The 228172-nt window shown below is 62.9% G+C and carries 207 protein-coding genes, 2 tRNA genes and 2 pseudogenes (2 of these 211 only partly in view); 127 read left to right on the top strand and 84 right to left on the bottom strand.

All coding sequences use genetic code 11. From position 1 onward, the window contains the following. From KY494_RS24715 to KY494_RS24700, 4 genes are all read right to left on the bottom strand, one after another. Positions 1-657, bottom strand: partial view of an energy transducer TonB gene (locus KY494_RS24715; protein WP_219888553.1) — the 5' portion only. It extends 123 nt beyond the left edge of the window; only the first 657 of its 780 coding nucleotides appear in the window; its start codon is at positions 655-657; its stop codon lies beyond the left edge, outside the window. Then, entirely contained in the window at positions 654-1079 is a 426-nt protein-coding gene (exbD, locus tag KY494_RS24710) for a TonB system transport protein ExbD (protein ID WP_219888552.1), read from the bottom strand. The genes KY494_RS24715 and exbD overlap by 4 nt, the downstream gene beginning before the upstream one ends. Before the next feature lie 3 nt (positions 1080-1082). Continuing rightward, entirely contained in the window at positions 1083-1829 is a 747-nt protein-coding gene (gene exbB, locus KY494_RS24705) for a tonB-system energizer ExbB (RefSeq protein WP_219888551.1), read from the bottom strand. A gap of 105 nt (positions 1830-1934) precedes the next feature. Then, positions 1935-2840, bottom strand: coding sequence for a ChaN family lipoprotein (locus tag KY494_RS24700; protein ID WP_219888550.1), 906 nt, complete (start codon positions 2838-2840; stop codon positions 1935-1937). A gap of 189 nt (positions 2841-3029) precedes the next feature. On the opposite strand from KY494_RS24700, the gene KY494_RS24695 reads away from it, so the two are divergent. Further along, positions 3030-4439, top strand: a complete 1410-nt coding sequence (locus KY494_RS24695; protein WP_258194419.1) for an FAD-binding oxidoreductase — start codon at positions 3030-3032, stop codon at positions 4437-4439. Here the strand turns inward: KY494_RS24695 and KY494_RS24690 are convergent, their stop codons facing one another. The 5 genes from KY494_RS24690 to KY494_RS24670 form a co-directional block, all read right to left on the bottom strand. Then, positions 4440-4922, bottom strand: coding sequence for a GNAT family N-acetyltransferase (locus KY494_RS24690; RefSeq protein WP_258194417.1), 483 nt, complete (start codon positions 4920-4922; stop codon positions 4440-4442). Positions 4923-4980: 58 nt separating this feature from the next. After that, positions 4981-6147 (bottom strand): hypothetical protein, encoded by a 1167-nt coding sequence (locus KY494_RS24685; protein ID WP_219888549.1) that lies wholly within the window; start codon positions 6145-6147, stop codon positions 4981-4983. 112 nt (positions 6148-6259) lie between these two features. Continuing rightward, a complete protein-coding gene (locus tag KY494_RS24680; protein WP_219888548.1) occupies positions 6260-9403 on the bottom strand; it encodes an error-prone DNA polymerase in 3144 nt (1047 codons plus the stop codon). Between the two features lie 165 nt (positions 9404-9568). Beyond that, a complete protein-coding gene (locus KY494_RS24675; RefSeq protein WP_219888547.1) occupies positions 9569-9919 on the bottom strand; it encodes a transcriptional regulator in 351 nt (116 codons plus the stop codon). After that, positions 9916-10281, bottom strand: coding sequence for a DUF6516 family protein (locus tag KY494_RS24670; protein ID WP_219888546.1), 366 nt, complete (start codon positions 10279-10281; stop codon positions 9916-9918). Before KY494_RS24670 ends, KY494_RS24675 begins: the two co-directional genes overlap by 4 nt. A gap of 142 nt (positions 10282-10423) precedes the next feature. On the opposite strand from KY494_RS24670, the gene KY494_RS24665 reads away from it, so the two are divergent. The 3 genes from KY494_RS24665 to KY494_RS24655 all read left to right on the top strand — a co-directional run bounded on the left by KY494_RS24665 (position 10424) and on the right by KY494_RS24655 (position 16486). After that, positions 10424-11209 (top strand): PhzF family phenazine biosynthesis protein, encoded by a 786-nt coding sequence (locus KY494_RS24665; protein WP_219888545.1) that lies wholly within the window; start codon positions 10424-10426, stop codon positions 11207-11209. Positions 11210-11374: 165 nt separating this feature from the next. Then, a complete protein-coding gene (locus KY494_RS24660; protein WP_219888544.1) occupies positions 11375-13777 on the top strand; it encodes a TonB-dependent siderophore receptor in 2403 nt (800 codons plus the stop codon). Positions 13778-14287: 510 nt separating this feature from the next. Further along, positions 14288-16486, top strand: coding sequence for an OsmC domain/YcaO domain-containing protein (locus tag KY494_RS24655; RefSeq protein ID WP_219888543.1), 2199 nt, complete (start codon positions 14288-14290; stop codon positions 16484-16486). Between the two features lie 22 nt (positions 16487-16508). Here the strand turns inward: KY494_RS24655 and coaD are convergent, their stop codons facing one another. The 6 genes from coaD to KY494_RS24625 all read right to left on the bottom strand — a co-directional run bounded on the left by coaD (position 16509) and on the right by KY494_RS24625 (position 22456). Continuing rightward, positions 16509-17657, bottom strand: a complete 1149-nt coding sequence (coaD, locus tag KY494_RS24650; protein WP_219888542.1) for a pantetheine-phosphate adenylyltransferase — start codon at positions 17655-17657, stop codon at positions 16509-16511. A 95-nt stretch (positions 17658-17752) separates the two neighbouring features. Further along, positions 17753-19084 (bottom strand): ATP-binding protein, encoded by a 1332-nt coding sequence (locus KY494_RS24645; RefSeq protein ID WP_219136884.1) that lies wholly within the window; start codon positions 19082-19084, stop codon positions 17753-17755. 2 nt (positions 19085-19086) lie between these two features. Beyond that, positions 19087-19746, bottom strand: coding sequence for a response regulator transcription factor (locus KY494_RS24640; protein ID WP_010400558.1), 660 nt, complete (start codon positions 19744-19746; stop codon positions 19087-19089). A 108-nt stretch (positions 19747-19854) separates the two neighbouring features. Beyond that, positions 19855-21366, bottom strand: a complete 1512-nt coding sequence (locus tag KY494_RS24635; RefSeq protein ID WP_219888541.1) for a Do family serine endopeptidase — start codon at positions 21364-21366, stop codon at positions 19855-19857. Positions 21367-21631: 265 nt separating this feature from the next. Further along, positions 21632-22090 (bottom strand): Hsp20 family protein, encoded by a 459-nt coding sequence (locus KY494_RS24630; RefSeq protein WP_100874057.1) that lies wholly within the window; start codon positions 22088-22090, stop codon positions 21632-21634. A gap of 144 nt (positions 22091-22234) precedes the next feature. Continuing rightward, positions 22235-22456, bottom strand: coding sequence for a helix-turn-helix transcriptional regulator (locus KY494_RS24625; protein WP_219888540.1), 222 nt, complete (start codon positions 22454-22456; stop codon positions 22235-22237). 289 nt (positions 22457-22745) lie between these two features. On the opposite strand from KY494_RS24625, the gene KY494_RS24620 reads away from it, so the two are divergent. Genes KY494_RS24620 through KY494_RS24600 form a run of 5 tightly spaced genes read left to right on the top strand, consistent with a single transcriptional unit; the run spans position 22746 to position 29254 of the window. Next, positions 22746-23357 carry an RNA polymerase sigma factor gene (locus KY494_RS24620; protein WP_219888539.1) on the top strand — a complete coding sequence of 204 codons (612 nt, stop codon included), beginning with the start codon at positions 22746-22748 and terminating at the stop codon, positions 23355-23357. Then, entirely contained in the window at positions 23350-23964 is a 615-nt protein-coding gene (locus KY494_RS24615; protein WP_219888538.1) for a hypothetical protein, read from the top strand. The genes KY494_RS24620 and KY494_RS24615 overlap by 8 nt, the downstream gene beginning before the upstream one ends. After that, a complete protein-coding gene (locus KY494_RS24610; protein ID WP_219888537.1) occupies positions 23961-25652 on the top strand; it encodes a caspase family protein in 1692 nt (563 codons plus the stop codon). The genes KY494_RS24615 and KY494_RS24610 overlap by 4 nt, the downstream gene beginning before the upstream one ends. Further along, positions 25649-28861: a CHAT domain-containing tetratricopeptide repeat protein gene (locus tag KY494_RS30065; RefSeq protein ID WP_219888536.1), complete on the top strand. Its 3213-nt coding sequence runs from the start codon at positions 25649-25651 to the stop codon at positions 28859-28861. The genes KY494_RS24610 and KY494_RS30065 overlap by 4 nt, the downstream gene beginning before the upstream one ends. 42 nt (positions 28862-28903) lie before the next feature. Further along, the gene (locus KY494_RS24600) at positions 28904-29254 is read left to right on the top strand and encodes a hypothetical protein (protein WP_035827997.1); all 351 of its coding nucleotides are present in this window, start codon (positions 28904-28906) and stop codon (positions 29252-29254) included. 66 nt (positions 29255-29320) lie between these two features. On the opposite strand, the gene KY494_RS24595 is transcribed toward KY494_RS24600, so the two are convergent. From KY494_RS24595 to imuA, 4 genes are all read right to left on the bottom strand, one after another. Beyond that, entirely contained in the window at positions 29321-30079 is a 759-nt protein-coding gene (locus KY494_RS24595; protein WP_099762723.1) for a S9 family peptidase, read from the bottom strand. A 69-nt stretch (positions 30080-30148) separates the two neighbouring features. Continuing rightward, positions 30149-30853 carry a glutathione binding-like protein gene (locus KY494_RS24590; RefSeq protein ID WP_219888535.1) on the bottom strand — a complete coding sequence of 235 codons (705 nt, stop codon included), beginning with the start codon at positions 30851-30853 and terminating at the stop codon, positions 30149-30151. Positions 30854-30937: 84 nt separating this feature from the next. Further along, positions 30938-32425, bottom strand: coding sequence for a DNA polymerase Y family protein (locus KY494_RS24585; RefSeq protein ID WP_219888534.1), 1488 nt, complete (start codon positions 32423-32425; stop codon positions 30938-30940). Beyond that, positions 32355-33065: a translesion DNA synthesis-associated protein ImuA gene (gene imuA, locus KY494_RS24580; protein ID WP_219136067.1), complete on the bottom strand. Its 711-nt coding sequence runs from the start codon at positions 33063-33065 to the stop codon at positions 32355-32357. Before imuA ends, KY494_RS24585 begins: the two co-directional genes overlap by 71 nt. A gap of 206 nt (positions 33066-33271) precedes the next feature. Between imuA and KY494_RS24575 the strand changes: the two genes are divergently transcribed. Then, positions 33272-34537 carry a putative Na+/H+ antiporter gene (locus KY494_RS24575; protein ID WP_219888533.1) on the top strand — a complete coding sequence of 422 codons (1266 nt, stop codon included), beginning with the start codon at positions 33272-33274 and terminating at the stop codon, positions 34535-34537. 34 nt (positions 34538-34571) lie between these two features. Here the strand turns inward: KY494_RS24575 and KY494_RS24570 are convergent, their stop codons facing one another. Continuing rightward, on the bottom strand, positions 34572-36605 hold the full coding sequence (locus KY494_RS24570; RefSeq protein WP_219888532.1) for a GNAT family N-acetyltransferase: 2034 nt from the start codon (positions 36603-36605) through the stop codon (positions 34572-34574). An 83-nt stretch (positions 36606-36688) separates the two neighbouring features. Next, positions 36689-37903 (bottom strand): MFS transporter, encoded by a 1215-nt coding sequence (locus KY494_RS24565; protein ID WP_219888531.1) that lies wholly within the window; start codon positions 37901-37903, stop codon positions 36689-36691. A 53-nt stretch (positions 37904-37956) separates the two neighbouring features. Here KY494_RS24565 and KY494_RS24560 point away from each other — a divergent pair, with 53 nt between their 5' ends. Then, a complete protein-coding gene (locus tag KY494_RS24560) occupies positions 37957-38187 on the top strand; it encodes a hypothetical protein (RefSeq protein ID WP_219888530.1) in 231 nt (76 codons plus the stop codon). Here KY494_RS24560 and KY494_RS24555 read toward each other — a convergent pair. Beyond that, entirely contained in the window at positions 38184-39425 is a 1242-nt protein-coding gene (locus KY494_RS24555) for a PHB depolymerase family esterase (protein ID WP_308836399.1), read from the bottom strand. The two genes, KY494_RS24560 and KY494_RS24555, sit on opposite strands and share 4 nt — an antisense overlap. 185 nt (positions 39426-39610) lie before the next feature. On the opposite strand from KY494_RS24555, the gene KY494_RS24550 reads away from it, so the two are divergent. Together KY494_RS24550 and KY494_RS24545 are read left to right on the top strand one after the other, a co-directional pair. Then, positions 39611-40174, top strand: coding sequence for a PRC-barrel domain-containing protein (locus KY494_RS24550; RefSeq protein WP_219888529.1), 564 nt, complete (start codon positions 39611-39613; stop codon positions 40172-40174). 388 nt (positions 40175-40562) lie between these two features. Then, positions 40563-41570 carry an IS110 family transposase gene (locus KY494_RS24545; RefSeq protein ID WP_375143357.1) on the top strand — a complete coding sequence of 336 codons (1008 nt, stop codon included), beginning with the start codon at positions 40563-40565 and terminating at the stop codon, positions 41568-41570. A 15-nt stretch (positions 41571-41585) separates the two neighbouring features. Here the strand turns inward: KY494_RS24545 and hrpA are convergent, their stop codons facing one another. Then, complete coding sequence (gene hrpA, locus KY494_RS24540; protein ID WP_258194414.1) at positions 41586-45755, bottom strand: ATP-dependent RNA helicase HrpA; 4170 nt, start codon at positions 45753-45755, stop codon at positions 41586-41588. Positions 45756-45812: 57 nt separating this feature from the next. On the opposite strand from hrpA, the gene argA reads away from it, so the two are divergent. Next, positions 45813-47123: an amino-acid N-acetyltransferase gene (argA, locus tag KY494_RS24535; RefSeq protein ID WP_046685875.1), complete on the top strand. Its 1311-nt coding sequence runs from the start codon at positions 45813-45815 to the stop codon at positions 47121-47123. Positions 47124-47171: 48 nt separating this feature from the next. Here the strand turns inward: argA and kdsA are convergent, their stop codons facing one another. After that, entirely contained in the window at positions 47172-48017 is an 846-nt protein-coding gene (gene kdsA / locus KY494_RS24530) for a 3-deoxy-8-phosphooctulonate synthase (protein ID WP_219136060.1), read from the bottom strand. 219 nt (positions 48018-48236) lie between these two features. Between kdsA and KY494_RS24525 the strand changes: the two genes are divergently transcribed. After that, on the top strand, positions 48237-48509 hold the full coding sequence (locus KY494_RS24525) for an oxidative damage protection protein (protein WP_034750797.1): 273 nt from the start codon (positions 48237-48239) through the stop codon (positions 48507-48509). A gap of 173 nt (positions 48510-48682) precedes the next feature. Next, positions 48683-49207 (top strand): DUF6622 family protein, encoded by a 525-nt coding sequence (locus tag KY494_RS24520; RefSeq protein ID WP_219888528.1) that lies wholly within the window; start codon positions 48683-48685, stop codon positions 49205-49207. Between the two features lie 36 nt (positions 49208-49243). Here the strand turns inward: KY494_RS24520 and rpiA are convergent, their stop codons facing one another. Beyond that, a complete protein-coding gene (rpiA, locus tag KY494_RS24515) occupies positions 49244-49921 on the bottom strand; it encodes a ribose-5-phosphate isomerase RpiA (RefSeq protein WP_219136058.1) in 678 nt (225 codons plus the stop codon). Between the two features lie 206 nt (positions 49922-50127). Here rpiA and KY494_RS24510 point away from each other — a divergent pair, with 206 nt between their 5' ends. The 19 genes from KY494_RS24510 to KY494_RS24420 all read left to right on the top strand — a co-directional run bounded on the left by KY494_RS24510 (position 50128) and on the right by KY494_RS24420 (position 66740). Continuing rightward, the gene (locus tag KY494_RS24510; RefSeq protein WP_219136057.1) at positions 50128-50496 is read left to right on the top strand and encodes a response regulator; all 369 of its coding nucleotides are present in this window, start codon (positions 50128-50130) and stop codon (positions 50494-50496) included. Positions 50497-50498: 2 nt separating this feature from the next. Beyond that, entirely contained in the window at positions 50499-51125 is a 627-nt protein-coding gene (locus KY494_RS24505; protein WP_071075909.1) for a chemotaxis protein CheC, read from the top strand. A gap of 5 nt (positions 51126-51130) precedes the next feature. Then, positions 51131-52102, top strand: a complete 972-nt coding sequence (locus KY494_RS24500; protein WP_219888527.1) for a sensor domain-containing diguanylate cyclase — start codon at positions 51131-51133, stop codon at positions 52100-52102. A gap of 146 nt (positions 52103-52248) precedes the next feature. After that, positions 52249-53916 carry a sensor histidine kinase gene (locus tag KY494_RS24495; RefSeq protein WP_219136054.1) on the top strand — a complete coding sequence of 556 codons (1668 nt, stop codon included), beginning with the start codon at positions 52249-52251 and terminating at the stop codon, positions 53914-53916. Next, on the top strand, positions 53913-54629 hold the full coding sequence (locus tag KY494_RS24490) for a response regulator transcription factor (RefSeq protein ID WP_308836398.1): 717 nt from the start codon (positions 53913-53915) through the stop codon (positions 54627-54629). Before KY494_RS24495 ends, KY494_RS24490 begins: the two co-directional genes overlap by 4 nt. Before the next feature lie 243 nt (positions 54630-54872). Then, the gene (locus KY494_RS24485; protein WP_157751248.1) at positions 54873-55019 is read left to right on the top strand and encodes a hypothetical protein; all 147 of its coding nucleotides are present in this window, start codon (positions 54873-54875) and stop codon (positions 55017-55019) included. A gap of 80 nt (positions 55020-55099) precedes the next feature. Continuing rightward, entirely contained in the window at positions 55100-55270 is a 171-nt protein-coding gene (locus KY494_RS24480; RefSeq protein ID WP_096237373.1) for a Flp family type IVb pilin, read from the top strand. A gap of 68 nt (positions 55271-55338) precedes the next feature. Next, positions 55339-55512: a Flp family type IVb pilin gene (locus tag KY494_RS24475; RefSeq protein ID WP_219136053.1), complete on the top strand. Its 174-nt coding sequence runs from the start codon at positions 55339-55341 to the stop codon at positions 55510-55512. Continuing rightward, the gene (locus KY494_RS24470; RefSeq protein ID WP_219888526.1) at positions 55509-56567 is read left to right on the top strand and encodes a phosphatase PAP2 family protein; all 1059 of its coding nucleotides are present in this window, start codon (positions 55509-55511) and stop codon (positions 56565-56567) included. Before KY494_RS24475 ends, KY494_RS24470 begins: the two co-directional genes overlap by 4 nt. Beyond that, on the top strand, positions 56564-57151 hold the full coding sequence (locus KY494_RS24465) for a prepilin peptidase (protein WP_219136051.1): 588 nt from the start codon (positions 56564-56566) through the stop codon (positions 57149-57151). The genes KY494_RS24470 and KY494_RS24465 overlap by 4 nt, the downstream gene beginning before the upstream one ends. Positions 57152-57192: 41 nt before the next feature. Then, positions 57193-57813: a methyltransferase gene (locus KY494_RS24460; protein WP_219136050.1), complete on the top strand. Its 621-nt coding sequence runs from the start codon at positions 57193-57195 to the stop codon at positions 57811-57813. Positions 57814-57849: 36 nt separating this feature from the next. Next, complete coding sequence (locus KY494_RS24455) at positions 57850-59196, top strand: ATP-binding protein (protein WP_258194411.1); 1347 nt, start codon at positions 57850-57852, stop codon at positions 59194-59196. Next, on the top strand, positions 59193-60026 hold the full coding sequence (cpaB, locus tag KY494_RS24450) for a Flp pilus assembly protein CpaB (protein WP_219888525.1): 834 nt from the start codon (positions 59193-59195) through the stop codon (positions 60024-60026). Before KY494_RS24455 ends, cpaB begins: the two co-directional genes overlap by 4 nt. Positions 60027-60069: 43 nt before the next feature. Beyond that, positions 60070-61881 carry a type II and III secretion system protein family protein gene (locus KY494_RS24445; RefSeq protein ID WP_258194410.1) on the top strand — a complete coding sequence of 604 codons (1812 nt, stop codon included), beginning with the start codon at positions 60070-60072 and terminating at the stop codon, positions 61879-61881. 9 nt (positions 61882-61890) lie between these two features. Further along, positions 61891-62181 (top strand): pilus assembly protein, encoded by a 291-nt coding sequence (locus KY494_RS24440; protein ID WP_219888524.1) that lies wholly within the window; start codon positions 61891-61893, stop codon positions 62179-62181. Between the two features lie 45 nt (positions 62182-62226). Next, positions 62227-63417 carry an AAA family ATPase gene (locus KY494_RS24435; RefSeq protein ID WP_219888523.1) on the top strand — a complete coding sequence of 397 codons (1191 nt, stop codon included), beginning with the start codon at positions 62227-62229 and terminating at the stop codon, positions 63415-63417. Next, positions 63414-64799 carry a CpaF family protein gene (locus tag KY494_RS24430; protein ID WP_219888522.1) on the top strand — a complete coding sequence of 462 codons (1386 nt, stop codon included), beginning with the start codon at positions 63414-63416 and terminating at the stop codon, positions 64797-64799. The genes KY494_RS24435 and KY494_RS24430 overlap by 4 nt, the downstream gene beginning before the upstream one ends. 11 nt (positions 64800-64810) lie before the next feature. Then, the gene (locus KY494_RS24425) at positions 64811-65788 is read left to right on the top strand and encodes a type II secretion system F family protein (RefSeq protein ID WP_219888521.1); all 978 of its coding nucleotides are present in this window, start codon (positions 64811-64813) and stop codon (positions 65786-65788) included. Positions 65789-65807: 19 nt separating this feature from the next. Beyond that, the gene (locus tag KY494_RS24420) at positions 65808-66740 is read left to right on the top strand and encodes a type II secretion system F family protein (protein WP_219888520.1); all 933 of its coding nucleotides are present in this window, start codon (positions 65808-65810) and stop codon (positions 66738-66740) included. Between the two features lie 315 nt (positions 66741-67055). On the opposite strand, the gene KY494_RS24415 is transcribed toward KY494_RS24420, so the two are convergent. The 6 genes from KY494_RS24415 to edd form a co-directional block, all read right to left on the bottom strand. Continuing rightward, positions 67056-68456: a vWA domain-containing protein gene (locus KY494_RS24415; RefSeq protein WP_219888519.1), complete on the bottom strand. Its 1401-nt coding sequence runs from the start codon at positions 68454-68456 to the stop codon at positions 67056-67058. Between the two features lie 36 nt (positions 68457-68492). Continuing rightward, positions 68493-69074, bottom strand: coding sequence for a TadE/TadG family type IV pilus assembly protein (locus KY494_RS24410; protein ID WP_219888518.1), 582 nt, complete (start codon positions 69072-69074; stop codon positions 68493-68495). After that, the gene (locus KY494_RS24405) at positions 69074-69568 is read right to left on the bottom strand and encodes a TadE/TadG family type IV pilus assembly protein (protein WP_258194408.1); all 495 of its coding nucleotides are present in this window, start codon (positions 69566-69568) and stop codon (positions 69074-69076) included. The genes KY494_RS24410 and KY494_RS24405 overlap by 1 nt, the downstream gene beginning before the upstream one ends. Positions 69569-69760: 192 nt before the next feature. After that, entirely contained in the window at positions 69761-70273 is a 513-nt protein-coding gene (locus KY494_RS24400; RefSeq protein ID WP_219888516.1) for a Rhs element Vgr protein, read from the bottom strand. A gap of 63 nt (positions 70274-70336) precedes the next feature. Further along, complete coding sequence (gene eda, locus KY494_RS24395) at positions 70337-70966, bottom strand: bifunctional 4-hydroxy-2-oxoglutarate aldolase/2-dehydro-3-deoxy-phosphogluconate aldolase (RefSeq protein ID WP_219888515.1); 630 nt, start codon at positions 70964-70966, stop codon at positions 70337-70339. A gap of 3 nt (positions 70967-70969) precedes the next feature. Then, positions 70970-72883, bottom strand: coding sequence for a phosphogluconate dehydratase (gene edd, locus KY494_RS24390; RefSeq protein WP_219136038.1), 1914 nt, complete (start codon positions 72881-72883; stop codon positions 70970-70972). Positions 72884-73219: 336 nt separating this feature from the next. Here edd and pgi point away from each other — a divergent pair, with 336 nt between their 5' ends. Both pgi and KY494_RS24380 read left to right on the top strand, forming a co-directional pair. After that, positions 73220-74884 (top strand): glucose-6-phosphate isomerase, encoded by a 1665-nt coding sequence (gene pgi, locus KY494_RS24385; protein WP_219888514.1) that lies wholly within the window; start codon positions 73220-73222, stop codon positions 74882-74884. A gap of 135 nt (positions 74885-75019) precedes the next feature. After that, complete coding sequence (locus KY494_RS24380; protein ID WP_219888513.1) at positions 75020-75916, top strand: SMP-30/gluconolactonase/LRE family protein; 897 nt, start codon at positions 75020-75022, stop codon at positions 75914-75916. Positions 75917-76043: 127 nt separating this feature from the next. Here KY494_RS24380 and KY494_RS24375 read toward each other — a convergent pair whose 3' ends face one another. After that, on the bottom strand, positions 76044-76997 hold the full coding sequence (locus KY494_RS24375; RefSeq protein WP_219888512.1) for a chemotaxis protein: 954 nt from the start codon (positions 76995-76997) through the stop codon (positions 76044-76046). Between the two features lie 551 nt (positions 76998-77548). Here KY494_RS24375 and zwf point away from each other — a divergent pair. Together zwf and KY494_RS24365 are read left to right on the top strand one after the other, a co-directional pair. Continuing rightward, on the top strand, positions 77549-79021 hold the full coding sequence (gene zwf, locus KY494_RS24370; protein WP_219136034.1) for a glucose-6-phosphate dehydrogenase: 1473 nt from the start codon (positions 77549-77551) through the stop codon (positions 79019-79021). 129 nt (positions 79022-79150) lie between these two features. Continuing rightward, positions 79151-80005, top strand: coding sequence for an SIS domain-containing protein (locus KY494_RS24365; protein ID WP_034750862.1), 855 nt, complete (start codon positions 79151-79153; stop codon positions 80003-80005). A gap of 51 nt (positions 80006-80056) precedes the next feature. On the opposite strand, the gene KY494_RS24360 is transcribed toward KY494_RS24365, so the two are convergent. After that, positions 80057-80719, bottom strand: coding sequence for a hypothetical protein (locus KY494_RS24360; protein WP_219888511.1), 663 nt, complete (start codon positions 80717-80719; stop codon positions 80057-80059). 168 nt (positions 80720-80887) lie between these two features. Between KY494_RS24360 and tal the strand changes: the two genes are divergently transcribed. From tal to KY494_RS24345, 3 genes are all read left to right on the top strand, one after another. Beyond that, positions 80888-81823 (top strand): transaldolase, encoded by a 936-nt coding sequence (gene tal, locus KY494_RS24355; RefSeq protein ID WP_219136032.1) that lies wholly within the window; start codon positions 80888-80890, stop codon positions 81821-81823. Positions 81824-82051: 228 nt separating this feature from the next. After that, positions 82052-83791, top strand: coding sequence for a methyl-accepting chemotaxis protein (locus tag KY494_RS24350; protein WP_219888510.1), 1740 nt, complete (start codon positions 82052-82054; stop codon positions 83789-83791). Positions 83792-83945: 154 nt separating this feature from the next. Further along, a complete protein-coding gene (locus tag KY494_RS24345) occupies positions 83946-85121 on the top strand; it encodes a tetratricopeptide repeat protein (protein ID WP_258194407.1) in 1176 nt (391 codons plus the stop codon). Here KY494_RS24345 and hemW read toward each other — a convergent pair. The 3 genes from hemW to rph all read right to left on the bottom strand — a co-directional run bounded on the left by hemW (position 85118) and on the right by rph (position 87840). Then, the gene (gene hemW / locus KY494_RS24340; protein WP_219888509.1) at positions 85118-86392 is read right to left on the bottom strand and encodes a radical SAM family heme chaperone HemW; all 1275 of its coding nucleotides are present in this window, start codon (positions 86390-86392) and stop codon (positions 85118-85120) included. The two genes, KY494_RS24345 and hemW, sit on opposite strands and share 4 nt — an antisense overlap. Continuing rightward, a complete protein-coding gene (gene rdgB, locus KY494_RS24335) occupies positions 86389-86973 on the bottom strand; it encodes an RdgB/HAM1 family non-canonical purine NTP pyrophosphatase (RefSeq protein ID WP_219888508.1) in 585 nt (194 codons plus the stop codon). Before rdgB ends, hemW begins: the two co-directional genes overlap by 4 nt. Positions 86974-87111: 138 nt before the next feature. Beyond that, positions 87112-87840, bottom strand: a complete 729-nt coding sequence (gene rph, locus KY494_RS24330) for a ribonuclease PH (protein WP_219136028.1) — start codon at positions 87838-87840, stop codon at positions 87112-87114. Positions 87841-88118: 278 nt separating this feature from the next. Between rph and KY494_RS24325 the strand changes: the two genes are divergently transcribed. The 4 genes from KY494_RS24325 (at position 88119) to KY494_RS24310 (ending at position 92389) form a co-directional block, all read left to right on the top strand. Beyond that, on the top strand, positions 88119-89009 hold the full coding sequence (locus KY494_RS24325; protein ID WP_219114751.1) for a YicC/YloC family endoribonuclease: 891 nt from the start codon (positions 88119-88121) through the stop codon (positions 89007-89009). A 120-nt stretch (positions 89010-89129) separates the two neighbouring features. After that, a complete protein-coding gene (gmk, locus tag KY494_RS24320; RefSeq protein ID WP_219888507.1) occupies positions 89130-89768 on the top strand; it encodes a guanylate kinase in 639 nt (212 codons plus the stop codon). Positions 89769-89820: 52 nt separating this feature from the next. Continuing rightward, positions 89821-90024 (top strand): DNA-directed RNA polymerase subunit omega, encoded by a 204-nt coding sequence (gene rpoZ / locus KY494_RS24315; protein ID WP_010400723.1) that lies wholly within the window; start codon positions 89821-89823, stop codon positions 90022-90024. Positions 90025-90106: 82 nt separating this feature from the next. Continuing rightward, complete coding sequence (locus tag KY494_RS24310) at positions 90107-92389, top strand: bifunctional (p)ppGpp synthetase/guanosine-3',5'-bis(diphosphate) 3'-pyrophosphohydrolase (protein ID WP_219136027.1); 2283 nt, start codon at positions 90107-90109, stop codon at positions 92387-92389. 61 nt (positions 92390-92450) lie between these two features. Here the strand turns inward: KY494_RS24310 and KY494_RS24305 are convergent, their stop codons facing one another. Together KY494_RS24305 and greB are read right to left on the bottom strand one after the other, a co-directional pair. Beyond that, positions 92451-93095, bottom strand: a complete 645-nt coding sequence (locus tag KY494_RS24305) for a transposase (RefSeq protein WP_219888506.1) — start codon at positions 93093-93095, stop codon at positions 92451-92453. A gap of 71 nt (positions 93096-93166) precedes the next feature. Then, on the bottom strand, positions 93167-93733 hold the full coding sequence (greB, locus tag KY494_RS24300; protein ID WP_096237449.1) for a transcription elongation factor GreB: 567 nt from the start codon (positions 93731-93733) through the stop codon (positions 93167-93169). 116 nt (positions 93734-93849) lie between these two features. Between greB and KY494_RS24295 the strand changes: the two genes are divergently transcribed. From KY494_RS24295 to KY494_RS24240, 12 genes are all read left to right on the top strand, one after another. Further along, entirely contained in the window at positions 93850-94437 is a 588-nt protein-coding gene (locus KY494_RS24295; RefSeq protein WP_219888505.1) for a hypothetical protein, read from the top strand. A gap of 17 nt (positions 94438-94454) precedes the next feature. Continuing rightward, positions 94455-95957 (top strand): sensor histidine kinase, encoded by a 1503-nt coding sequence (locus tag KY494_RS24290; protein WP_258194403.1) that lies wholly within the window; start codon positions 94455-94457, stop codon positions 95955-95957. A gap of 30 nt (positions 95958-95987) precedes the next feature. Further along, entirely contained in the window at positions 95988-96635 is a 648-nt protein-coding gene (locus KY494_RS24285; protein ID WP_034753998.1) for a response regulator transcription factor, read from the top strand. A gap of 198 nt (positions 96636-96833) precedes the next feature. Further along, the gene (locus tag KY494_RS24280; RefSeq protein ID WP_219891720.1) at positions 96834-98405 is read left to right on the top strand and encodes a GGDEF domain-containing protein; all 1572 of its coding nucleotides are present in this window, start codon (positions 96834-96836) and stop codon (positions 98403-98405) included. A gap of 340 nt (positions 98406-98745) precedes the next feature. Next, positions 98746-100197 (top strand): flagellin, encoded by a 1452-nt coding sequence (locus tag KY494_RS24275; RefSeq protein ID WP_219888504.1) that lies wholly within the window; start codon positions 98746-98748, stop codon positions 100195-100197. Between the two features lie 84 nt (positions 100198-100281). Next, positions 100282-100656 carry a flagellar protein FlaG gene (locus tag KY494_RS24270; protein ID WP_219888503.1) on the top strand — a complete coding sequence of 125 codons (375 nt, stop codon included), beginning with the start codon at positions 100282-100284 and terminating at the stop codon, positions 100654-100656. A 231-nt stretch (positions 100657-100887) separates the two neighbouring features. Next, positions 100888-103569: a flagellar filament capping protein FliD gene (gene fliD / locus KY494_RS24265; RefSeq protein ID WP_258194402.1), complete on the top strand. Its 2682-nt coding sequence runs from the start codon at positions 100888-100890 to the stop codon at positions 103567-103569. Positions 103570-103590: 21 nt separating this feature from the next. After that, positions 103591-104037: a flagellar export chaperone FliS gene (gene fliS / locus KY494_RS24260; RefSeq protein ID WP_219888502.1), complete on the top strand. Its 447-nt coding sequence runs from the start codon at positions 103591-103593 to the stop codon at positions 104035-104037. 3 nt (positions 104038-104040) lie between these two features. Beyond that, positions 104041-104367 carry a flagellar protein FliT gene (locus KY494_RS24255; RefSeq protein ID WP_219136021.1) on the top strand — a complete coding sequence of 109 codons (327 nt, stop codon included), beginning with the start codon at positions 104041-104043 and terminating at the stop codon, positions 104365-104367. 17 nt (positions 104368-104384) lie between these two features. Further along, positions 104385-105590 carry a flagellar hook-length control protein FliK gene (locus KY494_RS24250; protein WP_219888501.1) on the top strand — a complete coding sequence of 402 codons (1206 nt, stop codon included), beginning with the start codon at positions 104385-104387 and terminating at the stop codon, positions 105588-105590. After that, the gene (locus KY494_RS24245) at positions 105583-105909 is read left to right on the top strand and encodes an EscU/YscU/HrcU family type III secretion system export apparatus switch protein (protein ID WP_034754014.1); all 327 of its coding nucleotides are present in this window, start codon (positions 105583-105585) and stop codon (positions 105907-105909) included. Before KY494_RS24250 ends, KY494_RS24245 begins: the two co-directional genes overlap by 8 nt. A gap of 25 nt (positions 105910-105934) precedes the next feature. Then, positions 105935-106681, top strand: coding sequence for a flagellar brake protein (locus KY494_RS24240; RefSeq protein ID WP_219136085.1), 747 nt, complete (start codon positions 105935-105937; stop codon positions 106679-106681). Positions 106682-106752: 71 nt separating this feature from the next. Here the strand turns inward: KY494_RS24240 and fliE are convergent, their stop codons facing one another. Further along, positions 106753-107055, bottom strand: coding sequence for a flagellar hook-basal body complex protein FliE (fliE, locus tag KY494_RS24235; RefSeq protein ID WP_243136536.1), 303 nt, complete (start codon positions 107053-107055; stop codon positions 106753-106755). A gap of 337 nt (positions 107056-107392) precedes the next feature. On the opposite strand from fliE, the gene fliF reads away from it, so the two are divergent. The 13 genes from fliF to fliR all read left to right on the top strand — a co-directional run bounded on the left by fliF (position 107393) and on the right by fliR (position 118705). Then, entirely contained in the window at positions 107393-109108 is a 1716-nt protein-coding gene (fliF, locus tag KY494_RS24230; RefSeq protein WP_219888500.1) for a flagellar basal-body MS-ring/collar protein FliF, read from the top strand. Next, positions 109101-110099 (top strand): flagellar motor switch protein FliG, encoded by a 999-nt coding sequence (gene fliG / locus KY494_RS24225; RefSeq protein WP_071075865.1) that lies wholly within the window; start codon positions 109101-109103, stop codon positions 110097-110099. The genes fliF and fliG overlap by 8 nt, the downstream gene beginning before the upstream one ends. 43 nt (positions 110100-110142) lie before the next feature. Continuing rightward, positions 110143-110856, top strand: a complete 714-nt coding sequence (locus tag KY494_RS24220; protein ID WP_219891718.1) for a flagellar assembly protein FliH — start codon at positions 110143-110145, stop codon at positions 110854-110856. 89 nt (positions 110857-110945) lie between these two features. Beyond that, positions 110946-112262, top strand: a complete 1317-nt coding sequence (gene fliI / locus KY494_RS24215) for a flagellar protein export ATPase FliI (RefSeq protein ID WP_258194984.1) — start codon at positions 110946-110948, stop codon at positions 112260-112262. 32 nt (positions 112263-112294) lie between these two features. Next, positions 112295-112735 (top strand): flagellar export protein FliJ, encoded by a 441-nt coding sequence (gene fliJ, locus KY494_RS24210; RefSeq protein ID WP_071075863.1) that lies wholly within the window; start codon positions 112295-112297, stop codon positions 112733-112735. Positions 112736-112754: 19 nt separating this feature from the next. Continuing rightward, positions 112755-114005: a flagellar hook-length control protein FliK gene (locus tag KY494_RS24205; protein WP_258194398.1), complete on the top strand. Its 1251-nt coding sequence runs from the start codon at positions 112755-112757 to the stop codon at positions 114003-114005. A 186-nt stretch (positions 114006-114191) separates the two neighbouring features. Next, entirely contained in the window at positions 114192-114704 is a 513-nt protein-coding gene (fliL, locus tag KY494_RS24200) for a flagellar basal body-associated protein FliL (RefSeq protein WP_219888499.1), read from the top strand. Between the two features lie 6 nt (positions 114705-114710). Next, positions 114711-115697, top strand: a complete 987-nt coding sequence (fliM, locus tag KY494_RS24195; RefSeq protein ID WP_071075860.1) for a flagellar motor switch protein FliM — start codon at positions 114711-114713, stop codon at positions 115695-115697. A gap of 51 nt (positions 115698-115748) precedes the next feature. Next, positions 115749-116183: a flagellar motor switch protein FliN gene (gene fliN / locus KY494_RS24190; RefSeq protein ID WP_034754038.1), complete on the top strand. Its 435-nt coding sequence runs from the start codon at positions 115749-115751 to the stop codon at positions 116181-116183. Further along, positions 116180-116770: a flagellar biosynthetic protein FliO gene (fliO, locus tag KY494_RS24185; protein WP_219888498.1), complete on the top strand. Its 591-nt coding sequence runs from the start codon at positions 116180-116182 to the stop codon at positions 116768-116770. The genes fliN and fliO overlap by 4 nt, the downstream gene beginning before the upstream one ends. Beyond that, complete coding sequence (fliP, locus tag KY494_RS24180; protein ID WP_375143401.1) at positions 116760-117536, top strand: flagellar type III secretion system pore protein FliP; 777 nt, start codon at positions 116760-116762, stop codon at positions 117534-117536. Before fliO ends, fliP begins: the two co-directional genes overlap by 11 nt. Before the next feature lie 10 nt (positions 117537-117546). Continuing rightward, a complete protein-coding gene (gene fliQ / locus KY494_RS24175) occupies positions 117547-117816 on the top strand; it encodes a flagellar biosynthesis protein FliQ (protein ID WP_035821365.1) in 270 nt (89 codons plus the stop codon). A gap of 22 nt (positions 117817-117838) precedes the next feature. Then, positions 117839-118705: a flagellar biosynthetic protein FliR gene (gene fliR / locus KY494_RS24170; protein ID WP_219136013.1), complete on the top strand. Its 867-nt coding sequence runs from the start codon at positions 117839-117841 to the stop codon at positions 118703-118705. Positions 118706-118711: 6 nt separating this feature from the next. Here fliR and KY494_RS24165 read toward each other — a convergent pair. Beyond that, positions 118712-119026, bottom strand: a pseudogene (locus tag KY494_RS24165) (LysE/ArgO family amino acid transporter); the annotation flags it as partial. Positions 119027-119061: 35 nt separating this feature from the next. Between KY494_RS24165 and KY494_RS24160 the strand changes: the two are divergent. Further along, a pseudogene (locus tag KY494_RS24160) lies at positions 119062-119508 on the top strand (LysR substrate-binding domain-containing protein); the annotation flags it as partial. Between the two features lie 9 nt (positions 119509-119517). Here KY494_RS24160 and KY494_RS24155 read toward each other — a convergent pair. From KY494_RS24155 to flgB, 13 genes are all read right to left on the bottom strand, one after another. Then, positions 119518-120777, bottom strand: coding sequence for an MFS transporter (locus tag KY494_RS24155; RefSeq protein ID WP_219888496.1), 1260 nt, complete (start codon positions 120775-120777; stop codon positions 119518-119520). A 48-nt stretch (positions 120778-120825) separates the two neighbouring features. Next, the gene (locus tag KY494_RS24150; protein ID WP_219888495.1) at positions 120826-121269 is read right to left on the bottom strand and encodes a MarR family winged helix-turn-helix transcriptional regulator; all 444 of its coding nucleotides are present in this window, start codon (positions 121267-121269) and stop codon (positions 120826-120828) included. Between the two features lie 159 nt (positions 121270-121428). Beyond that, positions 121429-122670, bottom strand: a complete 1242-nt coding sequence (flgL, locus tag KY494_RS24145; protein WP_219136010.1) for a flagellar hook-associated protein FlgL — start codon at positions 122668-122670, stop codon at positions 121429-121431. A 51-nt stretch (positions 122671-122721) separates the two neighbouring features. Then, positions 122722-124689, bottom strand: a complete 1968-nt coding sequence (gene flgK / locus KY494_RS24140; RefSeq protein ID WP_219888494.1) for a flagellar hook-associated protein FlgK — start codon at positions 124687-124689, stop codon at positions 122722-122724. Positions 124690-124777: 88 nt separating this feature from the next. Next, entirely contained in the window at positions 124778-125704 is a 927-nt protein-coding gene (gene flgJ / locus KY494_RS24135) for a flagellar assembly peptidoglycan hydrolase FlgJ (RefSeq protein ID WP_219888493.1), read from the bottom strand. Positions 125705-125714: 10 nt separating this feature from the next. Beyond that, entirely contained in the window at positions 125715-126830 is a 1116-nt protein-coding gene (locus KY494_RS24130; protein ID WP_219888492.1) for a flagellar basal body P-ring protein FlgI, read from the bottom strand. A gap of 2 nt (positions 126831-126832) precedes the next feature. Next, positions 126833-127483 (bottom strand): flagellar basal body L-ring protein FlgH, encoded by a 651-nt coding sequence (locus tag KY494_RS24125; RefSeq protein WP_219136006.1) that lies wholly within the window; start codon positions 127481-127483, stop codon positions 126833-126835. Between the two features lie 50 nt (positions 127484-127533). After that, the gene (gene flgG / locus KY494_RS24120) at positions 127534-128316 is read right to left on the bottom strand and encodes a flagellar basal-body rod protein FlgG (protein WP_219136005.1); all 783 of its coding nucleotides are present in this window, start codon (positions 128314-128316) and stop codon (positions 127534-127536) included. A gap of 72 nt (positions 128317-128388) precedes the next feature. Continuing rightward, a complete protein-coding gene (locus KY494_RS24115; protein WP_219136004.1) occupies positions 128389-129132 on the bottom strand; it encodes a flagellar basal body rod protein FlgF in 744 nt (247 codons plus the stop codon). Between the two features lie 57 nt (positions 129133-129189). Continuing rightward, complete coding sequence (locus KY494_RS24110) at positions 129190-130737, bottom strand: flagellar hook protein FlgE (RefSeq protein WP_219136003.1); 1548 nt, start codon at positions 130735-130737, stop codon at positions 129190-129192. A gap of 54 nt (positions 130738-130791) precedes the next feature. Then, a complete protein-coding gene (locus KY494_RS24105) occupies positions 130792-131490 on the bottom strand; it encodes a flagellar hook assembly protein FlgD (protein ID WP_219136002.1) in 699 nt (232 codons plus the stop codon). Positions 131491-131505: 15 nt separating this feature from the next. Further along, positions 131506-131907, bottom strand: coding sequence for a flagellar basal body rod protein FlgC (flgC, locus tag KY494_RS24100; protein ID WP_219136001.1), 402 nt, complete (start codon positions 131905-131907; stop codon positions 131506-131508). Between the two features lie 2 nt (positions 131908-131909). Then, positions 131910-132362: a flagellar basal body rod protein FlgB gene (flgB, locus tag KY494_RS24095; RefSeq protein ID WP_219136000.1), complete on the bottom strand. Its 453-nt coding sequence runs from the start codon at positions 132360-132362 to the stop codon at positions 131910-131912. A gap of 191 nt (positions 132363-132553) precedes the next feature. On the opposite strand from flgB, the gene flgA reads away from it, so the two are divergent. From flgA to KY494_RS24080, 3 genes are all read left to right on the top strand, one after another. Further along, positions 132554-133249 (top strand): flagellar basal body P-ring formation chaperone FlgA, encoded by a 696-nt coding sequence (gene flgA, locus KY494_RS24090; RefSeq protein WP_070220163.1) that lies wholly within the window; start codon positions 132554-132556, stop codon positions 133247-133249. A 110-nt stretch (positions 133250-133359) separates the two neighbouring features. Continuing rightward, complete coding sequence (flgM, locus tag KY494_RS24085) at positions 133360-133668, top strand: flagellar biosynthesis anti-sigma factor FlgM (protein WP_034754089.1); 309 nt, start codon at positions 133360-133362, stop codon at positions 133666-133668. 8 nt (positions 133669-133676) lie between these two features. After that, positions 133677-134144 (top strand): flagella synthesis protein FlgN, encoded by a 468-nt coding sequence (locus KY494_RS24080; protein ID WP_219888491.1) that lies wholly within the window; start codon positions 133677-133679, stop codon positions 134142-134144. Between the two features lie 18 nt (positions 134145-134162). On the opposite strand, the gene KY494_RS24075 is transcribed toward KY494_RS24080, so the two are convergent. From KY494_RS24075 to KY494_RS24025, 11 genes are all read right to left on the bottom strand, one after another. Then, positions 134163-135017 (bottom strand): hypothetical protein, encoded by an 855-nt coding sequence (locus KY494_RS24075; protein WP_219888490.1) that lies wholly within the window; start codon positions 135015-135017, stop codon positions 134163-134165. 73 nt (positions 135018-135090) lie between these two features. After that, on the bottom strand, positions 135091-135453 hold the full coding sequence (locus KY494_RS24070) for a translation initiation factor Sui1 (protein WP_219888489.1): 363 nt from the start codon (positions 135451-135453) through the stop codon (positions 135091-135093). A 50-nt stretch (positions 135454-135503) separates the two neighbouring features. Next, positions 135504-136277 (bottom strand): flagellar motor protein MotD, encoded by a 774-nt coding sequence (gene motD, locus KY494_RS24065; RefSeq protein ID WP_219136081.1) that lies wholly within the window; start codon positions 136275-136277, stop codon positions 135504-135506. Positions 136278-136293: 16 nt separating this feature from the next. After that, positions 136294-137040: a flagellar motor protein gene (locus KY494_RS24060; RefSeq protein WP_101482416.1), complete on the bottom strand. Its 747-nt coding sequence runs from the start codon at positions 137038-137040 to the stop codon at positions 136294-136296. Beyond that, complete coding sequence (locus KY494_RS24055; protein WP_219135995.1) at positions 137022-137753, bottom strand: RNA polymerase sigma factor FliA; 732 nt, start codon at positions 137751-137753, stop codon at positions 137022-137024. The genes KY494_RS24060 and KY494_RS24055 overlap by 19 nt, the downstream gene beginning before the upstream one ends. Positions 137754-137797: 44 nt before the next feature. Beyond that, positions 137798-138661, bottom strand: coding sequence for an antiactivator of flagellar biosynthesis FleN protein (locus KY494_RS24050; protein ID WP_219135994.1), 864 nt, complete (start codon positions 138659-138661; stop codon positions 137798-137800). Beyond that, entirely contained in the window at positions 138654-139982 is a 1329-nt protein-coding gene (flhF, locus tag KY494_RS24045; protein ID WP_099762516.1) for a flagellar biosynthesis protein FlhF, read from the bottom strand. Before flhF ends, KY494_RS24050 begins: the two co-directional genes overlap by 8 nt. 313 nt (positions 139983-140295) lie before the next feature. Next, the gene (flhA, locus tag KY494_RS24040; protein WP_219888488.1) at positions 140296-142392 is read right to left on the bottom strand and encodes a flagellar biosynthesis protein FlhA; all 2097 of its coding nucleotides are present in this window, start codon (positions 142390-142392) and stop codon (positions 140296-140298) included. Beyond that, entirely contained in the window at positions 142389-143582 is a 1194-nt protein-coding gene (gene flhB, locus KY494_RS24035) for a flagellar biosynthesis protein FlhB (protein ID WP_219888487.1), read from the bottom strand. The genes flhA and flhB overlap by 4 nt, the downstream gene beginning before the upstream one ends. A 139-nt stretch (positions 143583-143721) precedes the next feature. Beyond that, positions 143722-144720 carry a fumarylacetoacetate hydrolase family protein gene (locus KY494_RS24030; RefSeq protein WP_219888486.1) on the bottom strand — a complete coding sequence of 333 codons (999 nt, stop codon included), beginning with the start codon at positions 144718-144720 and terminating at the stop codon, positions 143722-143724. 78 nt (positions 144721-144798) lie between these two features. Beyond that, positions 144799-145509 (bottom strand): pseudouridine synthase, encoded by a 711-nt coding sequence (locus KY494_RS24025; protein ID WP_219888485.1) that lies wholly within the window; start codon positions 145507-145509, stop codon positions 144799-144801. A 256-nt stretch (positions 145510-145765) separates the two neighbouring features. Here KY494_RS24025 and KY494_RS24020 point away from each other — a divergent pair, with 256 nt between their 5' ends. Then, entirely contained in the window at positions 145766-146131 is a 366-nt protein-coding gene (locus KY494_RS24020) for a hypothetical protein (RefSeq protein WP_219888484.1), read from the top strand. A 378-nt stretch (positions 146132-146509) separates the two neighbouring features. Here KY494_RS24020 and KY494_RS24015 read toward each other — a convergent pair whose 3' ends face one another. From KY494_RS24015 to KY494_RS24000, 4 genes are all read right to left on the bottom strand, one after another. Next, the gene (locus KY494_RS24015; RefSeq protein ID WP_219135987.1) at positions 146510-147511 is read right to left on the bottom strand and encodes a S49 family peptidase; all 1002 of its coding nucleotides are present in this window, start codon (positions 147509-147511) and stop codon (positions 146510-146512) included. Positions 147512-147552: 41 nt separating this feature from the next. After that, positions 147553-147930: a Rieske 2Fe-2S domain-containing protein gene (locus KY494_RS24010; RefSeq protein WP_219135986.1), complete on the bottom strand. Its 378-nt coding sequence runs from the start codon at positions 147928-147930 to the stop codon at positions 147553-147555. Beyond that, complete coding sequence (locus KY494_RS24005; protein WP_219135985.1) at positions 147927-148586, bottom strand: HAD-IIIA family hydrolase; 660 nt, start codon at positions 148584-148586, stop codon at positions 147927-147929. Before KY494_RS24005 ends, KY494_RS24010 begins: the two co-directional genes overlap by 4 nt. 90 nt (positions 148587-148676) lie before the next feature. Further along, positions 148677-149672 carry an RluA family pseudouridine synthase gene (locus KY494_RS24000; RefSeq protein ID WP_219135984.1) on the bottom strand — a complete coding sequence of 332 codons (996 nt, stop codon included), beginning with the start codon at positions 149670-149672 and terminating at the stop codon, positions 148677-148679. 697 nt (positions 149673-150369) lie between these two features. Here KY494_RS24000 and KY494_RS23995 point away from each other — a divergent pair. The 6 genes from KY494_RS23995 (at position 150370) to KY494_RS23970 (ending at position 159955) form a co-directional block, all read left to right on the top strand. Continuing rightward, positions 150370-153468 carry an Rne/Rng family ribonuclease gene (locus tag KY494_RS23995; RefSeq protein ID WP_219888483.1) on the top strand — a complete coding sequence of 1033 codons (3099 nt, stop codon included), beginning with the start codon at positions 150370-150372 and terminating at the stop codon, positions 153466-153468. An 88-nt stretch (positions 153469-153556) separates the two neighbouring features. Next, positions 153557-154903, top strand: coding sequence for a chromate efflux transporter (gene chrA, locus KY494_RS23990; RefSeq protein WP_219888482.1), 1347 nt, complete (start codon positions 153557-153559; stop codon positions 154901-154903). Between the two features lie 29 nt (positions 154904-154932). Further along, positions 154933-156054, top strand: coding sequence for a GTP 3',8-cyclase MoaA (gene moaA / locus KY494_RS23985; protein WP_258194397.1), 1122 nt, complete (start codon positions 154933-154935; stop codon positions 156052-156054). Positions 156055-156115: 61 nt separating this feature from the next. Beyond that, positions 156116-157963, top strand: a complete 1848-nt coding sequence (gene glp / locus KY494_RS23980) for a gephyrin-like molybdotransferase Glp (protein ID WP_219888481.1) — start codon at positions 156116-156118, stop codon at positions 157961-157963. After that, positions 157963-158751, top strand: coding sequence for a hypothetical protein (locus KY494_RS23975; protein WP_219888480.1), 789 nt, complete (start codon positions 157963-157965; stop codon positions 158749-158751). The genes glp and KY494_RS23975 overlap by 1 nt, the downstream gene beginning before the upstream one ends. Before the next feature lie 298 nt (positions 158752-159049). Next, on the top strand, positions 159050-159955 hold the full coding sequence (locus KY494_RS23970; protein ID WP_219888479.1) for an MHFG family PEP-CTERM protein: 906 nt from the start codon (positions 159050-159052) through the stop codon (positions 159953-159955). A gap of 12 nt (positions 159956-159967) precedes the next feature. Here the strand turns inward: KY494_RS23970 and rmuC are convergent, their stop codons facing one another. Both rmuC and KY494_RS23960 read right to left on the bottom strand, forming a co-directional pair. Next, a complete protein-coding gene (rmuC, locus tag KY494_RS23965) occupies positions 159968-161353 on the bottom strand; it encodes a DNA recombination protein RmuC (RefSeq protein ID WP_219888478.1) in 1386 nt (461 codons plus the stop codon). 5 nt (positions 161354-161358) lie between these two features. After that, positions 161359-161754: a group II truncated hemoglobin gene (locus KY494_RS23960; RefSeq protein WP_034754244.1), complete on the bottom strand. Its 396-nt coding sequence runs from the start codon at positions 161752-161754 to the stop codon at positions 161359-161361. Positions 161755-161885: 131 nt separating this feature from the next. On the opposite strand from KY494_RS23960, the gene KY494_RS23955 reads away from it, so the two are divergent. From KY494_RS23955 to KY494_RS23945, 3 genes are read left to right on the top strand one after another with little or no spacing between them, the layout of a single operon-like run. Beyond that, positions 161886-163154 (top strand): MFS transporter, encoded by a 1269-nt coding sequence (locus KY494_RS23955; RefSeq protein ID WP_219888477.1) that lies wholly within the window; start codon positions 161886-161888, stop codon positions 163152-163154. Positions 163155-163166: 12 nt separating this feature from the next. Then, positions 163167-163514 carry a GIY-YIG nuclease family protein gene (locus KY494_RS23950; RefSeq protein ID WP_219888476.1) on the top strand — a complete coding sequence of 116 codons (348 nt, stop codon included), beginning with the start codon at positions 163167-163169 and terminating at the stop codon, positions 163512-163514. Positions 163515-163571: 57 nt separating this feature from the next. After that, positions 163572-164039 (top strand): MarR family winged helix-turn-helix transcriptional regulator, encoded by a 468-nt coding sequence (locus tag KY494_RS23945; RefSeq protein ID WP_219135974.1) that lies wholly within the window; start codon positions 163572-163574, stop codon positions 164037-164039. A gap of 10 nt (positions 164040-164049) precedes the next feature. Here KY494_RS23945 and cqsA read toward each other — a convergent pair whose 3' ends face one another. After that, positions 164050-165297, bottom strand: coding sequence for an alpha-hydroxyketone-type quorum-sensing autoinducer synthase (cqsA, locus tag KY494_RS23940; protein WP_219888475.1), 1248 nt, complete (start codon positions 165295-165297; stop codon positions 164050-164052). Between the two features lie 197 nt (positions 165298-165494). On the opposite strand from cqsA, the gene KY494_RS23935 reads away from it, so the two are divergent. Together KY494_RS23935 and KY494_RS23930 are read left to right on the top strand one after the other, a co-directional pair. Further along, positions 165495-166751 carry a HAMP domain-containing sensor histidine kinase gene (locus KY494_RS23935; RefSeq protein WP_258194396.1) on the top strand — a complete coding sequence of 419 codons (1257 nt, stop codon included), beginning with the start codon at positions 165495-165497 and terminating at the stop codon, positions 166749-166751. 11 nt (positions 166752-166762) lie between these two features. After that, positions 166763-167770 (top strand): response regulator, encoded by a 1008-nt coding sequence (locus tag KY494_RS23930; protein WP_219135971.1) that lies wholly within the window; start codon positions 166763-166765, stop codon positions 167768-167770. Here KY494_RS23930 and KY494_RS23925 read toward each other — a convergent pair. Both KY494_RS23925 and KY494_RS23920 read right to left on the bottom strand, forming a co-directional pair. Continuing rightward, positions 167767-170298: an ABC transporter permease gene (locus tag KY494_RS23925; protein ID WP_219888473.1), complete on the bottom strand. Its 2532-nt coding sequence runs from the start codon at positions 170296-170298 to the stop codon at positions 167767-167769. The genes KY494_RS23930 and KY494_RS23925 overlap by 4 nt on opposite strands. A 24-nt stretch (positions 170299-170322) precedes the next feature. Next, positions 170323-171354 (bottom strand): adenosine deaminase, encoded by a 1032-nt coding sequence (locus KY494_RS23920; protein WP_219888472.1) that lies wholly within the window; start codon positions 171352-171354, stop codon positions 170323-170325. A gap of 570 nt (positions 171355-171924) precedes the next feature. On the opposite strand from KY494_RS23920, the gene KY494_RS23915 reads away from it, so the two are divergent. The 14 genes from KY494_RS23915 (at position 171925) to KY494_RS23850 (ending at position 188787) form a co-directional block, all read left to right on the top strand. Continuing rightward, positions 171925-173847 carry a PrkA family serine protein kinase gene (locus KY494_RS23915; protein WP_071075815.1) on the top strand — a complete coding sequence of 641 codons (1923 nt, stop codon included), beginning with the start codon at positions 171925-171927 and terminating at the stop codon, positions 173845-173847. Between the two features lie 72 nt (positions 173848-173919). Beyond that, complete coding sequence (locus KY494_RS23910) at positions 173920-175188, top strand: YeaH/YhbH family protein (protein WP_219888471.1); 1269 nt, start codon at positions 173920-173922, stop codon at positions 175186-175188. Beyond that, a complete protein-coding gene (locus KY494_RS23905) occupies positions 175188-176789 on the top strand; it encodes a SpoVR family protein (RefSeq protein ID WP_219891714.1) in 1602 nt (533 codons plus the stop codon). Before KY494_RS23910 ends, KY494_RS23905 begins: the two co-directional genes overlap by 1 nt. A gap of 538 nt (positions 176790-177327) precedes the next feature. Then, complete coding sequence (locus KY494_RS23900) at positions 177328-177984, top strand: energy transducer TonB (protein ID WP_034785244.1); 657 nt, start codon at positions 177328-177330, stop codon at positions 177982-177984. An 86-nt stretch (positions 177985-178070) separates the two neighbouring features. Next, entirely contained in the window at positions 178071-178985 is a 915-nt protein-coding gene (locus KY494_RS23895) for a MotA/TolQ/ExbB proton channel family protein (protein WP_141170456.1), read from the top strand. Positions 178986-178990: 5 nt separating this feature from the next. Beyond that, positions 178991-179419 carry a biopolymer transporter ExbD gene (locus tag KY494_RS23890; protein WP_219135965.1) on the top strand — a complete coding sequence of 143 codons (429 nt, stop codon included), beginning with the start codon at positions 178991-178993 and terminating at the stop codon, positions 179417-179419. A 104-nt stretch (positions 179420-179523) separates the two neighbouring features. Beyond that, complete coding sequence (locus KY494_RS23885; RefSeq protein WP_180977327.1) at positions 179524-179955, top strand: biopolymer transporter ExbD; 432 nt, start codon at positions 179524-179526, stop codon at positions 179953-179955. Between the two features lie 78 nt (positions 179956-180033). Then, positions 180034-181245, top strand: a complete 1212-nt coding sequence (locus KY494_RS23880) for a tetratricopeptide repeat protein (protein ID WP_219135964.1) — start codon at positions 180034-180036, stop codon at positions 181243-181245. Between the two features lie 180 nt (positions 181246-181425). Further along, positions 181426-182397: a bifunctional riboflavin kinase/FAD synthetase gene (locus KY494_RS23875; RefSeq protein ID WP_219888470.1), complete on the top strand. Its 972-nt coding sequence runs from the start codon at positions 181426-181428 to the stop codon at positions 182395-182397. Positions 182398-182464: 67 nt separating this feature from the next. After that, positions 182465-185365: an isoleucine--tRNA ligase gene (gene ileS / locus KY494_RS23870; RefSeq protein WP_219888469.1), complete on the top strand. Its 2901-nt coding sequence runs from the start codon at positions 182465-182467 to the stop codon at positions 185363-185365. An 83-nt stretch (positions 185366-185448) separates the two neighbouring features. Then, complete coding sequence (gene lspA / locus KY494_RS23865) at positions 185449-185958, top strand: signal peptidase II (RefSeq protein ID WP_219135961.1); 510 nt, start codon at positions 185449-185451, stop codon at positions 185956-185958. 17 nt (positions 185959-185975) lie between these two features. After that, positions 185976-187196: a bifunctional phosphopantothenoylcysteine decarboxylase/phosphopantothenate--cysteine ligase CoaBC gene (gene coaBC / locus KY494_RS23860; RefSeq protein ID WP_219888468.1), complete on the top strand. Its 1221-nt coding sequence runs from the start codon at positions 185976-185978 to the stop codon at positions 187194-187196. 25 nt (positions 187197-187221) lie between these two features. Beyond that, positions 187222-187671, top strand: a complete 450-nt coding sequence (gene dut, locus KY494_RS23855) for a dUTP diphosphatase (protein ID WP_086140592.1) — start codon at positions 187222-187224, stop codon at positions 187669-187671. A gap of 12 nt (positions 187672-187683) precedes the next feature. Continuing rightward, positions 187684-188787: a M48 family metallopeptidase gene (locus KY494_RS23850; RefSeq protein ID WP_219888467.1), complete on the top strand. Its 1104-nt coding sequence runs from the start codon at positions 187684-187686 to the stop codon at positions 188785-188787. Positions 188788-188818: 31 nt separating this feature from the next. Here KY494_RS23850 and KY494_RS23845 read toward each other — a convergent pair whose 3' ends face one another. Continuing rightward, positions 188819-188959 carry a hypothetical protein gene (locus KY494_RS23845; RefSeq protein ID WP_162835767.1) on the bottom strand — a complete coding sequence of 47 codons (141 nt, stop codon included), beginning with the start codon at positions 188957-188959 and terminating at the stop codon, positions 188819-188821. Positions 188960-189057: 98 nt separating this feature from the next. Between KY494_RS23845 and KY494_RS23840 the strand changes: the two genes are divergently transcribed. From KY494_RS23840 to KY494_RS23820, 5 genes are all read left to right on the top strand, one after another. Further along, positions 189058-190065, top strand: coding sequence for an XdhC family protein (locus KY494_RS23840; protein WP_219888466.1), 1008 nt, complete (start codon positions 189058-189060; stop codon positions 190063-190065). Between the two features lie 68 nt (positions 190066-190133). Next, positions 190134-191045, top strand: a complete 912-nt coding sequence (locus KY494_RS23835) for a DNA-3-methyladenine glycosylase (protein WP_219888465.1) — start codon at positions 190134-190136, stop codon at positions 191043-191045. A 57-nt stretch (positions 191046-191102) separates the two neighbouring features. After that, complete coding sequence (locus KY494_RS23830; RefSeq protein ID WP_219888464.1) at positions 191103-191468, top strand: hypothetical protein; 366 nt, start codon at positions 191103-191105, stop codon at positions 191466-191468. Positions 191469-191487: 19 nt separating this feature from the next. Beyond that, positions 191488-192015 carry an RNA polymerase sigma factor gene (locus tag KY494_RS23825; protein ID WP_219135955.1) on the top strand — a complete coding sequence of 176 codons (528 nt, stop codon included), beginning with the start codon at positions 191488-191490 and terminating at the stop codon, positions 192013-192015. Beyond that, positions 192012-192794, top strand: coding sequence for an anti-sigma factor (locus KY494_RS23820; protein WP_219888463.1), 783 nt, complete (start codon positions 192012-192014; stop codon positions 192792-192794). The genes KY494_RS23825 and KY494_RS23820 overlap by 4 nt, the downstream gene beginning before the upstream one ends. On the opposite strand, the gene KY494_RS23815 is transcribed toward KY494_RS23820, so the two are convergent. Next, positions 192791-194026 (bottom strand): MFS transporter, encoded by a 1236-nt coding sequence (locus KY494_RS23815; protein WP_219888462.1) that lies wholly within the window; start codon positions 194024-194026, stop codon positions 192791-192793. The genes KY494_RS23820 and KY494_RS23815 overlap by 4 nt on opposite strands. A gap of 110 nt (positions 194027-194136) precedes the next feature. On the opposite strand from KY494_RS23815, the gene KY494_RS23810 reads away from it, so the two are divergent. Both KY494_RS23810 and KY494_RS23805 read left to right on the top strand, forming a co-directional pair. Further along, the gene (locus KY494_RS23810; RefSeq protein ID WP_219888461.1) at positions 194137-194925 is read left to right on the top strand and encodes a helix-turn-helix transcriptional regulator; all 789 of its coding nucleotides are present in this window, start codon (positions 194137-194139) and stop codon (positions 194923-194925) included. 326 nt (positions 194926-195251) lie between these two features. Next, positions 195252-196541: a tyrosine-type recombinase/integrase gene (locus KY494_RS23805; protein WP_219888460.1), complete on the top strand. Its 1290-nt coding sequence runs from the start codon at positions 195252-195254 to the stop codon at positions 196539-196541. A gap of 42 nt (positions 196542-196583) precedes the next feature. Here KY494_RS23805 and KY494_RS23800 read toward each other — a convergent pair whose 3' ends face one another. Next, a complete protein-coding gene (locus KY494_RS23800) occupies positions 196584-197204 on the bottom strand; it encodes an ankyrin repeat domain-containing protein (RefSeq protein ID WP_219888459.1) in 621 nt (206 codons plus the stop codon). Between the two features lie 459 nt (positions 197205-197663). On the opposite strand from KY494_RS23800, the gene KY494_RS23795 reads away from it, so the two are divergent. The 5 genes from KY494_RS23795 (at position 197664) to KY494_RS30060 (ending at position 201643) form a co-directional block, all read left to right on the top strand. After that, positions 197664-197966 (top strand): hypothetical protein, encoded by a 303-nt coding sequence (locus tag KY494_RS23795; RefSeq protein ID WP_219888458.1) that lies wholly within the window; start codon positions 197664-197666, stop codon positions 197964-197966. 77 nt (positions 197967-198043) lie between these two features. After that, complete coding sequence (locus KY494_RS23790) at positions 198044-199453, top strand: hypothetical protein (protein ID WP_219888457.1); 1410 nt, start codon at positions 198044-198046, stop codon at positions 199451-199453. Between the two features lie 2 nt (positions 199454-199455). After that, positions 199456-199980 carry a hypothetical protein gene (locus KY494_RS23785; protein WP_219888456.1) on the top strand — a complete coding sequence of 175 codons (525 nt, stop codon included), beginning with the start codon at positions 199456-199458 and terminating at the stop codon, positions 199978-199980. 18 nt (positions 199981-199998) lie between these two features. Next, positions 199999-200526, top strand: a complete 528-nt coding sequence (locus KY494_RS23780; RefSeq protein ID WP_219888455.1) for a hypothetical protein — start codon at positions 199999-200001, stop codon at positions 200524-200526. 22 nt (positions 200527-200548) lie between these two features. Continuing rightward, positions 200549-201643, top strand: coding sequence for a type II secretion system protein (locus KY494_RS30060; RefSeq protein ID WP_308836397.1), 1095 nt, complete (start codon positions 200549-200551; stop codon positions 201641-201643). A gap of 105 nt (positions 201644-201748) precedes the next feature. Here the strand turns inward: KY494_RS30060 and KY494_RS23770 are convergent, their stop codons facing one another. Next, the gene (locus KY494_RS23770) at positions 201749-202231 is read right to left on the bottom strand and encodes a hypothetical protein (protein WP_219888454.1); all 483 of its coding nucleotides are present in this window, start codon (positions 202229-202231) and stop codon (positions 201749-201751) included. After that, positions 202182-202601, bottom strand: coding sequence for a type IV pilin protein (locus KY494_RS30055; protein WP_219888453.1), 420 nt, complete (start codon positions 202599-202601; stop codon positions 202182-202184). The genes KY494_RS23770 and KY494_RS30055 overlap by 50 nt, the downstream gene beginning before the upstream one ends. 255 nt (positions 202602-202856) lie before the next feature. On the opposite strand from KY494_RS30055, the gene KY494_RS23760 reads away from it, so the two are divergent. From KY494_RS23760 to KY494_RS23730, 7 genes are all read left to right on the top strand, one after another. Beyond that, the gene (locus KY494_RS23760; protein ID WP_219888452.1) at positions 202857-203429 is read left to right on the top strand and encodes a hypothetical protein; all 573 of its coding nucleotides are present in this window, start codon (positions 202857-202859) and stop codon (positions 203427-203429) included. A gap of 249 nt (positions 203430-203678) precedes the next feature. Further along, positions 203679-203948, top strand: a complete 270-nt coding sequence (locus KY494_RS23755) for a hypothetical protein (protein ID WP_219888451.1) — start codon at positions 203679-203681, stop codon at positions 203946-203948. Then, positions 203945-204286 (top strand): ribbon-helix-helix protein, CopG family, encoded by a 342-nt coding sequence (locus KY494_RS23750; RefSeq protein ID WP_219888450.1) that lies wholly within the window; start codon positions 203945-203947, stop codon positions 204284-204286. Before KY494_RS23755 ends, KY494_RS23750 begins: the two co-directional genes overlap by 4 nt. Next, entirely contained in the window at positions 204283-204546 is a 264-nt protein-coding gene (locus tag KY494_RS23745) for a hypothetical protein (RefSeq protein WP_219888449.1), read from the top strand. Before KY494_RS23750 ends, KY494_RS23745 begins: the two co-directional genes overlap by 4 nt. After that, positions 204543-207557: a MobF family relaxase gene (mobF, locus tag KY494_RS23740; protein WP_219888448.1), complete on the top strand. Its 3015-nt coding sequence runs from the start codon at positions 204543-204545 to the stop codon at positions 207555-207557. Before KY494_RS23745 ends, mobF begins: the two co-directional genes overlap by 4 nt. 127 nt (positions 207558-207684) lie before the next feature. Next, a complete protein-coding gene (locus tag KY494_RS23735) occupies positions 207685-208119 on the top strand; it encodes a hypothetical protein (protein ID WP_219888447.1) in 435 nt (144 codons plus the stop codon). Then, the gene (locus KY494_RS23730) at positions 208116-210461 is read left to right on the top strand and encodes a DotA/TraY family protein (protein ID WP_219888446.1); all 2346 of its coding nucleotides are present in this window, start codon (positions 208116-208118) and stop codon (positions 210459-210461) included. The genes KY494_RS23735 and KY494_RS23730 overlap by 4 nt, the downstream gene beginning before the upstream one ends. A gap of 512 nt (positions 210462-210973) precedes the next feature. On the opposite strand, the gene KY494_RS23725 is transcribed toward KY494_RS23730, so the two are convergent. Both KY494_RS23725 and KY494_RS23720 read right to left on the bottom strand, forming a co-directional pair. Then, positions 210974-211050 (bottom strand) — tRNA-Met (locus KY494_RS23725). Between the two features lie 142 nt (positions 211051-211192). Continuing rightward, positions 211193-211269: transfer RNA gene (locus KY494_RS23720), tRNA-Met, on the bottom strand. Between the two features lie 186 nt (positions 211270-211455). Here KY494_RS23720 and KY494_RS23715 point away from each other — a divergent pair. Genes KY494_RS23715 through KY494_RS23705 form a run of 3 tightly spaced genes read left to right on the top strand, consistent with a single transcriptional unit; the run spans position 211456 to position 213564 of the window. Then, complete coding sequence (locus tag KY494_RS23715; protein ID WP_219135951.1) at positions 211456-212034, top strand: NUDIX hydrolase; 579 nt, start codon at positions 211456-211458, stop codon at positions 212032-212034. A gap of 30 nt (positions 212035-212064) precedes the next feature. Further along, on the top strand, positions 212065-212781 hold the full coding sequence (gene aat, locus KY494_RS23710) for a leucyl/phenylalanyl-tRNA--protein transferase (RefSeq protein WP_219888445.1): 717 nt from the start codon (positions 212065-212067) through the stop codon (positions 212779-212781). A gap of 60 nt (positions 212782-212841) precedes the next feature. Then, on the top strand, positions 212842-213564 hold the full coding sequence (locus KY494_RS23705; RefSeq protein ID WP_219888444.1) for an arginyltransferase: 723 nt from the start codon (positions 212842-212844) through the stop codon (positions 213562-213564). Between the two features lie 164 nt (positions 213565-213728). Here KY494_RS23705 and KY494_RS23700 read toward each other — a convergent pair whose 3' ends face one another. Then, complete coding sequence (locus KY494_RS23700; protein ID WP_219888443.1) at positions 213729-217040, bottom strand: S41 family peptidase; 3312 nt, start codon at positions 217038-217040, stop codon at positions 213729-213731. A gap of 205 nt (positions 217041-217245) precedes the next feature. Between KY494_RS23700 and KY494_RS23695 the strand changes: the two genes are divergently transcribed. Further along, complete coding sequence (locus KY494_RS23695; protein WP_219888442.1) at positions 217246-218289, top strand: quinone-dependent dihydroorotate dehydrogenase; 1044 nt, start codon at positions 217246-217248, stop codon at positions 218287-218289. Positions 218290-218506: 217 nt separating this feature from the next. On the opposite strand, the gene KY494_RS23690 is transcribed toward KY494_RS23695, so the two are convergent. From KY494_RS23690 to KY494_RS23680, 3 genes are read right to left on the bottom strand one after another with little or no spacing between them, the layout of a single operon-like run. Continuing rightward, entirely contained in the window at positions 218507-220009 is a 1503-nt protein-coding gene (locus tag KY494_RS23690) for an efflux transporter outer membrane subunit (RefSeq protein ID WP_219888441.1), read from the bottom strand. Beyond that, positions 220006-223188, bottom strand: a complete 3183-nt coding sequence (locus KY494_RS23685) for an efflux RND transporter permease subunit (RefSeq protein ID WP_219888440.1) — start codon at positions 223186-223188, stop codon at positions 220006-220008. Before KY494_RS23685 ends, KY494_RS23690 begins: the two co-directional genes overlap by 4 nt. Continuing rightward, a complete protein-coding gene (locus KY494_RS23680) occupies positions 223188-224354 on the bottom strand; it encodes an efflux RND transporter periplasmic adaptor subunit (protein WP_308836396.1) in 1167 nt (388 codons plus the stop codon). The genes KY494_RS23685 and KY494_RS23680 overlap by 1 nt, the downstream gene beginning before the upstream one ends. Positions 224355-224799: 445 nt before the next feature. Between KY494_RS23680 and KY494_RS23675 the strand changes: the two genes are divergently transcribed. The 3 genes from KY494_RS23675 to KY494_RS23665 all read left to right on the top strand — a co-directional run. Then, positions 224800-227223, top strand: coding sequence for a TonB-dependent siderophore receptor (locus KY494_RS23675; protein WP_219888439.1), 2424 nt, complete (start codon positions 224800-224802; stop codon positions 227221-227223). Positions 227224-227368: 145 nt separating this feature from the next. Further along, entirely contained in the window at positions 227369-227980 is a 612-nt protein-coding gene (locus tag KY494_RS23670; RefSeq protein ID WP_219888438.1) for a DUF2185 domain-containing protein, read from the top strand. Beyond that, positions 227977-228172, top strand: the 5' portion of a protein-coding gene (locus KY494_RS23665; protein ID WP_219888437.1) for an MmcQ/YjbR family DNA-binding protein. It continues 158 nt past the right edge of the window; 196 of the gene's 354 nt are visible here — the first part of the coding sequence; the start codon lies at positions 227977-227979; its stop codon lies off the right edge, out of view. Before KY494_RS23670 ends, KY494_RS23665 begins: the two co-directional genes overlap by 4 nt.

Genomic DNA, 228172 nt, shown 5'->3' with positions numbered 1-228172 from the left:
TTGCAGCGCTTCGCGGTCAAGCAGCACCGTGCCCGATGACGTGATCAATTCGCTGGCCAGCAGCTTGCCGTCGCGGTCCACCTGGAAGCGCACCCAGGCGGCGCCGGCCCGCTTGCGCTGGCGCGCGTCGCCCGGATAGCGCTTGAAATGGGCCAGGTGGCCGAGCACCCGGCTTTGCCAGCTGGCCGGCGCCGCGCTGGCGGGCGGCGTGTCGCTGTCGAACGGCGCCGCCTGCGGACCGCGCACCGAACTTGGCGCCGGCGCGGCGCTGCTGCTGGCCTGCGCGGGCACGGACGCTTCCTTGGCGGCATCCTTGCCGGGATCAGGCGACGGACCGGTTTCTGCCTTCGCCTCTTTTTCCGCCGCGACGATCTGCGGCGCGGCGGCACGCGCCAGCACGGGCAGCGCCTCTTGCCGGATGGTGCTCTTTGGCGGCCGGGCGGCGCTGGAGGCGGCCGACTGGCGCGCCCCGACCGCTGCCGCCTGTTGTGTCTCCGGCGACATCGCCTGCGCGGCAAACACCAGCATCACGCTGGCGGCCGGATTAGCGGGCGCGACGGTGACGGGCCGCCAGGCCGCCCACAACAGCAGGGCCAGCGCGGTGGTCACCACCAGCGACGTGGCGATGCCCCAGCTCAATACCGGACGCGGACTCACCCGCCCTCCCGGCCCACCAGGCCCACTTTCAAATAGCCGGCCTGGCGCAGGACATCCATCACGCCCAGCACGTCTTCATACGCGGCTTGCTTGTCGGCCTGGAAAAACAGCGTGCGCTGGCGGTCGCCGCCCGTCTCGGCATCGAGCAGACGGCCCAGTTGCTCGCGCGCCACGGGAGCTACGCCCAGGTACAGGCTGTGGTCCGCTTTCAGGGAGACGAACAGGGGCTTGTCGGGACGCGGCTCGGGCTTGGCTGTGGCGGCCGGCAAGTCGATTTTCAGGTCGACGGTGGCCAGCGGCGAGACCACCATGAAGATGATCAACAACACCAGCATCACGTCGATGAAGGGCGTGACATTGATCTCACTCAATTCCGGCATGTCGGCCGTATCGTCGTCTTGGGAAGGAAACAGGGACGCCATGGTTCAGGCCTGCTGGCGCGTGTCGAGGTCGCGGCTGAGCATCAGCAGCACTTGCGCGGAAGCGGCGCGCAGCTGCGCCTTGTACTGATTGATGCCACGGCTCAAGACGTTATAGATGACGACGGCGGGAATCGCCGCCACCAGGCCCAGCGCTGTCGCCAGCAAGGCTTCCGCGATACCGAGTGCCACGGTCGCCAGGTTCGTGCTCTGGCTGACGGCGATGCCGATAAAGCTGTTCATGATGCCCCACACGGTGCCGAACAGGCCGACGAAGGGCGCCACGGCGCCGATGCTGGCGAGCAGACCGATGCCTTGCGTCATGGCGCGCACCTGGTGGGCGATTAACTGTTCCTGGCGAAAGCCGGCCCGCTCCTTCAGGGCCGCCGCCGACGCGCTGGCGTGCGACAGATGCAGTTCCTGCTGCACATCATCGAGCAACTGTTGCGCCAGCACAGACGCCCCGCTCTTTGCGGCAGCGTCCGGCAAGGACGTGGCCGTCTTCAGCACGGCGACGGCCAGCGCCGCTTCGCGCCGCGCTTGCAGCAAGCTGGCGCCCTTCACCAGCAAGACCACCCAGGTGGCCAGCGCGGCGATCAACAGGCCGATGAGCACGCTTTTGACGACCTGGTCGGCGGCAAAAAACATGCCCAGCGGCGACATGTCGTGCGGCAAGGTGGACGCTTGTGCGCCGGAATGAAAGATGGAAAGAAACACGCCGCCGGCAGCGGCTTTGATACAGGAAATACGCATGGAAGCTTCAACAGGTAAGAAAAAATCGGACGGACTACCTGGCTGCTGCGAAGAGGCTTGCTGGGGAAGAGTGCCGGGCTGAACGCCCGGCGGAGATACAAGGAATTACTTTACGCTGGCGATGGCGGGCGCCGCCACCGGCGTGTACCACACAAAATCCGCCTGCGGCGCCAGCACCGTGGCCCCCTGCGGCGCCAGCACCAGCACCAGCGGCGCGGGACCGCCCGTCAAGTCTTGCACGTGCAGCGGCACGCCCAGGTCCTTGTGCGCATGATAGGCGCCGGCGATCAGCACGGCGGGCGCGGGCGCGGCCAGCAGGCGCTCGGCCATGCGGCGGTCGCGCTGTTGCTGCACCGACAGCATGGCGGCCAGGCGCGGCGCGTCGATCTGGTTATCGTGCATGACGCGGATGATGTCTTTCAATTTATCATGCACCTTGCCATCGTTGGCCAGGTTCGAATGCTTGCCCTGCACGGCCGGCTGGTCGATAAACATTTGCTTGATTTCGCTGCGGTCCAGGTTGGCCGACCAGACGGGATATGGCGCGCGCATCACCGTCATGACCAGGTCGCCATATTGCGCCCACTTCCAGCTCGGCTGCCAGGCCAGCAGTTCGGCCACGTGTTCGGGACGCACGATGGGGTCCGTCTGCAGCCACGGCTTGACCTTGTCCACCTTGGCTTGCTGGTCCGGGTTCAGCATTTCCAGCAGCACGCTGCCTTGCGGACGCTGGCCCTGCAATTGCTGCAGCAGCCATTGCTCGATCTGGTGATGGCTGAGCTGGTCATGCTGCTCGCCGACGATCACGCGCGGCGCGGCGGCCAGCCGGGCCAGCAATTGCTCGGCAGTCACGCGCTGGCCGCTGCGCAGGTCGACGATCTCGCCCAACTGGCGCACGTCCTGCGCCGTGGCGGCGGAGGCCGTGCCAGTGGCGGGCGCGACACTGCTGCAGGCGCTCAGGGCCAGCACGCAGGCGGGCAGGACGGCGGCGAGGGACAAGGGGAATTTCATGGCAGGGCCTTTCGGGTCTGAGCACGCATTGCAAAATAACTACTGGCGGGCATTTTAATAGAAATGATTCTCATTTACAACCACTGCACGATGCACCATGCGGAATTTTTTATAAGCGGCAAAAAATCAACATGGTGCTTCGGTGAAATCCCCGGGCGCGGAGTAGAATAAAAAAAACGGAGGATTCGCGTGAATCAAACTGACCAGTTGGCGATACTGAAAAAACCGCTGCCAGACTCTCTTGCTGCCGTACTTTCCCTGATCTTTGCCGACCGCTTTTCCATGACGCAAGCCATGCGCGCACACCATGGCCGCGACGAGTCGAGCTATCCCCCCATGCTGCCCGATGCCGTCATCTTCGCCCATTCCACCGAGGAAGTGGCGGCCGCCGTGAAGCTGTGCAGCGCACACGACGTGCCCGTCATCGCCTATGGCAGCGGCACTTCGCTCGAAGGCCACGTGCTGGCCCTGCATGGTGGCGTGACGATTGATCTGTCGCAAATGAACCAGATGGTAGCCGTGCATGCTGAAGACTTGACGGCCACCGTGCAGGCGGGCGTGACGCGCAAGCAACTGAACGAGGAAATCCGCGACACGGGCCTGTTCTTCCCCATCGACCCGGGCGCCAATGCGTCGCTGGGCGGCATGGCGGCTACGCGCGCCTCGGGCACGAATGCCGTGCGCTACGGCACCATGCGCGAAAACGTGCTGGCCCTGACGGTGGTGACGGCCGATGGCCGCATCATCAAGACAGGGACCAGGGCGAAAAAATCCTCGGCCGGCTACGACCTGACGCGCTTGTTTGTCGGTAGCGAGGGCACCCTGGGCATCATCACGGAAGTGACCGTAAAACTGTATCCGCTGCCCGAAGCGATCTCGGCGGCCGTCTGTTCGTTTCCCGGCACGGGCGAGGCCGTCAGCGCCGTGATCCAGACCATCCAGATGGGTATTCCCGTGGCGCGGGTCGAGTTTCTCGATGAAAACGGCGTCAAGGCCATCAACGCCTACGACAAGATGGCGCTGCCGGAAAAACCCTTGCTGCTGTTTGAATTCCACGGCACGCCGGCCAGCGTGGCCGAGCAGGCGCAGCTGGTGCAAGCCATCACGGAGGAACACGGCGCCAGCGATTTTGAATGGGCCAGCCGTCCCGAAGACCGCTCGCGCCTGTGGGCCGCGCGCCACAATGCGTATTTCGCCCTGCTGCAGATGCGCCCCGGCAGCCGCGCCATTTCCACCGATTGCTGCGTGCCGATTTCGCGCCTGGCCGAATGCATCCTCGCCACCAAGGCCGATTGCGAGGCGCAGGGCCTGGTCTACGCCATCATCGGCCACGTGGGCGACGGCAATTTCCACGTGCAGATGCTGGTCGACCCCGATGACCCGGCCGACATCGCCCGCGCGGAAAAGGTCAACAGCGACATGGTCACGCGCGCCATCGGCATGGACGGCACCTGCACGGGAGAACATGGCGTGGGCATGCACAAGATGGCTTTCCTGGTGGAAGAACATGGAGAGGGCGCCATCGACACCATGCGCGCCGTGAAACACGCGCTCGATCCGAAGAACATCATGAATCCGGGGAAGATCGTGCGCTGGTAATCAGGCCGTCAATTCCATGCGCATCGGCACGAAAGCGATGCCGCCCGTCTCCACCTTCGGTCCCGTGGCGACAAAGCCCAGGCTTTCATACAGGGGCAAGGCGTAGGCCGAGGAGTTGACGGTAAACGCCGTCACATCGCCCCTGGCCAGCGACGCGTCGCGGGCCGCCTGCCACAAACGGCGCGCCATGCCGCGCCGGTGCAGGGTGCGCGGCACGAACATGTGGAACAGATGCGTGTTGTCGCGCATCGCCACCACGCCAGCCAGCACGCCGTCGATATGCGCGAGCTGGTAGGCGTAATTGGGCAGCGACAGATAGTTTTCGATGGCCGGCTGGCGGCAATGTTCGATGAATTTTTCCGCCCCCGCGCCATCGGGGTGCAGGGTCAGGAAAGGCATGAGGTCGTCGATCAGCGCAACGATGGCGGGCGCGTCGGCGACCAGGGCGGGACGCAGGGTGATGGTGGGCAAGGGTTGATTCATCCAGTAATTTTGCCATATCCCGCCACTGCCCGGCGATTCAGCGCTTCAATTCAGCAGATCAATTTACCCAAAACAATTTACGCAGCATGGCCATGCCTGTGGGCGCATGGTCCATGCCTCTCTGCACTGGTCCTGACAGGTAGCGCAGCAAGGGCGACACGGGGTGGCGTGCCGTGATGGGCTGACAGCCGGCCAGCCTGACCGGTCCGGTTTTCGGCACCAGCACTTCGTTGCGCTGACGGTGAAACAGGCTGGCAACATTCAAGCCTTGCTTGTCCGCACAAATGCTGCTGAAGAGCGATTCGAACAGGCTGGCATTGGCAGGCGCGGCCAACAACTGTTTGCCTTCCAGCACCGGCAGAATATGCCCGAGCAGCGTTTCCCAGGCACGGAAGTCCCGTTCGCTCAAGGTTTCGGGGAAAACACTGCTGCGTTGGCCCGGATGGGCAATCCACTCTTCCTCGTCATCCGTTTCCGCCAGTACCAGTTGGCGCAGCTTTTCGCTGCTGTTAACACCCGCCAGCAGCAAACCATGGGCGCGCCGCAGCGCGGCTGGATCGCGCACACGCAAAGCTGGCGTGCCGGGCCCGTTGTCGAATGCGGCACTCAGCTCGGCGGAGGCCTCCAGAAAATAATGATAGCCGAGCAGCCACTGCACATCGCTCTGGTCGACACGAAAGCGCGCTTCCAGCTGGTAATGCCGCTGGTAATATTGCTGCGTTCGGCTGTCCGCCCCGCTGTCTTCCTCGTCTGGCGCGCCGATCACAGGCCGCTTGGGAATGGCAAACATATATTGCTCTTCCGGCGTCAGCGTACCGTCGCCATTCAAATCGCTGCCCCAGGTGGCGGGCACCAGCAGCAAGCCGTCGTCCTTGCTACGCAACACGATTTTCTCCAGCACCCGCCGCGTCGTCCGCAATTCATCGCGCAAGGCGGCAAAGGCGACGCGCAAGCCTTCCTGATCCAGCTGCTGCAGCGATAATTGTCCTTGCTGCTCCGGCGGATAATGGTCGGCCAAGCGCAGCAATCGTTTAGCGGTGGCAATGTCGCGGCAGAGTACCCAGGCTTGCTGTGCCTGCGGCGTCGCGACCGGCTGCGCTTGCAAGTTGCCGGCGCAGCTGTGCGCCATGCCTGCCGCGCTGGTGAAATCGGGCGCGGCGGCAAGCGCCATATTGCAAGAAAAGCAGATCAGGACAAGGTGGCAGTAGCGGGAAATGGCGTGCATGCACGGCTCCTGGAAGTGGATGAATGGGTGACTCCAGCTTAATCACCCGCTTGCAGCGAGCCTTAACAAAATGCAAGCTTGTATCTATTCACACTCCACGAGCATCAAGGTTTCAACAAAAATCCCGGCTGCTGGTCCGCAACCGCCCCAGAAAATGCGACATGTCGACCAGGCGCTTGGCCACCAGGTTGCGCACGATGCCCTCCCTTTGCCACACGCCGTACACGCCCAGCAGTGGCGCGCTCAGCACTTCGCGCCGCTGGCTTGCCACCAGGTCGGGCCAGACGATGACGTTGACGGTGCCCGTCTCGTCTTCCAGGGTCATGAAGATGACGCCCTTGGCCGTGCCCGGCCGCTGGCGCACGGTGACGATGCCGCAGGCGCGCGCCAGCTGGCCATGCGTGTAGCTGGCCAGCGTCGCGGCGGGCAGAAAGCGTTCCTCCAGCAACTGTGCGCGCAGCAGCGCCAGCGGGTGGCGGCCCAGGGTCAAGCCTTGCGCGCGGTAATCGCTGACGATGCCCTCCCCTTCCGTGGGCGCGGCCAGCACGGGCAAGTCTTCCTCTGGCGTGGTGGCGCGCAATAAATCCCTGTCGGGCACGGCGCCGGCCGCCTGCCACAGCGCCGCGCGCCGGTGGCCGGCCAGCGCATGCAGGGCATTGCCGGCGGCCAGCACCTGCAAATCATGGCGGTCCAGGCCGCCACGCCGCGCCAGGTCGGCCACGTCGGCGAAGGCGGCGATGGCGCGCGCATCCTCGATGCGTTGGGCCGCCTCCGCGCGCATGCCGAACAGGCTGTTCAAGCCCAGGCGCACGGCGGGCGCGGTGCCTTCCGCAGTCTCTTCCAGCGTCGCTTCCCAGCCGCTGACGGCCACGTCGACGGGCAACACTTGCACGCCATGCCGGCGGCCATCCTGCACCAGTTGCGAGGGACTGTAAAAGCCCATGGGCTGGCTGTTGAGCAAGGCGCACAGAAAGGCGGCCGGTTCGTGGCATTTCAGCCAGGAACTGGCGTACGTCAGCAGCGCGAAACTGGCCGCGTGCGACTCGGGAAAACCATATTCGCCAAATCCCTCGATCTGGCTGAAGATAGCCTCGGCAAATACTTTCTCGTAGCCATTGTCCACCATGGCATCGACGATGCGGTCATGGTAATTGTTCATGCCGCCCTTGCGCTTCCAGGCCGCCATGGCGCGCCGCAACTGGTCCGCTTCGCCAGGCGTGAAATCGGCGGCGATGATGGCCACCTGCATCACTTGCTCCTGGAAAATCGGAATGCCCAGGGTACGCCCCAGCGCCTTTTCCAGGCCCTTCGGATACTCGACCGGTTCTTCCTGCTGGCGCCGCTGCAGATACGGATGCACCATGCCGCCCTGGATGGGACCGGGACGCACCAGCGCCACCTCGATGACGAGGTCGTAGAATTCACGGGGACGCAGCCGGGGCAGCATGCTCATCTGCGCGCGCGACTCGATCTGGAACACGCCGATGGTGTCGGCCTGGCACATCATGTCGTAGGTGGCGGGGTCTTCGGCGGGAATATCCTGCAAACGAAATTCCTCGCCGCGCCGTCCACTCACCAGTTCCAGGGCACGGCGCAAGGCCGACAACATGCCCAGCGCCAGCACGTCGACCTTCATCAAGCCCAGCTCTTCAAGATCGTTCTTGTCCCACTCGATGACGCTGCGTTCGGCCATGCTGGCGTTTTCAATCGGCACCAGGCGTGACAATTTTCCCTGCGCGATGACAAAGCCGCCCGGATGCTGCGACAGGTGGCGGGGGAAGCCCAGCAATTGTTGCGCCAGCCCGGCCCACTGCTGCGACAATGCTGCTTCCGGGTCCAGCCCGCATTCGGCCAGGCGTTCCAGCAGATCGCGCTTGCCGTCAAACCAGCGATGCGCCTTGGCCACTTTTTCCACGATGGCCAGGTCGATCCCCAGCGCCCGGCCGCTGTCGCGCAAGGCGCTCTTGGGCCGGTAGCTGATCACCACGGCCGCCAGCGCGGCCCGCTCGCGGCCGTATTTGCCGTAGATATATTGGATGACCTCTTCGCGCCGCTGGTGCTCGAAATCGACGTCGATGTCGGGCGGCTCGTTGCGCTCGCGCGACATGAAGCGCCCGACCAGACAATTGCCCCGTGCCGGGTCCACTTCCGTGATGTGCAGGCAATAACAGACGGCCGAATTGGCGGCCGAGCCCCTGCCCTGGCACAAGATGTTTTGCGAACGGGCAAAGCGCACGATGTCGTACACGGTCAGAAAGTACGCTTCATACGACAACTCGGCGATCAGCTCCAGCTCCTGCTCGATCTGCTGCTGCACGTTGGCCGAAATACCCAGCGGAAAGCGCATGCGCGCGCCCGCATACGTTTCCTCGCGCAGATAGGTCGCCGGCGTGTGGCCGTGCGGCACCAGCTCGTCGGGATAGTCATAGCGCAAGCTGTCGAGCGAGAACGTGCACAGGCCCGCGATGCGTACAGTCTCCGCCAGCGCTTGCGGCGGATACACATTGGCCAGGCGCAAGCGTGCGCGCAGATGCTGCTCCGCATTTTGCGCCAGCGCATAGCCGCACTCGCCCACGGGTTTACCCACGCGTATCGCGCACAAGGTGTCGAGCAAGGGCTTGCGTGAACGCACGTGCATGCACACATGGCCGACGGCCACCACGGGCAAGCCCAGCGCCTGCCCCGCGTCCTGCACGGCACTGCGGTGCGCGTCGTCCTGTGCCCGCTGCAACAGGCTCAGGCCGATCCAGCTGCGCTCGCTGCCAAAGGTGGACGCCATCCACTCTCCCTGCGCGCGCACGCTTTCCGGCGAGGCCGGATAGCTGGGCAGCAAGATCATCAGGCAGCCGGGCAGCCCCCGCAAATGGGCAAACTGCGCCGATGGCGCGGCGAAATCATCGGGCGTCAGCAGATAACGCCCCTTGGCCGCCCGCGTGCGCGCCATGGTGATCAGTTCCGACAAGTTGCCGTATCCATCGATATCGCGCACCAGCGCCAGCAAGGACAGCGCCGGACTGTCGTCGGCCTGCGTCAAATGAAAATGCGCGCCGATAATCAGGGGAAAACCGGCCCGCTTGGCCACCGCATGGGCACGCACGACGCCGGCCAGCGAACACTCGTCGGTGATGGCCAGCGCCTTGTAACCGAGCTGGACAGAGCGCGCCACCAGCTCTTCCGCATGCGAGGCGCCATGCAGGAAGCTGAAATTACTCAGGCAATACAACTCAGCATACTCGGGTAAGACTGCGCCCCACATGATCTACCTCAATACTGTATATAAACACAGTATAATATACTCATCCTGAGTCAAGTAGCCGGTTCCAGTCGGATAGTGTTCATTTTGAAGGGCGCACGGAGCGTCTGCCGGCCAGCGCGGGGCTTTGGCCTGTCGCATGACGGACCACATTGATAGTCCGGCAAATCAATTAACAACTATGCGAAACTCCGTCGCTGTGGCTACGGGGCGAACTTGATTTCGCTCCCGTTTCAATTCCACGATGCCGTAATTGGACATTGTTTTCAAGGTGCGTGACAGGTTGCTCGGTTTGCGGCCCGTTATTTCAGCCAATGCAGAAATGGATTCCGGTTGCGTTTCCAGAATCACGTGCAACAACGCCCGGTTTTCGTCGCTCAGGACTTCCGCCAGCGATTTGATCGAAGTGAACCAGACCTTGGGCTCATCCGCCTTCGGTTTATATATGCCGCGAGCGATGGCGAGCACGCGTTCGCGGATTTTCTCTTGCGGCATGATGCCAATAAAAATCGGTTTCATTGCTTTTTTACCTCCAGCAAAACGCGGTCCACGTCAGCAAAGAAATCATTGATGAGATGCTGCGCATCCTTGAATTCGTATGGCACTCCCTGATCTGACGGATGCCGGTGTTTATGGTCAAAAGCCACGATACGTCCCGCATATTTGAATTTCTTTGGCGGCTTTACCATGTGCGCATTGTCGTAACCGAGGATGCGTTTGCCATACGGTTCGTGCAGCGTCAGCGAGTAGCGTATGCCGTGAGGAATCTCATCCGACACTTCCGTCCGCCTGGCTTCTATCTTGATCCAATAACCGCCATCCTGGTCGAGGATGGAGCCATCCAGGTCCAGCAATGTATCAATGGCAGGATCGATCCGCATGCGGGAAGTATATCATCTGTTGATATGTCATTTCCACGAAAGCGTCAATAGGCGGAGCCTTTGACTCCATTCGGCCAAGACATCGAGAAGCTTTGCACCTATTTTCGTTTATGCTGGTGTTTTACCTTTTGCATCGACCGCCATGATCGTCCACTTATTAAAATGTTTCGGCGCCGCCCCCGGTGGCGGCAATGCGGCGCTGGTCGTGGAAAACGACGACAACGGCGAAACGGCGCGCCAGACCTTCGCCCGCGAGCGGCAAGTGAGCGCCTGCGTCTTCATCGACCGGCAAGCGGACGGCAGCGTCGTGCTCGACTATTTTTATCCGCACACGCGCAGCCCCCTGTGCCTGCACGCCACCCTGGCGGCCGCGCATGTGCTGCTGACGGCGCCCGGCGACCCGGCAACCTTGACGGTGACGACGGCCATGCGCGGACAAGCCTTGCAGCTGGCGCGCCGCGCGGAGGGGCTATTCATTGGCTTGACTTCGCAGCCGGCGCCTGCCGTCATGCTGGAAAAATATGTGCCGTCGGAACTCATGGGCCAGCACATGCACTTGCTGTCGCCGCCCGTGATCGCCTCCGTCGGCAGCCCGAAGCTGCTGCTGGAAGTGGCCGACCGCACCACCCTGCGCGCGCTGCGGCCGAACCTGGAACTGATCGCCGACTGGAGCGCCTTGCATCAGGTCAACGGCTGCTATGCATATTGCCGCACGGGCGAGAGCGAATACGAGGAGCGCAACTTCAACCACCGCGACCCGGCACTGGAAGACAGCGCCACGGGCGTGGCGGCGGGCGCGCTGGCAGCGTATTTACAACAGTCGCTGAGTCTGCATCAGGGCCACGTGACGCAGCAGCCGTGTCTGATCGAGGTGCAATACAGCGCGCAGGCAATCTGGGTGGGTGGCATGGTGCAACGCAGCACCTGAATGGGGCAAGCTGCACCAGTACAAGGCAAGCCGGGCAACGGCCAAAAGATAATCAACCAGGAAACAACAGTTACAACAAATTTGTAATAACAAAACAAAGTATCGCTGGTGAATGCTGAAATGATGGCACTAAAATCAAGTCACAATACCACTTGGAGATACTGCGTGCCGACTCTCACCACCTTGCGTAAAGCAGTCCTCATCAGCCTGTACGGCAGCGCCGCCCTGGCCGCCTTCAGTCCCGCTGCCATGGCCCAGACCACGGAAGCGGGCGTCACGGACGGTCCCGTGCAAACGGTCAGCGTGGTCGGCTCGCGCCGCGTCACCAGTTCCGCCACCGACACCATGGTGCCGGTCGATATCATCCCGATTTCCAGAGTCGCCGAGCAAGGCGGTCAGTTTGACCTGGCGCAATCGCTGCAATACATCTCGCCCTCGTTCAACTCCACGCGCCAGACGGGCGCCGACGGGGCCGACCTCGTCGATTCAGCCGCCTTGCGCGGTCTCGGTTCCGACCAGACCCTGGTGCTGGTCAATGGCAAGCGGCGCCACACGACGGCCCTGGTCAACCTGTTCGGCGCGCGCAACCGCGGCAACACGGGCACGGACATGAATGCGATTCCTTTGCTGGCGATCAAGAACGTGCAAGTGCTGCGCGATGGCGCCGCCGCCCAGTACGGCTCGGACGCCATTGCCGGCGTGATCGACATCGAACTGAAGAAAAGCCTGGGCTGCGAAGCGGTGGCCGGCTACAGCCAGTATTCCGCAGGCGACGGCAAGAATTACATGACCTCCGCGTATTGCGGCATCGCGCTGGGCGACAAGGGCACGCTGGCCATCACGGGCGAATACCTGGACCGGGGCCGCTCGAACCGGGCCGACGCGGACAGCATGCGCATCATCGGCGACACCAAGGCCAGGAACAAGACCCTGTACGTGAATGGCGACTACGCCACCAGCGGCACGGGCAAGCTGTACTTCACGGCCGGCGCGCAAACGCGCGATGCGTCGAGCGCCGCGTTTGGCCGGGGCGGCATCGGCAGCGACGACATTCCGTCGCGCAATTCAGCCGCCATGTATCCGAATGGTTTCGTACCCTTCATTAACGGCAAGATCGACGACCAGTACGCCACCATCGGCCACCGCAGCCAGATCGGCGAATGGCATGCTGACTTTTCGCAAACTTATGGCTACAACAAGATGCGCTACGACATCAGCCATACCCTGAATGCCTCGATCGCCAACCTCGACTTGATGAACGGCGGCAAGGGCGTCAGCGCCAGCAGCTACGATGCGGGCGGCTTCTCTTTCCAGCAGCTGACCAGCAACGCCGATTTCAGCCGCTTTTACGACACGGTAATGAGCGGCATGAACGTGGCCTTCGGCGCCGAATATCGCAGCGAGGAATACAAGATCATGGCCGGCGAACCGGGCTCCTACAGCGACGCCGACGGCGTGGGCATGGGCGGCAATGCGGGCAGCCAGGGCTTTCCCGGCTTCCAGCCCGGCGACGTCACCAAGGCCAAACGCCACAGCATCGCCGCGTATGGCGACGTGGAGCTGGACTGGACGGAGCGCCTGAAAACCCAGGCCGCGCTGCGCTATGAAAAATTCAGCGATTTCGGCTCCACCGTGACGGGCAAGCTGGCCGCCAGCTATAAAGTGGCGCCCAACGTGCTGCTGCGCGGCTCGGCCAGCACGGGCTTCCGCGCACCGTCGTTGCAGCAAGTGTATTTCTCGTCCACCTTCACCGACTTCATTGGCGGCGTGCCCACCGACGTGGTGCTGGCGCCGAACGGCGGCGCCGTCGCCAACGCGGCCGGCATTCCCAAGCTGAAAGAGGAAAAATCCACCAGCTTCACGTTCGGCACCACCTGGACGCCGACGCAAGCCATTTCCGTGACGGCCGACTTGTACAACATCAAGATCAAGGACCGCATCGTGCTGTCGGGCCGCTTCAATGCCGACAATTACCCGGACCTGGCCGCGCGCCTGGCCCTGCTGGGCGTGGGCGAGGCGCAATTCTTCGTCAACTCCATCGACACGCGCACGCGCGGGCTGGACCTGACGGCTTCGCACAAGGGCGAGCTGGCCGGCAACCGCCTGAACACCTTCCTGGCCTTGAATTTGAGCAAAACGGAAGTGACGAAAGTCAAGACGCCTGACTCGCTGAAAGGCTATGAAGACGTGCTGCTGTCCGAGCGCGAACGCCTGTTCATCGAACAGGGCGGCCCGCGCGCGAAAGCCACGCTGGGCTTCGACTACATCACGGGCAAGCTGGAATCGGACCTGCGCATCATCTATTTTGGCCCGCAAACCCTGGGCACCTTCAGCGGTACGGCCGCCGGCGTGCCCAACGCCCACTACGCGGCCAAGACCTCGGCCGACCTGAGCTTTACCTACAGCATCAACAAAAATACCAAGCTGACCTTTGGCGGCAACAACATCTTCAACGTCAAGCCGACCACGCAAAACGCGGACGAAACGGACAACGGCTTCAAGTACGACAGCGTGCAGTTCGGCCTGAACGGCGCTTCGTATTTCGGACGGCTGTGGGTGAAATTCTGATCGCGCTATGCACATAAAAACAGCGGCTGCGCCAGTACGGGCAGCCGCTGTTTTTTTATGCCGGCATCGACATGCGATCATCGTGGCGGCTATTCGCCGCCTACGGACAAAGTATCAATGTTTCTGTTTCTCCAGTTTGCGCACGAATTCACTTTTCCGCCCATCCCACAGGCATTTCCGGCATCTGCCTGCCTCGAACACGTGCTCACACCCTGGCAAGCCATAAATGACCGAGGCGCATTCGGGACACAAACTGGCCATGCCCGCGGCGTCATCACGGTATCGGCTGCCGCATTCGTCACAAGTTTTCACAGTTCACTTTCATAGTTCATACATTCCCATGCTCCAGTACCGACTGTCTTGCCGATCAGGCGATTCATGATGCCATGTCCGACCAGCAGCACAGGCCCCTTGGCGGCCAGCGCGACACCCGCAGTGAACAATCTTTGTCCCGCGGCGGAAAGCAAGGATAATAGCGCCTAACTCATAAGCACAGTATTGGATTACCTCATGGAAATTAAAGTCAACTTTCTCGACAAGCTGCGTCTCGAAGCCAAGTTCGACGATTTTACCGTCATCGCCGACCAGCCCATCCGCTACAAAGGCGATGGCTCGGCGCCTGGCCCGTTCGATTATTTTTTGGCATCATCGGCACTGTGCGCGGCGTACTTCGTGAAGCTGTATTGCGATACGCGCAATATTTCCACCGAGAATATCCGCCTGTCGCAAAACAATATTGTCGATCCCGAAAATCGTTACCAGCAGATTTTCAAGATCCAGGTCGAGTTGCCGGCCGATATCTCGGCCAAGGATCGCCAGGGCATCCTGCGCTCGATCGACCGTTGCACGGTGAAAAAAGTGGTGCAAGCGGGGCCAGAATTCGTCATTGAAGAAGTCGCGAACCTGGACGCCGATGCGCAATCCTTGCTGATGCTCAATCCGACCGGCGAAGCCAGCACCTATATCGTCGGCAAGGATTTGCCGCTGGAACAGACCATCGCCAATATGTCGGGCCTGCTGGCGGGCCTGGGCATCAAGATTGAAATCGCCTCGTGGCGCAACATCATTCCGAATGTGTGGTCGCTGCATATCCGCGATGCGCACTCGCCCATGTGCTTTACCAACGGCAAGGGCGCGACCAAGGAAAGCGCGCTGGCGTCGGCCTTGGGCGAGTATATCGAGCGCCTCAGCAACAACCATTTCTACGCCGGATCGTTCTGGGGCGAGGACATCGCCAACGCGCCATTCGTGCATTATCCGAACGAGCGCTGGTTCAAGCCGGGCCGCAAGGATGCGCTGCCGAAGGAAATCCTCGATGCGTACACCCTGGATATCTACAACCCCGATGGCGAGCTGCGCGGCTCGCACCTGGTCGACACCAACTCCGGCAATGCGGAGCGCGGCATCTGCTCGCTGCCGTATGTGCGCCATTCCGATGGCGAGGTCGTGTATTTCCCGTCGAACCTGATCGAAAACCTGTACGTCAGCAATGGCATGAGCGCCGGCAATACCCTGGTCGAAGCGCAGGTGCAATGTCTGTCTGAAATTTTTGAGCGGGCCGTCAAGCGCGAAATCCTCGAAGGCGAAATCGCCCTGCCCGACGTGCCGCAGGACGTGCTGGCGAAATACCCGGGTATCCTGGCCGGCATCCGAGGTCTGGAAGAGCAAGGCTTTCCCGTGCTGGTCAAAGATGCGTCGCTGGGCGGCGTGTACCCGGTGATGTGCGTCACCCTGATGAACCCGCGCACGGGCGGTGTGTTTGCCTCGTTCGGCGCGCACCCGAGCCTGGAAGTGGCGCTCGAGCGCAGCCTGACGGAATTGCTGCAGGGCCGCAGCTTTGAAGGCTTGAACGACTTGCCGCAACCGACGTTTGCCAGCGAAGCCGTCACCGAGCCGAACAACTTCGTCGAGCACTTCATCGATTCCAGCGGCATCGTCTCGTGGCGCTTCTTCAGCGCCAGGGCCGATTACGATTTTGTCGAGTGGGATTTTTCCGGCCACGGCGAAAACTCGAATGCCGAGGAAGCGGCGACCCTGTTCGGCATCCTCGCCGAGATGGGCAAGGAAGTCTACACGGCCGAGTACGACCAGCTGGGCGCCACCGCCTGCCGCATTCTCGTGCCAGGCTATTCGGAAGTGTATCCGGTCGAAGATTTGATCTGGGACAACACCAACAAGGCGCTGCTGTTCCGCGCCGACATCCTGAACCTGCATCAGCTCGACGATGCCAGCCTGGAAGACTTGCTCGAGCGCCTGGAAAACAGCGAGCTCGACGAGTACGGCGACATCGCCACCCTGATCGGCATCGAATTTGACGAAAATACGGCGTGGGGCCAGCTGACGACCCTGGAATTGAAGCTGCTGATTCATCTGGTTCTGCAGCAGTTCGAGGAAGCGAAAGAGCTGGTGGAAACCTTCCTGCAGTACAACGACAACACGCTCGAGCGCAAACTGTTCTATCAAGCCTTGAACGTGGTGCTGGAAGTGGAACTCGATGACGCGCTGGAACTGGACGACTACGTCGTCAATTTCCGCCGCATGTTTGGCGACGCCCGCATGGACGCGGTGCTCGGTTCGGTGGACGGCAGCGTGCGCTTCTTCGGCCTGACCCCGACCAGCATGCAACTGGAAGGCCTCGACAGGCACCAGCGCCTGATCGACAGCTTCAAGAAATTGCACGCGGCGCGCGCCAAGGTTGCTGCCCGCTAGGGCAGCAAGCGGCTGACGAGAGTCAGCCGCCCGCCATCGCCGCGATCTCCTTCTGCATGTTTTCAATGGCCCGCGCGTTGTATTGATCGGCGAAATACGCATCGCCAAACAGCTGGCCCGCCTGCGCCTTGCCGCATAAATGCTGCAGGGCCAGGCCCCGCTGCTCGTTGAAGCGCGCGGGGTCCACGTGTGCGTATTCTCTTCCGATGGCTTGCGTGTAGGCTTGGTACACCTCTTCATCCTGGCCCAGGATGGCCAGGTCGGCGCTGAGCATGGCGTCCTTCAGCGCGTGGCTGATGGCGGGGCCCTGGAAATGGTCGGTGGCGCGTATCAATTGCGCCACATCGAGGTTGTCCCCCGCATCGAGGCCGCTGGCCAGCCACAGCTGGGCGCTCGCCTCTTCGCTCGAGTACAGGGCTTCGTCGTCGTGGCTGTAGACGGCGTCGTGGAACCAGAACGCCTTCTTGACCAGCGCGCTGTCGCGCTTCGGTGCAAAGGTATTGTCGGCCCACACGCGGATCTCGGACAGGCCGTGCACCAGGTGGTCGAGGTTGTGATAGTGACGGTCCGCGCCGCCATACGCCTGCGGCCCCGTCAGGTGCGCGAACCAGTGATCGGCCAGCGCGACGTCGGCCGCCGAAGCGGTGGCGTAATGCCACAGCGCTTCCCACTCCTTGCGCAGGCAGTCGAGTATCCACGCGTGGTAGGCGGGACCGGGGACGAATTTCTTCATGGTCCAGTTCCATCCCACCGGCCCTTCCAGCGCCTTGACGAAGCTGGAGCTGACGGAACCGAGGTCGCGCGGCGGCATGACGAAAATCGTCTTGGCGCCCTGCAGCACGTCCACATTGGTTTGCTGGATCAGGTTTTCATAGTCGAAATCGGCCGTCGTGCGGATGCCGCGGATCAGGTAGTCGCAGCCATGCTTTTTCGCCGCGCGCGCCGTGTAGTCGCCCTTGACGATGACCACCTGTACATTGTCCCAGCCGCACTCGCGCGCGCTCTGTTCGATGATGCGCTTGCGGTCTTCGGCCGGGAACTGCGGCTTCTTGGCGGGGTTTTGCGACAGGAACACGATCACCTCGTCGGCGAGCGAACGCGCTTCGCCGATCACCCACATGTGGCCATTGGTGATGGGGTCGAGGGTTCCTGAAAATCCGATTCTCTGCATGTGCGCTCCGTGGTCTGGTTCTGCTTGTTTCGCAGACAATATAGGGCCACGGCGCGCGCGTCAATGCAACAGGCCAAAGATGATGGTTAAAACACTCATTTCACGGCTTGCGGGAATTCCACGCGCACGCACAGGCCGCCCAGGCGTTCGGATTTGTCCAGCACCAGGCGCGCGCCATGGCGCTCGGCGATGGCCTTGATGATGGCCAGCCCCAGGCCGCTGCCGTTGGCATCCGTGCCGGGCACGCGGTAGAAGCGGCTGAAGACGCGTTCGCGCTCCTCGGGCGGGATGCCGGGGCCGTTGTCTTCCACCGATAACGTCACGCCGACGGGGCTGGCGCGCAGGTCGATATCGACCGTGCCGCCCTGCGGCGTGTACTTGATGGCGTTGTCGACCAGGTTGCGCAGCATGATGTTGAGCGCATCGGCCTGCCCCGCCACCTTGGCCGGGTCCATATGGTGCAGGCCCAGGTCGATCTTGCGCGCCTGCGCGATGCCGGCCATGTCGCCCAGCGCTCGCTTGACGACGTCGTTCAAGTCCACCGCCTGCAGCTGGTCGCCGCTGGCGGCGCTCGCTTCCTGGCGCGCCAGCACCAGCAGCTGCTCGACCAGGCGCGTGGCCCGCTCGATGCCGGCGCTGACGCGGGAGATCGCCAGGCTGCGCTTTTCTTCCGATTCGGCCCGCTCCAGGCTCAATACCTGCAGTTTCAGGGCCGCCAGCGGCGTGCGCAATTCATGCGCGGCGTCGGCGACGAAATGCTGCTGCGCGTCGAACGCCGTTTTGACGCGCCCGAACAGCAGGTTCAATTCATGCACCAGGGGGCGCACTTCGTCGGGCAAGCCCGCTTCCGATACGGGAGATAAATCGTCCGCCTGGCGCGCCGCCACCTGCTTGCGCACGCGCGAGACGGGCGCCAGCGAACCGCTGACGACCCACCAGACGACCAGCATCAATATCGGCGCCATCAGCGCGATGGGACCCACCGTGCGCAGCGCCAGGCTGCCGGCCATGCGCTTGCGCACGGCCATGTCCTGCGCGATCTGCACGGTCTGGGAACTGGTTTGCACGGAAAAGATGCGGTAGGTGGTGCCGTTCGCCTTCACGTTGGAAAAGCCCAGCACGGCGCGCTGCGGCAGTTCCGCGCGCGTGATCGAGCGGAACACCTGCACGCCGTCCGGCGTCCACACCTGCACCACCATGTCATTGTTGACGGGGTCGGCCGGCAAGGCTTGCGCGTGATTGGCCAGCGGCGCGCCGGAGCGCAGCGACAGGGCCATCTGCTGCATGTGGTAGTCGAAAATCTGGTCGGCGTCATACAGGGCGCTGCGGTAGGCGATCGACGCCTGCGCCAGGGCCGCCATGATGATGGCCGCCAGCAAAAACCACAGCAGGCGGCCGCGCAGCGAGTGCGTCACCGTGACCTTCATCCTCATGCCTTGGGTACCATGTAGCCGAGGCCGCGCACGTTCTGGATCAAGTCGCTGCCGAGCTTCTTGCGCAAGCCGTGGATATACACTTCCACGGCATTGCTGTTGACTTCATCCTTCCAGCTGTACAGTTTTTCTTCCAGCTGCGCGCGCGACAGCACGATGCCGGGACGGGCGATCAGCGCTTCCAGCACGGCCCACTCGCGCGCCGACAGGTTGACGGGATGGCCCTCGGCGATCACTTCGCGCGTCAGCGGATTGATACTCACGCCCTGGTGCTCGAAGATCGGTTCCGGCCGGCCCGAGGCGCGCCGCAGCAGGGCGCGGATGCGCGCCAGCAGTTCATCGAGGTCATACGGTTTCAAGACGTAGTCGTCGGCGCCCGCGTCGAGGCCCGCGATGCGCTGCTCGACGGCGTCGCGCGCCGTGGCCACCAGCACGGGCGTGTCCAGCTTGCGCAAACGCATCGAGCGCAGCACGTCGAGACCGTCCTTGCGCGGCAAGCCCAGGTCCAGCAGCACCAGGTCATAGGTTTGCGTCTGCAGGGCCGTATCGGCCATGTCGCCATCCTTGACCCAGTCCACCGCGTAGTGCTCGGCGCGCAGCAAGTCCAGCACCACCTCGCCGATCATCGTGTCGTCTTCTACCAGCAATAAGCGCATGGCTTGCCTCTCTATCTTGTTATGCTTGCTTTCACCCAAAAAGATGAAAAGCTGGGGTCGGCCCCTCAGGGTCCGACCCCGGTATTTGCCCTTGGGTTTGTTTCTTCATTAACCCAAACGCACGGGAATGAAGATCTTATCGGGGCCGCGCTGGATCAGCAAGGCCACCGACTTGGCGGATTTTTCCACCACGTCGCGCACTTGCTCGACCGTGTTGACGGGATGGCCATTCACCGACAATAGCACGTCGCCCGGCTGCACTCCGGCATTCGCGGCGGCACCGCCGGCGTCTTCCACCAGCAGGCCGGCGCTGATGCCCGCCTCGCGTTTTTCATCCGATTGTAACGGACGCAGGGCCAGGCCCAGCTTTACCTTGCCGGCCGCGCCGTCGCTCTTCGCCACTTCGGCCACCTTGTCGGCCGCATTACCCAGCGTCGCCGTCAGGTTGACGATCTTGCCGTCACGCCAGACATCGAGGCTGATCTTGTCGCCGGGCAAGGACGTGCCCACCAGCGCCGGCAAGTCGGCCGAAGCGATGATGCGCTGGCCATTCACCTTGCGCACCACGTCGCCCGATTTCAGGCCCGCCTTGTCGGCCGGGCTGCCCCGCTCCACGTTGGCCACCAGCGCGCCTTCCGGCGTGGCCAGCTTGAACGAGTCGGCAAAGCCCTGGTTGACTTCCTGCACCGTCACGCCCAGCTTGGCGTGGCTGGCCTTGCCCGTGGCGACGATCTGGTCCTTGATGCGGCCGGCCAGGTCGATCGGGATGGCGAACGACAAGCCCTGGAAGCCGCCCGTCTGGCTGTAGATCTGCGAATTGATGCCGACCACTTCGCCGCGCGTATTGAACAGCGGGCCACCCGAGTTGCCGGGGTTCACCGCCACGTCCGTCTGGATGAACGGCACATTGCTGTCGTCGGGCAGGGAACGGCCCTTGGCGCTGACCACGCCCGCCGTCACCGTGCTGTCGAAGCCATAAGGCGAACCGATGGCCAGCACCCACTCGCCCACTTTCAGGTCGCTCGAATGGCCGAGCGGCACGATGGGCAGGTTGTTGGCGTCGATTTTCAATACGGCAATATCCGTCTTCGGATCGGTACCGAGCACCTTGGCGCGGAATTCGCGGCGGTCGTTGAGCTTGACCGTCACTTCGCGCGCATCGCGCACCACGTGGGCATTCGTCATGATGATGCCGTCCGGGCTGACGATGAAGCCGGAACCGAGGCCGTGCGTGGGCACGTCGCGGCCACCGCGCTGCCCGCCTTGCGGGCCCTGGAAGCGGCGGAAGAATTCGAAGAACGGATCGTTGCCGAAGTCGTCGTTGCCGGCCTGGGCCGATGGGTCGTAGGCCACCTTGGTGCTGCCCGTGACGCTGATGTTGACGACGGCCGGGCTGTTGCGCGCGGCGATCTGGCTAAAGTCGGGCAAGGCCACCAGCGGCGCGCTGGCGGCGGGCGCGACAGCGGCAGCCACGGGGGCGGCGGCGGTCGCTGCGGCATTCGCGCCGGCATTGTTCTGATGCACCACCATGGCGCCACCGGCGCCCAGCACACCGATCGCGACCAGCGCGGCTACGGTGCGTTTGATTTTCAACGATGCGGTATTCGTTTGCTGTTCCATGAATTGCTCCTCATTCAATGAGATTTTGATGTATGCAATAGTGGGCCACGAGTCTTAGGCGGTGCTTAACATTTTTCCATTTGGAAACAGGCGTTGGCGCCTTTAAGCATCGCTTAATCCAGCGTTCCGCATGGCGGGCCATGGAGGGCATACAGGGCCTGGACGTGACACTGGCCGGATCAACCGGCCAGTATTTTACTGCATGGGAGGGTAGCCTCCTGGCTGCCCGGGCGCCCGAGGGGCGCCGGGGTCAGCTCAGCTCAGATCAGGCTGCCTGGCGCTGTTCCAGCACGCTGACGGTATCGCCGCCCGTGCCGATCTCGATCTTGCGCGGTTTCAGCGCTTCCGGCACTTCACGCACCAGGTCGATGGTCAGCATGCCGTTTTCAAACGTGGCGCCCGTGACCTTCACGTGATTGGCCAGCTGGAAACGCTGTTCGAAATCGCGGGCAGCGATGCCGCGGTGCAAGAACGTGCGCTCGACGCCATCTTTCTGCTTGCGGCCCGTGACATGCAGCGAGTCGCGTTCGGTAATGATATCAATCTCTTCGCGCGAGAAGCCGGCCAATGCCATCACGATGCGGTATTTGTCTTCCGATACTAGTTCGATGTTGTACGGCGGATAGCTGGGCTGTGCATCGGCGCGCTGTTCGTTGAGCAGCTGTGCCAGGCGGTCAAAGCCAATGGCGGAACGGTACAGGGGGGCAAGGTCAAAAGTACGCATGATAACTATCCTTTTCAAATGAAGCGATAAGAGGGGCGGACCTCACCGTGAGCATCCGCTTGCTACCAATCTAAGGACGATCAAGCGGCCTTCAAGGCCTTGAAAAAGACGATTTTTGCCCCAGTGATCAAAATATTTTTGAGGCTAGCCGTCGCTGCGCAAGGCGCAGGCCAGCGCCGTCCGATTGCTCACGCCAAGCTTGCGGTAAATCATATGCAGCTGGTTGCGCACGGTGGCGGGCGACTTGTCGAGCGCGCGGGCGATCGATTTGTAGGGCGTGCCGCGCATGGCCATGGCCGCCACCAGCCGCTCGGCCGGCGTCAGGCGCTGCATGGCGACGTTGCCGGAGAGCATATTTTCATGCATGGACTGGCTCCCCACCCCTGCTGGCATCGCACAAGGTCTTGCCGCGTTTTTTCATGATGGGTCTGTCCTTTTCGGTTTGGCGGACCCGCTGCAATGCGGCCCTTCATGCTCTTGTTCGCAGCGCGCCGCCATCCGGTTCAATCTTTTTGCAATGACATTGCGCCAGCCCCTGCGCCCATGCCTTTGCTGGCCTCGCTCTTACCAATACTGCACTATTTCCCCGATGCTATAATTACCACAACGCAATTGCCTGCCGCCCCCATTCAACCTGCCCCTCCTTCCCGTGACCATGAGCGCATTGCCTGTCAATCCCGCCGAACTGCTCGCTGCCATGGCGGCAGGCGACCAGCGCGCGCTGGACGCCCTGTACCGCGCCTGGTCGCCGCGCGTGCGCGTGTTTGCGCGCCTGCAGCTATCGGGCTCGGGGCTTGATGTGCACGCGGTCGCCGACGAAATCACGGTGGACGTGTTCCACGCTATCTGGCGCGCGCCCATGCGCTACGACGGCCGGGTGGCGTTCGGCACCTGGCTGCTGACCCTGGCGCGCAACAAGGCGGTCGACCAGATCCGCCGCCATGGCAAGCGCCTGGCACGCGAAGTGCCGCTCGACAGCGATAACGAGGAGCAGCAGGAACAGGCGGAACACGATCCGGGACCACAGGTGGCGAGGGAAAGCCTGCAACGACGCCATGCAGTGCTGAAATGCCTGCTGCGTCTGCGCAACCCGATGCAGCGCGAAAGCCTGACCCTATGGGCCATCGACGACCTGTCGGTGGCCGATATTGCCCATATTCAACAAGCACCGGAAGGCACCGTCAAGACGCGCTTGTTTCATGGCCGCATCAACTTACGCCAGTGCATACAGCGCTGGTTTGCCCAGGAAGGCGGCCGCCATGGCTAAGTCCATCGATCCTCAGGAACAGGCGCTGCGTGAGATGCTGCCAGACTACCTGAATGGCCATGCCCCCGCGGACGTGGCCAGCCGCATCGCCGCCAGACTGGAACACGATTCGGACTGGGTCGCCGATGCCGACTGGCTGGGCGATATCCGCACCGCCATCGAGGCTGAAGCGGCCAGCATGGATCCCGCCGCAGGCTTGGCGGAACTGCATCGCCGTCTCGAACGCCCCGGCTTCTGCCGCCGCTGCTACCAGCGCCTGGCGCTACCTGCACTGGCACCAGTGGCCATCACGGCGCTGGCCAGCCTGTGCATAGGCCAGGCGTGGCTGCTGTGGCAGCAACCTGCCCCGGCGGATCAACTGCGCTGGCGCAGCGTGCCAGGCGCAGCGGCGCCGCCGGCCAGCCTGCGCGTGCAATTCCTGCCACGCGCCAGCATGGCCCAGGTCGCTGCAGCGCTGGAGCAGGCACAGGCAGGCATCGTCGCCGGCCCCCTGCCTGACCACAGCTATCTGCTCGATGCGGCCAACCCGCCCGCAGCCCTGCAAAGCCTGCGGGCCAGTGGCGTGGTGGCTGCGGCATCCCTCGCCAGCGGGCCAGGGGCGCAATGAAAAACAAGCGGCGCTGGGGGCGCTTGCTACTGCTGAGTTACCTGCTGAGCGGCGCGGCGCTGGCCGGCGAACGCCATGCGCTGCTGATCGGCGTGGGCGCCTTGCCCGCCATGCCGCGCAGCAGCTGGCTGGCCGGCCCCGCCACGGACGTGGCCGCCATGCGCGACGCGCTACGGCGACAGGGTTTCGCCGATGAACATATCTACCGCCTGGCCGATGATGCGGGCGCCAGCCAGGCGCCCACCCGCGCGGCCATCCTGGCGCGCCTGGCGCAGCTGGAACAGTCGCTGGGCAAGGACGATGTCCTGCTGCTGTACTGGTCGGGCCACAGCGTGCTGCTGCCCGTCTATCCGGGACAAGCCGCCGCGCCACAGGGACGGCGCACGCGCTTGCTGACGCGCGACAGCCAGGTCAGCCACCAGGGGCGGCAGCTCGATGGCGGCCTCGATAGCAGCGAACTGGGGCGCGCCATCGATGCGTTTGCCGCGCGGCAGACACAAGTCGTGGCCGTGTTCGACACCTGCCATGCGGCAGCGGGCACGCGCAGCGGCGATGGCCTCGCGTGGCGCGGACTGGCGGCGAGCGACATCGGCTGGCGCCCGGCCCCTGGCAAGGGCACGCCGCCCGACGAAGCGCGGGCGCGGCCCCGTTATGTCGCCTTTTTCGCCGCCGAAGCCCAGCAGCGCACGCCGGAGGCCGCCACGGCCGCCACGCCGGGTCTGGCAGCGGGATTGTTTACCCGGGCCGTCATCGCCGCCTTGCAGCGCCAGCCGCAAACCTATGCCATGTGGGCCGCCAGCGCCACGCAGCAATACAGGAGCGCATTGCAGGCTTACCAGCTGCCCCGCTCCGCCTGGCCTTCGCCCGTGTATGCGGGGGCGCTCGATGCGCCGTTGTGGCATGGCGACGATGCGGCCATGCCGGCGCCGCGCTGGCCCGTGCGGCGCGATGCGCAAGGCTGGCTGGTGCCGTTCGGCTTGCTGGACGGCATGCGCGACGGCGACCTGTTCCAGCATGCGGACACGCGCTGGCGCGCTAGCAAGGCTGGCTGGGGAGAAACGCGGCTGACGCTGCTACCGGGCAGTGCCGACGCCGCAGCGGGCTGGGCCACCCGCACGCCCGCGCCGCTGCCTGCGGGATCGATACGCCCGGGCAAACAGGGAGAGCGTCTCGCCGCCCTGCTGGCGCTGCCCGCCACGCCGGGCCCGCCCCTGCTCGACGCGCGCATCGAACTGACCCTGCCGGGCAAGGCGCCGCGCCAGCTGGCATTCGCCGATGGCGACCTCGGCGTGCTGCCGGCCGGCACGCGCATCCGCCTCAGCGTGGAAAACCGCAGCGCCGCTTCCGTCGACCTGGGCCTGGCGCACTTGCCGCTGGACGGCCCCGCCGCGCGCATCTATCCGGCCCTCGACGGCGACAGCAACCGCATGCCGCCCGCCATCGGCGCCGGCATCAGCCGCATCGAGCGCAGCTTCGTCGTCAGCGGCCCCCACTATGGCGTGGAATGGCTGGCGCTGGTGGCGGCACCGGCGGCAAATGGCACCCTGCCGCGCCGCTTCGCCATCATCGAAGCGTTGCCGGCCCTGCCACCCACGCGCGGCGCGGCCAGCGTTGCGGTCCCCGTGGCGGAAACGGGCAACCCCGACCAGGCCCAGGTGGCCCGGCTGTCCTGGCGCTCCGTCCAATGAGGCGCCTCGTCCTGGGCCTGCTGCTGGCCGCGCCGGCGTGGCTACAAACGGTATCGGCCGGCACCTGCCAGGCTGTCATCGCGCCATGGCTGGCGCAGGCGAACGACGCCAACGACAAGGAACAGCCGGCCGTCTCGCTGCCCCTGTTCCAGCGCAGCGTGGCCGCTTGCCGCGCGGCGAACGACCGGGCCGGCATCGCCACCGGCCTGCTGGGCGTGGGCCAGAGCCTGCACATGCTCAACCGCTACGCCGAGAGCGAACAGGCCTTGCTGGAAGGCTGGGCCATCCGCCAGGCGCTGGACGACGGCGATCCCGGGCGCGAAAGCATGTACTACCCGAGTGAACTGATGTATCTGTACCGCCAGTGGAGCCGCTTCGACCTGGCCTGGCAATGGGGCGACATCGCGCTGGCGGCGAAAGCCCGCCTGATCGGCAAGGACACGGTCTCGTATGGCACCAGCCTGTCCAACCTGTCCGGCGTGGCGCTGCAGACCAAGGAGTATGCGCGCGGCCTGCCGTATGCGCGGCAAGCCATGCAAACGTGGGCCCGCACCTCGGGCGAGAACAGCACCGACCATGCGTGGGGCATGCGCGACGTGGGCGTGCTGCTGCTGCGCATGGGCCGCATGGAAGAAGCCTATGGCTACCTGGAGCGCGCCTACCGGATACGCCTGGCGGCCTTCGGCGAAAACCGCACCGAGACGCAAACGAGCGTGACCGACATGGCCAACTGGTACACCCTGAGCGGCAACGACCGCCAGGCGCTGGCATTCGCCCAGCGCGCGCTGGCCATGGCGGTGCAGCGCTCGGGGGCCGACTCGATGCAGGCCAGCGTGGCCCTGAACCGCCTGAGCGGCATCCACCTGCGCCTGGGCGAAAGCGGCAAGGCATGGCAGGAGGCGGAGGACGGCCTGCGCATCCGCCGCGCCCTGTTCGGCGACCGCCATGCCAACACCGTCAGCGCCTGGCAGGACGTGGCGCTGACGGCGCTGGCGGACAATCAGCTGGGCCGCGCGGAAGTGGCCGCCGCCGCCGCGCTCGAGCATTGCCGCGCCGTGTATGGCGAAGCCGCCGCCACCTGCGCCGCGCACCAGCTCGCGCATGGCGGCGCGCGCATGGCATTGGGGCAGTACCAGCAGGCGCTGGAAGCGGCGCAGGCGGCGGCGCGGCTGGCCATGTCCGGCGGCCAGGCGCTGCCGGCCGACGAAGCCGATGCGCTGCTGCTGGCGGCGCAGGCACAGGCCGCGCTGGGACTCCAGGACGCGGCGGAAACGGCACTGGCCGGCCTGGAGGCGCGGCTGCTGCAAACGCCTCCCGCCACGGCCGGCATGCTCGACATGGTGCGCCAGGCGCGCCTGCAGGCGCGCGCGGAGCACGCCGGCATCGGCGCGGCCGAACTGCAGGCGCTGGCGCGCGAGGCGGGCGCCATGGCGCGGCAAGTGGCCGCCACGCGCGGCGCGGCCCATCCCGCCCATGCACAGGCCTTGCTGGACGCGGCCGGACTCAATGCGCGCGCGGGTGATGCCGCCACGGCGCGGTCCCAGTCGGCCCGCGCACTGGCCATCGGCATGGCGCATGAACAGACCATGCTCGAAGCGCGGGCGGCGGCGCAGCTGGGCGCGCTGGAACCCGACGCGGCCGGCATTTTCCTCGGCAAGCAGGCGGTCAATGCGCTGCAAGCCACGCGCGCCGGCACGGCCAGCCTGCCCGTGCCGCTGCGGCAGGGCTTTGTGCGGCAAAAACGCGCCGCCTACGGCCAGCTGGCGGACCGCCTGCTCGACCAGCGCCGCATCCACGAAGCGGAAACCGTGCTGGCCATGGTCCGCGAGGACGAATTCCACAGCCTGGTGCGCAGCGCCCCCGATCCGCGCGCCACGCGCCTCGGCTACACGGGCGCGGAGGGCGAATGGCAGCGCCAGTTCGAAGCGCGCGCCGCCGCCCTGCGCGCGGGCGCCCAGGCGCTGGCCGCGGCGCGCGAACGCCAGGCGCAGGGCGTGGCGCAAGCCGACGATGCATGGCGGCGGGCGAACGACGCCATGGCGCTGCTGCTCGATGGCGCCACCGAGGCGCTGACGGCGCTGGCGTCCGGCAGCGTGGCCACGCCGGCACCGGCAGGCAAGGCTGGCATGGCGCGGGCCGAACCGCTCAAGCGGGGCGTGCTGCACCTGACTTATCTGGTTACCGACACGCGCCTGCGCATCGTCGCGCAGCGCGGCGGACGGAGCGGCAGCACCATCCACGACGTGGCCATCGACGAGCGCGCGCTGGCGCAGCGCATCGCCCGCCTGCGCCGCAGCGCGCAAGACCCGGGACAGGACGCGCGCGCCGACGCCCAGGCGCTGTATGCGCTGCTGCTGGCACCGGCCAGCCGGGAACTGGACGGCGCCACCTCGCTGTCGCTGTCGCTGGACGGCGTCTTGCGCTACCTGCCGTTCGCCATGCTGCATGACGGGCGCCGCTGGCTGGTCGAACGGCTGCCCGTCTCGCTGCATGCCAGCGGCGGCGAACAGGCCGGCGCACAAGAAGCGCCGCGCCGCGCGCCATCGCTTGCCCTGTTCGGCCAGACGCGCGCAAGCGGCGAACTGCCGGCCCTGCCCTTCGTGCAGCGCGAACTGCGCGCCGTGCAGGCGATCGGACACGCGGCGCGCATCCCCAGCCAGGTCTACCTCGATGGCGACTTCACCGGCGCGGCGCTGCAGCGCGCGCTGCCCGCCAACAGCAGCGTCCATATCGCCAGCCATTTCGTGCTGCGCTCGGGCGCGGGCGCGGACTCCTACCTGCTGCTGGGCGATGGAGGCAAACTCAGCCTGGCGGAACTGGCGCAGGACGGCTACCGCTTCGCCGGCCTGGACCTGCTCACCCTGTCGGCCTGCGAAACGGCCGTGCCCGCCGGCACCGATGCCACGGGACGCGAACTGGAAGGCCTGGCCTGGCTGGCCCGCCAGCGCGGCGCGCGCAATGTGCTGGCCAGCCTGTGGCGCGTGTCGGACCAGTCGACGGCCACCCTGATGGGCGATTTTTATGCGGCGCTGGCGCAAGGCAAGGGCAAGCCGCAAGCCTTGCGCCAGGCGCAGTTGCGGCAGATCCGCGCCGCCCGGCACGCCGTCACGGCGACGCGGGGCCTGACGCCGCTCGACGCCGCCGGCGGCAGCGGCGACGCGCGCGGCCATCCCTTCTACTGGGCCGGTTTCATCCTGCTCGGCTCCTGAGCGCCACACTACGGAAAGCCGTTTTTGGTGTATGCTGGCGGCATGAACAATGACACCGACATCCAGCTCAGCGGCCCCTTCAAGGCCACCGACGGCTCCGGCCGTGCCCACGACATCAAGGCCATCCGCATCTTCGACGAAGGCTACGGCATCATCGACGTCTACGTCGATTTCGCCGCTCCACTCGAAGCGGGCGCCTACAAGGACAAGACCCTGGTCGGCCACATCCTGGCCCGCTTGCGCAGCCTCGGCTACGTGGGCCCCGACTTCGGCCATGGCGACCTGGGCTTGCAAGACAAGAAACTGATCGTCCTGGAAGCGCCGGAAGAGTTTTCCGCCTTTGCAATCAGTAAAGGCTGGAAGGATCTTTCGGCCGAGTTCGACGAGGACTAAGCCGTTTTCTCCCCATCTGCGCCGTACCCGCGACTTGCCGGTACGGCGTTTTTCATGGGCGGCGATTTATGCCAGGTAGCGCGCGCTCCAGGCGGCAATCACATTGGCGACATACGCGGCGTCATCGCGCCCCGTCAATAAATGGTCGGCATCGTCGAGCGACACAAAACTTTTCGGGTGCTTGGCGGCAGTGAAAATATCCATCGCGTTCGACAGGCTCACGGTCGTGTCATTGGGCGCGTGCATCACCAGCAGGGCGCGGCGCAGGCCAGCGATATGGGCCTTCAGGCTGTGGCTGCCCGCGTCGTCGACGAATTGCTGGCGGATGCGGAAAGGCCGCCCTTCCAGTTGGACCAGCGCCTCGCCTTCGGCGGCGATTTGCTCCAGGTGCGCGCTGAACATGCGCGTGACATACGCGGGCGTGCTGGGGGCGGCCAGGGTCACCACGGCCGTCGCTTCCGGCACTTGCGCGGCGGCCGCCAGCACGGCGGCGCCGCCCAGGCTGTGGCCGATCAGCAATTGCGGCGCAGCGTGTTTTGCCCGCAAGAAATCGGCGGCGGCCAGCAGGTCGTCGACGTTCGACGAAAAATTCGTGGCGGCAAACTCACCCTCGCTGGCGCCCAGTCCCGTAAAGTCGAAGCGCAGCACGGCGATGCCGTGTTGCGTCAAGCCTTGCGCGATGCGCCGCGCGGCCAGCACGTCCTTGCCGCAGGTAAAACAGTGGGCGAACAGCGCGTAGGCGCGGATGGCGCCGTCGGGCGCGTCGAGGCGCGCCGCCAGCACATGGCCGTGCGCGCCGGGAAAATCTTGCCGGGTGGATTTCATTGTCTCAGATCAAAGCTGCCGCGCAGCGCGGCCGATGGCGCATTGTAGCGCCGCCCGGCCACAGCTGTTTTAGCCACGCGATGGGATATCGACGCCCTTGATGACGGCAGGCCGGGCCAGGAACGCGTCCAGCACGCGCCGCACATTCGGGAAGTTATTAAAACCGACCAGCTCGCCCGCGCCATAAAAACCCACCAGGCAGCGCACCCACGGGAAGATGGCGATGTCGGCAATCGTGTACTGACTCCCCATGATCCAGTCGCGGCCCTGCAGGCGCTGCTCGAGCACGCCCAGCAGGCGCTTTGCCTCGCCGAGATAGCGCTCCAGCGGACGCTTGTCTTCGTACTCCTTGCCGGCAAACTTGTGGAAGAAGCCCACCTGGCCGAACATGGGGCCGATACCGCCCATCTGGAACATCAGCCATTGTATTGTTTCATAGCGCAGGCCCGCATCCTGCGGCAGGAACTTGCCCGTCTTTTCCGCCAGGTACAGCAGGATGGCGCCCGACTCGAACAGGGCCAGCGGCTTGCCATCGGGACCGTCCGGATCGAGGATGGCGGGAATCTTGTTGTTCGGATTGAGCGACAGGAAGGCGGGCGACAGCTGGTCGTTTTGCTCGAAGCTGACCAGGTGCGGCTCGTACGCCAGGCCCAGCTCTTCCAGCAGGATGGAGACCTTGATGCCGTTCGGCGTCGGCAGCGAGTACAGCTGCAGGCGCTCGGGATGCCGGGCAGGCCATTTTTGGGTGATGGGGAAGTCGGAAAGTTGGGACATGAAAATCCTTATTGAAGTGGTTGACGCGGCGCAAGCAAGAAAGCAAGTATAGCCAAGCATGGCCGTTTCAGCAGGACAGCGCCTTCAGCCAAACAAGCCATGCAAAAACCAGCGCGGCGCCGCGTCTTCCGCGCTGCCGGCGATGCGTTCGCGGTAGACCCAGTAGTGGGCGTGGTCGAGGCCTTCGGCAATAAAATAATCGCGCGCCTGCGACTGGCCCCACCAGCCCGCTTCGATGCGTTCGGCTACGGACACCATTTTCAGGGGCGAGCCATAAAACGGCCGGTGCTCGCGCATCAACAGGGCGACGGGCTGGGCCAGCAGCCAGCCGGGACGGGGCATGCCGGGCAAGCCGGGCGGCAAGTCGGGTGCCGCGCTTCTTGAAACGGGCTTGGCCGGCAGCGGCAGCCACTGGTTGGCCGCCTCGGGACGGTAATCGGCGCGCGGCACTGCCTGCAAGACATTTTCCATGCCCAGGCGCGCCACCAGCAATTCCAGCAAGCGCTGACGCTCCTGCGGCGTGCCGCCCGGCTCGGGAAACAGGCTCTCGCTCGGTGGCGCCATCGGCTGCACCTGCAGCGCTTCCAGGCTCAGGCCGATCACGGGTGCCTCCAGCACCAGCTGCGCCAGGCGCTCCTTGAGCAGGCGCACCAGGTGCTCGTCGCGCCAGACGGCCTCGCCTAAGGCCAGGTCGATGACGGTGGGCGGGCGCGCCACCCTGCCCCGCTCGTGCGCCAGCAGCAGCTGTATGCGCTCGACGGCGAATTGCCGCGCGCACAGCCAGCCCGTCATCTGCTGCAGCAGGCGGCGCGCGCCGAACAGCAGCGCGTCCGCGTGCTCGACGCGGTCGAACAATTCCAGGCTGGCGCGGAACGTGGGCGGCGCTTCGAGCCAGACGAACAGTTCCGTGCCGTGGCCATGCGCGTCGTCGAGCATATCCAGCACGGCCCCGCCGCAGCGGCGCTGCAAGCCGGGCCGGGGCAAGTGGCGCAGCTGCCCCAGGGTGCGGCAGCCGATGCCTTCGAACCAGTCGAGCCAGGGGCGCGCGGGCGGCAGCAGGGCGCACGGCAGGCCGTCGAGGCGGCGCACCAGACTCTCCATGCCCAGCACGCGGCCCCGGCGCGTGCCGGCGCGTGCCAGCAGCCAGGCGCCGCGCGCCGTGGGGGCGCACGACAGCTGGGCCGTGTAGCCCAGCGTGCGCAAGCTGGCCGCGATTTGCCGGCACAGGGCGCGCACGCCGCCGAACAGGCGCAGGCTGGCGCCCGCGTCGACCAGCAGGGTCGCTTCCTCGCCCTGCGCCACCAGCGGCGAGTATTGCAGCAGCGCCAGCGCCACCGCTTGCAGGGCTTGCGCTTCCAGTTCGGGCGAGCGCTCGTGCAGGCGCGCCTGCGGCGCCAGCATCAGCACGCCGCCACGGCGCATGCCCGGCCGGATGCCGGCCGCCCGCGCCAGCGGCGACAGGGCCATCACTTGCTCCTGCTCCAGCACCACGCCCAGCTGGTCAGCCGACCAGCGCGGGCAAAATACTTCGAGCGGGAGCCGGGGCAGGCACAGGCCGATCCAGAGTCGCATGGCGTAGCAGTAAAGAAGGAGGTTGCAGGGGCAGGAACAGGGGCGCGTCGCGCTGCGGTCCCCGGCGCTTGATGAAGCCGATCTCGATGCCGCCGGCGGCCGGGCGCACGGACAGGCGCAGCGGCGCGGGCGACGCATCCTGCGCACCGTGCAAGGGGCGCAGCATGCAGAACAGGGTGTTGCCCGATTGCGCCGCCAGGTGCAGGCGGCGCAGGCTGTCGGCGCGCACGTGCGACTGCCAGAACAGCAAGGCGCCGCAACTGCCGCTGCGCAAGATGTTTTCCGCCGCCCACAAGGCATCCTTGCTGCCCGCGCTTTTGAGCCACAGCAATTGCGATGGCGCCAGCCCCTGCGCGGCCAGGGCCAGCGCCTGCGGCGGATGGGGCGGCTGCAGCAGCACGATGGGCAAGCCCGGCAGTTGCGCCAGCGCGGGCGCCAGCAGCCGCAATTCGCCGCTGCCCGGCTGCTGCACCAGCAGATCGATGAGGCTGCCGCTGGGCCAGCCGCCGCCGGGCAGCTGCGCGGACAGGGCGGCAAAGCCCGTGTCCAGGCAGCGCGTGGCGCCCTGCCCCAGCTGCGATGCGCGCCATAAAGACGGGTGCAAGGCTTCCGGCGCGGCCATCAATTCGGAATGTTGCATAATTGAATATGAAGATGAATACTGTATGCATATACAGTACTATCCAGTCCGGCTTTTGGCAAGGCTTATCTGTCAGATAGCGTGCCCGGGGCCGCTCCGCCATGTCCGAAAAACCCCGTTTCTGGCATCGATTGCTGTACCATAAGCACTCTCCTTACCGCCTGGCAACGTACCAGTCGGCTCCCTCCGTCCATAAGGAAACGCATTTGACCACCATCCAACTCATCAGCGCCATCGTCTTCGGCCTTGCGCTCATCCACACCTTCGCCGCCAAATCGTTTGAAACCCTGGCGCAGCGCCATCCCCGCCACGGGGGGCTGCTGCACTTGCTGGGCGAAGTGGAAGTCGTGTTCGGCTTCTGGGCTTTCATTTTGATCATCATCATGGCCTTTGTCTCGGGCGGCGATGCGGCCATCGAGTATGCCGAATCGCGCCAGTACACGGAACCGCTGTTCGTCTTTGTCGTCATGGTGGTGGCCGCTTCGCGCCCCGTGCTCGACGCCGTGCAGCGCCTGCTCAAGGGCGTGGCGCGCGTCATGCCGCTGCGCACGGAACTGGCCCTCGTCTGGCTGGGACTGGCACTCGTGCCCCTGACGGGCTCGATGATCACGGAACCGGCCGCCATGACGCTGGCCGCGCTGATGCTGGCGCCGCAAATCTTTCGCCCGGGCATTCCTGAATGGCTGAAATATGGCGCGCTGGGCGTGCTGTTCGTCAACGTTTCCATCGGCGGCACCCTGACTTCGTACGCGGCGCCGCCCGTGCTGATGGTGGCCACCACGTGGAACTGGGACAGCGCCTACATGGCCAGCCATTTCGGCTGGAAAGCCGCCATCGCCGTGCTGGTCAACGCCACGGGCGTGAGCATATTGCTGCGTAAATACCTGCACAGCAACACCTCCGACATCAAGCCGAAAGCCGGTGACGTGGAAGCGCCGAAAGTGCCGCTGGCCGTCAGCGTCGTGCACATGATCGTGCTGGGCGGCGTGGTGGCCCTGGCGCACCATCCCGTGCTGTTCTTCGGCCTGTTCCTGTTCTTCCTCGGCTTCGTGCAGGCGTATGAGCGTTATCAAAGCCCGCTGATCCTCAAGGAAGGTTTATTGGTCGGCTTCTTCCTCGGCGGCCTGGTGGTCTTGGGCGGCATGCAGCAATGGTGGCTGCAGCCCATCGTCTCCAGCCTGAAACCGCTGGCCCTGTTCTTCGGCGCCCTGGGCTTGACGGCGATCACCGACAATGCGGCCCTGACTTACCTCGGATCGCTGATCGTCGGCATGACGGACGAAGCGAAATACATGCTGGTGGCTGGCGCCGTGGCCGGTGGCGGCCTGACCGTCATCGCCAATGCGCCGAATCCGGCCGGCGTATCCCTGCTGCGCCGCGGTTTCAAGGATGAATCGATCGGCGCCGTCGGCCTGCTGGCCGGTGCCCTGCTGCCGACGGCCGTGGCGGCCCTGGCTTTCCTGGCTTTGTAATCACTGCAGTGCGGCGGCCACCCTGGCCGCCGCATTAATCCCCTTCGTACACGAGGAAGTGCAGCCGGTCATAAAACAGGCTGTAGGCATAGTCGAACGTGCCCACGCTGCGAAAACCCTTGTGCAGATACACCTGCAGCGCTTCGCTCTTTTCCCATACCGTCAAGCTGATGCGCGCGCAGCCCTTGCGGCCGGCCAGGTCGCGGATTTCATGGAACATTTGCCTGAACAAGCCCTGGCCCCGGTATTTCTCGTCGATGGCCAGGCTGCTGACGAAACAGTCGTCGGCGCGCGCATGCGCCAGCACGAAGGCGTCATACGCATCGTCGAGCGCCTTCATGTCGTCGCGGTAATATGACACGGCGCCGCAGGCCTGGAACTCGTCCATCGTCGCGGCCGTGAAAAAGCCGATGAAGCGGTCATCCTCGTCATGCAGGCCGTGGATGTGCGCCAGATACGGGTCGATGTTCTGCCGCCGCTGCAATTCGACGAACTGCAGATTGAGTTTATTTCCAAAAGAACAGTATTCCAGGTAGCTGGTGGCAAACAGCAATTTGGCCATGCGGTTCTTCGTCTCGTCGTCCAGCAGTTCGCCCGCCACCAGCTTGAGCGGCGCATGCGACAGCAAGCCCGCCTGCGCCTCGTCACCTGGCGGGGCCGCATCGCCGATGGCCGGCATGCGGCTGCCGTGGCGGCCCACCGTGGGACGCCAGAAATTACCGACAGCAATATGCTGCGAACGGTGGGCCAGCAGGTAGCGGCAAAAAACGTCATTCACACGGTCCAATAGCGGGTCGTCCGACAGCACCGAGTAATAGTGAAAATGATCGATATCCGCCCGCAGCTGGGCCGCATACGCCATGCGCGGCACTTCCTCGATGTCGAACACGTCGACGATGTCGGGCAGGCGCAAAGGATCGTCGAGCTGCCAGCCGATGTCGGCTAGCCGCGCCACGCAGCGCGCATACGCGCGCCGCTCTTCGTCGCTCAAGGGGATGTGCATCTCGGTAATGATATCGTCCAGCAAGCGCATGCTGCGGATGCCGCCCGCCACCGCTTCGCGCGCGCCGTCATACAGCACGCCATAGCGCTGGTAGAACTCGGCATGACTGAGCACGGTCACGCCCAGGTTTTTCTTCCATTCGGCATAGAACTGGCCGAACAGTTGCGCTTCGAATTGCGGGCAGGAATGGGGAATTTCCCCATCGATACCCGCATAGGCGAGGTTCACATTGCGCTGGATCACACGCAGCGCCGCGTCGTTTTTCTTGGCAATCAGCATGCCCGTTTCATCGAGAAACAGATTCATCCAGCTGACATGCCGGCGCGCTTCACTGTCATCAGCGTTGCGCTGGAAGTAGTCGGGCACTTCCGGTTTCATCAGGAAAATCGTCGCGGGATTGTGCGGAATCGTATCGACATCCATATACATGCCGCCGTATTCGCACATGATGAGAATGCGGAAATAATCGGACAAGGTGGCGAAGTAGCGCTGCGCATGCAGGGTATCGAGGATGTCGAAGCGGGCCGGCGCAAAGTCCAGCGCCAGCGCGCGCAGCGAGTTGATGTGCAAGGTCGTGCCGCCGATGGCATAGCGGCCTATCGTGTAGCGCCCGGCGCCGCCCGTGGGGCTGAAGCGCGCGTCATTGCGCAGCTGCTGCACATCCCACACCCACAGGATGGAGACATACGGCGCGCCGCCGTTGTGCCGCACCTCGTCCAGCGCCGCGCCCCACTGCTGAATCGCTTCACAGGCGATGGCCGGCAGCGGCCCGCCCATCCAGATGCGGTGCAGGTAGCGCTCATCGTCACCCAGCGCGCGCGTGGGGATGCAGCTGAGCGAGGAACAGCTTGCCGCATTGAAATACGTAAAATTGCCGGCGACAAAGCTGCGCAGGGCCGCGACGCCCGCCTGGTGCTGCGCGGCCAGTTGTTCCTGGTCGCTGCCGGCCGGCCCGACATCGGCCAGGGTGATGTAATCGAGTTTCAGCCGGTGGATGCGGAATTCGTATTCCAGGCTGAAAATCTTTGCTTGATCGTGTTTTGAGGCCAGGTCATCTATTTTCATGGGCGCACCATTTTCCACAGGAAAGTGTCAATCAACGTCGCAGGAGGTAAAACAGGGGCGGGGACATGCGCAGCGTGGCGCCATCAGTGCCGGGCCAGCCGCACCTCGCTTTCCCGGCGTCCCGCCATGCCCCGCGTAAACAGCAGCAAGCAGGCGGCGATGACCACGATGACGGGGATATTCAGCAGCGCATACGTTTCCAGCGCATAGCCGAAGCGCTGGCACAGCACGTTGTACAGCTGCAGCCAGGCGGACAGATAAATGCAATACAGCAAGCTCATGGCGGCCGTCGTCAATGTCATCGACTCCTTGCTGGCCGTAATCGCGCTGCGGAGCAAGGCGCCGTTGAACAGGCCGAAGCCGATGGAATAGACAAACATGCAGGCCGCAAACACATCGACGTGATGGCGGCCCAGGCCCGCGCCCAGCATGCCGCCCGCCGCGATCAGCCCGCCCAGGCGCAGCAGATGGACGAGCGGAAAATCCTGGCGCAGGCGCTGGATGGCGATGCTGCTGAGCACAAAGCCCGACAAAATCACGCATTGCAGCGCGATATACGTGGCGTAGGAGGCGCCCATTTCCTGCAGCACGAAGATGGGCGAAAAGCCGATCCAGGCCGTCAGGGGCACGGTGGCCAGCCCGGCCGTGAACATGCCGAACATGAAGCGCCCGTTGCTGAAAATGGCGGCATAGCTGCGCACGATGGCGCGGCCATCCAGGCGCGGCTGTGTCGGCGCCGTGCGCGGCATGCTCTTGAACAGGCCAAGCAGAGACAGCAGCGCCAGCAGGCCGGAGAGAAAAAACACGTAGCGCCAGTCCAGCCGGCTGATGATGGCGCTGCCGAGGATGGGACCGGCCAGGGGCGCAAGGATGGTGGTGCTCGACAGAATACTGCTGAGCTTGACGGCCGCCATGTCGTCGAACAGTTCATGGATCATGGCATAGCCGATGAAGATGAAGCAGCAGCCCATGCCCTGGATGAAGCGCAGGGCGAGAAATTGCTCGATGGAATTGGCAAATGGCACGGCCAAGGTGGCCAGCAAGAACAAGGTATTACCAGTCAGCACCAGCTTGCGCTTGCCGATCGTGTCGGCCAGGGGCCCGAGGAAAATCTGCAGCGAACTGCCGCCCAGCAGATACAGGCTCAGGGACAGGGGGACGAATTTTGCCTCCGCCTTGAATTCGTCGACGATGCCCAGCATGGCCGGCATGATCATGTCGTTCGACAGATAGATATTCAACTCAAAAACGAGAAAAAACGCAAAAAACCACAACAACTGCCTGGACTTGATGGACATGGCGCGTTCCGTAACGTGGGTGGCTGCCGTCAGTGCGTATCTGCCGTCGGGGCATGGAACGGCGGATACGGATCACACTGAAACGTGTACCAATTGTATACCAGTTAGGGTTTTTATCGCTTGATTTTGTGATTTTTAAATACCGCAACAATACCACTTACGCCAAATACACGGCGCTGCAGCAATGGCGCCGGGCTGAAAAGAGCGCCGCCATGCGGAAAAAAAGAAGAGCCATGCGTACCAGTGCCTGCCGTGCCGTTGCGGCGCGCGGCAGGCTGGCTTAGCGGCGGCGGTGACTGGCGAAGAAATCGAGCAGCATCTTGCTGGCGTCGGGCTTGGCCTTGTCGTTGAACGGCAGGCTGGCGTCACCGCCGCTCCACGCGTGTTCAAGGTGCTCGACCTGCGCCACGCGCAGCAGCACCTCCTGGCCCACCTGATAATCGTGCAGCGCATACGCATGGGCCGGATTGCGCCCGCCCGCCGCCCCGCCCGGCAGACGCTGCACCGTCACCAGCGTATCGGCTGGCATGCGGTTCACGCGCACGCTCTGGCGCACCAGCTGCGTCTGGTTGATGGGCCGCACCACCTTGTCGGCCAGCCCTTGCAACAGGATGGTCGGCAGGCGGGGAAACGCGGGCTGGCGCGCCAGCACTTCATCGATGGCCGCGTCGGCACGGGCGGCAGCGCCATGCTGCATCACGCCCAGCGCGCCGATCAGGTTATGCCCGGCGCCAAACACGGGCCCCGAGTGCAGGCCCAGCGCGGCAAACAGATGGGGATGGTTCAGGGCCACGATATGCGCCATGCCGGCGCCGGCGGAAATGCCGCAGATATAGATGCGCGCGCGGTCGATCGCATAGCGGGCCGCCACCTGCTCGATGGCGCCGACGATCAGGCGCACGTCGCCGCCGCCCTCCTGCGTCAGCTTGTCGTACCACTTCCAGCAGCGACGCGCATGCGAACGCAACGATTGCTGCGGATACAGCACGGCATAGCCCTTGCGTTCGGCCAGGCGGTTCATGCGCGTACCTTCGGCAAACTGCGTGGCGCTCTGCTCGCAGCCGTGCAGCATCACCAGCAGCGGCCGGCCCCGGCTGCGCATGGCGGCGCTCGGCGCCTTCTCGGGCAGGTACAGGAAATACGGCAGGCGCCGGCCCGGCAACTGCCCCAGTTCCGGCAACGGCGCATAGTGGGCGGCCAGCCACTTGCCCGGCGGGGGCGCCGTTCGCTTGCGCACGCGCGGGGGAGACAGGGGCGTGGCAAACGGCGCCAGCGCGGGCACGGCATCGCTGGCGGGCCTGGCGCGCGGCTTGGGACTCGCCTTCGCGGTCTTGGCCACGGCCTTGCGGACCCTGGGCTTGGCGGGCACGGGCCCGAACAGCACCTTGGCCAGTTTGGTCGCCGTGCGCTGCTGCGCCTTACCGGCGCGCAATAGCCCACGCAGCCATTTGGTGGCGGGCTTCACCATGGCGAGCGGCGCGCGTGTCGTGGTGGAGCGTACCGCAAGTTCATCCCTCTGCATCGTTGCATCGTCAGCATGTGCGGCCTCCTCCGTAGAACGCATAGAGTACCGCAATTGGCTGACAACACCGTTCGTTTGCGCACCGATAAAAGTGCCCCCGGCACCATTGAGGCAGATCAAGCGTGACCTTGGGCGTATGCTTACGCTAGGTGTTCGATCAGCATTTCACCAGAGGAGAAAACACCATGAGCTATCTGGACCGCGACATCCTGGGCATGTACCGCAACCACGACGGCCCGGGGCCGGCCCTGATGGGGGCCGACACCCTGCTCGGCGACGATGTCTACAATCACAACGACGAGGAACTGGGCGACATCAAGGAAATCATGCTCGACATGCGCACGGGGCAAATCGCCTATGCCGTGCTGTCCTTCGGCGGCATCCTGGGCATGGGCGACAAGCTGTTTGCCGTGCCCTGGGAACGCCTAACCCTGGACCCCGTCAACAAGCGCTTCCTGCTGAACGTGGAAAAAAACCAGCTGAAAGACGCACCCGGTTTCGACAAGAACAACTGGCCCGACATGGGCAGCGACGCCTGGAACCAGCAGATGGAAGCGTTCTATGGCAGCGGCACGCGCTATGGCAGCATGGGGGGCAGCCGCATGCCATCGGGCAGCGACCTGCGCGGCGGCGCCAGCGTGCAATCAGACAGCGAAGGCAGCATGTCCGGCACCTCCATGAGCGGCAGCCGCGCCGGCACGGGCAGCAACCAGGGCGGCTCGCGCTCATCGCTCAGCGATGATGAGTAGGTAGAACCTGGGTCGGGTAGGTAGGGTAGGTCGGGTAGGTCGGATTAGCGGCGCAGCCGCGTAATCCGACACCACCAGCGGCACGGTTAACACCACCAAACCGCCAAACCGTTAACCCGGCTGACACCACTAACACAGCACCATCGGTCGCGCCAACGATGGCGTCGGATTACGCGTGGCTTCGCCCCGCTAATCCGACCTTGTATTATTCCCCTCATGCCGTTCGTGGTATTGCGAACGGCATCGACCGCTGTCAAAATCTTGGTAGGCATATCAAGACCGGGTAACTGGATGCCGTATCCGCCCTTAGGCCCCGAGCCAGCTCCGTAGATCTCGCACCAGTTACCCATCCTCCATGTCAAGATCGGACAGTATCTTTGGCACCGGCATGCCGGTTAGCCCGCATTTGCAAGGTAGATCGCAAGAGGAACACAGCATGTTTAATTTAGGAATCGACGTTGCCAAGGCCAAGCTCGACTGCGCGCTGCGCCTACCCAACGGCAAGCATCGTAACAAGGTTGTCGAGAACAACCACACAGGATTCACTGCACTCAACGCATGGCTGCTGAAGCACGCTGCCGGCAACCCCAGGGTGTGCATGGAAGCGACTGGCACCTATTGGGAAGGGGTGGCCGAATATCTCGCTGGACTTGGCATGGTGGTCAGTGTCATCAATCCGGCCCAGATCAAGGCCTTCGGCGCTTCGCGCCTGGTGCGCACCAAGACCGACAAGGTCGACGCACAACTGATCGCCGACTTCGCCCACGAACGCCAGCCAGAGCCCTGGCTGGCGCCATCGCCCGCCGAGCAATCGCTGCGCGCGTTGGTGCTGCGCCTGGATGCCCTGCAGGCGATGCGCCTGCAGGAAAGCAACCGGCTTGAAGTCGCGCGCGCGGCGGTACGCCAGGGTATCGCGGATCATATTGCCTGGCTCGACGCCGAGATCAAGGCGCTGATCCTGGCGATCCGCCGCCATATCGATGACGACCCGGATTTACGCGACAAGCGCGAACTGCTCGATAGCATCCCTGGCCTGGGCGAGCGGACGATTCCGGTACTGCTGTCCTACTACGCCAATCCGGACCGCTTCGACAGCGCCAAGCAGGCGGTAGCGTTTGCGGGACTCGACCCGCGCCAGCACGAGTCGGGTTCCAGCGTGCGTGGCAAGCCACGCATGTCGAAGGTTGGCCACAGCTTCCTGCGCAAGGCACTGTACATGCCGGCCATGGTGGCAGTCCATAAGACGCCTTGGGGCAAGCGCTTCGGTCAGCGCCTGCGTGACGCCGGCAAGGCGCCCAAGCTGATCATCGGCGCCATGATGCGCAAGCTGGTGCATGTGGCATTTGGTGTGCTCAGGTCGGGAAAAATATTTGATCCGGCCTTGCATGCCGCTTGACGGGGATAACAGTATCTACCGCTGCATCGATTCCCATACCTTCTGCAAGCGCTTGGCAGAAACAGGCATCGGCGTCCTGAGTTCCTGCGCAAACAGGGACACGCGCAGCTCTTCCAGCATCCAGCGGAACTCGACCAGTTTCGGGTCCGTGTTCTTGCCGGCCTGGCGGTCCTTGGCCTGGCGCAGGTAGGGTGTAGCCGCTGACTGCCATTCGGCCATCAACTTGGTATCGCGCGCGGGGTCGGCGCGCAGTTTTTCCAGGCGCACATTGATCGCCTTCAAATAACGGGGGAAGTGCGCCAGCTGCGTGTACTCGTTTTCCGTCAGGAAGCGTTTATGCACGAGGCCCTGCAACTGCGACTGGATATCGGTGGCCGCCGCTGCGGGAATATTTTGTAGCCGCTTGGGCAAGCCGTGGAATTCCGTCAGTACTTGCGACAGCAGGCGGGCGATTTCATTCACCAAGAGCACCAGGCGCGACTTGCCTTCCGCCTGGCGCTTGGCAAACGAGGCGGCGTCCAGCGGCAGCGGATCTTGCAGGCAAGCGATGTCGAGCGCCTTGTTGATGATTTGCTCGCGCAACTCTTCCTGCGAACCGAGGGCCATGAATTGCATGCCCATCTGTTGCAGGCCAGGGATGCTTTTCTCGACGTACTTGATCTGCTCCTTCATTTGCAGCGCGAACAAGCGGCGCAAACCGATCTTGTGCGTGCGCGCGGCCACGGTCGGGTCGTCAAACACTTCCAGGTCGCAATGCGTACCCTTGTCGACCAGCGCGGGGAAGCCGATCAGGGTCAGCTTGCCCTGCACGATTTCGAGCAGCTCCGGCAATTCGCCAAAGGTCCAGGCCGTCAAGCCCATGTGCTGCGAGACGGTGGCATTGCTTGACGCCGGCGCGGCCGCAGTGGCAGTAGCTGCGCCCTTGCCTGCCGCGACTGTGGCGTTCTGCGCCTGCAGCCGCGACGCCACTTGCGCGCCCGCCACCTTGGCACCGGGCGTGCCCGTGCCCGACACGCCCGACACTTCGGCCAGCTTCTGGAAACTCTGGCGCGCCTGGCCGCCGAATTCCGCCTGCAGGGTGGCCAGGTTGCGGCCCATGTCCAGCTGGCGGCCGTGCTCGTCGATCACCTTGAAATTCATGAAGTGATGGGCAGGCAGGGTTTCCGGCTTGAAGTCCGTCGTCAGCACGTTGATCGTGATCTGCGTGCGGATATCGAGAATGATGGCGTCGATCAAATCGCCGCGTCCGAACACGCCCGCTTCATGCACGCGCTCGCAGAATTTCGCCGCATAGTCGGGCAGCGGCACGCAATGGCGGCGCAGCTTTTGCGGCAAGGATTTTAATAGCAGATGCACTTTTTCCTTCAGCATGCCCGGCACCAGCCATTCGCAGCGCTCGCGCGGCAACTGGTTCAGCGCATACAGCGGCACGCTCAAGGTCACGCCATCGCGCACGCTGCCTGGCTCGAAGTGATACGTCAGGCCCATTTCCAGGCCCGTCACGGACATGGTTTTCGGGAACAGGTCCGTCGTCACGCCGGCCGCCTCGTGGCGCATCAGCTCTTCGCGGTTCAGATACAGCAGCTTCGGGTTCTCGCGCGTGGCTTCCTTGTGCCATTTTTCGAAACCGGCGCCATTGCACACGTCCGCCGGCAGCAGCTTGTCATAGAAGGCGGCGATCAGTTCATCGTCGACCAGCACGTCCAGCCGGCGCGACTTGTGTTCGAGGTTTTCGATGTCCTTGATCAGCTTGTGGTTGTGCGCAAAGAATGGCGCGCGCGTGTCGAAGTCGCCGCCGACGAGGGCATCGCGGATGAAAATCTCTCGCGCTTCCGGCAAGTTGAAATTGCCGTAATTGATGCGGCGCTGGCTGTACACCACCAGCCCATATAAAGTCGCGCGCTCCGAGGCCGTCACTTGCGCCGAGCGTTTTTCCCAGCGCGGCTCGCCCCACGATTTTTTCAGCAAATGTTCGCCGACTTTTTCCAGCCATTCGGGCTGGATCTGCGCCACGCAACGCGCGTACAGCCGCGTCGTGTCGACCAGTTCGGCCGCCATGATCCACTTGCCCGGCTTTTTCAGCAACGAGGAACCGGGCCAGATATGGAACTTGATGCCGCGCGCCCCCAGGTAGCCCGCGCCAGGCTCGTCCTCGCCCTTGAAGCCGATATTGCCCAGCAAGCCGGTCAGCAAGGCCATGTGCAGGTTGTCGTAGGTGGCCGGCGCCTCATTCAATCGCCAGCCCTGCTCCTTGACGATGGTCAACAACTGCGAGTGCACGTCGCGCCATTCGCGCAAGCGCATCTGCGACAGGAAATTCGTGCGGCAATTATCCTGCAACTGGCGGTTGGTTTTCTTGTGCTCGATGGCGGACTCGAACCAGCGCCAGATTTTTAAATAGCTGAGGAATTCCGACTTTTCATCGGCAAACTTCTTGTGCGCCTCGTCGGCCGCCTGCTGGTGTTCCATCGGGCGGTCGCGCGGATCTTGCACGGACAGGGCCGAGGCGACGATCAGCACTTCCGTCAGACACGCGTTATCGAGCGCGGCCAAAATCATGCGGCCCACGCGCGGGTCCAGCGGCAGCTTGGCCAGCTTGTTGCCCAGCGGCGTGAGCTGGTTCACCTCATCGACGGCGCCCAGCTCCTGCAGCAGCTGGTAGCCGTCGGCCACCGCGCGCGCCAGCGGCGGCTCAATGAAGGGAAAGGTCTCCACGTCCGCCAGGTGCAAGGACTTCATGCGCAGGATGACGGCGGCCAGCGAGGAGCGCAGGATTTCCGGCTCCGTGAACTTCGGCCGCAGCAGATAATCCTGCTCCTCGTACAAACGGATGCAGACGCCATCGGCCACGCGACCGCAGCGCCCGGCGCGCTGGTTGGCGGCCGACTGGGCGATCGGCTCGACCTGCAACTGCTCCACTTTATTGCGGTAGCTGTAGCGTTTCACGCGCGCCAGGCCCGCGTCGACCACGTAGCGGATGCCGGGCACCGTCAGCGAGGTTTCCGCCACGTTGGTGGCCAGCACGATGCGGCGCGCATTGCTGGTCTTGAAGACCCGCTCCTGCTCTTCGGCCGACAGGCGGGCGAACAGGGGCAAAATTTCCACGTGCGGCGGATGGTGCTTGCGCAGCGCTTCGGCGCAGTCGCGGATTTCGCGCTCGCCGGGCAAGAACACCAGCACGTCGCCCGAGCCGATGCGGCACAACTCTTCCACGCCATCGACGACGGCATCCATCAAGTCGCGCTTTTCGCGCGCGGCGGCCGTGCGCTGGCCCGGTTTGTCGGCGTTCGCGGCACCCGGCATGGCCACCTGTTCCCGTTCCACAGGACGGTAACGCACTTCCACCTGGTACAGACGGCCCGACACTTCGATCACGGGCGCCGGCTTTTCCGGCGTGCCGAAATGGCGCGAGAAGCGTTCCGCATCGATGGTGGCCGAGGTGATGATGATTTTCAGGTCGGGCCGGCGCGGCAGCAGCTGCTTTAAATAACCAAGCAGGAAGTCGATGTTCAGGCTGCGTTCGTGCGCTTCATCGATGATGATGGTGTCGTAATTTTTCAACAACGGGTCGGTCTGCGTCTCGGCCAGCAGAATACCGTCCGTCATCAGCTTGACGGAGGCGCCACGGCTCAGGGTGTCGGTAAAGCGCACCTTGAAACCCACGGTTTCGCCCAAGGGCGTGCCCAGCTCCTGCGCGATGCGCTTGGCCGTCGAGGAAGCGGCGATACGCCGCGGCTGCGTGTGGCCGATCATACCCTTCTGGCCACGCCCCAGTTCCAGGCAAATCTTCGGCAACTGCGTCGTCTTGCCGGACCCCGTCTCGCCCGAGACGATGATCACCTGGTTTTCCATCAGGGCCTTGGCGATTTCGGCGCGCCGGCCCGAGACGGGCAAGTCTTCCGGATACGTAATCGGTGGCAGCGGATTGCGGAAGGCCTTTTCCGCCTCGCGCGCGGCGCGGGCCGCGTCACGGCTTTCCTGGCCCTCGCGCGGGGCGCGCTGCTGCTGTTGCTGCCGCTGTTGTAGTTTCGGCTGCTCCGCGCCCGGCGGCTGCTGCCTTTGCTGGCTCACGGGCGGACGCTGGCGGCCCTGCGCAGGCGCGGCGGCAGGCGTGGCAATATCCGCGCTGGCGGGCACATTTGCAACGGTGGAAGGAGGGGAAGACTTATTGCTGGCTGAAGACATTGTTTTTTTACAGGTATTTTAAGCGCGCACATCGCGCAGCGAATTATAATGCGCTTAATGGAAAACCCTACCCAATTCGTCCAATGGCTGCGCTCAGTCGCACCCTACATCCACGCCTTTCGCGGCAAGACCTTCGTGGTCGCCTTCCCCGGTGAACTCGTCAGCGCCGGGGCGCTGCAGGTGCTGGCCCATGATTTGTCCCTGCTGCATGCGCTGGACATCAATGTCACCGTTGTCTACGGCTCGCGGCCGCAAGTGGCGGAACAACTGGCCTTGCGTAACGTCGAAGGCCGCTTCCACAACGGCGTGCGCATCACGGATATCGCCGCGCTGGAATGCGCGAAGGAAGCCGCCGGCGAGCTGCGCCTCGATATCGAGGCCGCGTTCAGCCAGGGCTTGCCGAACACCCCCATGTCGCATGCGGCCATCCGTATCATTTCAGGCAACTTCATCACGGCGCGCCCGCTGGGCGTGATCGATGGCGTGGACCTGGAACTGACGGGCATCACGCGCAAGGTCGACGCCGAAACCATCCATTCCATCCTCGGTTCGGACGGCCTGGTGCTGCTGTCGCCGCTGGGCTTCTCGCCGACCGGCGAAGCGTTCAATCTGACCATGGAAGACGTGGCGTGCAGCGCCGCCATCGCCCTGCACGCCGATAAGCTCATTTTCATCACGGAAACGCCGATGATGGAAGACGCCACGGGCGTGGAAATCCGCGAACTGTCGTCGCACCAGGCCGAAGCCGTGCTGATGGCCGGTTTCTTGCCCGACGCCACGGCGTTCTACCTGAAACATTGCGTCAAGGCCTGCCACAACGGCGTCGAGCGCTCGCACATCGTGCCGTTCTCGATGGACGGTTCCGCCTTGCTGGAATTGTTTACCCATGATGGCGTGGGCACCATGATCAGCCATGAAAACCTGGAAAGCCTGCGCCAGGCCACCATCGAAGACGTGGGCGGCATCATCAAACTGATCGAACCGCTGGAAGCGGACGGCACTTTGGTGAAGCGGGGCCGCGAGCTGATCGAGCGCGAAATCGATTATTTCTCCGTCATCGAGCATGATGGCGTGATCTTCGGCTGCGCCGCCCTGTACCCGTTCCCCGCGCAAAAGATGGCGGAAATGGCCTGCTTGACGGTCAACCCGGAAGTGCAAGCCCAGGGCGACGGCGAACGCATCCTGAAACACATGGAAAACCGCGCGCGCGCCGCCGGCCTGAACAAGCTGTTCGTGCTGACCACGCGCACCTCGCACTGGTTCAAGAAACGCGGTTTCGTGCCCGCCACCGTCGACGATTTGCCGAAGGACCGCCAGCATATGTATAACTGGCAGCGCAAATCCCAAGTATTAATTAAAACCCTGTAACACGTGAAAAAGCCCGGCATGCCGGGCTTTTTCTTTACTGAAATATCATTACCTGATATTCAGCGGGGCGAACGATTTCACCAGGTCGTCGAGCGCCTTCAATTGCGCCAGGAATGGTTCCAGCTGGTCCAGCGGCAAGGCGCTGGGGCCGTCGCAGCGGGCGTTGTCCGGGTCAGGATGGGCTTCCAGGAACAGGCCGGCGATGCCGACGGCCAGGCCGGCGCGGGCCAGGTCCGCCACCTGCTGGCGGCGGCCGCCCGAAGCGGCGCCGCCGGGGTCGCGCTGCTGCAGCGCGTGCGTGACGTCGAAGATGATGGGCAGGTCGTCACATGTTTTTTTCATGACGCCAAAACCCAGCATGTCGACCACCAGGTTGTCGTAGCCGAGACAGGTGCCACGGTCGCACAGGATCAATTGATCGTTGCCCGCTTCCTTGAATTTTTCGACGATATTGGCCATCTGGCCAGGACTCAAAAATTGTGGCTTCTTGATGTTGATGACTTTACCCGTTTTCGCCAGGGCCACGACCAGGTCCGTCTGGCGCGCCAGGAAGGCGGGCAGCTGCAGCACGTCGACCACCTCGGCCACCTGCTGCGCCTGCCATGGCTCATGCACGTCGGTAATCACGGGCACGCCGAACGCCGCCTTCACATCCTGGAAGATGCGCATGCCTTCTTCCAGGCCCGGGCCACGGTAGGAGTGGATCGATGAACGGTTGGCCTTGTCGAAACTGGCTTTGAACACATAGGGAATGCCCAGTTTTTGCGTCACGCGCACATATTCTTCGCAGGCGCGCATGGCAAGATCGCGCGATTCGAGCACGTTGATGCCGCCAAACAGCACGAAGCTGCCTGTATTGCTGACGTCGATGCCATGGACTTTCACTGAGGTCATAGGGATTCCATATTAGTTAATTGTTACTACTTGCTTGGACGAGGCGCAGCCAGCGGCTGGCGCGATAAGGCATCTTACTAGCTAGGGCGGCGCAGATCAAATTTGATCCAGCGCAAGGGCGCGGCAAACGGCGCGTGGCCAGGCCGCGACGGCCCCGCGAGGGCAGGCGCAAAGTACCTTATAATCACGCTTTATCTCTACACTGATTCAGGAGCACAGATGGCCCGCACGATCCACTGCATCAAACTCAACAAGGAAGCCGAAGGACTGGATTTCCCACCGTACCCGGGCGAACTGGGCAAGAAGATTTACGAATCGGTATCGAAAGAAGCGTGGGCCGCCTGGCTCAAGCACCAGACCATGCTGGTCAATGAAAACCGTTTGAACCTGGCCGACGCGCGCGCCCGCAAATACCTGGCCACGCAAATGGAAAAGCATTTCTTCGGCGATGGCGCCGATGCGGCCATGGGTTACGTGCCCCCTACCGAGTAAGTGTCAAGCATTCCCGCCCGTGGCCGCCGCGCCACGGGCAGTTTCACCTGCGTTTCACGCCCTGCCCCGCCGTTTCACGGCACCGCCTCCCCGTTTCGTCGCACACCGCTCGCCGCCCATGCCGCCGGCTGGCACAGTACGTCCATCGACAACCTCACACCAAGGCGGACACCATGTTGCAGCACATCTTCAGCCACACCCCCCTCTACGTCTGGGCCATCCTGGGCTTTCTCGTGTACCGGGGCGTGCTGGCCAGCCGCGCGCGCGAAGTGACTTTGCGCAAGCTGTGCATCATCCCCCTGGTCATGCTGGTCCTGTCGCTGAGCGGCGTGTACGGCAGCTTCGGCCTGGCCGGCAGCGCGCCATTCGCCTGGGTGGCGGGCGCCGTGGCCGGCGCGGCGCTGGCCTGGACGCTGGTCGATGCGCGCAAGATCGTCGCCATACCCGAGCGGGCCAGCGTGCAGCGCCCCGGCAGCTGGGTGCCGTTGATCCTGATGATGAGTATTTTTTGCATGAAATATGCGGTCGCCGTGACCCTGTCCATCGTGCCGGCCTATGCCCATGCGACCGGCTTCAGCGTGCCAGTCTGCCTCGCCTACGGTGGCTTCAGCGGCATCTTCCTCGGGGGCTTGCTGCGCACCGTGGCCGTGTACCGCCAGGCGCATATGACAAGCGGCCCGCAAGGGGCCGCCGTGTAAGACAGGTACAAACGCCGGCGAACGCCGGCTATCACCTTAGTAGGCCAGCGTACGCACGCCTTCCGGCATGCCCAGCAGGCAAACATTCGCGCCGCGCACGGCGAACAGGCCGACGGCGATGACGCCGACGATCTGGTTGATCTGCTGTTCCAGCGCCACGGGGTCGGCGATCTGCAAGCCCAGCACGTCGATGATTTCGCCGCCGTTGTCGGTGATGAAGGCTTCGGTGCTGCCCGCTTTCAGGCGCAAGCGGGGCGTGCCGCCCAGTGCGGCCAGCTGGCGCGAGACGGCGGCGCGGGCCATCGGCACCACTTCCACCGGCAGCGGGAAGGCGCCCAGGGTCTCGACCAGCTTGGAGCCGTCCGCGATGCAGACAAATTGTTTCGCTACGGAAGCAACAATCTTTTCACGCGTCAATGCCGCGCCGCCGCCCTTGATCATGGCGCCGCTGGCCGTGATTTCATCGGCGCCGTCGATGTAGACGGCGATCGACTCGACGTCGTTGAGGTCAAAGACGGCAATGCCATGGCCTGCCAGGCGCGCGGCCGTCGCTTCGGACGAGGCGACCGTGCCCTTGATGCGGTGCTTGATCTTGGCCAGTTCATCGATGAAAAAGTTAGCTGTGGAGCCGGTACCGACACCGATGATTTCACCATCGACTACATAGTTAATGGCGGCGCGGGCTACGGCTTGCTTCAATTCGTCTTGGGTCATGACATTCAGGCTAAAGTGGGGAATGGCGCTATTTTAACGGATTGCCAGCCCGGCCAGCCGGCCATGATGACCGACCATGCCATGAGATACAACAGCTAAGCGGGAAAACCTTGCCATAGGGCAATTCCCCATTCAATTACTCTCTATGGCCTTTAAAATATGCGAAAATGGAATGATCGACCGATATGACGTTTCAGGAATAGCACATGAATCACAGTAAACAGGTACTTGTTGTCGATGACAGCCGGGTTTCACGTTTGATGTCGCATCAGTTCATCCTCAGCAAACATGCCGACTGGCAAGTGATTGAGGCGGCGACGGGTGAAGAAGCCCTGGAAAAAGTCAAGACAGTCAACCCTGTCCTGATATTACTGGATGTCAACATGCCCGGCATGGGCGGCGTGGCGGCGGCGGAACAATTGCGCGTGCTGTGTCCGCAAACGCACATCATTCTCGTCACGGCGAATGTGCAAAACGCCATCCGCAACCGTGCCAGCGAGCTCGGCGTCGGCTTCATGGAAAAACCGATCACGGAAACCCGCATCCATCAGCTGATCGAATCACTGGGACTGTGAGCATGATCAATCTCTCCGAACTCGAAAACGATGCCCTGGTAGAGATATTCAACATCGGGGTGGGCCATGCCGCCGCCGCGATGAGCGAGATCGTCAATGAAGAAGTGACCATGTCGGTGCCGTCGATCACGTTCCTGAACCGTGCCGACGCGGCCGCCCTGCTGGGCAGCAAGAAGGATGGCGAACGCATCTGCGGCGTCAGCCAGCATTACGATGGCGCCTTCGCCACCGAAGCCATCCTGATGTTCCCGGAAGACAAGAGCCTGGAAATCGTGCGCCTGATGGTGGGCGATGCCATGCCGCTGCAGGAACTGACGGAGATGGAACAGGAGGCGATGAGCGAAATCGGCAACATCATCCTCAACTCCTGCGTGGGCACCCTGGCCAACCTGTTCGACAGCGAACTGCATGGTTCGCTGCCGCTGTACCACGTGGGCACCAGCGCGGAAATCCTGTCCTCGTTCGGCGGCCGCGATGACGAAGCCGTCGTGCTGATGCTGCATATCGACTTCGTGCTGTCCAAGCACCAGATCCACGGCTATGTCGCCTTCGTGCTCGACCTGTCCGCCTTGCACGACCTGAAACAGCAGGTCAGCCACTATCTGGCCAAGGTCCTGGGACAGGCGTGACGATCATGCCGGATGCCTTACACCGACTCGCCTTGCTCGAAAGCATACTCGGTGCCGTCAACCTGGGCGCCATCGTGCTCGACGAGCAGCACCGCATCGTGCTGTGGAACCACTGGATGGCGCGCCACTCGGCATGCCGGGCCGACGCCATGCTGGGGCAGGACTTCTTCGCCGTCTATCCGGAACTGCGGCACAAGCGCATCGATTCGGCCATCACCCAGGCCCTGCGCGACAATTTCCAGTCGCTATTGTCGCAAACCCTGCACAAGGCGCCATTTGCCCTGTACACGCATGGCGTGGCCGCTGGCACGGCGGAAGGCCAGGAACGCATGCAGCAGGCGATCGCCGTCACGCCGATCAATCTACCCGGTTCGCCGCGCCACTGCCTGATCCAGATCAATGATGTCACCATCGCCGTGGGTCGCGAAAAGCTGCTGCGCGAACAGACCATGGTCTTGCGCTCGCAAACGTTTTCCGACGGCTTGACGGGCATTGCCAACCGCCGCCACTTCGACGTGGCGATCGAGAAGGAAATGCGGCGCGCCATGCGCACGGGCAGCCCCCTGTCGCTGCTGATGATCGATATTGACCATTTCAAGGATTACAACGACCATTACGGGCACCAGCAGGGCGACGACTGCCTGATCCGCGTGGCAGCCGAACTGGCCGCCATGCTGCAGCGCCCCACCGACCTGCTGGCACGCTATGGCGGCGAGGAATTTGCCGCCATCTTGCCCGACACGGACGCCGCGCAGGCGCTGCGCATGGCCGAGGCGCTGCGCGAACGGGCGGCCGGGCTGCGCATTGCGCATGCCAAGACGGGCAATGAGGTCAAGCACATCACGGTCAGCATCGGCATCGCCACGCAGCACCCGCAGCAGCAACTGGCCATCTCCGCCCTGATCGGCGCCGCCGACCGCGCCCTGTACCTGGCCAAGGGCGCCGGGCGCAACCGTGTGATGCTACAGCCATTGTAGAAAATGCAACGCCGGCAAAGGATTCCAGTAGACATCTTTACGGCGTGTGCGTAGACTCGTAACTAATTGCAGCAACAACAAGAATTTATCTTTGGTATCTATCCATGCGCCTGGCCTGCCCATGCGGGATACGGCCAGGAGCGCTTGTGAATCTCGATCCTCCCTTCAAATCCGGCTTGCCGGGTGCTGGCATGGATACGACCATGGTGAATGGCATGCGCCTGCTGCTGTCGAGCGCTACCTTGCTGACCCTGTTCATCGACCCCGAAAGCGCCGGCAAGCTGAGCAAGATCACCTGGCTGATCTTTTCCGCGTATACCCTGCACAGCCTGCTGCTGTATGTGCTGGCCGTGCTGGGCCTGAGTTTGCCGGAAGATATACTGCTGTACTGGCTGGACGTGGCCTGGTATGCACTGATCGTATTCTCCAGCAGCAATCACAACAACCTGTTTTTCCTGTTTTTTTTCTTTGCCATCCTGACCTCGTCGTTCCAGCGGGGCTTCGAGGAAGGCGCGCGCATCACCCTGGCCTCGGCCGGCCTGTTCGCCGCCACCGCCCTGTTCGGCGAAACGGATGCGGAACTGTCGCGCCTGCTGCTGCGCGCCACCTTCCTGCTGGCGCTCGGCTACATGATCGCCTACTGGGGCGGCTCGGCCATCACGCAGCGCAGCCACCTGGCGCTGCTGCGCGATGTCAGCCAGCTGTCCAATCCGCGCTTTGGCGTCGACCAGACCATTAGCTCGGTGCTGGAAAAAACCCGCAGTTATTTTAACGGCAGCAGTTGCCTGCTGGTCATGCAGGACAAGGGCACACGCGTCTGGTCGCTGCGCAGCGTACTGCATACGGCAACGGGCGTCGTGCACACCAGCTCGCTCCTCAGCGACGACGCGGCCAGTCCCCTGCTCGCTTTCGCGCACGATAAAATCGCGCTGTACAACCAGCCCGTCAGCTCCTGGCTGCCGTGGACCGGCGGCGCGCGCATGCTCGATTCCCACAGCGGGCGCTGGCTGCGGCATGACGACGCGGCAGGCGCCCGCCTGGCCGAACTGCTCGAAGCGCACGCCTTCATCAGCGCGCCACTGCCCTTGCGCAATGGCAAGGGCCACATCTTGATCGTCTCCGCCACCAGCATGAGCAAGACCGACGCCCTTTTCCTCAGCCATATCGGCGCGCAGGCGTTTCCCGTCATTGAAAACATCGATCTGCTCGACCGCCTTGCATCGCAGGCGGCCTCGCGCGAGCGCGAAAAGATCGCGCGCGATCTGCATGACACGGCCGTGCAGCCGTATATCGGCTTGCGCCACGGCCTGGCCGCCCTGCGCAATGAAGCCACGCCGGGCAATCCGCTGCTGCCCGAACTGGAAAAACTGATCCTCATGTCGGGTCAGGTGATCGCCGACCTGCGCAGCTACGCGCGCACCTTCAAGAACGGCCAGGTGCAAAGCGAGCCGGAATTGCTGGTGGCGCTACGGCGTCAGGCGGCACAAATTCACGAATTCTATGGCATCGACATCACCCTGCATATCGAGGGCGACCTGCATATCAACGACCGCCTGGCGGCCGAGGTGTTCCAGATCGTCAATGAGGGCATGAGCAATATCCGCAAGCATACCTCGGCGCGCCACGGCGCCGTCAAGCTGACCTGCGTGCAGGGCGCGCTGCACATCAGCATCGACAATGAATGCGCCGCCGCGCACGTGCCCGATTTCCTGCCCGACTCGCTGGCCGAGCGCGCCGCCGCCCTCGGTGGCAGCGCCCGCGTCACCCACAGCCGCCTGGGCCATACTTCCGTGCAGATCGAGATCCCGATATGACCGACATGAATGAACGCCAGCACCTGCCCAACGTCCACACCCACACCAGCATCCGCGTCATGCTGGTGGACGACCACAAGACCATGCTGTGGGGCCTGGAACGGCTGATCGGCGGCGAACACTCGGGCATGCGCGTGGTCGCGACGGCGTCCGACAGCGCAGCAGCGCTGGCACAGGCGCTGGCGCTGCAACCCGATGTCATCGTGCTGGACCTGGACCTGGGCGGCGTCAGCTCGCTGGCCATCCTGCCCGCGCTGGCGCAGTGCGGCAGCACGCGCGTGCTGGTGCTGACGGCCAGCCACGACCAGGCCACGCTGGACCAGGCCATCCTCAAAGGCGCGCGCGGGGTCATCAGCAAGGATGCGCCGGCCGAGATGGTGCTCAAGGCCATCGAAAAGGTCTACCATGGCGAACTGTGGCTGGAGCAAGCCATGCTGGGACGCATGATGACCCAGCTGACGCAGCCGGGCGGCGCATCGGCGCACGCCATCGCCGTGGCCAGCCTGACCTTGAAGGAAAGAAAGATCATCGCCGCGCTGGTGCACGGCAGCGGCACGCCAACCAAGCTGCTGGCGGACCAGCTGTGCATCTCGGAACACACCTTGCGCAACCACCTGACGTCGATCTACCGCAAGCTGGGCGTGTACAACCGCCTGGAACTGTACGCCTACGCCAGCAAGCACCAGCTGGGCGAATTGCCGCCCGCCAGCTGATTCCCGTTTCCGCAGCCGCACCTCCTCACAGGGCGCCCGCTTTGCCGGCGTAGCGCCAGGCATGCGTTCGGCCTGCGCCTGCGCGTGCCAAGCCCAGCCATGACAATTGTCCCGAAAAAATCGAGCATATCCTCCCGGCCGGAAAGGGAGGTTCTTCTGATGTAGATCAAGCTGCCCACTTCTATATTGGTGTTACCGGGGTGCACATCACACGCCACGGTCCACCACGATACGGAGCACGGCATGCGCCTAGCCAAGTTTCTTCCTGCATCACTATCCGCCTACTTGCAGGGCAAGGAAAAGGCCGCCTTCTACCGCTATGCCCTGGTCGCCGCACTACTGGCCGTGATCTGCATCATCGGGCTGCTGGCACTGGGAGTAAGCCCGTAAGGCAGCGTTTCGCGGAAATACCCCTGCAAGACAGCAATGCCGTTTCATCCACCGTAGTTCTTCAACCACCAGGAGTTGTCATGAACCTCATCAAAAACTTTATCCGCGAAGAAGATGGCGTGACCGCCATTGAATATGGCCTGATCGCCGCCTTGATCGCCGTCGTGATCATTGTTGCCGTCAAGCTCATCGGCACGAACCTGAACATCATCTTCAACAAGGTCGCTACTGCCCTGGTTCCCGCCGCGTAACAGACCACAAGCCGGGCTGGCCCTGTGCGGCCCGGCTGTTGGCAATTGTCCAGTTTCCGAGGTACGCCATGAAACGCCTGTTCTCCTGCCTGCATGAAGATTCAGCCGTCACCGCGATCGAATACGCGCTGCTGGCCAGTCTGCTGGCAGTGGCAGTGGTGGCCAGCATCAGCCTGGTCGGCGACCAGGTGCTGCTCATGTACGGCCATATCAAGGACCAGATCATCCTGGCACTATCATGAACGCCCTGCACAGCCATCGCCCCCTGTACCTGATCGTGCTTGGCTATGCCGCCGCGGTCACATTACTCCTTGGCAGCCTCTCCACGCTGCGCGACAGCGTGCCGATACTTTCCGGCTTTCTCCTCATTTCGCTGCTGTGCGCCGTGTTTGCGCTATGTGGCTACAGCCTGTATGTGATGCTCATGCTGCGCCCAGATCGCCTGTGCCATTATCTCTACCACGTGCTGCGCCGCTACCTGAGCAGGGAACGCCTGCTGCGCGCCCTGCCCGTGTTGCTGCTCATTCCCATCTTTGCCGCCAGCTTCACCGCCTTCAAAGCGGCCATTCCCCGCTTGCACCCCTACACCTGGGACAGCCGCCTGTCCGCCTGGGATATCGCCCTGCATGGCGGCACCGCGCCATGGGCATGGCTGCAACCGCTGCTGGGCTATCCATGGATGACGGGCCTGCTGAACGTCAGCTACCACCTGTGGTTCTTCCTGTTCTATGCCACGATCTACTGGCTGGCGCAAGACATGCGCCGCCCGCTGCTGCGCATGCAATTCCTGCTCAGTTTTGTGCTTTCCTGGATCATCCTGGGCAGCGTCGCGGCCTTGCTGTTTTCCTCCGTCGGCCCCTGCTACTACGGTCATTTGCACGGCAGCGACCCTTACGCCCCGTTGATGGCCTATCTGCACGAAGCCAACCAGCACTTCCCCATCTGGGCCTTGTCGGTGCAAGACATGCTGTGGCAAGACTACCAGAGCAGGGGTGCTTCCAGCGAACTGGGCATCTCGGCCATGCCCAGCATGCATGTCGCCACCGCCGTCCTGATGGCCCTGCTGGGCTGGCGTGTCAGTCGCGCCGCCGGCATCGCCCTCAGCGTTTTCGCCATGTTCATCATGCTCGGCTCCGTGCACCTGGGCTGGCACTATGCGCTCGACGGTTATGTCGGTGCGGCCGGCGCGGCGCTGGTCTGGCATGTGGTGGGCCGCATGCTGCGTGCCGGCGGCGTCTGCGTCAGCACGGTGGGCGCCGCGGCACCATGCATGAGCAAGGGAGGGCTGCTGTCATGAATGCCGCCCTGACCTCGCTGCTGTGCCTGGCCTTGCTGGCCGGCCTGCTGGGGGCTGCCCTGTGGCATGACCTGCGCACGCGGCGCATCCCGAATCGCCTGGTGCTGTGGGGCACGGTGGGCGGCGTGCTCCTGAACAGCATGCTGCCGGCCGGCGCCGGCCTGTTCCAGCAGCCGTTTGGCGGCCTGGGCCTGCCGCAGTCGCTGGCCGGCGCCGCTGCCGGACTGGCCCTGCTGCTGCCCATGTATCTGCTGCGCGCCCTGGGCGCCGGCGACGTCAAGCTGATGGCCATGTGCGGCGCCTTCCTGGGGCCGCTTGCCGTGCTCGAAGCGGTGCTGCTGACCTTGCTCGCTGGCGGCGTGCTGGCCATCGCCGCCGCCCTGCTGGGACGCCGTTTGCGCCAGGTGCTGAAAAACGCCTATCACATGCTGCTCGGCACGCTGCTGCAAAGCCTCGCGGGCGGCCCCGCTACCGTGGCCGAGCCGCCTGCCGTCACCGGCAAGCTGGCCTACGCGTTTGCCATCGCCAGCGGCACGGCCCTGCAAATTTTCCTGACGTACAACCACCTGTGGAGCTTGCGCTGAACAGCGCAACTCCATGACCGCAACCAGAACGGGACGCCATCATGAACGCCATCAGCACCCTGCGCCACTCGCGGCACGCCAGCCTGCTCGGCAACGCCTTCATGGCGGGCATCTGGGCCGTGTTTGCCTATGCCCACGTGCTCGCTTACATTCACATCGGTGACTGGAGCTATCTGCTGTTCTGCATGACGGAAACCGTCTCCGCGCTGTTTTTCCTGATCCGCACGGCACCGGACAATGTCTCGACCGACATGCGCGACTGGCTGCTGGCCATCGGCGCCACCTTCGCGCCTTTCTTCTTCAGTCCTTCCGACATGGCGCTCTGGGCCGATGCACGCTACCTGCTGCTGCCGGGCAGCGCCTTGCTGCTCACGGGCCTGCTGTCACTGAACCGCAGCTTCGGCCTGGTGGCTGCCCAGCGCACCATCAAGACCCGCGGCGTCTACCGCGTGGTACGCCACCCGCTGTATGCCAGCTACCTGATTTCCACGACCGGCTACGTGCTGGCCAATACCTCGACAGCGAATCTTCTCATCTACGTCGCGACGATGTCGCTGCTACTGGCGCGCCTGCTGCGCGAAGAGCGCTTCCTGGCTGCCGACGTGCGCTACCGCGCCTATATGCGCCAGGTGAAATACCGCTTGCTGCCTTTCATTTTCTGATCGCCAGCCCAGATCGACCAGCAACAAGGAGCCATCATGCCCGACACCTATCCAGAAGACCCCGCCGACGGCAGCATCACGCCGGCGGCGATGCGCGCGCCGCGCAATGTGGCCGAGACCGGCCTGCCCTTTTTGTTCCTGGTGGAACTGCTGGTGAAAGTCATGTTCCTGCGCGGCCAGATCGGCTTGCCGGCCCTGTCGGCGCACGTGAAGCTGGGCGCCGGCGTGCTCGAACCGCTGCTGACCTTCATGCGCGCCGAAAAACTGTGCGAGGTGCAGCGCACCGGCTACAGCGGCACCGACGCCGACCAGCAGTATCACCTGGGCGACCAGGGACGCCTGCGCGCCGCCGACTATTTGCGGCGCAATGCCTACAGCGGCCCCGCACCGGTCACGCTGGCCGACTACAGCGCGCAGGTGCTGGCGCAAAGCGTGGCCCGCATGCACGTCACGCGCGAAACCGTGCTGCAGCAGTTTCATACCGTGGTGGCCAGCACCGCCGTACTCGACCAACTGGGCGCGGCCATGAACTCGGGCCGGGCGCTGCTGCTGCACGGTCCCGCCGGCAGCGGCAAGACCTATCTGGCCGAGCGCCTGCATGGCTTGCTCAGCGGGACCATCGCCCTGCCGCATGCGGTCATGGTCGATGGTGAAGTGCTGCCCTTCCTCGACCCCATGCTGCACACACTGGCCAGCGACGCCGCGCCGCCGGCCGACCCGCGCTGGGTGCGTGCCCTGCGCCCCACCGTGCTGACCGGCGGCGAACTGACGCTCGACATGCTGGACCTGCAATTCGACCAGGGCGCCCGCCTGTACCAGGCGCCGCTGCACCTGAAAGCCAACAACGGCATCTTCATCATCGACGACCTGGGCCGCCAGCGCTGCTCGCCCGTGGAACTGATGAACCGCTGGATCGTGCCGATGTCGCGCCGCGTCGATTACCTGTCGCTGCACACGGGCTACAAGTTTCCCGTGCCCTTCGACGTCATTGTGGTGTTTTCCTCGAACCTGGCGCCGCGGCAGCTGGCCGACGACTCCTTCCTGCGCCGCATCGGCTACAAGATCCATATCGGCGAACTGAGCGGCTACCACTACGAAACCGTGTTCCGCCACACCTGCGAACAATTCGGCATGGTCTTCAACCACGCCAGCTACCACTACCTGCTGCAACTGCATGGCCAGCATGCGCGGCCGCTGCTGGCCTGCTATCCACGCGACATCCTGTCCCAGCTGTGCGACGTGGCGTGCTACGAAGGCCGTCCGGCACGCCTGGAAGCCGATGCGCTGCACTGGGCCTGGAACAACTATTTCGGCGCCGCCGACGGCTCCGCCGGCATACAGAACGGATCGGCATCGGTCCTGCATAAAGGAGTATCAAAATGAGAAACGCACGCGCTCTGACGATGATGGCCTTCGCGGTCATCCTGGCGTTCGTGGCGGTCATCGTGGCCGCGCGCTGGATCAATGCCCAGGCTTCGGGCAATACCAACAAGGTGGCCGTTGCGCTACTCGACATCAGCCTGGGCGCGCGCATCTCGCCTGAAATGGTGCGCATGGTCGACTGGCCCGCCAACGCGCTGCCGCCGGGCGCCTTCAACGATCCGAAACTGCTCGACGCGCGCGTCACGCGCACCAGCATCCAGCACGGCGAACCGATCATGGAGAGCAAGCTGGCGCCCCCCGGCACCCAGGGTGGCCTGTCGGCCGTGGTCGGCGAAGGCAAGCGCGCCATGACCGTGCGCGTCAATGACGTGGTGGGCGTGGCCGGCTTTGCCCTGCCAGGCAACTATGTCGACATTCTCGTCAACACCCAGGACGAGATGACCAAGAATGCCAGCGGACGCGACCCCAGCATTTCGAAGATCGTCCTCGAACGCATCCTCGTGCTGGCGATCGCACAGGAATCGAACCGCGATGATACCAAGCCCAAGGTGGTCAATGCCGTGACCCTGGAATTGACGCCGGACCAGGCGGAAAAGCTCGACCTGGCGCGCAGCGTCGGCACGCTCTCGCTGGTGCTGCGCAACCAGATCGAAGACAAACCCGTCAACACTGAAGGCGCCACCAAGACCAGCCTGCTCGACACCAAGGTCGCCGCCCAGGTACCGGCGCCAGCACCACGCCCTGTCGTGCGCCACCGCGTGGTGCAAGGGCCGGCCGGGCCGCAAGTCGATGTCATCAAGGGACTGGAACGCAGTTCCCAACAATTCTGAACAACGCGGATTCCTGCCCGATCCGCACCACGAGGAGCATGCCATGAGCACCATGAGCAAACTGAGCACAGCAAACGGGAGCCGCATCCTGCGCATGGCCCTCGCCATCGCCGCCAGCGGCGCCCTGATTCCGGCCGCCTATGGCGAAGTGGCCGCGCCGGCGCCACCAGCGGCCTCGCCCGGCCTGTCGCCGACGCCTCCGGGCGCCAAGCCGCAGACGGCTGGCGCCTCTGCGACGACCACAGCGACCGCCTCGACGGCGGCCATGTCACCGCCGCCGAAAGTGGTGCACCGCGCACCACGCGCCAGGGCCATCGCGCCGCAAGCCATGCCGGACACGGCCGGCGGCCACGCCGACGTCAGCCGGAACATGGCCCTGGCCGAAGGCAAGTCGACCCTGATGCACCTGCCGTTTCCCGTCGCCCGCGTTTCGGTGGGCGACCCGCGCATCGCCGATGTGATCCTGCTCAATACCACCGATGTCTATCTGCTGGGAAAATCCGTCGGCACCACCAACCTGATCATCTGGAACCGCAGCAACGAGGCCAGCATCATCGACCTGTCCGTCAGCATCGACAGCAGCCTGCTGCAGGCGCGCCTGAGCGCATTGCTGCCGAACGAGAAAGACCTGCATGTGACGGTCGCTGGCGATACGCTGATCCTGTCGGGCATGGTCAGCGATACCGTCAAGGCCGACCAGGCGATGTCGCTGGCGAATGCCTATGCCCAGCGCGGTTCGCGTCCTGCCACCGGCACGGCCGCGGCGGCGGGCGCCGGCGCAGCGCCAGCGCCCGCCGCTGGAGGCCCCGCCGACCCCTCGGGCGGACCAGCGCCCTCGCCGCGCGTGATCAACCTGATGTCCATCGCCGCGCCGCAGCAAGTGATGCTGGAAGTCAAAGTGGCGGAGGTATCGAAAACCCTGGTCGACCAGCTGGGCGCCAGCCTGGGCATCAACAAGACCATCGGCAGCTGGTCGTATTCGCTGCTGTCCAGCCTGCTCAGCAACAATCCCAGCGGCTTGAGCGGCGCCAGCAAGAATAACTTCTTCAATCTCGACGCACAGAAACGCGATGGCCTGATCAAGGTACTGGCCGAGCCGAACATCATGGCCATCAGCGGCCAGGAAGCCAGTTTCCTGGCCGGCGGCAAGATTTTCATTCCCGTCAGCCAGACCAATAACGGCGGCACGCCCACGATCACGCTGGAAGAAAAAGAGTTTGGCGTGGCCGTCAAATTTACCCCCACCGTGCTCGAAGGGGGGCGCATCAACCTGAAAGTGTCGCCGGAAGTATCCGACCTGAACAAGGAAGGCATCGGCATCACCGCCACGGGCATCTCGACGACCGCCATTCTGCCCTCGTTTACCACGCGGCGCGCCACCACCACGGTGCAACTGTTCGACGGCCAGAGCTTCGCCATCGGCGGCTTGATCAAGAACAATGTCACCAGCAATATCAAGGCCTTGCCGGGCCTGGGCGAAGTGCCGGTGCTGGGCGCGCTGTTCCGCAGCACGGATTTCCAGACCGACCGCTCGGAACTGGTCTTCATCATCACGCCGCACCTGGTCAAGCCATTGCCGGCCGACTACAAGCTGCCCACCGACGAGTACATACCGCCGACGCGCGGCGACGTCTTCCTGCAGGGAAAAATGGAAGGCCGGGCGCCCGCACCGCAGCCGCAGCCGCAGCCGATACAGCAGCCGGCACCGATGCCCATGCCAGCGCCGCTGCCAGCACCGGCTTCCATGCCGCCCGCCATGCCGACGCCGCCCAGCGACGACCTGCCGCAATACCGCGCCGTGCCCAAGGCCGATGCGGCCACGCCGTCGGCCAGCATCATCGATGATCTCAAATAGGAGCGCCCCATGAAAACCTTTACCTTCACACGCACCCTGCCCCGCTGCCTGTTGTGCGCAGCGGTATCGCTGGCTGGCTGTGCCGCCACGACCACTCCCGTGCTCGACAGCCATTTCGGCGAGGCGGTGACCCTGCTCAAGCAACAGCAGATCCTGTATCCCGCTGCGGCCAGCAATACCAATCCCGTGCTGGGCCTCGATGGCAGGAGCGCCATCAGCGGCTACAAGCTGTATCAGAAGTCGTTCAGCGCGCCCGAACCGCTGCCCGACGTACTGACGATCGGCGTCAGCAAACGCTGACACTGCCGCCCCGCCCTTTGATCCCATCCACAGCCGGAGCCCGCCGTGAAAATTTTCATTATCTCCAGTAACGAACAACAACTGGCCGGGATGGCGGCGCTGCTGCGCGAGCGCCATGCCGGCGACGATATCGACAGCGCCGTCGGCAGCCTGGAGCGGCTTGCCGGCACGGCCGAAATGGCGGCGCCCGACGTGCTGCTGCTGGCGCAACCCGTCATCGACGATGCCGACCTGGCGCGCATCGAGCGCCTGGCCAGCCGCCAGCAGGGCATGGCCATCATCCTGCAATGCGAGCACCAGGGCAGCGACTTCCTGCTGAAAGCCATGCGCGCCGGCGTGCGCGAAGTGCTGCCGCGAGCCGACAGCGGCGCGGCCCTGAATGCGGCGCTGCAGCGTCTCGAGGACAAGAGCGCGCGGCACGTGCAGCGCAATGGCAAGGTGATCGCCTTTGCCTCGTGCAAGGGCGGCAGCGGCGCCACTTTCATCGCCGCCAACCTGGCCTATGCCCTGTCGCGTGACAATCAGCGCGTGGCACTGTTCGACCTGAACCTGCAGTTCGGCGATGCGGCGCTGTTTGTCTCTGACCAGAAGCCGACGGCGACCCTGTCGCACGTGGCACAGCAAATCCACCGCCTCGACGCGTCCTTCCTGGCCGCCAGCATGGTGCAGGTGACGCCGAATTTCAGCATCCTGGCCGCGCCCGAAGATCCGGCCCATTCCAGCGACGTGAAGCCGGAACACATCGACCAGCTGCTGCACCTGGCGCGCAGCGAGTACGATTTCATCGTGCTGGACCTGGGGCGCGGCCTCGATGCCATCAGCGTGCGCGCGCTGGACCATGCCGACATGATCTGTCCCGTCATGCAGGCAACGCTGCCCTATATCCGCGACGGCAAGCGCCTGCTGCAGGCGTTCCAGTCACTGGAGTATCCGGCAAGCAAGATTCACCTGATCCTGAACCGCTACGCAGGCGGCGATGAAATCCGCCTGCGCGACCTGGAGGCGGCGTATGGCCAGCGCATCTTCCATACCATCGCGAATCACTACGCGGCCGCGGCCGCTTCTGTCAACCAGGGCGTGCCGGTGTTGAAGCTGGCGCCGGGCAGCCCGCTGTCCAAGTCGCTGCAGGAGTGTGCCAGCAAGCTGTCGGGCGGGCGCGCGCCCGCCCCGGCGGGCCTGTTTTCGCGCCTGTTCCAGCGTAGCCGGCCCATTCACCTTCGAGGGGAAACAGCATGAGTACCGATATCCATGGCGGCCATCCCAGCCTGCGTGAACGCCTCGGCAGCGCCGCCGCGCCGAATGGCTACGCGCCGTTCGGCGCAGCCCGCGCTGGCAGCGCCGACAATCCGGCCTACCACGAACTCAAGCAGCATGTGCACCAGGCCCTGCTCGACAGGATCGACCTGGAGGGCATGCAGCGCCTGTCGCAGGAGCAGATACGCGAGGACCTGAAAACCCTCGTCGGACGCCTGCTCGATGAAGACAATGTCGTCATCAACGACATCGAGCGGCGCACGCTGGTGCGCGACATCCAGGATGAAGTGCTGGGCTTCGGCCCGCTCGAACCGCTGCTGGCCGATCCGGAAATTTCCGACATACTCGTCAATACCTACCGCCAGGTGTATATCGAGCGGCATGGCCAGTTAGAACTTAGCAATATTCGCTTCACCGACGATGCCCACCTGCTGAAAATCATCGACAAGATCGTCTCGCGCGTGGGCCGCCGCATCGACGAATCGAGCCCCATGGTCGATGCGCGCCTGCCCGATGGCTCGCGCGTCAACGCCATCATCCCGCCGCTGGCCATCGATGGCCCGGTGATGTCGATACGGCGCTTCTCGGCCCAGCCGCTGCGCCTGGCCGACCTGGTGGAACGGCACAGCCTGACGACGGAAATGGCGCAGATACTGCAAGGCCTGGGCAAGGCCAAGGTCAATATTCTGATCTCGGGCGGCACGGGCAGCGGCAAGACCACCATGCTCAACGCGATTTCCGGCTTCATCAGCACGAGCGAGCGCATCGTCACCATCGAAGATGCGGCCGAACTGCAGATGCAGCAACCGCACGTGGTGCGCCTGGAAACGCGGCCGGCCAATATCGAGGGCAAGGGCGAGGTGACGCAGCGCGCGCTGGTGCGCAATGCGCTGCGCATGCGGCCCGACCGCATCATCCTGGGCGAGGTGCGCGGCGCCGAAGCACTCGACATGCTGCAGGCGATGAACACGGGCCACGAAGGCTCGATGGCCACCATTCACGCCAATACCCCGCGCGACGCGCTGACGCGGCTGGAAAACATGATCAGCATGGCGGCCTCGATGTTGCCGGGCAAGGCCATGCGCCAGCAGATCAGCGCCGCCATCGGCGTGGTGGTGCAGGTGGCGCGCCTGACCGATGGCAAGCGCAAGGTGGTGGCGATCCAGGAGATCACCGGCATGGAAGGCGAGATCATCACCATGCAGGAAATTTTCACCTTTCGCCAGACCGGCATTGCCCAGGACGGCACCGTCAGCGGACACTTCCAGGCCAGCGGCGTGCGGCCGCAGTTCCTCGACCGCCTGCGCGCCTTCGGCGTCGTCGTGCCGGAAAGCCTGTTCGATCCCAGCCGCCAATACCACTAAGGAGAAGGGTCATGGACTATGGCTATTACGTCTTCGGCGCGCTGATCTTCCTCGCCGTGGTGCTGTTCATTACGGGCCTGTATCACAGCTGGAACAATGCGCGCGGCCCCGAATCGGAGCGGGTGGCGCATCGGCTGCGGGTGCTGTCGGCCGGCGCCCACGCGGGCGAGCAAAACACCACCATGATCAAGCAGCGCCTGCTCAGTGAAACGCCGGCGCTGCAGAAATTGCTGCTGGAGGTGCCGCGCGTGCATGCCCTGGACCGCCTGCTGGAGCAGTCGGGCCTGAAATGGAGCGTGGCGCAATGGGCCATGCTGGTACTGCTGACCTTCCTCGTCGCCCTGGTGGCCATCAGCTTCATCAACCTGCCCTGGCTGCTGCGCCTGCTGGTGGCGGCCGCCTGCGCCCTGCTGCCCCTGTACTACATCGAACGGGCCAAGGCGCGCCGCCTGCTGCGCATCGGCATGCAGCTGCCCGACGCGCTCGACCTGATGAGCCGCGCACTGCGCGCCGGCCATGCCTTTCCCACGGCACTGAAAATGGTCGGCGATGAAATGAACGCGCCGCTGGCCGAGGAATTTCGCATCGCCTTCGACGAAGTCAATTTCGGCATCGCCATGCCGGATGCCCTGATGAACCTGGCCACCCGCGTGCCCAGCACCGACATGCGTTATTTTGTCATTGCCGTACTGATACAGCGCGAGACGGGCGGCAACCTGGCCGAACTGCTGGAGAGCATCAGCCACATTATCCGCGACCGCATGAAACTGCTGGGCCAGGTGCGCGTGCTGTCGGCCGAGGCGCGCCTGTCGGCCTGGATACTGTCGCTGCTGCCATTCGCCGCGGCGGCCGTGATCCACCTGAGTAATCCGACTTTCCTGGCCGTGCTGTACGACGATCCCGGTGGACAAAAAATGCTGGCCTGTGCTGCGATGCTGATGCTGGTCGGCATCCTCATCATGCGCAAGATCATCCACATCCGGGTGTAGTGTCGAGGGAGAAAACATCATGACTACCGTGCAAATAGGATTTCTGGGCTTGCTCTTCATCGCCGTCTTCGGCGGCGCCATGTTCGTGCTGCTATTGGCCATGCCCGACCCGCTACGCCAGCGCCTCGACAGTGTGGGTACCAGCGAACCAGGCGGTGCGCGCCAATGGCTGGCGCACTTCGTCAAGTTCAGCGGACCGCTGGCCCGCCTGTCCTTGCCGGAAGACGGCTGGGAAACGTCCAGGATACGCCTGCGCTTCATGCATGCGGGCCTGCGCCATCCGTCGGCGCCCCTGCTGTACTTCGGCGCCAAGACGGGCCTGGCCATCGCCCTGCCCGTGCTGCTGTTCCTCGGGCTGAGCCTGGCCGGGGTACATAACGACGGCATCGATTTGCTGCTGTGGCTGCTGTTGGCAGCCGGCCTCGGCTACTACCTGCCCAATCTCTGGCTGAACCGGCGCATCCGCCTGCGCCAGCGCGAGATCTTTGAAACGTTTCCCGACGCACTCGACCTGATGACCGTCTGCGTGGAGGCGGGCCTGGCCATGGATGCGGCACTGGCGCGGGTAGCGGCCGAGATCAGCCTGAAATGCGTGGTGCTGGCCGAGGAACTGCATTTGCTGACACTGGAACTGCGCGCCGGCAATTCCAAGGAGCGCGCCTTGCGCAACCTGGGCCTGCGCACGGGCGTCGAGGATGTCGAAGCCCTGGTGTCCATGCTGATCCAGGCCGAACGCTTCGGCACCAGCATCGCCTCCTCGCTGCGCGTGCAGTCCGATCAGCTGCGCACCAAACGGCGCCAGCTGGCCGAAGAGCAAGCCGCGAAAATCGCCCTGAAGCTGCTGTTTCCCCTGATCTTCTTCATTTTCCCCTCGCTGCTGGTGGTACTGATGGGGCCAGCGTTCCTGCAAATCTACCGCATCCTGCTGCCAGGCATGGCTGGCGGCAATTAAGACGAGCGTTCCCTACGACTCCCGGCAGCAGCCACTGCCGGGAGCAATGCCTTCCCCGCCAGCATCGCGTCCCTCCCTGCCCTTTCTCGCCGCCTGCCCCTGCCGCAGTACCGCATGCCTGGCCAGTGCCGCGCTGGCGAGCCCGAACAACCTGTCCGGCTTGGCAGTATGGCGCCAACTACGCGCGCTTGCGTCGCAGGCGCGTACTTGATGCGGTGAAGGCGCCTGCCTGCCCCGGCAATCACCAGCGCCATGCATCGGCACAAAAAAAAGGCCGGACTGCGTGTCCGGCCCTGTTGCCTGCCTGGCGAGCAACTACATGCTGATGCGCAAGATGGCCGAGGCGAGCTTCTCGAAGCACGGTTTGAGCTCGGTGGCATTGGCCGCGTGGCAATAGATGCCCACCGGCTGCGTCGGCGTGGCGCAACGCGATGGCGCATCGGTCGTGTTGGCCATGCACTTGAGGATACTCTCGCCCGTGTCGCCAGCGACGGGGCCATTGACGGTGGTCAACTGCGCTCCCAGGCCCAGAGTAAATACATACATGCCTTCCGAGCGTGCCTTGGCGGCCATCGCTTCGAGCAGGTTGCGCGATGCATTGTTGACATTGACCCAGGTCTTGGCATTGGTACTGGTATCGTTGGTCACGGGCCGCAGCGTGGTGCCAGGATAAATGGCGAACTCCTGGTCGGCCAGATTGTGCGCGTTGTACCATTTTGGCAAGGCGGCAGCATTCAGGTTTTGGACGATATTGCTTCCCTGGTAGCACTTCCCCGCAGCCGTCGAACTCTGCATGTTGATCAGCCACAGGCCAGCCGGCGTGCCGGTGGCGGCATCATTCGTGATCAGCGAGCCGGGCGTGGTGCAATCAGCAGGGTTTTTGAAGGTAAAAACGGAAGAAAGGGTATTCGGCGTGCCGTCGGAAAAAAACACGATGACGCGCAGGCTGGAACGCTGGGCCAGGGGAATGCTGTTGAGCTGGTTGCGCCCATTCCACATGCCTTCGGCGGAATTGGTCAAGCCGTCAAAAACGTAATTGCCGATGTGGGTATTCATGCCCTTGCCGTCCGCCGAGCCGGTCGGCGCATCCGTATCGTTCAGGGCGAAGCCGCGTGAGCTGGTACGTATTGTATTGTCGAGTACCGCGCCATACGAAAAATGAATCAGGGCCATTCGATCGAGATCCTTGTTAAATTTGGTCAGGAACAATTTCGCACTGCTGATCACGGTCGGCCCCACGGACGCCATCGACCCCGAGGTATCCATCACAAACGCCAGGTCCAGGTCCTTGCGGATGGTTTGCGCCGCTGCGCTGACATTGAGAAAATTGAAGCCCAACACCCGCATCAGGGTCACCGGCACCGATGCCGTGGCCGACGCGTCGACTGTGACCTTGCCGGCGTCAAACGTGATGGTCGGATCGGGAAAGCTGGGCGTGGCACCCAGATAGCCGGTGGGGAAATTTGCGGCAAAGAATTTCCGCGCGGCAGCCTGCGCGCTGGCCCGTTGCGCGGCCTCGCCCACGCCCTGTGTGACGGAACGGGCAGCGGCGATGCTGGCCGCATCGACGGCAGAGTTGAGCTTGGAGCGGACAATGAAACCCAGGCCCGAATCGATGGCCAGACCCACGGTGCCTATCAGCACGACAAGCGACAATGCCACGACAATCAGAACCTGTCCCTTGGCCTGTTTTCCAGGCGTGTTACGTTTTTTCATGATGCCCTCCAGGTACCGGCTGATGGCGTCCGGATGTCAGAAGATGGTTTTGGCGTACAGGTTGCCGCTCAGCTGCGGCGTTTTGGCGCCGAAGCCCAGGTTCATGCCTGCAAACAGAATGGTCGAGCGGTACAGCGTTTCCACGACATAAATCACTTCGCCATCAGCGAGCTGGTTGCTCATGGCGTCATTGATGGCCGAGCCGGCGCTGGGGATGTTGCTGCACTTGCCGCTGCCATCGGTGGCCCAGCTGTTGCAAGTCCATACCCGGCTCGGCTGCTGCGCCCCCTTCGTCCAGCGGTAGTGTTCCAGTATGACGTTCGACTTGCCAGGGCCATTGCCCATGATCTTGCTGATGTACATGCTGCCATTGGTGGCCATGTCCAGCGGCGGCGTCGTCATGGCCAGCGCCGTCATGATGGTCTGGGGGTCTTGCGAGGAGCGCGATGCCAGGTTGGCGCCTTCGCGGCTCAGATTGGTCAGGATCATGTCGCCTTGCACGATGCGCGCCAGGTCGAACACGGGGACGGCCAGCATCAGCAAGAATGGCAGCACGAGAGCGAATTCCACGGCGGCCACACCCTTCTGGCGCCGGATTGGCAGTTTGCGCGCTTTCATCAGAAGGCCTCGTTGCGCATGGTGGCAGCCACGCTGAATGTGTATTGGCTGCGCGAGCCGGCACTGGTCTGGTGGCTGGGGTTGAGCAGCGCCATCAAGCGCCAGGCGGGCGTGATGACAGGCCAGGTGCAGTTCACCTGCAAGACGACGATGTCGCCGGCGGCGCCAAACATATTGTTGTTGTACGCCGATGGCGTTTGCGACACGCCATTGACGACGATGACGGGACTGAGCATGCCATACAGCCCCAGCGAACTATCCTTGATTCGTTGCAATACCGCTTCGTAACGCTGCTTGTTCGCCGTGGCGGGGTCGAGGTTGCTTTGTCCCGTGATGGAATAGCGCGCCCCTTCGCGCACCGCGTATTGCATTGTCAGGTTGACCCAGAACATGACCCCCAGTTCCATGATCATGGCGATGAGGAAAAAGAGGATGGGCGCGATCAAGGCAAATTCCACCAAGGCCGCGCCGCGCGGCATTTTTTTCAGACACAACTTTCCCCTACAGCTGTTTCTAGTCTGCATGATTTACTCGCTTGGACAGGTTGCTCTCGGTCTCGCGCCGAAGTTGCAATAAAATCAAATAAATTGTTCTTTGTATAATTTAATTTAGGTAATGCTGAGACGAAAGTCAAGGTCTGAATGCGGGCAAATCAGGTGCGCTCGAAAATGAGCAGGGAAATAAAATTAGCGCGGCAGCAGGCGGCGGTCGGCGGGGTCGATCAGGAAGCCTTGCAGGATATCCTGCAGCTGCGGCAGCTTCGCCACGTAGGCGGGAATGCCCAGCTGGCGCGCGCCGAAATAGTGGGCGATGATGTCGCCCTGCTGTTCCATGTTGAAGTCGGACAGGATGCCGCCGGCCTGCGCGTCGTAGCGGTAGGCGCGCTGCCCGATGTAGCCGCCGCGCAGCGCCAGCAGCACGCCATGCAGCAGCACGCTGTAGCCGAGCTGGTACTGCCACACATGCACCATTTCGTGGATGAAGAACAGCTTGCCGCTATTGCCTTCGCGGGAAAAATCGTCGCGGTACTGGGCCGGCATGAAGTGCAGGCTGCCGCGCGGCGTCATCGCCGTGTTCTGGTCCTGCAAGCCAAAAGGAAGAAAGGAGCCGCGCACGACGCGCACGCGCGCGTAGTCGATGGCGCCCTGGAAGACGCTGCGGGCCATGGCGGTTTCGCCGATGGTGAGGGGGCGGCGCAAGACTCGCATAAGAAGAAGAGAAGAAAGCGCGGCAGGCATGCAAGCCTGCCGCGCCGGTGCCGCTTACGCGGATCGTAAACCGCTGGCCGCTTTCGCGATTTCCGTGATGCGGTCCCAGTTACCGGCCGCGATCGCGTCTTTCGGCGTCAGCCACGAGCCGCCCACGCAGGCGACGTTCTTGCATGCCAGGAACTGCGACGCCGTCTCTTGCGAGATGCCGCCCGTCGGGCAGAACGTGATGTCCGGCAGCGGGCCGTAAATCGCGTTGAGCATGCCGATGCCGCCGGCCGGCACGGCCGGGAACAGTTTCAGCTGCTGGAAGCCGTTTTCACGCGCCGCCATCACTTCGCCTGGCGTCATCACGCCTGGCAGCAAGGGCAGGCCGCTGCTTTTCGCCGCCGCCACCAGGGCGGAAGTCAGGCCTGGCGAGACGCCGAACACGGCGCCCGCATCGCGCGCCAGGGCAAATTCCTCTGGGCGGGTGAGCGTGCCGACGCCGACGATGGCGCCTGGCACTTCCGACATGGCGCGGATCGCTTCGAGGCCGTGCTTGGTGCGCAGGGTCACTTCCAGCACGCGGATGCCGCCCGCCACCAGCGCGCGCGCCAGCGGTACGGCGTGTTCAGGATCGTCGATCGCAATCACGGGGATCACGCTCGAAGTGCGCATAATTTCCAGTAGTGTCATGGTCATCTCTTATTTCCTAGCCAAAAAGTCTTCATCGGAACCGGGTACGGTATCACCGACATTGTCGGCGTCGTGCAAGGCGACGGTGGTGGGAATCGGCGACGGCAGGCCGAAGGTGGTGGCACCCTCTTCCGCCGCGCTGACGGTGGAACGGAACATGGAAAACAGCTCGCGGCCCATGCCGACGTGGTTCGGCGACAGGTCGGCCGTGACCAGCGCACGCGCGTGCCAGACGTCGGCCGGCACCAGCGCTTCCAATACGCCGGTAAACGCGTCGAGGCGGATGATGTCGCCGTCGCGCACCAGGCCCAGCGGGCCGCCGGCGAGGATTTCAGGCGAGACGTGGATGGCGGCCGGCACCTTGCCCGACGCGCCCGACATGCGGCCATCGGTGACCAGCGCCACGTGGCGGCCCGCATCCTGCAGGTTGGCCAGCGCGGGCGTCAGCGCATGCAATTCCGGCATGCCGTTGGCGCGCGGGCCCTGGAAGCGCAGCACGGCGACGAAGTCGCGGTCCAGGATGCCCGCCTTGTAGGCGTTCATGAACTCTTCCTGCGAATTGAACACCAGCGCAGGCGCTTCGACCGTGCGGTGCTGCGGCTTGACGGCCGACACCTTCATCACGGCGCGGCCCAGGTTGCCCGCGACGAGGACCATGCCGCCGTCCGGCGCGAACGGGTTCGAGGCAGGGCGCAGCACGTTTTCGTCGGCGCTGGCGGCCGGTGCGTCTTTCCAGAACACCTTGCCGTCTTCACCGAGGAACGGCTCCATGCAGTGCGCGCGCAAGCCGTGGCCCAGGATGGTGTTGACGTCCTCGTGCAGCAAGCCCGCATCGAGCAATTCGCGGATCAGATAACCGGTGCCGCCGGCCGCGTGGAAATGGTTCACGTCGGCGTCGCCGTTCGGGTAGATGCGCGTGAGCATCGGCACGATGGCCGACAGTTCGTTAAAATCGTTCCAGTCGATGACGATGCCGGCCGCCTTGGCGATCGCCACCAGGTGCAAGGTATGGTTGGTCGAACCGCCCGTGGCCAGCAAGCCCACGACGGCGTTGACGATACATTTCTCGTCGACGATATGGCCGACTGGCAAGTAATTGGCGCTTTGCGCCGTGATGCCGGCGGCGCGCTGGGCGGCGGCCTTGGTCAGCGCATCGCGCAGCGGCGTGTTCGGCGTGATGAAGGCGGCGCCCGGCAAGTGCAGGCCCATCACTTCCATCAGCATCTGGTTGCTGTTGGCGGTACCATAAAAAGTACAGGTGCCGGCGCCGTGGTAGGCTTTCGATTCGCCTTCGAGCAAGTCTTCGCGCGTGGCCTTGCCTTGCGCATACAGCTGGCGCACCTTGGCTTTTTCCTGGTTCGACAGACCCGACGTCATCGGACCGGCCGGCACGAAGACGGCCGGCAAGTGGCCGAAGTGCAGCGCGCCGATCAACAGGCCCGGCACGATCTTGTCGCACACGCCCAGGTACAGGGCGGCGTCGAACATATTGTGCGACAGCGCCACGGCGGTCGACATGGCGATGGTGTCGCGCGAAAACAGCGACAATTCCATGCCTGGCTGGCCTTGCGTCACGCCATCGCACATGGCGGGCACGCCGCCGGCGAATTGGGCCACGGCGCCCACTTCGCGCACGGCTTGCTTGATGATCTGCGGGAAGCCTTCGAACGGCTGGTGCGCCGACAGCATGTCGTTGTACGAGGAAACGATGGCCACGGACGGCTTCTTGTATTCTTTCAGCGACAGCTTGTCGTTGACGGGAAAGGCGGCAAAGCCGTGCGCCAGGTTGGTGCACGACAAGGCGCCGCGCTGCACGCCCTGGATGCGGGCCGCATCCAGATGCGCCAGATAGGCGCCGCGCGATGGCCGGCTGCGCGCGATGATGCGCGCTGTTACGGATTCGACTACTGGATGCAGCGCCATATGGATTTCCTTAAAAATGAGTATTTCGTGAAATTTTACTACAAAACGGTGAAGAAGAAGCACTCTTGCATGGGCCAACAACAGAAATAAGCCACAAATTGCGGCGTCTCAAAGCCAACCCAGGCAATATCGCGTATCCGCAGCCGCCAACCTATCTCTTATATGCGACTGCCGCAATCGCTAAAAAAAGCACGACAAAATCGGCTTCACGTCATAAACTGTAGTGAAATTACGTTTTTGTGATGTATTATTCTCATACCAACGCCGGCACCCACGTTCGCCATGATGAACGCGCCGCGCTCCTTTCAACCGAGACAAGCACCCAAGCCGACCGCCATGCGCCAGCCAGCACCTACTCCTGCCATCACCGCCACCGCCAGTTTCCAGTCCCTGCAAGCGCACAGCGCCAGCCTGCGCGAAGTGCATCTGCGCCAGCTGTTCGCTCTTGACCCCGCGCGTTTCTCGACGATGACGGTCGATGCGGCCGGCCTGCTGCTCGATTACTCGAAGAACCGCGTCGACGCCACCGCCATGGCGCTGCTGATGGACCTGGCCCGCGAACGCGGCGTGGAAGCGCAGCGCGAAGCCATGTTCACTGGCGAGAAAATCAATCTTACCGAACATCGGGCCGTTCTGCATACCGCTTTGCGCGCGCCACGCGGCACCGCGCTGGTGGTCGATGGCCAGGATATCGATGCCGACGTGCAAGATGTGCTGCAGCGCGTCAAGGCATTTACGGACAAGGTCCGCAATGGCAGCTGGCTCGGCCACACGGGCAAGCCGATTTGCGACATCGTCAACATCGGCATCGGCGGCTCGGACCTGGGTCCGAAAATGGCTTGCCTGGCGCTGCGCTCGTATGCCAACCCGGGCCTGGAAATGCACTTTGTGTCCAACGTCGACGGGCACGACATGGAAGCGACCCTGTCGAAAGTCGATCCGGAAACGACCTTGTTCATCGTGGCCTCGAAAACCTTTGTTACCGCTGAAACCATGCTCAACGCCAACACGGCGCGCGCCTGGTTCCTGCTCGAAGGCGAAGAAAAGGACCTGGCGCAACATTTTGTGGCCGTCTCGACCAACACGCAAGCCATCGTCGACTTCGGCATTTCGCCGGAAAACATGTTCCCGTTCTGGGACTGGGTCGGTGGCCGCTATTCCGTCTGGTCGTCGATCGGCCTGGCCGTGGCGCTGTCCGTGGGCTTTGAATACTTCAGCGATTTCCTCGCCGGCGCGCATGCGATGGATCAACACTTCCGCCAGGCACCGCTGGAACAGAACATGCCCGTCGTGCTGGCCATGGTGGGCTTCTGGAACCGCCAGTTCCTCGATTGCGGCTCCGTCTCCATCGCGCCGTATCACCAGGACTTGAGCCGCTTCGCCGCCTATCTGCAACAGCTGGACATGGAAAGCAACGGCAAGCGCGTCACCAAGGATGGCGTGCCCGTCGACGTGCCCACCGGCCCCGTCATCTGGGGCGATTGCGGCACGAATGCGCAGCACGCGTATTTCCAGCTGCTGCACCAGGGCACCGATATTACCCCCATCGACTTCATCGCCGCCCTGCGCGCCACGCACGACTTGCCGGGCCACCACGACGCCCTGCTGGCCAACTGCTTCGCCCAGTCGGAAGCCTTCATGACGGGCAAGACGGGCGAGGAAGTGCGCATGGACCTGCAGGCGCAAGGCTTGCCGGAAAACGCAATCGAGGCGCTGGTGCCGCACAAGACCTTCCCCGGCAACCGCCCCAGCAACACCATTTTGATGGACCAGCTGACGCCGACCACCCTGGGCGCCCTGATCGCGCTGTACGAGCACAAGACCTTCGTGCAGGGCGTCTTGTGGAACGTCAACAGTTTCGACCAGTGGGGCGTGGAACTGGGCAAGGTGCTGGCCAAGAAAATCCAGGCCGAACTGACGGGCGAAGCCCGTCCCGACCACCACGACAGCTCGACCAATGGCTTGATTGCCCTGGCGAAAGCAGCAAAAGCCGCATATTAACAACACCGAACAAAACCGTAGCGAGCGGAAGGGAGTTGCGGTCGAGAAGCGCAACTGTACGAAGGTACAGTGAGCATCGCAGACCGTAAATCACGACGCGCAGTAGGTTTTGATCGGTGTACTAAAAAGAGATAGATGAATATTTACGAGATCAAGGTAGTCAGCGACAAACCCATGCAAGTGGGCGAATGCCCGCTATGGCATGGCAAGGAAGCGGCCCTGTACTGGGTCGACATCGATGGCCGCGCCGTGCACCGCTTGCACCCGGCCAGCGGCAAGCATGAACAGTGGAGCATGCCGACGGAACCGTCGGCGCTGGCCATCAATGCGGGCGGCGGCCTGATCGTGGCCTTGCGCAGCGGCTTTGCCCACCTCGACACAAAGACGGGCAGCCTGGCGGAAATCGCCCCGGCGCCATTCGACATGGCCACCACGCGCTTCAACGATGGCAAGGTCGACCCGGCGGGCCGCTTCTGGGTCGGCACGATTTTCGAGCCGCGCAGCGCCGATGCGGCGGAAATGTTCGTGCTGGAAAAGGGACAAGTACGCAAGGTCTGGTCGGGCGGCATGACCGTGTCGAACGGCCTGGGCTTCAGCCCGGACAAACACACCATGTATCACGCCGATACCACCACGCACCGCATCGACCGCTTCGACTTCGACGCGGCCACGGGAGCCATTTCCGCGCCGCAACCATTCCAGCGCTTTTCCACGGACAAGAAAGCAGCTGACTACGGCGGGCGCCCCGATGGCGCGGCCGTCGACAGCGAAGGAAATTACTGGTCGGCCATGTTTGAAGGCGGCAAGATCTTGCGCTTCGCCCCCGATGGCCATTTGCTCGGTGAAATTACCGTGCCCGTGCGCTGCCCCACCATGGTGACGTTCGGCGGCCCCGACCTGCGCACGCTGTACATCACCAGCGCCAGCCACAACCGTTCCGCCGCCGAACTCGCCGACTACCCGTTGACGGGCCACGTGCTGTCCGTGCGCGTGGACGTGGCGGGCCAGCCGGAACACCTGTATCAGGCGTAATCGTTTGCCAGCATGAAAAAGCGCCGGACCCTCGCGGGTACCGGCGCTTTTTTTACGCTCACTGTTGTCCATGGCGGTGTCGGATTACGCGGCGTACGCCGCTAATCCGACCTACAGTTGCTTCAGCTTACCGCGCCAGCACTTTGCGGATGGTTTCCGCCAATTCCGCCGCCACAAACTTGGCCACATAACCATCGGCGCCCACGCCCTTGACGTGGTCTTCGTTGGTCGAGCCCGTCAGCGACGAGTGGATCACCACGGGGATGTTGGAGAAGCGGCCATCGTTCTTGATGTTGCGCGTCAGGGTGAAACCATCCATTTCCGGCATTTCCAGGTCGGTCAGCACCAGCGCGACCTTGTCTTTCGCCGTCTTGCCTTCGGTGGCCGCCTGGGCCGAGATCGCCTGCAGGCGTTCCCACGCTTCCTTGCCCGTCTTGGTCATGATGAAGGGCACGCCCATCGCTTCGAGGCCCTTCTCGATCAGCGAGCGGGCCAGCGAGGAATCGTCGGCCGCGAGGATCACGGCGCCGGCCGGCAAGCGCACTTGCGGGCCGATGCTGCTTTCGTCCACGTCCGGGTCGCCCGACGGCAGCACGTTGCGCAGGATTTGCTCCACGTCCAGCACTTGCGCCAGGCGCGTCTTGTCCGTGTCGCCATCGAGGCGGGCGATGCTGGTGACGAGGCCGCCACCGACGCTCGATTCGGCCGACAGCACCTGGTTCCATTCGAGGCGCACGATTTCATCGACCTCTTCCACGGCAAACGCCTGCGTCGAACGGGCGAATTCCGTCACCATCAGGATCTTCAAACCGCTGCTCTTGCAACCGACCGCCATCGGCAAGTCGATCACGGGCACGATCTGGCCACGGATATTGACCACGCCCAGCATGTGCGGGTGCGACCCGGCCACCGCCGTAATGGCCGGCATTTCCATGATTTCACGGACTTTGAACACATTGATGCCGAACAGTTCGCGGCTGGTCGAGTGATCACTGGTGCCCAGCTTGAACAGGAACAGTTCGAATTTGTTATTGCCTGTCAGGCTGGTGCGTTCATCGACATCTTGCTGCATTGAATTCATTGTGTCCCCTTAAGCCGTCTTGTAAAGTTAAGTCTGCCTACCCATGATACTGCGGACAGTGCGGACTGCACGTCGCACAGACGTCGGATGGCGGGTTCGGGGCATGGCCGGCGCTAACAGTGCAGTGTAGTACAACCAATAGTTGCTATCGATTTTAGCTTGAATTATACGGTTTTTTACTTTCTTCAAAGCTACTTTACGCTGCTAACAGCGATCCTGACAGCATTTCTTGATTTGCTTGTTGCTACAGCGCAAATGATGACGGAGAGAACCGAAAATTTCCCTGGCAACCATGGTTGCTTTGAAAAGCCCTGCGCCATCCATGACGACGTACCTGCGCCAGCGAACGGCATATAATGGTCCTGCCAGCGCCGCCTGCAAGCATACGGGGCAAAATGGCGACGCCAGCGCATGTAATGTAGTAAAATTTCTTGCAATTGCCGGTTCTACGTAGTAAATTTACACCACAGAATGATAGTAGCGACAGACTGGCACTTCCGGTCGGCCTCCTCCCCGCTCCGGCTCTTTTACTTTTGCGACGACACTCACTTATGGCACTTACCGATTTTGACCTGGTCCTGTTTGGCGGCAGCGGCGATTTAGCAATGCGCAAGTTGCTGCCTGCAATGTATGCGCGCGACGTCGCGAACGATTTGCCGCCGACGGCGCGCATCATCTGTGTGGGCCGCCAGGACAGCGGCCAGGATGCCTTCCTGAAGATGGTAGAGACCAATTCGCGTCCCCACATCAAGGCCAGCACCCTGAATGCCGCCACCTGGAGCAAATTCTGCGCGCGCATCGTGTATGTGTCGCTCAACGCCAGCGATGCGACAACGTACGCGCCGCTGGTCGAAGCGCTGCGCGGCGATGCCGAGCTGACGCGCGTGTACTACCTGGCCACGCCGCCGCACTTGTTTGCCTTGATCTGCGACAACCTGCAAGACAACGGCCTGGTCACGCCGAATTCGCGCGTGGTGCTGGAAAAGCCGCTGGGCCGCGACCTGGCCAGCGCCAAGCAGATCAACGCCGAAGTGGGCAAGGTCTTCCAGGAATCGCAGATCTACCGTATCGACCATTACCTGGGCAAGGAAACCGTGCAGAACTTGCTGGCCCTGCGCTTCGGCAATATCCTGTTCGAGCCGCTGTGGCGCCGCGAATGGATTTCCGACGTGCAGATCACCATCGCCGAGAAACTGGGCGTGGGCAACCGCATGGGTTACTACGACACCTCGGGCGCGCTGCGCGACATGCTGCAAAACCACTTGCTGCAACTGCTGTGCATCGTCGCCATGGAACCGCCGACCTCGATCGCGCCGGACGCCGTGCGCGATGAAAAGCTGCAAGTGTTGCGCTCGCTGAAAAAATTCACGCCCACCACGCTGGCGCAAAACATCGTGCGCGGCCAGTATCGCGCCGGCCACGTCGATGGCGCCACCGTGCCGAGCTACCGCGACGAGCCGGACGCGCCGGAACATTCGCGCACCGAGACCTTCGTCGCGCTGAAGGCGGAAATCGACACCTGGCGCTGGGCCGGCGTGCCGTTCTACCTGCGCACGGGCAAGCGCATGGCCGACAGCCTGGCCGAAATCGTCGTGCGCTTCAAGCAGATTCCGCACTCGATCTTCAACCAGCCCACGTCGAGCTTCCAGCCGAACTGCCTGGTGATCCGTTTGCAGCCGGACGAAGGCTTGCGCATGAACCTGATGGCAAAAACCCCGGGCGACGGCATGCGCCTGAAACCGGCGGAACTGGAACTCGATTTCCGCGAATCGTTCAAGACGCCGCGCATGGACGCCTACGAGCGATTGCTGCTCGACGTGCTGCGCGGCCAGCTGACCCTGTTCATGCGCGGCGACGAACTGGAAGCGGCCTGGGAATGGGTCGAGCCGATTCTCGACAACTGGGAACAGAACGACAGCGCGCCGATTCCGTACACGGCCGGCACCTGGGGCCCGGCCGCGGCCAGCGCCCTGATCGGCCGCGACGGCTTGCAATGGCGTGAAGAAGCCTTGCCAGAGGACTGAAGCCGTTAAGATTTGGCTTAACCCTGAACGGTGAAATACTGGGGTCGGACCCTGAGGGTCCGACCCCGGAACTTTGCTTTTGGGGTGAAAAGGACGCAAACTTACGGCATTACGCCAGAAGATTAATCAATGCTACTCGACTCCATCCGCACCCAGCTCGATTCGCTCTCCAAGTCGGAGAAGAAGGTCGCGCTGGCCGTGCTTGACCAGCCGAACCAGACGGTCAGCCAGAACATCACGGCGCTGGCGAAAAGCGCGCAGGTGTCGGAACCGACCGTGGTGCGCTTTTGCCGCACCCTGGGCTATGACGGCTGGCATGAATTCAAGCTGAAACTGGCGCAAGGCCTGGCCCTGGCCATGCCGGGCGCGAACGAGCAGCCGGCGCAGGACGACCTGGCGGCCGACCTGGTCAACAAGATTTGCAGCCGCTCGATCAATACCCTGCTCGACCTGCGCAACAACCTGAACCCGGAAGCGATCCAGCGCGCGCTCGACATCCTGTCGCGCGCCAGCAAGATCGAATTCTATGGCCAGGGCACGTCCGGCATCGTCGCGGCCGACGCGCAACACAAGTTCTTCCGCTCGGGCGTGCCGACGGTGGCCTACAGCGATCCGAACATCCACAGCATCGCGGCGGCCCTGCTGCGCGGCGGCGACTGCCTGGTGGCCATCTCGCAGCGCGGCAACAGTCCCGCCCTGGTACGCTCAGTAAAACTGGCGCGCCGCGGCGGCGCCGACGTCGTCGTGCTGGCCCCATCGGGCACGCCGCTGGCCGACCTGGCGACGGTGCTGATCCCGATCGACCTGGTCTTCAACACCGATCCCTACACCCCGATTTCCGCGCGCCTGGCCTACCTGGTGGTGATCGACGTGCTGGCCGTGGGCCTGGCCCTGCAGCGCGGGCCTGAATTCCGCAAGAAGATGCAGAATGCACAGAAGGCCTTGCAGGAATTCGACATGCAGTTCGACTCCTTCATCGGTTGATCTCCGATCGGCGCCAGCCGCGCTGAGCGGCGCAGTCGCTTTGCCCATCCGTCATTCCAGATGCGGCTTGCGGGGGATGGCATAGAAAGGATTCTCAATTTCTTGCCTGCAGAACTGCCCCTGGGGAAGGCGCGTGGCATGCAATTTCACCTCTGCGGCAGCAAGCGGCGCATCGGTCTTGAATGTTCCCAGCCGTGCCTGCACCGTGCCATCGGCAAGAAAGTGCAACTGCACGGTGTCCGGGCGATCTGGACCTGTCGCGGGAAGAATGTCGACCATGGCCTGGCACCAGCGGCTGCCAGGAGAACCTTGTCTGGAAGTGCGTTTATCATAAGACATGCTCGATTTTCCATCGTGGTAGCTCGTGTCGAACACCACGCTCCACACCACCCGCACCCTCAGCGGCTTGTCGACCGGCCGGTCCCAGCTTAAACAGCAATTGCCAATGCTGACGGCAACTTTTTCACCATTCTCCAGTATCCTCTCGCTGGCGTCGCGAAAAAAAATCGAGCCGCCGCTGGGCGCGTCATCGATATTGAAGGGCAGCGAGATTTCCTTGTACGCAATGGAATACAGGTCGTACGGCGTGTAGTTATAGGAAGTGGTCGTAAAAGTTTGCTCACTTAACTCTGTTTGCAATCGATCATCGTTCTCCCTGACATTGCAGGCGGCCAGCATGGACAGGGACAACAGGATGAGGATAATTTTTTTCATGATCGGAAAAATGTATAAAACAGACAAGTCCGGGCAATTATGCGTGCATTCCCAAAAAAGCAAGATTCAATTAGGCAAGTAGCGCCAGGGGAAGACAATAGTGGATCCCACATGCAATGGATTCGGTACAATAGTCCGGCAAGCCCATTCACTCTTTCCCGTGCAGCCATGAACCAACTCGAACAACTGAAGCAATTTACTACCGTGGTGGCCGACACCGGCGACTTCCAATCGATTCAGGCCTACACGCCGCGCGACGCGACGACGAATCCGTCGCTGATCCTGAAGGCCGTGCAGAAGGATGAATACAAGCCGCTGCTGGAAAAGGCCGTGCGCGACCATCCGAACGCCTCCACCGCCGAAATCATCGACCGCCTGCTGATCGCGTTTGGCGTGGAAATCCTGCAAACCATCCCCGGCCGCGTCTCCACCGAAGTCGATGCGCGCCTGTCATTCGACACGGATGGCACGGTGGCCAAGGGCCGCGACCTGATCGCCCTGTATTCGAACGCGGGCATTCCACGCGAGCGCGTGCTGATCAAGATCGCCTCCACCTGGGAAGGCATCCGCGCCGCCGCCATCCTGGAAAAGGAAGGCATCCGCTGCAACATGACCCTGCTGTTCTCGCTGGCACAGGCCATCGCCTGCGCCGAAGCGGGCGCGCAGCTCATTTCGCCGTTCGTCGGCCGCATCTACGACTGGTACAAGAAATCGACGGGCATCGATTACATGGGCGCGGAAGACCCGGGCGTGCAGTCGGTCCGGCGCATCTACAACTACTACCGCAAGTTCGGCTACAAGACCGAGGTGATGGGCGCGAGCTTCCGCAACACGTCGCAAATCCTCGAACTGGCCGGCTGCGACCTGCTCACCATCAGCCCCGACCTGCTGCAAAAGCTGGCCGACAGCGATGCACCCGTGGAGCGCAAGCTGAGCGCCGAAGCGGCGCCATCAACCAACGTCGTGCACATGTCGCTCAACGAAGAAGCCTTCCGTTTCATGATGAATGAAGACGCGATGGCGACGGAGAAGCTGGCCGAAGGCATCCGCGCCTTCTGCGTCGATTCCGGCAAGCTGAAACAGATGATCGCGGCGCTGCGTTAATCGCCAATGCCCCCGCAAAAAGCGGCGTCCGTGCACTGCACGGCGCCGCTTTTTTTCGTCTCGCCCTGGCGCCCATGCGCGACTGGCGCCAGGCGGGCGATCTGTAGCACGGGCGTGGCTGCAACAGTCACCAAAACAGGCACTTTTTTCGCTCACCTCTTGGTCACTTATCGGTGCATACTATGTCGCACAGGCAATTAAATCCCCTCTGCGACAGGAGTTATGACCATGCACGCCCTCTCCCACCTTCGTATCGGCACCCGCCTGGCGGCAGGCTTCGCGCTGGTACTGCTGCTGTCCGTGATCTCCACCTCGTACGCGCTGTACAGTGCCCGCGCGAATGCCGAAGCGACGCGGGAAATGATGGAAAAACCGCTGGCCAAGGAACGCCTGGTATCGGACTGGTATGTGCTGATTTACTCGGCCATCGCGCGCACCTCGATGATTGCCCGGAGCACGGATGAAACCCTGTCCAGCGTGTTTGCCGACACCATCGCCGACAGCACGAAACAGGGCAGCGAACTGCTGAAGCAAATCGAAACCCTGCTCGTCAGTGAAGAAGAAAAAGCCATCTTCAAGGCCTCCATCGCGGAACGCGTCAAATACCAGGATGCCAAGACCCAGGTGATGAACGCGCGCAAGGGCGGCAATGCGGCCCTGGCGGAAAGTGCGTACCGCGACAGCTTCGCGCCCGCCGCCACCCGGTACCAGAACAACGTCAAGGCGCTGCTGGCGCAGCAGCGCCAGGCCATCGACGCGACGGCGTACGCCATCGAGGCCGCCAATGAGCGCAGCATCACCCTGTTGTTGTTGCTGTGCGCGCTGGTGGTGGCCCTGGGCAGCGTCTGCGCCTGGCTGATCACACGGTCGATCACCGCGCCCCTGCAGGCGGCCGTGAAGGTGGCGGAAACGGTCGCCGCGGGCGACTTGCGCACGCATTTCGGCACGGCGGCCAGCGATGAAATCGGCGACCTGATGCGCGCGCTGCACGGCATGAACGAGGCACTGCGCAAGGTGGTGTCGGAAGTGCAGACGGGTACCAATGCGATTGCCACGGCATCGGGCGAAATCGCCGCCGGCAACCAGGATCTGTCGGCGCGCACGGAGCAGCAAGCCAGTTCGCTGGAAGAGACGGCGTCGTCGATGGAAGAATTGACCAGCACCGTGAAACAGAATGCGGACAATGCGCGCCAGGCCAACCAGATGGCGGTCGCCGCGTCCAGCGTGGCCGAACGGGGCGGCAGCATCGTCAGCCAGGTGGTCGATACCATGGGCGCCATCGACACGGCGTCGACGAAAATCGTCGACATCATCGGCGTCATCGACGGCATCGCCTTCCAGACGAATATCCTGGCATTGAACGCGGCCGTCGAAGCGGCGCGCGCCGGCGAGCAGGGGCGCGGCTTTGCCGTCGTGGCCACGGAAGTGCGCAGCCTGGCGCAGCGCTCGGCCGCGGCGGCGCACGAAATCAAGACCCTGATCGGCGACTCGGTGGAACAGGTCAACAACGGCACCCGGCTGGTGCAGCAGGCCGGCAACACCATGGACGAAGTGGTCGACAGCGTGCGCCGCGTCACCGACATCATGGCCGAGATCACCGCCGCCAGCGCCGAGCAAAGCATGGGGATCGACCAGGTCAATCAGGCCATCGCGCAGATGGACCAGGTAACGCAGCAAAATGCGGCCCTGGTGGAGGAAGCGGCGGCGGCGGCCGAAAGCATGCAGGATCAGGCGGCGCGCCTGGCGCAGGTGGCGGCCGGCTTCCAGCTCGAACACGTGACGCCGGCAGTGGCGCCGGTACGCGCCGCGCGGCCGGCCAGGACCGCCACCGCCGCGCCGCCGCGGCTGGCGACGCGGCGCCAGTCCCAGGCGACGGCCAGCAAGCCGGCCGCACCCAGGGCAGCCGGTGCTGCGGCGCACAAAACGCCATCGCACGTCGCCGGCGAGCAGGACTGGGAAGAGTTTTAAGCCCGCGGTGTTAAGCCCTGCCTCAGGCACCGTGCAGGCGGCGGCAAGGCGCTTGAAACTATTTGACAGCGGCGCCAGGCGCGCCGATACTGGTTTCAGGTGGGACTGGCGCGCCACCGCGACATGAGACAGCCGGCGCCTTCAGGGAGAGACCGTGCGCCCCTATCTTGTTTCCGCCGCTTGCTTCATGCGCCTGCTTGCCGCCCTGCTCTGCGCCGCGCTGGCCGCCTGCGCCGCCGCGCCGCCCGTCAGCTTGCCCCCCATCTTCAACGACAGCGATTTTGCGCCGGCCACCGCCATCGATGCCGGCCAGGTCTTCGCCCTCAGCGACGCCATGCGCCAGTATGTGCAGACGCAAGTGCGGCAAGCGACGCACAACGGCAATCCCCGCACGGCGCTGTACGAAGCGCTGTACGACAAATCCAGGCTGAAACTCGAATACGATGCGGCCATGACCCGCAATGCGCGCGAAACGTTCGCCGCGCGCCAGGGCAACTGCCTGTCGCTGGTGATCATGACGGCGGCGCTGGCGCATGAATTGGGCTTGCAGGTGCGCTACCAGGAGGTGCTGGGCGAAGAAAGCTGGAGCCGCAGCGGCGACATGTATTTTGTCGCCGGCCACGTCAACCTGGTGCTGGGCCAGCGCCTGGGCGACAACCCGAATAACTACGACGCCAAGGGCATGATGGTGATCGACTTCCTGCCGTCCGGCGACGTGGCGGGCTACCGCACGCGCGAAATCAGCGAAGCGACCGTGCTGGCCATGTACATGAACAACCGCGCCGCCGAAACCATGAGCGAGGGCCAGCTGGAGCAGGCGTACTGGTGGGCCAGGGCGGCCCTCCTGCAGGATCCCTCGTTCAACGGCGCCTACAACACCCTGGGCGTGATCCAGCTGCGCCATGGCGACCTGGCGCAAGCGCGGCGCACGCTGACCCATGCGCTGATGCGCGCGCCGGACAACACGCTGCTGCTGTCGAACCTGGCGCAGGCGCTGGAAGCGTCCGGCCTGCCCGATGAAGCGCTGCCGCTGCGCCGGCGCCTGCTGGCGCTGCAGCCGCAGCCGCCCTTCCACTACTTCAACCTGGGCAAGGCGGCCATGCAGCAAAACGATTACGTCCAGGCGATCCGCCTGTTTTCACGCGAAATCGCGCGCGACCCGTACTACCACGAATTCCACTTCTGGCTGGCGCAGGCGTATGCGCGCATGGGCCAACTGGCGCAGGCGGACCGGCAGCTGGAACTGGCGATGGACAACAGCACCACGCGCAGCGAGCACGGGCTGTATGCGGCCAAGCTGCAACGGCTGCGCGCCGCCACTGCGCATTAATCCTCCAGGAACATCTGCTGCAGGTCATTCAGGAAGCACAATCCCCGTTCCGTCGGGCGGATGACCTGGTGGTCGCGGTACAGCAAGCCTTTGGCTTCGGCCGCATTCAGCGGCTGCTCGATGGCGTTGATGGCCAGGCCCGTGCGCTCGGCGAACAGGTTCGGCGAGAAACCCTGGGTCAGGCGCAGGGTATTGAGCATGAATTCGAAACCCATCTCCTCGCGCGCCAGCTCGCGCTCTTCCTGTACCGGGTTGCCGGCCAGTACCGCGTCCATGTAGGCGCGCGGCTGCTTGTAGCGGGCCTGGCGCAGCACGCGGTGCGGGAACGAGATTTTCGAGTGCGCGCCCGCGCCGATGCCCAGGTAGTCGCCGAATTCCCAGTAATTGCGATTGTGCCTGGCCTGGCGGCCAGGCTGCGCATACGCCGACACTTCGTAGCGGCCGTAACCGGCCTGCGCCGCGCGCTCAGCCACCATGTCGGCGATGTCGGCGCTGGCGTCGTCGTCCGGCAGCGCGGGCGGATACTTGGCGAACAGGGTGTTCGGTTCCAAGGTCAGGTGGTACAGCGACAGGTGCGGCGGCGCGAACGACAGCGCCGTTTCCAGGTCCTGCCGCGCCTCGTCCAAGGTTTGCGTGGGCAGCGCGTACATCAGGTCGAGATTGAAATTGTCGAAATTGGCGTGCGCGATGTCCACCGCGCGGCGCGCTTCGTTGTCGTCATGGATGCGCCCCAGCGCCTGCAAATGGCGCCCATTGAAGCTCTGGATGCCGATCGACAGGCGGTTGATGCCGCTGGCCCGGTAAGACTTGAATTTTTCCGCTTCGAAGGTGCCCGGATTGGCTTCCATGGTGATTTCGCAGTCGGGTTCCAGGGGCAGCAGGGTGCGCACGTCCGACATCAGCCGGTCCAGCCCCGCCGCCGACATCAGGCTGGGCGTGCCGCCGCCGATGAAAATCGTGTGGATCTTGCGGCCCCAGATCAGCGGCAGCGCCATTTCCAGGTCCAGCCGCAGGGCCGCCAGGTATTCCGCTTCCGGCAAGTCGCCGCGCACCTCGTGCGAATTGAAATCGCAATACGGGCATTTTTTCACGCACCACGGGAAATGGATGTACAGCGACAGCGGCGGCAAGGCCGTCAGGTTCAGCGCGCCCGGCTGCAGGTATTTCAGGGCCGCCCCGGCCGCGCCGGAAATGCCTTCCTGCGGTGCCGGCGACGCTCCGGGCCTGGCTGCCGACTTGGCAACGGCGCCCACCAGTTTGATCGGGATCATCGCAGTTTTTCCACCAACGCGCGCAGGGCCTGGCCACGGTGCGACAGCGCGTTCTTTTCATCAGACGTCAGTTCGGCCGCGCACTTGCCCAGCGCGGGAATGAAGAAATGCGGATCGTAGCCGAAGCCGCCGGTGCCGCGCGCCATGGCGATCATTTCGCCATTCCAGCGGCCGTCGGCGATCACCGGTTGCGGGTCGTCCGCATGGCGCACGTACACCAGCACGCAGTAGTAGTACGCGGACTTGTCGGCATGCGCTTCCAGGTCGGCGATCAGTTTGGCGCTGTTGGCGGCGTCCGATTTCGGCTCGCCCGCATAGCGGGCCGAATACACGCCCGGCGCGCCGCCGAGCGCATTCACGCACACGCCGGAATCGTCGGCCAGCGCCGGCAAACCCGTCAAACGCGCCGCGTGGCGCGCCTTTTGCAGGGCGTTTTCAACGAAGGTGTGGAATGGTTCGTCGCTTTCCGGCACGGCGTACTCGCCCTGGGCGTGGACGGAAAAACCGATGGTCGAGAGCAGCTCGTTGAATTCCTTGAGCTTGCCGGCGTTGTTGGAGGCGAGGATGAGGCGTTGGGTCATGTCAGTAGTCCGGTTGAAGTGCCGACATTGTAAACCTTTTGCGCCCCCCTCACCGCGCCCCGCCGCCGCGCTCAACGGCGGCAGGTGTGGGCTTTTTGCCCGGCGCGGCGGGCAATAACATGTAAATCTAGGTAAAGATTACATGCCGAGCGATTGCTTTTGCAGGGCGATCAGGTCGGCGATGCCGCCCTGCGCCAGGTCCAGCAAGCGGTTCATGCCGGCGCGGTCGAAGGCGGCGCCTTCAGCCGTGCCCTGCACTTCGATGAAGTGGCCCGCTTCCGTCATCACCACGTTCATGTCCGTGTCGCAGCCCGAGTCTTCCACATAGTCGAGGTCCAGCACCGGCATGCCCTGGTAGACGCCCACCGAGATGGCGGCGACGAAGCTTTTCACGGGGATGGCGGCGATCGCGCCGCGCGCCTGCAGCTGCGAAAACGCATCATACGCGGCCACCATGGCGCCCGTGATCGAGGCCGTGCGCGTGCCGCCATCGGCCTGGATCACGTCGCAATCGAGGTGCAGCGTGCGTTCGCCGAAGGCCTGCAGATCGAAGGCGGCGCGCAGCGAGCGGCCGATCAGGCGCTGGATTTCCTGCGTACGGCCGGACTGCTTGCCGCGCGCCGCTTCGCGGTCCATGCGCGTGTGCGTCGAGCGCGGCAGCATGCCGTACTCGGCCGTCAACCAGCCCTGGCCCTTGCCCTTCAGGAAACCCGGCACCTTGTCTTCGATGCTGGCGGTGCAGATGACCTTGGTGTCGCCGCACTCGATCAGCACCGAGCCTTCGGCATGCTTGGTGTACTGGCGGGTGATGCGGATGGCGCGCAGCGCGTCGACGGCGCGGCCGCTCGGGCGGGATTCAAATGTCATGGGGATGTCCTGTGTGATTGGGGTTGCGGCCGCGATTTTACCACCGCGGCGCCATGCCACGGCGCAGGGCGGCCCGCGCACAAGATCCCTACAATCCTGCCCCGCCAAACACAATTTTCTTTACAATGCCGTAAAACGCACACTATTCAGCAATTTTCAGGCCATCGCGCAGTTCGGTCCTGTTTCGCGGCGCGGGCGGTATTGCCTGCGCTGGCTGATTAAGTGTATAAGTGACTGTATACAAGACCAAATCGGGGAATCCTTTGAGCATTTCAAGCATGACAGGCTACGCGGTTGCCACCAGCGAAGGTGCTGCAGGCACACTGACAATTGAAATCAAGAGCGTCAACTCGCGCTTTCTCGACCTGCAATTCCGCATCAACGACGATCTGCGGGCGCTGGAGCCTGACTTGCGCGCCGCCGTCATGTCCGCCATCACGCGCGGCAAAGTCGAGGTACGCCTGAGCTTTGGCCGCAAGGCCGCGACCGCCGGCACGCAGGCGCTGAACGTGCCCCTGCTGGCCGAACTGGCGCGCCTGCAAAACGAAGTGGGCCAGCATTTTGTCTCCGCCCCCGTCATGACGGTGGCCGAACTGCTGCGCTGGCCTGGCGTCATCGAAGAAGCGCAAGTGGGGCAAGAGTCCCTGCAGGCGGACGTGGGCGCGCTGACCAAACGCACCGTGGCGGCCTTCGTCGACAGCCGCAAGCGCGAAGGCGCGGCGCTCGAAGCGGTGCTGGTGTCGCGCATCGAAGCGATGGAAGCCATCGTCAAGCGCATCACGCCCTTGATTCCGCAAGTGGTGGCGGCCTTCCAGCAAAAAGCCATCGAGCGCATGCAGGATGCGCTGGGCCTGGCCAGCCAGGGCTCGAATTCGGCCCTGTCGCGCCAGGACGCCATGGAGCGCATCCGCCAGGAAGTCATTTTGTACGGCATCCGCATCGACGTCTCGGAAGAACTGGCGCGCCTGTCGGCCCACCTGGGCGAAACGCGCCACATCCTCACCAAGGGCGGGCAAGTGGGCAAGCGCCTCGACTTCATGATGCAGGAACTGAATCGCGAAGCCAATACGCTGGGCGCCAAGGCATCCGTCAAGGAACTGGCCGACGCCTCGATGGACTTGAAGCTGCTGATCGAGCAGATGCGCGAACAGGTGCAGAACCTGGAGTAAGCCGCCAGCCATGCCGGCCTCTTTGGGACTGGCTCACAGCCTTGCCTCTTGGTAAAATACCGGATTGGGCGCCGCCTGCGCGAGCATCGGCGCCAACAACACGATTATTGAAAGATCCGCATGAGCCACCCTACCGCCTTCTCCGGCAGCCTGTTCGTGGTCGCCGCGCCATCGGGCGCCGGCAAATCGACACTGGTCAATGCATTGCTGGCGCAAGAGCCCGGCATCAAACTGTCGATCTCGACCACCACGCGCGCGCCCCGTCCGGGCGAGCAGCACGGCCGCGAGTACTACTTCACGACGGCGGAAGACTTTGTCGCGCGCGCCGACCAGGGCGAGTTCCTGGAATGGGCGGAAGTGCATGGCAATTACTATGGCACCTCGCGCATCATGGTGGAACAGCAAATGGCCGCTGGCACCGACATCCTGCTGGAAATCGACTGGCAGGGCGCGCGCCAGGTGCGCAAGCAATTCCCCCGCGCGGCCGGTATTTTCATCCTGCCGCCATCGATCGATGCGCTGGAAGAGCGCCTGAACAAGCGCGGCCAGGACGAGCCGCACGTGATCACGCGCCGCCTGCTGGCGGCCGGCGGCGAAATCGCACACGCTCCCGAGTTCGAGTATGTTATTATCAATGAAGAGTTTACGGTCGCTTCGTCCGAACTGAGCGCGATCGTGAGAGCGGCCCGTTGCCGGTTTGCGCAACAAGCGGCCCGCAACGCATCGCTATTCGCCCAGCTGGGCCTGCACGCAGAGTAATCAGCCTGCACGCCAATTCACACAGCACCACGCAAAAATTTTAGGAGTTACCATGGCCCGTATCACAATCGAAGATTGCCTGAAGCAGATCCCTAACCGTTTCCAGCTGACCCTGGCTGCGACCTATCGCGCACGTCAGTTGTTGCAAGGCCACACCCCAAAAGTGGAAGCCAAGGACAAGCCTACCGTTGTCGCACTGCGCGAAATCGCTGCCGGTAAAGTTGGCATCGAAATGCTGAAAAAGGTCCCGATGTAATTGGGAAGCCGCGTGCCGGAACAGTGCTGACCCCTGGTTCTACCGTATCGTTTATTCACACTGTAAAGCAACGCGACGTTTTATGAGTCTGACTCCAGCCGACACGACTTCCGCATCACTGCCGCCGCTGGCCTCGCGCCAGGCGGCAAAAGCACAGGGCGCTTCCGCGTCCGGTGCTGGCACGTCCGCCGGGACCACCTCCGCGACACCGCCAGCACCCGCCTTGGGCGTGGCCTCCGTCAGCCACCTGGCCGACAAGCTGGCCGAATACCTGTCCCCCGCCGACCTGAAAAAAGTCAAGGAAGCCTACCGCTTCTCCGACGAAATGCACCTGGGCCAGATGCGCCGCTCGGGCGAGCCGTATATCTCGCATCCGATCGCCGTCGCCGAAATCTGCGCCGACTGGAAACTCGACGCGCAAGCCATCATGGCCGCCCTGCTGCACGACGTCATGGAAGACCAGGACGTCAAGAAGGAAGAATTGATCGAACGCTTCGGCGCACCGGTGGCGCACCTGGTCGACGGCCTGTCGAAGCTGGAAAAGATCGAATTCCAGAGCCAGATCGAAGCGCAGGCGGAAAACTTCCGCAAGATGCTGCTGGCCATGGCGTCCGACGTGCGCGTGATCCTGATCAAACTGGCCGACCGCCTGCACAATATGCGCACGCTGGACTTCATGACGGCGGCCAAAAAACGCCGCATCGCCAGCGAGACCATGGAAGTGTACGTGCCGATCGCGCACCGCCTCGGCCTGAACAATATTTACCACGAGCTGCAGGATCTGTCGTTCTCGCACCTGTATCCGATGCGCTACCGCACGCTGGCGAAAGCCGTCAAGGCGGCGCGCGGCAACCGGCGCGAAGTGGTCAACAAGATCATGGAAGCGGTGAAAAGCACCTTGTCCATGGCCGAACTCGAGGCCGACGTCACGGGCCGCGAAAAGACCCTGTACGACATCTATAAAAAGATGCGCAGCAAGCATTTGTCGTTTTCGCAAGTGCTGGACGTGTACGGCTTCCGCGTGGTGGTGGGCAGCTTTGCCGACTGTTACGTGACCCTGGGCACCCTGCACAGCCTGTACAAGCCCATGCCGGGCAAGTTCAAGGATTACATCGCGATTCGCAAGCTGAACGGCTACCAGTCGCTGCACACGACCGTCATCGGCCCATACGGCACCCCCGTCGAATTCCAGATCCGCACGCAGGAAATGCACCGCACGGCCGAATCGGGCGTGGCGGCGCACTGGCTGTACAAGAGCGGCGAATCGAACCCGTCCGACTTGCAGCAGCGCACCCATGCGTGGCTACAATCGCTGCTCGACATCCAGCAGCAGACGGGCGACTCGGCCGAATTCCTCGAACACGTCAAGGTCGACCTGTTCCCCGATTCCGTCTACGTGTTTACGCCGAAGTCGAAGATCATCGCCCTGCCGCGCGGCGCCACGGCCATCGACTTCGCCTACTCGATCCACACGGGCATCGGCGACCAGACCGTGGCGGTGAAAATCAACAACGAAACCTCGCCGCTGCGCACCGAGCTGCACAATGGCGACATCATCGAGATCATCACCGATTCCTCGTCGCGCCCCAGCCCGACGTGGCTGTCGTTCGTGCGCACCGGCAAGGCCCGTTCGGCCATCCGCCACCATCTGCGCACGATCAACCTGCCCGAATCGATCGCCCTGGGCCAGCAGCTGCTGTCGCAGGCGCTGCAAACCCTGAACATCGATGCCGACCTGCCGGCGCCGCTGGTGGAACGCCTGCTCAACGAATCGAGCGCCAATTCCATGGACGAGCTGTACGCGGACATCGGCATCGGCAAGCGCATGGCCACCCTGGTGGCGCGCCACATCTTCGGCCTGATCGGCGGCGAAGCGGCCAGCATGCCCGTGGAACACAATAGCGGCAGCGAACTCGACCCCGTTACCATCTGCGGCACCGAAGGCGTCTCGGTGCAGCTGGCGCCGTGCTGCTTGCCGATTCCCGGCGACCAGATCATCGGCCAGCTGCGCCGCGACCAGGGACTATTGGTGCACACGAGCGACTGCTCGCAAGCGAAACGCCAGCGCGCCAAGGAGCCGGACCGCTGGATCGCCGTGCGCTGGGGAACCGAACTGAACCGCCGCTTCGACTGCCGCATCAAGGTGCTGATCAACAGCGAACGGGGCATTTTGGCGAGAGTCGCCGCCGAAATCGGCGAGTCCGACGCCAACATCATCTACGTGGGCATGGACGAAGACAAGGACAACGTGCTCGACCAGCTGCGCTTCACCGTGCAGGTCAAGGATCGCGTCCACCTGGCCGCCCTGCTGCGCAACGTGCGCCGGGTCGCCGGTGTCAACCGCATCCTGCGCGAGCGCAACTGATTCACGCGGCAAAAAGCTGGGGTCAGACCCGGCGGGTCTGACCCCGGATCTCCGCTGCGGACTACCGGCTCAGTTCTGCAACGCGCCGTAAAAACGCCTGATCTCCTAGCGCAAATTCAGCATTGACTGCTTCTCGCAGTTGCCCGATGCAACTCTCGCCTAATGCATCCTGGAATAACGACTGGTATGTTTTTTGCCGTTCAAACGCATCATGCCCAAGCATCAAATACAAGGAATGCGGGGACAGCAAATCATCATGCATACCCTGTGCGTTGCTCCGATAGCTGGACCAACAATATTGCCCAGGTAATGCCACGATACCGGCCCTGACGGGATTCAATTCGATATAGCGCTGGCAAATCAATAAATAACGCTCGCTCTGCACCAGGCAGGATTTGTAGCGGCCTTCCCACAAGCTGCCGGTGCGACCATAACGCCAGTTGAAATACTGCACATAACGCTGGTTCAGCATTTTCATCATCGACGACAAGGAGTCTGTACTTTGCGTGGAAAGCAAAAGATGCACATGATTGCTCATGACCACATACGCATGCAGATAGCACGGCGCAAGCGCCAAACAACTACGCAGATAGTCAAGATAGCGCTGCTTATCCTGCCCATCAAGAAAGCATGCTTGGCGATTCACTCCACGCTGCACCACATGCAGCGGAACGCCGGGCAAGACAAGCCGGAGGCGACGGGGCATGGCAACTCCTGATGCCAACTGAATGATCATTGTGCCCGCGCGCGCCTCAGGCGCCCTGCGTCACCGCAAGCTTACCCTTCCCCCGGCGCCGGATACGTCACTTCCAGCAACTCCAGCTCCTGCTCGCCCTGCGGCGTGTTGAGGGTGATGAGGTCGCCCTCGCGCGCCTTGGTGATGGTGCGGGCCATCGGCGAGACCCAGCTGATCTTGCCGTTCAGGGGGTCGAATTCATCGATGCCGACGATGGTGATGGTGTGCGTTGCGCCGTCGCTGGTGCGGTAGGTTACCGTGGCGCCGAAAAACACCTGGTCGTTGCCATGGTGCACGCTGGGGTCGACGATGGCGGCCAGGTCCATGCGTTTCGTCAGGAAGCGGATGCGGCGGTCGATTTCGCGCAGCCGGCGCTTGCCATAGATATAGTCGCCATTTTCCGAGCGGTCGCCATTCGACGCCGCCCAATGCACGATGCGCACCACTTCCGGACGGTCGACGTCGATCAGCTGCAGCAGCTCTTCCTTGATGCGCTGGTAGCCGGCCGGCGTAATGTAATTCTTGGCACCGGCGGGAATGGCCAGCGCCAGCGCGGCCGCTTCTTCATCGTCGTCGTTGTCGGATTCTTTTACAAAGGCTTTATTCATCCGCCTATTGTAGCCCCGCCAGGGAGCCACGGGCACACCGGATGCGGGGGCAGCCGGGCTTTTTTGACGTATCATCGAGGCAATGGCAGCCATACCGGAGCGCCACACGGAGACGGATGAAAAAATTCTACAGAGTCAGGCGCTGGCTGTTCGCGCCGCTGGTCTACCTGGCCGCCATCTGCCTGCTGATCGAGGAATGGCTGTGGGCCACCGGTGCGCGCATCATGCAGGTGGTGGCGCAATTTCCACCGCTGCATGCGCTGGAAGCGTGGATCAAGCGCCTGCCGCCGTACTGGGCGCTGGCCATCTTCGTGCTGCCGGCCGTGCTGCTGTTTCCCGTCAAGCTGCTGGCCCTGCTGGCGATCGCGCGCGGCCATGCGTTTTCCGGCATCGGCGTGATCGTCCTCGCCAAGCTGGGCGGCGCGGCCGCCGTCGCGCGCCTGTACAACCTGACGCGCCCTACCCTGCTCAGTTTGCCGTGGTTTGCCCGCTGGCATGGCCGGTTCATGGAAACCAAGGACCGCTGGATCGCCCGCCTGCGCGCCACGCGCCCGTGGCGCAGGGTCAGCCGCCTGTCGGCCGCGCTGGGCCGCGCCCGCCGCGCCTGGTGGCAGCGCTTGCACAAGGGCCCGCCAGGCCGTCATAATTCCCGCCCGGCCAGAGTGCTGCGCCGCTTCGCCGCCTTCTGGCGCGCCCGCCGCTGATGAAGAAAGGCCATCCCATGCACGATACTCCCCGGCTCGCCCCCGCCCTGCGCGCGGCGGCGCCGGAAATCTACCTGTACGACGCGGCCAGCTTGCAATTGCTGGACGCTAACAATGCCGCCTGCGACAACTTGCAGTACGCGCGCAAGCAATTGCTGGCGATGACGCCCTTCACGCTGGCGCCGCAGCTCGACGCGCAGCAGCTGGCCGCCGTGCTGGCCACCCTGGACGACAGCATCGGCGCGCAAGTCCGGCTGCACGTGCAGCAACGGCGCCGCGATGGCAGCCTGTATTCGCTCAGCCTGCACCTGTCGCGCGCCCAGCGCCAGGGGCGCGCCCTGCTGCTGGCCGAGGGCGAAGACTTGCGCACGCCGCAGGCGACGGCCGCCGCCCTGGCGCAGGTGCAGTCGCGCTTCAACGCCATCGTCTCGAACACGCCGGGCCTGGTGTACCAGTTCTGCCTGCATGCGGATGGACGGGCATCGTTTGCCTACCTGAGCGACGGCTGCCAGGCGCTGCTGGGCCTGGAGCCGGCACAGCTGCACGCGCGCCCGGAACTGTTCTACCAGCTGATCCTGGCCGACGACCGCGCCTCGTATCTGGAGTCGATGCAGGCGTCAAAAAACGCCTTGTGGAGCTGGAACTGGGAAGGCCGCATCTGGATCGATGCCTGGAAGGATGTCAAATGGATCAACCTGCGCTCCACGCCGCGCGCGCTGGCCGACGGCACGGTGCAGTGGGAAGGCATCATGACGAATATCACGGAAAGCCGGCTGGAACAGATCGAAGTGCGCCAGTCGCGCGCGCGCCTGGCCGAGCTGACGGCGCATATCGACAAGGTCAAGGAACACGAACGCACGCGCCTGGCGCGCGAACTGCACGATGACCTGGGCGGCAATTTGACGGCGATCAAGATGGCGCTGGCCATGCTGGCGCGCCGCCTGCCGCCGGACGACCCGCTGCTGCAGGAAAAAGCCGACTATGTCGATGCCCTGGTCGACCGCAGCATCGACGCCGTGCACCGCATTTCGCTGGACTTGCGCCCCTCCATGCTGGACCTGGGCCTGGTTGCCGCGCTGGACTGGCAGGTGAAGGAATTCGCGCGCCAGGCCGGCATCGAATGCGAATTCATTTCCAACCGCCAGCATATCGACCTGGAACTGGACCAGGCGACCAGTCTGTTCCGCATCGCCCAGGAGGCGCTGACGAATATCGCCAAGCATGCGCAAGCGAGCAAGGTCAGCGTGCGCCTGGCCCGGCAGCGCCAGCATATCAGCCTGTCGATCGCCGACAATGGCGTCGGCATGCGCCTGTCCGACCGCGCCAAGCCGCAGTCGTTCGGCATCCGCGGCATGGCCGAACGCGCCGCCGCGCTGGGCGGCACCCTGAGCCTGGTGGACGGGCCCGATGGCGGCACCCTCCTGAGCATAAAAATCCGGCTGACCACGCCGCGAGAGGCGATAATAGCGGCTGCAGCCAGTGCGCCCGCGCACAGCGGGCCGCCGCCAGACGCGGCCTAGTGGGTGAATTAGATAGGAAACAACGCAGTCATGAAAGAAAAAGCCACCATCCGGGTATTCATCGCCGACGATCATGCGATCGTGCGCGAAGGCTTGAAGCAAATCCTCGCCGATACGAAGGACATCATCGTGGCCGGCGAGGCTGAAAATGGCCACGACGCCATCAAACTGTTCCGCGGCTCGAAATGCCAGGTGTTGCTGCTCGACATCTCCCTGCCCGACCGCAGCGGCATCGAGGTGCTCAAGCAGATCAAGAAGGAAAAGCCGGAACTGGCCGTGCTGATGCTCTCCATGCACCGCGAAGACCAGTACGCCATCCGTTCGCTCAAGGCGGGCGCGGCCGGCTACCTGACGAAGCAGAGCGCACCGCGCGAACTGGTCACGGCCATCCGCCAGGTGGCGCAGGGCTTGAAATACATCAGTGCCTCGCTGGCGCAGGAACTGGCCAACACGGTGGGCGAAGACCACGAAACGGCCTTGCACGACACCTTGTCGGACCGCGAATACCAGACCCTGGTGATGATCGCCTCGGGCAAGGCGGTGGGCGCCATCGCCGAAGAGCTTAAATTATCCGTGAAAACCGTCAGCGAGTACCGCGCCCGCTTGCTGGTCAAGATGAAACTCAAGAACAGCGCCGAACTGACCCATTACGCCATCCGCAACCAGCTGGTCGATTGACGGCAAAGCGGCATGCCCGCTGGCATCGGGCGAATTGACAGGACTTCTCCTTGCTTCTCGCACAATAAGTTCTTTGCCAACTCGCCTATCATGGGGATAATGAGAAATATCTGAAAAGGCTGTGTCTACATGTCCAGTAAATTGCCATCTTCACCAGCAGGCGCTCCCGCTGGCGCCACGAACACCGCCGCCGCGGCGATGAATCCGGCCGATATCGCCCGCGAAGCGTTTCGCCGCCTGGCCACGCGCCGCATCGCCCCCACGCCCAGCGCCTACCGCGACATCTACAATGAAATCGCCGGCATCAGCGAACCGGCCGATACGCCTGCCGCCCCGGCAGCCGTGCTGGCCGCCAGCGCTCCCACGGAGAGCGGCGCGGAAAACGTCCTGACGCAATTTGCCGCCAAAATGAGCGAATCGGCGGGCGAACTGGGCGACTTTGGCCGCCGATTCCAGCGGGCACTGAAGGCGCGCGACTGGGACAGCTATGCGCGCACCCTGGCGCAACTGGCGGAAAAACAGGTCAAGAAAGGCGGCGGCATCGAATTGCCGCCCCTGCCGGACGGCGAACAGACGCGCACCCTGCGTGAATTGCTCAGCCGCACCCTGGGTTTTGCCGTCGCCACCTTGCTGACGGGCACGCCCGCGCTGGTGGAAGAAGCCGAATCGCTGGGCGCGGCCATCAAACTGGCCCACACGGAAGAGGCGCTGAACGAAGCGGCGCTGCGCCTGAAGCAGCTGTGCTACCAGATCGAACTGAAAAGCGGCGATACGGCCGAGCAGCAGGAATTGCTGCTGCGCCTGTTCAAGTTGCTGCTGGACAACGTCAGCCAATTGCTCGACGACGACAGCTGGCTGCGCGGCCAGGTCGATGCCGTGCAAAACCTGATCGCCGGGCCGCTCGACCAGCGCGCGCTGGAAGACGCCACGCGCAGCCTGAAGGAAGTCATCTACAAGCAAAGCCAGCTCAAGCACAGCCTGTCCGACGTCAAGCTGACGGTCAAGAACATGATGATGACCTTCATCGACCGCCTGGGGCAAGTGGCGGCCAGCACGGGCGACTTCCATGAAAAGATCGGCGGCTATTCGGAAAAGATCAGCCAGGCGGAAAATATCAGCGAATTGAACAGCGTCCTCGACGAAGTCTTGCGCGAAACGCGCATGGTGCAGAACGAGGCCTTGCGCGCGCGCGACAAAATGGTGCTGGCGCGCCAGGAAGTGCAGGATGCGGAACAGCGCATCCACACGCTGGAAGCGAAGCTCCAGCATATGAGCGAACTGGTGCGGGAAGACCAGCTGACGGGCAGCCTGACCCGCCGTGGTCTGGACGATGTGTTCGAGCGCGAGACGGCCCGCTCGGACCGCCGCGGCACGCCGCTGTGCATCGCCATGCTGGACCTGGACGATTTCAAGCGCCTGAACGACACCTATGGCCACCTGGCCGGCGATGCCGCGCTGAAACACCTGGTGAAAATCGTCAAGGAAACCCTGCGCTCGATGGACGTCATCGCCCGCTTCGGCGGCGAGGAATTCCTCATCCTGCTGCCGGAAACCACGGTCGAGGCGGCCTCGTCGACGATGACGCGCCTGCAGCGCGAGCTGACCCGGCATTTCTTCCTGCACGACAACGAAAAGGTCCTGATCACCTTTTCCGCCGGTGTGGCCCTGCGCCTGCCCAACGAAGACCAGGCCGAACTGGTCAAGCGCGCCGACCGCGCCATGTACCAGGCCAAGCAGACGGGCAAGAACCGCGTGGTGGTGGCGGAATAGCTACGGCCCACTGCACGCCATGCCGTCCCGCCACCCGGCCGGACGGCATTTTTCATATAAAAACAATAACAATTATTCCCCGTCCTGCGCTTCGCCGGCATGCACGCGAGATGAAAATAAAACTATTTTTACCCTCAAGTTTCTTTAAATCATGCCGTCTAGCGCGCGGTCAGGCACAAACTGAAGGGCTGAAAATTAAAATTTAAAGCGCTTTTCGCCATAAATTTTCCCGCACAGCAACCGTTACCCTAAATAACAGCGGCTTGATTGTCCCGGAACAGCGGGGCAGGCCAAAGTGACTAGCACATAGCGCAATGTAGTACCTGTTTGGAGAATTATCATGGCTGCAGTAATTAATACCAACATCTCGTCCCTGAATGCACAACGCAACCTGTCGACCTCGCAATCGGCCCTGAGCACCTCGCTGCAACGCCTGTCCTCCGGCCTGCGCATCAACAGCGCCAAGGATGACGCTGCTGGTCTGGCGATTTCCGACCGTATGACGTCGCAAATCCGCGGCATGAGCCAAGCCACCCGCAATGCCAACGACGGCGTCTCGCTGGCGCAAACGGCTGAGGGCGCACTGTCGAGCTCGGGCGACATCCTGCAACGTATCCGCGAACTGGCCGTGCAATCGTCGAACGCCACCAACTCGGCCAGCGACCGCCAGGCGCTGCAAACCGAGGTAGGTCAGCTGGGTTCGGAACTGAACCGCATCGCCACCACCACCTCGTTCAACGGCCAGGCACTGCTGGACGGCACCATGGGCACGGCCAACTTCCAGGTTGGCGCCAACGCCAACCAGCTCATTTCCGCCAGTGGCGCCAACTTCCTGACCAGCACTTACGGCAACAACGAAGTGCAAGGCAGCGGCGTGGCACCTGGCACGGGAACAAAAATGGTCACGGCCCAGGCCATCGCAGTGGCGGGCTCGACAGGCCTGGCAACGTACACCACGACGGCCACCGACACGGCCCGCTCCGTGGCTGCCGGCGTCAATGCGCTGACCGCCAAAACCGGCGTCACCGCCACCGCGACTACCGATCTGAACTTGACGATGGCCGCCGGCTCGCAATCGTTCACGCTCCAATCGGATAATCAGACTGCCGTGACGATGTCCTTCACCGTGACCGGCACCGGCTCTACCGCCAGCGACTACGCCGCCGGCATCAACGCCATCAATGCGCAAACGGCCAACACCGGCGTCACCGCCCAGTACGATTCGGTCAAAGGCGGCATGAAGCTGACCAATTCGACCGGCAATGACATCAGCATCGTCAATGGCGCGGCTGCCAGCGGCGCGAACTCGTTCACGCCTTCAGGCTACAGCAACACTGGCGCACTGGTAGCAGGCGCAGCCACCGCCGCCGGCGCCACCGCGTTTGCCAACGGCACGCTGACCTTCGACTCGCCAGGCGGTTTCTCGGTCACCGATGCAGGTTCCGGCCTGGCCCTGAGCGGCACCTCGAAGCTGCAATCGGTTTCGTCGCTGGATGTCACTTCCTTCGCCGGCGCGCAAACCGCCCTGAAAATCACCGACGCCGCGCTGGCCTCGGTGAACAGCCAGCGCGCCCAGTACGGTGCTTTGCAATCGCGCTTCAGCTCGGCGATTTCCAACCTGCAATCGACCACGGAAAACCTGTCCGCATCGCGCAGCCGCATCGTCGATACCGACTTTGCTTCGGAAACAGCCAACCTGACGCGCGGCCAGATCCTGCAACAAGCGGGTACAGCCATGCTGGCGCAAGCGAACTCGCTGCCGAACGGCGTCCTGAGCCTGCTGCGCGGCTAATCGTCAATTAGCCCCGTAACATCGCTGGACTCAGGTTCCCCTGCCGGATTTTTTCGGCAGGGGAATTTTCACTAGGAGAGCACCATGACTATCGATGCGATTACGTCCGCCTCCGCGGCCAGAGTTGACAAGAGTTACGCCCCTACCGACACAGTACCGGCACGAGCGGCAGCGCCAGCGCGCACCGCCACGGAAAATGCCGCCGTCACGCCGCAGCAAGCCAGCCGAGAGCCCAGCCGCGAACAACTGGACAAGGCCGTCTCGGCACTGAACCAGTCTTCGCAAATGAAGACGCAGGGCCTGGAATTTTCCATCGATGAGGACAGCCATCGCACGGTGGTCAAAGTGATCGATCAGGAAACCAAGGAAGTCTTGCGTCAGATCCCCTCCAAGGAAGCCCTGGCGCTGGCCAAAACCTTCGACTCGGCCAAAGGTTCCCTGATCAGCCAGAGTGCGTGAGCATGGGCTTGCCCTCGCAGGCGCGGCATCATGGCAAGAGATATGCAGGCAACACAGCGGGGCCTGCTAGCCTGGCTATCCGGCCCCGCATTTTGTATGCAAGCGCAGTCAATTCCCCCTCTCTTAGCTAGTTTTTCGCTCCCGCTGAAAACAACGCGGTAAATCCCCCTCTCAAGTCCTGATTGATTCTGCCGATAACAGCTTATATTAGTGTTTTCCTAGGAGCATGCCGTGGCCATTACCCCTACAATCTCATCCGTTGGCATCGGCGCCGGCGCCAGCGGCCTGGATGTGAACTCCATCATCGACAAGCTGATGACGGCCGAATCAGCGCCACTGGCTACTTTTGACAAGAAAACAGCGTCCTACCAGGCCAAGCTCAGCGCGATGGGTACGCTAAGCGGCTCCGTCGGCGCCTTTCAGGGCTCGCTTTCCGCGCTGACCAATTCGAATAACTTCCGCGCCGTCAGCGCCACGCCATCGGACCCGCTGGTGCTGACGGCCAGCGCCGGCGCCAAGGCCGTGGCGGGCAGCTACAACATCAACGTTTCCCAGCTGGCCCAGGCGCAGACGCTGACGTCCGGCGGCATGGCCAGCAAACTGTCGACCATCGGCGGTGGCGCCAAGACCACGGTTTCCTTCCAGCTGGGCGCGCTGGCCGGCGGCACCTTTGGCGTAACGGGCACGGCTCTGAGCGGCGGCACCCTGCTCACGGGCATCAGCAACGGCTCCTTGAACATCAACGGCACGGCCATTCCGACCGATGCCGGCACCAAGAGCGCGCGCGCGCTGGCCGACGCCATCAACGCCAAGAGCAGTACCACGGGCGTGACGGCCACGGCCCAGCCGACGGCCAGCAATGCCAGCATGTTCAGCGGTTTCGGCAATATCGCCACCGGAGCGGACGGCACCTATACGCTGTCGGTTGGCGGTATCGATATCGTGACCCAGGGTAACGGCGTCGCCGCAGGCGGCGGCATCACTGCTGCCTCGCTCGATACGACACTGGCCGGTCCGAATGCCGTCTCGAACGCGCTGGCGGCGGCGAATATCACCGTCACGGGCACGGCAGCCGGCGGCAACTTGCAGTTTACGCGCGCCGATGGCTCCAACCTCAACATTGAAGAAGTGGTCACAGGCAGCGTCATGGGCGGCATCGGCCACGCCGCCAATGCCACCAACGACGGCTCGAATGTGACGCTTGCCAGCTCGATCACCCTGGCGTCGGGCAATGCCAGCCCCATCACCATCGCCGGCAGCAATCCCGCTGCAGCCGGGCTGACGGCGGGCACGGGCGGCGCCTACATGAATACGGGCTTCACCCAGGATGGCACGCAGGCAACGGGGTCGGTGGTGATCGATTCCACCAACAACAGCTTGCAAGGCATCCGCGACGCCATCAATAACGCCAGCCTGGGTGTCACCGCCAGCATCGTTTCCGACGGCACGGACAAGCCGTATCACCTGGTGCTCAGCTCGACCAAGACGGGCGCCAATTCGGCGATGAAGATTACGCTCAGCGGCAGCAACGGACAGCCGGCGGACAGCGCCCTGAATGATTTGCTGTCCTATGACGCCTCCGGCACACAGAATCTGAAACAGAACACCGCAGCGCAAAACACCAACTTCAGCGTCAACGGCATTCCCATCACCAGCAGCTCGAACAGCGTCGATACGGCCATCGAAGGCGTCACCTTGGGCATTACCAAGATCGGCACGACCAATTTATCGGTAGCCAAAGATACCTCGACGGTCAAGGGCAGCATCACCGCCTTCGTCAAGGCCTACAACGATCTGAATACCGCCATCAACAAGATGACGGCCTACAACCCCGATACCAAGACCGGCGCCATCCTCCAGGGAGACTCGACGGTCCAGTCTATCCAGAGCCAGCTGCGCCGGCAATTGGGAGCGCCGATTACCGGCCTGAACGGTGGACTGAGCAACTTAAGCCAGGTAGGCATTGCGTTTCAAAAAGACGGCAGCCTGACCTTGGATGCAAGCAAACTCGACAAGGCAATCGGCGCCAATTTTGGCGATATCGCCGGCCTGTTCTCGGCCATCGGTAAAGTCAGTGACAGCAATGTCGGCTTCACCAGCTCCACCGCCGCCACCAAGCCCGGCACGTATGACCTGACCATCACCACCATGGCCAGCCAGGGTTCGCTCACATCGGATGCGGTACTGCCAGCCAGTACCACGATCGCCAGCGATACCACCTGGAATGTCACGCTCAACGATACGGATCCCTCGGCGGCCAAGAATACTGCCAAGGTGACCATTCCAGCAGGCACCTACACCGCAGCGCAACTGGCGTCGATGGTGCAATCCTCGATCAACGGCGTCAAGGCGTTTTCGGATATTGGCTCAACCGTGTCCGCTTCGATCGATGGCACCGGCAAACTGGTGCTGGCCTCGAGTCGCTACGGCTCCGTCTCGAACCTGGCATTAAGCAACGGTACAGGGAGCGGCATAGAAACCCTGTTTGGCACAGCCAAGCCTGTCAAAGGCACCGATGTGGCCGGCACTCTGGGCGGCCAGCCTGTCACCGGCTCAGGCCAATCCCTGACAGGGGCACCCGGTTCGCCGGCCGACGGGTTGAAGATTGAAGTGACCGGCGGTGTCATCGGCTCACGCGGCACGGTCAGCTTCTCGCAAGGCTATGCCTATCAGCTCAACAACCTGGCGACATCGTTCCTCGGTACGACCGGCATGATCACCAACAAGTCCAAAGGCATCAACGACAGCATCAAGGCAGTTGCTGACCAGCGCGACAAGTTCAGTGCGAAGCTGACCGACATCGAGGCACGCTACCGCACCCAGTACACACGCCTGGACGTGTCCCTGAACAAATTACAGGGCACGCAAACCTATTTGACCCAGCAGCTGGCCGCCATCGCCGCCAACCGTTAAGCCCATACATCAGGAGAATATATGTTTGGAACCCAACAACGCGGCGTCAACGCCTACGCCAAGGTCGGCCTGGAAACGGGCATCGTCTCGGCCTCGCCGCACAAGCTGATCGTGATGCTATACGACGGCGCCCTGGTGGCCGTGCTCAGCGCGCAAGTACACATGAAATCGGGCAATATCCCAGAAAAGGGCAAGTCCATCTCGAAAGCCATCCAGATCATCGACAATGGTTTGCGCGCCAGCCTGGACAAGGAGGCGGGCGGCCAGATCGCCGAAGGCCTCGACGCCCTGTACGAGTATATGAGCGCACGCCTGCTGACGGCTAACCTGAACAACGATATTACCCTGCTGGAAGAAGTGCAGCGCCTGCTGACCGACCTGCGTGAAACCTGGAATGCCATCGGCACCACGCCCGCCGCCATCCCCGGCGCCGATTTGAAACGTATGCCCAGCCTTGCGAGCGCCTGATCCATGATGACCCATCAAGAAGTCCTGACCACCTACGAAACCATGCAGACCCTGACGGGCCGGATGGTGACTGCCGCCAGCAACGCCGACTGGGACGAGCTCGAAGCGCTGGAGCAACAAGTGAGCGCGCATGTGGAAGCGCTGAAGGCGAATGAAGCAAAAGTCGTGCTGGAAAGCGCCGGCCGCCAGCGCAAGGTCGCCCTGATCAAGCAGATCCTGGAAGACGACCGCAAGATCCGCGACCTGACCATGCCGTGGATGGCGCATTTGTCCAAGCTGATCAACAGCACCGGCACCGAACGGCGCCTGGCCAACGCCTACGGCGTCTAAACGCACACGGGGGCGCCATGTTGCCGAAGATGGACGTGATCGGCATGCCGCCCCTGCCCCCGGTCAAGGGCACGCGCCCGGCCGACGCCGTCGCCGACCCGCGCCAGGCCGAGTTCCAGCGCTCGCTGCAAGGACTGATCGGCAAATCCATGCAGGGCCAGGTGCTGGCGCGCATGGGCGATGGCAGCTACCTGGTGCGCGTGGCCGGCACGCCGGCCCGCATGCAGCTGCCCGCCGGCGCCCAGCTGGGCACGGAAATCCCCCTGACCTTGATCGGCATCAATCCCCGCCCCTCTTTTCAAATTGGCAATAACCGCGACCAGCCCGCCAGCGCCCTGCTGACGTATGCCGACGCGGAGGCCGAACCCGACGCCTTTGAAGCGCGCGGTCCCCAGACCGGTGCCGCCCAGGCCGGCACGCGCGCCAGCAGCACGGCCGCCACCCTGCTCAGCCGCGCACCGCTGACGCCGGCCAATCTGCTGCCCGCCCTGGCAGGCGATACACCGGCGCCGGAACTGAGCACCACCGCGCGCGCCATCAGCAGCGTGCTGAGCCAGGCGGAAAGCGTGCCCGGCGCGCCCCTGGCGCTGGTCGGCAAGACGCCGCTGATGGCAGCGCCGGGAGCCGATCCGGCCCAGGTGGCGCAAAAGCTGCGCGACACGGTCGGCAGCAGCGGCTTGTTCTATGAATCGCACGTGGCCGAATGGGCCGAAGGCAAGCGCCCGCTGGCCTCGCTGTTGCTGGAACCGCAAATGCAAAAGGCCGCGCCGGGCGAGACGCCCAGGATGGGCACCGACCTGGCCGCGGCGCAACTGATCAATTTACAGCTGCATACGCACGAACAGGCGCGCGTGCAGTGGCAGGGCGAAGCCTGGCCCGGCCAGAAGATGCAGTGGGATATCAGCCAGGATGCGCCGGAAGGACAGCAGCACGCTGGCACGCAGGCCGACGAGGAAGCGACGGCCTGGCGCAGCAATGTGCGCTTCCAGTTTCCCCTGCTGGGCGACCTGGCAGCGCACGTGGTCTTGCAGGGCGGCCGGGTGGCCATCCAGCTGCAGGCCGGCAGCGAAGGCAGCGCCGCCACCCTGCGCCAGCATGCGGCGCGGCTGGAAGCGTCGCTGGACGCCGCCGGCTGGCCCCTGTCGTCATTGACGATCGCCGGCAAGCCGGAGGCGGCCGAAGGGCCAGCGGCAGAAGCTGAAGTAGGAGCGGGCGATGCTTGACGACAGCAGGCGCAAGGTGCCGCAGACGGCCGTCGCGCTGGCCTACCAGAGCGGCACGCCGGCGCCCAAGGTGGTGGCCAAGGGCAGCGGCCTGATCGCGGACCAGATCATCAGCACGGCGCGCGAACACGGCGTCTTCGTGCATGAATCGAAAGAATTGGTGGCGCTGCTGATGGATGTCGACCTGGACCGCCAGATTCCGCCCGGCCTGTATCGGGCGATTGCGGAACTGCTGGCCTGGTTATATCATATTGAATCTGCGAATGGCGGACCGATCCCGCCGCCGCCCGACACCAGCGTCAACCTCACCGATACATAGACAGGCATCAATGCAAGCACATATTATGGATTCCGGCCTCGAAAACTGGCATGACTTTGAAGTGGAATCGCGGCGGGAAATCATTGCCTTGCTGCGCAGCATCAGCGAAAAAAACCAGCTGATCCGCATGCTGATCCACGGTGAATCCGATGTGTGCGTCACCTCCATCCTGGAAGTCGATGCCGACCACAATACCGTCATCCTCGACCGTTCCGTGAACGCCGACCAGAACCGGCGCATGCTGGCCGCCAAGGGCATCTCGTTTGAAACGTCGCTCGACAAGATCCGCATCCTGTTTGCCAGCGCCCAGGTGCAAGAGTGCAATTACGGCGCCACACCCGCCTTGAAAATTGCCATTCCGGAAACATTGATCCGCCTGCAGCGGCGCGAGTATTACCGCATGACGACGCCCGTGAGCAATCCCGTGCGCGTGGCGATTCCCCTGCCGCCCTCGCTGGGCGGCGCCGACGCCCTGTTTCCGCTGGCCGACATCAGCTGCGGCGGCATCGCCATCCTGGACAATAAACTGATATTGGGCGAGACCATCGGCAGGGACTATCCCGGTTGCCGCATCGACTTGCCTGACGTCGGCATCGTCACCGCCACCTTGCAAATTCGCAATTCGCTGGACATGACCCTGCTGAACAACAAGCTGAACCGCCGCCTGGGCTGCCAGTTCGTCGACCTGCCGCGCAGCATGCTGGCGCACGTGCAGCGCTATATCACACGCCTGGAGCGGGAGCGCAATGCACGGATGGCTGGACTCAGCTGATAACCCAGCCGAAAGCTGGGGTCAGACCCGCCGGGTCTGACCCCAGAATTTGCCTTTGGGGTAAATTAAACTTAAACCTGCATATTCATGATCTCATGATACGCAGAAACCAACTTATTCCTCACCTGCACCGTCGCCTGGAATTCGATGCTGGACTTTTGCATCGACACCATCACGTCCGACAGGCTGACTTTTTCGTCGCCCATGGTAAAGCGCTGGCCCATCGCCGACGAAGCCTGTTGCGAACTGCTCACGGAGTCCAGCGCGCTCTTGAAGGCGTCGGCAAAATTCACCTTCGCCGCCGGCATTTCGGTCTGGATCGCCGGTATTTTCGCCTCCGGCCGCGTGGCCGCCGACTTCAGTTGCGCGATCATCGCCTCGATCCTGCCGCTATCGATACCGCCTGTTTTCACTTTGCCTCCCGATTCTGGTCTGCTTCATATCTGTTCCATGCCTGTTGCACCCAGAGAACAAAACCCTGGCGTGCAAGGCAACGACGGGTACAATAACTTCCGTCACATGTTGCCAGGGTTCCACAATACCAGCGCCAACGCCAGCCGCTCGGCCGAGCAGGCGGCAAAAGCGCCTTCTGTTTGGGCGATTGAAGCGCGTGACAGTGGCGGATAATTCTGCATATCGCCCCTCCTCCCGAGGAAGCGACCCCCACGCACTACCCAATACCCGTCAAACCACACGCCCTGGAAGGCAATCATGGCTGTAGCCGAAGAAATCGATGTGAACCGCATACCGCCGGAACCGGCGCCTGCCCGCTCGCCCGTGGAGTCCGTGCAAGCGTTCGCCAGGACGCCGATGGGCAAGAATTTCCTGCGCGGCCTGGGCGTGGCGGCACTGATCGCCATCGGCGTGGCACTGTACATGTGGAACCAGCCGCCCGAGTACAAAGTCCTGTTTTCCAATTATACGGACCGCGACGGCGGCGCCATCACCGCGTCGCTGGACCAACTGGGCATCAAGCACAAGTTTTCCGAAGGGGGCGGCGCCATTCTCGTGCCCACCGAGCAAGTCCACGATGCGCGCCTGAAACTGGCGGCGCAAGGCTTGCCGAAGGGCGGCAACGTGGGTTTCGAGCTGATGGAAAACCAGAAGCTGGGCGTGTCGCAATTTCTGGAACAGGTCAATTTCCAGCGCGCCCTCGAAGGCGAACTGGCGAAATCGATCGAATCGGTGTCCGCCGTCGATACGGCCAGAGTCCACCTGGCCCTGCCGAAACCGCAAGTATTCGTGCGCGACCAGCAAAAACCGACGGCTTCCGTGCTGCTGAACCTGCATCCGGGCCGCGGCCTCGATCAATTGCAGGTGAGCGCCATCGTGCACCTGGTGGCGTCCAGCGTGCCGGAATTGCTTCCAGTCAATGTCACCGTGGTCGACCAGGCCGGCAACTTGCTGTCGAACCAGGAACGGGACAAGGACCGCGCCAACGGCATCAAGAGCCTGGACCCGAACCAGTTAAAGTACGTGCAGCAATTGCAGCAAAGCGTGATCAAGCAAGTCGAATCGATCTTGCTGCCCATCGTCGGCGAAGGCAATGTACGCGCCGAAGCGACGGCCGACGTGGATTTCTCGCAAAGCGAGCAGGCGGCCGAAACCTACAAGCCGAACTCGCCGCCGGAAGCGTCCACCATCCGCAGCCAGCAAACGAGCGAATCGACGGGCGCCGGCAATGCCAACCCGTCCGGCGTGCCGGGCGCGCTGTCGAACCAGCCACCGGGCGTGGCCACGGCGCCGCTGACGGCGGAAGCGCCAGGCGCCCCGGCCGGCGCGGCGACGGCACCGACCCAGAAGGAATCGACGACAAATTACGAAGTCGACAAGACCGTGCGCTACGAGCAGAAATCCATGGGCGGCCTGCGCCGCCTGTCGGTGGCCGTCGTCGTCAACTACCGTCGCAGCTTCGACAAGGATGGCAAGGTCGCGGTCAAGCCGATTTCGCCTGCCGAAATGGTGCAGATCAATAACCTGGTCAAGGAAGCAATGGGCTACAACAAGGAGCGCGGCGACAGCTTCAGCGTAGCCAACTCGCCCTTCGACGGCATCGACCGCGCGCCGGAAAGCAAGCTGGAGTGGTGGCGCGACCCGGCCAACTTGCCGCTGGCCAAGGAACTGGCGAAATTCCTCATCACGGCCCTGATCCTGCTGTATATCTTCATCAAGATCGTGCGCCCGATGCTGCGCCCCGTGATGCGCAAGATCGACGATTTCGGCGCCCCGCCGCCCGTCATCGAGCCGGAGCTGACCAAGGACGGCGAAGACAACGTAGTCCTGCTCAGCGAAGCGGAGCTGGAAGAACTGGAAGAAGATACGGCCCGTGGCTACCGGGAAAACCTGGCGATGGCCAGGAAACTGGCACAGGACGACCCGCGCGTGGTGGCCAACATAATCAAAGCATGGATAGGCAATAATGAGTGAGACAACGGGACTGCAAAAAGCATCGATCCTGATGCTGGCACTGGGCGAGAGCGAAGCGGCCGAGGTCATGAAATTCCTCGGCCCGCGCGAAGTGCTGAAACTGGGCGCCGCCATGGCCACCATGAAGGGCATCGCGCACGAACAGGTGGTCGAGGTGCTCGACGACTTCCGCGCGCAGACGGAACTCAATTCCACCGTCGGCCTCGATTCGGACGAATACATCCGGCAAGTGCTGACCAAGGCGCTGGGCGACGACAAGGCGTCCGTGCTGCTGTCGCGCATCCTGGGCGGCAAAGACGCGTCCGGCATCGAATCGCTGAAGTGGATGGATTCGCAATCCGTGTCCGAGCTGATCCGCAACGAACACCCGCAGATCATCGCCACCATCCTGGTCCACCTGGAACGCGACCAAGCGTGCGAAATCCTCGGCCATTTCACGGACCGCCTGCGCAACGATGTGGTGCTGCGCATCGCCACCCTGGACGGCGTGCAGCCGGCCGCCTTGCGCGAACTCAACGATGTGCTGACGAAACTGCTGTCCGGTAACGAAAACATCAAGAAATCGTCGCTGGGCGGCGTGCGCGCGGCGGCCGAGATCCTCAACTTCATGAGCGGCGAGCAAGAAGGCTCCGTCATGGACAATATCAAGAACTACGACAACGACATGGCGCAAAAGATCATGGACGAAATGTTCGTGTTCGACAACGTGATCGACATCGACGACCGCGGCATTCAATTGCTGCTGCGCGAAGTGCAGTCGGAAATGCTGATCATCGCCCTGAAAGGCGCCTCGCAAGAGCTGCGCGACAAGATCTTCAAGAACATGTCGCAGCGTGCCGGCGAGATGATGCGCGAAGACCTGGAGTCGAAAGGCCCCGTGCGCCTGTCGGAAGTGGAATCGCAGCAGAAACAGATCCTGCAAATCGTGCGCCGCCTGGCGGACGAAGGGCAGATAGTCCTGGGCGGAAAAGGCGAGGATTCGTTTGTCTAATTTAATTCCCAAGGAGCAACAAACCGCCTACCAGCGCTGGGAAATGACCTCGTTTGGCGACGAGCGTCCCAGCGTGGTGGCGGCGCGCAAGCTGCTCGAACCCGATCCCGAACCGGAATTCGACCCGGAAATGGATGCATACGGCGAACTGTCGGAAGCAGAGCCGGCCGCGCCGCTCGAATACCCGACGCAGGAAGAGCTCGACGCCATCCGCGAGGAAGCGCGCGCCACCGCCTTCGATGAGGGCCGCGCCGCCGGCTATGCGGAAGGCCACGCGGCCGGGCATGCCGATGGCCATGCGCAGTCGTATACGGAAGGCAAGGCGGCGTCCGCCGTGGAACTGGCGCATCTGCAAACCATCGCCGTCGACTTCGGCACGGCCGTGCACCAGGCCGATGAACTGATCGCCAACGACGTCATGGAACTGGCCTTGCAACTGGCCAAGGCCATGCTGAAGACGGCCTTGCCCGTGCGCCCCGAGCTGATGCTGCCGATGGTAAGGGCAGCCATCGAATATTTGCCTGTGCTGCAACAACCGGCCTTGCTGATGCTCAACCCGGAAGATGCGCAAGTGGTGCGCGACGGCATCGGCGATGAGCTCGACAAGGGTGGCTGGCGCGTCATCGAAGACCCCAGCGTGGAACGCGGCGGCTGCAAGATCGACACGGCCAGCAACCAGATCGATGCGCAAAGCTCCACCCGCTGGCAGCGCCTGACGCATGCGCTGGGCAAGGACCTGGACTGGCTGGCGCCGTGAGCGAACCCGTCAAAGGCCCCACGGCCCATGCGGCGCGCTGGCGCGCCTACCTGAACGACTGTTCGGCCGTGGTCGGCTTTGTGGAACCGATGCAAATATCGGGCAGGGTCACGCGCGTGGCCGGCCTGGTGATGGAAGCGGTGGGCCTGCGCCTGGCCGTCGGCGCCGCCTGCACCGTGCCGCTGCCGAATGGCGGGCGGGTCGAGGCGGAAGTGGTCGGCTTTGAAGGCGAACGCCTGTTTTTGATGCCGCAAAGCGACGTCGAAGGCATCGTGCCCGGCACGCGCGTGTTTTCCGTCGAACCGGCCATCCCCCGTCCCGGCAGCGTGGCGCATCCGCGCCGCCGCCCCAGCGACCGCGCGCGCCACCTGCCCGTCGGGCCGCAACTGCTGGGCCGCGTGCTCGACGGCGCGGGCCGCCCGCTCGACCAGCTCGGTCCCCTGCTCACGACGGACAGCGCTCCCATCAACGTGCGCCCCGCCAATCCCCTGGGCCGCGCGCCCATCGTGACCACGCTGGACGTGGGCGTGCGCTCGATCAATGCCATGCTGACCGTGGGCCGTGGCCAGCGCATGGGCCTGTTTGCCGGTTCCGGCGTGGGCAAGAGCGTGCTGCTGGGCATGATGGCGCGCTACACGGAAGCGGACGTGATCGTCGTCGGCCTGATCGGCGAACGGGGACGCGAAGTCAAGGAATTCATCGAGCAAATCCTCGGCCCCGAAGGCCTGGCCCGCTCCGTCGTCGTGGCGGCGCCGGCCGACACGCCGCCGCTGATGCGCCTGCAGGGCGCCGCGTATGCGACGGCCATTGCCGAGTATTTCCGCGACCAGAGGCAAAACGTGCTGTTGATCATGGATTCGCTGACCCGCTACGCCATGGCGCAGCGCGAAATCGCCCTGGCCATCGGCGAACCGCCCGCCACCAAAGGTTATCCGCCGTCCGTCTTCGCCAAGCTGCCCGTGCTGGTGGAGCGGGCCGGCAATGGCGAAGAAGGGGGCGGCTCGATCACCGCCTTCTACACCGTGCTGACCGAGGGCGACGACCAGCAGGATCCGATCGCCGACTCGGCGCGCGCGATTCTCGATGGCCACATCGTGCTGAACCGCCGGCTGGCCGAGGCGGGCCATTATCCCGCCATCGACATCGAGCAATCGATTTCGCGCGCCGCCCACTCGATCACCACGCATGAACACCAGCAGCAGGCGCGCAAATTGAAACAACTGTATTCGCGCTATGAACGCAGCCGCGACCTGATCAGCGTGGGCGCCTACAGCGCCGGCACCGACCCCGTACTGGACCAGGCCATTGCCCTGCACGAAAAGATCGAGGCGTTTTTGCAACAGCAAATCACCGAGCGGGTCAGCATGGACGAGAGCTTGGGGCAACTTACCGCTCTATTCGACTGATTAGGGCTTGCATAGCGGGAATATAATCAAGCATGGCTTCTCCTTCCCAACTTGCAACCCTGATTGACCTTGCCCAGCGCGAAACGGACGATTGCGCCAAGCGCCTGGGTGCGGCCCTGAAAGCGCTCGACGATTGCCGCCAGAAGCTCGACATGCTGTCCGGCTACCGCGATGACTATGCCCAGCGCTTCGAGGCGAGCATGAGCAACGGCATTACGCCCATGGCCTACCGCAACTTCCAGGCCTTCATGGTCAAGCTCGACAGCGCCATCCAGGGCCAGCAGCAGGTGGTCGAGCATGCGCAAGCGCGCAGCGAGAATGAAAAAATGCGCTGGCAACTGGCCGAACGCAAGCGCATGTCGTACACCACCTTGAATAACCGGGCGCAGGAACAGGCGCTGAAGCTGGAAAACAAGCGCGACCAGAAAGCAATGGATGAGCACGCGGCGCGACAAGCCTATTACAAACGCTAAGCAACACTGAGGCAGCATCATGCAAACCCTGCAAAACCCGATTTCCCAGATCGTCTCGCCGAACGCCACGCCAGGCCCGGCCAACCGCGCCCAGCAGCCATCCGGCGACGGCGACTTCCAGCGCACCTTGAACCGCCAGATCGAGCAACGCCAGGCCAGCCGCAATATGGCGCAAGCGCAAGTACCAGCGCCCCGCCCCGCCAGCCCTGCCGCCACGCAGGCGCCTGCCCAGGCTCCAGCGAGCGAAGCGAAGCCGGCGCAAGCGGGCACCGAACAGGCCGCCAACAAGGAACAGCCATCCGCGCCGGCCAGCGAGGCGCCCGCCACCAGCGACAGCGCCACGGCCGAGGCCAGCGTTCCCGCCGCGCCAGTCCCGCCGCCGGCCGATCCGGCCGCCGAGATGCTGGCCCTGGTGGGCAACATCCAGCTGGCGATCCAGCCGCCGGCAGCCAAGGCCGCGCCGGAACTGCCCGCGCGCGCCAGCGTCAAGGCCGACGCCAAGGGTCTGGCCACAGGGCCCTTGCTGGCAGCCGGCCAGGGCAGCGGCAAGGCCGCCGCCACCGTCATCGCACAGGCCGACAGCGGCGACTTTGCCGACAGCCTGGGCCTGGCTCAGGGCAAGGCAGCCGCCACACCAGGCGCCAGCGTGCCGAACGGCAAGGCCGAGCCGGGCAAGCTGGCCATCGACGCGCAGCTGGCGGCCACGGCCAGGGCCGGCAGCGCCGTGGCCGAACCGGTCATCAAGGAAGCACCAGCCGACCTGAGCCGCCTGGCGGCGCAGTTGCAGCCAGGCGCGCTGCAACAGGCCGCCGCCGTGGCCGTGCCGGCAGACAAACTGACGGGCCGGGTCGGCACGGCGGCCTGGGACCAGCAACTGGGACAAAAAGTCGTGTGGATGGCGGCCGGTGGCGACCAGAGCGCCACCCTGACACTGAATCCACCCGACCTGGGGCCCGTGCAAGTGGTCCTGACGGTCACCAATGACCAGGCCGATGCCGCCTTCATGTCGGCCCAGCCCGAAGTACGCCAGGCGCTGGAAGCGGCCATGCCGCGCCTGCGCGAGATGATGAGCGAAGCGGGCATCGCCTTCGGCAGCGCCACCGTCTCGGCCGGCACGCCGGAACAGCAACACAATGGCGAGCGTGCCTCCTCGGGCGAACGCCGCGGCAATGGCCAGGGCGGCGGTGTCTCCGGTGGCGAGATCGCCATCGCGCCGGCGGCGGGTGGACGCAGCCGGCCCAGCCTGAGTGCCGTGGATACCTTTGCCTGAGGCCAATTCATCGGCCGCAGGCCGCAGGCGCGCCCCAGGGAGTAACTTTTCGTCTAAAAACAGCGAGTTGAGGGCGCTTCCGCCCTCTTTTCACTGCATCCTTCTGCGCAGAATTTGCCGATAATGACATAATGGCGTCGTGATCCACTTCCATGCACTCGAGTACCATTGAAAGCAAATCCAAAAATGAAAGCAGATCCGAAAGCAGATGCAGGCCTGGCCCCCCCCGGCGCCTCGAAAAAGAAGCTTCTGATCATCGTGCTGGCCTCGGTGCTGGTGGCCGGCGGCATCGGTGGCGGTGCAGCCTGGTACTTCCTGCACGGCAAGGCCGATAAAGAAGAAGCGGCGCCCAGCAAGAAAAAACATGCCGCTTCCAAGGCAGGTCCGCCCGTCTTCGTGCCCGTCGACTCCTTCACCGTCAACTTGCAGCCGGAAAATGGCGAGCAATACCTGCAGATCGCGTTTACCTTGCAGGCCAGCAGCGCGGAAGAAATGGACTTGATCAAGGTCAACATGCCGAAAGTGCGCAGCCGCTTGCTGCTGCTGCTGTCCGGCAAGAAGGCATCCGAACTCAATACCGTGGAAGGCAAGCAGCAACTGGCGGCCGAAATCATCAATCAGGTGAACCAGCCGTTCGAGGACAAAGGGCCGGAGCAGGACGTGACGGACGTATTATTTACCGCATTCATCATTCAATAAGCAGCCATGGCCGATAATTTCCTCTCCCAGGAAGAAGTCGATGCCCTTCTGAAGGGCGTCAACGGAGACCAGGACGACGCGCAGGCGCCGGAAGATGTCACGGGAGTTCGTACCTACAACCTGGCAACCCAGGAGCGCATCGTGCGCGGCCGGATGCCAACGTTGGAAATTATCAACGAGCGTTTCGCCCGGCTGCTGCGCGTGGGCCTGTTCAACTTCCTGCGCCGCAGCGCCGAAGTATCGGTAGGTTCCGTGCGCGTGTCGAAGTACAGCGAGTTCATCCGCAACCTGGTGGTGCCGACCAATCTGAACCTGGTACACATGAAGCCGCTGCGCGGCACGGCCCTGATGGTCTTCGATCCGGGCCTGGTGTTCTTGCTGGTCGACAATCTGTTTGGCGGCGACGGACGTTTTCATACGCGTGTCGAAGGACGCGACTTTACGCAGACGGAGCAGCGCATCATCTTGCGCATCCTCGACATCGTCTTTGAAGCCTACACCAAGTCGTGGGAGCCGGTCTTCCCCGTCGAATTCGAATATATCCGTTCGGAAATGAACACGCAGTTCGCCAACATCGCCACGCCGAACGAAGTGGTGGTGGCGTCCACGTTTACGGTGGAACTGGGCTCCGTTTCCGGACAAATCCACTTCTGCATGCCGTATTCGATGATCGAGCCGATCCGCGATTCGCTGACCTCGAGCCTGCAGGGCGAAGCGCTGGAAGTGGACAAGCGCTGGATCCGCCTGATGACGCAGCAGATCCAGATCGCCGAAGTCGAACTGGTGGCTTCGCTGGGCACGGCGCGCGTCTCGTTCGACGAGATTTTGAACATGAAGGTGGGCGACATCATTCCGCTCAATATTCCCGAACTGATCGCCGCCACCGTCGACGGCGTGCCCGTGATGGATTGCACGTATGGCGTGTTGAACGGACAATATGCGCTGAAGGTTGAAAAGTTGTTGGCAAATTCCGATAACATGAATAATCACTAAATCAATACCCGGGTCGCGTTGCGGCCCGTATCTGTACAACAGGAGAAACACATGTCTGACAACCAAGACGACCAAAGCGCGGAAGACGATTGGGGCGCGGCGATTGCCGAGCAGGCCAAGGCGGAAGCCGAAGCGCTGCAAAACCAGGCCGCCAATACGGCCAGCGCGGCCAGCGCCGCCGTGTTCAAGGACTTTTCCAAGCAGGCGTCGAAGTCGGAAACGCACAACGATATCGATTTCATCCTCGATATCCCCGTGCAGCTGACGGTCGAACTGGGCCGCACCAAGATCGCCATCAAGAACCTGCTGCAACTGGCACAGGGTTCCGTGGTCGAGCTCGACGGCCTGGCCGGCGAACCGATGGACGTGCTGGTGAACGGCTGCCTGATCGCCCAGGGCGAAGTGGTGGTGGTGAATGACAAGTTTGGTATCCGCCTGACCGACATCATCACGCCTTCCGAACGCATCCGAAAATTGAATAAATGAAGCCTGGCCTGTTGATTTCCACCGTGCTGCCGCTCCTGGCGGCATGCGGCATTGCGCTGGCGGCGCCCGCTTCGGCGCCCGTACCTGCTTCGGCCCCGGCTGAAACGGCGGCGGCCAGCGCAGCCGCCGAAGTTGCATCTGAAAAACCCGCTGCCGCCGCCGCTGCAGCGGCACCCGCGCCTGCCGCCGCCCTGCCCGCCATGCCGGCGGGCGCCCCCATGACGATGGCGCCGACGAGCTCGGCCGGCAGCCTGCTGCAAACCATCTTCGCGCTGGTATTCGTGCTGGCCCTCCTGATCGGCCTGGCCTGGTTCATGAAGCGCTATGGCCCCAAGGTGATGGGTGGCAACAACAAGATGCGCGTCGTCAGCTCGCTCAACCTGGGCGGACGCGAACGCATCGTCCTCGTCGAAGTGGCCGACCAGTGGATCGTCGTCGGCGCCTCGCCCGGCCGCATCAATGCGCTGGCCACCATGCCACGCCAGGAAGGCGAGTTGCCGCAACTGGCAACGACGCAAAACGGCCCCGCGGCCGCCAATTTTTCCGAGTGGCTGAAACAGACCATCGAAAAACGCAATGGGAAATAAGCAGCAGATGGCGTGGTCCAACGTAAAGACTCCCCTGACCTGGCTGCTGGCAGCCGTCGCCCTGGCCTTGCCGCTGTGGGCCATGGCCCAGCCGGGTATCCCCGCCTTCAACAGCACGCCGGCGCCGGGCGGCGGACAGAATTACTCGCTGCCGGTGCAGACGCTCATCCTGATGACGTCGCTCACCTTCCTGCCGGCGGCCCTCCTGATGATGACCTGCTTCACGCGCATCATCATCGTGCTGTCCCTGCTGCGCCAGGCCATCGGCACGCAATCGTCGCCGCCGAACCAGGTGCTGGTGGGACTGGCCCTGTTCCTGACCCTGTTCGTCATGGGCCCCGTGTTCGACAAGATTTATACGGATGCCTACCTGCCTTATCAGGAAAACAAGATCAGCATGCAGCAGGCGATGGACAAGGGCGTCGATCCCCTGAAAACCTTCATGCTCAAGCAGACGCGCCAGGCCGACCTGGCGCTGTTTGCCAAGATGTCGCGTTCGCCGGCCCTGCAAGGTCCGGAAGATGTGCCGCTGCGCATCCTCGTGCCCGCCTTCGTCACCAGCGAACTGAAGACGGCATTCCAGATCGGCTTTGCCATCTTCATCCCGTTTTTGATCATCGACATGGTGGTCGCCAGCGTGCTGATGTCGATGGGCATGATGATGATGTCGCCCGCGACGATCTCGCTGCCGTTCAAGCTGATGCTGTTCGTGCTCGTCGATGGCTGGCAATTGCTGCTGGGCTCCTTGTCTCAGAGTTTTTACTAGGGGAAATACGATGACACCCGAAAGCGTCATGACCCTGGGTCGCCATGCGATGGAAATCACCCTGATGGTGGCCGCGCCCATGCTGCTCGTCGCCCTCATCATCGGCTTGATCGTGAGTATTTTCCAGGCGGCCACGCAGATCAACGAGGCGACCCTGTCCTTCATCCCCAAGCTGGTCGGCATCTTTGTCGCCCTCGTCGTAGCCGGTCCGTGGATGCTGTCCGTCATGCTCGACTACATGCGCCAGGTATTTACGGGCATCCCGAACCTGGTGGGCTAGGCATGCGGCCACGGCATACGCCATGCTGACCCTGTCGAGCATCGAACTGAATACCTGGATCGCAGCACTGCTGTGGCCGCTTAGCCGCATCCTCGGCCTGATCGCGGCCGCGCCCCTGTTCGGCAACGCGGCCGTGCCGGCCACCGTCAAGGTGACCCTGGGCGCGCTGCTGGCCATGATCATCGCGCCCACCGTGCCGGCCTTGCCGGCCGTCAACCCGATGTCCTTGCCCGGCTTGCTGATCCTGACGCAAGAGATGCTGGTGGGCCTGGCCATGGGCTTTTCCATCCGCATCGTGTTTTCCGCCATCGAAATGGCCGGCGAGCTCAGCAGTCTCACCATGGGCCTGGGCTTCGCCTCGTTCTTCGATCCGCAGACCAAGGGCAGGTCGTCCGCCATCAGCCAGTTCCTCGTCATGCTGGCCACGTTGATGTTTCTCACAGTCAACGGCCACCTGGTCTTGCTGGCGGCGCTGGCGGAAAGCTTTGTCAGCCTGCCCATTTCGTCGAGTCCCATCAGCGGCGGCGGTTTCCAGCAATTGGCGGCCTGGGGCGGGGAAATCTTCCGTTCCGGCCTGCAGATTTCGCTGCCCATCATCGCCGCCCTGCTGCTGACCAACGTGGCGCTGGGCATCTTGACGCGAGCCGCGCCACAGCTGAACATTTTCGGTATCGGTTTTCCCGTCACTCTGGGCGTGGGCTTGCTGGTGATCGGCATGGTCCTGCCCTACCTGGCCACGCCGTTCCAGAACATGTTCCTGCGCGGCATAGAAACGGCGCGTTTGCTGCCGCGCGGCTTTGCCACGCGCGACCGGCCACCGCCGCCCGCGCCGCCAAATCCCCTGCGCCCGGCAACGCCTGCGCCGGCACCGCTGCCGGCAGCGCGCTGATCAGGACTACCAGCCCAGCGCGTGGCGCAGCAACAGCGCCGACAGCACGAACATGGTCACGCCGATCAAGCCATCGAGCACTTGCCAGGCGCGGGGCCGCGCAAACCACGGCGCCAGCCGGCGCGCGCCATAACCCAGACAAGCAAACCACAGCAGGCTGGCCGCGCTGGCACCAACGATAAACCAGCCGCGCAGCGCGCCCGGCTGCTGGGCACCAATACTTCCCACCAGCAATACCGTATCCAGATACACATGCGGGTTAAGCAAGGTAAACGCCGCCGCCTGGGCCAGGATGGCGCCCAGGCCCAATCCCACCCCACCCCACCCCACCCCACCGTCGGCGGCGATCAGCGCCACGGCCCGCATCGGGCTGCAACAGCCGCCCGCTGGGCGCCATGCGCTACCTGGCGGCCGCCAGTCCCGCTTTCCTGCAGCGCTATTTTCCCCTGGGCGTCGGCGCCGCCAGCCTGGCGCTGGCGCCCAGCCTCGTCTTCAATGCCAAGGATGAGCTGCAGGCGCGCTGGGTGCGCCGCCTATGCCACCGGCACGTGGAATTGCCGCGCCATGCCCTGCCCTCGTCGCACGCCTTCGTCACGGCCGGCCTGGCCGGCATGGGCTGGGGCTTGCACCCGCAGGCGCTGATCCAGCCGCATCTTGACAATGGCAGCCTGGTCGAACTGCTGCCGGATACCCCGCTCGACGTCGCCCTGTACTGGCATACGGCACGCGCCGCGTCCGGCCTGCTCGACGGCTTGAGCGCAGCCATCGTGGCCGCCGCCCGCACGGGCCTGCTGCCGCCCTGATTGCCAGGCTCAGGGCTGGTCGCTGCTGAGCGCCATGCGCCAGCGCCGCACATCGACATTCAAACGCAACTGGTGATGCTTGACCAGGTAGCGCACGCCGACCAGCGCCGCCGCCAGGCCCGACAACGCGGCGATGCCCAGCGCCCAGCGCGGGCCGAAGGTATCGGCCACCCAGCCCACGACGGGGGCGCCCAGCGGCGTGCCGCCCGCCGAGATGGCCAGCAGGATGGCCATCACGCGGCCCCGCATGGCAGGCGCCGTCGACAGTTGCACGCTGCTGTTGACGCTGGTGGTAAACGTTTGCGCGGCGATGCCGATGACCACCAGCATCATGCCGAACAGCCAGTAATTGGGCATCACGGCGGCCAGCGCACAGGCCAGGCCGAACAGCGCCGCCGCCCCCAGCAGCAAGGCCAGCGTGGGCTGGCCGCGCCCCGCCGCCAGCAAGGCACCGGCCACGGAGCCGCACGCCATCACGGAACTGAGCACGCCATACTGGCCGGCGCCCGCATGGAAGGCCGTCACCGACATGGTCGAGAGGAAAATCGGAAAGTTCAAGCCGAAGGTGCCGATCAGGAACAGCATCAGCAGGATGGCCATCAGGTCGGGCCGCTGGCGCACGTAGCGGAAACCCTCGCCCAGGCTGGCGCGCGTGGCCTTGATGCGCGGCGCGCGGCGCAGCAGTTCCACGCGCAGCAGCAACAGCGAACCGATCACGGCGGCAAACGAGACGGCGTTGATGATGAAGACCCAGCCGCTGCCGACGCTGCTGATCAGCAAGCCGGCCACGGCCGGGCCCAGCATGCGCGCCGCATTGAACGAGGTGGAATTGAGCGCCACGGCATTCGTCAAATCTTCCTCGCCGACGATTTCGGCAACAAACGTCTGGCGCACGGGCGAATCGAAGGCCGTCACGCAGCCCAGCAGGAAAGCAAACACATACACATGCCACAGTTGTACCAGGCCGCTGATGCACAAGATCCCGAGTCCCAGCGCCAGCAAGCCCATGGCTGCCTGTGTGCACAGCAGCAATTTCCTGCGGTCCAGCAAGTCGGCCGCCATGCCCGTCAGGGGCAGCAACAGCAGTTGCGGGCCGAATTGCAAGGCCATGACGATGCCGACGGCGCTGGCATTGTGCTGCGTCAATTCGCTCAGCACCAGCCAATCCTGCGCCGTGCGCTGCATCCAGGTGCCGATATTCGACACCAGGGCGCCGCCGGCCCAGATACGGTAATTGGGAATGCGTAACGAACGGAATGTGTTGTTCATCTGGGCGTGCGGGCTCCTTGCCGGGGACGTGGTGGAAAATTCAGCGGATCACTCCGCCAAGCGTTTGAGTAAGGCCACCGCATGGTTCAGTTCGGTGACTTCGTCCGGCGTGAGCCGGGTTTCGATCGTGCGTGCCAGCCAGTCTTCGCGCGCGGCGCGGCTGGCCGCGATCCAGGCGCGGCAACCGTCCGTCAGGGTCAACAGCGTCTGCCGGCCATCGAGCGGGTCGGGCGAGCCCGTCACCATCCGCGCTTGCGTCAAGGCTTGCACGGTGGCGGCCATCGACTGCGGACGCATGCCTTCGGCGCGCGCCAGGCTGCTGGCGGTGGCCGGACCGTCGCGCTCGAGGCGGCTCAGCACGGATGCCTGCGACATGCTGACATCGCCCAGGTGTGCTTCTTCGCGCAGGCGGCGGCGCAATTTGCCGACCAGGATGCGCAATTCGCCGGCCAGTTGCAATACGTGTTCGTGCTCTTCTTGTGGGGTTTGCATGGGAGGCAGGTAATGGATCAACAGGCTCCACTATAACAGATAGACAGGTAGGCTGCACAGTTTGCCTGTATATCTTGCCAGGATAGCCAGATTGCGGACGCAAAAAAGCCGGGGCGGAAGATGCACTCCCTACCCCGGCCCGCTAGCGCGACGGGTGGCTTAGCTGATGTAATTGAACAGCGACAGGCCCGAGATCGAGGTGAACGATTTTTGCGCCGCCTGCAGGGTGACTTGCTGCTGGCTGAAAGTGGAAATGGCTTTCACCATATCGAGGTCTTGCAGGTCCGACAGGGTGGTGGCGTACTGGATGTCGAGGTCGTCGCCGGCGCTGCCGAGATAATCGAGTTCCTTCATGCGCGAACCGACGTCCGCGCGCACGGACAGCACATTATCGTAGGCCGTGTCGAGAATATTGTGCGCGGCGTTCAAGCCGTTCGTCAGGCGCGCCTGGCCCGCATCGCCGCTGCCTGGCTGGCGCAGCACGCCGATCAGGTTTTTCACGGTGGTAAACAACGATTCCTTGGCGCTCGGCGCCAGCGTAAAGCTGTCCTGGTCCGCCGGCACGCCCGCGATATTTACCTGCTGGCCGTCGAAGGTGATGGCGTCGCCTGCTTTGTAGGGAACGGGAACGGCGGGATTCGGCACCGTCTGGCCCAAGGTGGCGTCGGTGACGGTGTAGGTGGTAACGGCGGTGGTACCCGTGCCCGTGACCTTGAAATCGATCGAATACTTGTGTCCTGTCAAGGCCGACGGGTCCGTCACCGTGCCGCCCGAAATGACGCCCGAGCCGCCGCGCGTGAAGTTGGCGGTGGCGGCCGCCGTGGTGAACTTGCCGTTGCCGGTCAGGTTATTTTCGAACACGGTGGCACCGGAATCGCTGGTAGCGAGGTAGCGCGCCGAGCCCACCTGCAGTTCGCGCTGGCCCTGGTCGCCCACATAGGTGGCGCCCGTCGGCGTCTGGCTGAATGGCTGGGTGGTGGATTTATAGCCGGAAAACAGGTAGCCGCCGGCACCGTCGGCCGTGTTGGCGATGCCCATCAAGTCGGTCAGTCGGCCTTCCAGTTCCTTGGCCAGGGTATCGCGGTCGACATCCTTGAGGGAAGGATTACCAGCCTGCAAGACCAGGTCTTTCACGTCGGCGATCAGCGAGGTGGTGCTGGCCAGCGCCAGGTCTTCCTGCGACAGGAAATTTTTCGCGTTCGAACGGTTCGTCACGAACTGGGTATTGATCGATTGCGACTGCGTCACTTCCAGCGCGCGCGCCGAGGCGATCGGGTCGTCGGCCGGCGTCAGGTTGCGGCGGTTCGCCGACAGTTGCATCTGCGTACGGTTCAAGGCGCCCTGCAGCGTATTGAGCTGCGAGCTGCCCTGGTCATAAATCATTCGTGTGCTGATGCGCATGATGCTGCCCTTCCAGAAAGCCGCCGCGCGCTGCGCCGCGGCGAAAATTGATTAACGCCCCAGGCCGATGACTACGTCGAACAGGGTGCTGGCAATCTGCATGACTTTGCCGCACGCCTGGTAGGACTGCTGGTAACGCAGCAGGTTGGCCGCCTCTTCATCGAGGTTGACGCCGGAAACGGACTGCTGCTGGGTGCTGGTCTGCTGCAGCAATGCCTGGCTGGCCAGGCCGCTGACCTGCACTTCGCGCGTCTTGTTGCCCACGAAGCTGACGGTTTGCGCATACGAACCCTGGAACGTGGCATTGCCGCCATCGAGGATGTTCTTCGTCTGCAAGCCCGCCAGCAGCGCCGCATTGCGATTGTCGCCCACGCCGCCCGAGTTCGGCGCAATGGTGAAGGTATCGCCCTGCGCCGGCGTGCCCGTCATGCTGACGTTGATGCCGCCAAAGCTGAAGTTGTCGCCTTCCGTATACGGGATGTTCGCCGTGCCGGCCGGATAGGTCGTGGTGGCACCATTCAAGCCCTTGACCGTTACCGCCTGGCCGGCCGGGAAACCCGTCAGCGAGGTGGTCGTCTTGTCATATGTCAAGGTCAGGGGACCCGTCAGGGCATTGCCCGGGCTCAAGTAGGCCTTGTCGACGGAGCCGGCACTGAGCTTGCCCGTGCCCGTATTGGCCACCGGCGCCGAGGTGGCGATGGGAGCGGCGGCGGCGATCTTGTTGCGGTCGGTGACCAGCACGGCCAGGCCGGCCGCGCCATTCGCCGTCGGCCTGATGACGTAGTTGTCGCCTTGGGCGGCCGTGCCCGAGATCGAGAAATCGACGCCGTCGATGGTTTGCGGCGCCGTTTGCGGGTACGGATTGATGATGGTGTGTGCACCGTCCGATTCGCGCGTCACCACATAATTGCTGCCGTCGTATTTCAGGCTGTAATCGCTGGCCGTCAGCTGGGTGGGGTCGCTGACCTTGGCCGACAGCACGGTGGTGCTGCTGGGGTTGTTGCCGCGGTCGGCGCCGATCACGGGGTCGGGTATCTTGAAAAAGTCGCCGCCCATGGCGCCATTCAAGTCCTGGCCCAGCTTGTGCTGGTCGTTGAAGGTACTGGCCAGCGCGATGGCCACCTTGCCCAGCGAGTTCTGCACATTGTCCAGGGTGCCGCTGCGGAAATCGAGCAAGCCGCCCAGCGAGCCGCCGGTCAGGGAGCTGTCCGGCAGCACGCTGACGGTACTGCCCGTGACATAACCCACCTCGATGCGGTTCGGGTCCGTCGCAGAAGGCGTGGCCGCCAGCTGGAAGCTGCGGTCCGCCACCACCAGCGGCTGGCCCGCGCCGATGGAAATGGTGACGGTATTGTTGGCAGCGGGTTGCACCGTCGCCTTGACATATTTGTTCAATTCCGTGATCAGCTGGTCGCGCTGGTCCAGCAGATCGTTGGGCTGGTTGCTGGCATCGACCGACAACTGGGAAATCGACTTGTTCAGGTCGGCGAGCTGCTTGGCGTAGGTATTAATCACCGTCACATTCGACGTGATCTGCGAATTGACGCCGTCGCCGATCTCCGTCAGGCGCGCGCTCAGACCCTGGAAGCGGGAAGCGAGCGAGCCGGCGCTCGACAGCAACGCCTGGCGCGAGGCGACAGAAGAAGGATTGGCGCTGAAGTCCTGCACGCCCTTGAAGAAGTCTTGCAGGGCGGGCGACAGGCCCGCCGTGGGGTCGGCCATCAAGTTGTCGATCTGGCTGATCTGCGTGTAATAGCTATCGAGCGCACTGGTGGCACTTTGCGCGGCATTGACCTGGGTGGCCATGAAGCTGTCGTACTGGCGCTTGATCTGCGACACTTCCGTGCCCGTGCCGACGAAGCCATAGCCGGCAAAGTTCGACTGCGAAGTCTGCTGCAGCACCGTCTGCCGATTGTAGCCGGGTACATTCGCATTGGTGATGTTATGCCCGGTCGTCGACAGGCCCACCTGCGCTGCAAGCAAACCGCTCTTACCGATGCTGAGTAGATTCGAAGTCATGGTGTCTTATTGGTTACCGTCACATGTATTTACGGCAGCCGCGGCGAAAACTTGAAGCGCGCGGCCTGCACAGGGGCACGGCTGGTGGTTAGCCCACCAGCGAATGCTTGATAATTTTTGTTAATTTGGCAGCGTAATTCGGGTCCGTCGCGTAGCCGGCCTTTTGCAAGCCTTGGGCGAAGGTGCTGGCGTCGCCCGCGCTGGCCAGCACTTTTTCATAGCGTTTGTTGTTGGTAATCAACTGCGCATAATCCTTGAAGCTGTCCGCGTAGCTGTCATAGGCGCGGAATTTTTCCACCTTGCGCTGCGCCTTGCCATTCACATATTCCGTGGTGACGGCTTCCGTGACCTTGCCCTTCCAGTCGTTTGACGCCTTGATGCCGAACAGGTTGTGGCTGCTGCTGCCGTCGCGGCTGATGATTTCGCGCTTGCCCCAGCCCGTCTCCAGCGCCGCCTGACCCAGCATGAACTTGGCCGGGATGCCGGTGGCGCGGCTGGCTTCTTCCGCATGCACGCCCAGCTTTTCCTGGAAGGCGCGCACATGCGGCGCCTGCGTGGCATTGGCCTTGTCGCTCAGGGTCTTGCCGCTGCCGCTGGCACTGCTTGCACCGTCGGTCAGGGCGCCCTGCTGCTGGCGGAACGCGGCCAGCGCCTGCGTCAGGCTCGACGAGCGGGGCGACGGCGCTTCGGCGCCATCGGCGGCCAGCGCCTGGTTCGAGGACGACAGTTGACGGATCAGCACGTCCGCCAGGCCCGTGCCCCGCTTGGCCAGGTTCTGGCTCGTCTGCTGGTCCAGCATCGAGGTGTACATCTTGCTTTGCTGGCTATCCATGATGCCGTCCTGCGGCGTCGCGTCGCGCATGCTTTTCATCATCATGTTGATGAACATGGCTTCAAATTGCGTGGCGGCCTCTTTCAGGGCGGCGGGGTCCTTCGCCTTGGCGGACTGGCGCAAGCCATCCATGCCCTTGACGTCGTAGGCGGCGGTATTGCTGAGGTCGGTTTGGCTGATCATGGCGTGCCCATCAAATGATTTCGAGTTCGGCGCGCAGCGAACCGGCCGCCTTCATCGCCTGCAGAATGGCCAGCAAGTCTTGCGGCGAAGCGCCGATGGCGTTCAAGGCTTTCACCACGTCGGACAGCGACGCGCCGCCCTTGACCAGCATGACCTTGCCCGGTTCCTTCTTGATATCGATCTGCGCCGTCTGCGTGACCACCGTGCGCCCGCCCGACAGCGGCGCTGGCTGGCTCACCTGCGGCTCGACATTGATGGTGACGGACAGGTTGCCGTGCGAAATGGCGCATGTTTCCAGGGTCACGGACTGGTTCATCACGACGGAACCGGTGCGCGCATTCATGATGACCTTGGCCGCCAGGCGGGCCGGATTGACTTCGATGCTTTCCAGCTGGCCCAGGAAGGTCACGCGCTGGTCGCTGCTGCCCGGCGACTGCACCTGAATCACGCGCCCGTCCAGCGCGGCGGCCGTGCCGGCGCCGTAGCGGCTGTTGATGGCGTCGACCACGCGGCTGGCGGTGGCGAAATCGGTGGCATTCAATTCCAGGCGGATGGTGTTGTTGGCGCCCAGCACCGAGGGTACGGTGCGCTCGACGGTGGCGCCGCCCGAGATGCGCCCCACGCTCAGGTGATTGATGACGATGGAGCTGCCGGCCGCCTGCGCGCCCACGCCGCCCACCAGTACATTGCCCTGCGCCATGCCGTACACCTGGCCATCGGCGCCCTTCAATGGCGTCATCAATAATGTGCCGCCGCGCAAGCTTTTCGCATTGCCCATCGACGACACGGTCACGTCCAGCATCTGGCCCGGCTGGGCAAACGCGGGCAAGGACGTCGTCACCATCACGGCGGCCACGTTTTTCAGCTGCAAACTGGTGCCTTGCGGCAAGTTGATACCTTGCTGCTGCAGCATCGCCGCCACGCTCTGGATGGTGAACGGCGTTTGCGTGGTCTGGTCGCCGCTGCCGTCGAGGCCGACGACCAGACCATAGCCCATCAACTGATTCTGGCGCACGCCGGCGACGCTGGCCAGGTCCTTGATGCGCTCGGCCTGCGCCATCGGCGCCAGCAGGGAGAATACCAGGCCGCAGACGGCCAGCAAACGGGGAAAGGTCAGGGTCGCCATGATCAGAACGGCAACAGGCTGAGGAAGAAGCGCGAGGCCATCGAGGCCATTTCGGCGCGGTCGATCTGGCTGTTGGTGCGGTACTCGACGCGCGCGTCGGCCACCTGGGTCGATGGCACGACGTTGCCGATGCCGATCGTGTCAGGATTGACCATGCCCGAAAAGCGGATGAATTCCGTACCCTTGTTCATGGCGATCTGTTTCTCGCCTGCCACGATCAGGTTGCCATTAGGCAATTCCTCGATGACCGTCACACCGATCGTGCCGGAAAAGGTATTGCTGGCGGACTGGTTGTCGCCGTCCGCAAACTTGGTCGCGCCATTCGCCGCCACGGTGCCGCCCAGGCGGCCCTGGGCGAAGCCGGGCGTGCTGAAACCCACGCTGCCCGACTTGTTGCCGGAGCTGGCGCCCGCCTTGACGGCATTCGTGCGCTCGGTGATGGCGATCGTCATGGTGTCGCCCACGTGGCGGGCGCGGCGGTCTTCGAAGGCGGGACGGTAGGTCGACGGCTGGTAGATGGAACCGTTGTTGACGACCACGGGTTCCGGCATCGGCGCGCGCGTGGTGGTCGGGTATTGCACGATGGACGTAGGCGTGATGGCGCAGCCGGACAACAGGACTGCGGACAACAGGGCGATGATGGGGTATTGCATGGCGAACCTCCGCTGCCATCCGGCGGCGGATGGCATGACAACTAAAAAAATTACAATTGAGAAAGTTTTTGCAGCATCTGGTCGGATGTGGTGATGGCCTTGCTGTTGATTTCGTAGGCGCGCTGCGTCTGGATCATGTTGACCATTTCCTCGGCCACGTTGACGTTCGAGGTCTCGATATAGCCCTGCATCAACACGCCGGCGCCATTCGTACCCGGGGTATTCGTCTGCGCCACGCCGGAGGCGCCCGTTTCCATGTACAGGTTTTCACCCTTCGATTCCAGGCCGGCCGGATTGACGAAGGTGGTCAGCTGCAGCGAGCCGATCTGCGATGGCGCCACGGTATTGGGCAAGGTAACGGAGACGGTGCCGTCGCGCGCCACGGTCAGGCTCAGCGCATTCGTCGGTACAGTGATGGCAGGCTGGATGACGAAGCCTTCGGAGGTCACCATCTGGCCATTGGCATCGGTCTGGAAGGAACCGTCGCGCGTGTAGGCGGTGGAGCCATCGGGCAGCAGCACCTGGAAGAAACCGGTGCCGTTGACCATCACGTCGCGCGAATTGCCCGACGCCTGGGGATTGCCCTGGGTATGGATGCGTTCGGTAGCCACGGTGCGCACGCCCGTGCCGATCTGCAAGCCCGACGGCAGCTGGGTTTGCTGCGACGATTGCGCGCCCGGCTGGCGCACATTTTGATACAGCAAGTCTTCAAACACGGCGCGCGACTTCTTGAAGCCGGTGGTGCTGACGTTGGCCAGGTTATTGGCGATCACGTCCATCTGCGTCTGCTGCGCTTCCAGGCCGGTCTTGGCTATCCAAAGGGAACGAATCATGTTTTTTCTCCAATAACAGCGCTTGCCAGCCCTGTAGACTATTTCTATGTAACCATTATGCGACCGGCTCTATCAATTCAAAGCGAGGATCTGGGTGGCTTTCGCCGCGTTATTCTCGGCATTCTTCAACAAGCTCATTTGTGTTTCGAACTGGCGCGCCAGGGCGATCATGCTGACCATCGAGTCGACGGGGCTGACATTGCTGCCTTCCAGCGCACCCGTGGTCAGCTTGACGGCCGGGTCGGCTTGCGCCACCGTGCCATCCTTCAGGCGGAACAGGCCGTCGTCGCCGCGCACCAGTTGCTGCTCGGGCGGGTTGACCAGCTTGATGCGTCCCAGCACCGTGGACGGGCCCGGCGGCACGTCCGTGGAAATCGTGCCCACCGTGCCATCGCCGGCGATGGACACCGTCACGCCGGGCGGAATGGCCAGCGGACCCGTATCGCCCTGCACCATCAAGCCCGACTGTGTCTGCAACATGCCGTTTTCATTGAGCTTGAAGGCGCCGTTGCGCGTATAGGCTTCGGACCCGTCGGCCGACTGCACCGCGATCCAGCCGCCATTTTCCACGGCCACGTCGAGCGTGCGGCCCGTGTGCTGCATGGGTCCTTGCGTGAAATCGGAACCGACCGTCGAATCGACGACAAAGGCGCGCGTCGGCATCATGCCGTCGGCCACCACGGGCACGGCGCGGAACGAGTCGAGCTGGGCACGGAAACCCGTGCTGGTGGCGTTCGCCAGGTTGTTCGCCGTGGTCGCCTGCCTGTCCAGGATGTGCTTGGCGCCCGAGCCGGCGGTGTAGATGAGACGGTCCATTTTTTATTTCTCCCAAACCAACAATAAAATCGGGGGCATGCGCCCCCGGTCAACTTATTAGCGGAGGTTGACTAAGGTTTGTAAAACCGAATCCTGCGTCTTGATGGTCTGCGCATTCGCCTGGTAGGCGCGCTGGGCCGTGATCATGTTGACCAGTTCGGCCGTCAGGTCCACGTTCGACACTTCCACGGCCGAGGCGCGCAAGTCGCCTAGCCCGGCCGAGCTCGGCTCACCCGTCATGGGGCTGCCCGAGGTCGAGCTTTCCGCCCAGGCATTGTTGCCCAGCGGCTCCAGGCCATTCGGATTGGCAAACTTGGTCAATACCACCTGGCCCAGGTCGCGCGTCTGGCCATTGTTATACTGGCCCTGGATCACGCCATCGCTGCCCACCACGAAACGGCTCAGCTGGCCGGCCGCGTAGCCATCGGCCACGGTGCGCTTTTCGCTGGTGGACGAACTGAGCTGGGTGGAATTGGTGAAGTCGACCTTGATCGCCAGGTTCGCGTTCGCGCCCGTGGCGGGGAAGACGGGCAGGTTGACCGTCACCGGCAAGGTTTGCGGCGGCGTCAGTGCCAGCATGGCGGCCTTGTCCAGGCTGCCGACGCTGTTGAACACCAGCGAAGCCGACCTCACGGCGGGCACCTCCGTCACCGCGGCGATATTGGCGTCGATCTGGTCTGGCGTCAGGCTGGAATTGACGCCGTTGGGCACGGCGCTGCCATAGGTGGCGCTGATGGCGGCCAGCTGGGCGGGGCTGGCGCCGGCCGCGGCGGCGGCGGTGCGCACGGCGGCACCGGCCGCATTGCCATAGGCGACGGCGGCGGCCGTGATAGCCGCCGGCACCAGCGGCACGGCGGTGGCGGCGGCCTGGTAGGCGGCGCGCGCGGCCAGCGAAGCGGCATCGGTCTGCGCCGACGCGGCTACTTTCGCGCTGGTAATTTCCTTGCCATCAGTGGCCGAATAGACATCCCAGGAATTGGTGCCCGTCTTGACGTAAAAATTGGACATCGTGTGCGAATTGCCCAGCGAGTCGTAGACCGGCACGGGGAATTGCTTGGTCCACGACTTTTGCTCGCCCACGCTGAACGGCACCACGGTCGGCATGGCCGAGTTGGAATCGAGGTTGACCTGGGTATCGACCTTGGTGGTCGCCTGCGGCGCCATGTCGGACGGGTCGATCTGCAGCGGCACGGTGGCGCCGGCCAGGATCTTGCCGTTCGCATCGGCCGGATAGCCCGTCAGCTGGGCTTTCTGCGCATTGATGATGAAGCCGCTCTTGTCGACCTGGAACTGGCCGTTGCGCGAATACTGGATGGCGCCGTTCACGCTGGTGCGGAAGAAACCGCCGCCATTGATGGCGATGTCGAGCGGATTCGACGAACTTTCCAGGTTACCCTGGTTGAACAGCTGCGCCACTTGCGACACGGCCACGCCGATACCGGGCTGGTTGCCGCCCACGCCATACAGCGAGTTGGCATAGATGTCGGCAAACTGCGCCTGCGACTGCTTGAAACCCACGGTGGCCGAGTTGGCGATGTTGTTGCCGATGACGTCCAGCGATTTGGCGGCGCCATTCAAGCCGCTCAGGCCTTGTTGGAAAGACATTGTGTTCTCCTGGTAGAAATTAGGGGTAGAGGGTCTACGCTACAAATGAGCGGCTTACAAAATCTGTTTCACATCGGCCATGGTGATGCTGCCCACGCCGGGCACGTTCAACTTCACGCCGCCCGCGCCCGTCGACACGCTGGCGACCGAACCGAACATCAGCGCCGCCGCATCCGTGAGCTTGGCCCCGCCGCGCGTGGCTTCCACCGAAAAAGTGTAGGCGCCGTCGGCCAGCACAACCGGCTTGCCATCCTTGTCGAGGTCGGCGGTGGAGCCGTTCCAGCCCAGCGGCAAGGTACCCGCATCCTGCGGGCCCAGGTCGATGGAATGGACTTCCTTGCCCGCACTGTTGTAGATAATGACCTTGACGCTGTCGGCCGGCGTGGCCAGGTCCACGCCCATCAGGGCCGCACTCTTGCTCAGGGTGATGTTCTTACCTGCCGTCAGCACGCCGTGGCCGATAATATTCGCCGCCTGCATCGATTCGGCCTGCTGATAGCTGGTTTTGAGGGTTTCCAGCGTGGTATTGAGCTTGTTGACGCCCGTCACCGTGGACAACTGGGCCAGCTGACTCGTCAGCTGCGCATTGTCCAGCGGGTTCATCGGGTCCTGGTTTTGCAGCTGGGTTACCAGCAGGGTCAGGAATTTGTTCGTTTCCTCCTCGACGCTGCCAGCAGCGGCAGTCGTCTTCTTCGGATTCATTGTCGCCATCAGGTCGGTGACGGGGCTGGTGCTGGTATCGATGGTTGCCATAATGGTCAGTCGGCCTTATTGGCCAAGCGAAAGGGTTTTCAGGAGCAGCGACTTGGCCGCGTTCATGGTTTCCACGTTGGTCTGGTACGAGCGCGAGGCCGACAGCATGTTGACCATCTCGTCGACCGTATTCACGTTGGGCATGGTGACGTAGCCCTTCTCGTCGGCCAGCGGGTTCTTCGGGTCGTAGACCAGCTTCATCGGCGACGGGTCTTCGATCACCTTCTGCACCTTGACGGCCGTGGCGCCGTTGGCCATGGGCACGGCTTCGAACACCACCTGCTTGGCGCGGTAGGCTTCGCCGCTGGCGCTGGTGGCGCTGTCGGCATTGGCCAGATTGCTGGCCACCGTGTTCAGGCGCTGCGCCTGGGCGCTCATGGCCGAACCGGACACATTGAAGATATTAAACAGCGACATGATTATTGTCCTCCCTGAATGGCCGTCAGCATGCCCTTGATCTGCGAGTTGAGGAAGGTCACGGCCGCCTCGTAGCGGATGGCGTTGTCGGCAAAGGCGTTGCGTTCAAGATCCATGTCCACCGTATTGCCATCGACGGCACCCTGGGCCGGCGCGCGGTACAGCAGCGGCGTGCCGTCGGCCAGGGTCTCGACCTTGCCGCCCGTGCCGCTCCCTGCGGCAGCGGCCACGCCCTTGCCCGGCATATGCTGCGGCGCCGTGCCCTTCAGAGCCGGCGGCACGCCATCGTTGCGCGCCATCGCCCCCTTCAGCGCGCTGGCGAAATCGACATCGCGCGCCTTGTAGTTGGGCGTATCGGCATTCGCGATATTCGAGGCGAGCAATTCCTGGCGCGTCGAGCGCAGGCTCAGCGCCGTCTCGTTGAAGCGCATGTAATCGTCGAGTTTCCCTATCATGTCAGGCTCCGGAAAGATCTGCCACTGGCGCCTGAGATGGCGGAAGGATGGCGGTATAGTGATGACAGGAAACATAGTACGGCGCCCACCGGCAAGGCCATCGCCGGATCAGACCGTACTTTTACCCCTTAATCGGCGCTTCGATCAGCGCTGCGCGCACTATCATGGCACTATTCCAGAGGCCTATCACCATGAAAACACCGCTCGCTTTCTTCTTCGCTCTTGCCGCCCTGCCACTATTGGCACAGGCGCAAAACGCCGGCCGGCAGACGCCGGAAGCGCTGCGCAACAGCGTGGAACAGTTCCTGCAAGTGCAAAGCAATGGCTTGCCAGGCAAGGTGACAGTCACCGTCGGCGCCGTCGATCCGCGCCTGAACCTGGCCGCCTGCCCCGCGCCGCAAGCGTTCATGGCGCCGGGCGCGCGCGCCTGGGGCAAGACCACGGTGGGCGTGCGCTGCACGGCGCCCTCCAACTGGACCATTTATTTGCAGGCCAACGTGGCCGTCGTGGGCGACTACGTGGCCAGCGCCGTGCCGCTGGCGCAAGGGCAAGCCATCGACGCCAGCCAGCTGGTGACGATGCAGGGCGACCTGGCCGCATTGCCGGCAGGCATCGCCACCGACATGGCCCAGGTGGTGGGCGCCAGCACGAATATTTCCTTGCCGCCAGGCACGCCGATGCGCCTCGACACCCTGCGCCGCAAGCCGGTGGTCATGCAAGGCCAGCTGGTGCGCGTCGTTTCAAGTGGCAACGGTTTCCAGGTGGCATCAGAAGGACGCGCCATCGGCAGCGCCGGCGATGGCCAGACGGTGCAGGTACGCACGCAGAGCGGCCAGCAGATCAGCGGCGTGGCGCGCGCGGGCGGCATGGTGGAGGTCGCCTTTTAACACGGATAGATAGCGATATTGTAGTCTGGCGCACTAAAGTTCCTGGATAAGATGCCGATAAGAAGTCATATCCCGGAGTTTCCTGACTTCGACCAGACGAGGATCACGCTGTGAAAATTACCGATAACACCATTAAAAGCAATCCCGGCCTGCCGGTGGCGCCCGCCAATACCTCCGGCGCCCGGAATGCCGAGAAAGCCCAGGCAACCCCGACGACGTCGGACAATGTACGCCTGTCGCCGCAAGGACAGGCATTAGCGGCCAGTGCAACTGCCGGCAGCGGCGCCGTGTTCGACACGAAAAAAGTCGAACGCATCAAACTGGCGATCGCCGACGGCCAGTTCCAGGTCAACTCTGAAAAAGTGGCGGACGGTCTCCTCGACACAGTCAAGGACTTGCTGCACTCACGAAATAGATAGGTTCCCTCATGCAATCAGTGACTCCGTTTTCCAGCCTGCGCGACGAGCAACAGCTCATGACCACATTGCTGGCATTGATGAAAGAAGAACAGCGGCATCTGGTTGCGGCTGACATCGATGCAATCACGGAGCTCACGGCGCGCAAGACGGCACTCGTCGGACAATTGAGCCAACTGGCGGCGCAACGCCACCAGGCGCTGGCGACAGTCGGTTTCACGGCCGCCGAAGCGGGCATGGAAGACTGGCTGATCAGCGCCAGCGAAGCCGAAGCGGCGCCCCTGTGGAAAGCCCTGCTCGACACCACGCGCGAAGCGAAAGAACAGAACCGGCTCAACAGCCTGCTCGTCAACAAGCACATGCTGCACACGCAAGGCGCCCTGAACGCCATGCGCCCCACGGCCCAGAGCGGCAATTTCTACGGCCCCAGCGGCCAACCGATGACCAACACGGCCAGCCGGCGCGTGGTGATCGGCTAGTTTCCCTTACTTGCCCGTTCAGCCATGCGCGGGACGCCCCGTGTGCTGGCGAAATTTCGCAGCGATGGCTTGTCCCTTCGCTGCGGCGGCGGCCTGCTGCGCCGGAGTCAGCTCGTCCTGCAGCCAGTGCCAGTATTCATCCTGATACGGATTGGTGACGCCGGGCGCGAGGATATCGTCGTAGACGAGGCGCAGGGCCAGCAGGTAGCCATACGCTTGCGGCGCATCTTTCCGCACCACTTCGCCGTCGCGCAGATAGGCCATCATCAGGGTAGCGACGCTGGAGAGTTCCGCCTCGTCCGCCTGCGCCGTCAGTTGGGCGATGGCTTGCCGCTTCCATGCCTGCACCAGCGGATCGTCGGGACGGTTGCGCAGCGCACTGCGGTCGCCGAACGGGCCTTCCGACAGGAACAGGGTGGCGGCGCCCGGCACGCCCGCCTTCGCGGCGGTGGCCAGGTAAACCAGGCGGTCGTCGCGCTGGCGCTGCGTCAGCCCCGCGCACAGCTGTTGCTGGGCGGCTTTTTCTTCTGGCGTCATCTCGCGTCCCAGCTCGAATTCCAGCCCCGGCAGGCGGCTTTCGCGCTGGAAGACGATGCAATCGTCGAGCAGATTGTAGGCCGCATACGCGTCTTGCGCCCTGCCGCTGGCGGCCAGGCGTTCGAGCCGCCGCGCCAGGGACACGACAAGAGGCGCCTGGGCCGCGGGAACGGAGGCATCGATATGCATATACGATTCCAGGCTGCGTCGCGGCGGTGCGCTGGCGGCTGCGACGCCCGCTTCCGGCACGCCGCCGTCGGGCGCAGGCCAGTACGCCAGCGCCAGCGCTGCCGCGATGGCGGCGGCGATGGCGATACCGGTCAGTTTGCTATTCATGATGAGGTGGCGCATAAAAGGAAATGCACGTTACCACAGGTGCGCGGCGGCATGCCGCACGCGGCGCGGGCAATCAGCCGCCGGCTTTTTTCGCCTGGTGACCCAGCCTGGTCAGCGCAGCAAGGATGGTGTCGACATGGTCGCCCTGCACTTCGATCACGCCATCCTTGACGGTGCCGCCCGAGCCGCATTGCGCGCGCAGCTGCTTGCCCAGCAGGGCCAGCGCGATGGCGTCCAGCGCCAGGCCTTTCACCACGGTGACGCTCTTGCCGCCGCGGCCCTTGGTCTGGCGCGACACGCGCGCCGCGCCATCGCCGATTGGTGCCGCCTTGGCTTGCGCCTTGCACGCGCATTGTGCCAGCGGCTGGCGGCAGGCGGGACACATGCGGCCCGTTTCGGTGGAGTAGACGAGACCGCCCAGGGAGCTGCTTTTCATGAGGAAGAGATAAAAAGGGAGAAGGCCGCGATTGTACCAAGCGGCAGGGTTCAGTTGGCCGGCGCCGGCGCCGTCGGCACTTCCGTCACCGTCTCGGGGATGCCCGACAAAATCGTCACGGCGACCCGGCGGTTGCGCGCGCGCCCTTCCGGCGTGGCGTTCGGCGCCACGGGGATGTTGTCGGCGTGGCCCACGGCCGTCAGGCGCGACGCCTGCACGCCGCTGGCGATGAACAGGCGCACCACGGCACTGGCGCGCGCGGCCGACAATTCCCAGTTCGAGGCAAAATTGGAATTGCTGATCGGCTGGACATCCGTATGTCCTTCCACCTGCACGTCGTGCGTGTCATCCTTGAGCAGCACGGCAACGGCGCGCAAGGCCTGGTCCGACTCCATCGTCAGGCGTGCCGCACCCGGGTCGAACAGCACGCTGGCATTGATTTCCACGCTCACGCCGCGGCTCGTCTGCGTGACCCGCACCTTGCCTTCCTTGACCAGCGGCGCCAGGGTGGACGTGAGGTCCTGCGCCAGGCGCGTCATGTGTTCGCGCTCGCGGCGGATGGCTTCCGTGCGGCGTTTCAGGGCGGGATTCGGCAGCGGGATCGCTTGCGGCGCTTCCATGATGATGGGCGGCGCGCCCTTTTCCAGGCTGAAGGCCTGGCCGATGGCGTTCTGGAAGACGCGGTATTTACCTTCGTTGACTTGCGAAATCGCATACATGACGACGAAAAAGGCGAACAGCAGGGTGATGAAGTCGGCATACGAGATCAGCCAGCGGTCCTGGTTGTCCGGTTCCTCGTCATACTTCCTGCGCGCGCGCCGCATCATGGTCAATGCTCGCTCAGTGCTCGTGAAGCAGGCTGGCGACGCGCTCTTCGATGATGCGCGTGTGGTCGCCCGTGGCGATGTCGTACAGCACGGCGGCCGTGATTTCATACTGCAGCACGCGGCGCGAGACGATGGCCTTGAGCTTGTTCGCCACCGGCAGGAACAGCAGATTGGCCAGGCCGACGCCATAAATCGTCGAGACAAACGCCACGGCGATGCCGCTGCCCAGTTTGCTCGGGTCGGTGAGGTTTTCCATCACGTGGATCAGGCCCAGCACGGCGCCCAGGATGCCAATGGTGGGCGAATAGCCGGCCGCCGATTCCCACACCTTGACGGCCTGGCGCTCGGCCATTTCGTAGGCGGAGATTTCCACGTCGAGCAGCTGGCGCAGCTTGTCGGGCGCGATGCCGTCGACGATCATCCTCAGCCCCTTGGCATTGAAGCGGTCGGCCGTGTTTTCCATCAGGCGTTCAAGCGCCAGCGTGCCGTCGCGGCGCGCCGTCAAACTCCATTGCCCGATGTCGCGCGCCAGCGCGGCACGCGTGTCGGCTGGCGGCAGGAAGACCCAGCGCAGCATTTCCAGGCCGCGCACGAAGGTGCGCAGCCGCGTTTGCAGCAGCACGGCGCCGAAGGTGCCGACGATGACGATGGCAAAGGCGGCCGGCTGCAGCAGGGAGGCCATCTTGCCGCCTTCCAGTGCCTGGCCGACCAGGAGGCCCGCCAGCGCCAGCGCCAGCCCGATTACGCTGGACCAGTCCACGCCAGCTCCCTCAAGGTTGCGCGCAGGCGCGCGACGGCCTGGGTATGCAGCTGCGAGACGCGCGATTCGGACACGCCCATCACCGCGCCGATCTCCTTCAGGTTCAGCTCTTCTTCGTAGTACAGGCCCATGAGTATTTTCTCGCGTGGCGGCAGCGCGTCGATGGCATCGATCACGGATTGCCGGAAATCGGTATCGAGCAGGGACCGCAAGGGGTCGCTGTCCTCGTCCACGCAATGGCGGTCGAGAAAGCTGTCATTGCCGTCCGGGTCATGAAAGTCTTCGTAGTACAGCAACTGGTGGCCGCCGCCGTCGCCCAGCATTTCCTGGTAATCGACCAGCGACATTTTCAGCAGTTTCGCCACTTCCGACTCCGTCGGCGGGTGTCCCAGGCGCTGTTGCAAGGTGCTCATCGCCTCTTCGATCTTGCGCATGTTCTGGCGCATGCTGCGCGGCAGCCAGTCGCTGGTGCGCAATTCGTCGAGCATGGCGCCGCGGATGCGCAGCACGGCATACGTCTCGAACTGCGCGCCATGCGTCTCTTCATAGCGGCTGATGGCGTCGAGCAGGCCGATCATGCCGGCCTGGATCAGGTCATCGACCTCGACCGAAGGCGGCAATTTCGCCTTCATATGGTGCGCCAGACGCTTCACCAACGGAATGTGCTCCGTCAGCAAATAGTCCTTGTTCGATTTCCCTTTGACCGTGTACATAGGCTGCTTATTGTTTTAACTGCTATCGTGTGCTGATGATGGATTCAGACGCTGAACTGATGCGGACTCCCCGTCTGGTACAAGGTGCCACCGAGCACCGGCGCCGCGGAACGGGCCAGTCGCTCGGCCAGTCCGCGAAACGCCACCGAGGCTCCCGCCAGCGGAAAGGCATCGACCACGCTGCGGCCCAGACGCGCCGCGCGGTGCAGATACTCATCGGCAGGCACCGATCCCATCGAAGTCAGTTTCACGGCCAGGTAGCGGCTCGCCGCCTGCGCCATATTATCGTATACCACTTTTGCCTCGGATTCGGAAGCGCCGGTGACAAGAATACCGAACGGACGGCGTCCCAACTCCTGGCTCAGGCGCTTGATCAGGCAGTACGCCGCCTTGATCGAAGTGGCGCTGGTCGACACTTGCACCACGATATCGGACGAGGCCATCAGCGGCACGGGGAAGCAATCGCCCTCGTCGGCCATGACGCCGTCGACCAGCACGATGCCGCTCTGGCGCGCCAGCACCTCGAAGGTCTTGCCCAGGCGGCGCAGTTCGTCCGCGCCCGCATAATCCATGCTGTCCATCAGGTGGTTGCGCGCGCCCAGGCTGGCCACGCCGAAGCCTTGCGGCACCTGGTGGATGACCTGGTTCAGGCCGCATTGCTGGCGCGCCACGTCGCGCAGGCTGGCGCCGTGCGCCAGTCCCAGGCGCGCGGCGACGCCATCGCTGCCGCCGCTGGCGTCGAGCAGCAGCACGTCATTGCCGCCGTAGACCAGCGAGGCGCCCAGGTTGACCAGCATGGCGCCCTTGTCGTCCTGCGGCGTGGCCGATAAAAATGTCATCACGCGCGGCTGCGGGCCGGCCAGCATGCGGCGCAAGCCTTCGGCCTGGTCGAAATCGAAATTAGCCAAGGCGCACCCCGCGCGCTTCATTGTTGCGGGCGGCCGCCTGCGCCATCAACAGCGGCAGTTCGGCATCGGAAAACTGCGTCGCTGCCGCATCGCGCTTGAGCTTGAAGGCGCGGTCGATCAGGTAGCCGCGGTCGGCCAGGTACAGGTCTTCCGGCACGCGCTGGCCGTTCGACACATAAAACAGGTTCAGTTTCTGGCGGATCACCACGTCGAGCACGTTGCCGATCGAGGCCGCTTCATCGAGCTTGGTCATGATGCAGCCGGCCAGGCCGCTGCCCTGGTAGGCACGCACCACTTCATTCAGCGTTTCCTGCGTCGCCGTGGAGTTCAGGCACAGCAAACGTTTCACGTCGGCGCCCGCGCCCGACAGCATGGCCACCTGCTCCGTCACCATCTGGTCGCGCTGGCTCACGCCCACCGTATCGATCAGCACCGTGTGCTTGTTCTTCAATTCTTTCAGGGCGATGCGCAAGTCCGCCTCATCCTTCACCGAATGCACCATCACGCCGAGGATCTTGCCGTAGATGCGCAGCTGTTCGTGCGCGCCGATACGATAGGCGTCCGTGGTGATCAGGGCCAGTTTTTCCGGGCCGTGGCGCATCACGCAGCGGGCCGCCAGCTTGGCCGTGCTGGTGGTCTTGCCGACGCCGGTCGGGCCGACCAGGGCGAATACGCCGCCCTGCTCCAGCATGGCGTCTTCATTGGCGACCGTATTCAGGTTGCGGCTGAGGACGGTCTTGATCCAGCGCATGCTTTGCGCGCCATCGAGGCCGGCGGGCAGCTTGTCGATCAGGTAGCGCGCCAGGCTGGCCGAGAAACCGGCAGCCAGCATTTCGCGCAGCACCACGGCTTTTTGCGGCTCGCGCTGCTGCGTCGAGCCCCACGAGATTTCCGCCAGCTGGGTTTCCATCATGCCGCGCATGGCGCGGATTTCATTCATCATGCCGCTCATCTCGGCGGCGGCGTTCTCTTTGACGTGCGCCAGCGCGCTGGCCATCATCTGCTGCATGCGGGCCATGTCCACTGGCTCGCCGGCTGCCTGGCGCGGCGCGGCAGGACGTGGCGCAGCCGGGCGCTGGGCCGGGGCGGCCGGACGCTGCGGCGTGGCGAACTGGGTCTGCAATTGGGGACGGGGCTGGGACATTTCGGACGCGGCCGGCGGCGACGCCAGCGAAGCGGCATCGTCATTGGCCAGCGCGAGGATTTCCACCACGCCATCGGCCTGGCGGTTCGACAGGATCACGGCATCGGGACCCAGCGCTTCGCGCACCTTGCGCAGCGCATCGCGCGACGAGGCGCCCGTAAATTTCTTCACATTCATGACCGGCCTCCCAGGGCGGGGGTGGCGCAATATAGGCTGAACTGTGTGACCATCGTCGACTCCTGTTGCTTGGATGCTGTCTTCCACATGGACACAGATCACCCTGACAGTTTCCATTATTAGCGATGCTTGGAGGAAATGATCGAAGGAACAGGACGGGAAAGTACCCGTTATTCAGTTTGCCAGCAGGAAATTGATGAAAAAATAAGCAAAAATGGTGGAAGCAAGAGCTGGGGTCAGTCGCTCACGACCGGAGTGCATCTCATTGAGACGCACTCCCCGCCGGGTCTGACCCCGGTACTAATGCTGTCAACTACTGCGCGCCCACCAGCGCCGTGACGCGGATGGTCTTGGTTTCCGGCACTTCCGCATGCGACAGCACTTTCAGCTGCGGCAAGGCGCGGCGCAAGAAGCGCGACAACAGGGCGCGCAGCGGCGCCGGCACCAGCAGCACCGGCGTCAGGCCCAGCGCCTCCTGCTGCTGCGCGGCCAGCCCCGCCTGGTGGGCGATGGTATCGGCCAGGCCCGGCTCGATGCCCGCGCCGTCGCCGCCGTTGCCCATGGCTTGCATCAGCAGGCGCTCCAGGCGGCTGTCGAGGGTCATCACGGACAATTCGGCGGCACCGGGGAACAGTTGCTGCACGATGGCGCGGCCCAGCGATACGCGCACCAGCGCCGTCAGCTCGTTCGGGTCTTGCGTATTGACCGTATGCTCGGCCAGGGTTTCGATGATGGTGCGCATGTCGCGGATGTGCACGCCCTCGGCCAGTAGGTTCTGCAGCACTTTTTGCAAGGTCGACAGCGACAGCATCTTCGGCACCAGGTCTTCCACCAGGCGCGGCGCATCCTTGCCCAGGTGGTCGAGCAGCGACTGCACTTCCGCGCGGCCCAGCAGTTCGGAAGCGTGCGAGGTAATCAGGTGGTTCAGGTGCGTGGCCACCACGGTGCCCGCATCGACGACCGTGTAGCCCATCGATTGCGCCTGGTCGCGCAAGCTGGCGTCGATCCAGGTGGCGGGCAAGCCGAACGCGGGGTCGCTGGTGGCCAGGCCCGGCAAGGTGCCGCTGGCCATGCCGGGATTGATCGCCAGAAACTGCCCGTTGAACGCTTCGCCCACGCCCACTTCCACGCCCTTGAGGGTGATGCGGTAGGCGGACGGTTTGAGCTCCAGGTTGTCGCGGATATGCACGGGCGGCGCCAGGAAACCCACTTCCTGGGCAAATTTCTTGCGGATGCCCTTGATGCGCTTGAGCAATTCGCCGCCCTGCGTCTTGTCGACCAGGGGAATCAGACGGTAGCCCACTTCCAGGCCCAGGGTATCGACGGGCATGATATCTTGCCAGCTGGCTTCTTCCTGCTCGGGCGGCACGGTCGCTTGCGGCACGTCGGCCGGCTTTTCGGCCGCCGCTTTTTCCTGCGTGCGCTTCTTGCTGATCAAATAGGCGGAGCCGGCCAGCAATGATGCCAGCAGGAGGAAGACCATGTTCGGCATGCCGGGAATCAAGCCCATGCCGCCGATGATGCCGGCGGTGATATACAGTACTTGCGGTTTCGCGAACAATTGACCGACCAGCTGGGTGCCGATGTCCTGGTCGCTGGCCACGCGCGAGACGACGATACCGGCCGCCGTGGAAATGATCAGCGAAGGAATCTGCGCCACCAGGCCGTCACCGATGGCCAGCAGGGTGTAGTTCTTGAGCGCATCGGCAAAGCCCATGTCGTGCTGCAACAAGCCCACCAGCAAGCCGCCGACGATATTGATGACGGTAACCATGATGCCGGCGATGGCGTCGCCGCGCACGTATTTGCTGGCACCGTCCATGGCGCCATAGAATTCCGCTTCCTGCGCCACTTCCGTGCGGCGCCGGCGCGCTTCGTCTTCGCCGATCAGGCCGGCGTTCAGGTCGGCATCGATGGCCATCTGTTTACCGGGCATGGCGTCCAGCGCGAAGCGGGCGCCCACCTCGGCGATACGGCCCGCACCCTTGGTCACGACGGTAAAGTTGATGATCGTCAAAATGATGAACACCACGATACCGACCGTGTAGTTGCCGCCGATCAGGAAGTGGCCGAACGCCTCGATCACTTTACCGGCCGCGTCGGCGCCCGTATGGCCTTCCGTCAGCACCACGCGCGTGGACGCCACGTTCAGCGACAGGCGCAGCATGGTCGACACGAGCAGGATGGTCGGGAAGGCCATGAAGTCGAGCGGCTTGACCGTGTACAGCGCCGTCAGCAGCACGATGATGGACAGCGCGATATTGAAACTGAAGAAGATGTCGAGGATGAAGGCCGGCAGCGGCAGCACCATCATCGCCAGCAGCATGATGATGATGATCGGCGCGGCGATGCCCTTGCTGGCGTTGCTGCTCATACCGCTGAGCCAGGCTGGCAATCTCAGGCCGTTCATGGTGTACTTCCTTTATTCTTGTCTGCCGCGTCGGCTGCGGCTTTGGTCTGCGATGCGGGGTCGAGCGGATCGAGCTCGGGCGGCACGTCGAGTTTCTTCGGCTTGTCGGGACGCTGGCCATGGCCGCTGCCGTAGCTGCGCAACTGGAACACGTAGGCCAGCACTTCGGCCACGGCGCCATACAAGGCCTCGGGGATCTCGTCGCCGATGTCCGTGTGCTTGTACAGCGCACGCGCCAGGGCCGGCGCTTCCAGGATGGCGACCTTGTGTTCGCCCGCCAGTTCGCGGATCTTCGCCGCCACCTCGTCGATGCCCTTGGCCACCACCTGCGGCGCGCCGCGCGAATTCTCGCCATACTTGAGGGCCACCGCGTAGTGGGTAGGATTGGTCACCACCACGTCGGCCGTCGGCACGTCGGCCATCATGCGGCGGCGCGACATTTCATGCTGCATCTGGCGAATTTTTGCCTTGATCTGCGGATTGCCGTCCGACTCCTTCGACTCTTGCTTGACTTCCTGCAAGGACATTTTCATCTTGTTGGCGTAGTGCCACATCTGGTACGGGCCGTCGATGGCGGCGATCAGCCCCAACGCGCCCACAATCATCAGGAAGGCCGTGATCAGCAGGCTGATCAGATGGGCCGAACCGGCGCGCAGGGATTCGACCGACAGGCCCAGCACGGCATCCTTTTGATGTTGCATCACCATCCAGGCGACGACGCCGACGACGATGGTCTTGGCGACGGCCTTGAGCAATTCCACCAGCGCATTCTTCGAAAACATATTGCCCAGGCCGCGAATCGGGTTGAGCTTGCCAAAATTGGGCGTGAACGCCTTGGAACTGAACAGCCAGCCGCCCACCAGCACGGGAGAGGCCAGGGCGACGAGCATGATGGCCGCGGCGTACGGCAGGCAGGTCAGCAAGACGGAGCCCACGTCGTAGCCGATGCGCAACATCATCGCGTCGGGATTGAGGATTTGCTCCCGGTCCAGGGTCAGGCCGGACACCATGACGGCCGTCAGCCGGCGCACGATGGCGTCGCCGGCAAACCACAGGCAGCAGCCGGACGCCATCAGCACCGTAAACGTGGCCACTTCACGCGATCGCGGAACGTCGCCTTCCTCACGCGCCTGCTCGAGGCGCTTCGGTGACGCGGCTTCGGTCTTTTCTGCGTCGCTGTCTTCCGACATCAATCAACTCCGGTGAAGTCCTGCAGCCTGATTAGGCGCAATACGGACTGGGCATGAGACATTATCGGTTCAAGCGGGCGCACGCCATCGGCGGAACAGGGGGACAAATCCCCTGTATTTCCCTTTGCCTATAAGAAACTTAGCGGGACTTGCGCGCCTCGGCCTGTTTCACCGTTTGTTCTATCGCGCCAAACAGGGACTTGCCGTCATCGCCCAGCATCTCGATGCGGACAATATCGCCAAACAACAGGAACGGCGTGCTGGCGACGCCATCGGCGATCATCTCCTGGTTACGTCGCTCAACGATGCTGGAAAAGCCCTTCTTGATTTCCTTGTTGGCGACACCGCCCGCACTGACCACGCTGCCGGCGCGCGCGTGGCGCGTCCGGCACAGATGCGCGAGCAATTGCGGATAATTAAACGCCATGTCGGCGCCCGCGTGGGGCTGGCCCGTCAATTTACCGTTCAGGCTGCAGCGCAAGGCGTAATGCACCTTGCCGCCGCGCCAGGCGTCGCCCAGCTCGTCGGGCGTGATGGCCAGCGGCGAGCAAGCCATGGCCGGCTTCGATTGCAGGTAGCCGTAACCGCTGGCCTGCTCGTCGGGCGCCAGGTTGCGCAGGGTGATGTCGTTGACCAGCATCAACAGCTTGATGTTCAGGTGCGCCTGGTCCGGCGTGGCACCCATGGCCACGTCGTCCGTGATGGCGGCGATGCCCGCCTCGTAATCGATGCCCCACTGCTCGTGCGCCAGGGTGATGTCGTCGTGGGCGCCGAGGAAATCGTCGCTGGCGCCCTGATACATGCGCGGCGCCTCGCGCAAGTTGGCGGGCGCGTCAACGCCCGCCGCCTTGCATGCCCGCTCGATCTGCTGCAGGTAGGATCCGCCGGCCACGCGCAAGCTGCTGCGCGGCAAGGGCGCCATGCAGTTGGCAGGGTCGAAGTCGAAGGCGCGATGGCCGCGGCCGCTGTTGATGGTCTGGTACAGCAAATCGAGCTGGGGCGCGATGAAACTCCAGTCGTCGAGCGCCTTTTGCAGGGTCGAGGCGATGCCGTCGGCCAGGTGCGCCGTTTTCAGGTCGCGCGAGACGACGGCCAGCTGGCCGTCGCGCGTGCCATCGTTCAGGGTTGCTAATTTCATGTGCGGGAAACTTCGTCAAATGCAGGCTAAAGACGCCAAAAAGCCGGGATATTCCCGGCTTTGACAGGCAGGAGAGTTTTACGCGAGGAGAGCGATCTGCTCGGGCGTCAGGTAGCACCACTCGCCTTCGGCGATGCCCAGCGACTCCAGCGTCAGGCCACCGATGGCGGAACGGTGCAGCGCGCTGCAATGGTTGCCAGCGGCTGCCAGCATGCGCTTGACCTGGTGGTATTTGCCTTGTTCGAGCACGATTTCCAGCTGGAATTCTCCGCGCTGAACGCAGACGAGGGCCGCCAGCGGGGCCGGTTCGTCGTGCAGTTGCACGCCAGCCAATAGCTGCGCCACCAGTTCATCGGTCACGGGCTCTTGCGTGGTGGCCTGGTAAATCTTGGGAACGTGACGCTTCGGCGACGATTGCGCATGGATAAATGGTCCATCGTCGGACATCAACAGCATGCCGGTCGTATCGTGGTCGAGCCGGCCGACGGGCTGGACTTCGCGCCAGGTGAACTGTTCCGGCAGCAAGGTCAGCACGCCAGGGTGATGGCTGGGCTTGCGCGAGCATTCGAAGTTGGCCGGCTTGTTCAGCGCCAGGTACAGGTGCTGGCGGACCACCCACTCTTCTTCAAACACGTGCAGCACCAGGCCTTCGGTCTCGACGGTGGTGCGATAAGTGGTCTGGGTGACGCCATCGATGACGACATCGCCATCTTCGATGAGGGAACGACAATATTTACGGGTGCCAAAACCCTGCGATTGCAGGATGCGGTCTAGGGATAATTTACTCATGGGCGTGACTTTACCAGAAGCGGCTGGCAGCGTGAAGCGGCGGGGCGCGCCGCCTGCGCCAGCCGGCGCACCGCGCACCGGCCTTGCGCAGGCACAGATACGGCGATGCACAAGGTGAGATTTCGATATAAATGGCCAATTCCTTTGAGATATATCAAGCGCTCGGAATATCGCGTTGATAGACTGAAACTTCGTTAGGAATCCGCCTAACGAGCTTTAGGAATAATAACCAGGCAACGACCCACAAGGACATCGTATGAAGCATACCGATACCATCGCCTTACAAGGCAGCATCGCCGACATGCGCCAGCGCATCGCCACGGAACAAGCGGCCATGCACAAGGTCAGACTCGGCGTGGCGCGCTGGCGCAACGCCCCTGCGTCGCAGAAGGCGGACGCGCCGCCATCGCCAGCGAGCCAGACGCACTGGCATGCCGAGGCGCAATGTCATTTCATGTGCTGGCTGGAACTGGGCGGTTTTGCGCACGCGGATGCGGCAGCCGACAAGGTGAGCGCACCCGCCATGGCGGACATGCCGCCCGACATCAGCGCCAGCTCCGGCGGCGGCACGGCAGCGGAGCCGGCCTCCCTGCCCGCGCACTGTAACGGCTGCGCCGCCTGAGCGCGCCGCCATCGGACCCGTCATGCCCTGCCCCCGCATGCCTGCCTTGCCAGCCAGACCAGATCACGCATTGCGCGATGCCTGCCCACCCGGCATGGACGACGCACAAAAGGAAACGGCGGCATTGCGCCGCCGTTCCCAAGCCCCATCGGGACTTCAGTGAGGAATGTAAATTCACTCAAAACCACATCTGCGATGCGGCGAGTAGTTCCAAGACCTGCCAATCAAGTTAGTACTGACAACATAGTTGATATATCGCCCCTCCTTGAAAAGAACTACGCTTTCACTATAGCCCAAGCAGCGCCTTTTTCAAGCCAAATTACCACCTTATTGAAAATCATTCTCGACTGGCTTGCCTGCCAGCCAAGAGTGATGCCTTCAACGCAACGCCGGTTGTGACTGCCGCACGGCCGCCTTCATGGCGCCGGCGCCCATGGCGGCGCCAAATTTCTTCAGTACCCGTTCCGGCAAGCCTTCATGCTGCGTGTAGTCGACGATGTCTTCCGCCTTGACGACATCGCGCGCCACGCTGTCGACCGTGCCAAAATCGTCGGCCAGGCCCATTTCCACGGCTTTCGCCCCGGTCCAGTACAGGCCCGAGAAGGTATCGGCCGTTTCCTTCAGGCGCTTGCCCCGTCCCGTGCGCACCACGTCGATGAATTGCTGGTGGATTTCATTGAGCATGCCTTGCGCATACGCCTTGTGCTTTTCCGTCAGGGGGCTGAACGGGTCCATGAAGCCCTTGTTCTCGCCCGCCGTCAGCAGCCGGCGCTCGACGCCGACCTTTTCCATCACGCCCGTAAAGCCGAAGCCATCCATCAGCACGCCGATGGAGCCGACCACGCTGGCCTTGTTGACGTAGATGCGGTCGGCGGCGGCGGCGATGTAATAGCCGCCCGAGGCGCACATTTCATCGACCACCACATACAAGGGCTTGTCCGGATAGCCCTTGCGCAGGCGCTGCATCTCGTCGACGATCATGCCGGCCTGCACGGGACTGCCGCCCGGACTATTAATATGAAGCACCACGGCCACGGACCCGGCATCGGAAAACGCCTTGTCCAGCGCGGGGATGACGACGGCGGCCGAGCCGCTGCCTTCGGACTCGATGGCGCCGCTGATATCGATCAGGGCCGTGTGGCGACCCAGGGTTTCGCTGTCGTCGGCCGTGTTGTAGTCATAAAACACCCACAGCGCGAACAGCACGATCAGCAGGCCGAAGACCTTGAAAAAGATGCTCCAGCGGCGGTGCGCGCGTTGCTCTTGCAAAGTGGCAAATACCAGCTTTTCCAGCACGTCGCGCTCCCAGTTCCCCGCAGGGGCGCCGTGTCCGGCGGCTGGCGCGCTGCTGTCCAGCTTGTCATTCGTGTTATCGCTCATGGTTCACTTTGTTTAAATTGCAATAATGCCTGTGCCTGGCTTCAGGCCGGCAGCGGCTGGACATACTCGTCGGGCTGCCAGTACAGCTGGCCGTCGCGCTCGGTCACGGGTATCGGACGCAAGCGGCCGCCCTTGCAGGGACCGCCCGCACAGTAGCCGCTCTCCGGCACATAGATGGCGCCATGCGTCGAACACATCAGGTACAAGCCGCTGGACTCGAAAAACTCGCCCTCGGCCCAGTCCAGTTCGATCGGCACGTGGGCGCAGCGGTTCAGGTAGCCATATGCCTTGCCACCGTGGCGCACGACAAAGCCCGTGGTCGCCTCGCCACCGGCCGAGACGGGAAAGCGCACGCCCTTGCCGCCATCGGCCACCGCATCGGCGGCACAAATGAATACGTCGACAACATCGCTCATCATGCGTGCTCGCTCAGCCATTGGTGCAGATCGGCCACCGTGGCGGCCGAATACAGGGGGTTGCAAGCCTGCAATTGCTCCACCGGATGCGCCCCATACTCTACGGCAATACCGGCCGCGCCTGCATTGCTTGCCATCAACAAATCATGACTGGTGTCGCCGATCATCACGGTGCGGCGCATATCCTGCCCCAGTTCGCGCGTCAGCTCCTGCAGCATGGCCGGATGGGGCTTGGAAAACGTTTCATCGGCGCAGCGCGTCGCATCGAACAGCGACAGCAGCTTGACGGCATTCAGCGAACGGTTCAGGCCGACACGGCTCTTGCCCGTGGCCACCGCCAGGAAATACGCCTGCTGCGACAGTTCCTGCAGCATTTCCTGTACGCCGGGAAACAGGGTCAGCTCATGGTCGCGCGACAGATAGTGATAACGATAGCGCTCGGCCATGCGCGCATGGAATTTCGGCTCGACATCCGGCATCACCAGCTGCATGGCTTCCTGCAAGCCCAGGCCGATCACATGCGAAGCCAGCAACTCGGTGGGAATTGGCAAGCCCAGGTCTTTCGCCGACGCCTGGATGCACTTGACGATGGTCGAGGTACTGTCTATCAAAGTACCGTCCCAATCGAAGACGATCAGATCAAATTGCTTTCTTGCCATGTTTCCCGACGGCAAAGCCGCCGGCTCCTTGAGAATGAATGATGGCGACTGACTACCTTGTGAGTAGTGTCGCGCGCACGCGTTTGATAACTATCGTGCGGCAACGGCCAATGGTTTGCCCAAGCTTACCAAGAAACGCTCGCATTCGGCAGCCAGCGGCGCATTCAGGGTCATCGTCTTGCCCGTCTCGGGATGCGTAAACGTGATCTGGTGCGCGTGCAGGAACATGCGCTTCAGGGCGCCGCGCGTGCTGTCGGCTTTCAACAGGGCACGGTTGAGGGCAAAGTCGCCATATTTATCGTCGCCGGCGATGGCGAAACCGGACGAGGACAGGTGCACGCGGATCTGGTGCGTGCGTCCCGTCTTCAATTCCGCTTCCAGCAAGGCGAAGTTGTGATATTTATGCAACAGTGAAAACACCGTATGCGACGCCAGGCCATCGGCCTGCACGGCCACCCGGCGCTCGCCTTCGGCCGTCGTATATTTATGCAGCGGCAGCTTGATATGCTGGCGCGCATTCTTCCAGTCACCGGCCACCAGCACCAGGTAGCGCTTGTCCGTGAGGCCGTCGCGCATCTGTTCATGCAAATTCGTCAACGCCGTGCGCTTCTTTGCCAGCAACAGCAAGCCGGACGTGTCGCGGTCCAGGCGGTGCACCAGTTCCAGGAACTTGGCGTCGGGGCGCGAGGCGCGCAATTGCTCGATGACGCCGAACGAGACGCCCGAGCCGCCATGCACGGCCACGCCGGCCGGTTTGTCGATGACGAGCAGCTGCGCATCTTCGAAGATGATCTTGAATTCGGCGGCCGGCGCGCCCGTGGGCGCCTTTTCGGCCACGCGCACGGGTGGAATGCGCACCACGTCGCCGGCGACGAGACGGTACAACTGATCGATACGGCCTTTATTAACCCGCACTTCTCCCGATCGCAAGATCCGGTAGATGTGGCTTTTAGGCACTCCCTTGCACACTCTTAATAAGTAGTTGTCGATACGCTGGCCTGCTTCTTCCTCGGCGATCGTTACGAATTGGGCTTGCGGCTGAACCGGGGGTGTTGAAGGGGGAACAACATCATTTTGACTCTTCATTTACTATGTCTTCCCAGAAATCTCTCTAAGTCCTTCATTTTGAATATATAATTGTTTTTGCTGCGGCCCTGGCTGCTGCGAGTGTAAGAATAAAAGCACATTTTACACAGGGGCGTCTCCACCGGCCTCGCCAAATTGCAAATTCGGTGGAAAAAAATGTATATGCACCATCCCCGCGCGAATCAAGGTTGCACCGTAGTTGTAATCGGATAAGGCGTGGAGATGCTGAAGTGAGTGTGGGATTATAAGGATAAGTACCCGTTAGCGCGACTTATCGAGTCGGGCTCGCGGGTTGATGAAGTTGATAACGCTTGCCGTTTTCGCCAAACCCCGTATGTGGCCAAATACTGAGGGTTGTCGATGATAGGCTGAGGCCAAGCCTCGCCATCGCGATCCCTGTAATGAGCCGGCTAACGATTTTGGCTCTGAATTTGCTGACCACTTGCATTCTCTGCCCCCGATGCAGTTCATTCTCATCCGGGCTGTTTCAGATGAGTTGCAAGTGTCCTGTGCACTCGGCATGACGATTGACCTCACCGCGCCTGTTGCGGCCGTAACGCATATCTCGTACGCGTTGTTGCTCCGCACGCCTGGGCATTTCCCCCGCCAGCACTCCCGTTCTCGCATATATCCCTGTACTTTCGCCGCTTCCCCGGAAGCGGATTTGAGATGGCCTACGGGTCGCGGAGTTATAAAAATGAAACGCATGTTGTTTAATGCCACGCAGCAAGAAGAACTGCGCGTAGCGATTGTCGACGGACAGAAACTGATCGACATCGATATCGAGACAGCCGGGCGCGAACAGCGCAAATCCAACATCTACAAGGGCGTCATCACGCGCATCGAGCCATCGCTCGAAGCGTGCTTCGTCAGCTATGGCGAAGACCGCCACGGCTTCCTGCCTTTCAAGGAAGTTGCCCGCACGTATTTCCGCGAAGGCGTCGATGTGCGTAACGCTTCCGTCAAGGAAGCGCTGCGCGAAGGCCAGGAAATCATGGTCCAGGTCGAAAAGGAAGAGCGCGGCAACAAGGGGGCCGCCCTGACCTCGTTCGTCTCGCTGGCCGGCCGTTACCTGGTCTTGATGCCGAACAACCCGCGTGGCGGTGGCGTATCGCGCCGCGTGGAAGGTGAAGAGCGTCAGGAATTGCGCGAAACCATGGATAAACTGGACTTGCCAGCTGGCATGTCCGTCATTGCCCGCACCGCCGGCATCGGCCGCAACGTCGATGAACTGCAGTGGGACTTGAATTACCTGATGCAACTGTGGCGCGCCATCGAAGGCGCCGGCAAGTCGGCCAACGGCGCTTTCCTGATCTACCAGGAATCGTCGCTCGTCATCCGCGCCATCCGCGACTACTTCCAGCCCGACATCGGCGAGATCCTGATCGATACCGACGAGATCTACGACCAGGCGCACCAGTTCATGAGCCACGTGATGCCCGACATGGTGCACCGCGTAAAACGCTACAGCGACGACGTGCCGCTGTTCTCGCGCTTCCAGATCGAACATCAGATTGAAACGGCGTACAGCCGCACCGTGCCGCTGCCATCGGGCGGCGCCATCGTCATCGACCACACCGAAGCGCTGGTGTCCGTCGACGTCAACTCGGCCCGCGCCACGCGCGGTTCGGACATCGAGACGACCGCCTTCAACACCAACTGCGAAGCGGCCGAAGAAGTGGCCCGCCAGCTGCGCCTGCGCGATCTGGGCGGCTTGATCGTCATCGACTTCATCGACATGGAAGTGGCAAAAAATCAGCGCGAAGTGGAACAGCGTTTGAAAGATGCACTGCACCATGACCGTGCCCGTGTACAAATGGGCAAGATTTCCCGCTTCGGCCTGATGGAACTGTCGCGCCAGCGCCTGCGCCCTTCGCTGTCCGAAGGCTCGCACGTGACGTGCCCGCGCTGCTCCGGCACCGGCCACATCCGCGACACGGAATCGTCCGCCCTGCAGGTGCTGCGCATCATCCAGGAAGAAGCGATGAAGGAAAACTCGGCCACCATCCACGTGCAAGTGCCCGTGGACGTGGGCGCCTTCCTGCTCAACGAAAAGCGCGGCGAAGTACTCAAAATCGAGAACCGCCACCGCATCGCCGTGATCCTGATCCCGAACAAGCATCTGGAAACGCCGCATTACAAGCTGGAACGCATCAAGCACGACGATCCGCGTCTGGAAGACAGCCAGGCCAGCTACAACCTGGCCGAAAGCGCTGAAACCGACATGGCTTACAGCAAGCGCCAGAAGGAAGAAGCCAAGCCGCGCCAGGAAGCCGTCGTCAAGACGATCACCCCTGACCAGCCGGCACCGCTGGTCGAGCGCAAGCCCGTCGAAGCGAAACCAGCCCCGGTGGCCGCGCCTGCCGCACCACAAGGCCTGATCGCCAAGATCATCAGCTTCTTCACCGGCGCCCCGGCACCGGTGGCGCCAGCGCCCGCCCCTGCCGCACCGGCCAAGCCAGCCGGCGCCGACCGTGGCGACCGCAACAGCCGTGGCCCGCGTGGCCGTGGCCGCAACGGCAAGCCTGGCCGCGAAGAACGCGAACCAGGCCAGGCCCGTCCAGCCCTGGACGACGCCGCGAAAGAAGCGGAAGCACTGGAAAAGGCGGCCCGTCCGCCACGCCCGCCGCGTCCGCCACGCGAACCGCGTGAAGCGGGCGAGGCAACGGCAGCGCCACGCGAACGGGGCGAGCGCCCTGAACGCGCGGAACGTCCTGAGCGCGCAGAGCGCCCGGAACGCGCCGAACGTCCGCCACGCCAGCCACGCGAAGGCCGTGAACCACGCGCCGACAAGGCTGTTGTTGCTGAAGTGAAAGCTGACGAACTGGCCCTGCTTGGCGCCAGCGCCAGCGCCATCAACGTGGTCGTGACGTCAAGCGGTCCGGACGCTGATGCCGCACCAACGAGCTTGCTGAAAGCGCCGGTCAATGCCGGTCCTGAAGGCGAAGAGACGGAAAATGACGTGGAAGGCGAAGAACCACGCCGCCGCCGTCGTCGTGGTGGCCGCAACCGCAACCGCCGCGACCGCGAAACGGGCGAGCTGATCGAATCGGCAAACGGCGAGAACGAAGGCCAGGACGCGCCAGTGATCAGCTTTACGGTCGCTCCGGCGCCGGAAGCGGCCGCTGATGCTGCCCCGGTCGCCGTCGTGGCTGCCGCCGCTGTCGTCGCCGTCGCTGCGCCAGTGGAAGCTGCCGTCGTGGAAGTGGTCGAAGTGGTCGAAGTGGCCAAGGTGGTCGATATCGCCAAGGTCGAAGAAGCCGCGCCAGTTGCTGAACCGGTCGTAGCGCAAGCCCCTGTCGAAGTGGCTGCAGCGCAAGCTGAACCAGCCGCTGCCGAACCGGCACCAGTTGCCGAGTACAGCTTTGCCGAGAAAGCGGAAGCTGCTCCAGCTCCGGCTCCAGCGGAAATCATCGTCGAAGCCGTGCCAGTGGTGGAAGCTGCGCCGCTGGTGGAAGCCGTCGCCGTGATCGAGGAAGCACCAGCGCCAGTGGCTGAAACGGCGCCTGCCGTGGTGGAAGCCGCTCCGGTGGTTGCCGACGTTGCGCCTGCTCCCGCCCCTGCTCCAGCGCCGGCACCTGTCGTCGCTCCAGCACCCGTGGCAGCGCCGCTGGACTTGAGCGCCGTGCTCGGTTCGGCCGGCCTGACCCTGGCGGCCACCGACCCGGAAAAACTGCGTCTGGCGCAGGAAGCGGCCGCCAAGGCAGTCGCTCCCGTGCGCAAGCCGCGCGAACGCAAGCCATTGCCGCCGCAATCGGATGAGCCGTTGATCCAGGTCAACACGCAACGTCCATAAGCGCGCCGGGTTCGCCCAGCCGCCAATGATGAAAGGGGGAGCTCAGGCTTCCCCTTTTTTACGTCCCCACCTTTGCCAGCCAGCCGCCATGCACGAGAACGCCAACCTGCCCCGTCCCGCCCCCGTCAGCCTGCGCAGCGCCTTCTGGTACTGGCTTAAGCTGGGCTGCGTCAGCTTTGGCGGCCCGGCCGGGCAAATCGCCATGATGCATGCGGAACTGGTGGAAAAGCGGCGCTGGATTTCCGAACAGCGTTTCCTGCACGCCCTCAATTACTGCATGCTGCTGCCGGGGCCGGAAGCGACCCAGCTGGCCATCTACATCGGCTGGCTGATGCACCGTACGCGCGGCGCCCTGGTAGCGGGCCTGCTGTTCCTGTTGCCCTCGCTGGGGGTGCTGATCATCCTGTCCTGGCTCTACATGGCCTACGGCCACGTGGCCGCCATCGCGGGCGTTCTTTACGGCATCAAGCCGGCCGTCGTCGCCATCGTGCTGGCGGCCGCCTGGCGCCTGGGCCGGCGCACCTTGCGCAGCCCCGGCCTGATGGCCATCGCGGCGGCAGCATTTATCGCCATCGCCGTGCTACAGCTGCCATTTCCGCTGATCGTGCTCGCCGCCGCCCTGCTGGGCATGGCGGGCGGGCGCTGGCTGCCGGCCCATTTTCAGGCCGGCGGCACCTCGCATGGCGGCGCGGCCCGCTACGGCGCCGCCCTGATCGATGACGACACTCCCACGCCGGAGCACGCGCAGCTCAAATGGCCACGCCTGCTGGGCACGGCCGCCGTGGGCCTGGCCCTGGCTTGCATCACCTGGCTGGGTCTGGCACTGCTGGGTGGGGTGGACCAGCCGCTGGCGCAGATGGGCGTGTTTTTCAGCAAGGCGGCCCTGCTGACGTTCGGCGGTGCGTATGCCGTGCTGCCCTACCTGGTGCAGGGCGCCGCCGACCATTACCACTGGATCACGAGCGCGCAGATGATGGATGGCCTGGGGCTGGGCGAAACGACGCCCGGCCCCCTGATCATGATCGTCGCCTTCATCGGTTTTGTCGGCGGCTGGAGCCATGCCGCAGGCATCGCCGGTGAACACCTGTGGCTGGCGGGCGTGTGCGGCGCGCTCGTCGCCAGCTGGTTCACCTTCCTGCCCTCGTTCATCTTCATTCTGGCCGGCGCGCCGCTGGTGGAAGCGTCGCGCGGCAATTTGCGCCTGAGCGCACCACTGACGGCCATTTCGGCGGCCGTGGTGGGCGTCATCGCCAGCCTGGCCCTGTTCTTTGGCCGCCACGTCTTCTGGCTGGAAACACCCGTGCCGCACTGGGACTGGCTGGCGATGCTCATCGCGCTGGCGGCCGGCGTGGCGCTGATCAGGTTTCAAGTGGGAACCATCAAATTGCTGCTCGCCTGTGCCATCTTCGGCCTCGTGCTATCGTATCTGCCTTGACCGATTTAACGTAAGTGGTATCACCTTTCATGGCTGACAAGATTATCTACCTCGCCGAGGCCCGCAATGGGGCCTTGGCGATCCCCGCGCGGCTGGAAAGCCCCAGCGGCAACGTGGCCGACAGCCTGGGCCGGCCCCTGCACGACTTGCGCATCTCGATTACCGACCGCTGCAATTTCCGTTGCGTGTATTGCATGCCCAAGGACGTGTTCGACAAGAACCACGTGTATCTGCCGCACACGGATTTGCTGTCGTTCGAGGAAATCACGCGCATCGCGCGTCTGTTCGTCGCGCACGGCGTGGAAAAGATCCGCCTGACGGGCGGCGAACCGCTGCTGCGAAAAAATATCGAAAAGCTCATCGCCATGCTGGCCGCGCTGCGTACGCCGTCAGGCCAGCCGCTGGACCTGACCCTGACGACCAACGGTTCACTGCTGGCCAGAAAGGCGCAGGCGCTCAAGGATGCGGGCCTGAACCGCGTCACCGTGTCGCTCGACTCGCTCGACGACGCCACCTTCAAGCGCATGAACGACGTCGATTTCGCCGTCGCCGACGTACTGCACGGCATCGACGCGGCGCACGCGGCGGGCCTGGGGCCGATCAAGATCAACATGGTCGTCAAGGCCGGCATGAACGAGCAGGAAATCGTGCCCATGGCGCGCCACTTCAAGGGCACGCCCTACATCCTGCGCTTCATCGAATACATGGACGTGGGCGCCTCGAACGGCTGGAACTTGCAGGAAGTCATCCCGTCCGCTGAAGTCGTGCGCCGCATCGGTGCACACATGCCCTTGCTGCCCATCAACCCGAACTACACGGGCGAGACGGCGGCGCGCTGGCGCTACGCCGATGGCGACGGCGAAATCGGCCTCATTTCCAGCGTCACGCAAGCGTTCTGCGCCGACTGCAGCCGCGCCCGCCTCTCGACCGAGGGCAAGCTGTACACGTGTTTGTTCGCCAGCAGCGGCCACGACTTGCGCAGCCTGCTGCGCGGCGGCCATAGCGACGCGGAAATTTCCTCGGCCGTGGCGCAACTGTGGCGCGGCCGCACCGACCGCTATTCGCAATTGCGCACCAGCCAGACGGATTTGACGGGCACCACGCTTGAGCACGGTAAAAAGAAAGTGGAAATGTCATACATCGGCGGCTGAATCGGGCGCGGCGCGCGCCCGCCGCTGCTACCATGGCGCATGCACCCACTTCCTACCTGACATGATCAACACACACGACATTACCGGCCTGATCCTGGCCGGCGGCCTCGGCACGCGCATGGGCCAGCGCGACAAGGGCATGCTGCCCCTGCATGGACAGCCCCTGGCGCGCCACGTGCTGCAGCGCCTGGCGCCGCAAGTGGGCCAGCTGGCCATCAGCGTCCACGCCGATGCCGGCGATTACGCGCGCTTCGGCCTGCCCGTGTGGCCGGACGCGCTGCCTGGCCAGCTGGGCCCGCTGGCCGGCTTGCACAGCGGCATGCAACATGCCGGCACGCCCTACCTGCTGACGGTGCCGTGCGACTCGCCCCTGCTGCCGCCCGACCTGGCGGCGCGCCTGGCCGCCGGCTTGACGCAAAACAATGCCGACCTGGCCATCGCCGTCACCGAAGAGATCGACCCGGCGACGGGATCGACGGTGCGCCGCCCGCACCCCGTCTTCTGTCTCGTCAAGGCTACCGCCCTGCCCCAGCTCGATGCGTATCTGCGCGGCGGGGAACGCCGCATGCGCACCTGGCACGGCCCCCTGAAGCTGGCCGAGGTAGTGTTCGAGGATGGCGCCGCGTTCGGCAACATCAATACGCCGGACGAGCTGGCCGCCCTGCAGGCGCAGGGATTGAGCGTGCCGATGGCGCAAGCCATCCTGGCCGACAGCGTCGCGCCCGTCGCCGATGTGGAACAACTGCCGCTGCCGCAGGCGTTCGAGCGCATCCTGGCATCCGACATCATCTCGCCCATCAGCGTGCCCGCGCACGACAATTCCGCCATGGATGGCTATGCGCTGCATGGCGCCGACCTGGACGGAAGTACCCCGTTGACTCTGGCCGTGGTCGACACCATCCTGGCCGGCCGCCCCGGCACGGTGGCCGTGCAACGCGGACAATGCGCGCGCATCATGACGGGCGCCGTCATGCCGGACGGCTGCGACAGCGTGGTGCCGCAGGAACTGGTGCGCCAGGCCAGCGCAAGCAGCATCACGCTGGCACCCGATTGCATCCGCCCCGGCGACAACCGCCGTTTCAAGGGCGAAGACTTGATGCAGGGCCAGCCAGCCTTGCTGCAGGGCAAACGCCTGGGTCCGGCCGAACTGGGTCTGCTCGCCTCGCTGGGCATCGCCACCGTGCCCGTGCGCCGCCGCCTGCGCGTGGCCTTCTTTTCCACGGGCGACGAATTGCGCTCGATCGGCGAACCGCTGGACGCGGGCTGCATCTACGACAGCAACCGCTACACCCTGCTGGGCATGCTGACCCGCCTGGGCTGCGAAGTGCTCGACATGGGCATCGTCAAGGACAATCCGCAGGCGCTGGAAGCGGCCCTGCGCGGCGCCTGCGCCTCGGCCGACGTCATCATCACCTCGGGCGGCGTGTCCAGCGGCGCGGCCGATTTTACGCGCGACATCCTCGCGCGCCTCGGTGAAGTGGCCTTCTGGCAGATCAACATGCGTCCGGGCCGCCCCATGGCCTTTGGCCGGATTGCCAGCGAAGGCGACACGGCCTTGCTGCTGGGCCTGCCCGGCAACCCCGTGGCCGTGATGGCGGCGTTTTATTTCCTCGCCCGCCCCACCCTGCTGAGCATGATGGGCGCCGATGCGGACACGGCCACCCTGCCGCTGCTGCAAGTGGCGGCGCAAGCCCCGATCCGCAAGAAACGGGGCCGCACGGAATACCAGCGCGGCATCGTCGAGCGCGGTGCGGACGGGCGCCAGCACGTGCGCGTGACGGGGGCGCAAGGCTCCGGCATCCTGCGCTCGATGACGCAAGCCAATTGCATGATCGTGCTGCATGCAGCGCAAGGCAATGTGGCCACGGGCGACCTGGTCGATATCGTGCTGTTCCATGGATTGACCTGATGAAACCTCTGCTTCTGGCGCTGGCCCTGCTGCAGGGCATGGCGGCGTACGCTGGCGAAGTCCACAGCAACGGCTACACGGTGCGCTTCGACGAGCGCATCGAAACGGCGCCGGGCGACTTGCATGGTGCCACTGTGGGCCGCATCAGCATCGTGCGCGCCGCCGATCAAGGTCCCGCGTGGCAGGAAAACACGCGCTTGCAGCCGGGCTGCGGCGCCATTGCGGCCGTCACCGTCCTCAACGACAGCTATGTGGCCCTGTGCGGCCACTTGGGCGGGCGCCATTACACGCAAAAGATCATCTTCATGCAAGGCAACTCGCCCAGCATGGCGAGCGTGGACCAGTTCGATTCGCCCAGTGCCGTGCGCGTGGAGCGCGACGGATCGCTGGCCATCGACGTCCTGCGGCGCGACCGCTTCCCTGGCGAACTGACGGGTCCGCATTACTTTCCCACTGTGTACCGCTTGCACCGCGATGACGCCACGTTCGGTTTCGTCCCCAGCTTTGATGGCGATGCCGCCGAGCGCTACTGGCAGCACTATCGCGCCACGCGCCAGGCGGCGCCAGCGGCGGACGTACTGCCGGAACTGCTGGCATCGCTGCTGGCCGCGCAGGCTGGCAAGCAGCCCATCTGCACCGAACTGGCCACGCTCGCCGCGGATCTGCAGCGTGACGGCCAGCCGCACGATGCACAAGGTGCGCGCACCGTGGTGCTCGCCTGGCTGCACAAGTTGCCGGCCATCGGCTATCCCCGCTTCGACGCACCTGCCTGCCGGGGCACTTTCTAGCGCGACAGGCGATCGGCGCTGCGGCGCCAGCTCGCTCAACATTCTTCCTCCAGCACCACCACCACGGCCCGCCCAGCGCGGGCCGCTCGCATTGCCCCCTCGCAATCAAATCACCTGCACGGCAAGCGTTCGCCTATCAAGATAAAAATATCAATTATTTCTTTAAATACCATAAAAATAAACACAACAATAATTGTAATTATTTTATTTATTTGTTGATACTACAGTTTTTTCGGTGATAACATCCGAACTCGCATAAAAATTCAATTTTGATATTGTTTTCACGAGGAAACTAAAAATGAGACACCATTCATGGATCGCGGCCGCCAGCATGCTGGGAACGGCTTGCCTGCTTGGCATGTTGTCCCTGGCGCCACTGCCCGCCTATGCCAAAGGGGCACCACGGGCCGACGTGCTGGAGCATTGCAGCTGGAACCGCCCGGGCGCCGACCCGTTCATGGGAGATGTCGTTGCCGCAGTGGACAGGTACCCGGACATCGCGCCGCAGGTGCGCGAAGAATTGAAGGCGCGCATGCGCGCGCGCCAGTACGATGAAATCGTCGTCATCAGCCGCGACGCCATCCGCGGCAAGGGCAATTACGATGCGCGCATCAGCGACATGCATTTCGGGCCGGGCCGCGTCTGCCGCAATGTCACGCGCTCAGGCTGGAGCGAGCAGATGCAGGAAAGGGGGCTCGTGTACTGCGTGCAGAGCGTTTGCATCCTCGTGCCCACCGTGTGCCGCAATGTCAGCCGCATCACGCGGGCGGCGGCCGGGCCGCGCGGCGCGGCACCGGGTGGGGCCGCACCGGGTGCCGCGCCCGCCGATGCCGCACCTGCCGCACCATCGGCGGGCGTGCCCGTCATCGAACACTCCGGCTCCGCGCATGGCGGCTCGTTTACGGGCGGGCTGCCGCCGGCCGTGGTGGCCGGCCTGCCCGTGCTGGTCTCCGACATCGTGCGCACCGGCAGCGACACGCTGCTGCCGTCGGGCATCGGCGGTGGGAGCAACGGCGGCGGACCACCGCCGCGCGGCAGCAGCGTCATCGACTCCTTGGTGCCGAGCATCATCCTGCCCTCGCTGCCGCCCACCGACCTGTCCGTCCTGCCGGCCGTGCCGGAACCGCAGACCTGGGCCATGCTGCTGGCGGGATTGGCGCTGCTGGCCTGCGCCACGCTGCGCCGCCGGCCAGCGGCGACCTGAACGCCGAGGGCGCTATTCGCCGTCGGCCTCGGCGGACAGCCCCGCGTCCGCCGCGCCCAGCAGCAAGGCGGCCGCCTCGCCCGGCAAGGCTTCCACGGATTTCAGTTTGCGCGCCATCTGCCGGCTGCGCACTTCCGCGCTTTCGATATTTTTCGCCGCCTTTTCCAGGGTCAGCCGGGTTTGCGACAGCACATCGCCGAACTTGCCGAATTCCGTCTTGACGGCGCCCAGCACTTGCCACACTTCCGACGAGCGTTTTTCCAGCGCCAGGGTGCGGAAACCCATCTGCAGGCTGTTGAGCAAGGCCGTCAGCGTGGATGGCCCGGCAATGCTGACCCTGTGTACGCGCTGCAATTCGTCGGCCAAGCCCGGGCGGCGCAGCACTTCCGCATACAAGCCTTCCGTGGGCAGGAACAAAATGGCGAAATCCGTGGTCTGCGGCGGCGCCAGGTATTTCTCGGCGATGGTTTTCGCCTCGCCCCGCACGGCCCGTTCCAGCTCGCGGCCGGCCACGGCCACACCGTCCGCATCGGCCCGCTCGGCCGCGTCCACCAGGCGCTCGTACTGTTCCTTGGGGAACTTCGCATCGATCGGCATCCACACGGGCGGACCGCCGTCGACCATGCCCGGCAGTTTCAGCGCGAATTCCACGCGCGCGCCGCTGCCCGGCAGCGTTTCCACGTTCTTCGCGTACTGGTCGACAGTGAGTACCTGCTCCAGCAGCATTTCCAACTGCACTTCGCCCCACGTTCCCCGTGTCTTGACGTTGGTGAGCACCCGCTTCAGATCGCCCACGCCCAGCGCCAGCTGCTGCATTTCACCGAGACCCTGGTGGACTTTTTCCAGCCGCTCCGACACTTGCTGGAACGACGCACTAAGGCGCGTTTCCAAGGTGGCGTGCAGTTTCTCATCGACCGTCTTGCGCATCTCTTCCAGGCGCGCGCCGTTATCGGCCTGCAAGTCGCGGATCTTGTTTTCCAGGGTGGCGCGCACTTCCAGCATGCGCTGCGCATTCGATTCCGTCAGCTGCGCCAGCGTTTGATTGGTGCTGTCGGCAAAACGCGCCAGGCTTTGCGCCTGTTCCTCGCGCCCGACTTTCCCCTGCGCTTGCATCTGCGTGCGCAGGCTGTCGAGCTGTTGCAAGGTTGCCGCCTGGAATTGCGCCAGGCCGGCCGCCAAGTCTTGCCGCGTCGCTTGCGCCGACGCCTGCAGCTGCAGCCGCACTTCGCGTTCGACCCGGTCGATGCGTTCCAGGCTTTGCTGCTGGTGCTGCTGCACCAGCGCCAGCGTGGTGGCGCCATCGCCGGCCGCGCCACGCGGGCGCAGCAGCAGCAAAATCAACAGGACGATGGCGACGATGGCGACGCCCAGCAGGCTGTAAAACTCGATTGGACTCATGGGTGTCAGTCAGGTTTGTTGCGCATCCAGTCCGCCGTCTGATAGAACGATTCCATCAGGCGCACGCGCAGGGACTCTTCGATGCCCGTGTCTTCCATGGCCCAGGCCATGGCGCGCAGCCACTGGTCGCGCTCGCTGGTACCGATGGCGTAAGGCAAGTGGCGCGCGCGCAGGCGCGGGTGGCCGAATTTCTCGATATACAAATCCGGCCCGCCCATCCAGCCCGTCAGGAAAAAATACAGCTTGTCGCGCGAACCGTCCGTCGATGGCGGATGCATGACGCGGATGCCGGCAAATTCCGGTTCCAGTTCCATCAAGTCATAAAAACGGTCGACCATTTCACGCAGCACAGGGGCGCCGCCGATGGTCTCGTACAGGGTGGGGGCAGTGGTATCAGTCATGGCCGCCATGATAGCGCAAGCGCCGGCGGCCCACGCGGCGCCCGCTGTCGCTGCCACAATAAATGGCAATATACTTGACTACTCAAGCTTGCATCAACTACCATGCAATCTTTAAACCAGAACTGATAACCATGTCGACCACCGCAGAATCCCCTTTGCTACGCAATAGCAACTTCCGCTGGCTGCTGGGCGGCGGCCTCGTTTCCATGCTGGGCGACCAGTTCAGCATGCTGGCCCTGCCGTGGCTGGTGCTGAGCCTGACGGGCGATAGCCTCAGCCTGGGCATCGCCGTGGCCCTGATGGGCGCCCCGCGCGCCGTACTCATCTTGCTGGGCGGCACCGTCGCCGACCGTTACTCGCCCCGGCGCGTGTTGCTGCTGAGCAAATATGCGAACGCGGTCATCCTGCTGGCGCTGGCCGGGCTGCTGATGCTGGACCAGGTCAGCCTGGCACTCGCGTATGCGGCCGCGCTGGCGCTGGGCATCGCGTCCGCCTTTGGCATCCCGGCCGGCACGGCCATCCTGCCGCAAGCCGTGCCGCCGCAATCGCTGCAGAACGCCAACGGCTTGCAGATGGGCACGCGCCAGTTGTCGCTGCTGGCCGGCCCTTTGCTGGCGGCGCTGGTGCTGGGTGCCCACGCTGGCGCGCAGAAAACCCCCATGGCGGCGCTGGCCGCCGCCTTTGCCATCGATGCGCTGACGTTTGTGTTCTCCGCCTGGACCTTGCGCCAAGTCAAGCTGCGACCGCTGGCAGCGGCGGCCGCGACGCAAGGCATGTGGCGCGACATGGCGGCGGGCCTGGCCTTGGTGTGGCGCGACCTGCCCCTGCGCAGCTGCTATGCCTACTGGGCGGTGGTGGCCTTCTTCGTCATGGGGCCGCTGCAAGTGGCCCTGCCCGTGCTGGCCAGCGAACGCCTGCACGGCGCCGCGGCGCTGGGCTTGCTGATGGGCGCGCACGGCGCCGGCACCCTGGCCGGCATGCTGGCCTCCAGCCTGGGCGGCGCCTGGCTGCGCCGCCATTTCGGCGCCACCCTGCTGCTGGTCGATGCCGTCGTGGCTTGCCTGCTGATGGCGCTGGGACAAATCAGCACGGCCTGGCAAGGCGCGGCCCTGCTGGCCGTCACGGGGCTGCTGGGCGGCTACTTGCAGGTGGCCATCTTTACGTGGATACAGCGGCGCGTGGCGCCCGCCATGCTGGGACGGGCGATGGCGCTGTTCATGGGCATCTTCCTGGGCCTCGCGCCGCTGTCGGCGGCCGCCACGGGCGCGCTGCTGCGCCACCTGAGCGTGGGCGAGCTGTTCTGCGGCGGCGGCGCCCTGCTGCTGGCGGCCGCCGTGGCCGCCGCCCTGTGGACGGACATCCCGCACATCGCGGGCAACCCTTCCGTATCTTCACCTTGAGAAAGTTCCACCATGGATAAAACACGACAAGCGGCCCTGAAAACGGCCGACCGGCAACAAGCGCCAGCGCTGGGCATCATCGCGCTGTGCCACGTGCCCAGCGGGCGCACCCTGCTCGAACGCAGCCGCAACGCGCCGGGCGCGCTGAACCGCCACCGCTTCGAACTCAAGCTGGGCACGCACCGCAACGCCCGCCTGCAGGCGGACTGGCGGCGCGACGGGGAAGCGGCCTTCCACTTCGAGCTGCTCGACGCCGTCAAGGTGCCCGACGACCCCGCCTTCGATGCGGAGGCCGAGCTCGATGCCCTGCTGGCGCTGCACCAGGAGCAACTGCAGGAGCGGGGGCAAGCACTGTATTGAACAGTATTGCTTTACACTTGCGCACTCAAGCACTGCGCAGCCAACATAAAGAAAACCATGACCGATCACACTTCCCCGTCGCCGGACGGTGCCAGCGCGCTGGACTTTTGCCTGCGCCTGGCGCGCGCCCAGGCGCTCATCGTGCGCCGCTTCGACAGCATCCTGGGCAATCTGCACGGCCTGAGCTTTGGCGATTATCAATTGCTGTACCACTTGCAGCGCGCGCCCGGTGGCCGCCTGCGCCGCATCGACCTGGCCGAGCGCCTGGCGCTGACGGCGTCCGGCATCACGCGCTCGCTGATACCGCTGGAAAAAATCGGCCTGGTGGCGCGCCAGGCCGATGCGCGCGATGCCCGCGTCGGCTATGCCGTCATCACCGAGGCGGGGCAAGCCCTGCTGATCCACGCCGATGCGACGGCGCAGGCGCTGGGCCAGGAATTGCTGGGCAGCGCCAGCGCGGAGCAGCTGGCGCCGCTGTCCATGCTGCTGGGCGGCATCGCCGGCAGCCAGCCCGGCAACGGCTGACGCGCTCCCCTCATACCAGCGCCAGCCTGCGCAGGCGCCGCGTCGACGGCCACTGCTCCACGCCCGTCTCGTCGCGGATGGCGGCGCAGGCGGCCAGCAGCCTGGCGATGTCTGCGTCGTCGAGGGCGGAATTGAGGGTCAGGCGCACGAGGGCGCGGTTCTTCGCCGTGGCCGGCGCGCAGAACATGGCGCCGTAGATGCCGTGCCGTTCCAGCGCCTGGCGCAGGGCCAGGGTGGCCGGTTCGCCGCCCGCCTCCAGCGCCACGATCTGCTCCGTGCCGTCGCTGACGTTGTAGCCGAGCTCGCGCAAACCCTCGCGCACCTGCAGCGTGTGGCGCCGCAAGGCGGCGCGGCGCCCGTCGGCGGCCATGATGAAATCGAGCGCCGCCCCCAGCCAGGCCAGTTCATGCGCCAGCAGGCAGGAACTGAAGATGGCGGGGCGCGATTCGGACAAGAAATATCCCTTGAAGCGGCTGGAACAGCTGATGAAGCCGGCACGCCCGGCAAACGCCTTGGCCAGCGAAGCCGTGCGGAAATGCACGCGGTGTCCCAGTCCCCATTCCTCCACCAGGCCCGCGCCCTGCGGGCCGTGCGTGCCCAGCGAATGCGACTCGTCGACCACCACCACGCAATCGCTGCGTTCGGCGATGTCCAGCAATTCCAGCAGGGGCGCCAGGCTGCCGTTGGTGCTGTACAGGGCATCGACGACGATCACGCCGCGGCCATGCTTTTCTACCTGCCGCCGCAAATGCGTCATGTCGTTGTGCAAAAAGGCGACGGCCTGGGCCTGGGCCGACAGCACGCCTTCCCACAGCGACGCATGGGCCTGCATATCGAGGTAGACGGGAATGCCGGGGCCGGCAATACACTGCAGCAAGCCGACGTTAGCCGCCATGCCGGACTGCGCCAGGATGCCATCCTCGCAGCCCATGAAGCGGGCCAGCCGGCTTTCCAGCCGGTGCTGCTCGCTGCCTTCCTGCAAATACACGGCCGACATCAGCATGCCGCCCGCGTTCGCCTGCAGGGATGCCACCTGGGCCGCCACCAGTGCCGGTTCGGCGGCGATGGACAGGTAATCATTACCTGCCAGAAAAATGGCATCGACCGGCGTGGGCTGCCAGGCATGCGGATGCTGGCCGCCCAGCAATTGCTCGATGCGCGTGACATGATGCGCATCCATGCGCCGCACGATGTAATCGGGCAGGCAGTGTTCGGCGCGGGCAAACGACGGGGCGTGAAGGCTGGTCATAATGGTCATAAGTTTTCTCCTGGGGAAATGTTTGCTGCAGATTAAAACCTTGACCGTGTTGCCAACCCATCCATTGACGTATATCAATGTCCAGTCAGATAGTCGTTTAACCAGGAAAAATTACGCGATGATGACGTTCTGGAAAGCATCAAGGCAGAGTCATGACGCAGCAATGGCAAGGACGATGGACATACTGGCGGCAACGCGTGCGCCAGACACTGCTCCATTCGCTGCTGCATGAGCGCGCACCGCATGAGCACCTGGCCACCCGGGTTGCCATGCTGGCCGCCGTGGGCACGGTGGCCATGCCGCTGTACTACCTGCTGTGGCAGTTTTTTTTCCCGCAAGCCTATGAAAACCTGACCCTGCGCCTGACGGGCGTGGGCATCTGCGTGGCCGGCCTGTTCGCGCGCCGCTTTTCGGCCCGCTGGCTGTCGCGCTACCTGCTGTTCGCCCTCAGCTACATCCTGCCGTTCTTCTTTACCTTCATGTTCGTGATGAACCATGCGTCGTCCATCTGGAGCGAATCGCTGCTGATCGGCCTGGTGGTGCTGTTTCATTTCGAGACAAAACTGGCGTGCCGCGCCTACCTGATCGGCACGGGCGCCGCCTGCCTGGCCGTCATCGTGCAGGGCGAAGGCGGCTTCCTGCTGCAGCGCGCAGTGCTGCAGCAGCTGCCCGTGCACTGGTTTACCATCGCCGCGCTGTCCGTCGTGAAAGTGGGCGGCAAGGTGCTGGAACAGGAGCGGCTGGCGGGTCTGGCCGCCGGGCTCGGTTCCGTGGCGCACGAACTGCGCACGCCGCTGACCAGCGTGGAGGCGAACGTGCGCGGCATGCGCCGCCTGCTGCCGCAGCTGGCGGGCGAAGCCGAGGCCATGTCGCCGCTGCAGGAAGCGCTGTCGCGCATCCAGTTCGAGGTGCGCCACATGCAGCACATGATCGACCTGTTCCTCCTGAGCGCCAGCGCCGTCAACCGCAACCTGGAACCGAGCCAGACGCTGTCGATGCTGAACATGGTGAATTCCGTGCTCAAGCGCTATCCGTTTACCGGCAACAAGCAGCGCGCCAGCGTCACAGTGGACGTGCGCGCCGACTTCCAGTTCGCGGGACAGGACGAACTGTGCGTGGTGATCCTGCTGAACCTGCTGCGCAATGCCTTGAAAAGCATCCACCGCGCCGGCAAGGGCCGCGTGCGCATCATCATCGACGGCGCCCGCCCCGTGCCCAGGCTGCTGTTCATCGACACGGGCTGCGGCATCGCGCGCAACCGCCTGCCGCTGATCTTCGAGCGTTTTTATTCGTATCCCGTGCACAACGGCAGCGGCATCGGCCTGGCCCTGTGCCGGCAGATCGCCCACGCCTGGCAGGCGCGCATCCGCTGCGTCTCGCGCGAGCATGCGTATGCGATCTTCATCCTGGAATTTCCCCAGCCCGTGCCTGCCCGCTTCCAACCCACTTCCTAGCAAGGTGACGCATGCAACTGCCCGTCTACACCCATCCGACCCTCACCGTGCTGATCGATGACAGCGATTCCTTTCTGAAAAGCATGGCTTTCCAGCTCGATCCCGCGCTGGCGCGCAAGACCTTCCACGACACGAGCACCGCGCTGCGCTGGCTGCAGCAAACGCACCAGAGTGAAGCCATGCCCCTGCATGTGAATTTCGACCTGCACAGCACGGCGCCCAACGACTGCAATGTCGCCATCGACATCGAGCGCATCTGGCGCATCAGCGGCCAGCCCCAGCGCTTTGCCGTGCCCTCCGTACTGGTGGTTGATTATTCGATGCCGCAGATGAATGGGCTGGAATTCTGCCAGGCCGTACGCGACTTGCCGTGCAAGAAGATTCTATTTACGGGGGCGGCCGATGAAAAAGTGGCCGTGACAGCGTTCAACCGTGGCTTGATCGACCGCTACATCAAGAAGAGCGACGACGATGCGCTCGATATCCTGGAACTGGAAATCGTTGCCCTGCAACGCGAATTCTTCCTGCAGCAATCGGACACCGTACGCGACTTGCTATTGCTGCACGACTATAGTTTTCTGCAAGACGATGCGCTGGCCGCCGTCGTGCACGAGCTGTGCCGGCGCCATGGCTTTGTCGAGTTCTATATTTTTCCGAATCCCAGCGGCATCCTGTTTTTCACGCGCGACGGCCACGCCAGGCTGATGATCATCGAGACGGAACGCAGCCTGCACACGCAGTACGAAATGGCGCGCGACAACGACGCGCCCGAATCCTTGCTGCTGGCCCTGCTGGAAATGCGCGTGATTCCGTATTTTTCCGACGCCGACAGCGATGGCATGTACGCGGCGCACATCGGCGAAAACTGGTTCCGCTACTGCGCCGCGCCCACCATCTGCCTGGGCCGCGTGACGTATTTCTGGGCCCTGTTCGACGTGCCGCCGCATCAGCTGGGCCAGCCGATTCTGTCCTACGCACAATTTTTACGCGCGCAAGCGGGCGACAGCGTGGGCGCTTAGCCTTCGCGCAAGGTTTGCAGCGGTGGATGCTTGAGCACGTTGCGCAAGCCCAGCCAGCCGCCGGCGATCGCGCACAGGGCGCCGGCCAGCAAGCCGAACGCCCACACGCCCGGCGCGAAGCTCCAGGCGAACTTGAACTGGTACGTGGCCAGGGCCCAGCCCATGGCCGCCGCACCCGTCGCCGCCAGCAAGCCGGCCAGCGCGCCGACGAGCGAAAATTCGATCAGCTGCGCCTGCGCCAGCTGGCGCCGCGTGGCGCCCAGCGCGCGCAGCAGGCCCGCTTCGCGCGTGCGCTCGTCCTGCGAGCCCATCAAGGCCGCATACAGCACCAGCAAGCCCGAGGCCAAAGTGAAGGCAAAGAGGAATTCGACGGCCGTGACCACCTGGTCCAGCACGCCCTGTATCTGTTTCAGCACGCCGCCCACGTCGACCACCGTCAAATTCGGGTAGTCGCGCAGCAAGGCGTTGCCCAGGTCCGCCTGCGCGGGCGGCAGGTGAAACGCCGTGATCCACGTCTGCGGCGTGTCCGCCATGGCGGCCGGATTGATGATGACAAAGAAATTGACGCGCATCGAGCCCCATTCCAGCTTGCGCAAACTGGTAATGGCCGCTTCGACGGGTTGGCCGGCGATGTCGAAGCGCAACTTGTCGCCCAGTTTCAGCTTCAATGTCTTGGCGATGCCCTCTTCCACCGACGCCTCAGCCGGCGCACCGGGCGCATTGCTGAACCACTTGCCGGCCACCAGCTTGTTTTCTTCCTGCATGGTCGCCATCGTCGACAGGTTGAATTCGCGGTCGGCCAGGCCCTTGGCGCGGTCATCCTCGTAGGTGCTTTCCGTGATGGCATTGCCATTCACGGCCACCAGACGCCCTCGTATCATCGGATACAGCGGCGCATTGGCCACGCCGGCCTGGGCCAGGCGCGCGGCGATCGGGTCTTTTTGCTCGGGCAGGATATTGATCATGAAGCGGTTCGGCGCATCGGGCGGCGTGGCATTGCGCCAGGCCACCATCAAGTCGCCGCGCACCACCGTCAGCAGCAGCAAGGCCATCAGGCCCAGCGCCAGCGATACCACCTGGATGACGGTGGCGCCCGGACGGCGCTGCAGGGACGTGACGGCAAAGCGCCAGCCCTGGTGATTGAAGGCGCCGCGCAGGGTTTTCAGCGAGCGGATGCCCAGCCAGCCGGCCAGGCCGAACAGGGCGAAGCCGCCCAGGAAACCGGCCGCCGTCAGCAGCGCCAGTTTCACGTCGCCCGCCTGCCACAGCAGCAGCACGACGAAGGCGGCGATGCCGAGGCCATACGTGGCCAGGGCCAGCGCCTGCGGCGGCTCCTGTTCGCGGCGGATCACGCGGTTGTGCGGCACATTGCGTAACTGCAAAATCGGCGGCAGGGCAAAGCCCAGCAACAGCAGCATGCCGGTGGCCACGCCCTGCAGCGCGGGCAGCACAGAGACGGGCGGCAAGTCGCTCTGCACCAGCTTGCCCAGCAACTCCAGCAGCACCAGGTGGCCGCCGAAGCCCACCATCACGCCGATCAGGCTGCCCACCAGGCCGACCAGTAAAAATTCGATCACGTACATGGCCGTCACCTGGTTTTGCGTCAAGCCCAGGCAGCGCAGCATGGCGCAGGCATCGAGGTGCCGCAGCATGAAGCGGCGCGCCGCCATCGCCACGGCGACGGCCGCCAGCATGGCCGACAGCAAGCCGACGAGGGACAGAAAACGGTCGGCGCGATCCAGGGTCGATTGCATCTGCGGGCTGCCCGATTCCAGCGATTCAATGCGCACGCCTTTTATTGATTGCGCCTTGATCTGGCTTTCCAGCCAGGCTTGATATTGCGCAAGCTCGGCCGCCTTGGCGGGCGGTGCCGACAGCAGCAGCCGGTACGACACGCGCGAACCGTTCTGCACCAGCGCCGTGGCGGCCAGGTCGCTCAAGGGCAACATCACGCGCGGGGCGAAGTTGAGGAAGGAGGCGCCGCGGTCCGGCTCGCTGGCGATCAGTTGCGTGACGCTAAATGCCTTGTCGCCCAAGGTCAGTGTGTCGCCCAGCTTCGCGTTCAGGCTGGACAGAATCGCCGCGTCGACCCACACGGTGCCCGGCGCCGGTACCTGGCTGGTCGGCTGGCCCACGGCATCCTGCGCTTCGCTCGGTTTGGTCGTGATTTTCAGCTTGCCCCGCTGCGGGTAGCCCGGTGACACAGCCTTGATGGACGCCAGTTGCGAGGTCGATTGCTCGCCTTCGCCCGCCTGCGCCATGCTGGGAAACGTCACCGTGTCGGCCAGGATAAAACCGCGCTTGACGGCTTCGGCGCGCCAGACCGCATTGACGGGCTGGTCGGCGCTGATGACCAGGTCGGCCCCCAGCAACTGGTGCGCGTCGCGGTTCAGGCCCGCGCGCAAACGGTCGACGAAAAAGCCCACGGCCGACAGGGCCGCCACGGCGACGATCAGCGCGACGAGCAGGAAACGCAGTTGCCCGGCGCGCCAGTCGCGGCCGGTCATTTTCAGGGAGAGGCGGAACATGGGCGGCGGGTCTTTATGCAGATTTTATTGCGCGATGCCGTGGGCGGCCGCGTGTTGGGCGAAATACGCATCGACGGTAGCGAGAAACGCGTCTTTTTGCGCCTGCGGCAGGAAGGCGGCAATAAAACCGTTGCGCGCCAGGCGTTGCGCGTGGGACAGGCCCAGCGGCAGCGCATCGAAAATGGCGTCGAAGTTGTCGTTCATGTAGCCGCCGAAATACGCGGGATCGTCGGAATTGACAGTCACGAGCAGACCCCCGTCGAGCAGTTGCACCAGGTTATGGTCATGCATCTGGTCGAACACGCGCAGCTTGGTGTTCGACAGCGGGCAGACGGTGAGCGCGATCTGTTCGCGCGCCAGGCGGGCCGTCAGTTCCGCGTCTTCCAGGCAGCGCACGCCATGGTCGATGCGCTCGACTTTCAAGTCGTCGAGCGCCGTGCGGATGTAGGCTGGCGGACCTTCCTCGCCCGCGTGGGCCACCAGGTGCAGGCCCAGCTCGCGGCAGCGGGCAAACACGCGCGAGAATTTCTCGGGCGGATTGCCCACTTCCGAGGAATCGAGGCCGATGCCGATGAATTTGTCGCGGTGCGGCAGCGCGTCTTCCAGGGTCTCGAACGCTTCTTCCTCGCTCAGGTGGCGCAGGAAGCACAGGATCAGGGCCGCGCTGACGGGGCTGTCCTGGCAGGCGCGGTGGATGCCGTTGATCACATCGGCGATGGCCACGCCGCGCGCCGTGTGCGTTTGCGGGTCGAAGAAGATTTCCGTGTGCAGCACGTTATCGGCTTCGGCGCGGCGCAGATAGGCTTGCGTCATGTCATAGAAATCCTGCTCTTTCAAGAGCACGCTTGCGCCAGCGTAATAAATGTCGAGAAAAGACTGCAAATCTGTAAAAGCATAGGCGCTGCGCAAGTGTTCTACCGATTCATAGCCCAGCGGCACGCCATTGCGCTCGGCCAGTGCGAAAATCAGTTCTGGCTCCAGCGAGCCTTCGATATGGATATGCAACTCGGCCTTCGGCATGCCGCGGACGATCGCGCGCAATTGGGGGTTCATCATGGGGGTTCCTCATAGGGTGACAATAACAATGCTGGCTCGCGCACGCGCACGCACAGGGCCATCAGACATGCAGGCATCTTAGCGCAAGATGGCCGGCCGCACCGGCGAGCGGCCGCCATGGCGCCGGCAACGGCAGCGCCATGACCGGCACCGGCACGCGCTGGCGAATTGTCGTATGATGGTTTAAAAGGTACAAAAAGGTTCCTTGAAATTGCTGAAAAATTTGATGATTTATCCAATTAAATCAACAATTTACAAACAAGTATTAAGGATATGCTGACATATCTTTTGACTTCCTGATCCTTTAGAGCAATAATAAATTTCATGGGGTAATGGTAGGTGCAACAAGCGCTATCAACAGTGAAAAAAAGCCGGCTGGCCACGTCAGCGCACGGCATCAAGCGCCAGTTTTTTGGTCCGGGCAATCCGGACTCGCAAAGACAGCCGGGCTTGAAACAACAATAAAAATCGGTACGGGGTACAGGAAAAATTCAGACGGCAAGCCCAGGCGAGTGCCAGGCGGGCGGCCATGGTGACTGGCAGTTCAGGTTTACATTAAAGGACATTGACATGACCATTTTTGATAACTATGCAGCACGCTACGAGCGCACCCGCGAAGAGGAAATGTCGCTCACCGAATACCTGGCCCTGTGCAAGAAGGACAAGCTGACGTATGCCAGCGCGCCCGAACGCATGCTGGCCGCCATCGGCGAGCCGCAACTGGTCGACACGCGCAACGATACGCGTTTGTCGCGCATCTTCGCCAACAAGGTCATCAAGATCTATCCCGCCTTCCGCGAGTTCTACGGCACCGAGGAAGTCATCGAGCAAGTCGTCTCCTACTTCCGCCACGCGGCGCAAGGCCTGGAAGAACGCAAGCAGATCCTGTATCTGCTGGGGCCTGTCGGCGGCGGCAAGTCGTCGATCGCGGAAAAACTCAAGTCGCTGATGGAACACGTGCCCTTCTATTGCCTGAAAGGCTCGCCCGTCAACGAATCGCCGCTGGGCCTGTTCAACGAGCAAGAGGACGGCACCATCCTGGAAGAGGATTACGGCATCCCGCGCCGCTACCTGCGCAACATCCCCAGCCCGTGGGCCGTGAAACGCCTGCATGAATACAATGGCGACATCAACCAGTTCCGCGTCGTCAAGCGCTACCCGTCCGTGCTGAAACAGATCGCCATCTCGAAAACGGAGCCGGGCGACGAGAACAACCAGGATATTTCCTCACTGGTGGGCAAGGTCGACATCCGCAAGCTGGAGGACTATGCGCAGGACGACCCGGACGCCTACAGCTATTCGGGCGGCCTGTGCCTGGCCAACCAGGGCTTGATGGAATTCGTGGAAATGTTCAAGGCGCCGATCAAGGTCTTGCATCCGCTGCTGACGGCCACGCAGGAAGGCAACTACAAGGGCACGGAAGGCTTCGGCGCGATTCCGTTCGACGGCATCATCCTGGCCCACTCGAACGAGTCGGAATGGAAGACCTTCAAGAACAACCGCAACAACGAGGCCTTCCTTGACCGTATCTATATCGTCAAGGTGCCGTATTGCCTGCGCGTGACCGATGAAATCAAGATCTACGACAAACTGGTGGCCAATTCCTCGCTCGTCAAGGCCCCGTGTGCGCCCGGCACCCTGCGCATGATGGCGCAGTTCGCCATCCTGTCACGGCTGAAAGACCCGGAAAACTCCAGCATTTTCTCGAAAATGCTCGTCTACGATGGCGAAAACCTCAAGGATACGGACCCGAAAGCCAAGTCCATGCACGAATACGTCGATTACGCGGGCGTGGACGAGGGCATGAACGGGCTGTCGACGCGCTTTGCCTTCAAGATCCTGTCAAAAGTATTCAACTTTGACAATTCCGAAGTGGCCGCCAATCCCGTGCACTTATTATATGTACTGGAACAGCAGGTCGAGCGCGAGCAGTTCGCGCCGGAACTCGAGCAGCGCTACTTCTCTTATATTAAAGAGCACCTGGCGCAGCGCTATGTGGAATTCATCGGCAAGGAGATTCAGACGGCTTACCTGGAAAGCTATTCGGAATACGGCCAGAACATCTTCGACCGCTATGTGACGTTTGCCGATTTCTGGATACAGGACCAGGAATACCGCGATCCGGACACGGGCGAAAGTTTCGATCGCGAATCGCTGAACAATGAACTGGAAAAAATCGAGAAACCGGCGGGCATTTCCAATCCGAAAGACTTCCGCAACGAAATCGTGAATTTCGGGCTGCGCGCGCGGGCCTCGAACGGCGGCAAGAATCCCGCCTGGACCAGTTATGAAAAGTTCCGCACCGTGATCGAAAAGAAAATGTTCTCGAATACGGAGGAATTGCTGCCCGTGATTTCCTTCAATGCCAAGGCCAGCGCCGACGATGCCAACAAGCACGCCGACTTCGTGGCCCGCATGGTGGAAAAAGGCTATACGGCCAAGCAGGTACGCCTGTTATGCGAATGGTACTTGCGCGTACGCAAGTCATCCTAGCGCGGACAGCGGAGGCGCGCTCCCGCCCGGCGACTGGCGGGGCGCGCAAGACGAGAGGCAAGGAGGCACCCTTTGACATACCTCATCGACAGGCGCTTGCAAAGCAAGAATAAATCCGCCGTCAACCGCGAGCGTTTCCTGCGGCGTTACAAGGGCCAGATCAAGGATGCCGTGGGGCGCGCCATCAAGGGGCGCTCGATCACGGACGTCGAGAATGGCGAAAAGGTCAGCATCCCCGTCAAGGACGTGGGCGAACCGTCGTTCGGCCACGCGCATGGCGGCGTATGGGAAGTGGTCAATCCCGGCAACAAGGAATACCTGAAAGGCGACCAGATCGCCCGGCCGAAAGGCGGCGCTGGCGGCGGCAAGGGCAAGGCGGGCAATAGCGACGAGACGACGGAAGACGATTTCATCTTCGAATTGTCGCGCGAAGAATTCATGAATTATTTCTTCGAGGACCTGGAATTGCCGCACATGGTGAAAACCCAGTTGACGGCCACCACGGAATTCAAGAACCAGCGCGCCGGCTACAATATGTCGGGCACGCCATCGAACATCCATGTGCTGCGCTCCCTGCGCGGCGCGCTGGGGCGGCGCATCGCCGTCGGCGGCGGCGCCCGCAAGCAGCTGGCGCAGGCCGAGGAACAGCTGGCCGCCCTGCTGCTCGACGGCGCCGCCGAGGACGACGTGCTGGTGCAGGAATTGCGGCAATTGATCCACCACATCCATACGCGTTTGCTGGCGATTCCCTTCATCGACCCGTTCGACTTGCGCTACAGCAACCGCATCAAAGTGCCCAAGCCGATGACGCAAGCCGTCATGTTCTGCATCATGGACGTCTCCGGCTCCATGGACGAATCGCGCAAGGACACGGCCAAGCGCTTCTTCATCCTCTTGTATCTGTTCCTCAAGCGCGCCTACGACAAGATCGAGGTGGTCTTCATCCGCCACCATACGGCGGCGGCGGAAGTGGACGAGCATGAATTCTTCAATTCGCGCGAGTCAGGCGGCACCGTGGTGTCGTCCGCCCTGCACTTGCTCAATACCATCATCGACGAACGCTATGGCGCCGGGCAATGGAACAGCTATGTGGCGCAGGCGTCCGACGGCGATAACTGGGACAACGATTCCGTGCTGTGCCGCCAATTGCTGATCAACACCATCCTGCCCAAGGTGCAGTACTACACCTATGTCGAGATCACCGACGGCCCGCAGCAAAACCTGTGGGAGCAATACGCGGGCGTGCTCGACCATCACGCCCATTTCGCCATGCAAAAGATCGTCACGCCGGCCGATATCTACCCGGTCTTCCGCGAACTGTTCAAGAAACAGGTGAAATGATGAGTGCAGCCTTTGACCGCGCCAGCAACACCCCGGGCGAACCGTTCGTGCGCCTGCGCCACCCGAACGCCCTGCCCGAGCAATCGGAATGGACGTTCGAACTGATCGAGCAAATCCACGAGGAAATTCGCCGTGTGGCGAAGCAGTTCGGCCTGGACACCTATCCGAACCAGCTGGAAATCATCACGGCCGAGCAGATGATGGATGCCTACACCTCGGTCGGCATGCCCGTCTCGTATAACCACTGGTCGTTCGGCAAGCATTTTCTGTCTACCGAGAAAAGCTACAAGCGGGGCCAGATGGGCCTGGCCTACGAGATCGTCATCAACTCGAACCCGTGCATCGCCTATTTAATGGAGGAAAACAGCCTGACCATGCAGTCGCTGGTGATCGCGCATGCGGCCTACGGCCACAACTCCTTTTTCAAGGGCAACTATCTGTTCCGCGCCTGGACGGATGCGGACGCCATCATCGACTATATGGTGTTTGCCAAGAATTACATCGCCGAATGCGAGCAGCGCCATGGCGTCGATGCGGTGGAATTGCTGCTCGACTCGTGCCACGCCATCCAGAACTATGGCGTGGACCGCTACAAGCGTCCGGCGAAACTGTCGATGGCGAAGGAATATGCGCGCCAGAAAGAGCGCGAAGCCTATGTGCAATCGCAGATCAACCAGCTGTGGCGTACCCTGCCCCGGCGCGAGGATGACGAGGACGAGGACGAGCAGCGCAAGGCCGCGCCCCGTTTTCCGCCCGAGCCCGAGGAAAACCTGCTGTACTTCATAGAGAAGTACGCGCCGCTGCTGGAACCATGGCAGCGCGAGATGGTGCGCATCGTGCGCAAGATTTCCCAGTATTTCTATCCGCAGCGGCAAACCCAGGTCATGAACGAGGGCTGGGCCACTTTCTGGCATTACACGATCTTGAACCAACTGTATGACGAAGGCGTGGTGGGCGATGGCTTCATGATGGAATTCCTGAAAAGCCATACCAACGTGGTCTACCAGCCACCCATCGACAGCCCGTATTACAGCGGCATCAATCCGTATGCGCTCGGTTTTGCCATGATGAGCGACATCCGCCGCATCTGCGAGCATCCGACGGACGAAGACCGCGCCTGGTTCCCCGACATGGCCGGCAGCGACTGGCGCAAGAGCCTGGACTTCGCCATGCGCAATTTCAAGGATGAAAGCTTCATCGCCCAGTACCTGTCGCCGCGGCTGATCCGCGAATTCCACTTCTTTGCCGTGCTCGACGACGACAAGAATGAAAAACTGGCCGTTTCCGCCATCCACGACGATGCCGGCTACCGCTACGTGCGCCAGCAGCTGGCCGAGCAGTACAACCTGGGCAACCGCGAGCCGAATATCCAGGTCTGGTCCGTCAATACGCGCGACGACAGGGCGCTGACCCTGCGCCACACGCAATTCCAGCGCCGCCCGCTGAACCAGCAGGCGGCCGAAGTGCTCAAGCACGTGGCACGGCTGTGGGGCTTCGATGTCCACCTGGATACGGTCGATCCGCAAGGCATCGTCCTGGGCACCCTGAATTGCCGGCGCGAGAAGCGCAACCGGCGCGACGATGCGCCGGCACGGCCATAAGTAGATTTCTTGACAATTATTTTGGCAAGAATATAAGCGGATCCTATGCCGCCATAGGAATTCCGTATGGCCTGGCGACGTCGAAACGGCCGCCGGAAGCGTCTTTTTTGACCTGGGTGAAGTTTCTTTCGCACCTGATTGGTGCGCGCGTATGGCGAAGTGGTCTGGTTCAGAGGCAAAACATTTCCCATGGGAAATGTTTTTCTCCAAATTTAGCGGTTTCCATATTGATTATCACGAAATATAATTCCGCCATATGGGCACATCGGAGAACTTAGCAATGGTCGCCCAAAACGGCTGTCAAAAACCGATAAGACCGCCTTTTTTTATGTCCGAAAGCGTGCAAAGATGACATAAGCAAGTACGTTTTCAGGGCGCAAAAGCGCCAAAAATTTAACCGGTTTTAGGCGTTAAAAATCTGTGTAAAATAAAGAATTCGTATGTATAATTCGGCGACGTCCCGGATACGGCTGGAGCTTTGTGTCGTCATTTTGGGGTTCAGTTGCAAGACAAGAGATGGTATTTGGAGAAAGCAGGCATGAATTTTTCGAACGAGAAAAGTCCCAAGAACTACACAGGCATAACCGTCGTTGTCCTGCTGCACGTTCTCGCGGCTTACGGGATCGCGACGGGCTTGGGCAAGCGGTTGGTCACCAAAATGATGGAACCGGTTGAAACCAAGATTATCGAGGAAGTCAAACCGCCTCCACCGAAGGATCTTCCACCGCCACCACCGCCGCCAGAAATGAAAGCGCCACCGCCGCCATTCATTCCGCCAGTCGAGGTGAACGTGCAGCAGCCGCCACCACAGCAGAACGTGATTGCAAATACGACTGCCGTGAAGCCAGCCACGAATGTATTGGCACCGCCAGCGCCGCCTGCACAGCCTGCGCCAACTCCTGGACCAGCCAAATCGGTGCGTACACCGGCCGTGGTTGACTTCAGTGTCTGCGAAAAACCGGCTTATCCAAAGTCGTCGCAGCGCAACGAGGAAACCGGTGTGGTGACACTGTCGTTCCTGATCGGTGTGGACGGCAAGGTCGCTGATTCGAAGATCGTGAAGTCCAGCGGCTTCAGAGACCTGGACAAAGCTGCGGTGCAAGGTATCAGCCGCTGTACATTTAAGCCGGCAACAGTTGACGGCAAGCCGGAACAAGGCTGGCAGCAAATGCAATACGTTTGGTCGCTGGATTAAAACCCGAGACAGTTATCCCCTGTCTCACACCATGATTTCGTTGTCATTACGTTCAGCGATCTGTTATTTTTAATTTTGGAGGAAGCATGTTTAAGAATACCCGTTTGTCCGCATTTTTTGCCGCGGTTCTGTTGTCCGTCACCGCTACTACCGCTCTGGTAGCAGCTCCGGCATTCGCTGACGCGCCAGCATCGGCTGCCGCTTCGGCTCCTGCGGCAGACGCTGCACCAGCACCGGCACCAGTTGCCGCCGATGCAGCCGCTCCAGCAGCAGACGCAGCAGCTCCAGCCAAAACCGAAGAAGTGCACAACCCGTTCGGCCTGTCCGCAGTCTGGGACGGCGGCTTCGTGCCACGCGCTACCCTGATCATCCTGTCCATCATGTCGATCGGCAGCTGGTACATCATCATCACCAAGCTGCTGGATCAAATGAAGATCTTCAAGCAAGCCAAAGAAGCCGCTTCCAAATTCTGGAAAGCTCCTTCGATCGCTGCTGGTTCGGCAACCTTGAGCGAAGGCTCGCCATTCCGCTTCATCGCTGAATCGGGCACCAAGGCAACCGCGCACCATGACGGCGCCCTGCTGGAACAAATCGATCTGTCGACCTGGGTAACGATGTCGATCCAGCGCGCTTCGGACAAAGTCCAATCGCGTCTGCAAGATGGCCTGTCGTTCCTGGCAACCGTTGGTTCGACCGCACCGTTTATCGGTCTGTTCGGTACCGTCTGGGGTATTTACGGCGCGCTGACCGCTATCGGCATGACCGGTAACGCATCGATCGATAAAGTGGCAGGTCCAGTTGGTGAAGCACTGATCATGACCGCTTTCGGTCTGCTGGTCGCCGTTCCTGCCGTTCTGGGTTACAACTGGCTGGTACGTCGTAACAAATCCGCAATGGAAGACATCCGCTCGTTCAGCGCCGACGTTCACTCGGTACTGATCTCCGGCGCCATGTCGACCAGCGAAGCTGGCCGTGCTGCCGGCGCTAAAAAGATCGGATAAGAATCATGTCGATGTCCGTCGGCTCCGACAGCGGAGATGAAGATCAAGTAATGTCAGAAATCAACACGACGCCGCTCGTCGACATCATGTTGGTTTTGCTGATCATTTTCTTGATTACGAGTCCAGTTGTCCTCAAGCTGCAGAAAATCGATCTGCCGATTGAGGCCAATCAAGCCCTGCAAACCAAGCCAGAGAACGTTAACATCGTTGTTAACAAGGATGGCGATATTTACCTGGGCCAGACCAGACTGAAAGACACGAACGAACTGTTCGATTATCTTAAAGTTGAAGCAGTGAAAGTACCGCAGCCGGAAGTACACGTTCGTGGCGACCAAGAAACACGCTACGAATCGATCGGCCGGGTTATTTACACGACCCAACGTGCCGGGATCCAGAAGGTCGGCTTCATCACCGAACCACCTGACAAGGGCTGATAGCGGCTGGCAGCGGCGTCCCGGCAACAAGGGATGCCACTGCCGGAAGCTGACCGGGCGGCAGTTTCGCCCGGTGCTTCGTTGGACTTCTTAAAGGAAACACTATGAGTATGAATGTCGGTTCGGGAAGCGCAGCAGGCGCGGATCCGGAACCAATGATGGAACTGAACATGACGCCCCTCATCGACGTGATGCTGGTGCTGATTATCATGTTGATCATCACGATTCCTAAGCAAAACCACTCGGTGAACTTGAACATGCCGGTCGGCACCCCGCCGCCACCGACAACCGAACCAGTGGTCGTCACGATCGATGTCGATTTCGACGGTACGATCTTGTGGGACAATCAGGTCGTTCCTGACCGCGCTTCGCTGGAAGCCAAGCTGAGCAACGTTGCTGCGCAAGCAGACCAGCCGGAAGTGCATCTGCGTCCGAACAAGCTGGTGGAATACAAAGTCGTCGCCGGTGTGATGGCGTCGGCGCAGCGTCTGGGCGTGACCAAAATCGGTCTGGTCGGCAACGAGCAATTCCAGTAAGCTGCAGCAATCAGGTTCTCTTTACATCCGAATAGGCAGGACTTCCTGCCTATTCGCTTTTTACTGAAAGACTTTCTTATGTCCAAGTTTCGTCTCGCTCATCTCGGCCTCGTCATGGCCGCTATCGGTTTTACCGCAGCAACTCCCGTAATCGGCCTGGGCTCGCTGGCATACGCCGCGGACACCGTGCGTGCCGAAGTGGGCAAGCCACTGCAAGAAGCGCAAAAACTCGCTAGCAGCGGCAAAAACAAGGAAGCGCTGGCCAAGCTGCGCGAAGCTGACAGCGTCGGCGGCAAGACCGCCTTTGAAAGCTACCAGATCGAGCGCGTGCGCGCCTCGGCCGCCGCTGCCTCCGGCGATAACGGCACCGCCATCAAGGCTTTCGAAGCCGTCATCAATTCCGGCCGCCTGAGCGCCGCCGAAGCCCCCAAATTCACGCAAGCGCTGGCAGGCATGTACTACCGCGCCAAGGACTGGCCGAACACCATCACCTGGATCAAACGCTCGCTGAAAGACCGCGAAGATCCACAGATGCGCGAACTGCTGATCCAGACCTACTACGTCAGCGGCAACTACGCCGAAGCGGCGAAAGAACTGCAATCGCGCGGCGGCAACTCGGAAGCGAGCCTGCAAATGCTGGCCAACATCCAGTTGAAGCAAAACGACAAGGCCGGCTATGTGGCCACCCTGGAAAAACTGGCATCGAGCTATCCGAAAACCAGCTACTGGGCCGACCTGCTGAACCGCGTTTCGGGCAAACCTGGCTTCTCGCAACGCCTGAGCCTGGACGTCCAGCGCCTGCGCCTGGCCAACGGCCTGTTCACCAAGCCGTCCGAATACATGGAAATCAGCCAGCTGGCCCTGCAAGCAGGCAATCCAGGCGAAGCTTTGAGCATCATCGAGCAAGGCTACAAAAAAGGCGTGCTGGGCACCGGCGCCGACGCACCGCGTCACCAGCGCCTGAAAGACCTGGCCCTGAAAACCCAGGCCGAGCTGAAAGCCAGCGCCGCCAAGTCGGAAGCGGAATACGTCAAGAACAAGGACGCCGACAGCTTGAGCAAGCTGGGCTTCGCCCTGGTCTACGATGGCCAGGCCGACAAGGGCCTGGGCTTGATGAACGACGCCGTGAAACTGGGCACCGCCAAGTACGCGGAAGAAGCCAAGCTGCATCTGGGCATCGCCTACATGCACGCAGGCAAGAAGGCCAATGCCACGACGGCGTTCAAGGCCGTCAAGGGTACGGATGGCGCGGCTGACCTGGCCCGTTACTGGACTTTGATGAATAAATAAGTTCACGTTGAGATTGCGCTGAGTATTTGGCGCGTCCCCAAAAGCGTTGCCAGCACACCCGCCGGCAACGCTTTTTGTTATTTCAGCAGTGAAATTCGCCCTGCGCCAGCCCTGCCGGGTGTGCATCCCTGAAACAGTCCGTATAATCCCCCTTTTGGCACAGTTTTTCATCAGATTCCTATGAAGGTATTCCGCGGACTTCCCAATGCCCAGGCACGAGCGCCTTGCGCTCTGACCATCGGCAATTTTGACGGTGTCCACATCGGCCATCAGGCGTTGCTGGCGCGCGTGCGCGGCGCGGCGACCGAACTCGGCATTGAAGCGGCCGTGATGACGTTCGAACCGCACCCGCGCGAATTCTTCGCGCAGCGCGCGGGCGACCTGTCGAAGGCGCCGCAGCGCATCGCCAACCTGCGCGACAAGCTGCAATCGCTGGACGACGCCGGCATCGACAGAGTCGTCGTCGAGCACTTCAGCGCGCAATTCGCCGCCTTGACGCCGCAGGAATTCACGCAAAAAGTCCTCGTTGACGGCTTGCACGTGAAATGGCTGATGGTCGGCGACGATTTCTGCTACGGCGCCCGGCGCGCCGGCGACGTCGCCATGCTGCAGGAAGCGGGCCACGAATACGGCTTCCATGTGGAAACATTGCCGACCGTCATGAATGGCAGCACGCGCATCTCGTCGTCGGCCGTGCGCCTGGCGCTGGCCGCCGGCGACTTCCCGCTGGCCACGCAGTTGCTGGGCCACCCGTACGCCATTTCCGGCCATGTGATCCACGGCCAGAAGCTGGGCCGCACCCTGGGTTTCCCCACCCTGAACCTGCGCGTGGCGCACCGTCCCGCCCTGTCCGGCGTCTTCATCGTGCAAGTGCACGGTCTGGCCTCAACGCCGCTGCCGGCCGTGGCCAGCCTGGGCGTGCGCCCCACCGTTGACGACAGCGGCCGCGTCTTGCTGGAAGTGCATCTGTTTAATTTCAATCAATCCTGTTACGGCAAGCTGGTACGCGTGGAGTTTTTGCAAAAGCTGCGCGACGAAGAAAAGTATGACGACTTGCCTACCCTGACGGCCGCCATCGAGCGCGACTCGAACCAGGCGCGCGCCTATTTTGAGCAGCGCAGCGGTGCCATTACCGCCACCGACCGAATTTGACGCCGGCCAACTCCGCTGCCTGGCGGCACTTGCCGCCGCAAACCATTCAATATCATTAAAGAAGATTATGTCCGATCAAAACAAGCCAGCCACGCCCAAACAGAACAAGAAGCCAGAAAGCAAATACCCGGTCAACATGACGGAAACCCCGTTCCCGATGCGCGGCGACATGGCCAAGCGCGAGCCGCAATGGGTACAGCAATGGCAAGACAAGAAGATTTACGAGCGCGTGCGCAAGGCTGCCGCCGGCCGTCCTAAATTCATCCTGCATGACGGTCCGCCGTACGCGAATGGCGACATCCACCTGGGCCACGCCGTCAACAAGATCCTGAAGGACATGGTCGTCAAGTCGCGCTCGCTGGCCGGCTTCGACGCGCCGTATGTACCGGGCTGGGATTGCCACGGCATGCCGATCGAGATCCAGATCGAAAAACTGCACGGCAAGAACCTGCCGACGGCCGAGGTGCTGGAAAAGGCCCGCGCCTATGCCAACGTGCAGGTCGAGCGCCAGAAGAAGGATTTCATCCGCCTGGGCGTGCTGGGCGAGTGGGACAACCCGTACCTGACCATGGCGCACGGCAATGAAGCCGACGAATTGCGCGCGCTGGGCAAGCTGCTGGAAAAAGGCTATGTCTACCGTGGCCTGAAACCGGTCAACTGGTGTTTTGATTGCCAGTCGGCGCTGGCGGAAGCTGAAATCGAATACGAAAACAAACGCGACCCGGCCATCGATGTCGGCTTCAAGTTCGCCCAATTCGACAAGCTGGCCAAGGCTTTCAATCTGCCGACACTGCCGACCGAAAACGGCTTCGTCGTCATCTGGACGACGACCCCGTGGACCATCCCGTCGAATCAGGCACTGAACGTCCATCCTGAATTGAAATACGCGCTGGTCGAAACCACTCGCGACGGCCAGCCTTTGCTGCTGATCCTGGCGCAAGACCTGGTCGAATCCTGCCTGGCGCGCTTCAAGCTCGATGGCACGACGATCGCCACCTGCGACGGCGCCGCGCTGGAAGGCATCAGCTTCCGCCATCCGCTGCACGCATCGGACGCTTTCTACGACCGCCTGTCGCCGATGTATCTGGCCGATTACGTGACCGCCGAAAGCGGCACGGGCGTGGTGCACTCGGCGCCCGCGTATGGCGTGGACGACTTTATCTCGTGCAAGGCGCACGGCATGAAGGACGACGACATCATCAAGCCCGTCATGGGCGACGGCAATTACGTTTCGACCTTGCCGCTGTTCGGTGGCATGAGCATCTGGGACGCTTCCAAGCCGATCTGCGCCGCCCTGAAAGAAGCGGGCGCCCTGTTCGAAGTCAAGATGTTCGACCACAGCTACATGCACTGCTGGCGTCATAAAAAGCCTGTCATCTACCGCGCCACCTCGCAGTGGTTCGCCGGCATGGACGTGACGCCGAAGGACGGCGGCGCGACCCTGCGCGAAACCGCGTTGAAAGGCATCGCCGAAACCGAATTCTTCCCGGACTGGGGCCAGGCGCGCCTGCACGGCATGATCGCCAACCGTCCTGACTGGACCTTGTCGCGCCAGCGCCAGTGGGGCGTGCCGATGGCCTTCATCGTGCACAAGGAAACGGGCGACCTGCATCCGCGCACGCCGGAACTGCTGGAGCAAGTGGCCAAGCTGATCGAAAAAGACGGCATCGAGGCATGGCAGTCGCTGGACCTGAAAGACCTGATCGGCGACGAAGCGGCCATCTACGCGAAGAACAAGGATACCTTGGACGTATGGTTCGATTCCGGCGCCACGCACCAGACGGTGCTGGGCGGCCCGCAAGGCCATGGCTCGCACTCGACGCAGCTGCAATTCCCGGCCGACCTGTACCTGGAAGGCTCGGACCAGCATCGCGGCTGGTTCCACTCGTCGCTGCTGGTGTCGTCGATGCTGAACGGCCGTCCACCGTACAAAGCCCTGCTGACGCACGGCTTCACGGTCGATGGCGAAGGCAAGAAGATGTCCAAGTCGCTGGGCAACACCCTGGCGCCGCAAAAGATCTCGGATACCCTGGGCGCCGACATCCTGCGCCTGTGGATCGCCTCGACCGACTACACGGGCGAGCTGTCGATCTCCGACGAGATCCTGAAACGCGTGACCGAATCGTACCGCCGCATCCGCAACACCCTGCGCTTCCTGCTGGCCAACACCTCGGACTTCAATCCGGCCACGGACGCCGTGCCGGTGGCGGAGATGGTCGAGATCGACCGCTATGCGCTGGCCAACATGGCATCGCTGCAGCAGCAGATCGAAAACAACTACGCGCGCTACGAGTTCCACCCTATCGTGTCGAAGCTGCAGACGTACTGCTCGGAAGACCTGGGCGGCTTCTACCTGGACATCCTGAAGGACCGCCTGTACACGACGGGCCTGAGCTCGCACGCGCGCCGTTCGGCGCAGACGGCCCTGTGGCACATTACGCAAAGCCTGCTGCGCCTGATGGCCCCGGCCCTGTCGTTCACGGCCGAAGAAGCGTGGGCCGTCTTCGCCGGAGCGGAAGCGTATGCCGCCAGCGATGAAACCATCTTCACGCAAACCTGGTGGCAACTGCCGGAAGTGTCGGACGCGGCCGCCCTGCTGGAGAAATACACGGCCCTGCGCGCCGTGCGCACGGACGTGACGAAACAGCTGGAAGACTTGCGCACCTCGGGCGCCATCGGCTCCTCGCTGCAGGCGGAACTGACGATCAAGGCCGCGCCGATGAAGTACAAGCTGTTGACGACCCTGGGCGACGACTTGAAATTCGTCTTCATCACCTCGCAGGCCACCGTGGCCGAAGTCGCCGACGAAGCGGCAGAGGAAGTGGTCGTGGCCGCGTCGACGGCGCCGAAGTGCGAGCGCTGCTGGCACTACCGTGCGGACGTGGGCACGGACGCCGCGCATGCTACCCTGTGCGGCCGCTGCGTCAGCAACCTGTTTGGCGCGGGCGAGAAACGCCGCTTCGCATAAAACAGCGCGGGACAGATTCCTGCGCCGCTTCCCACCGCCGCTGCCCGCAAGGGTGGCGGCGGCTTTATCTTCCCTGGAAAAATATGGCCACTAAAAACCGTTTTTCATCGAAATCGTCCTCCTCCTCGTCGCTGGTGCCCTGGCTGGGCATTGCCGCCATCGTCATCCTGTTCGACCAGATCACCAAGATCACGATCCTGAAAACCTTCCGTTATGCGCAGGAGATGGTCATCACCTCGTATTTCAACCTGGTGCTCGCGTATAACAAGGGCGCCGCATTCAGCTTCCTGTCCGACCAGGGCGGCTGGCAGCGCTATTTCTTCACCGCCATCGCCCTCGTGGCGGCCGTCTACATCATCTATCTGCTGAAAAAGCACGCCGGCCAGCGCATGTTCTGCTGGGCCTTGGCACTGATCCTGGGCGGCGCGCTGGGCAACGCCATCGACCGCCTGATCTACGGCCACGTGGTCGACTTCCTCGACTTCCACTGGAAAAGCTGGGGCCACTTCCCCGCCTTCAACATCGCCGACAGCGCCATCTGCATCGGCGCGGCCCTGTTCATCATCGATGAACTGCGCCGGGTAAACAAATAAACACGCGGGAGAACGGCATGGAATTGTCCGGCAAAAAAATCGTCCTGGGACTCTCTGGCGGTGTCGCCTGCTACAAGGCGGCGGAACTGTGCCGCGCCCTGACCAAGTCTGGCGCCTCGGTGCAGGTGGTGATGACGGATGCGGCCAGCCACTTCATCACGGCCGTGACCATGCAGGCGCTGTCCGGCCACCCCGTGCACACGAGCCAGTGGGATGCGCGCATCGATAACAACATGGCGCATATCGATTTGACGCGCCATGCGGATGCCATCCTGATCGCGCCGTGTTCTGCCGATTTTCTGCGTAAACTCGCGCACGGCGTGTGCGACGACCTGCTCTCGACCCTGTGCCTGGCCCGCCCGGCCCACCTGCCCCTGCTGGTGGCGCCGGCCATGAACGTGGAAATGTGGCAGAACCCCGCCACGCAGCGCAATGTGCAGCAACTGCGCGACGACGGCATCAAGCTGTTCGGCCCTGCCGCCGGTGAACAGGCCTGCGGCGAAGTTGGCCTGGGCCGCATGCTGGAACCGGAACAGCTGTTGACGGAGCTGATCGCCGCCTTCCAGCCGAAAGTCCTGGCGGGCAGGCGCGTGCTGGTCACGGCCGGTCCCACGTTTGAAGCCATCGACCCCGTACGCGGCATCACCAATCTATCCTCGGGCAAGATGGGCTATGCGGTGGCGCGCGCGGCGCGCGAAGCGGGCGCCGAAGTGCTGCTCATTTCCGGCCCCACGGCCCTGGAAGCACCGTTTGGCGTGCGCCGCATCGACGTGCAAAGCGCGCAGCAGATGCACGATGCGGTACTGGCCCACGTCGACGGCCAGCATGTCTTCGTCGCCGTGGCCGCCGTGGCCGACTGGAGAGTCGCCAACGCCAGCGACCAGAAGATGAAAAAGCAGGCCGACGGCTCCGTGCCCGAACTGCAGTTCGTGCAAAATCCCGATATCCTCGCCACCGTGGCGGCGCGCACCAACCTGGCCGGCTATCCCTACTGCGTGGGGTTTGCCGCCGAATCGGAAAACCTGGTGGAATTCGGCTCGGTCAAGCGCGAGAAAAAAGGCATTCCCCTCCTGGTCGGCAATATCGGCCAGAACACCTTTGGCCAGGACGACAACACCATCATCCTGTTCGATGAAGAAGGCCATACCGTGCTGCCGCGCGCCTCGAAACTGAACCTGGCGCGCCAGCTGATTTCGGAAATCTCGAAGCGACTGGCAAAAAATTCGCTGCTCAAATAATCACTTTTTAAACGACTTAGCTTCAATGAAAAATATCGACATCAAGATCCTCGACGCCCGCATGCAGGAACTGCTGCCGGCCTACGCCACCCCGGGCAGCGCGGGGCTGGACCTGCGCGCCTGCATCGATGCGCCCATCACCATCGAAGCGGGCCAGACCGTGCTCATTCCCACCGGCCTGGCCATCCACATCGGCGACCCGTCGTATGCGGCCATGATTTTGCCGCGCAGCGGCATGGGCCACAAAAACGGCATCGTCCTGGGGAATCTGGTAGGCTTGATCGATTCCGATTACCAGGGCCAGCTGATGGTATCGACCTGGAACCGGGGCCAGAGCGCTTTCACGCTCAATCCCATGGAACGCCTGGCGCAGCTGATTATCGTGCCGGTGCTGCAAGTGGGCTTTAACGTCGTCGAGGAATTCGGCGACAGCGAACGCGGTGTTGGCGGTTTCGGCAGCACCGGCAAACATTAAGGATTTACACTTATGCCAGGTTTCCGCCATCTGATCCCAGCCCCAACCTCGCTGCGCCATCTGGCCTCGCCGCTGCTGGTGGCTTGCGTTGCCCTTCTCTCTGCCTGTACCACGCCGACGACGACTGTCAGCGGCCCGTTCAATGTCGTGCCGGCGCCCGATGCGCCCGCGCCGACGGCGCAACAGAAGGCGGCGCAGGAAGAGCTGGTGAAGATGGTGGCGCTGCAGGATCGCCTGTCGAAAGTTTCGGCGCCCCTGCTGATCAACAATGCGGACCTGTGCAAGACGTATGCGCGCAACCTGCTGGGCTTCACGGCGCAGAACAAGTATTCCTACCCCGGTATCTATGCCGATGCGGCGCAGGCGGCGCTCGGCTATGGCGAACAGATGCAGGTCTCGGGCGTGCTGCCTGGCAGCGGCGCCGCGCGCGCCGGCTTGCGCAAGGGCGACGGCTTGCTGGCCGCGGAAGGCAAGCCGCTGCCGGCCGGCCCGAAAGCGGAAGGCCCGTTCGCCGCCATCGTCGGCCCGCTGGCCTCGAAGAGCGCCAGCCTGAACATGACCATCGCCCGCGACGGCCAGCCGCAGGATTTAAAGATTCCCGTCACGCGCGCCTGCGCCTTCCGCGTCGCCCTGGGCAATGCGGACAATGTCAACGCTTATTCGGACGGCGCACGCATCATGCTCACGCGCGGCATGCTCAATGCGGCGCAAAACGACGAAGGCATCGCCTTCGTGATCGCCCGTGAAATGGCGCACAACATCCTCGATCATGCGCGCAGCCAGCGCACGGCCGGTACGGCCGGCAGCATCATCGACAGCCTGGGCGCCGTGCAGCCCGACGTATCGATGCTGACGGGCGCCGCCGGCATCAAGGCCATGCCGCAGGAACTCGACGTACAAGCCGATACCCTGGCCATCTACCTGCTGGCGCGCGCCGGCTACAACGTCGACAACGCCGCCCGCTTCTGGCAGCGCCTGGCCACGCAAGTGCCGGCGACAGTCGCCAACGGCTACACGGCCCTGCATCCGGGTACCAACTCACGCATGGCGGCCATCAACCGCGCCGTCACCGACGTGCGCGCCAAGCAGGCAGCCAAGAAACCGCTGAAACCTTAAGCAAAGAGGCGCCTGACAAAACCGGGGTTGCTCAGGCGCCGGGAAAGTTCGGGAAGTAAGTGCCCATGATCCAGGTCAGGGCGCCGCAGAACACCACGGCCAGAAACAGGACGATGAGCAGTTTGCCGAACTTGGGAATACCCTCTTCTTGCGTCTTGACTTCATTTGACATGAAAATTCTCCGCAGGGTGGTGGAGCAGGTAGTATATCCACAATCTTGAATACTTTTCCATACTTTGCCGCAAACATGCGGCATCACTCCCGCGCCCCATGGACAGCATCGACCTTGAAGTTCTGAAAACCAGCGCCGCCTGGCTCGCCGCCGGGCATCGCTGCGAACTCGTCACCGTCATCAAGACCTGGGGTTCCAGCCCCCGCCCCGTGGGCGCCACGCTGGCCATCTGCGACGATGGCACGGTGGTCGGTTCCGTTTCCGGCGGCTGCATCGAGGATGACCTGATCGACACCGTCCGCACACGCGGCATCGTGCGCACGCTGCCCGAAATCGTCAGTTACGGCATCAGCGCCGACGAGGCGCACCGCTTCGGCCTGCCCTGCGGCGGCACCATCGAACTGGCCATCGAGCCGCTGCATGCGGACAGCCGCGTGGCCGAACTGCTGGCGCGTCTGGAAGCGCACGAACTGGTTGAACGCCGCCTCGACCTGGGCACGGGCGCCGTCACCCTGCGCACCGCCGTGCCGGGCGCCGTGCTGGCCCTGGAAAACACCGTGCTCACCACGCAGCACGGCCCGCGCTGGCGCTTGCTGATCATCGGCGCCAGCCAGCTGTCGCGCTTCGTGGCGCAGATCGCCATGGCCATGGATTACCACGTCATCGTCTGCGACCCGCGCGAGGAATACCGGGGCGGCTGGAACGTGCCCGGCGTGCCCCTGCTGCACGCCATGCCCGACGACCTCGTGCTGGATTTAAAGCTCGACAGCCGCAGCGCCGTCGTCGCCCTCACGCACGATCCCAAGCTCGACGACCTGGCCCTGATGGAAGCGCTCAAATCCCCGGCTTTTTATGTCGGCGCCATCGGCTCGCGCGCGAATAACGCCAAGCGCCGCGAGCGGCTGCTGCAGTTCGACGTCAGCGCCGAACAACTGGCACGCCTGCACGGCCCCATCGGCCTGTACATCGGCAGCAAGACGCCGGCCGAAATCGCCATTTCCATCCTGGCCGAGCTGACTGCCGTGAAAAACGGCGTGCCCGACGCGCTGCAGATCCAGCACGCGGCCGCCTTGACGCCGCCCAACCCGGGCCTCTGCGTGCGCTGAAGCCTGAAAGCAAGAAACAAGATGCGCCTGCGGCGCGCCCCTGCTACCTTCCCTGATTTTTGGCCACCATGACCCTGCTGCACTGGACCCTGCCCCTGCCCGCCGGCTACCGCCGCGACGATGTCATCGCCTTCCATGGCCGCGACGGGGAAGGCGTGGCGGAACAGGTCACCGCGACAGGCCTGCGCAAGGGCATCCTGCTTGCCGGCGTGCCCGTGGTGCTGGACGTGGCCTTCACCGACGATGCCGCCGTCTGCCGCGCCGAAATCGACGGCAGCGCCAGCGACGCTCTGCAAACGCCGCTGCACGGCGCCCTGCTCAACATCCTCGGCCTGCGCATCGACCCGCAGCCATTCGCGCAACTGGCCGCCGGAGACCCGCTGCTGGCGCCTTTGATCCGGCTCAATCCGGGCTTGCGCATCGTGCAATCGGCCAGCCCGTTCGAGGCGCTGACCTGGGCCATCATCGGCCAGCAGATCAACCTGCCGTTCGCCATTTCCCTGCGCCGCACGTTTATTCTGCAGGCGGGGCGCCGGCACGCCACCGGTTTGTGGTGCTACCCGGAGGCGCGCGACGTGGCGCAGCTTGAGATCGAGGATTTGACCAGCCGCAAATTCTCGCGCGCCAAGGCGGAAACCGTGCTGCGCCTGGCGCGCCTGGTCGATGACGGGGAATTGTCGCTGGAACTCCCCCCTTCCGGCGACGTGGCGGCCATATCGCAGGCGCTGCTGGCCGTGAAGGGCATCGGCCCGTGGACCGTCAACTACGCGCTGCTGCGCGGCTACGGCTATGCCGACTGCTCGCTACATGGCGACGTGGCCATCCGCGCCGCCCTGCAAAAGCTGCTCGGCGAAGTAACGAAGCCTGACATGGCGCGCACGGAGCAGTGGCTGCGCCAGTACGCGCCGCACCGCACCATGGCCGCCGCCCACCTGTGGGCCAGCCTGCACCCGAAAAATAATCCATCAGCGGTGGAATAAACGGGCCGCGTCGCGCGTCTATCCCTTGCAAGCCCACCAAACATCAAGGAGATCATCATGCGCTTTACTGCTATCGCCACCCTCGCCGCCCTGTTGTCCGCCCCCCTCGCCTTCGCCGCCGACGTCATGCCCGCCAACGGTATGCTGGTCAACGCCAGCGGCATGACCGTGTACGTGTTCGACAAGGATGTCGCCGACAGTGGCAAGAGCGCCTGCAGCGGCGGCTGCCTGGTGGCCTGGCCCGCCGTCATTACCTCCGACGCGGCGCCCGCCGCCCCGTATGGCAGCATCAAGCGCGAAGACAACGGCGCCATGCAGCTGACGTACAAGGGCAAGCCCCTGTACCTGTACAAGGAAGACAAGAAGCCGGGCGACGTGGCCGGCGACAATTTCAAGAACGTGTGGCACGTCGTCAAGCCGTAAGCCCCTTCCCGCCGCCACAATGACCACGCCAGAGGACAGCCGCCAGCTGCAAGCCTGCCTGCCGGGCCTGCGCCGCTATGCGCGCGCGCTGGCGGGCGCCGTGCACGCGGACGACCTGGTGCAGGACACCGTGGAGCGGGCCTGGCGCAAATTCGACCAGTGGCAGCGCGGCGGCGAGCTGCGGCCCTGGCTGTTCTCCATCATGCACAACCTGCACGTGGATCAATTGCGCCGCCCCGGCCTGGCGCTGCAGGAGCTGGATGACGACAGCGTGCTGCCCGCGCCGGAGCGGGCGCCGGGGCAGGCCATCGCCATCGGCGAAATGGATGCGGCGCTGGCCCGCCTGCCGCTGGGGCAGCGCGAAGTGATCCTGCTGGTCGCGCTGGAACAGATGCCGTACGAGCAGGTGGCGGCCACCCTGGACATCCCCGTCGGCACCGTCATGTCGCGCCTGTCGCGCGGACGCGACAAGCTGCGCGCCCTGCTCGATGGCCGCCCTGCCGGCAGCCAGGGCAGCGGCCCACCCACCCTGAAAGTCGTGAAATGACAAGGCAAGCCATCAGCGAAGCGCAATTGCACGCCCTGGCCGACGGCGTCCTGCCCGAAGAGCAGCGCGCGGCCGTCGACGCCCACCTGCGCGCGCATCCGCAAGACGCCGCCAGGGTCGATGCGTGGCGCGAACAGAACCGCCAGTTGCGCGCGCTGTTCGACCCCGTGCTGGACGAAACCGTGCCGCCTGCCCTGCTGCAGGCGGCGGCGCCGTTGGCGGCGAACGGCGCCTGGCATCGCCCCGCCATGCAGGCGGCGGCAGCCGTCGTGCTGGTGCTCGCTGGCGGCATGGGCGGCTGGCTGCTGCGTGGCGGCGACAGCGTGACCGCCAGCGCCAGCCCGATCTCCCTGGCGCGCAGCGCCGCCATCGCCCATGCCGTCTACACGCCCGAGGTGCGCCACCCCGTCGAAGTGGGGGTGGCACAGGAAGCGCACCTGGTGCAATGGCTGTCGAAACGCCTGGGCACGAAACTGCAGCCGCCCGCGCTGTCGCCGCTCGGCTACCAGCTGATCGGCGGGCGCCTGCTGCCTGGCGATGGCGACGGCCCCGTGGCGCAATTCATGTATGAAGATGGCAAAGGCCAGCGCCTGACCCTGTACGTGGCCAGGGAGCGGGCCGGCAAGCAGGAAACGGCATTCCGCTACACGCAGGAAAAGGACCTGGGCGTGTTTTACTGGATCGATGGCCAGATGGGCTACGCCCTCTCGGCCAGGCTGCCGAAAGCCGAGTTGGGCAAGATCGCCGACGCCGCGTATGCGCAGCTGGAAAGTCACTAAACAGACTCTTCCATTTTCCGGAATTCCGCAATCCATTTCACGCCGCACCATTGCAGCAGCAACGCCGCGGTGGCGACCAGGGCGGCGCCGGCCGCCAGCAGCCACATGGGCCAGTCCAGCAGGAGCAGCACCCCGCCCGTGGCGGCGCCGATGGCGCTGCCCAGGTACAGCGCCGATTCATTGAGGGCGATGGCCAGGTTGCCGTCGCCCTGCCGCGCGCGCACGGCCAGCAGCCGCTGGTTCTGCGGCACTTGCAGGGCCCAGCCAGCCGCGCCCCACAACGCAATCGGCGCCAGCATCAGCCAGGCCGACCAGCCGGCCGCCAACGGCAGCGCGCACAGGGCCAGCGCCAGCACCAGCAAGATGAAACAGCTCAGTTTCGGCGCCGCCACCTTGTCCGCCCATGGCCCCACCAGCACGCTGCCCGCGATCCCTCCCACGCCCCATGTCCACAGGAAGGGCGTGGCGGACACCGGCGCGCCGTGCGCGGACCAGGCCAGCAGCGGCGCAATAAACGTGTACATGCCCAGGCTGGCGACGGCCGCCAGCAGCGACACGAGCAGAATGAGCAGCACCCGCCCATCGGCCAGCAAGGCCAGCTTGCGGCGCAGTGATATGGCCGGTGTGGCCGATGCCGTCGGCAGCGCGGGCAGCTTCCACAGCAAGCCCGCCAGCGCCAGCGCACCGAGGACGGCGACCAGCCACAGGGCCGCCGTCCAGCCCAGCTGCTGCGCCAGCAACAGGCTCAATGGCACGCCCAGCACCGTGCCGCCAGCCATGCCGCCCATGATCACGCCGATGGCCTTGCCCCGCTGCTGCTGCGCCGACACACCCGCCGCCGCCGCGATACCCAGCGCCAGGTAGACACCGGCCCCGATGCCGGCAATGGCCCGCCACGCCAGCAAACTGCCGAATCCGGGCGCCAGCGCGCTGGCCCCGTTCGCCAGCACGAACACGGCCAGGGCGAGCAACAGGCCGGTGCGTTGCGCGCGCGCCGGCAGCAAGGCCACGACAAGCGGCGAGCCCAGGCCATAGGCCAGGGTAAATGCCGTCACCAGTTGCGCTGCCATCGCCAGCGAGATGGAAAATGCACTGGCGATCAGCGGCATCAAGCCCGCCGTCACATACGACGCCATGCCCAGCGCGAACGCGCCCACGGCGATCAGATAGACGGTGGCGGGCAGCGCGGTGGCGGCAGATACGGGCGCGCGGGAAGAGGAATAGTCAGACATGGGCAAGCTTTCGGAAAGAAAGCAGGCATTCTGGAATACAATATAAACAATTACAATTTAACTGTTTATACTATTACTGATAGCAACAGGTTCACAGGAGAGACCACACCATGCGCACTTTGGCCCGCACCCGCCACGAACTGGCCGCCTACCTGCAGGCGCGGCGCGCGCGGCTGTCGCCCGAAGATGTGGGCTTGCCCGGCGGCGGAAGGCGGCGTACGCCGGGTTTACGCCGCGAAGAAGTGGCGGCGCTGGCCGGCGTGGGACTGACCTGGTACACCTGGCTGGAGCAGGGGCGCGACATCGGCGTCTCGAGCGCCTTTCTCGACAAGCTGGCGCAGGTGCTCAAGCTGGATGCAGGCGAGCGCCGCCACCTGTTCCTGCTGGCGCATGCGCGTCCACCGGCCGAAGAGGGCAAGACGTATTGCGTGGTGCCGCCGCTGGTACGGCGCTTGATGCACGAGCTGGCGCATCCGGCCTATGTGCTCAACCTGCGCTGGGACGTGCTGGCGTTCAATGCGGGCGCGGATGCCCTGTTTGGCTTCGGCGCGCATGCCGCCTCGCGCCGCAACCTGCTGTGGCTATTGTTTACCGATCCGCTGCTGCGCTCGCGCTTTGCCGGCTGGGAAGAGCAGGCGCCGCTGATGCTGTCGAGCTTTCGCCGCGACTACGCGCGCGCCACGCAGGAAGCGGACATCCACGCGCTGGTGGAGGAACTGGAAAAAGTCTCGCCCGAGTTCAAGCTATGGTGGCGCCGCCACGACGTGCATGCGCCGTGCGACGGCGTGCACCGCCTGACAATCGACGGCGAGCAGGTCGCGTATGAGCATACCTCGCTGACCATCGATGCGGACCGCCACTTGCGCCTGGTGGTGTATGCGCGCCAGGTGCAAGAGTAAACACTACCGCACAACGAAAAAACCGCTGGCCCTCTTGCGAGGAACCAGCGGCTTCGAATTGGTTGCGGGGACAGGATTTTCTGCACTCTTGTGCAAGTCGTTGAATCTCAAGGGATTTTTTTTCGCCCCCGCGCGCTCAGTGTCACACCGAAAGCACCACCATGGCCATTTTTGCCCCACGCCTCGGACGCACACCGGCAGGCATCTACTATTTTCGCCTCAAAAGCGGCGGAACTGATCGCCGCGTCTCGCTTCGCACAAGATGCGCACACACTGCTAACATTGTCGCGTTGCAATTAAATCTCAACATAGAAAGAGCGCGCGCAATGAGCAATCCCAAAATATCGGATTTTAATTTTGACGTGGCAAGCTTGCGCGATTATGAGATAACCCTTAAAGATGGCAGGACGATCAAAACCGACGGCAGCGAAGCCGACCACCTGCGAGCCATGCAGATGCTTGAAGCCATTGAACGCATCGGCCCTATTGACGTTGAAGACCAGCCACCACGCCCGCAGGCGCCCGCCGCCGCCTTGCCGCCCTCGCACTCGCTGGCCGACGCCGCCAAGCTTTGGCTAGAAGAATGCGGCGGCAAGAACGCCCCTCGCACTGTCGCAGCCAAGGGCTATCATGTCGCCAATTTCATCAAGCTAATGCCCGCCCGCGCCTGCGTTAACGACATCACGCGAGCGCAGATCGTCGAATACAAGCAAGCGCTAATCAAAGAGAAGCAGACGCCAAAAACAATCGACAACAAGCTAATGAGCCTGTTCGACTTCTTCAAATATTTGAGCGCTCACGGCATGCACGGCGGCACGGAGAACCCCGTTGCGGGTCTCTTCATGCTCACGAAGACCGAGCGAAAAAACAAGAACCAGCCCTACGACCTTTTCACGCCCGACGACCTCGCCCGCTTCTTCGAGCCAGCCAGCTACCTCGCAGCCATGACGGCGCCGGATACCTATTGGGGGCCGCTATTGGGCCTCTATACCGGCATGCGTATCAGCGAGGCCACAGCGATCAAACCCGGCGATGTTAAAGCCGTGGCGGGCGTGCATTTTATTCACATACCGCAATCAAAGACGAGCGCAGGGATTCGCAACGTCCCAATCTGCGAGAGCTTGCTGGCCTTGGGCTTCCTCGATTACGTCGCCGAGGTAGCCGCTTCGAGCGCTCCTCGACTGTTCCCCCATCGCGGGCTGGTCAATGAGTCCTACGCCAAGGAGCTATCCATAGCGATGCTTGCCCGGCGCCGGGCGCTCAACATCGAAGACCCTAACGACCGAAAGAGTTTTCACTCTTTCCGCGTCGGCGTCTCGACAATGCTCGCTAACGAGGGCGCTAACACCATGCAAGCTATGCGCATCGTCGGCCACGCCGTGGGCGAGGGCGTCTCGACGCATGCGGGCTACGTCCGCGACCTTCCCGACCTCAAAAAGATCGCCGATCTTGTCCGCCATCCCATTGACCTCGCGGCGCTCAAATACGCGGGCCAGTTCGGCGCCTTCATCGCCAACCGCTCGAATTGGGCGGAAGTGAAGGCCGAGGCGAAAGCCGCCGACCTCGCTCGCCGCAAGGCCAACCGCGCTCGCCTCGCCGCCAAGCCCAAGGCGTAGCCCTCGCTACTCCCCCCGCCAAGGCCGCTCATGCGGCCTTTTTCACTTCGCGAAAGGATCGATTCGGCGCCTCCGCGCCTCCTCCACTGTGACAGCAGTAGGCGCCGCCGCTAGCGTCGAAGCCTCCAACTCGGCCCGCTCCATCTGCGCCAAATGGTTGTCAATTAATCTTGCAAGTTCAGGCTCTTTATTCAACATTGCAAATTTGTGCGCCGTTTCTCCATGAATATTCTGCACAAGCGGGTCAACGTGAGGCAAGAGAATCCCGACAACAGCGGGTAGCCCGCTCATCACTGCAAGATGAAGCGGCGTCACATATTGATCACTATACCTTCGCCCTGCCAAGTCAAATGTTGCATCATTCACCGCTTCATGAACAAGCATTTGAGCTATTTTTATAGCGATAGCATCCATCCCCGGTAGCTTGGCGCGCAGGCACGCCCCGCTAAACAAATCGGCAGGCGGCTCATTAGTCTCATACATCTCTACCGGTGGGATATATCTAACGCTCTCCGCACTCAGGAATGGGGCGACACCGCTAGCATCCCCAACCGTTATCATCTGTAAGATAGGCCACCATTCGGCAAATTTATCCTCCGCCGCAACCCGCGCCACTGCCGCCTCTCGCCGCAGCCTATCCCGCTCCGCTTTCTTCCCCGCCATGTCCATCCTTTCAGCGCGTGGCCGTGCGTGAAAAATTCAACGCTCGCCGGGTGCTTTCTTTGCAATTATGAGCGCTGCAATTATTTCCGTCCATTCCGGTTTGTCAGAATCACTTTTCTGACACTTTTCTGACAACTTCGCCGCGCTGTTTCTCCTATGAGAATTAACGCACAAAAATCAAATTGTCAGACTGTCAGACTGTCAGAGGCCACCCCCCCCCCTTGTCAGCAGCCCCGATTTGTCAGAATCACTTTTCTGACACTTTTCTGACAACTTCGCCGCGCTGTTTCTCCTATGAGAATTAACGCACAAAAATCAAATTGTCAGACTGTCAGACTGTCAGAGCTACCCGCTCACGCTGTCAGAGAAAACCGACGGACGGCTCTGACAAACTCGCATGCCTGTGAGAAGGTAAAGACAGCAACGGCGAGGCCGGGGCAACAAAAAAAGGAGCAACACATGAATGCAGACTATCAAGCCCTCATTGCCACCGGCCTCCCATTCCGCATCGCATCGCAAAAAAACGGCTGGGCGCGGGCCTACATCGGCCCTTACTTCGCAACCTTTCGCAGCAACAACATGAACGCCGCAAAGCTTGAAAGCAAGACGCCCGCCACCAAGACTGGCACCCACTTGGGCGCCGCCCTCCGCAAACTGGTAGAAGATCGAGAGGCCATCTTCCGCGAGCTGGTCCGCCTCGAGCGTGCGGCACTTTCCCGAGCCATTCAAGCCGCCCCAAGCCGCAAAGCCCTCACGCTCTAAACCAACCCCAAGGCAAGCGCCAAGGCGCTTGCCAGTCAACGAACAGCATCCAACAACAACAAAAAAAAGAGGATGACATGCCCAAAAAATCCCCCACCACAAAGAAGCCCGCGACAGCCACGCCGCCGCATGCGGTCGAGCGTCAAATGGTTGACAGCTACCTGCGCGCCATCTCCTTCGACGATACTGCCCAGCAGATCGCCGATATTCTGATGCTTGTCGATAATCCGCTTGTCGATGTTCAAACTAACGATGCTATTAGCATGATCTTCCACCGCTTCTACAAGCACACCAACGCCCACCCCGCATTGCCAATCTTTACATTTCTTTCGATGGTCTCGGCGTGGTGCGTCGAGAACAAGGCGACCTGCAAAATCCCGAAAACAAAAAAGGCGACAGAGCTAGATACATGGGTCATGCTGTTGAGCGACACCGGAGCAATGAAATCGCTTTCCGCTTCGATCATCACCGACGCAATGCCCCGCGACTTAGCAACCGGACGCCCCCTGGTTGAGTCCAATTTCGTGCAACCGGTCTCGAACGGCTCCTACGTTCAACAGCTCGACGACCTCCCCGACCATCGCGGCTTCTGGAAGCAAGACGAGGCCAGCCAGTTCATTAAACAAGTGGACGCCACGACCGGCGCTCTTGCAGGCGTCAATGGCTCAATGCTGCTCACAAAAGACCATGGCAGCATCGGCTACGGAACGAAAGGCGATGCCATGTCAGTCGATGGCCCCGTTTTGACCGTGCTGATGATTAACACTATCAAAGCGATGATTAGCGCCATTTCGGAAGAGTCAATGAACAACGGAATGTTTCGCCGCTTCACAACCGCATGGGCAGGGCGCGACAGTTTCGAGAGCGGCAAATCATTTGCCGACACGGCGCTTTTTGACCTCGAAGCCATCGGCGATGAGATTCTGCAAGACGAGCTTGCCGCCATCTTCACGCAATCAATTGAGGGCAACGCCTACACCTTTTCCCTGCCATGCACGCGTCTATATATGTCAACCTTCAAGACGTTTTGGGATCGGCAATATTCGCGCTTTCTCTCAAACCACGAGGTCTACTATCGGACATACATGATGGAGTCTTGGCGCTATGCCGTCTTTCATCACATCTTGCACAAGAAGCCCGGCCTTGTCGTCGATGAATACAGCTTGCAGTGGGGCTTGAAGGTTTCGATGTATTTACTCAATAGCTTGCAGCAGTTCATCAACGCCCAAGCCAACCGCGCCGAAGTCCCGAACGTCAAACAAAAAATTGACAAATTCATAGACTTCATCCGAGCCAACGAGGGCAAACCCTATTTCGGCATGCGTGAAATTTCCCGGAAATTCACGATGAAGAAAGAGGAAATCTTCGGCATGCTTCGATCAATCAAAATCCACGATCCGAAATTTAAAACCTCGCTCTTTGAGCTGTTAAAAGAAGCCGACGCCACCCCCGCAAAATGCCCACGCGGCAATAAAAAAGGAGCATGAAAATGGCTAAGACAATTAATAAAAACTGGGCGCTCATCGAGAGCATGGGCTACACGATTCAGCAAACTTTCTCCTACAGCAACGACACAAGAAGGTTTGTCGCTGTTCCACTTCGCGAGTGCATCGAGCGGGAGATAGGCGGCGCCATCGGCGACGAAATCACCACCCCCGCAGGCTACAAAGGCCCCGGCGCCGACCTGAGCCGGCGAGCGGGCAACGCTCTCAAAAGCTCTTGCCGATTTGTTCAAATCCGCTACAAGGATTGCTGCAACGATCTCTACGGCTTTCATATCCACGGCCTTTCTTGCGTCGAATGCGCAACGGCCTTATTCACCCCCGAGGTCGTGCGAGCGCTCAACGGCGAGGCCGCATGGGCGGCAGCTCGCAAAGGCAGCGCGCTAGACCGCGCGATGGCTGAAATTATTGCCACCACGCCAGCTATTCAAGCCGAGATAGAGCGGCGCGCCTTGGCCGCAATCCTCCCCGCCACACCCACCGCAACCCGCCGCCCTGGCGGCAGACTCTAATCATAAAAGGAGACACGCATGGCTAAGAAAATCAATGAAAACTGGGCGCTCATCGAAAGCATGGGCTACACGATCCAGCGCACGCTCGGCGGCGATTGGCCCGTGCCGCTGCTAGTCAGTGTTTCGCTGCAAATTGGCGATGCAAGTGGGTGGGCTTCATCCTACCTCATCGGCCGCCTCAACCACTTCCGAGGCATCGACGTGAGCAAGCGGGCATTGCGTCCGGTCTCTCGCGCCAAGGCCATTGGATTCGGGAATCTTGACGGCGCACAGTGGCTCGCCGCAAAACATTGCGGCGACTGTGCAGACTGCTACGGTTTCCTTTGCCTCGCTTGCGCAACGTCGATCATTACCCCAGAACTGGCCCGCGAGTGCAACGGCGAAGTTGCATGGGCAGCAGCTCGCAAAGGCAGCGCGCTAGACAAAGCTATGGCGACAATGATCGCAGCAACACCAGCCCTCCAAGCAGAGATAGAGCGGCGCGCCTTTGCCGCTCTCATCCCCGCAACACCCACGGCAACCCGCCGCCAATCCGGCAGACTCTAATACCAACATCAAGGAGACACACATGAAAAACAATAAGAGGTCAAACAAAGCCCAAGGCTACACGCTGATCGAAATCCTGCTAGTTCTTGCGGGTGCCTCGGCGATCACCGTCGGAGCCATTCGGCTCGGTGGCGTAGTCTCACAACGCTCAGACATTGCCACAGCCACGGCAACGGCCCGCAGCATCATCACCGGCATGAATGCACGCTATTCGACAACTCTGAACTATTCCGGGGCCGGAGCGTCGCCGCCGACATTTGTCGATGGCGTCAAGATCGACGGCAATGCAATTTTAACGCCGTGGGGCTTGGCGACGCTTTTAGCTGAATCAGATCAGCGCCCTGGCGACCGTTGGAGCGTCACTTTCGACGGCATCCCCCGCGACGCCTGCGCCGCCTTTGTCGTGCAAGCCTCGCCGCTCTTTGCCTTCACGGGCATCAACAATCAAGGCAACACAGCAAAGGAGGGCGAAGCCGTCGCGCCCGACGAGGCCGCACACTACTGCAACCAAGCTGCGAACTCTGTGCAATTTTTAGCGCTCTCTCTGACTACCCGAGCCGCAAGCGTCAATCCGCTTTGGGCGCTTGTGGTGCCGTCATCTTTACCGAAATGGATAGCTCCACCGCCAGCGATAACCGACGGCGGCGGCTGGACTGCCGGGGGCGATGAATCGACGACGCTCTACCCACTCCCCACGCCGTCGCCGACGCCGTCGGTATGGGTCGGTCATCCGACGCGGCCAACGGAATCAGAGCCAACCCCGACGCCGACGCCGCCGCCAGCCCCAACGCCCACCCCAACACCCACATCCACCCCAACACCCACACCAACGCCTGCACCTTTCTGCGTCGCCATCAAGCCTATGCAAACGGGGACGCTATATCAGTGCAAAGACGCCAACGGCGGCACGTATTACACAGAAGAGCCACCAATGCCCGAGCCTGTCCTGCTCTGTCCACTTGTGAGCGGATTTGATGGCACAACCGGAAAGAGCTACTCACCTTGCCTCGTCAATAACGGCTCAACAGGCTACCCAAAGGGAGAAACATACACATGCACAGCGATGGGCTGGAAGAAGAACTTTTCGGGTTCTAACATCATGCTCTTATGCGACTAAATCAAACGAGCCAACACCGCCACCGCCTTAAAGCGGTGGCGGTTTTTTCGAAATCAACGGACGAAAAAAAAGCCGCGTGAGCGGCCTTTTTTTTCTGGCGAACTTTTACGCCTTCGGCTTGCCCGCCGCCGCTTTCGTGGCAGCATCCGCTTTTTCTTTCTCGATAGCCTTGTCCGTTTTCGGCAGCTTGTCGGCTACAAACTTGCGAAAAGCCGCTTCGCTAACGTCGAGCTGCTCCTCGCTGCGAAGCTTTGCAGCAATCGAGCTTGCTGGAACGCCCGCAGCAAGAGTTTGCTGAATCAGCGGCCAGAGCGGCTCAAGTGAATCTTTAAGCGTCAGGGGGCGATACTCCTTGGGGTTTGCGATCATGTCTTTAAGTATAGCCGTCATTGCCGCCCCGTCGTTTTTGTAAACAACTTCCTCCGCTTGCTTTCCCGCTGCTTTCTTTGCCATCTTGTTGCTCCATTTTTGTTGCGTTTCGGAAATTGCATTATTGCGCACATTTGAAAATCTGACAATGCCAAAGCATTCCCGAAAATCAGCGGGCGCATGTGATTGCAGATGTTGAACTCTTGCCGCTCGCGACATGCATGAAGCTGCAATTGACTGTTATAACAGCGGGCTTTGAGCAATCCTCCCCACCGGGGGCGGCTTGAACTGAAAACTCGGCGGGAAATATTCCGCCATTCATCAAAGGAGCCAGAGCGGCGACGCTACATGTCGCCGTTGAATTCAGGGCGACACCTGCCGGATTTCCAACCATCTTCGCGGCCATGTTTGTGTATGAAGCCCCCGCCACGTTTCCAGCCAGTGCCGCTACCGCTGCCGCTCCCGCTTCGTCTTTCATGTTGATCATTTTCGGCAAAGCAATCGCCGCCAAAATTCCCAAGATGAGGACGACAATAACCAACTCGACGAGGGTAAATCCAGCGACGGCGGCTTGTTTGATTTTAGACATTTTTAAATCTCCTTGGTGTGATTGCCCGACGAATCTCGAACGCTAAAAGCATCGCGCATCGACGAACCTCAAACAATCCCAAGACGAACATCAAACGACGAGCGGAGCGACGGCTGACGAACATCGGACGATCTTCGGACGGTGGCAGGGCTGGTGGAGCCAGCCCTGGGAGACGGTGGGCCAGCCCCCTGCGGGGCTGGGGGCGGTGAACCGAAAGAACGCCCGGCTGCCGCCCCCACTTCGAGCGGCTCGGACTTGTCCAAAAAAGTTTTGCAGAATCAAGCGGGAAGCGGTCGAGGCGCGTCAAAAAAATCAGGAGCGAGCGGCGGAAATTTTTCAAGAAAGCAGACGGCAAGCGAGCGGGAAAATAAAAAGGCGAGCGGGCCAAGGGCGGGGCAAACAGTCAAAAAAAATCCATGCTTAGCCCTGGGCGACTTCAAAAAGCGGCGGGCAAGCGAGCGGAAAAATAAAAGATGGAGCGAGTCAAGGGCAAGCCAAGGCGCCGGAAATTTTTCCCGCTTCGCCGCAAAAAATTCAAACATCGAAAAAAAACCCGTGCGCGGGGAAAAGGTCAAAAACGCGGGAACAGAGAAAAACGCGGGGCATTTTCGGGCTATGCCTCGCTCGCGAGACACATCCCAAAAACGCCCCGCGCAAATTCAAAAGCTGATACTCATGCACATTACTAACCTGTCGGTTAAATCCAAGAGCGACCCAAAAAGCAAAAGCGGCGACACACTTCACGCCCCGGCGTGTTCGCGGCAAACCCGCAGCAGGGCCAGCTATTCACCAAAATGCGCGCCGGTTTGTGCTCGCATTCTCAGGTGACACAGACACGCAAAGAAAGCGTAGACCGAAACAGCACCGAACACGCGGCAAACCCGCAGCGGCTCAGGCGTTGCCGCGTATCCGGTGGATACGTCGCCGACGCGGCTACGCGTTTCAGATGGGCGGCTATTGTATCCAACTCCGGGCCATGAGAGCTTAGAGGAGGTTAAAGGGGGGGAGGTGTATCTTTTTCAGATACACGCGAAAAGCACTCATGTAACGCTATGCAAAAACGGGGAGCATAAAAAGATGATTTTCAAAAATTCGGTGCTTGCGCACTTCAAAATCCCGGCAGAGGTGGCCGCTGGGCTTCCTTCGCTTCTAAAATTTCGCGGCATGACCGTCGAAAAATTTTTCGAAATTGCAGCGGTCAAATTCTTCGAAGAGTTAGAAGAAGAGACGCAAGAGGCTGTCGAAAAGTTGGAGAAAGAGGCCATCATGGCCAAGCAAGCTTTGGCAATTGATGCCGCTATTGAAGCATGCCGAGAACAAATTCGAGCAGCGAGAGGCCAACAATGAAAAACCAAAAGCAAAAGCCAAAGGCTAAAAGCATGGCGGCGTTGCATGTCCGCGTTGCCGTCGATCTCGTCGAAGAACTGGACGCCTTGGCGGCGGCGGCTGGAAAGACGCGGGCCGATCTGATGCGCGACGCCTTGGCCGGGCATTGCCAAGCATCAAAAATGTTGGAGCAAGCAGAGCAGCGACACGCGGCAATCGTTCAAATTCTTGAAGAGCATGAGCGGCGGAGAATGTCGGAAAAACTGCTACGCGATGAAGATAGCAATAGCATCTATCAAGCCATCGAAGCCCTTGCTGACATACTCGGAATCGAGAAGCAACAAGAGTCGAAGCGATGAAAAAACCCGCCTTAGCTTTCAAGAACATGACCAAAGCCCTCGCCGCCTTTCGAGCCGCGAGGGCTTTAAAAATTGCGACAAGGCAAGAGCTTTGCGACATTCTAAGCACAGATGAATACATCACAGAAGAGACGCTGAGAGCATTCGAAGAGCAAGCGGACAGCGCAGCGAAAGCGGCGAGAGAAGCGGCAAAAAAGCTTGCGGCGATAAGGCTGGAATCGGACAAGCAGAAGCAGCAAAAAAAGAGGGGAAGATTATGATGACAGCGCCGCATACTATCGACAGATCAAACGCCGAAGACGCTAAAAGCTATTTGCTTGAATCCGTTTGCTCAGCTTATTACGTCAAGAAAGACGGCGAGAAAGGTAGCCCGAGCATCTACCTTGGCGGCGGAGCAAAGGCTTTGGGAATCGCAGGTAAGGCGGTAACTGCGAGGGGATTCGAGCGATTGCTGGAAGGTTTAAACCCGAGCGACGAGAGCAAGCTAACGACAAACGCGGGCAGCAAGAAAAGGGAAAAGCTAGGCTTCGATTGCGTGATGACGCCGCCGAAAAGCGTGGACTTGCTGATGGCCTTTGCGTCAGAATCGACGCGGGCTAAGATCATCAAAGCGCACGCAGAGGCGAACGCTGTTGCAATCGAATGGATGGGGACGCAGCTAGAAATCGCGACGGGCCAAGGCGGGCAACGGCGCGAGAAGTGCGACGGCATGGCAGTGGCGAGCTTCCTGCACTTCGCGACACGCGAGGGCGAGCGAGGAATAGACCCCAACTTGCACAGTCATAACGTCATCTTTGCGGCGGCACGGCGCGAGGATGGTAGCTGGGGATCACTCGACGAGCGAGACATTAGAACACTGCAAAAAGAAACCGGCAGCATCTACGCAAGCGAGCTTGCGAAGAATTTGGGCCGCCTTGGTTTCGGCATCGAAGAAAGCCCACGAAACGGCTGGGCTTTTAAAGTCGCGGGAATCAGCGAGGAGGCTGAGCTAGAATTTTCACAGCGTCATGCCGAAATTATGGCCCACGCGGAGGCCAAAGGCCTCGACATGAGCAACCCGAGCGACGACAAGAGGGCATGGGCAAACACTCGGAAAGCGAAAGAGGAGCCAACCCCTGAGGATATGCGGGAAGGCTGGGCTATTCGCGGAGCGGCTTTTGGTCTCGATGCAAAGGCTATCGAAGCGCTCAGAAAAGCGCCAAAACAAAATGCCCTTGCGGCACTCAATGTTCAAGAGCTTGCGGACGCTCTCACAGAAAACAAAAGCACCTTTGAGCGCAAAGATTTGCTTTGCGCTGTCGCTCAGAAAGCTGCTCGGAACGGTGGACTATCGCGAGATGAGTGCATTAGAGTCACGGACGAATTTTTGAAAGATGCGGCCATCTTCGATTTGGGCTTGCACGAACTCAAAAGCGACAAGATCAACGCATTGCGGCATGCCCGCAAAGTCCCGCAAGCGCCCAAGCGCCGCAAGCTCTACACAACCGCCGCCGCTCTCGTCGAAGAGATCAAGCTGGCGAAGCTCTACGAAGCGGCAACGCAAGACCACCGGCACGACCGCAGCGAGCAGGCAACCGCCGCCGCAATGACACGCTACGAGACGAGCATGTCGGCAAAGTTCGGCAAGCCTGTGAAGATTAAAGATGAACAGCGAAAAATGGCCGAGGCGCTCGCAACGTGTGGCCGCGTCGGCTTGGTGCAGGGTTCAGCAGGCACAGGCAAATCTTTCGCGGCGGGAGCTGTTCGCGATCTTGAAGAGGCCAGCGGGCAGACTGTCCACGGCGTCAGCCTCGCCGCAGTCGCGGCGGAAGGCTTGAAGAGTGGAGCGGGCATCGGCAAGGGCGGGACGCTTCACAGTCTTCTTTTTTCCATCAAGAGCGGCAAGACTAAGCTAAGCGAGCGGGACACGATCATAGTTGACGAAGCCGCCATGGTCGGCAGCGCTCAAATTTTGGAGCTGTTGCAAGCGAGCGACGCCACGGGCGCCAAACTTATTTTTATCGGCGACAAAGCCCAATTTGGAGCTATCGCGCGCGGCGGCGGCTGGTTTGCGAGCATGCAAGAGACTCACGCCCATGCCACTCTCTCAGACATTGAGCGCCAAAAAATCGGCTGGCACCTCGCCGCCGTTCACGACATGAAAGAAGGCCGAGGCATCGAAGGCTTGACGACATTCGCCGCAAATGATTGCTTTAAAGCGTTCGAGAATCCGGGCGCCGCGCTTCGGGCCTTGGCTTATTCATACATCAACGACGAGAAACCTATGACCGAAAAAATCGCGATGGCAAGCACACACAAGCAAGCCAAGATCGTCAACGACGAAGCCCGCAGGCTCTTGATCGAGCGCGGCGAGCTGGGCAAGGTGGCCCACTTCATGCAATTCGAGAACTCGAAGGGGACAGAAGCCTTTGCCGTCGAAATCCGCACGGGCGACCGCTTGAAATTCACGAAAAACAAAAAGCTAAAAAGCGGCGAGCAAGTCCGAAATGGCGAGACTTGCACGGTTTCGCATGTCGGCAAGGCGCCCAGTGGCGAGACCTTTCTAACGTTGCAACACGCGAACGGGACAGAGCTAAAAATAGGCCTCCGGGACTACGCTAATCTATCCTACGCATATTGCTCGACAGCGGTCGGAGCACAAGGCGCGACAGTCGCGAAAGCGTTCGCATACATCGACGAGCGAGCATGCCAGCAAAATGGCTACGTTGCAGCCAGCCGCTCGACCGCCGAAACTGTTCTATTTTCCTCGAAGACCTTCGACGGCAAGGGCAAGGACACGACTCTAAAAACGCTAGGCCGCGCTCTCAGCGTTGACAAGAGCGCCGATTATTCGCTTGACTATCTCGACGACGAGCAACGCAAGATCATCGAGCAAGCGCTAGACAAGCCTGCCGCCATGGCCGAGGCACTGGCCGAGGCCACGCGCTCGAAGAGCGAGAGCCAGCCGCCAGCCGTTCCACCGCTCCCCAATGCCTTGCCGACACCCAAGGCCGATCCTGTTAGCGAGACCTTGCCCACCGAAATCGCCAAGGAAGCGGGCGAGCAGCGCCCGCCAGCTCTGCCGCCAGAGGCTGCTAAAAAGCCGCATGAATCCCACCCTTTACCAACCAAGGCCGAAGCGATACCCACCGCCGCCAAGCCCGAGGAAATCGCCAAGGAAGCGGCCACGGAAGCCCCCGCCTTGCCCTCGATGGCTTCACGCTTGGCCGCGCGCAGGCAGCGCGAAGCGCAGCCGCCAAGCGTTCAACCTACGCGAGCGCCGCGAGCGTAGAGCAACCGGCGAGCGTTGCGAAGCAGCGCTCGCCGCCAATCGGGCGCCGAAAATCAGGCGCCCGGCGGCCTGGCCCCGGCGCTTTTCGTGTGTTAAAAATGAACACATACACACACGGGAGAAAGGCATGGCAGAGCACCGCGGCGAAATCATTCAAGCGCTTAGGCGCGCCCCCGGCCACGTTGTCAGGACGAGCATCGTCGTCGCCTTTTTCATCGTCGCGATAGTCGTCGATTTTCTTAAAAATGTCTTTGAGCGAATCGCCGAAGCCCCCGCGATGGTGGCCCTTATCATCGTCCTCGCCTTCGGCCTCGTCGCCTTCTGGCAATCCTCGCCGAACGCATGGCGGGCCTTCTGCCGCCCAAGCAAACACATCGACAGGAAGCTATCCCGCGAAGCCGCCGAGCGCGAGGCGAAGCGGCTGGCGAAGAATCAAGAGCAAGCGGAAGAGAAGGAAGAAAAACAGCGGCAGCGACTAGCAGAACACGACCGCAAGGCGCGGCTTCGAGCGTTGATTAGCTACGACAACGAAGAACAAAAACAAAATGGAGGGCAGCAATGAATAACATGACGAAATGGGCCGCGAGGGCGTGGAAGTTTTTCACACTGCTTGGCCTTGGCCTCTTGCCCACCGCCGCGAATGCGGCGGCGTTCTTCGAAGTCTCTTGCAATTCGCAGGCCGTTAAACTCTTCCTCGTCCCCATTTTTGGCTCGATGTTCTCAGAATGCGGCGGCGTTCCCGGTGCCTTCGAGAAAACTATGGGCGTCTTTAATGCGGGCATGATGACCATCGGCGGCATCATCGCTGCATATACTCTCGTTGTCGGAGCGATGCAGACCGCTCACGACGGCGACATGCTGGGCAAGCAGTGGAGCAGCATGTGGATACCCATCCGAACAGCTCTCGGCGTCGGCATGGTCGTGCCAGTGGCGGGCGGCTATTGCGTCGCTCAGATGCTTTTCGGTTTCCTTATCGGGCAAGGCGTCGCCTTTGCTGATAATGTTTGGAGCAAATACATTGACGCGACGAGCACTGTCGAAGGGATGGCTCCGACCATTGTCATGCCAGCTGTTGCCGAGCTTGCCAAGGGCGTGCTTATCTCGCAGCTATGCGTTGAGGGCTATAACAGCGGCGTAGTCGAAGGCATGAATTCAAAAATGACAGCAAAGAGCAGCGTCGGCGCGCGGTTTTACGGCATCAATGGCGGGAATGATTGCGGCGGCGTCGCTTACAACACGATCCGCCTCGCCGCAGCAAAAACTAAGGCATCATTGCTTGGCACAACGACAGACCCGAGCGCTCTCAACACTGTGCAGGATGCTCACATCGCGGCCCTCTCGACGATGGAGAAAGACATGAACAAGATAGCCCTCGAAGTCGTGGCCTTCGCCAAGGATGAGGGCAAGGAGCCGAACGTCATCGCCGCAGTGAACGCCTCAATTTCTCAATATCAAAAGACCGTCGCCGCGTCCGCGAGCGTCTTCACGCAGAAGGACGACATGAAGAAATTTATGGACGCCGCTAAGGAAGATGGCTGGTTGTTGGCTGGTGCGTGGTTTATGAAATCGGCTCAGATGCAGGGCGAAGTTCGGCGAGCAATTGCCGACGTTCCGACAGCTACGTCCCCAAGTCTCGACTCGAATAGCTACGCCGCTGGCGGCGATACTGGCAAATTTGTTCAAGCTCTCGCGGGCATTGTGTCTCGCAGTGGCGGCGCACGCATCGCAGACAAAGACGTAGTAGACGCGGCGGGACGCGTCGGAGATTCGAGCAATCCACTGTCGCGCGTCGCCAAAGACCTGAGCGCCTCAATTTTCACCGATGGGGTTTTGGGCGCTCTCACGCTCAATCAAGATCGGCACCCGCTGATGGCAATGAAAGACTTCTGCGATAATTTAATGGTCGGTGCCGAGCTGGGCATTGTCGCAGGTGTGGCGATGGTCGGAGCGAGCGAAGCGACGAAGGCAACGAATGGAAGCGCGTGGGGCGAGGTGCTCGGCGTGCTCACACTCGGCACATCGAAAGCTATTGCAGGCGCTGCGGTGGGCGCTCTTAATGCTGTCGGCTGGATAATGATAGCCATTTGTTCGACGCTCCTCGTCTTCGCCGCGAGCGGGGCCGTCTTCTTGCCAATGCTGCCTTTCTTGCTCTATTTCGGCGCCACATGCGGATGGCTGTTGCTATGCATTGAGGCTGTAATTGCGGCGCCATTGTGGGCGGTGATGCACTTGAATCCCCACGGTGACGGCTTGGCGGGCAATGCCCGGCAAGGCTATTTGTTGCTTCTTGGCGTGACGCTGCGGCCCGGCCTTATCACGCTCGGCTATGTCGCCGCGTTGACCGCTCTCGGCCCCGTGCTCGGCGCGTTCAATGAAGTCTTTGCATCAGCGTTCAAGATGTCGCAAACTGGCTCGCTCGCCGGTCTTGGAACGTCGATCATGATGATCGCGATCTACTTTGGTTCAGCCGTCTATCTTATCAAGCACGTCATCGGATTCATTCACAAAATCGGCTCCGATATCTTGCGCTGGGTTGGCGGTGGCAAAGAGCAAATGGGCGAAGCTGCAACAGGCTTGGGCGGAGCTGGCGAGAAGATCGCAGGCGCCGCAGGCGCGGCAAGTGTTGCAGCAGCAACGAAATCGCTATCCCGCCAAGGCGGCAGGGGTGGCGACAAGAAGGAGGGCAAGGAAGGCGGCGACGGCGGCGGCAAGGAGCAGCCGGGAGCAGCGACGACAGAGAAGCAAGACGCAATGCCCGACAGCGACAGCCCAAGCGCTCGCGGCGCGTCGGCAGGCGACGCAGGAGGCCCGCAGACAGCGACGCAGGCCAAGCCCGGAGGAATCCAGCAGGCGCCCGCCCGAAGCTCGCAGGCGCGCCCTACACGCGGCCCCGGAGAGCAATAAGCGCGAAGGAAGAGCGCCGAGGCCTTGCTCTGCATCCAGCCTTGGCGCAATCTATCAGAAGGGCTTGGAACTGGCCCACAGGAGGGAATATGTTTTCATGCAAATCCATTTTTAGCGCCGCTCTTGGGGCAATGCTTGCAGCGTCGGGCGCCACGGCGTCGGCTGCGGACTGTCGCATCCCATCGCAACGCGATGCGACATGCGTCGGAAGCATTAGATCGGAAGGGGCGAAGACGAACGACAATCGAGAGATTAATGGCGTCAGTCGCGGGAGCAACATCAAGACTATCAAAATGCCCGAGGAAGACCCGCAGGCGACGCCGCAGCCCAAGCCCTAGGAATCCCGCCCGCAACTCACATGCGCGCCCTGGGCGCGGCCCCGGCGCACAACGGGCGAAAAAAAACGCGCTTCGAAGTCATCCGAGGCGCGTTGCTTGGTGTTACACTTGCGAGACCCCCGAAAACCCTAGCACACTGAGGGAAAACCTTTGGGAATCAACGACTTAAGAAACTGGTTGCGGGGACAGGATTTGAACCTGTGACCTTCGGGTTATGAGCCCGACGAGCTGCCAGACTGCTCCACCCCGCACTCGAATTATATACCAGATTGTTGCGCGGCGTAAAGGGCAAGAATTGACAATGTCATGCCTGCCCTGCCTGGCGGGTATTGCCCATCGGCGGAAATGGAAAAAGCCGCTGATCTTTTGCAAGAGTCAGCGGCTTTCCGGTATTGGTTGCGGGGACAGGATTTGAACCTGTGACCTTCGGGTTATGAGCCCGACGAGCTGCCAGACTGCTCCACCCCGCACTCGAATTATAAGGGCAAACGGGTGGCTTAGGCAATAGCTATCTCAACTTAGACTGCAATAGAGCTATTTAATTATAAAACTTGGCCAATTGCCGGTTGGCATTGTGTCCGCTCGTCACGCCACACAGCACGCAATCGGTGTACAGTAAGCGTTACACCAGACACCCATTTTTCCGAAGCCCACCCATGAAATTCTGCTCCGAATGCGCCCATCCTGTCAGCCTGTCCATCCCGGAAGGCGACAACCGTCCGCGCTATGTCTGCGCCAACTGTGACGCCATCCATTACCAGAACCCGAAAATGGTGGTCGGCTCGATTCCCGTATGGGAAGAGGATGGCCAGCTGCAGGTCTTGCTGTGCAAGCGCGCCATCGAGCCGCGCCTCGGCTACTGGACCCTGCCGGCCGGCTTCATGGAAAACGATGAAACCACGTCCGACGCGGCCGAGCGCGAAACGGTGGAGGAAGCAGGCGCGAATATCGAGCTGGGACCCCTGTTTTCGCTGCTCAACGTACAGCGCGTGCACCAGGTGCACCTGTTTTACCTGGCGCGTTTGCGCGACCTCGATTTCGCGCCAGGCATCGAAAGCCTGGAGGTACAGCTGTTTACGGAAGCGCAGATTCCCTGGGATGACCTGGCCTTCCCCACCATCCGCGCCACCTTGGAACTGTTCTTTGCCGACCGCGTGAAAATCCGCGAAGGCGGCAGCTATGGTTTCCATACGGGCGACATCACGCGCCCGATGGCGCGCGCCGACGCCGAGTAAGCCCATCCACCCCATTACCATTGCGATGGCATGATTCCCTGGCTCGATATCCACACACCCTTTCCCGACGTCTCGCGCGCCCTCACCGATGAAGCGCCCGGCCTGCTGGCGGCCGGCGCCGACCTGTCGCCCGCGCGCCTGCTCGACGCCTACCGGCACGGCATCTTCCCCTGGTTTTCCGAGGGCCAGCCCATACTCTGGTGGAGCACCGATCCGCGCATGGTGCTGATGACAGAGGACTTCAAGGTCTCCGACAGCCTGGCCAAGGCCATCCGCAAGGTCGAGCGCAGCGCCGCCACGGACGGGCGCTGGCAACTGCGCTTCGACGGCGATTTCGACGCCGTCATGCGCGCCTGCGCGGCGCCGCGCAAGGATGGCCCGGGCACCTGGATTTCCGACGAGATCATCGCCGGCTACACGGGCTTGCACAAGCTGGGCTACGCGCACTCGTCGGAACTGTGGCTGGACGGCGAACTGGTGGGCGGCGCGTATGGCGTGTCGATCGGGCGCATGTTCTATGGCGAATCGATGTTTGCGCGCGTCTCGGATGGGTCGAAAATCGCGCTGGCGCACCTCGTGCGCTTTTTGCGGGCGCGCGGCGTGACCATGATTGACTGCCAGCAAGAAACAAAACACCTGGCCTCGCTGGGCGCGGCGCCCATTTCGCGCGCGCGCTTCCTGGCCCATGTGAGGATCGCCATTGAAGCAGCGCAAATCACCGATTGGCATGCTGCGCCACCGACGTAAAAAAGCTATGATAGCTTCACACAGACATCCATTGCCGCGGCCAGACCAGACAGGATCAGCATGACGCACCTGAACGAACTACCGTTTGCCACCCTGCAGTTCTACACGACGGCACCGTATCCGTGCAGCTACCTGGACGACCGCCAGGCCCGCTCGCAGGTGGCCACGCCTTCGCACCTGATCAACAGCGACGTGTATTCGGAACTGGTGCGCAACGGCTTTCGCCGCAGCGGCATCTTCACCTACCGGCCGTACTGCGACGGCTGCCAGGCCTGCATCCCCGTGCGCGTGGTGGCGCAATCGTTCACCCCCAACCGCAACCAGCGCCGCGCCTGGAACCGGCACGCCGACCTGCAAGCGGGCGTGGCCACCCTGTCCTTCCTCGACGAGCACTACGAACTGTATCTGCGCTACCAGAGCACGCGCCACGCGGGCGGCGGCATGGACCAGGACAGCCGCGACCAGTACGCGCAATTTTTGCTGCAAAGCCGGGTCAACACACGCCTGGTGGAATTTCGCGATGCCGCCGGCATCCTGCGCATGGTCAGCATCATCGACGTGCTGGCCGATGGCCTGTCGTCCGTCTACACGTTTTTCGATCCCGACGTGCCGGGCGCCTCGTACGGCACCTACAACGTGCTGTGGCAAATCGCCCAGGCGCGCGAACTGAACCTGCCGTATATCTACCTGGGCTACTGGATCGAACAAAGCCCGAAGATGGCGTATAAAATCAACTTCAAGCCGCTGGAAGCGCGCATCAAGGGGCAGTGGGTGATCCTGTAAACCCGGGGTCAAACAATGGTGTCGGATTACGCTTCGCTAATCCGACCTACCGGGTGAATCGAACAGTGCAAGGTAGGTCGGATTAGCGCAAGGCGCGTAATCCGACACATTGTTGGCGGGTTGGCGATACAATTCGGATTACGGCGCTTCGCGCCTAATCCGACCTACTTGCTCTTGTCCGGAAACGCCGGACGCGCAGGCCGCGCGGGCGGGTTCTTCGCCAGTTCGGCCTGAATCACCTCGATCGCCTTTTCCAGTTGCGGATCGCGTCCGGCGATGACGTCGGCCGGCGTTTGCTCGACTTCGATATCGGGCGGCACGCCTTCGTTTTCCACGCCCCAACCGTTTTCGCGCGTCCAGAACGCCAGGTTCGGCGCCGTGATGAAGCCGCCATCCATCAGCACGGGAAAACCCAGCACGCCCACCAGGCCGCCCCACGTCGCCTTGCCTATCAGCGGGCCCATGTTGTTTTTGCGGAACATCCACGGCAGCAGGTCGCCGCCCGAACCGGCCGTCTCGTCGATCAGCATGGCGCGCGGTCCCTGGATCGAGGCGGACGGCGTCTTCATGTCGGCGCCGTAGCGCATGGTCCACCAGGCGATTTCCTTCTTCTGCAGGATCTCGATGTAGTAATCGGCCACGCTGCCGCCGCCATTGAAACGCTCGTCGACGATGATGGCCTGCTTGTCCGCCTGCGGGAAGAAATAGCGCTTGAAGTAAGTGTGGCCCAGGCCCGCCGTATTGGGCACGTACACGTACGCCACCTTGCCGCCCGTGGCCGCATTGACCTTGCGCATATTGCCTTCGATCCAGTCGCGGTTGCGCAAGGCATCCTCGGTCGGCACGGGCACGACGGTGATCGTGCGCGCGCCCTTGCCGTCGGCCGATGGCCCCACGGTCAGGTCGATGGCCTTGCCGGCCGTGTTCTCGAAGGCGCTGTACAAGTTCGTCGGCGGCAGCAAAGGACGGCTGTCGACGGCCAGCAGGTATTCGCCCGCCTTCACGTTCAGGCCCGGCTCCGTCAGCGGCGCGCGCAGGGCCGGATTCCAGTTCAAGCCGCCATACACCTTCTTGAAGCGGTAATGGCCGTCGCGCACTTCGTAATCGGCGCCCAGCAAGCCGCCCGGCACTTTCTTCGCCTCGACAAAATCGTCGCCGCCGCCGCCGCGGTGGTGGCCCACGGCCAGTTCGCTGCACATCCATTGAATCAGGCGGTTCAGGTCGGCGCGGCTAGCCAGTTCGGGCAGGAACACGGCGTACTTGTCGCGCATGGCCTTCCAGTCCACCCCATGCATGCCCGGGTCATAGAAATAGTCGCGGTTGATGCGCCAGACTTCATTGAAAATCTGCGTCCATTCGGCGCGCGGATCGGCTTTCACTTCGATGGCGTCGACCTTGATCTTGCCCTCGCCCGGCGCCAGCAGCTTGCCCGTGGCGGACCCCATGGCCCAGTTGTCCTTCTGCCGGTACAGCAGCTTCTTGCCGTCGGCCGACACCTCGAAGTCGTCCGCCTCCATCACCACGGTTTCCGCCTTGCGCTCCTTCAAATCGAAGCGCTGCACGGCCTTCTTGCCGTCGCTTTCACGCAGCAGGAAGATCTGCCCGGCGGCGCCGGCGGCCAGGCTGGAGAACTGCCCGGCCGGCAGCGGCAGGTCGACGATGCGCGTGGCGATGCCGTCGAAATCGATGGCAATCGGCGCCACGGGCGCCACGGCCACTTTCGGGTCGTCGCGGCCCGTCTTCGGATCGATCTTCGGCTCGTTTTTCGACTCGGCTTCCGCCTTGGCCATGTCTTTCTTGCTCTCCGCGCTGGCAGCCTTTTCCTCGTCGCTTTCCTTGATCAGCGGCGACGGCAAATCGCGCCGCAGCACGGCCATCCACACGGTGCGCGTCACCAGGTTGTCTTCGTTCTGCTGCGAGAACCAGTTGTTGCTGGGGCCTGCGTTGGTCGAAGCGAAGAAGTACAGGTATTTGCCGCTCTTGTCGAACACGGGTTCGGCCACGTCGGACAGGCCATCGGTCACTGGCATGGACTTGTTCTGCTCCACGGAATAGATGTAGGCGCTGCGCGTGTAGGTGGGCGAATTGAGCGTATAGGCCAGCCAGCGCGAATCGGGCGCCCACGAGGCGCGCATGCTCTTGTCGACGCCATACATCGGCTCCGTGGCTATCTTTTGCACCTTGCCGTTGCCCACGTCGATCACGTACATGCTCCAGCCATTATCGGCAAACGCGATCTTCCGGCTGTCGGGCGACCAGACGGCGTTGTCATAAAATCCGCTGCCATTGAGCTTGAGCTTTTTCACGGCGCCCTTGCCGTCCTGCGCGCGCACATGCAGTTCATATTCTCCCGACTCGTCCGAGAAATACGCGACCGAGCGGCCATCGGGCGACCAGATCGGCGTGCGCTCGTGCGCGCCGGCCGTCTGCGTCAGGTTGCGCACGTCGCCCTTGTCGGCGGGGATGGTGACGATCTCGCCCCGGTACTCGAAGGCGATGCGCGCGCCCGACGGCGAAATCGACGCGTCGCGGATGTATTTCGCATTCTTGACCCAGCGGGGGCGCGTCTGCCCCAGGTCGCTGGCCACGCCGATGGCGAGTTTCCGCGCCTGGCCGCTGGCGATGTCAAACGCGTGCAGGTAACCCGCCTGCTCGTAGACGATGGTGCCGTTCGCCGCCGATGCGTTCAGCACGGGGAAATCCGCATGCCGCGTCAACTGGCGCACGGCCTTCGTCTTGACGTCATACGCGAACAGGTTGAATTCGCCGTTGCGGTCCGAGCGGAAGTACACGGTGTCCTTGATCCACATCGGATCGACGTCGTTCGAGCGCGTGGTCGGCTGGGGGATTTTTTCAATGGATTTGTCGCTGGACGAAAACAGCCACAGCCAGGAATTGGTGCCGCCCCGGTAGCGCTTCCACTGTTTGAAGGCCGGCATCAGCGGGTTGTACGCAATGCGCTGGCCATCGGGCGAATACGCGGCGCGCGACGCGTTGGGGATCTCCAGCTGGGTTTCCACGCCGCCCGCCACGGGCACCGTGAACAGCTTCTGGAAGCGGTTATTGAAGGCGGCGCGGGGCGAGGTGAACATCACGGCCTGACCATCGGGCGTGAACGACTGCGCCAGGTCCGCGCCCGGGTGGAAGGTCAGGCGGCGCGGCACGCCGCCCGCCGCCGCGATCACATACACGTCGATATTGCCGTCGATGTTGGCGCTATACGCGATCTGGCTGCCGTCGGGCGAGAACACAGGGTTGGACTTGTCGCCCAGGTCGGACGTGAGGCGCCGCGCGCCGCCGCCGTCCAGGTTCGACAGCCACAGGTCGCCCGCATAGATGAAGGCGATATGGCGGCTGGAGACGGCCGGTTCGCTCAGCATGCGGGTGTCTTGCGTATTGGGCAGGGCCAGGGCCGGGTGGCTCAGCAGCAGTGCGCTGGCGGCCGCGATGGCGGTCAGGATGCGTGTCTTTTTCAATCGATGTCTCGCTTATGAAGTAAACAGAACAGAGAAAAAACAGGAAAGTCCACAGCCGGATGCAAATTAGCAAGGAATCAATATTGCATCAGACCAACAAGAACTATACACCCGACAGCCGCGTGGAACACGGTAAAATACGGCACTTATTTCGCGCGCCGCCAGCCCTTCCCGGCGGCCTGCGCACCACCCTAAAAGCGCCCCCATGTCTGAAAAATTCCTGTACTCCCTCGCCCGCCCGCTGCTGTTTTCAATGGATGCCGAAGCGGCCCACCATCTCACCCTGCCCGCCCTGAAACGCGCCAGCGCGCTGGGCCTGACCAAGCTGGCCGGAAAACCGGCGCTTGATCCGCGCACGGTGATGGGCATTACCTTCCCCAATCCCGTGGGCCTGGCCGCCGGCCTGGACAAGGATGGCGCCTACATCGACGCGCTGGCCGACCTGGGTTTTGGCTCCATCGAAGTGGGCACCGTCACGCCGCGCGCGCAGGCGGGCAATCCGAAACCGCGCATGTTCCGCCTACCGCAGGCGCAGGGCATCATCAACCGCATGGGTTTCAACAATGGCGGTGTGGACGCCTTCGTGGCCAACGTGCAGGCGTCGAAGTTTTACCAGAACCGCGCCGGCGTGCTGGGCCTGAACGTCGGCAAGAACGCCGACACGCCCATCGAACGGGCGGCCGACGATTACCTGCTGTGCCTGGAAAAAGTCTACCCGTATGCCAGCTATGTGACGGTGAACATCTCGTCGCCCAACACGAAAAACCTGCGCCAGTTGCAGGGCGCGTCCGAACTCGACGCCCTGCTGTCGCAGCTCAAGGATGCCCAGGCGCGCCTGGCGGACAAGTACAAGCGCTACGTGCCGCTGGCCCTGAAAATCGCGCCGGACATGGATGGTGAACAGGTCAAAAGCATCGCCGAGTCGCTCACGCGCCACCGCATCGATGGCGTCATCGCCACCAACACGACCCTGTCGCGCAGCGCCGTCGAAGGCATGCCGCACGGCGCGGAAGCGGGCGGCCTGTCGGGCGCGCCCGTGTTCGAACTGTCGAACAATGTCATCCGCCTGCTGAAGGCGGAACTGGGCGATGCGCTGCCCATCATCGGCGTGGGCGGCATCATGCAGGGCAAGGATGCCTTGGCCAAGTTCGAGGCGGGCGCGCAGCTGGTGCAGCTGTACAGCGGCCTGATTTACGCCGGTCCGGCCCTGATCAAGGATTGCGCGCGCGCACTGCACGGCACACGATGACCTTCGGCGAACAGAAACTCCCAGTGACTTGAGGACGTCAGCCGACCGGCACCTCTCATCGCTGACCAGTCGATCCAACAGCCGAGCACAAGGTTGTATTCATCTACTGGAGTAGGCTCTCAGTGTTTGGCCTGCAACACTGGTGGTCAAGAGATACGACGCAAGGCCCGGGCGGCCCGCCATACACAGGATCGGCCCGGGATGCCGCTAAGTAAGGTCAATTCCTGTCGCTGAGTTGTTTCGCGAAGCGCGATCGAGGAATGGTCCGGGCGCCGCCGCAGTCGTCATTTGTCTGCGCACAAACCTCCCAGCCGCCGCCCAGTGCCTTGTAGATGCTGACAACGGCAAGCCGCTGGTTGGTGCGCGCGACCGCGAGTCCACGCTGACTGGCAAAGTCGGCGCGTTCCGCTTCGAGTACATCCAGGTAGAGGCCTTCCCCCTCCGCAAACCGCAGCCTGGCAAGATGCGCCGCCTCGCGATTTGCCGCCGACTCAAGCAGCCGCAGTCCAAGCGTGCTGCCGGCGCTGCCATAGGCCTTGAAGGCATCCTCCGTTTCCTGTAGTGCGCGCAACACGGTCTGGTCATACGCGAGCAGGGCCGCCTGGGCACGTGCCTCGCTGGCGGCGATCCGGGCGCGCACGCGCCCCCTGTCGAGCAGATTCCAACGCATCACCGGGCCGAGGAAGCTCGACTGCATTCCAGCGTCACCCATGGCATCGAGACTGCCCCCAACGAGCCCGATGGAACCGAGCACCTGGATCTCGGGGTAGAGACCGGCCGTCTCCACCCCGATCCGCGCGGTCGCCGCAGCAAGGTTTCGTTCTGCCGCCGCAATATCGGCGCGCCGTGCGAGCAGCGTGGCGGGATCGCCCACGGCGATCGTCCGCACTGTCAGCGCTTCACGCGCTGGCATGGCAGCGGGAAGGCTGAACGTTTGCGGGATTTCGCCCAGGAGGATGGCCAGTGCGTTGACGGAAGCCGCGCGGCGGCGTTCCAGCTCGGGCATGGCTACCTCCACTGTGCGCAGCAAGGCTTCGGCACGAAGCCGGTCAAGTTCGCTGGCAGCACCCACGCTCATCAGGCGCTCGACCAGCGCCAGGCTGTCGCGCTGGCTTTGCCGGATGCTGGCGACAACAGCGAGTTCAGCCTCGATGCCGCCCAGCTCGAACCAGGTGCCCGCCACTGCGGCGGCAACGCCCGCCTGCACGCCGCGCAGCAACGCTTCGCGTGAGCCCGCCAGCGCCCGTCCCGCCTCCACGGAGCGCCGCACGCGGCCAAACAGGTCGATTTCCCAGGCAGCGTCGACGGTGCCGCGATACGTCTCGCTCTGACGCGGCTGGCCCGGTAGCGTCTCGATCTTGCTCAAACGACGCTGCTCGTAAGCAAGCGCGGCTCCGCCACTCGGCAGGAAGCCCTGCCGGTCTTCGCGCAGCAGGGCTTTTGCCTCCGCGAGCCGAACGGCAGCGATGCCGACGTCATGGTTGGCCGCCAGCGCCCGCTGGATCAGGGTGACCAGCACCGTATCGTCGAAGGTGCGCCACCACTCCACCTCGACCGCCCCCGGGATGAAACCGGCGTGCGCCTGGCCGGTACCACTGGAGAACTGCGACGATGGCAGCGACGGCGGCACAGGCCGTGAATAGTCGGGGCCGACCGCGCATCCGGCCAATACGATCAGCGCACTGAGCGACACTACAACTGTTTGATACGGGCGGTTCATGACGTGCTCCTGTTCATGCTGGTCCTGGTCGTTGGCGCGCGACGCTCGAAGCGGGCCGCCAGGGCGCGCATCACCACATAAAACACTGGCGTGAGGAATAATCCGAACAGTGTCACGCCGAGCATGCCGGCGAAGACCGCGATGCCCATGGCATGGCGCATCTCGGAGCCGGCGCCACTGGCGAACACCAGCGGCACGACGCCGGCGATGAAGGCGAGCGAGGTCATCAGGATGGGCCGCAGCCGCAGCCGGCAAGCCTCGATGACCGCATCGAGCGGGCTCGCCCCTTCCATTTCCAGGCTACGTGCGAACTCGACAATGAGGATGGCGTTCTTCGCCGCCAAGCCGACGAGCACGATGAGCCCGATCTGTACAAAGATGTTGTTGTCGCCGCCCGCCAGCCACACGCCGATGATCGCGCTCAGCAGACACATCGGCACGATCAGCAGGACCGCCAAGGGCAGCAGCCAGCTGTTGTACTGTGCGGCGAGGATCAGATAGGCGAGCAGCACGCACAGCGGGAAAATGAACAGTGCCGAATCGCCGGCCAGCTTTTGCTGGTAGGTGAGGTCGGTCCATTCAATACTCATGCCTTCAGGCAGCAGCTCCTTCGCCAGGCGTTCCATGACAGCAACCGCCTGCCCCGAACTGACACCGGCCATCGCGCCACCCGAAATGTCGGCCGACGGGTAGCCATTGTAGTGAACCACGCGGTCCGGACCGGAACTGGGCGTGACGATGACAAACGACGACAAAGGCAGCATGTCGCCGGCTGCATTGCGCACCTGCAAGCGGCCGATGGCCTCGGCCTGCATGCGGTGCTCCGCATCGGCCTGGGCCGTCACCTTGTAGGTCCGGCCGAAGCGGTTGAAGTCGTTGACATACAGGGAACCGAGATAGATCTGCAGCGACTCGAACACGTCGGCCAGGCGCACTCCCTGGCTCTTGACCTGGGTGCGATCGATGGCGACGTCGAGTTGCGGGGCATTGACGTCCATGCTGGTCATGAGTCCGGCCACCTGTCCCGACTCGGTGGCTTTGGTCATCAGAATATGGGTCTGCTGGACCAGGGCATCGAGTCCGGCGCTGCCGCGATCCTCGACCAGCATCTTGAAGCCACCGGTCGCGCCAAGGCCGGGCACGGGCGGCGGCGGGAACACGCCGAGGAAACCGTCGGGAATGCCGGCGAATTTCGCCTGCAGGCGCCCGGCGATCGCGCTCGCGGTGAGATCGGGGGTCGTGCGATCCTTGAACGGGTCGAGCATGACGAACATGACTGCGGCGTTCGGCACATTGACGAAGCCGTTGATCGACAAGCCAGGGAAGGCAACGACGCTTTCAACGCCAGGCTCATCCAGCGCGATCCTGGACATCTGCCTGGCGACCGCCTCGGTACGCTCCAGCGACGACGCGTTCGGCAGCTGAGCGATCGCAACAAGATAATATTTGTCCTGCATCGGCACGAAGCCCGGCGGCACGGCCTTGAAGCCGAAGAAGGTCAGCGCCAGCAGGCCGCCGTACACCAGCAGCGCCACGCTGCTGACCCCGACGACCTTGCGCACCGTGTTGCCATAGGCATCAGGCGCGCGCTGGAACGGCCGGCCCAGCATTTGAAACAGGCGCCCGGCGCGGCCACGCAGGCTGCGCGGGTCATGCACGGCCTCGGCCTCGGCCTTGCGCGGCTTGAGCAAGAGGCCGGCAAGCGCCGGACTGAGCGTGAGCGAATTGACGGCCGACAAAATGGTCGAGATGGCGATCGTCAGCGCGAACTGGCGGTAGAACTCGCCCTGCAGGCCGCTCAGGAAGGCGGTCGGAATGAACACGGCGGCGAGCACCGAGGTGATCGCGATGATGGGGCCCGTGACCTCGTCCATGGCGCGCCTTGCCGCTTGCCTGGGCTCTTCGCCATTTTCGATGTGACGTTCGACGTTCTCGACCACCACGATCGCGTCGTCGACGACGATGCCGATCGACAGCACCAGGCCAAACAGGGACAGGGTGTTGAGCGAGAATCCCATCAGATGCATGACGGCGAAGGTACCGATCAGCGACACCGGCACCGCCATCAGGGGGATCAGCGAAGCGCGCCAGTTGCGCAGGAACAGCACCACCACGATGACGACGAGAATGATCGCCTCCAGCAAGGTGGTTGCCACCGATTCAAGCGAGGCGCGCACAAAGACCGTCGGGTCATAGGCGATGCGCGAGCTCAGTCCGGCCGGGAAATTGCCCTCCAGCCGCCGCATGGTATCCCGTACCGCCTGCGAAACGTCAAGCGCGTTGGCGCCCGGACTCTGAATGATTTGCAAGGCGACGGCCGGCTCGCCGTCAAGCAGGCTGCGCAGCGCATAGGCATCGGCCCCCATCTCGATGCGGGCGACGTCGCGCAGGCGCGTCACCTGGCCTTCGGCGCCCGTGCGGATGATGATGTCGCCGAACTGTTCCTCGTCGGTCAAGCGTCCGAGCGTGTTGACCGTCACCTGGAAGGCGGCACTGGAATCGGGAGACTGGCCGACGGAGCCGGCTGCCACCTGCACGTTCTGTTCGCGTACCGCGGCAATCACGTCGCCGGCCGTCAAGCCACGTGCGGCGATCAGGTTAGGATCGAGCCAGAGCCGCATGCTGTATTCGCCCGCGCCCCAGACCAGGACGTCGCTGACGCCGGGGATGCGGGACAGCTCGTCGCGCACCTGGAGGTAGGCGTAATTCGACATGTACAGGGGATCGTAGCGTTTGTCGGGCGACAGCAGGTGGACCACCATCAGGATGTCCGGCGAGGTTTTCTGTGTGACGACGCCCTGGCGCTGTACTTCTTCAGGCAAACGCGGCAGCGCGCGCGAGACCCGGTTCTGCACCTGGATCTGCGCCATGTCGGCATTCGTCCCCTGCGCGAAGGTGGCGGTCAGGATCATGCGGCCATCGGTTGCCGATTGCGACGACATGTACAGCATGCCCTCGACCCCGGTAATGGCCTGCTCGAGCGGCGCCGCCACCGTTTCGGCGATCACCTTGGGATTGGCGCCAGGATAGGAAGCGGTCACCTGCACGGTCGGCGGCGTCACGGCCGGATATTCGCTGAGCGGCATCTGGAAGAAAGCCACGATGCCGGCGAGCACCATCAGCACCGAAAGGACGATGGCAAAGATCGGGCGATCGATGAAGAAACGTGGGAAAGACATTACGCGCCTCCCGAGGTTTTCGGCACAGCAATGGGCGTACCGTCAATCGCCGCTGACTGTGGCGTCACCTGCATGCCGGGGCGCACCAGCCCCTTGACGACGATACGCTCGCCGGGCTGCAGCCCTTGCTCGATCACGCGCAAACCGTCGACAACGGGGCCAAGCTCGACGGGTCGGTACTCCGTCTTGTCGCCTTTGCCCACCACGAGCACATAGCGGCGCCCCTGATCCGTGCCTATCGAATGATCGGCAACCAGCACCCTGGCTTGCGGCGCCCCCGTCTCCAGCCTGACCTTGGCAAACAGACCGGGCGTCAGTTTTCCATCGGGGTTGTCGACCACGGCGCGGACACGCACCGTCCCCGTCCCGCGATCAGCGGCGTTGGCGAGGAAATCGACACGGCCGGACCGCGAATACGTCTTGTCCGTGGCCAGCGCCACCATGACCTTGGCCGCCTGCGTCCCATGCGGGGCGGCATTGGCCCGGCCGGCTGCAAGCGAGCGCAAATAGGTGCGTTCGTCGACATCGAAATAGACATGCAGCGGATCGATGGACACGATCGTCGTCAGGGGCGTCACGCCACTGGTGACGTAATTGCCCTCGGTGACGAGGACTTGCCCGACACGTCCGCTGATCGGCGCCGTGACGCGCGTGAAACTCAGATCCAATTGCGCAGTATCTCGCGCAGCTTTTGCGGCATCGACCTGTGCCTTGCCGGCATGTAGCGCCGCCGTTGCCATGTCGAGACGATCACGCGCGACGATCTTTTTGGCGAACAGCTGTTCGGCTCGCGCATACTCCGCCTGGGCCAGCATCGATGCCGCTTCAGCCTCGCTCAAGCGCGCTGTCGCGGCATTCAGGGCGGCCTGGAACACGCGTGGATCGATGTCAAAGAGCTTGCGGCCCTTCTCGACAAAGCGTCCTTCAGGCAAGCTCACGTCCTGAATGTAGCCGGCCACCTGCGGGCGCAGTTCAACCCGTTTGACCGCGGTCAGCGAGCCGTTGAACTCGACATACGGTGTTGCCGGACGAACGAGCACTTCGGCCACGGGAACGCTGGGCGGCTTTGCGGCTGCGGGAGAGGATGCCGTCTGCTTGCATCCGCTGATGGTGAATGCTGCGCCTAGCACCGCAGTGATCAGGGTTATTGGTTTGACTTTCATCATTGTGCCTTTCGCGACTGGAGTCGACTTGGTTTTGTTGATCTGAAGCAGATCCCATAGTCGTTATCCGAGGTGACACACTTGGAAGGTCAAGCATTTTTTGAATTCGAGAGCTGTGCTCGCACAATCACAGTCTGAATATTTCTTCGGACAGCCATGGGCAGAAAGAACGTGTTCTTCATGCCAGACTACCGATGCTGATTGCATATAGTCGTATTTATACAACAGCCAGCAATTTACTGCGGTGCAGCATTGCAGCCTGCCATGCCCGGTCGTATGCTGGAGACAAGGCCATATGCACTACTCGCGCCATTTTGACGAGTATCAGACATTTATTGCATATCGATAGACAGAACAATTCGTAAGCACGCCGTTCGCCCGCTGCTAAGCTGATTTCGTCATCGGACCGTCATGGTCCGCGCAACCACTAACCGAAGAGATATTGTCGATGAGTTCCAGCACCGCCCGCTCCCAGCTTCCCGCCCTCCCCTTGAAAACCGTCCTCGCCGCCAGCCTGATCGCCTGCTTCAGCCTGCCAATGCATGTGCAAGCGCAGCAAGAACTGCCGGCCGAAGGGGAGTTGCAATCGGTGGTGGTCACCGGTACCTTCGCCAAGAACCGCCGCACCATCGATTCCGAATCGCCGATCGACATCCTCACCTCGCGCGACCTGCAAAGCACGGGTTCGGGCGAACTGGCCACCGTGCTGGCGCGCCTGCTGCCATCGCTGAACTTTGCCCGCGCCACGGGCGCCGACGCCAGCGACGCCGTGCGTCCGGCGCAATTGCGCGGCCTGTCGCCCGACCAGACCCTGGTACTGGTGAACGGCAAGCGCCGCTACACCTCGGCCGTGGTCAACGTCAACGGCTCGCTGGGCCGCGGCTCGGCGCCCGTCGACCTGAACGCCATTCCGCTGGCCGCCATCGACCATGTGGAAGTACTGCGCGATGGCGCGGCGGCCCAGTACGGCTCCGACGCGATCGCCGGCGTGATCAACATCATCCTGAAAAAAGGCGCGGCCGGCGGCGATATCGAAGTGGGCTATGGCCAGACGCAGGAACGCGACGGCAAGCAAAAATCCATCAAGGGTTCGGCCGGCTTCGCCCTGGGCGACGACGGCTGGGTGCGCGTCTCGGCGGAAGTGGCGGAACGCGACCCGACCAACCGTGCCGGCGCCGATTTCCGCAATCCGCTGGAACCGCGCTACGGCAAGGTCAACCAGCGCTATGGCGACCCGGAAAGCAAGCCGGCGACGATTTTCCTCAACAGCGAATACCACATCAATGACAATGTGGACTGGTACGCCTTCGGCAACTATGGCAAGCGTGATACGTCGGCCGCCGCCACCTGGCGCACGGCGCTGATCACGGACCCGAATAATTCGAAGCTGTTCGTCCAGCGCACGCCGCTCTTCCCGGAAGGCTTTTTGCCATTACAAAACAGCACATTGACCGACCAGTCCATCGTCACAGGCTTGCGCGGTGAAGCGGCCGGCTGGCGCTGGGATGCCAGCCTGAACTACGGCAGCAACAAGTTCGAACTGGACCTGGACAACACGGTCAACCAGTCGCTGGGCGCAGCCAGCCCCACGCACTTTTATGCCGGCTCGCTGAAAAACGAACAGACCGTGTTCAATCTCGATGCGGCGCGCGAATTTTCCGTGTCTTACTTTACGGGACCGCTGACGGTCGCCGTCGGTGCCGAAGCGCGCCATGAAAAGTACAGCATCGGTGCAGGCGACGCAGCGTCGTACACGGGTGGCGGCTCACAAGGCTTTGCCGGTTTCCGCCCTGCCAATGCGGGCAGCCATTCGCGCCACAACGAATCGATCTATGTGAACCTGGAGGCGGAAGCGACGAAAAACCTGTCGGGCGGGGTGGCCCTGCGCCATGAGCGCTACAGCGACTTCGGCAGCACCACCTCGGCCAAGGGCTCGGCCCGCTATTCGTTCAGCGATGCGCTGTCCCTGCGCGGCACCGTGTCGAGCGGCTTCCGCGCGCCATCGCTGGCACAGCAGTACTACACCATCACCACCACCAACTTCCAGGTCGTCAACGGCGTCAACACGCCGATCGAGACGGGCACCTTCGCCGTCAACACGCCACAGGCGCGCGCCCTGGGCGCACAGGACCTGAAACCGGAAAAGGCCCGCAACTACAGCCTGGGCCTGCAGTTCCAGCCCAACCGCAACTTCACGACGACAGTGGACGCCTACCGCATCGACATCGACAACCGCATCCTGTTCTCGGCCAATCTGATACTCAGCAATGCTTTGAAGAACATCCTGGCCGCCCAGGGCACGCCGGTGGGCTCGGGACGCTATTTCACCAACGCCGTCGACACGCGCACGGAAGGCGTGGACATCGTCAGCACCTACCGCATCGACCTGCAGGACAAGGACCGCCTGGACCTCACCGTGGCCTACAACCATAACAAGAGCACGGTACGGAAAATCGCCGACAATCCGGCCATCCTGACGGCCAACAACCTGAAACTGATCGACCGCCAGAGCATCGACCGCATCACGGTGGCGTCGCCGAAGGACAAGTTCAGCCTGGCCGCCGACTACGGCTTCGGCATCTGGAACGTGCACGGACTGGTGACGCGCTACGGCAGCTTCACCGTGCCGCAAAACGATGTCAAGCTGGACCAGACGTATGATCCGCAATGGGTGCTGGACGTGTCCGGTTCCGTGAAACTGGGCAAGAACTGGCGCCTGGTGGCCGGCATCGACAACGTCACCAACCGCTACCCGGCGCAAGTGACCAGCAACGGCAACCTGAACGTCAACGGCACGCAGCCTTACAGCATCTTCGCGCCGAACGGCTTCAACGGCCGCTATTACTACGCCAAGGCGGGTTATAGCTGGTAATAACTGGCAATAGCAACGCAGCACGGGAGGCATCTGCCTCCCGTTTTTTATTCCGGCCTATCAAATACAGTCCTGGCGTACGGGTGGCCATCCTGGCAGGCAATCGGCTACCATGGACATTCCCCCACTCTGACGACGGAATACCATGCCCAGCTGGCATCTGACCGACGCCGCCGATCTGGCGGCGCGCCATCCCTACACTTTCTATAAATCGCCGCCCGAGGCCATTGCCCAGGTGCGCCCCGGCGAGGTGGTCAAGCTGATCTTCGCCTTCCACAGCGACGATCCGCAGGCGCCGGGCGCCGAACGCATGTGGGTGCTGGTGGAGACGATCGAACCGCATGGCCATTTCACAGGCAAACTCGACAACATGCCCGGCTACATCGCCGACTTGCAGGCCAAGGACCCCGTCGCCTTCGAAGCGCGCCACATCATCAATACGCAGCACGACGATGACGATAACCTCGTCAACCGCTATGCGGGCCTGTGCTTCGTGACGAAACGCGTGCTGGAAGACGGCGCGCCCGTCGGCTATCTGTACCGCGAGGAGCCGGACAACGACGACGACAGCGGCTGGCGCTTCACGGCCAACGACGAGAGCGACGACTACATCAACGACAGCGCCAACGTGGCGCTCGTCTCGCTCGGCGCCGTGCTCAGCGTGGACGACCGCTTCATCCGCCTGCTGGACGCGCCTGCCGGGTCAGCCTATGCTTTCGACCACAGCACGCAACAATTCAAGGCGGTTGACGAATGACAAGCGATGAACTGAAAGACTTTTGCGCGGTCCTGCCCGGCGCGCAAGCCGTGCTGTACGGTGCGCCGTCGAACATCCTCGTGTATGCAGTGGCGGGGAAAAAATTTGCGTATTTCAAGACCAGCATGCCGGAACAATGGCGCTTCAGCCTGAGGGTCAGCGCGGAGCGCTTTATCGAGCTGACGGACATGC

The sequence above is a fragment of the Janthinobacterium sp. PAMC25594 genome (assembly GCF_019443505.1).
Lineage (GTDB): Bacteria > Pseudomonadota > Gammaproteobacteria > Burkholderiales > Burkholderiaceae_D > Janthinobacterium.
Note: the sequence above shows the minus strand (reverse complement) of the source record. Positions and strands in the feature narration are given on the sequence as shown.

What these genes read in the sequence shown, in the direction of transcription:
- exbD (WP_219888552.1), bottom strand. Translation starts at nt 1,079, where the DNA reads ATGGCGTCCCTGTTTCCTTCCCAAGACGACGATACGGCCGACATGCCG.
- exbB (WP_219888551.1), bottom strand. Translation starts at nt 1,829, where the DNA reads ATGCGTATTTCCTGTATCAAAGCCGCTGCCGGCGGCGTGTTTCTTTCC.
- KY494_RS24700 (WP_219888550.1), bottom strand. Translation starts at nt 2,840, where the DNA reads ATGAAATTCCCCTTGTCCCTCGCCGCCGTCCTGCCCGCCTGCGTGCTG.
- KY494_RS24690 (WP_258194417.1), bottom strand. Translation starts at nt 4,922, where the DNA reads ATGAATCAACCCTTGCCCACCATCACCCTGCGTCCCGCCCTGGTCGCC.
- KY494_RS24685 (WP_219888549.1), bottom strand. Translation starts at nt 6,147, where the DNA reads ATGCACGCCATTTCCCGCTACTGCCACCTTGTCCTGATCTGCTTTTCT.
- KY494_RS24680 (WP_219888548.1), bottom strand. Translation starts at nt 9,403, where the DNA reads ATGTGGGGCGCAGTCTTACCCGAGTATGCTGAGTTGTATTGCCTGAGT.
- KY494_RS24675 (WP_219888547.1), bottom strand. Translation starts at nt 9,919, where the DNA reads ATGAAACCGATTTTTATTGGCATCATGCCGCAAGAGAAAATCCGCGAA.
- KY494_RS24670 (WP_219888546.1), bottom strand. Translation starts at nt 10,281, where the DNA reads ATGCGGATCGATCCTGCCATTGATACATTGCTGGACCTGGATGGCTCC.
- KY494_RS24665 (WP_219888545.1), top strand. Translation starts at nt 10,424, where the DNA reads ATGATCGTCCACTTATTAAAATGTTTCGGCGCCGCCCCCGGTGGCGGC.
- KY494_RS24655 (WP_219888543.1), top strand. Translation starts at nt 14,288, where the DNA reads ATGGAAATTAAAGTCAACTTTCTCGACAAGCTGCGTCTCGAAGCCAAG.
- coaD (WP_219888542.1), bottom strand. Translation starts at nt 17,657, where the DNA reads ATGCAGAGAATCGGATTTTCAGGAACCCTCGACCCCATCACCAATGGC.
- KY494_RS24645 (WP_219136884.1), bottom strand. Translation starts at nt 19,084, where the DNA reads ATGAAGGTCACGGTGACGCACTCGCTGCGCGGCCGCCTGCTGTGGTTT.
- KY494_RS24640 (WP_010400558.1), bottom strand. Translation starts at nt 19,746, where the DNA reads ATGCGCTTATTGCTGGTAGAAGACGACACGATGATCGGCGAGGTGGTG.
- KY494_RS24635 (WP_219888541.1), bottom strand. Translation starts at nt 21,366, where the DNA reads ATGGAACAGCAAACGAATACCGCATCGTTGAAAATCAAACGCACCGTA.
- KY494_RS24630 (WP_100874057.1), bottom strand. Translation starts at nt 22,090, where the DNA reads ATGCGTACTTTTGACCTTGCCCCCCTGTACCGTTCCGCCATTGGCTTT.
- KY494_RS24625 (WP_219888540.1), bottom strand. Translation starts at nt 22,456, where the DNA reads ATGCATGAAAATATGCTCTCCGGCAACGTCGCCATGCAGCGCCTGACG.
- KY494_RS24620 (WP_219888539.1), top strand. Translation starts at nt 22,746, where the DNA reads ATGAGCGCATTGCCTGTCAATCCCGCCGAACTGCTCGCTGCCATGGCG.
- KY494_RS24615 (WP_219888538.1), top strand. Translation starts at nt 23,350, where the DNA reads ATGGCTAAGTCCATCGATCCTCAGGAACAGGCGCTGCGTGAGATGCTG.
- KY494_RS24610 (WP_219888537.1), top strand. Translation starts at nt 23,961, where the DNA reads ATGAAAAACAAGCGGCGCTGGGGGCGCTTGCTACTGCTGAGTTACCTG.
- KY494_RS30065 (WP_219888536.1), top strand. Translation starts at nt 25,649, where the DNA reads ATGAGGCGCCTCGTCCTGGGCCTGCTGCTGGCCGCGCCGGCGTGGCTA.
- KY494_RS24600 (WP_035827997.1), top strand. Translation starts at nt 28,904, where the DNA reads ATGAACAATGACACCGACATCCAGCTCAGCGGCCCCTTCAAGGCCACC.
- KY494_RS24595 (WP_099762723.1), bottom strand. Translation starts at nt 30,079, where the DNA reads ATGAAATCCACCCGGCAAGATTTTCCCGGCGCGCACGGCCATGTGCTG.
- KY494_RS24590 (WP_219888535.1), bottom strand. Translation starts at nt 30,853, where the DNA reads ATGTCCCAACTTTCCGACTTCCCCATCACCCAAAAATGGCCTGCCCGG.
- KY494_RS24585 (WP_219888534.1), bottom strand. Translation starts at nt 32,425, where the DNA reads ATGCGACTCTGGATCGGCCTGTGCCTGCCCCGGCTCCCGCTCGAAGTA.
- imuA (WP_219136067.1), bottom strand. Translation starts at nt 33,065, where the DNA reads ATGCAACATTCCGAATTGATGGCCGCGCCGGAAGCCTTGCACCCGTCT.
- KY494_RS24570 (WP_219888532.1), bottom strand. Translation starts at nt 36,605, where the DNA reads ATGAAAATAGATGACCTGGCCTCAAAACACGATCAAGCAAAGATTTTC.
- KY494_RS24565 (WP_219888531.1), bottom strand. Translation starts at nt 37,903, where the DNA reads ATGTCCATCAAGTCCAGGCAGTTGTTGTGGTTTTTTGCGTTTTTTCTC.
- KY494_RS24560 (WP_219888530.1), top strand. Translation starts at nt 37,957, where the DNA reads ATGGAACGGCGGATACGGATCACACTGAAACGTGTACCAATTGTATAC.
- KY494_RS24555 (WP_308836399.1), bottom strand. Translation starts at nt 39,425, where the DNA reads ATGCAGAGGGATGAACTTGCGGTACGCTCCACCACGACACGCGCGCCG.
- KY494_RS24550 (WP_219888529.1), top strand. Translation starts at nt 39,611, where the DNA reads ATGAGCTATCTGGACCGCGACATCCTGGGCATGTACCGCAACCACGAC.
- KY494_RS24545 (WP_375143357.1), top strand. Translation starts at nt 40,563, where the DNA reads ATGCCGGTTAGCCCGCATTTGCAAGGTAGATCGCAAGAGGAACACAGC.
- hrpA (WP_258194414.1), bottom strand. Translation starts at nt 45,755, where the DNA reads ATGTCTTCAGCCAGCAATAAGTCTTCCCCTCCTTCCACCGTTGCAAAT.
- argA (WP_046685875.1), top strand. Translation starts at nt 45,813, where the DNA reads ATGGAAAACCCTACCCAATTCGTCCAATGGCTGCGCTCAGTCGCACCC.
- kdsA (WP_219136060.1), bottom strand. Translation starts at nt 48,017, where the DNA reads ATGACCTCAGTGAAAGTCCATGGCATCGACGTCAGCAATACAGGCAGC.
- KY494_RS24525 (WP_034750797.1), top strand. Translation starts at nt 48,237, where the DNA reads ATGGCCCGCACGATCCACTGCATCAAACTCAACAAGGAAGCCGAAGGA.
- KY494_RS24520 (WP_219888528.1), top strand. Translation starts at nt 48,683, where the DNA reads ATGTTGCAGCACATCTTCAGCCACACCCCCCTCTACGTCTGGGCCATC.
- rpiA (WP_219136058.1), bottom strand. Translation starts at nt 49,921, where the DNA reads ATGACCCAAGACGAATTGAAGCAAGCCGTAGCCCGCGCCGCCATTAAC.
- KY494_RS24510 (WP_219136057.1), top strand. Translation starts at nt 50,128, where the DNA reads ATGAATCACAGTAAACAGGTACTTGTTGTCGATGACAGCCGGGTTTCA.
- KY494_RS24505 (WP_071075909.1), top strand. Translation starts at nt 50,499, where the DNA reads ATGATCAATCTCTCCGAACTCGAAAACGATGCCCTGGTAGAGATATTC.
- KY494_RS24500 (WP_219888527.1), top strand. Translation starts at nt 51,131, where the DNA reads ATGCCGGATGCCTTACACCGACTCGCCTTGCTCGAAAGCATACTCGGT.
- KY494_RS24490 (WP_308836398.1), top strand. Translation starts at nt 53,913, where the DNA reads ATGACCGACATGAATGAACGCCAGCACCTGCCCAACGTCCACACCCAC.
- KY494_RS24485 (WP_157751248.1), top strand. Translation starts at nt 54,873, where the DNA reads ATGCGCCTAGCCAAGTTTCTTCCTGCATCACTATCCGCCTACTTGCAG.
- KY494_RS24480 (WP_096237373.1), top strand. Translation starts at nt 55,100, where the DNA reads ATGAACCTCATCAAAAACTTTATCCGCGAAGAAGATGGCGTGACCGCC.
- KY494_RS24475 (WP_219136053.1), top strand. Translation starts at nt 55,339, where the DNA reads ATGAAACGCCTGTTCTCCTGCCTGCATGAAGATTCAGCCGTCACCGCG.
- KY494_RS24470 (WP_219888526.1), top strand. Translation starts at nt 55,509, where the DNA reads ATGAACGCCCTGCACAGCCATCGCCCCCTGTACCTGATCGTGCTTGGC.
- KY494_RS24465 (WP_219136051.1), top strand. Translation starts at nt 56,564, where the DNA reads ATGAATGCCGCCCTGACCTCGCTGCTGTGCCTGGCCTTGCTGGCCGGC.
- KY494_RS24460 (WP_219136050.1), top strand. Translation starts at nt 57,193, where the DNA reads ATGAACGCCATCAGCACCCTGCGCCACTCGCGGCACGCCAGCCTGCTC.
- KY494_RS24455 (WP_258194411.1), top strand. Translation starts at nt 57,850, where the DNA reads ATGCCCGACACCTATCCAGAAGACCCCGCCGACGGCAGCATCACGCCG.
- cpaB (WP_219888525.1), top strand. Translation starts at nt 59,193, where the DNA reads ATGAGAAACGCACGCGCTCTGACGATGATGGCCTTCGCGGTCATCCTG.
- KY494_RS24445 (WP_258194410.1), top strand. Translation starts at nt 60,070, where the DNA reads ATGAGCACCATGAGCAAACTGAGCACAGCAAACGGGAGCCGCATCCTG.
- KY494_RS24440 (WP_219888524.1), top strand. Translation starts at nt 61,891, where the DNA reads ATGAAAACCTTTACCTTCACACGCACCCTGCCCCGCTGCCTGTTGTGC.
- KY494_RS24430 (WP_219888522.1), top strand. Translation starts at nt 63,414, where the DNA reads ATGAGTACCGATATCCATGGCGGCCATCCCAGCCTGCGTGAACGCCTC.
- KY494_RS24425 (WP_219888521.1), top strand. Translation starts at nt 64,811, where the DNA reads ATGGACTATGGCTATTACGTCTTCGGCGCGCTGATCTTCCTCGCCGTG.
- KY494_RS24420 (WP_219888520.1), top strand. Translation starts at nt 65,808, where the DNA reads ATGACTACCGTGCAAATAGGATTTCTGGGCTTGCTCTTCATCGCCGTC.
- KY494_RS24415 (WP_219888519.1), bottom strand. Translation starts at nt 68,456, where the DNA reads ATGAAAAAACGTAACACGCCTGGAAAACAGGCCAAGGGACAGGTTCTG.
- KY494_RS24410 (WP_219888518.1), bottom strand. Translation starts at nt 69,074, where the DNA reads ATGAAAGCGCGCAAACTGCCAATCCGGCGCCAGAAGGGTGTGGCCGCC.
- eda (WP_219888515.1), bottom strand. Translation starts at nt 70,966, where the DNA reads ATGACCATGACACTACTGGAAATTATGCGCACTTCGAGCGTGATCCCC.
- edd (WP_219136038.1), bottom strand. Translation starts at nt 72,883, where the DNA reads ATGGCGCTGCATCCAGTAGTCGAATCCGTAACAGCGCGCATCATCGCG.
- pgi (WP_219888514.1), top strand. Translation starts at nt 73,220, where the DNA reads ATGCGCCAGCCAGCACCTACTCCTGCCATCACCGCCACCGCCAGTTTC.
- KY494_RS24380 (WP_219888513.1), top strand. Translation starts at nt 75,020, where the DNA reads ATGAATATTTACGAGATCAAGGTAGTCAGCGACAAACCCATGCAAGTG.
- KY494_RS24375 (WP_219888512.1), bottom strand. Translation starts at nt 76,997, where the DNA reads ATGAATTCAATGCAGCAAGATGTCGATGAACGCACCAGCCTGACAGGC.
- zwf (WP_219136034.1), top strand. Translation starts at nt 77,549, where the DNA reads ATGGCACTTACCGATTTTGACCTGGTCCTGTTTGGCGGCAGCGGCGAT.
- KY494_RS24365 (WP_034750862.1), top strand. Translation starts at nt 79,151, where the DNA reads ATGCTACTCGACTCCATCCGCACCCAGCTCGATTCGCTCTCCAAGTCG.
- KY494_RS24360 (WP_219888511.1), bottom strand. Translation starts at nt 80,719, where the DNA reads ATGAAAAAAATTATCCTCATCCTGTTGTCCCTGTCCATGCTGGCCGCC.
- tal (WP_219136032.1), top strand. Translation starts at nt 80,888, where the DNA reads ATGAACCAACTCGAACAACTGAAGCAATTTACTACCGTGGTGGCCGAC.
- KY494_RS24350 (WP_219888510.1), top strand. Translation starts at nt 82,052, where the DNA reads ATGCACGCCCTCTCCCACCTTCGTATCGGCACCCGCCTGGCGGCAGGC.
- hemW (WP_219888509.1), bottom strand. Translation starts at nt 86,392, where the DNA reads ATGATCCCGATCAAACTGGTGGGCGCCGTTGCCAAGTCGGCAGCCAGG.
- rdgB (WP_219888508.1), bottom strand. Translation starts at nt 86,973, where the DNA reads ATGACCCAACGCCTCATCCTCGCCTCCAACAACGCCGGCAAGCTCAAG.
- rph (WP_219136028.1), bottom strand. Translation starts at nt 87,840, where the DNA reads ATGACATTTGAATCCCGCCCGAGCGGCCGCGCCGTCGACGCGCTGCGC.
- KY494_RS24325 (WP_219114751.1), top strand. Translation starts at nt 88,119, where the DNA reads ATGACAGGCTACGCGGTTGCCACCAGCGAAGGTGCTGCAGGCACACTG.
- gmk (WP_219888507.1), top strand. Translation starts at nt 89,130, where the DNA reads ATGAGCCACCCTACCGCCTTCTCCGGCAGCCTGTTCGTGGTCGCCGCG.
- rpoZ (WP_010400723.1), top strand. Translation starts at nt 89,821, where the DNA reads ATGGCCCGTATCACAATCGAAGATTGCCTGAAGCAGATCCCTAACCGT.
- KY494_RS24310 (WP_219136027.1), top strand. Translation starts at nt 90,107, where the DNA reads ATGAGTCTGACTCCAGCCGACACGACTTCCGCATCACTGCCGCCGCTG.
- KY494_RS24305 (WP_219888506.1), bottom strand. Translation starts at nt 93,095, where the DNA reads ATGCCCCGTCGCCTCCGGCTTGTCTTGCCCGGCGTTCCGCTGCATGTG.
- greB (WP_096237449.1), bottom strand. Translation starts at nt 93,733, where the DNA reads ATGAATAAAGCCTTTGTAAAAGAATCCGACAACGACGACGATGAAGAA.
- KY494_RS24295 (WP_219888505.1), top strand. Translation starts at nt 93,850, where the DNA reads ATGAAAAAATTCTACAGAGTCAGGCGCTGGCTGTTCGCGCCGCTGGTC.
- KY494_RS24290 (WP_258194403.1), top strand. Translation starts at nt 94,455, where the DNA reads ATGCACGATACTCCCCGGCTCGCCCCCGCCCTGCGCGCGGCGGCGCCG.
- KY494_RS24285 (WP_034753998.1), top strand. Translation starts at nt 95,988, where the DNA reads ATGAAAGAAAAAGCCACCATCCGGGTATTCATCGCCGACGATCATGCG.
- KY494_RS24280 (WP_219891720.1), top strand. Translation starts at nt 96,834, where the DNA reads ATGAATCCGGCCGATATCGCCCGCGAAGCGTTTCGCCGCCTGGCCACG.
- KY494_RS24275 (WP_219888504.1), top strand. Translation starts at nt 98,746, where the DNA reads ATGGCTGCAGTAATTAATACCAACATCTCGTCCCTGAATGCACAACGC.
- KY494_RS24270 (WP_219888503.1), top strand. Translation starts at nt 100,282, where the DNA reads ATGACTATCGATGCGATTACGTCCGCCTCCGCGGCCAGAGTTGACAAG.
- fliS (WP_219888502.1), top strand. Translation starts at nt 103,591, where the DNA reads ATGTTTGGAACCCAACAACGCGGCGTCAACGCCTACGCCAAGGTCGGC.
- KY494_RS24255 (WP_219136021.1), top strand. Translation starts at nt 104,041, where the DNA reads ATGATGACCCATCAAGAAGTCCTGACCACCTACGAAACCATGCAGACC.
- KY494_RS24250 (WP_219888501.1), top strand. Translation starts at nt 104,385, where the DNA reads ATGTTGCCGAAGATGGACGTGATCGGCATGCCGCCCCTGCCCCCGGTC.
- KY494_RS24245 (WP_034754014.1), top strand. Translation starts at nt 105,583, where the DNA reads ATGCTTGACGACAGCAGGCGCAAGGTGCCGCAGACGGCCGTCGCGCTG.
- KY494_RS24240 (WP_219136085.1), top strand. Translation starts at nt 105,935, where the DNA reads ATGGATTCCGGCCTCGAAAACTGGCATGACTTTGAAGTGGAATCGCGG.
- fliE (WP_243136536.1), bottom strand. Translation starts at nt 107,055, where the DNA reads ATGATCGCGCAACTGAAGTCGGCGGCCACGCGGCCGGAGGCGAAAATA.
- fliF (WP_219888500.1), top strand. Translation starts at nt 107,393, where the DNA reads ATGGCTGTAGCCGAAGAAATCGATGTGAACCGCATACCGCCGGAACCG.
- fliG (WP_071075865.1), top strand. Translation starts at nt 109,101, where the DNA reads ATGAGTGAGACAACGGGACTGCAAAAAGCATCGATCCTGATGCTGGCA.
- KY494_RS24220 (WP_219891718.1), top strand. Translation starts at nt 110,143, where the DNA reads ATGACCTCGTTTGGCGACGAGCGTCCCAGCGTGGTGGCGGCGCGCAAG.
- fliI (WP_258194984.1), top strand. Translation starts at nt 110,946, where the DNA reads ATGCAAATATCGGGCAGGGTCACGCGCGTGGCCGGCCTGGTGATGGAA.
- fliJ (WP_071075863.1), top strand. Translation starts at nt 112,295, where the DNA reads ATGGCTTCTCCTTCCCAACTTGCAACCCTGATTGACCTTGCCCAGCGC.
- KY494_RS24205 (WP_258194398.1), top strand. Translation starts at nt 112,755, where the DNA reads ATGCAAACCCTGCAAAACCCGATTTCCCAGATCGTCTCGCCGAACGCC.
- fliL (WP_219888499.1), top strand. Translation starts at nt 114,192, where the DNA reads ATGAAAGCAGATCCGAAAGCAGATGCAGGCCTGGCCCCCCCCGGCGCC.
- fliM (WP_071075860.1), top strand. Translation starts at nt 114,711, where the DNA reads ATGGCCGATAATTTCCTCTCCCAGGAAGAAGTCGATGCCCTTCTGAAG.
- fliN (WP_034754038.1), top strand. Translation starts at nt 115,749, where the DNA reads ATGTCTGACAACCAAGACGACCAAAGCGCGGAAGACGATTGGGGCGCG.
- fliO (WP_219888498.1), top strand. Translation starts at nt 116,180, where the DNA reads ATGAAGCCTGGCCTGTTGATTTCCACCGTGCTGCCGCTCCTGGCGGCA.
- fliP (WP_375143401.1), top strand. Translation starts at nt 116,760, where the DNA reads ATGGGAAATAAGCAGCAGATGGCGTGGTCCAACGTAAAGACTCCCCTG.
- fliQ (WP_035821365.1), top strand. Translation starts at nt 117,547, where the DNA reads ATGACACCCGAAAGCGTCATGACCCTGGGTCGCCATGCGATGGAAATC.
- fliR (WP_219136013.1), top strand. Translation starts at nt 117,839, where the DNA reads ATGCTGACCCTGTCGAGCATCGAACTGAATACCTGGATCGCAGCACTG.
- KY494_RS24155 (WP_219888496.1), bottom strand. Translation starts at nt 120,777, where the DNA reads ATGAACAACACATTCCGTTCGTTACGCATTCCCAATTACCGTATCTGG.
- KY494_RS24150 (WP_219888495.1), bottom strand. Translation starts at nt 121,269, where the DNA reads ATGCAAACCCCACAAGAAGAGCACGAACACGTATTGCAACTGGCCGGC.
- flgL (WP_219136010.1), bottom strand. Translation starts at nt 122,670, where the DNA reads ATGCGCATCAGCACACGAATGATTTATGACCAGGGCAGCTCGCAGCTC.
- flgK (WP_219888494.1), bottom strand. Translation starts at nt 124,689, where the DNA reads ATGACTTCGAATCTACTCAGCATCGGTAAGAGCGGTTTGCTTGCAGCG.
- flgJ (WP_219888493.1), bottom strand. Translation starts at nt 125,704, where the DNA reads ATGATCAGCCAAACCGACCTCAGCAATACCGCCGCCTACGACGTCAAG.
- KY494_RS24130 (WP_219888492.1), bottom strand. Translation starts at nt 126,830, where the DNA reads ATGGCGACCCTGACCTTTCCCCGTTTGCTGGCCGTCTGCGGCCTGGTA.
- KY494_RS24125 (WP_219136006.1), bottom strand. Translation starts at nt 127,483, where the DNA reads ATGCAATACCCCATCATCGCCCTGTTGTCCGCAGTCCTGTTGTCCGGC.
- flgG (WP_219136005.1), bottom strand. Translation starts at nt 128,316, where the DNA reads ATGATTCGTTCCCTTTGGATAGCCAAGACCGGCCTGGAAGCGCAGCAG.
- KY494_RS24115 (WP_219136004.1), bottom strand. Translation starts at nt 129,132, where the DNA reads ATGGACCGTCTCATCTACACCGCCGGCTCGGGCGCCAAGCACATCCTG.
- KY494_RS24110 (WP_219136003.1), bottom strand. Translation starts at nt 130,737, where the DNA reads ATGTCTTTCCAACAAGGCCTGAGCGGCTTGAATGGCGCCGCCAAATCG.
- KY494_RS24105 (WP_219136002.1), bottom strand. Translation starts at nt 131,490, where the DNA reads ATGGCAACCATCGATACCAGCACCAGCCCCGTCACCGACCTGATGGCG.
- flgC (WP_219136001.1), bottom strand. Translation starts at nt 131,907, where the DNA reads ATGTCGCTGTTTAATATCTTCAATGTGTCCGGTTCGGCCATGAGCGCC.
- flgB (WP_219136000.1), bottom strand. Translation starts at nt 132,362, where the DNA reads ATGATAGGGAAACTCGACGATTACATGCGCTTCAACGAGACGGCGCTG.
- flgA (WP_070220163.1), top strand. Translation starts at nt 132,554, where the DNA reads ATGAAAACACCGCTCGCTTTCTTCTTCGCTCTTGCCGCCCTGCCACTA.
- KY494_RS24080 (WP_219888491.1), top strand. Translation starts at nt 133,677, where the DNA reads ATGCAATCAGTGACTCCGTTTTCCAGCCTGCGCGACGAGCAACAGCTC.
- KY494_RS24075 (WP_219888490.1), bottom strand. Translation starts at nt 135,017, where the DNA reads ATGAATAGCAAACTGACCGGTATCGCCATCGCCGCCGCCATCGCGGCA.
- KY494_RS24070 (WP_219888489.1), bottom strand. Translation starts at nt 135,453, where the DNA reads ATGAAAAGCAGCTCCCTGGGCGGTCTCGTCTACTCCACCGAAACGGGC.
- motD (WP_219136081.1), bottom strand. Translation starts at nt 136,277, where the DNA reads ATGCGGCGCGCGCGCAGGAAGTATGACGAGGAACCGGACAACCAGGAC.
- KY494_RS24055 (WP_219135995.1), bottom strand. Translation starts at nt 137,753, where the DNA reads ATGTACACGGTCAAAGGGAAATCGAACAAGGACTATTTGCTGACGGAG.
- flhF (WP_099762516.1), bottom strand. Translation starts at nt 139,982, where the DNA reads ATGAATGTGAAGAAATTTACGGGCGCCTCGTCGCGCGATGCGCTGCGC.
- flhA (WP_219888488.1), bottom strand. Translation starts at nt 142,392, where the DNA reads ATGAACGGCCTGAGATTGCCAGCCTGGCTCAGCGGTATGAGCAGCAAC.
- flhB (WP_219888487.1), bottom strand. Translation starts at nt 143,582, where the DNA reads ATGTCGGAAGACAGCGACGCAGAAAAGACCGAAGCCGCGTCACCGAAG.
- KY494_RS24030 (WP_219888486.1), bottom strand. Translation starts at nt 144,720, where the DNA reads ATGAAATTAGCAACCCTGAACGATGGCACGCGCGACGGCCAGCTGGCC.
- KY494_RS24025 (WP_219888485.1), bottom strand. Translation starts at nt 145,509, where the DNA reads ATGAGTAAATTATCCCTAGACCGCATCCTGCAATCGCAGGGTTTTGGC.
- KY494_RS24020 (WP_219888484.1), top strand. Translation starts at nt 145,766, where the DNA reads ATGAAGCATACCGATACCATCGCCTTACAAGGCAGCATCGCCGACATG.
- KY494_RS24015 (WP_219135987.1), bottom strand. Translation starts at nt 147,511, where the DNA reads ATGAGCGATAACACGAATGACAAGCTGGACAGCAGCGCGCCAGCCGCC.
- KY494_RS24010 (WP_219135986.1), bottom strand. Translation starts at nt 147,930, where the DNA reads ATGATGAGCGATGTTGTCGACGTATTCATTTGTGCCGCCGATGCGGTG.
- KY494_RS24005 (WP_219135985.1), bottom strand. Translation starts at nt 148,586, where the DNA reads ATGGCAAGAAAGCAATTTGATCTGATCGTCTTCGATTGGGACGGTACT.
- KY494_RS24000 (WP_219135984.1), bottom strand. Translation starts at nt 149,672, where the DNA reads ATGAAGAGTCAAAATGATGTTGTTCCCCCTTCAACACCCCCGGTTCAG.
- KY494_RS23995 (WP_219888483.1), top strand. Translation starts at nt 150,370, where the DNA reads ATGAAACGCATGTTGTTTAATGCCACGCAGCAAGAAGAACTGCGCGTA.
- chrA (WP_219888482.1), top strand. Translation starts at nt 153,557, where the DNA reads ATGCACGAGAACGCCAACCTGCCCCGTCCCGCCCCCGTCAGCCTGCGC.
- moaA (WP_258194397.1), top strand. Translation starts at nt 154,933, where the DNA reads ATGGCTGACAAGATTATCTACCTCGCCGAGGCCCGCAATGGGGCCTTG.
- glp (WP_219888481.1), top strand. Translation starts at nt 156,116, where the DNA reads ATGATCAACACACACGACATTACCGGCCTGATCCTGGCCGGCGGCCTC.
- KY494_RS23975 (WP_219888480.1), top strand. Translation starts at nt 157,963, where the DNA reads ATGAAACCTCTGCTTCTGGCGCTGGCCCTGCTGCAGGGCATGGCGGCG.
- KY494_RS23970 (WP_219888479.1), top strand. Translation starts at nt 159,050, where the DNA reads ATGAGACACCATTCATGGATCGCGGCCGCCAGCATGCTGGGAACGGCT.
- rmuC (WP_219888478.1), bottom strand. Translation starts at nt 161,353, where the DNA reads ATGAGTCCAATCGAGTTTTACAGCCTGCTGGGCGTCGCCATCGTCGCC.
- KY494_RS23960 (WP_034754244.1), bottom strand. Translation starts at nt 161,754, where the DNA reads ATGACTGATACCACTGCCCCCACCCTGTACGAGACCATCGGCGGCGCC.
- KY494_RS23955 (WP_219888477.1), top strand. Translation starts at nt 161,886, where the DNA reads ATGTCGACCACCGCAGAATCCCCTTTGCTACGCAATAGCAACTTCCGC.
- KY494_RS23950 (WP_219888476.1), top strand. Translation starts at nt 163,167, where the DNA reads ATGGATAAAACACGACAAGCGGCCCTGAAAACGGCCGACCGGCAACAA.
- KY494_RS23945 (WP_219135974.1), top strand. Translation starts at nt 163,572, where the DNA reads ATGACCGATCACACTTCCCCGTCGCCGGACGGTGCCAGCGCGCTGGAC.
- cqsA (WP_219888475.1), bottom strand. Translation starts at nt 165,297, where the DNA reads ATGACCATTATGACCAGCCTTCACGCCCCGTCGTTTGCCCGCGCCGAA.
- KY494_RS23930 (WP_219135971.1), top strand. Translation starts at nt 166,763, where the DNA reads ATGCAACTGCCCGTCTACACCCATCCGACCCTCACCGTGCTGATCGAT.
- KY494_RS23925 (WP_219888473.1), bottom strand. Translation starts at nt 170,298, where the DNA reads ATGTTCCGCCTCTCCCTGAAAATGACCGGCCGCGACTGGCGCGCCGGG.
- KY494_RS23920 (WP_219888472.1), bottom strand. Translation starts at nt 171,354, where the DNA reads ATGATGAACCCCCAATTGCGCGCGATCGTCCGCGGCATGCCGAAGGCC.
- KY494_RS23915 (WP_071075815.1), top strand. Translation starts at nt 171,925, where the DNA reads ATGACCATTTTTGATAACTATGCAGCACGCTACGAGCGCACCCGCGAA.
- KY494_RS23905 (WP_219891714.1), top strand. Translation starts at nt 175,188, where the DNA reads ATGAGTGCAGCCTTTGACCGCGCCAGCAACACCCCGGGCGAACCGTTC.
- KY494_RS23900 (WP_034785244.1), top strand. Translation starts at nt 177,328, where the DNA reads ATGAATTTTTCGAACGAGAAAAGTCCCAAGAACTACACAGGCATAACC.
- KY494_RS23895 (WP_141170456.1), top strand. Translation starts at nt 178,071, where the DNA reads ATGTTTAAGAATACCCGTTTGTCCGCATTTTTTGCCGCGGTTCTGTTG.
- KY494_RS23890 (WP_219135965.1), top strand. Translation starts at nt 178,991, where the DNA reads ATGTCGATGTCCGTCGGCTCCGACAGCGGAGATGAAGATCAAGTAATG.
- KY494_RS23885 (WP_180977327.1), top strand. Translation starts at nt 179,524, where the DNA reads ATGAGTATGAATGTCGGTTCGGGAAGCGCAGCAGGCGCGGATCCGGAA.
- KY494_RS23880 (WP_219135964.1), top strand. Translation starts at nt 180,034, where the DNA reads ATGTCCAAGTTTCGTCTCGCTCATCTCGGCCTCGTCATGGCCGCTATC.
- KY494_RS23875 (WP_219888470.1), top strand. Translation starts at nt 181,426, where the DNA reads ATGAAGGTATTCCGCGGACTTCCCAATGCCCAGGCACGAGCGCCTTGC.
- ileS (WP_219888469.1), top strand. Translation starts at nt 182,465, where the DNA reads ATGTCCGATCAAAACAAGCCAGCCACGCCCAAACAGAACAAGAAGCCA.
- lspA (WP_219135961.1), top strand. Translation starts at nt 185,449, where the DNA reads ATGGCCACTAAAAACCGTTTTTCATCGAAATCGTCCTCCTCCTCGTCG.
- coaBC (WP_219888468.1), top strand. Translation starts at nt 185,976, where the DNA reads ATGGAATTGTCCGGCAAAAAAATCGTCCTGGGACTCTCTGGCGGTGTC.
- dut (WP_086140592.1), top strand. Translation starts at nt 187,222, where the DNA reads ATGAAAAATATCGACATCAAGATCCTCGACGCCCGCATGCAGGAACTG.
- KY494_RS23850 (WP_219888467.1), top strand. Translation starts at nt 187,684, where the DNA reads ATGCCAGGTTTCCGCCATCTGATCCCAGCCCCAACCTCGCTGCGCCAT.
- KY494_RS23845 (WP_162835767.1), bottom strand. Translation starts at nt 188,959, where the DNA reads ATGTCAAATGAAGTCAAGACGCAAGAAGAGGGTATTCCCAAGTTCGGC.
- KY494_RS23840 (WP_219888466.1), top strand. Translation starts at nt 189,058, where the DNA reads ATGGACAGCATCGACCTTGAAGTTCTGAAAACCAGCGCCGCCTGGCTC.
- KY494_RS23835 (WP_219888465.1), top strand. Translation starts at nt 190,134, where the DNA reads ATGACCCTGCTGCACTGGACCCTGCCCCTGCCCGCCGGCTACCGCCGC.
- KY494_RS23830 (WP_219888464.1), top strand. Translation starts at nt 191,103, where the DNA reads ATGCGCTTTACTGCTATCGCCACCCTCGCCGCCCTGTTGTCCGCCCCC.
- KY494_RS23825 (WP_219135955.1), top strand. Translation starts at nt 191,488, where the DNA reads ATGACCACGCCAGAGGACAGCCGCCAGCTGCAAGCCTGCCTGCCGGGC.
- KY494_RS23820 (WP_219888463.1), top strand. Translation starts at nt 192,012, where the DNA reads ATGACAAGGCAAGCCATCAGCGAAGCGCAATTGCACGCCCTGGCCGAC.
- KY494_RS23815 (WP_219888462.1), bottom strand. Translation starts at nt 194,026, where the DNA reads ATGTCTGACTATTCCTCTTCCCGCGCGCCCGTATCTGCCGCCACCGCG.
- KY494_RS23810 (WP_219888461.1), top strand. Translation starts at nt 194,137, where the DNA reads ATGCGCACTTTGGCCCGCACCCGCCACGAACTGGCCGCCTACCTGCAG.
- KY494_RS23805 (WP_219888460.1), top strand. Translation starts at nt 195,252, where the DNA reads ATGAGCAATCCCAAAATATCGGATTTTAATTTTGACGTGGCAAGCTTG.
- KY494_RS23800 (WP_219888459.1), bottom strand. Translation starts at nt 197,204, where the DNA reads ATGGCGGGGAAGAAAGCGGAGCGGGATAGGCTGCGGCGAGAGGCGGCA.
- KY494_RS23795 (WP_219888458.1), top strand. Translation starts at nt 197,664, where the DNA reads ATGAATGCAGACTATCAAGCCCTCATTGCCACCGGCCTCCCATTCCGC.
- KY494_RS23790 (WP_219888457.1), top strand. Translation starts at nt 198,044, where the DNA reads ATGCCCAAAAAATCCCCCACCACAAAGAAGCCCGCGACAGCCACGCCG.
- KY494_RS23785 (WP_219888456.1), top strand. Translation starts at nt 199,456, where the DNA reads ATGGCTAAGACAATTAATAAAAACTGGGCGCTCATCGAGAGCATGGGC.
- KY494_RS23780 (WP_219888455.1), top strand. Translation starts at nt 199,999, where the DNA reads ATGGCTAAGAAAATCAATGAAAACTGGGCGCTCATCGAAAGCATGGGC.
- KY494_RS30060 (WP_308836397.1), top strand. Translation starts at nt 200,549, where the DNA reads ATGAAAAACAATAAGAGGTCAAACAAAGCCCAAGGCTACACGCTGATC.
- KY494_RS23770 (WP_219888454.1), bottom strand. Translation starts at nt 202,231, where the DNA reads ATGTCGCGAGCGGCAAGAGTTCAACATCTGCAATCACATGCGCCCGCT.
- KY494_RS30055 (WP_219888453.1), bottom strand. Translation starts at nt 202,601, where the DNA reads ATGTCTAAAATCAAACAAGCCGCCGTCGCTGGATTTACCCTCGTCGAG.
- KY494_RS23755 (WP_219888451.1), top strand. Translation starts at nt 203,679, where the DNA reads ATGATTTTCAAAAATTCGGTGCTTGCGCACTTCAAAATCCCGGCAGAG.
- KY494_RS23750 (WP_219888450.1), top strand. Translation starts at nt 203,945, where the DNA reads ATGAAAAACCAAAAGCAAAAGCCAAAGGCTAAAAGCATGGCGGCGTTG.
- KY494_RS23745 (WP_219888449.1), top strand. Translation starts at nt 204,283, where the DNA reads ATGAAAAAACCCGCCTTAGCTTTCAAGAACATGACCAAAGCCCTCGCC.
- mobF (WP_219888448.1), top strand. Translation starts at nt 204,543, where the DNA reads ATGATGACAGCGCCGCATACTATCGACAGATCAAACGCCGAAGACGCT.
- KY494_RS23735 (WP_219888447.1), top strand. Translation starts at nt 207,685, where the DNA reads ATGGCAGAGCACCGCGGCGAAATCATTCAAGCGCTTAGGCGCGCCCCC.
- KY494_RS23730 (WP_219888446.1), top strand. Translation starts at nt 208,116, where the DNA reads ATGAATAACATGACGAAATGGGCCGCGAGGGCGTGGAAGTTTTTCACA.
- KY494_RS23715 (WP_219135951.1), top strand. Translation starts at nt 211,456, where the DNA reads ATGAAATTCTGCTCCGAATGCGCCCATCCTGTCAGCCTGTCCATCCCG.
- aat (WP_219888445.1), top strand. Translation starts at nt 212,065, where the DNA reads ATGATTCCCTGGCTCGATATCCACACACCCTTTCCCGACGTCTCGCGC.
- KY494_RS23705 (WP_219888444.1), top strand. Translation starts at nt 212,842, where the DNA reads ATGACGCACCTGAACGAACTACCGTTTGCCACCCTGCAGTTCTACACG.
- KY494_RS23695 (WP_219888442.1), top strand. Translation starts at nt 217,246, where the DNA reads ATGTCTGAAAAATTCCTGTACTCCCTCGCCCGCCCGCTGCTGTTTTCA.
- KY494_RS23690 (WP_219888441.1), bottom strand. Translation starts at nt 220,009, where the DNA reads ATGAACCGCCCGTATCAAACAGTTGTAGTGTCGCTCAGTGCGCTGATC.
- KY494_RS23685 (WP_219888440.1), bottom strand. Translation starts at nt 223,188, where the DNA reads ATGTCTTTCCCACGTTTCTTCATCGATCGCCCGATCTTTGCCATCGTC.
- KY494_RS23680 (WP_308836396.1), bottom strand. Translation starts at nt 224,354, where the DNA reads ATGATGAAAGTCAAACCAATAACCCTGATCACTGCGGTGCTAGGCGCA.
- KY494_RS23675 (WP_219888439.1), top strand. Translation starts at nt 224,800, where the DNA reads ATGAGTTCCAGCACCGCCCGCTCCCAGCTTCCCGCCCTCCCCTTGAAA.
- KY494_RS23670 (WP_219888438.1), top strand. Translation starts at nt 227,369, where the DNA reads ATGCCCAGCTGGCATCTGACCGACGCCGCCGATCTGGCGGCGCGCCAT.